The sequence below is a fragment of the Kribbella soli genome (genome assembly GCF_004331345.1).
In the GTDB taxonomy this organism is placed as follows: Bacteria; Actinomycetota; Actinomycetes; order Propionibacteriales; family Kribbellaceae; genus Kribbella; species Kribbella soli.
In genome coordinates, this window is the sequence record NZ_SJJZ01000002.1 from 57672 (window position 1) to 288357 (window position 230686).

Here is a 230686-nt window from a genome sequence, read left to right on the forward strand (position 1 = left end):
GCTACGCAGCCGCTCCGTCGCTCCGCTCCTCCCGCGCCCGCTACGCCCGCTCCCACCGACCCCCGGCTTAGCGCCTGAGCATCAACTTCCGGATAGCGCCGGGTGCTGCGGGCTGGCGCCCGCCCCGTGGTACCGCCCGACCGGGACGGGCAAGCGGACTCGCACTAGATCTGGCCACGCACCGGACTGTAGGGACGGCCAGACCACTCGTCGGCCGCGGCCGCTCAGTCGCGCGCGGACCTGGAACACCAGCGGGCCGGAAGGGCGCGCGATTGGCCAAGGTACCGCCCGACTGAACAATCCGGTGACGGCTACCCGAACATTCGGTGAGGACCTGCGGCCGAAGAAAGTTTCGTCGTTGCCGAACCGATCTCGCCGCAAGGCGCGACAGTGAGGGTATGGCTGACTGTGATTCCACAGACGCCGACCTCATCAACGCGATGTCCGAGCACGACGAGGCCGCGCTTCGGCTGCTGTACGGCCGCCACGCCGCCTGGGTCTCCGCGCGGCTGCGGCGACGGTGCGCTGACACCGACGTGGTCGCGGACGTCCTGCAAGACACCTTCGTCGCGGCTTGGAACGGCGCCGGCAAGTTCCGCGGCGATGGCGACGTCGCCGCCTGGTTGTGGGGGATAGCCATCCGTCGGCTGATCAGTCGCCTCCGGCAGGCCAGCGGCCGTGCCGCGAAGGCCCCGACCTGGAAGCTGTACGACGCTGTCGATGTCTCCGCGGAGGAAACTGCGCTGCTCACTGTCGAGTACTCCGATCTGGGCACCGCGCTGGCACGGTTGTCGCCTGAGCTACGCGTAGTACTGCAGGCGACGGTGTTGGACGGTCTGACCACCCGGGAGGCCGCGCGGGCGCTCAACATCCCGCAGGGAACCGTCAAGACGCGGCTGGTACGAGCACGCACGAGGCTGCGGGAGGAGCTCGCATGACCCAGCAACCAAGGACCTGGCACGCCAACGAGGCTGAACTGCGAGCACTGGCGGACGGTGTCGCCGGGCCGGCGCTCGGCGCATCCGTCGAGTCCCACCTGATGCGATGCGGAGCCTGCCGTGCGCGGATGAACGACCTCGTGGACGGCGTCCTCTTGGACTCGGTGTGGAGCGCAATCAGGGAGACTGTCGAAGCGCCCCGGCCGAGTGTGTTCGAGCGTCTCCTCCGAAAATTCGGCGTCTCGGCCGAGTCCGGTCGCTTACTGGTGGCGGTGCCAGCCATGCGGGGCGCATGGCTGATCGGCGCGACGGCGGCGCTGCTCTTCGCCGGCGGCGCCGCGCTGTTCGCCAGCGGTTTCGGGCTCGCCTTGTTCTTGCTGGTCGCACCGCTGGTGCCGGTGATGGGAGTGGCGGCCGCGTACGGCGGTGACGCGGACCCGTCCCACGAGCTGGTCGTGACGACGCCGTACTCGGCTGGTCGGCTGCTGTTGCTGCGGACCGCTGCAGTCCTGGCCACGTCACTCCCGGTCGCTGCGCTGGTCGGATTGGCATTGCCGGGTCCGGCCTGGTTGGCGGTCGCCTGGCTGATCCCTGGCCTTGCGTTCGTGTCGTTGTCGTTGGCGGCGGCACCGTTCGTCGGTGCGACGGTTTCCAGTGGGGCAGTCGCGGCCACCTGGTCCGCCATCGCGATCGCGGTATCGAAGATCGGCGATCCGATGGATCTCGCCGGCCCAGCAGTTCAGGTCGGTTCGCTGGTGCTCTGCGCCGCCGCCGTCACGACCATACTCACGCATTTTCGGCTCTTCGATCTGCCAAGGGGGCAGACATGAGTTCAGTCATTCTCACCGGACTTGGCAAACGGTACGGACGTGCTCCGGCGCTGACGGGTGTTGATCTCCGGCTGTCGTCGGGCGTGACCGGGCTGCTCGGACCGAACGGGGCAGGCAAGACCACGCTGCTGCGGATCCTCGCGACCGCGCTTGCCGCGGATGAGGGACAGGTTCGGGTGTTCGGCCAGAATCCGGCCGACACCGCCGGGCGTCTCGCGATCCGGCGGCGGCTCGGCTACCTGCCGCAGGAGTCGGGCTTCCCGCGTGGCTTCACCGCATTCGGATTCGTCGACTACATGGCCATTCTCAAGGAATGGAGCGACCGCGCAGCCCGGCATGCCGAGGTACGGCGGGTTGTCGGTCTCGCGGATCTCACTGCTGTCGCTACCAAACGGGTGCACGCACTGTCGGGTGGACAGCGCCGTCGCGTGCTGCTGGCCCAGGCGCTGATCGGACGGCCGGATCTGCTGGTGCTCGACGAGCCGACCACCGGACTCGATCCACAGCAGCGCGCCCGGTTGCGCGACATCCTGTCGACGGCGGGGGAGACCGCCACCCTGGTGATCTCGACCCATCAAACCGAGGACGTTGCGGCATTGTGCGAGCGGGTGATCGTGCTGGACCAGGGCCGTGTGCATTTCGACGGCTCCGTCGAGGGCCTGATCAGCTCGGCCGCCGGACGGGTGTGGCTGGCTACCGACAGGCATCCGGAGGCCCAGCACGCGTGGCGGATCGGGACCGGTCGGTGGCGCAACGTCGGTGATGCGCCGGCTGATGTCGAGGTGGTCGACCCGACGCTCGAGGATGCGTACCTGCTGCTGGTCGGCGACCGTGCGCGGGAGACGGAGAAGGAGGTAGTCGCATGAGTTCCACGATGGTTCCGCTGACCGCTGAGCCGGCCGCGCTGCCGAGGTCAACCCTGGCGGCCCTTGCGCGTGCCGACTCTCGTCGGTTTGCCCGGCACCCACTGTTTCTCTTCGGTGTCGCGGTGTGCCTTCTCCTACTGGCATCCGTCGCCATCGGTGGAGATCCGGCGCCGCTCGAGAGCACTGTCGCGCCGGCGTTCTTCCTTGGCGTGTTCGGGTTCGTCGTTGCCCATCGGCTGACGACTTCCCTGCGTCGTACCCCTGACCTCGCCGAGATCGCGCCGGTCGATCAGCGCCGACGCACTATCTCGCTCTGCTTGGCGTGCCTGGTGCCAACGGGTGTTGCAGTGGCGATGATGGCGGGGTCGCTCGTTGCCGCCGTCGTCTGGCCGCCGGTCGCGATCCCGGCAGGAGACCCGGTGTCATGGTTCGGACACGAGCCGGCTGTCGACATCCTGGCTGCACTTGTCGCGGGCGGGCCGGTGGCTGCGCTCGGCGGGTCCCTGCTCGGTGTGGCCGTCGCCCGGTGGGCGCCGTTCCGCGGTTCTGCGCTGCTCGCGCTTGTGGTGCTCGTGGTGGGTACCGCAGTGGCCGATGGGTGGAATTCCGGCTGGGCAGCCATCGCGCCGTACCAGGTCTTCAGTGACTCATTGGTCGTCGACGGACAACTGCGGTCTTCCTGGCTGGCGGAGTGGCTATCACCTCGCTGGCACCTGGCGTACGCCCTGTGCCTCTGCTGTCTCGCGGTCGTCGCGGCGCTGCTCCGGGACGGTACCGGTCGGCGGCAACTGTTTGCCGTCGCGGGCGTGCTCACAGTCGCAGCGGCCGGCGCGTTGTTGCTCGCTGTCCGATGACCAGCTTGGAACCACGCCACGCAACCAACCTGCCCCGCGTGCTGCTGCGGACGCCCTGGCCGATGGTTCTACTCGCCGCGATGTCGGCCGGATTGGTGGCCCTGCTGTCGGTGGTACGTCCGTCGAACGCCGTCCCGCTCTTCGTGGTCCATCTGGCGGCAGTGGCGCTCGCCTCGGGGACGGCGTACCTGCTAGATGACGCCGCGATCGCGGTCACGGCCACCACGCCCCAAGGGCTCTGGCGCCGGCGGGCGCCCACGCTGTTTGCCGGACTGGCAGTAGCCGCGGCGGCTTGGACGGCCGTCGTCGTATTGCTGAACCGGCGGTCTCCGACAGCGTCGACCTCGGCCCTCACAATCGAGGTCGTGGCCCTGGCGTCGGTGGCCTTGGCTGCGGCCGCCGTGGCTGCCCGCAGGGGTGAGCCGGAGCCGGGGAATCTGGTGGCGCCGACCATCGTGCTACTCGGAGTCGGCGCACTGATCGCTCAACCAGCGCTGAATATCACGCTGTTCACGGGTGGCCCGGGTGATCCCGACCGCTGGGTGTGGTGGGTCGGCATCGCGGTCGCCGCAACGATCGTGCTGCTCATCGCGTCGCGCGATCAGGCAACTCGGCCGATCCGGCGGCTGGCCCACTAGCGTGGACTGTCAACAGCCCTCCGTTTGCACCGGCGAGAGGACCATTCGGTTGCTTCGGAGCAACTCCTTCGCAAGCTCGCTCAAATCAAGGCCGGTCAGGTCTGGTCGTCTGTCCATCGCGGGTAGTCAGGCCGTCTTCCAGGTGGGTTCATACGCTGGCCGCTTCTGGCTTTCGGCCCCAGGCGGTGATCATCGGGGCGAGCATGAGGTCCAGATCGCCGCGGGCGAGATTTTCGAGGTGGGTGTCGAGCTCGTCCGGCGTCGCCAGTTCCGCGGCCAGCAACTGATCGCGGACGTGCCGCACTGTGGTTGCCTCCAAGGTCGAGCACGCGCGGGACGCGATGGGGAAGTAGGCCTCCGCGGTCACGTCCCTCAGATCTGACTCACGCAGCAGTCGCGGCAGCGTGCGGCCGTACGCCAGATCTGCGCCGCGCTCGGCCATCAGTGTGCGCATCTGAGTCCGCAGTCGGTTCGCCAGCTCCTCGGCGGCGCCGCGCTCGTCCGGGCAGGCCAGTGGCTGCAGCGCGGGGTCGGCGTCCTCCAGGACCAGCCATCCACCTGGACGCAGGGCATCGATCATGACCTGCAGCGCGGCTGCGCGGTCCTCGAGGTGGACCAGTACCAGCCGAGCGTGGACCAGGTCGAACGTCTCGGGCGGCGGTGGGTCGCGGATCAAATCATGCCGACGGACCTCGAGGACATCGTCTGCCGCGGGCTCGATCCACGACACGTCGATGTCGGTGGCAAGCACCCGCCCGCTCGTTCCGACGCGCTCTGCCAGGCCGCGCGGGACCGAGACGCCGCCTGCGCCAACCTCCCAGCAGCGCCACCCTTCGCCGAGTCCTAGGTCATCGAGGTGGCGGAACGTCCAAGGATCGAACAGCTCGGCGAGCGCCACGAACCGCTCGCCAGCCTCCGGTTTGCGGTTGTCGAGCAGATAGCGGTTCACGGCAACAGTATGGCCCGGTCAACCTCGTGCGGGCGGACCATCATCAGGGGAGTGGGCGGGTTCCTCGGCAAGTTGCCACTGCTGAGGCATGCGCATGAGCTGGGCATGCGCTCAGCCGTGACGACCAACGGGCTGCTGCTCACTGAGAGACGGCTCACCGAGCTCGTGGGCCTCGTCGACGTCCTGTGTGATCCGCACAGAAGTTGCTGGGGGCAAATAGCTGCTCATCTGCGGGATGTGGCAAACGCCGAGTCGGATCCGGCCGCGATGTAACCCGTTACTGGATTCGTCGATGGATCTGGGATGAACCTGCGTTCCTGCCTTGCTCGATTGATTTCACGCGGCTGCGCGCACGGGCTCTCTCTAGTGCCATGCGGCCGGCGAGGGCCTATCATCCGTCTAGGGGGAGTGATTGTGATGGAACAGTTAGTGCAACCTGGGGACGGTGCGAGTCAGCAATCCGGCCGTCCGTGGGAAACCCTTGGCGTAGCGCTTTCCGGCGGCGGCGTGCGAGCGGCATTCTACGCGCTCGGTGGTCTCATGTATCTCGTCCGGTCGGGGCTGAATCGCAAGGTGCGGCTGGTGAGTTCGGTCTCCGGCGGATCGATCGTGAACGTGGCTGTCGCGATGGCAGGTGACTTCTCGGAATCCGATCCTAAGGAGTTTGACCGTCTCGTTGGTATCGCCAGCCACCGCATGGCCAAGAGCGGTGTCTTCTTCTGGCCAGGACTAAAACAAGCCGCCCGCAGCATCATAATTTTCATGCTATGGGCGCCGGTGTTCATCGGCTTAATGAACGTTGTGGGTGTGATAGATGGCTGGCCCTGGGACATCTTCTGGTTCGGCGAGATTTGGTATACCGGGCTCATGACGGTCTTTCTGTTGGGCTATACGATCGTCGGCCGGCAACGGATCCAGCAGGAGGCGTACCACCAGTTCCTGGTGCACATGTCCACCGGCGAGAAGAAATCACACCGCCGACGCAGCCTGGCGGAGCTGCCCGCCTCGGCAGTGGCGCATGTCCTCTGTGCGACCGAGCTGACGTCCGGTCAGCCGATGTACATGAGCCGCGAGATGGCATTCTCACCCGTCTATGGCCGCGGCGGATCAGATCTCGCGCTTGCCAAGGCGATCTATGCCTCAGCCGCCTTCCCCATAGGCTTCCCGCCGCTACGCCTACGGTCGGCCAACCTCAACATGGCTGGTGGACGGGACGAGGAAGCGCCGAAGTGGCTGTTGCTCTCTGACGGTGGTGTCTTCAACAACCTTGGCACGGATGCCTTTGCTGCCAACGACTCAGCGGCCCAAATCTATCTTCCTGATCCGGCGCTGCCAATCATCCCGAACGTTGACCTACAGATGATCATCAATGCTTCGTCACCTTCGAAGAAGGCGAGTATCTCAAGCCTACTGGTCTGGCGGACGATCCCGTCCACGGTGCGCATCATGTCCGTGCTCTACGAAAACACGCTCCGGCCGCGTATGCAGCGATTGATGGAGGCGCAGTCCGCGCCAGGTGGGCCGATCGTCGTCGACATCTCCGAATCGCCGGTCGAACTCGTTGACCGCCTGGCGAAGGGACGCACTGACGCGGATCCGGTGCGGGTCCGAGCGCTGGAGATGCGAGCCATCCTCAACAAGGAACGGTCCGACTACGAATGGAAGACGTACGCCGATCGCGCGGCCCAGACCAAGACCGTGCTGAGCGCCGTCGGCAGTACGGCTGCCGTCAGGCTTCTTCGACTGGGCTATCTCGATACGGCGATCGCGTGCCACGCTCATCTCGGAACCCAGGGAATCGGCGCCGTTCCTATGGATAAATGGTTCAAAGACTTGGTCGACAACAAGCTGTCGGATGATCTCCCGGCCGTGGAGACCGCAGAGGATCGCGCGACCGTCTAACTTGTCGTGCTCGCCTGAGTACACGGCTCTGCTGTGCTCCGAATGTTGCTATCGGCAAGTTCTTGGTGGGGTCATTCGAGGGTGGGTTGGATTGGGATGGTTTGGGGGAGGGTCGTTAGGTCGAGGGCGGCGCGGAGGGGGGAGTTGGGTGGGACGACTATGCGGAGGGTTTGGCGGCGTTGGGTGAGGCGTTCGGCTAGGTGGAAGAGCATTGCTATGCCGGAGCTGTCCAGGTAGGCGGTTTCGGTCAGGTCTATGACGATGACGGCGGCGTCGGGGGAGGCGATGCGGCTGATGGCTTCTCTTACGTCGGTGGCGTTGGTTAGGTCGACCTCGCCGCAGAGTCGCACGGCGTGGACGCCGTTGGTTGTTCCGGCATCCGCTACCGCGTACTCGGTCACTGTTCGTTCCCTAGCACCACGTTGCGGCGCATGAGGATCGTCGTGCCTTCTGGGCCGGTGTCGACGTCCACCGAGTCGGTGAGGCCGCGGATCAGGGTCAGGCCTAAGCCGCCGCCGCGGCCCGTTGGACTCCGCCAGTGACCGTGGTCGCGCACGGTCAACTCGACTGTGCCGTCCACGAGTCGCGCCTCGAGCTGCATGTCGCCGGGCGAGGCGCCGTACGCGTGTCGTACGACGTTGCTGCAGGCCTCGCCGCAGGCGATCGCGAGTTCGCCGGCGTCCTGCCTGCGGACACCTGACTCGCGCAGCCAGCGACCTAACGCGTGCCGGACTTGAAAGAGCATGCGCGCATCGGCCGGTACGTCGAGCGACAGCGGCGCTCCGGCCAGCACCAAAGGCCGGAGCGCGACCAGTGCGATGTCGTCGGCAACCTCGCCGCTCTCTCGGAGGGTCGACAGGACCTGGTCGCAGAGAGCGTCGAGGTCCGCCTGCCCGACGCCAGACGCTTCGGCGAGCAGCCGATCGAGACCGTCCTGAATCGACAGCGTGCGCTCCTCGACCAGCCCGTCGGTGTAGAGGAGCAGGGTGGCTCCGGGCCGCAGCTGGTGTGTTGCCTCGGCATAGTCGTGTTGCACGAGTACGCCGAGCGGCGGGGCCAGTCCACCCTCCAGGTAGCGCGTGTGTTCGTCGTCGATCAGGAGGGCGGGCGGATGTCCGGCATTCGTGAACCGGATCGTGCCGGTGTCCGGGTCATACAGGACGTAGAGCAAGGTGACCATCTCGGCCATTGGCAGTTCGCGGACCAGCTCGTGCAGGCCGTTCATCACCGCGATCGGTGAAGGATCGCGTACGGCGTACGCCCGCACCGCCATCCTCAGCTGTGCCATGGCTGCCGCCGCCTGCAGACCGTGCCCGGCAACATCACCGATGACGAGACCGATCAGGCTGCCGCGCAGCTGGATCACGTCGTACCAGTCGCCGCCGACATGCAGGTCCGCGGTCGCTGGGACGTATCGGGCGGCGACGTCCACGCCAGGGATGTCCGGCATCCGGTCCGGGAGCAGGTTGCGTTGCAGTGTTTCCGCGATCTGGTGCTCGCGCCGGGTCCGTGCCTCCTCCAGGGTCAACTGCTGTTGGGTCTCGTGCCGCTGGTGGATCTCGCGGCGCAGGCGGTCGTTGGTTGCCGTGAGCTGCGCTGTGCGAGTGTTGACGCGCTCTTCGAGGTCGGTAGCTGCCGACATCAGCGCGCGGGCGAACCGCATACGCTCGGTTACGAGCGCGGCGAGGAAGAACGACGTGAGCGCGACGGTGGCGTTGAACGCCTGAAGGGTCAGCATCTGCTCCAGCAGCGACGTACCCGCGAACGGGCCGAGCTCGTGGGTTGCCGACCAGGTTGCGATCAGTGAGGCCATCAGCGCGGCAGGTGCAGCTCCGCGCAGCTGCAGACGCCATGAGGCCCAGCCCAGGCACGGCAGCACCAGGAACAACAGGGCCAGGCCGCTGGACGCAGTCCACAATGCAAGCACCGTGGTCAGCACGAGGATTACCCCAGCCTCGAGCCAGCGCGCAGCCGGCCACGGCTCGAGCTCCCAGAACAGAGGGATGCACAAGAGGAACGGCGCGATGGCGAGAACGCCCATCGCGTCGCCGGTCCACCAGACTGCCCACGCACCGGCCAGGTCATCGATGCCGATCGCTTTCGACCATACGAGTGTGGTGGCGCCGATGGTCGCGCTGATCGTCATGCTCGCGAGCGCACCCAGGAAGACGATCGCCAGCGCGTCACGCCGGCTGTCCAGCTGACGCCGGAAGCCGATGCGCTCAAGGACGATCGCCGCGACCAGTGGTGCGAGGGTGTTGCCCGCGGCGGTGACCAGCGCGGGCACCGGACCGGCGCTGATCGGCAGATTGACGGCCAGTGCTGCAAGCGCGACAGCCGGCCACATCGACCTTCCCAGAACCAGGAACGCCGCCAGCGCGATACCGCTGGGCGGCCACAGCGGCGTGACGTTTCGCTCGACCAGCGACAGGCTCAGGCCCAGACGCGCACCGAGATAGTAGGCCGCGCCGACCAGGACAATGGCCGCGGCAGTGCGGCCCAGATCCGCCGGCAGGCGCAGCCTGAGCGGCCTCGAGGTCCAAGAAGCTCGCGTGCGCCCACCCATGGCTCATGGGACGCTGGAAATCGGGCTACGTCAAGCCACTGTGCGGAGGGAGGCACTGGCAGTACCTGGAACGGCAGTGACTCCCTGGACGCGCCGTGCGGGCCTACGGTGGCGGGATGAGCGTTCCAACGATCAAGCTGAACAACGGGGTGGAGATGCCCGCCATCGGGTTCGGTGTGTTTCAAACGCCGCCCGACGAGACGATTGCTGCTGTCGGGACCGCGCTGGATGTTGGATACCGGCACGTGGACACGGCGGCGGCGTACGGGAACGAGCGTGAAGTGGGCGAGGCGATCCGGCGCTCCGGCAGGGACGACGTCTTCGTGGAGACGAAGATCTGGATCGTCGACTACGGGTACGACGAGACTCTGCACGCGTTCGACAAGAGCGCCGGGAAGCTCGGCGTCGAGCAGATCGACCTGCTGATCCTGCACCAGGCGGTTCCCAGCGAGTTCGAGCGCACCATCGGTGCCTACCAGGCGCTGGAGAAGTTGCTTGCCGACGGCAAGGTCCGGGCCATCGGAGTGTCGAACTTCATGCCGCCGCACCTGGACCGATTGCTGGCCGAGACCGGGGTCGTGCCGGCGGTCAACCAGCTCGAGATCCATCCGTACTTCCAGCAGTCCGATCTGCTTGCCTACGACAACGAGCGCGGCATCCTCAACCAGGCGTGGTCGCCGATCGGCGGGATCACCTTCTACCGGGGCGGCTCGAAGGGGTCGACGCTGGAGGATCCGACGATCCTGGAGATCGCCGCCGCGCACCGCCGTACGCCCGCGCAGGTGATGTTGCGCTGGCACCTGCAGGAGGGACGGCAGCCGATTCCGAAGTCGGTCACCCCGGCTCGGATCGCGGAGAACTTCGCCGTCTTCGACTTCGAACTCACCAGCGAGCAGCTCGCCGCGATCGACGCGCTCGACACCGGGATCCGCGGCGGCCCGGCACCGGAGACCATCACGCGAGGGTTCGGCGGCATCGAAATCCCCGAGGCCTGAGGAGGCATCATGCACACACGTACGCTCGGTCAAGGCCTGGAGGTCTCCGCGGTCGGTCTCGGCTGCATGGGGATGTCGCAGAGTTACGGACCGAACCCCGGTGACCGCGACGACATGATCGGTGTGATCCGGTACGCCGTGGAGTCCGCCGGCGTGACGTTCTTCGACACCGCCGAGGTGTACGGGCCGTACGTCAACGAGGAGCTGGTCGGCGAGGCGCTGGCGCCGCTGCGCGACCAGGTCGTGATCGCGACCAAGTTCGGGTGGAACATCCAGGACGGCAAGATGCTCGGGACGAACTCGCGTCCCGAGCAGATCCGGCGGGTCGCGGACGAGTCGTTGCAGCGGCTCGGGATCGACGTGATCGACCTGTTCTACCAGCACCGGGTGGACCCCGACGTACCGATCGAGGACGTCGCCGGGGCGGTGGCCGAACTCGTACAGGCCGGCAAGGTTCGGCATTTCGGGCTGTCCGAGGCTGGTGCGGACACGATCCGCCGGGCGCACGCCGTACATCCGGTCACGGCTGTGCAGAGCGAGTACTCGCTGTGGACGCGTGACCCGGAGCCGGAGGTGCTGCCGGCGTGCGCCGAGCTCGGGATCGGGTTCGTGCCGTTCAGCCCGCTGGGCAAGGGCTTCCTGACCGGCACCGTGAGTACGTCGACGGAGTTCACCGCCGGCGACATCCGCTCGCGGGTCCCGCGCTTCGAGGCCGGCAACCTCACCGCCAACGAGGCCCTGGTCGCCTACGTCCGCGCCCTCGCCGAGCCGAAGGGCTGCACTCCCGGCCAGATCGCTCTCGCGTGGCTGCTGGCCCAGCACCCGTGGATCGTCCCCATCCCGGGAACCCGCCGGCGCCCTCGGATCGACGAGAACACCGGCGCTACCCAGGTCGCGCTGTCCGCCGACGAGATCGCCGATCTCGACGCGCTCGCCGCTCGGATCGGTGTCCAGGGGGACCGTTACAACCCAGCCGGGATGGCGATGGTCGGCCTCTGATCGCGGAGTGAGTTCCGAGGAGCTCGTTTGGGGTACTAGCGGGTAGTACGAGTCCCCAGGCGAGGAGCGATACCCGTGACGGCTACGACGCGGCAAGTCGGCGAGCGTGAGGCCCGAGAGGTTGCCGAGGCGGCCCGGGAGACCGAGTGGACCCGGCCGAGCTTCGCGAAGAAGCTGTACCTCGGCGACTTCGACCTGTCCCTGATCCACCCGCAACCGCACGCCATCGCGGCCGACGACGCTGCCCGGGGCGAGGAGTTCATCGCCCGGCTGGCGGCGTACTGCGCGACCCTCGACGGCCTGCTGATCGAGCGGGAGGCAAAGATCCCGGACGAGTACGTGCGGGGCCTCGCGGAGCTGGGGGTCTTCGGGATCAAGATCCCTACCGAGTACGGCGGCCTGGGCCTGCCGATGTCGTACTACGGCAAGGCGCTGATGCTGGTCGCGTCGGTGCATCCGAGTGTGAGTGCGCTCGTCTCCGCCCATCAGTCGATCGGCGTGCCGGAGCCGGTGAAGATGTTCGGGACCGACGAGCAGAAACAGCGGTTCCTGCCTCGCTGCGCTGCCGGTGCGGTGACCGCGTTCCTGCTCACGGAGCCTGATGTGGGTTCGGATCCGGCCCGGCTCGCCTCGACCGCAACCCCGACCGACGACGGTACGGCGTACCTGCTCGACGGTGTGAAGCTCTGGACGACGAACGGCGTCATCGCTGAGCTGGTCGTGGTGATGGCACGGGTACCCGAGCACGACGGCCAGCGGGGTGGCATCAGCGCGTTCGTGGTCGAGGCTGACTCGCCGGGGATCACGGTGGAGAATCGCAATGCCTTCATGGGGTTGCGCGGGATCGAGAACGGTGTGACCCGTTTCCATCAGGTCCGGGTGCCGGTCGAGAACCGGCTGGGACGGGAGGGCGGCGGTCTGCGGATCGCGCTCACCACGCTGAACACGGGCCGGTTGTCCATCCCGGCGACCACCACTGCGGCGGCCAAATGGTGCCTGAAGATCGCGCGCGAGTGGTCCGCGGCGCGCGTCCAATGGGGTCGGCCGATCGGCGCCCACGCGGCCGTGGCCGAGAAGATCTCGTTCATGGCGGCCACCACGTTCGCGCTCGAGGCGGTGCTCGACCTGTCGGCGAACCTGGCCGACGCGGGCACCAAGGACATCCGGATCGAGGCGGCGCTGGCCAAGCTGTGGGCCAGCGAGATGGCCTGGCGGATCGCCGACGAACTGGTGCAGATCCGCGGTGGACGGGGGTACGAGACCGCCGACTCGCTGGCGGCCCGGGGCGAACGGGCGGTGCCGGCGGAGCAGATCCTGCGCGATCTGCGGATCAACCGCATCTTCGAGGGCTCGACCGAGATCATGCATCTGCTGATCGCCCGGGAGGCGGTCGACGCCCACCTGTCCGCGGCGGGCGACCTGGCCTCACCGGACGCCGATCTCCAGGCCAAGGCGAAGGCTGCGGTGAACGCGAGCGGGTTCTACGCCAAATGGCTGCCTCAGCTCGCCGTCGGCAAGGGATCTGATCCCAGGTCGTACCGCGAGTTCGGGCCGCTCGCGAAGCACCTGCGGTACGTCGAGCGGTCGTCGCGCAAGCTCGCGCGGCAGACGTTCTACGGCATGGGGCGGTGGCAGGCGAAGCTCGAGTACCGGCAGGGCTTCCTGGCCAGGATCGTGGACATCGGCGCCGAACTGTTCGCGATGGCCGCATCCTGTTCGCGGGCCGAAACGCTGCGCGCCAAGGACGCCGCTCAGGGCGAGTCGGCGTACGAGCTGGCGGCGGTGTTCTGCGAGCAGTCACGGCTGCGGGTCGACCACCTGTTCGAGCAGCTGTGGAGCAACACTGACGACGCCGATCGACGGCTGGCTCGGCAGGTGCTCGATGGGAAACACAGTTGGCTGGAGGACGGCATCGTGGATCCCTCCGAGGGAACCGGCCCGTGGATCGCCGAATGGCAGCCCGGCGAATCGAAGACGGAGAACAAATCACGCCGCTACCGCTAGCTGCTCAGCTGGCGTCGTCTGATCGGGCTCAGGGCAGGTGGTTGTCGGTTGCGAGGGCGGCGCCGACCTGGTCGGCCAGAGCTACGGCCACCTGGCGTTGGGCGGTTGAGGGGCGGGCGACCCGGGTGGACGCGACGAGGACGAAGCGGCCTCGGGTGATGCCGTCGTGCTGGGTGCGGAGTTCGATCTCGCAGTCGGTCGGGAGTCCGTGGCGTTCGACGTCGAGGTCGCGGCCCCGGCGTACGACGGTGCCGTCGCGGACGATCGCCGCAGGGGCACCATCGCGGGTGTCGGTGTCGAACTGGCAGTCGTCGATGCCGAGGATGTCGACGAGTTGGTCGGCGACGTGGGTGATCAGGGTCTCGATGCGCGAGCTGCCGGCGGCGACCCGGCCGGCTGTCTGGACGACGCCCTGCAGGTAGCCCGCCTGCTGACTGGCGCGGGCTTGTTGCCGGCGTCCCCAGAGTGCGACTTCGGTGACGGCGAGGCCGACCAGTGTGAGCAGTACGGCGGTCTCGATGTCGGCCTGCGATGTGATGGTGAACTGCTGAAATGGCCGGGTGAGGAAGAAGTCGAACCACAGGGTGCTGGAGAGTGCGGCGACGATCGCGGCCCAGCGTGGCCCGGTTGCGGCGGCAGCGACGACGAGCAGCACGAGCACCAGTGCGGCGTTGGTGTTCTCGATCCGGTCGCGCAGCGGAACGATCGCCGCGCACACCGCGCAGGGAACGATCGCGGCCGCGACTCCGATCGCCCGCTGCCGCATCCGCGGTGCCAGTTGGAACATCACAGTGCTCATCCTGCCGGTGGGCTACCACCCCAGGCGCTAAGAACGCGTCAAGATGCAGGTGCCGGGCGTCAAGACGGCGTCAAGACCGGGCGCCGACCTGATCGGGCGACGGTTGGCTGGTCGCGTGAAGGTCATGGAGCTGCCGAAGCGATTCCTGGTCGGGCGACCGCTGCGTAGTGAGCGGCTGGGCGACACGTTGCTGCCCAAGACGCTCGCACTGCCGGTGTTCTGCAGTGACCCGCTCTCCTCGAACGCCTACGCGACCGAGGAAATCCTGCTGATGCTCAGCCTCGGCGGATTGACGCTGCTGCACCTGACTCCGTGGATCGCCGCCGTAGTCGTGGCGTTGCTGATCGTGGTCGTCGCGTCGTACCGCCAGACCTGTTATGCCTACCCGAACGGCGGGGGCGCGTATGCGGTGAGCCGGGCGAATCTCGGGCGGAACGCGTCGCTGGTGGCCGCCAGTGCACTCCTGGTCGACTATGTGCTCACAGTCGCGGTTTCGGTGGCGGCGGGTGTTCAGAACATCGTGTCGGCGGTTCCGGTGCTCGGTCCGCATGCGGTGCTGGTGTCGATCGTGATGATCGCCCTGCTCGCGGTGGTGAACCTGCGTGGTGTGAAGGAATCGGGTACGGCGTTCGCGATCCCGACGTACGGCTTCATCGCGGTGGTGCTGACGATGATCGTTGTCGGGCTGGTGAAGATCCTCACCGGTGACGCGCCGCGCGCGGAGTCGGCGCCGTACGGGATCACCCAGGCGTCGCACGCGACCGGCCTGGTCGCGGTCCTGATCGGAATGCGTGCCTTCGCGTCCGGGTGTACGGCGCTGACGGGGGTCGAGGCCGTGAGCAACGGTGTCCCGAACTTCCGGCCGCCGAAGAGCAAGAACGCGGCCGGCACGCTGGCGATCATGGGGTCGATCACGGTCGCGATGTTCGCCGGTATCACCGCGCTGGCGATCGTCTCGCACGTCCATGTCGCCGATGATCCGGCCCGGCTCACCGGTACGCCGGAAGGGTACGAGCAGCGCACGGTGATCGCGCAGGTCGCGGGCTCGGTCTTCGGCGGGTACCACTCGATCGGGTTCTTCGCGGTGCAGGCGTTCACCGCGGCGATCCTCATCCTGGCCGCGAACACGGCGTTCAACGGCTTCCCGATCCTGGCGTCGCTGCTCGGGCACGACGGGTTCCTGCCGCGGCAGTTCTCCCGGCGTGGCGACCGGCTGGTCTTCAGCAACGGCATCGTCATCCTGTCTGCGCTCGCGGGTCTGCTGATCTGGGTGTTCGATGCGAGTACGACGAGGCTGATCCAGCTCTACATCATCGGGGTGTTCGTCTCGTTCACGCTCAGCCAGGCCGGCATGGTCGTGCACTGGACCCGCTTGCTGCACGGGGATGTGCTGTCGCCGGTCCGCGCGCACCTGTCGCGGTCGCGGGCGATCAACGCGCTCGGTGCCGTCTTCACCGCGGTGGTGCTGGTCGTCGTCCTGATCACGAAGTTCACGCACGGCGCCTGGATCGTCGTACTGGCGATGCCGGGCCTGTTCCTGTTGATGAAGGGGATCCGGCGGCATTACGACAAGGTGGAGGTCGAGCTCCGCCCGAGGCCTGGCGGTACCACGCTGCCACCGCGGGTGTTCGCGATCGTGCTGGTGTCGAAACTGCATACACCGACCCTGCGGGCGTTGGCCTACGCCCGGGCGACGCGCCCGACGACGCTGACGGCGGTGACAGTCAGTACCGACATCGACGCGTCTGATGCGTTGCTGCAGGAGTGGAGTGAGCGGGACATCCCGGTTCCGCTGAAGGTGCTGCATTCGCCGTACCGCGATGTGACCGGGCCGGTCCTGGACTATGTGAAAAATATTCGCCGGACGAGTCCTCGTGATCTGGTGGCGGTGTTCATTCCCGAGTACGTCGTGGGGCACTGGTGGGAGGCGCTGCTGCACAACCAGAGCGCGCTGCGGCTGAAGGCCAGGCTGCTGTTCCAGCCGGGGGTGATGGTCATCAACGTCCCGTGGCAACTGGGGTCGGCAGAGGTGCTCGAGTCGCGGCGCGTGGACACGGAGGCGGAGCACGCCCCGGCCGAGCGTGTCTGAGCCTGCGTCGTGCCCGTCCGGCGCTGTCTCGGGCCGTGCTGTGCCAGAGTTGAGCCGTGGTGGAGAAGGACGAGCCTGCACGGCGGGTGACGCGACCCTCGGGTCTCAAGAGACGCGTTTGGGCAGGACTCGGCCTGGTTGTGGCCGGCCTGCCGGCCCTGACGGTTGCGCTCGTCCCGATCCGCGACAGCCTTGCACTCGAGAGCGTCCTGCTGCTGTACCTGCTCGCTGTGGTGTTGATCGCGGTGACCGGCGGTCTCCTGCCAGGTGTGACCGCGGCGTTCGCGGCGGTGTTGCTGGCGAACTTCTTCTTCACCACGCCGTACCACACCTTGGTGGTAGACCAGCGCGACAGCATCATCGCATTGTTCGTGTTCGTATTGGTCGCGGTGACTGTGAGCGTGACGGTCGAGGTGGCCACGCGGTCCCGCATCGCGGCCGTGCGGAGCCGGAGCGAGGCGGAGGTGCTGTCCCGGTTGACGACCGAACCGGTGTCGGACGCTTCGCTGATGGCGGTGCTGGAGGAGGTGCGGGAATCGTTCGGGATGGAGTCCGTCGCGTTGATGGAGCGCCACGGCGACATCGATCGCGTGGCGGCGTACGCCGGGCGGCCCTTGCACGGCAACCCGGTCATCTCGGTCCCGGCCCGCGACGGCCTGCGCCTGGTTGCCGAAGGCCCTGAGTTGTTCGCGGAGGACCGGAAGCTGCTGACCCGGCTGGCCGCCGCGGCGGCACGGGCGTGGGAAGGCCAGCAGCTCGCCGGTGAAGCAGCCCAGGCGCGGCAGCTCGCCGAGATCGACCGGCTCCGCGCGGCACTGCTCGCCGCCGTCGGCCACGACCTGAGGACGCCGCTGGCCGGGATCAAAGCGGCTGTGTCCAGCCTGCGCCAGCAGGACGTGACCTGGAGCCCGGCTGAGCACGACGAGTTGCTGGAGACCATCGAGGAGTCCGCTGATCGTCTCGACGACCTGATCGCGAACCTGCTGGCCATGAGCCGGTTGCAGGCAGGGGCGCTGTCGGTCGACGTCCGGCCGGTCGTGCTGCAGGAGGTCGTGGCCAAGTCCTTGGTCGGTGTTCCGGTGGATGCCGTCGTTCTCGACGTACCGGACGATCTTCCGCTGGTCCTCGCCGATCCGGGGCTGCTGGAGCGCGTGATCGCCAATCTTGTCGACAATGCCCGCCGTTTCTCACCGAGCGGTGTGCCGGTTCGGGTCATGGCCTGGGCGGACGATTCCGCGCATCTCAGCGTGGCCGACTCCGGACCGGGGGTTCCGGCGGCGGACCGGGAGCGGATGTTCACGCCGTTCCAGCGACTCGGCGATCAGCGCTCCGACACCGGCGCCGGTCTCGGCCTGGCCATCGCCCGCGGCTTCAGCGAAGCGATCGGGGGCTCGCTCAACCCGTCGTCGACCCCTGGCGGAGGCCTCACAATGACCGTTCAGCTGCCGTTGATGCCATGAGCAAGGTTCTGATCGTCGACGACGACCGGCAGCTGCTGCGGGCACTGGCCATCAATCTGCGCGCTCGCCAGTACGAGGTCGAGACCGCGGCTGACGGCACCTCGGCGCTCGACGCCGCGAGCCGGCGGCCACCGGACCTCGTGATCCTCGACCTCGGCCTGCCCGACATGAACGGCGTCGAAGTCGTCTACGGACTCCGCGGCTGGTGCACGGCACCGATCATCATCTTGTCCGCCCGCGAAGGCCAGGCCGACAAGGTCGAGGCGCTCGACGCCGGGGCGGACGACTACGTCACGAAGCCGTTCGGCATGGACGAGTTCCTGGCCAGGGTCCGTGCCGCACTCCGCCGTACGACGCCCACGACCAGCGGGACCGCGACCGTTCAGACCGACGCCTTCACCATCGACCTCGCCGCGAAACAGGTCACCACCGCCGACGGACCGGTGCGACTGACACCCACCGAGTGGAACCTGCTGGAAGTCCTCGTCCGCAACACCGGCAAGTTGGTCAGCCAGAAGCAGTTGCTCCAGGAAGTCTGGGGACCGACGTACGAGGCCGAGACCAACTACCTCCGCGTCTACATGGCGCAACTTCGCCGCAAGCTCGAACCCGACCCCTCGCGCCCCAATCACCTCATCACCGAACCGGGCATCGGCTACCGCTTCCAGCCCTAGCGCGGCGGTTGCGCTGGCTAAGCTGGCTGTTGTGACTGGGGACTTCGAAGGCTGGCCGCGGGGTGCTTTCGATGTGTTGTTGCGGCTTGAGGGGGAGCCTTCGGCTGGAGTCAGGCGGGAGTGTAGGCGGGATCGGGAGGAGCTGGTTCGGCGGCCGATGATCGACCTGCTGAACGTGGCGGCGGATGCGGATTCGGCGTACGAGGACTTTTCGGTCTGGGGGTACGGCGATGTGTTGGTGAGGGCCTGGCAGCGGCAGAGTGCGATTGTGCGGCTGGCTCGGAACGTTGAGCTTGGGGTTCGGTTCGATCTGGATGGGTTAGAGGTCGGCTTGGCGTGGTGGTACGCGCCGTCCGCACAAATCGAGCGTTATCGCGCTGCGGTGGCGGATGCTGGGTCTGGGCCGCGGTTGGCCGCCATTCTGCGGAAGCTTGAGCGGGAGGGTTTCGAGATCTCGGGCGACCTGCTGAAGCGGCCGCTGCGGGGCTATCCCGTTGACCATCCGCGAGCGGAACTGTTGCGGCACAAGTCGGTGATCGCAACCCGGCCGCTCGGCTGTGAGGAATGGATTCACACCTCCGCCGCGGCGGACCAGGTGCTCGCCGCGTTCTACCAGTTACGTCCGCTGGCACGCTGGCTGGTCAAGAACGTGTCGCAGGCGAGGCCATGACGTCGCACAGGGTTGAGTTTCGGTTGTCGGAGAATCCGTGGGCGCCGACTGCGGTCATCGAGGAGGTGAACGCGCGCACGGGTAGCGGGCTGGTGCTGACCGGGCTGCCTGACCAGGTGGGCGGTTCGAGCAGCGCGGCGTTTCTCGAGTGGGCCGATGGGCGTGAGTCCGCGGGACCAACTGCAGGAGTGGTTGCCGAAGGCAAGCGCCCGCCGGATGACGGTCGGGGCGGCAGCGCCGCATGCATTAGGCTGCGACATCGAGCGCGCCCCGCGATCGCCGTGCTCAGTCGCAACCCGCCCACCGGAGGGACTCGAGGATCCCGCGGACCACGAGGAGGTCCATGACAACGAACGTGATCAATGAAAGCCCGTTCGCTGACGATGTGCGCGCCGTGGCTGCGCACTACGGTGTGACGGTGAAGGACGTGGTGCCGGCTCCCACTCAGGGCCAGGTGAACCTGACGGTCTTCCTCGGCAGTGAGCTGGTCCTGCGCATCCCTCGCACCACCAGAGCAGCGGAGTCGCTCTCGAAGGAGGCTGAGGTCATTCCGCTGGTCCAGGACGCGGGCGTGCCGACTCCTGAACTCGTCAGCTACGACTCGACCCTGCGGGTCGGGAGTGTGCCATACATGGTCCTGCAGCGAGTGCATGGCGCGACCCTGGCGGATCAGGCGCCCGATCCGAGCGGGCGACGGCGCGTGCTCGGATCCCTCGGCGAAATCCTGGTGACACTCCACCAGGTCCGGCTCAGCAGTGTCGGGCCCGTCAGTGCGATCCCGGCGCCCTTCACGTTCTCACCACCCGCGTTGCTCCGCCGGCTCACGGAGGCGGGCGAGATCGGCAGTGCCCAGCACGACTGGCTGCTCGAGCGATTCGCCCTCCTGCATCCCGAAGGTCCGTCGCAGGCGGATCCGGCGCTGCTCCACCGCGACGTGATCCCGTCCAACGTGATGGTCAACCGCGAAGGGCGGGTCACGGCGCTGCTGGACTGGGGCTGTGCCGAATGGGGTTCTCCGGCTCGTGATCTCGTCGGCCTGCCGATCCGGGCACTGCCCGACCTGCTGTCCGGGTACCGAACAGCGCTCGGGGTCGCTCCCTCGGGGGACGACCAAGACGGTGACCTGGCTCTCGAGCGCGACGCGCTTTGGTACCACCTCTACCTGGCGTTGGCACGACTCCTCAAGGAGCCGTCCACGTCGGAGGATCGAAACTGGGCGGCGCCGCGCAGTGCGACACTCCTCGACATCCTCGCGTTCACGTCCGGCGCGGCGACGGAACCCTGGCCCGTGCTCCTCCGTCGAATCTCGCCGAGCTCGGTATGACGTGACCACTTGAGGTACGGGCAGACCGCCCCGCGTCCTCCTGACCTCGCGCTGAGGCCAGCATCTTCCGAAGGGGTCAGTTTCGCCTGCCGTCGACTGGCGGCATGTCAAGATGAGAGAGGCCCTCCTTCAGGTCCCTCCGGACAGGAAGGGCGTGGAGATGTCGCACAGGGTTGAGTTTCGGTTTTCGGAGAATCCGTGGGCGCCGACTGCGGTCATCGAAGAGGTGAATGCGCGCACGGGCAGTGGGCTGGTGCTGACCGGGCTTGCCGATCAGGTGGGCGGTTCGAGCAGCGCGGCGTTCGTTGAGTGGGCCGATGGGCGTGAGTCCGCGATCACGCGCACTCGTACGCCGTTGGCGGTGATGCGGCAGACGGCGGGTGTGCTGAACGACCTTCGGCGGCAGGGACTGCCCGTTCCAGCGCATCAGCTCGTGCTGGAGCTTTCTGATGGGTACGTCGCTGTTGTGCAGGAGAGGTTGCCCGGCCGTCATGTGGACTCGCTCAACTCGACCACGGCGGCCGCGTTCGTCGCGATGAACGAGCGTTTCGCCGGGGTACTACGTGACCATCCACAGGTCCCGCGGCCGAGAGCCTTTCCCGACGTGACCTTGGGGTACGGCGCGTTCGAGCACACGGTCGGCCATCTTGGTGAGCGTGGTCGGCGGCTGCTGGGGCGACTGCTTGAAGTTGACGGTGGGCGTCCGTTTCGCATGCAGGGCGATGATCTCGTGCACACCGACTACACGCCGGGCAACGTGCTGTTCGATGACGCCGGCAATGTCAGCGGTGTCGTTGACTGGAATGCCGGCGCTGTCCGAGGCGATCGGCACTACGCGCTCCTCGGGCTGCACTGGGGCAGCATCGGCCGGAGGACAGTCGGAGCCGAGGAGGTGAAGCAGGTCGAGGAGAAGCTGGCCCAGCTCAGCCCGGCGACCAGACGCAGCTACGAGGCGCACTGGATGGTCGATCAGGTGCACGAGTCCATCCTGAAAGGCTTCCAGCCCGAACGCATCGAGGCCGACCTGGCACGCGCTGAGAAGACACTGGGTTGAGACTTGGGGCATCGTTCGGGTCACACGAGAGAGGTCTGTACCGCGCTGCAGTAGGACTTGATCAGGGATGGGGTGGCGGCGGCGTTGGAGGTGGCGGCGCTGTGGGCGGCGCGGGAGAGTTCGGCGATGGCCCAGTGGCCTCCTGGGTCGATGGCCATCGCTGTCAGCATCTCATCGAGATCTTCGTCGTCGGGGATCGCGAGGAGTTCGGTCAGGGCTTCCTGAAGTTTCTCGCGCGCCAGCAGGATCTGGCGGGCGTTGTAGCGACCGAAGTTGCGGTAAGCAACGAAGCTCGCAGTGTCGAAGAACTGGTTGAGGGTCGACTCCCGCGGGTACGTCGGGTACCGCTCGTGGAATGCGAGCAACGACGCGGGCATCTCCTTGGCCAGACCGGGCTTGGCGTACCAGAGGACGCCGACCGGGGTCTCTTCGGTGAAGGATCCCGCGCCCTTGGTGAAGAACCCGATGTTGACGGTCCGCGGCGAGTACGCCGGGACGCGCGAGCCGCTCGGCGCTGCCCGGAGGGGGTCGAGACTGATGTCGATCCGGATGTCGCACTCGCTGGGCGCGATCGCGATGGCCTTGCCGAGTGAGCTCGTCGCGTCACCCGGACCGGAGTCGGCGTCGACGCAGACGATCTCGGTGATTTCGGGGATGCGGAGCAGTTCGACGAGTCCGGTGTTCTCCCAGTGCCCGCCGTCGGTCAGGTAGAGGTAGGGGTCGTCGAGGTCGTGGATCCCGAAGAACTCCTTGAACAGGTAACCGAGCCCGGTGCGGGCGTACGGCAGGTCGGTGTCCACGCCGGTCTGCGTGTCCAGGCCGGCGGCCTCGAGCTGGGTGATGAAACGCGGGTTGGCGATCCACACGCCGAGCCGGATGTTGAAGAAGGCCAGCAGCATGCTGGTCGGGCCGATCTGGTACCGCCCCATCGCGGGGGAGACCGCGGCGCTGGAGATGGCGACTGCCATCATCGTCGTGATCCGTTTGTGCAAGCTCTTGCCGAGCCGGTCGAGCACGCGTGTGGACGCGGCGAACTGCAGGGTGTTGCCGCGCCCGTCCTGAGGCAGATGCAAGATCGTCCGCTCGGGGTCGAACGTCACGCTCAGCGCCGGGGTGCCGTAGCGGGAACGGACCGCACGCGAGGTCACGGTGCTGGTCGTGCACACCACCAGCGGCGTACGCGGCACCGTCTCGTCGTAGTTGAAGGCGGACAAGCCGGGTTCGCAGTTGGCCTCGTCTGCACCAGGGACGTCGTTCTCGTACGGGCGGACACTGAGTTCGTCCTGTGCGTTCTCGGTCCGGTACGTCGCGTAGGCCAGACGCAGCTTGCCTCGATAGAAGGGCGCCAGCGACCAGCTTTCCGAGCTGGGCCCCAGGATCACAACAGTCAGGATCGCCAGCGCGAGGATCCAGTTCCAGCCGGATTGCCAGCTGACCAGATCGTGCCTGGACCAGGTCACCTCGTGCTCGGCAGCGGTCCACGTCGCCAGCGCTGTCAGACCCAGCGCGCCCACGACGAAGGCAATGCCGCCGAGCATGGGCGCGAAGCGCGCTGCCGGCTTCCTGAGAATGCGGACGACCGAGCCGACGACACCGGCGCTCGCACCGGCTGCAGCGACCAGCGTGGGCAACGACAGATGGGCGACCGCGCCGACTAGCTCGACGAAGCCCCACAATGTCAGTGCGAGGAACGCCCCGAGGGCGAGCGCGCTGTATGACGCCCGCTTCAGCGTCTGCAGCGTGACGCGCGCCACCGGTTGGTTCTGGGCGTAACCGACGAGAAACTGACCGGCGAGGACCCAGAGCATCAGGACGACGAATCCGGCGGCGAGGAAAATGAGCCCGGGCAGCGCGAGCCAATGGTCCTTGACGAGCTCATGCATCGCGTCCTTCGGCAGGTCGCCGCCCTGGCCCGTGAGGCTGCGCAATGCCCAGCCCACAGGCTGTGTGATTGCCCAGAGCATGCTCAGCAGCACCAGCACATTGACTGCCAGCCCGGCGATGACCGTCGCGAACACAGCTGGCCGGTACGACGCCTTGGTGGAAGTCTGACTGCCCTCGGGCCCGGATTGCCTGGTCGCCTTCGCAGCGGCCGGATCCGTGTCGGATCCTCGAGGCTGGTTCGACCCGAGGTACCCGAGGTTGTCGACCAGATGGCGCTCCTCGGGGGTGAGCCATCCGTTGTCCTGCTGTTGCCACGGACTAGGTGCCAGCTGGCTGAGGCTCGCTCGTTCAAGGCTCTCGGCATCCGGCGTCGGGAGGCCGGATCGCGAGATGCTCCAGCCGGCCGCCATGTTCGATCCACCGGACACAGCGGTGACCGCGCGGGCCCCGGACCAGCCGAGGACACCATCGTCGAGTGCCTGGAGTGCGCCGAGGCTGATCGACGACGCCCGGATGCCGCCGCCGGAGAGGGCAATGCCATACCTCGCAGCGCCGGGCGGGGGCGCGGTGCGTTCCGTCTGGGTGCCCTCTGCGGATCGGTCGACCTCCTCCGAAGGCTTCGCCTTCATACCGGCCGCCTTCCGGGCGTACGTCGGCAGCGCCCAAGAGGCGAGCCTGACCCAGCGTGGCGTCGACCACCACGCGAAGGCGCCTGCCGCGGTGTAGACGATGACGACGAGGAGCAAGGTGAACTTGGCCCAGGCGCAGACCGAGGCTAACCGCCACGACCCGTTCGACGACCCCGCGGTGAGCATGAAGATGTTCTCGGCAACGTCGAAGACGCCCGCGACGACGACTGCGATGACCACGGTGGTACGCGCCCGCCGTAGTGCCGGCAGCCGGAAGTACTTGCCGGCCCACGACGCCAGGAACGCGAGCAGGACGACGTAGGAGACGATGAACCAGAAGTCCTGTTGGACTGCCTTCGTGAAAGCTTGGTCGCACGCGCAGGCCGTCCATGCCTCGTTGCTGCCGGCAAGCTCGATCTCGACGATCGACGTCGCCTGACCCTTGAGGCTTGCCGCATCACCGAAGTGTGCAGCGACAAGAAGGCCCAGGATCACTGCAAGCCAGCGCAGTCCGGCGCTCACGCGGGGCTCCATATCAGGGGCCGCGAACAGAACGACCACCAGCAGGATGACGATCGCGAGGAGCGTGACCCAGAGCGCCTGAGACCCGACGTCGTCCCCGGTACGGTCGCCGAGAAACACTGCGCCCAGCACGAGGACGGCGATGCCCGCAAGCAGCCAAATCACCCGCCGCCAGTAGTGAAAGGAGATATCCGTCTCCGGTTCGAGTCCACCAGTCGGCGGATCCTGAAGAATCGCCATTTCCCCTACCCCCGGTTCATCAGCACCAATGCGTGCGGACACTCGAGATGACTCCTCGCACCCATGAGAGGCCGCAGAACGGCGGCTGATACGGACGCCTGCACAATTCGTTGCTGAATGGTTACTGACGGGGGCCGCTACGACGAAGCACGCGCATTCACGCCCGACCGACCTGCGGCCGGATTTCGGTCTTGCCGGCTGGTTGAGGCGGGTGCCTACTGGTGTCGTGGGGTGGGTTGGTGGGGTCTTGGGTTTGGTTGCTGTGCTGGGACTCGGCTCGTGTTCGTCAGATCCAGGGTCAGCGGACATCGAGTGGGGGGACTGCTCGGCCGTTGCTGACGCGGGCGGGACGAATCTTCCTGCGGACCGGTTTGAGCTGCGGTGTGGTGTTGTGGAGGTCGACCTCGACCCTGCGCACAAAGCGGCTGGGACGGTCGGGGTGCAGGTCATTCGGGTTCATCGGTCGGGAGGGGCCGCTAGCAAGGATCCATTGCTGCTGATCGCCGGTGGGCCCGGGCAGTCCGGTGTCGATTACGCGGTTGTTGCGGCCGGTCTGCTGCCAGAGACCGTGCTAGACCGGTTCGACCTCGTCGGGTTCGATCCGCGCGGCGTCGGGCGCTCGCAGGCCATCCGGTGTGAGCACACCGATACCGGTACTCCGACGTTCGCAGACGTGCTGACCGACGTGGGGTATGCCCGTGCTGCCGGCGTGATGCGCGGGATCACTGACGAATGCGCTGCTGCGCTGGGCTCCAAGGCGGCCTTGTTCAGTACGACGGCGACCGCTGTGGACATCGACCGCATTCGTGCAGCTCTTGGCCAGTCGACGCTCACCTACCTGGGCTGGTCCTACGGCGCAAAGCTCGGAGCAGAGTACGCGCGGCTCTACCCGGACAAGGTGCGTGCCGCCGTACTCGACGCTCCGACCGACCCCGGCACGACCTGGATCGAGACCGTTGAACGCCAGCTCGCCGGCTTCGAGGGGGCGTTCGATCAGTTCACGGCCTGGTGCGCGACACAGGACAGTTGTGACCGGTTCGGCAATGTGCGCACGTTCGTCGGCGGGCTCGTCCGCAAGGCGCAGGAGTCGCCCATCCCGAGCCGTCGGCCGGCTGACGACGTACCGACGTACGGCGTCGATGTCATCGATGCTGTGGTTGCGTCCCTGTACGACGACGCGCGCTGGGCCGATCTTGCCGACGGACTGCGGGAGGCCGCTGACGGTGACTCGGGCACTCTGCGGGAGTTGGCCGACGCCGGCCGCGGGGACCAGGACGCCGACGACGCCCTGCTGGTCATCAACTGCAATGACAGCGCGCCGGGGCCGAGCGAGGGCGAGATCAGGGCGGCCGGCGTCCGGTTCGCCAAGCAGTTCCCGTTGTTCGGGGTCTGGGGATCGTGGCAGCTGTTCGGATGCGCGTTCTGGCAGTCGCCTCGGCACACCTTGCAACCGCCCGTCGCGGCCACGGAGCATCCGATCGTCGTCGTCGGGACCCGTCACGACCCCGCGACGCCGTACGGCGGGGCTGTCGCGATGGCCGCGAGCCTGGGCAACGCGGAGTTACTGACCTGGGAGGGTCAGGGACATACCGCAGTCGGCCGCAATGACTGCATCAATCGTTATGTCGCCGACTACCTTGCGTCGCTGACGGTGCCGCCTCACAACGCACGCTGCCCAGCCTGAGGCGGTGTCGGCCAACGCTCAGTAGCGGATGGCCGGCGCCGCGGCGGTCAGGCGTCTGCTTGGCCGAGGGAGTGGAGCTTGGCGAAGGGGGCGACGACTCGCAGGAGTCGTCCGCCTCCGAAGTCGATGATGACCGTGCCGTCGGCCTCGACTGAGTGGACCCGGCCGAGTCCCTCCCTGTCGTGAGACACCCGCTCACCGACTTCGTAACTCTTGAGCGAGTCGGAAACCCGGGCCTGGAAAGGACTGGTGGACAGGTGACGACGCGTCGTCGCGCGATAGGGCAGCATCAGACCTCCAGTATGCGCCGTTCCCGGCGACTGTGCGACACGGGAACCCCTCGGAGCCACCGGCCGCCGTGGTTTGATGAGGGTGCCCACCGCCCCGAGGGAGCCTCATCATGCGCAAATTACTGGTCCTGTTGCTGGGTCTGTCGATGGCCGGGTTGAGCGGGGCGAGCGCGCAGGCGGCGCCGACGGGGGAGCGGGACGTCATCGTCCAGCTGTTCGAGTGGAACTGGACGTCGGTCGGGCGGGAGTGCGGCCAGGTGCTCGGGCCGAAGGGGTACGGCGCGGTGCAGGTCTCACCTCCGCAGGAGCATGTCGTGCTGCCGGGGTCCGGGTATCCGTGGTGGCAGGACTACCAGCCGGTGAGCTACAAGCTGGACAGCACCCGCCGCGGCACGCGCAGCCAGTTCGTTGCCATGGTCAACAGTTGCCACGCGGCCGGTGTCAAGGTGTACGTCGATGCCGTGATCAACCACATGACCGGTGGCTCGTCGGGCGGCACCGGCAGCGCGGGGTCGTCGTACACGCACTACGACTACCCGGGGACGTACCAGACGCAGGACTTCCATCACTGCGGACGCAACGGGAACGACGACATCGTCAACTACGGCGACCGGTACGAGGTGCAGAACTGTGAGCTCGTCGACCTCGCCGATCTGGCGACCGGGACCGACTACGTGCGCGGCCGGATCGCGGCGTACCTGAACGATCTGCTGTCGATCGGCGTCGACGGGTTCCGGCTGGATGCCTCGAAGCACATGCCGGCCGAGGACATCGCCGCGATCAAATCCCGGCTGTCGGGTTCGGCGTACCTGTACCAGGAGGTCATCTATGGGGCCGGTGAGCCGATCACCCCGGACGAGTACGTCGGGAACGGCGACGTACTGGAGTTCCGGTACGGGAAGGACCTCGCCAAGATCTTCAACACCGAGCGGCTCGCCTATCTGAAGACGTTCGCGGAGCCGCTGGCGTCGGATCGTGCGGTGGTGTTCACCGACAACCACGACACCCAGCGTGGGAGCGGCGTACTGACGTTCCGCGACAACGGCCGCTACGCGATGGCGAACGCGTTCATGCTGGCCTGGACGTACGGGACGCCGAAGGTGATGTCGAGCTACGAGTACACGTCGAACGACGAGGGACCGCCGTCGACGAGTACCGGACAGACGGTCGACACGACCTGCTTCAGCAACCGCTGGCGGTGCGAGCACGAGTGGCGGGTGATCGCCAACATGGTCGGCTTCCACAACGCCGTACGAGGAACTGCCGTGACCGAGTGGTGGGACAACGGCAACGACGCGATCGCGTTCGGCCGCGGTGACAAGGGCTATCTCGTCCTCAACGACGAGAGTTCGGCGCTGACCGGCCGGAGCTTCCACACCCAGCTTCCGGCCGGCGTGTACTGCGACGTCTTCCACGGCGACTACTCGGCGGGCAGTTGCACCGGTCCGACGTACACCGTCGACTCGTCCGGCTGGTTCAGGGCTGACGTCGCCGCCTCGGACGGCCTGGCGCTGCACGCCGCCGCACGAGTTTCGTAGGGCCTCACTTCTCGTTGCAGTTGAACTTGAGGTCGTCCGGGTCGTACGTCTCGTACTTGCTCGTCTGCCACGTGATCGCTGCGGCGGCACGGATCTTGAAGAAGTGCTCCTCGCTCGAGCACCTGTCGCAGGCGCTGTCGGGTTGATCTCGGCTGCCGAGCGGCGCGAGATCGGGCGCTCCGACACTCCAGCCGCTCCGGATCTGATCGGCCGGAACACCTGACCCGTCAGAGTCGGTCCAGGGGCACGTGCTCGATGCGGGTCCAGCCCTTCCAGCCTCGTTCCTCCAGGAGCGCCAGGATTCGCTCGGCGCCGGGGGCGGCTTCGAGCATGGCCGAGTCCATCAGGCGCACCAGGTCGTCGTCGAGCCCGTAGCCGCCGGTGGCACCGGCGTGTACGGCGGCGACCATCAGGCTCTCCAGGAGGTCGACGATCTCGACGATCCGCGGGCTGTCCTCGGACCAGTCGAGCGCCTCGTTCACGATGCCGTAGAGCTTCACCATGTCGGGATGCTCCAGCGCTTGGTGCTTCTGGACGATGACGTCGTCGATCAGGTGCGGGACCTGGGCGGCGATCATGATCCAGGCGTCGCGTTCGAGTTCGATGTACTGCTCTCGCATTCCGATCTCGCGGAGCCGGTCGAGGTAGTCCACGACGCTCTGGGGGAGGGCCAGGTGTTCGCCGGCGGCGAGTCTGGCAAGGCGTTTGCGGGTGTCCTGCAGCCGCCGGATCTCGGTGCGCAGTTGCTTGTCGATCTCCTCGACGCCGTCCGTGAAGTCGTCCGGGGCGGCGTCGAGGAGCTCCTGCACCCGGGCGAGCGGTACGCCGGCGTCCGCCAGGGTATGGATCCGGATCAGCCGCACGACCGCGCCGGCGTCGTACGCCCGGTACCCGGAGTGGTCGCGCTCGGGCTCCGGCAGCAGGCCGATCTTGTGATAGTGCCGAACCGCTCGCACCGTCACCCCGGCGTGCGCCGCCAGCTGGCTGATCGTGAGCATAGGTCCCAGCCTGCCTCAGGCGATCTTCCGGCGGTAGGCAGCCACTGCGAAGGCATAGGCGACGACGAGGATGCCGACGCACCACGCCATCGCGGTCCAGATGTCGTTCCCGACCGGTTGCTGGGCGAACAGGTTGCGGATCGTGTCGACGATCGAGGTGACCGGCTGGTTCTCAGCGAACCAGCGCACCGGGCCGGGCATGGTCTCCGTGGGCACGAACGCCGAGCTGACGAACGGCAAGAAGATGAGCGGGTACGCAAAGGCGCCCGCCCCTTCGACCGTTGACGCGGAGAGCCCCGGGATCACGGCGATCCACGTCAGGGCCAGCGTGAACAGGAACAGGATGCCGGCGACAGCGAGCCAGTCCAGCACGCTCGCGCTCGAGCGGAACCCCATGAGCAGGGCGACACCCGAGACGATCACCAGCGAGATCAGGTTGGCGACCAGCGAGGTGACCACGTGCGCCCAGAGCACGCCCGACCTTGCGATCGGCATGGACTGGAACCGTTCGAAGATCCCGCTCTTCATGTCCATGAAGATCCGGAACGCGGTGTACGCGACGCCGGACGCGACCGTGATCAGCAGGATGCCGGGCAGCATGTAGTTCACGTACGCGTCCGTCCCGGTGTCGATCGCACCGCCGAAGACGTACACGAACATCACCATCATCGCGATCGGCGTGAGAACGGTCGTGATGATCGTGTCCACGCTGCGGGTGACGTGGCGCAGACTGCGTCCGGTGAGGGCGCCGGTGTCGCTGAAGAAGTGGGTGGTCATGCTCGTTCCTTGGTGATTGCGAGGAACACGTCCTCGAGGGTCGGCTGCTTCTCGACGTACTCGACCTTGGCGGGCGGGAGGAGCTGCTTGAGTTCGCTGAGGGTGCCGTTCACGATGATCCGGCCCTGGTGCAGGATCGCGATCCGGTCGGCCAGCTGCTCGGCCTCTTCCAGGTACTGCGTGGTGAGCAGCACCGTCGTACCGTGGCCGGCCAGCTCCTTGACCGTCTGCCACACCTCGATCCGCGCCTCGGGATCGAGCCCCGCGGTCGGCTCGTCCAGGAAGATCACCGGCGAGTTCCCGATCAGACTCATCGCGATGTCCAAGCGGCGGCGCATTCCGCCTGAGTACGTCGCTGTTCTCTGGCCGGCCGCCTCCGTCAGAGAGAACCGGTCGAGCAGGTCGTCGGCGATCGCACCGGGATCCTTGACGTGCCGGAGCTTGGCGACCAGCACGAGGTTCTCCCGGCCGGTGAGGATCTCGTCGACCGCGGCGAACTGCCCGGTCAGGCTGATGGATTCCCGGACGTCGGCCGGGTGCGTGGCGACGTCGAAACCGTTGACGGCGGCCGTCCCCGCATCCGCCTTGAGGAGGGTGGAAAGGATCCTGATCGTCGTGGTCTTGCCCGCCCCGTTGGAGCCGAGCAGGGCGAAGATGCTTCCCCGCGCGACGTCGAGGTCGACGCCGCGCAGGACCGCTTTCTTCCCGTACGCCTTCTCCAGACCCTGCACCCGAATCGCCGGGCCGGCGGTCGATTGAACTGTCATGCCCACCAGCCTGCAGGGTTGACCCAGCGTCAAGGTCAAGCTGCCCCGGGCGGTTATTTGGTTGACGGTGGCAGACGCGGGCTGGTCTGCTGTGGGGACGTGCGCCGGATCAGCCGGTGCGGACCGGGAGGAGGGAAGCGTATGTCTGCTCTGTCCTGCAGCTTTGCTCTGAAAGGTTCTTCGGTTTGGCATTCGCACGTTCGTTCAGCTGTGAACATTGCGGCGTAGAGGTCTCCCTCGACGCCCCCGGAACTACCCATCGCAATCATTGCCCGAGTTGCTTGTGGTCGCGTCACCTCGACCGCAACGTTCCGGGTGATCGCAAGGCCGACTGTGCCGGCGGCATGGAGCCGATCGCGGTCACGGTCCGCGGTGAGGGCCGCTGGGTCCTCATCCACCGGTGCACCAATTGCGGGCGTCTCCGCCTCAACAAGACCGCCGGTGACGACAACGTCCTGCTCCTGATGCGGCTGGCAGCTCTCCCGCTGACCATGCCGTTCATCCCGTTCGCGGCCGAACCCGAGCCCGCGAGCAACGGCAACGGCAACCACTCCAAACCCCGTAAGCCTAGGGCTCGCAAGAACGCGACCGGCGAGGCGAGACCGGCGTGAAGCGCGTAGGCAGGAAGTGGATGGCGGCAAGGGTGAGGCCTGCCAAGGTGCAGGCGGTGGCCGCGCTCAGGATGAGTGGGGTGTAGCCGATCGCGGTGACCAGGGCAGCCGCGCCCAGTGGGGCGACGGCGAAGGCGAGGGTGGTCGGCGTGCCGAGCAGGCCGGCGATCGTCGCGTAGCCCTGGTCGCCGTACCGGTCGAGAAGGATGGCCGGCTTGGCGATTGACGCGACCCCGAACCCGGGGCCGAACGCGATCAGGCAGCCGGCGGCGCCGGCCGTGCTGTGACCGGCGGCAGGCAGGATGGCCAGGGCGATGCCTTGGAGGGTGATGACGGCGGCGCTGATCGATGTCATCGGCAACCATCGGCGGAGGACGGAGACGGTGATCCGGCCGGTGACCGAGAGCAGGCCGAGCAGGCCGGCGAGGGTGGCGGCGGTGGTGGGAGAGTGTCCTAGCTTCGTGAGGTAGGTGACGAGGTGTACGCCGATGATCGCGAGGGCGACACTGTGGAGGACGAACACGACTGCGAGCAGCCAGAAGCCGGTGTCGCGAAGGACGCGGGCTGGTGAGGTGTGCGGTTCATGAGTTGCGCGGCGCGTGTTGTCTGGTCGAGTGCCACGCAGGGCGAGGAAATGCAGGGGGATGGTGGTGACGGCGAGTACGGCGGCCAGGACGAGGAGAGCGCGCCGCCAGCCGAGGGCATGGACGAGCTGGCCGGTCAGCGGAATGAAGATCGAGCTGGCGAATCCGGCCACGAGGGTGATGGCCAGGAGTGCGGCGGTACGGCGTCGTGGTTCGGTGACTGCGACGACGACGGCGAACGCGGGTGGGTAGAGCACCATCGCCGAGCCGATGCCGATGGCAACAAAGGCGGCGTACAGCTCGATCGTGTTCTCGGCCTGCGACCAGGCGAGGACGGCGACGCTGGCGATGACCGAGCCGAGGCTCATGACCCCGTGGCCGCCGCGGGCATCGAGCAGGCGGCCCACAGGCACGGCCAGGACGGCGCTGATGAGTGAGGCGAGGGTGAGGGCGCCGGTCGCGGCGGTGGGGGAGATGTGCAGGTCGTTGCGCATCGGTTCGAGCAGGGCGCTGAACGCGTAGTACAGGACGCCGTAGCTGGCCGTGGTGGTGATCGCGAGCGCTGCGATGACTTCGCGTCGCAAGCCACCACGACCCGACCCGGCAAGGCCGGTCGTGGTGGCGGGCGCAGACATCAGTTGCAGCAGCCGGATTGCTTGTCCTCGATCACGGTGAGCAGGCCGCCGCTGATACCGGTGGCCAGGCCGCGGCCGGTCGGTGCGGTGAGCTCGACGGCTTGCGGTGCGGGACCGCAGCAGCCGCCGGCTTCATCGGCGGATCCGCCGAACGCCAGGTTGGACGAGCAGACGCCGGTTTCGGGGAGGTCGAGCTGGACGTCGCGGGCGGCTTCCCAGTCGCCGGCGAGTGCGGCGACGACGGAGCGGGCCTGCTCGTATCCGGTGGCGAGCAGGAAGGTCGGTGCGCGGCCGTAGGACTTCGCGCCGATCGCGTAGTAGCCCGGCTCAGGGTGGGCCAGTTCGTCGACTCCGTGCGGCGGGACTGTGCCGCAGGAGTGCTGGTTCGGGTCGATCAGCGGCGCGAGGGCGCGGGTGGAGCCGAGGACCGGGTCGAGGTCGAGCCGCAGTTCCGCGACGACGTCGTGGTCCGGACGGAACCCGGTGGAGTTCACGACCGTGTCGGCGGTGACGGTCCGGTCGCCGGAGGTCAGTTCGATGCGTCCGTCCGACGTACCGACGGACTCGACACGGAACGAGCTGACCAGCTCGACCTGTCCGGACTGCACGAGCTTCTTCAGGCGCGATCCGAGCGCACCGCGGGCAGGCAGTTCGTCGGCGTCGCCACCGCCGTACGTGCGAGCCTGGTCGGTGCCGCGGACAACCCACACGATCTCGGTTCCGGGCACCTCCTCCGCGAGCCGACCGAGGTCCAGCAGGGTGGTCGCGGCGGAATGACCGGCGCCGACAACGGCGGTCCGGCGTCCGGCGTAGCGGTCGCGATGAGCGCCGAGTACGTCGGGCAGCGCGTGAGCGATGTGCTCCGCTGCGGAGGCCTCGCCGCGGGCCGGGATGCCGGAGCCGCCGAGGACGTTCGGCTTGCGCCAGGTGCCGGAGGCGTCGACCACCGACGACGCGAGCAGTTCGGTGCCGTCGGCGAGCCGGACGAGGAACGGTGCGTCCTCACGTCCGGCGGTGCGGATCCGGTCGAATCCGACGCGGGTGATCGCGACGACTTCAGCGTCGTACCGGATCTTGTCGTTGAGCTGCGGGAGCTTCGTGAGTGGTTCGAGGTAGGCGTCGATGAGGTCGCCGCCGGTCGGCAGCGTGCCGAGGTCCGGTGCGCTCCAGCCGTTGGCCTCGAGCAGCCGGCGTGCCGCGCTGTCGAGGTCGTAGCGCCATGGACTGAACAGCTTCACATGTCGCCATTCCCCGATCGCCGCCGCGACGCCCGGACCGGATTCCAGTACGACGAAGCCCAGTCCACGTTCGGCCAGATGCGCCGCCGCTGCCAGTCCGACCGGACCGGCCCCGATGACCACCACGGGCGCCGTTTGATGCTCGCTCACGATCCACTCCCTGTCTTGAAGATCATCTAATCAACGACACCCACCTTGCCTCCTGATTCGACAACAGTCAAGATAGAAGTATGTCGAAACAGGAGATCACTCTGACGCCGGTCTCCGGCGGTGCCTGCTGTACGCCGATCTCCGACGCGGCACTCGATCCGGCCGCCGCCGCCGAAGGGGCCGGGGTGTTCAAGGCGCTCGCCGACCCGATCCGGCTGCGCCTGTTGTCGATGATCACGTCGGCCGGCGGTGAGATCTGCGTGTGCGACCTGACGCCACAGTTCGCGGTCAGCGGTCCGACGATCTCGCACCACCTGAAGGTGCTCCGCGAGGCCGGACTGGTCGACTGCGAACGCCGCGGGACCTGGGTCTACTACTGGTCCGTGCCACAACGTCTGGAGTGGATCGCCACCCTCATCACGACGCCAGTGCCGGCGCCGCTGAGCTGATCGGCTTGACGCCCTGAATTAGCTCAGTGATCATTGAGTCAATGAACGCTGAGAGATCTACCCACGTGGAGCGGGCCCGGATTCATGCGGCGCTCGGTGATCCGGCGCGGCTCGCGATCGTGGACACCCTGGTGGCCGGTGACGCGGCGCCGGGTGAGCTCGGCGCGGCGCTGGAGTTGCCGACGAACCTGGTCGCCCACCACCTGAAGGTCCTGGAAGCGGCCGGTGTCGTCGCGCGCACGCGGTCCGAGGGCGACAGGCGCCGTACCTATGTGCGGCTCCGCCCTGAGGCGCTGGCGTCGATCACGACACCCGGGCTGACCGGCGCGGAGCGAGTGGTGTTCGTGTGCACGCAGAACTCGGCGCGTTCCCAGTTGGCCGCGGCGATCTGGTCGCGGCGCAGTCGGGTCCCGGCGTTGTCCGCGGGCACGCAGCCGGCGGAGCGTGTGCATCCGCGAGCCGTGAAGATCGCCCGGCGGCACGGCCTGGACCCGGCCGCGTGGCGCACAGCCCGGCTGCGAGACGTCGTACGGCGTGACGATCTGCTGATCGCGGTGTGCGACAACGCGTACGAACAGCTCGAGCACGAAACCCGGTTGCACTGGTCGATCCCCGACCCGGCCCCGGCCGACACCGACGCGTCCTTCGAAGCCGCCTATACCGAACTCACCGACCGGATCGACCGGCTGGTGGTTGCGGTGGGCAAGGGATGAGCCGGGTGTTGTGGCGGCGGGTTGTTGCGGAGGGGCTTGGGACCGGGTTGCTGGTGACGGTTGTCGTCGGTTCGGGGATCGCGGCCGCCAAGCTCTCACCCGGCGACACCGGGCTGCAGTTGCTGGAGAATTCGTTCGCGACCGCGCTCGGGCTGACTGTTCTGATCCTGATGTTCGGACCGGTGTCCGGTGCGCATTTCAACCCGGTCGTGTCGGTCGCCGATTGGTGGCTCGGCCGGCGAAACGGTGACGGCCTGAGTCTGCGGGATTTGTCTGCGTACGTCGCCGCGCAGGTCGTCGGCGCGGTCGCGGGCGCGGTGCTGGCCAACGTGATGTTCGGTCAGGCTGCGGTGTCGTGGTCGACGACGCACCGCTCCGCCGGGCACTTGTGGATCGGAGAGGCGGTCGCCACCGCAGGGCTGATCCTGCTGATCTTCTCGCTCGTCCGGTCCGGTCGCGCTGCTGTCGCACCTGCCGCTGTCGGTGCGTATATCGGCGCGGCCTACTGGTTCACCTCGTCGACGTCGTTCGCGAACCCAGCCGTGACCATCGGCCGCGCGTTCAGCGACACCTTCGCCGGGATCGCACCTGGTTCCGTTCCGGGTTTCGTGTTCTTCCAGGTGATCGGCGCGCTGGTCGGCGCCGGCCTGGTCGTCGTGCTCTACCCCGACCCAAGCGACTCCACGGAGGAGCTCGCCGTACCCCAAACCGACTCTGGAGTTGCGTCGTGAGCAAGCCTGTCGTCCTGTTCGTCTGCGTTCACAACGCGGGCCGCTCGCAAATGGCTGCCGGGTGGCTACGGCAGCTGGCCGGCGACAGCGTGGAGGTCCGCTCGGCCGGATCCGAACCGCGCGACCGGATCAACCCGACCGCGGTCGAGGCGATGCGCGAGGTCGGCATCGACATCACCGGGAACGTCCCTCAAGTGCTGCAGACCGAGGACGTCCGTGCCAGCGATGTGGTGATCACCATGGGTTGCGGCGACGCCTGCCCGATCTTCCCCGGTAAACGCTACGAGGACTGGGAACTCACCGACCCCGCCGGACAGCCGATCGAGATCGTCCGCGAGGTCCGCGACGAGATCCGCACCCGCATCGAGAAACTTGTCGCGGAACTCCAAGCCTGACGGCTCTCACCTGGGAGTGAGGAGGCAGAACTCGTTGTTCTCGGGGTCTGCCAGGACGGTCCAGGGGACGTCGCCTTGGCCGATGTCGAGGTCGGTGGCGCCGAGAGAACGCAGTCGGTCCGCCTCGGCCGCGTGGTCGTCGGTGGGGTACGGGCGGAGGTCGAGATGGATGCGGTCCAGCACGGTCTTCGGGTCGGAGGTGCGGATGAACTCGAGGTACGGCCCGACGCCCTTGGCGGAACGCAGTACGGCGGACTCATCGCCGACGTCGTGGAGGGTCCAGTCCATCGCCGACGACCAGAACCGCGCCATGGCTCGCGGGTCCGCGCAGTCCACGACGACTGCGGCGATCGGACCGGTGTCGCTGTAGATCGGCCGAGGCTCCAGCACGCAGAACTCGTTGCCCTCCGGGTCGGCGAGGACCGTCCACGGAACGTTGCCCTGGCCGATGTCGGCGGGCGTTGCGCCGAGGCTCTGGAGGCGCTCGATCAGCTCCGCCTGGTGCGCCGCGGAGGTGGTGGCGAGGTCGACGTGTACACGGTTCTTCACCGTCTTGGGCAACGGGATGGGAATGAGGTCGATGCAGACGGCGCTCGGGTCGGGATAGTTGAAGCCCTCGGGCTCGAGGTTCGTTTCCTCGGCGTTGTCGGCGGTCAGATCCCAGCCGAGCGCCTCCGCCCAGAACCTGCCGAGAGCGGAGCTGTCGTGAGCCTTCATCGAGATCTGTACCAACCGCGTCGCCATGCCGCCGATCCTAGGCCAGGCTGCCTCCCACACACCTCGGGAGGCAGCCTGGTCGATCAGGCGGTGAGGAGGTCGGCGAGGGTCGTCCGGGCTCGCGACACCCGGGAGCGGACGGTGCCGATCGGGCAGCCGAGCCGGGCGGCCGTCTGGGCGTAGGGCACGCCGGCGAGCTGGGTGAGGACGAAGACCTCGCGGCGATCGCCGGGGATCTTGTCGAGCAGGTCGGTCAGGGCGATGCCGTCCTCGAAGCCGGGGAGGTCCCGCGGCTGGCTCTGTTCGGCCGCGCGCTGCCAGTCGTGTTCGGAGATCCGCGGGCGTGCGGCCTTGCGGCGCAGGTCGTCGGCGACGGTACGCCGGGCGATGGACAGCAGCCACGTCCGCGCCGACGACCGTCCCTCGAACCGGTGCAGGCTTTGCAGCGCCCGCAGGAACGTTTCCTGGGTGAGGTCGTCGGCCGAGTGCGGATCGGCGCTCAGGTGTGCGACATAGCGCCGTACGTCGTGGTGCAGCGCGCGGACGAAGTTGTCGAGGGCAACGAGATCACCGTTGCGTGCGGCGATCGCCAACTGTGTCGATCGGTCGTCGATCAAGGCAGAAGCCATGGATTGAGTCCTTCTGAAGATCCGGCGGCGCGTGGGAACGCGACGCCGGTGAGCGGAGGCCTGCCGGATGGCATGGCGGATCCCCGGACGGCGAACGCCCGGGGCGGATCGTGCTGTCAGAAAGCAGCGATTCCGCTCGGTGGACCTCTGGAGGTGATGGCGTGAACAAGCAGCAGGTCGTCGTACGGCGTGGGGGAGTGAGCGGGCCGGAGGCGTGGCCGGTGCGCGGTGACCTGTGGACGCGCGAACGGCCGCAACGGCAGCAGGATCAGGCGGGCGACGGATCGCAGTACGGCGAACGCCGCCCGCTCCCCGTACGCGAGCCACAGACCGCACAGGAGCGCCGCAAGCAGGTGGGCGCCGAGCATGCCGAGTGACGACGTACCGGTCATGTGATGGCCCGCGCCGGTGTGCATCGCGTGCGGGATCGCCATCGACTGCGCGAGCGAGAACACCAGGTGCAGCGCGCCCTGCGCCACCAGCGTGCTCAGGACGACGAACGGTACGCCGCGCTCCCGGTCGGCGACGATCCACGCGGTGCCGCCGATCCAGCCGAAGCCCATCGGTATCGCCCACCACGGGAGAACCGCGCCGGACATCAGGACGTGCCCGAGGGCGGCGAGCAGCACGCAGGTGACCGCGAACATCGCGGCCCGCGTCCCTCGAAACCCCCAGGTCTGCTGCATGGCCGAACCATGGTCGCATCCCGCTCGGACAGGCCCTCCGGCCGCATCTGTGTCGCACGCCACATCGGACGGGTGGAACTGATCGCTCGGGCCAACCGACTCCTGTTGTGGACCGTGCGGAGAAGGAGTGGACGTGAGCGCAGTACTGGAGGCCCCTGCGAAGCCGGACAACGGTGCGCGGCCCGGCGGCACCGGGTTGTTCCGGGCGTTCTGGCGATGGCATTTCTACGCCAGCTTCCTGGTGATCCCGGTCCTGCTGATCCTCGCCGCGACGGGCCTGATCTACCTGTTCCGCTTCCAGATCGAACCGGTTCTGCACGCCGATGTGATGAAGGTCGACCAGCCGGCGGGCCTGGTCGCGCAGCCGTACGAGACCCAGCTCGACGAGGTACGCCAGGCGTTCCCCGATGCGACTGTGGTCTCGATGACCGAGCCGTCTGCGCCGGACCGCTCGACGGTGTTCTCCGTCGACACTGCGGCTGGGCCTCGGGACGTGTTCGTCGATCCGTACGAAGGCAAGGTGCTGGGTTCGCTCAACCCGGACACGACGCTGTCGGGCGCCGCGATCCTGCTGCACGGCGAATTGATGGCCGGCCGCTGGGGCGATTACGTCATCGAGATCGCTGCCTGCTGGGCGATCGTGATGGCGCTGACCGGCTACTACCTGTTCATCCGGGGACGGGTCGCGCGAGCGCGCCGACGGGCCGCTGGTGCGGCAGGCGCTGTACTGCGCTCACGGCACGGCCGTACCGGCGCGGTCCTCGGTCTCGGGCTGCTCTTCTTGATTGTGTCGGGTCTACCGTGGACCGGGGTCTGGGGTGCGAAGACCCAGGAGCTCGCGACCCATCAAGGTACGTCGTTCTGGGGCGAGGATCCCGGTGCGTTGTCGAACCCGACCTCGACCTTGGACGAGTCGCTCCCGCATAGCCACTCGGTGCCGTGGGGTCTGGGCAAGACCGAAGTACCACGGTCGAACCCGGCCGACGGGAAACGGTCGGTGGCCACCGTCGACACCGCGATCGAGGTCGGTCAGCGCAACGGGCTGCGCCGCCCGATGACGATCGCGTTGCCTGCGGACGACGAGGGCGTCTTCTCGGCGATCGGGTACGCGTTCAACGACCCCGGCAAGGAGCGCACGCTGCACGTCGACCGGTACGGCGGCCGCGTGGTGTCGACGTACGGCTACAGCGACTACCCGGCCCTGGCGAAGGTCGTTGCCCAGGGCATCGCGCTGCACGAGGGCAGGCGCCTGGGCACGCTCAACCTCTGGCTGACCACGATCTTCTGCCTCGGCGTGATCTTCATGTGCGTCACCGGACCGCTGATGTGGTGGCGCCGCCGCCCCAAGAACAAGTCCCTCGGCGCACCCCGCGGCCGACTCCCACTCCGCGCAACCCCCGCCCTGGCCGTCCTCGTCACCGCCCTCGCCATCGTCCTACCCCTGTTCGGCCTCACATTGGCCGCCGTACTCCTCCTCGACCAACTCCTGCTCCGCCGAGTCCCACGACTCAGGACCTGGTTCAACACCGCGAACTAGTCAGGTCCAGGGGTGGAGTTTGGTGGGGTTTCGGATGGCCCAGATTCGTTTGATCTGGGTGGGTGTGGTTTCGAAGGCGTAGACGGTGACGGTGGTGCCGTCTTGCTGGGCTACCAGGCCGGGCTGTCCGTTGACTGTGCGTTCCAGGAAGGCCAGCGCGGGCAGCTTGTCGGCGAAGGTCGTCAGGGCACGGACGATTTGTTCGGCGCCGGTGAGTGAGCGGAGGAACGCGGGGGCCTGGCCGCCGGTGTCCGCGGTCGCGGTGGCATCGGGGTCCAGGAGACCGATGAGAGTCTCGATGTCCCGGTTCTCCCAGGCCTGCTTGAAGTCCCGGACGATCTGCGACTGCACGGGCGCGGGCTCCTGCGCCGTCCGGATCCGGCGGCGGGCCGACGACGCCAGCTGACGGCAGGCGGCGGGAGTGCGGCCGACGATGTCGGCGACTTCGGCGAACGGATAACGGAAGACGTCGTGCAGGATGAACGCGACCCGCTCGGCCGGCGTCATCGCTTCCAGTACGACGAGGAACGCCATGCTGACCGATTCGTCGAGCGTGATGCGGTCGGCCGGGTCCGCGGTGGTCCACTCGGACGGTTCGGGTACCGGTTCGGGGATCCACTCCCCGACGTACGTCTCCCGCCGAACGCGCGCCGACGAGAGCACAGTCAGACAGATGCGGCTGGCAACCTTCGTCAGCCAGGCGCCGGGGGAGACGATCGCGTCGCGCTGCCGCGGGGACAGCGCGTACCACCGGGCGTAGGCCTCCTGCACGACGTCCTCGGCGTCGGCCAGGGAGCCCAGCAGCCGGTACGCGAGATTGAGCAGTTGCCGTCGTTCGTCCATGACTACCTGACTGAACAGCGTCGTGAAATGTGAGGTCGCCTGACGTTTCGCGACCCTACCTGGTCTTCCTTGGTGAGGCATCCACGAAGGAAGGAAGTTCGCAATGTCCGAGCACCACAAGGTCGTCGTCATCGGCGGCGGGTACGCCGGAACGCTCGCGGCCAACCGTTTGCGGCAGCGCGCCGACGTCGAGGTCACTCTCGTCAACCCGCGCCCGCAGTTCGTCGAACGCATTCGGCTGCATCAGTTCGTGGCTCGTACCGGCGACGCCACGCTCGACTACGACACCCTCCTCGGCGAGGGAATCTCGTTGGTCGTCGACAGCGTCACGCGGATCGACACTGGCGCGCGCAAGGTGCACCTGGAGTCGGGGCGGGCGCTGGAGTACGACTACGCCATCTATGCGGTAGGGAGCAAGGCGGCAGTTCCTGATGCGATTCCTGGTGCGGCGGAGTACGCCTTCGACATTGCCGAGTTCGAGGCGGCGCAGCGGTTGCGGTCAAGGTTGGACGACCTGCCGCGCGATGCGCCGATCACGGTGGTCGGCGGCGGGTTCACGGGCATCGAAACGGCGGCCGAACTGGCCGAGCAGGGGCGTTCTGTCACGCTGGTCTGTGGCGGTGCTTTAGCGTCCACTTTGAGCGCCAAGGGTCGCCGGTACGTCGCGAAGTGGCTCTCCCGCCACGATGTCGCCGTACTCGAGAACACGCCGGTGACGGCGGTTCGCGCGGACGGGGTTGTCCTCGCCGGTGGTGGCGTGCGGGGGAGTGCGTTGACTGTTTGGACGGCCGGGTTCGGGGTGCCGGAGCTGGCGGCGGCGAGTGGGCTGCGTACAGATGCTCTTGGGCGGTTGCTGACGGACGAGACGCTGACGAGTGTTGACGACTCGCGGATCGTGGCGGCAGGTGATGCGGTCGCTCCTTCGGGGCAGGCGTTGCGGATGAGTACGTACGCCGCTGGTCCGCTCGGCGCCCAGGCCGCCAACACTGTGCTCAGCCGGGTCGCCGGGGCCGAACCGGCTGCGCTCGATCTGGCGTTCACCGGGGCGTGCGTCAGCCTCGGCCGGCACGCGGGCATCCGGCAGCTCGCGCGCAAGGACGATTCCGCCGTGAACCTCTACATCGCCGGCCGCTTGGGCGCGCTGGTGAAGGAAACAGCGTGCAGATTCGTCATCGAGAAGCGAATCCGCCGCGAGGCCCGCGACCCAGGCTCCATGACCTGGCCCAAGGCCGGCCCACGCCCTTCTCGTGGTGGACCCGGATCGTCTTATGCCGCACGATCGGGGTATGACGAGCTTCGAGAACGATCGGGAAACCCTGAGAGCGCTCGCTGACGACGGCAACGAGCGAGCCCTGGACCGGCTCGCCGACCTGGCCGAGGCGCGCGGCGACGTACAGGAGTTGAGCGATCTGCTGGACGAGGGTTGCCTGCACGCGGGTGAGCTCCTGACGCGCAGGGCGGCGGCCGCGCGTGATCTCCTCGAGCTGCAACGCATCGCGGACGCCGGGTACGACGAGGCGAGCGACGTGCTCGACCGGCTGCTGACCGATGAGCCTGACTGATCCAAGTATCGTGGCGGTATGAGTGCGCAGCGGCGGCCGACGATGTACGACGTGGCTGCGCTGGCCGGGGTGTCGCATCAGACGGTGTCGCGGTATCTGCGGTCCGATCCGACCGTGGGGCCGGACACGTCGGTGCGGATCAAGGCCGCGGTCGACGAACTGGGGTACCGGCCGAATCTGATGGCGCGGGCGATGCGGACGCGCAGTACCGGGGCGGTCGCGATCATCCTGCCGGGGTGGACCGGACCGGAGCGGACCGTCGCCGCGGCGTGCGAGGAGGCGCAGCGGCTCGGGTACCAGGTGGAGATCGTGATCGGGGTCGACGAGGACCCGGCCGAGCTGAGCCGGCTGGCGGACGAGATCCTGGCGCGCGGTCAGGTCGACGGCGTGCTGTCGGTGACGCCGTTGACGGTCGACACGCACAGTGCGGGTGTCGTCGTACAGACCGCCGAGTTCGACCACCGGCTGCGCGCTGTCGAGGCGGTGGCGGCGGACGAGGCGACGATGGAAGAGATTCTGGAGAAGCTGGCGGAGCTCGGGCATCGCGACTTCTTCCATGCGGCGGGGCCGCAGGACTGGCGGTCGGCGCAGCTCCGTAAGTCCGGGTATCTGAAGGCGTGTGAGCGGCTGGGGCTGCGGTCGCACGGCGTGTACGACGGTCCTTGGCATCCCGATACGGGTGTTGAGGCAGTGCAGTCGCTGCCTGACGACACGCCTGTCACGGCGGTGGTTGCGGCGAGCGATCACATCGCGGTCGGGGTGATGCACGCGGCGTTCCGGCGGGGGTGGCGGGTGCCGGAGGATCTGAGCGTCACCGGATGGGACGACCTGACCCTCGTGCGCTACGGAACGCCGGCGTTGTCGACGGTCCGCGTGGACCGCGAGACCTCGGGCCGGCACGGGATGCGGCGCCTGATCGCAGCAATCCGCAACGAACCCGAACCAGACCCCCTCCCCGCAGCTCCCACCGAAATCATGTTCCGCGAAACCACAGTCCCACCCCGCCACCCACCGTCCGCCTGACCCGTCGGCTGGTGGCGGTGGGGTCAGGTGAGGACCAGGGCGCCCAGGTGCCAGAAGCGGTCGGGTTCACTGTCGAGGATCAGGTCTGCGGTGCGGCCGGTGGGGCCGCCGTCGAGGTCGGCGTGCAGCCACGTGAAGATGCCGCCGGGAAGATCGGTGGACGTGGCAAGGACTTTGTTGCCCTCGGCGATGATCGTCGGAGGGCAGTCCGGACCGCCGTCGCCGACGAGCGCCGATAGTCGGACCGGACCGGGTGGCAGCGTGATCCGCAGCGTACGCGCAGGATAGTCACCGCAGAAGTCCCGCCGAAGCGCATCCCACGTACTGCCGCGATCGCGACCCTGCGGCGCCGTACCGACCCAGCCGTAGCCCCGGGTCGTGTCCCAGGTAGTGCTGGGGGAGACCCGCGCATAGCCCGTCACCAGCGGACTGTCTGCGGTCCCAATGTCCAACGCGAGATGGCACTGCGCAGCGTCCGGCGTGACGACGAACGTCTGGTTCCGCGAACTCAACGCCATCTGCGCCGGAGCGATGTCGATCGCCAGCTCGAAATGATCGGCGATCAGCGGCGGAGTCACCGGCAGCGCGACAGTCGCCGCCGCCCCCGCCCCGACGGTCGCACTCGCCGCACCAACCTGCCAGCCCGAATCCACCGGATGCACAGCCGCGGTAATCGACCGCTCCGAGCTAGAAGCGTTGGTGACCTCGACAGCGAGACTGTTGGCACGTCCACCGAACAGAAGTTGCCCGCTCGGATACGCGAGCTGCAACCATCCCGTACCGGTCGGCACGATCCGCGAAAACCCATAGAAGTACGAGACAATCGTGTCACGCCAGCGCTCCGCCTCGATGACATGGGCGTCGAACGTTGCCGCGATATCGGCGTACCGCGCCTGATCCACCCGCCCCGCCAGCCGGCCCCACGCACGCCGGAACTCCACCACCCGCTCATATCCGTCGAAGTGGCTGTCGTAGATGTGCTGGATCATGGTCTTCCCCGAGCGCAGCCGATGCGTGTACGGCACCCAGTGCATGAACAGCAGCAGCTCATCCGGGCAGTTCGCCAGCGAACCGTAGATGTCCTGCCAATGCTCGGCGTACAGCCCGGTGAATCCGCTACCAGTCGCAGCGGTCCGGTCGAACCCCGTCCCCTCGGCGGTGGTGTGGTGCGACAGGTTCTGCGTGGTGGTCGGCGCCGGCGCGAAGTGCGAGCCGAGCGGGTACGTGAGGTAGCCCATGCCGAGCGGCGACGTGTAGCTCTCGTACGTCGACCACGACCGCAACATGATTGCCTTGAGCACCGACACGACCTGGCGATCGCCGCCGAACGTGAGCTCGATCCAATCCGTGACGATCTCGTCGGCGGACAGCTTCGGGTTCCACGCCAGCCGCGCGAATCCGTGGGTGTTGGCCGCGCCGAGCTGATAGCCGGTCCAGTCCCGGTCGTCACCGAGGTTGACCACACCGGCCATGCCGACGTTCTCCTGGTCGTACGCGAGTCCGGTGACGATGTCCGCGACGGTCGGACCGCTGCCGGTCCCGGTGTGGGTCTGGAAACCGAGGATCGACTTCCACTCCGGCACGAGGTAGCACAGGTGTGTCGAGTGCCCCGTGTACTCCTGCGTGACCTGCAGCTCGATCATCTGGTTGGTTCGCGGCAAGCCGCCGAACAGCGGGTTGACCGGCTCCCGGACCTGGAAGTCGATCGGCCCGTTCTTCGTCTGTACGACGGCGTTCGCGTGGAACTGCCCGTCGAGCGGATGGAACACCCGGTACTCGTACTCCGCCCAGTCGTCGAACCCCTCGTGCACGAAGGATCTCCAGACCAGCTTCCCGTCGTACGCCGCGAGCCGGTCGGCCAGCATGTTGGCGCCTTCGGCATGCGTACGCCCGTAGTCGAGCGGCCCGGGCTGTCCCTCGGAGTTCGCCTTCACCAGGAACCCGCCGAAGTCCGGGATGAGCCGGTAGATCTCGTCGATCTTGTCCTGCCACCACTGCTGGACCCGCGTGTCGAGCGGATCGGCGACGGTGATCGGCGACGGCTGATCCGCGGTGAGCGTGATCGGCGCGGCGTAGTTGGCCGACAACCACAGCCGCACACCCCACGACCGCAGTACGCCGGCTAGCGCTGCTAGACCCGGCAGTCGCTCCGAGCGGAGGAACTCGGCGCTGGCGTTGACGTTGTTGATGACGGTGTGGTTGATCCCGACCGAGGCGAGGAGCCGTGCGTAGTCGACGTACCGCTCGCGGAGTCCCGGGAGCTCGTCCCAGACGAAGATCGACTTGCCGGCGTAGCCGCGTTCGATGCTGCGGTTCAGGTTGTCCCAGTGATTGAGCATGCGCAGCGGTGACGCGGGGCGGTCGGTCAGGTCGAGCCGCTCGAGCGGACGCTGCCGCTGCAGTTGCTGCAGGAACCGGAACGCGCCGTAGAGCGCTCCCCGCTCTCCCGCCCCGGTGATCTCGACCCGATCCGTACGGCGCTTGATCGTGAATCCCTCCGGGCCGAGGGTGTTGTCGACCTTGGTACCGACGACCACGGCGCTCTTGCCGATCTGGTCGCGCACCGGTATCGAACGCCCGAGTAGCCCGGACAGCCCGCGGGCCAACTCGGCGCCCGCGGACCGCAGTACGACGTGGTTGCCCTGCACAACGATGTGCGTGAACGCGTCGCGGTAGCGCGACAGTAGGTTGCTGTCGGCCACGAGGTGGTAGCGCAGCCAGAGGTCGTAGCCGTCTTCATTGGGAGGTACGGCGAATGCACTGGATGCTGAACGGGGCAGCAAACCGGCGGCGAGCGCCCCGGCTGCGCCGCTGGCGAGCAGGGTCCGGCGAGTGATCGGGTGCTTCTGCGGCCCCGTCATGACTCGTACGTCCGCACGTAGTCGAACCGGGCCGTGCTGCCGGTGCCGCCCATGGAGATGAGGCCGAGCTTGAGCGGTCCGGCGTCGGCGGGCAGGTACCAGTAGCTGCCCCACTGCCAGTGCCGGCCGTCGAGGCTGGTGGCGGCCTGGAACAGATGCTCACCGGTGCCCGGCTGCGTGGTGTGGCGCAGCCGCAGCCACATCGTGTCGGCGCTCGGCCCGAGCTGAATCGCCTCTGGCCAAGGACTCGCGTCCGCTCCGGGCCACAGGAAGGCCTGCCGTACGGCGCCTGTGCGGGTCGGGGCGAGCTGCAGCGACTGTGTTCGCGATGCCCAAGCGATCAGTCCGGCGCGGGCGTTGCCGGTGCTGCCCTGGAACGGCAAGGACACGCGCGTCTCGACGGTGTAGTCGCCTTGCGGTGCATCACGCAGGAGGACGGTGGCGAGGTTGTCCTTCTTGCTCAGATCGGTGGCCTGGGTGTCCCAGACCAGCTGACCGTTCTCGAGGTGACCCTGGTTGGCGCCGGTCCACTGCCACTGGGAGTCTGCACCGTTGAACTCGTCGCTGAACGCAGAGAGCGCTCTACCGACGTGCGGATCCGGGACCTTCCGCGAGACCGGCTGATAGAGCTTGGTCATCCCAACGTTGTCGCCCTGCGCCGCCCCCGCCAGACCGACCTGCGCCGGCCCAGCCAACCCGTTGGCCAAGCGCACGTTGAGCTCACCCAACGGGTTGTCGCCGAGTGCCGGCGCGACCTGGATCGTGGCCCGGTCACCGCGTACCTCGACGCTCACGGAGTGCCAGGTGTCGTACCGGAAACCCTGGTAGAGAGCGCTCTCTGAGTTGCTGACGAGTCTCCCGCCGACGCGCTGCTCCACACGGAGCGAGCCGCGCTCCGGGTCGAGCCAGGCGACGGAGTAGTTCCGCGGCGAGTGATAGGCGAAGACCAGCCCCGCCTTGCCGGCCGACGTACGGAGGTCGGCTTCGACACGGTAGTCGGCTGGTCCGCTCGTACGGCTGACCAGCAACGACGAGGCGCCGGCGGATTCGGCGTACCCGCCGCTCGACGCGTCCTGCCCGACCGTCCATTCGCCCGCGAGCGCGCGCCAGTCCGACAAGTCGGTGGACTCGTTGAAGGAACTGGGGACCGTCGAGGTTGCCGCGGGTGCAGGCTGCGGCTGGTCGGAGGTCCATTCCCCGGCGCGCACCGTCGGCCAGCCGCCGATCCAGTCGAGGCGATCCATCGACTGCGGACGGCCGCCCCACGTGTGGTCGGCGCGGATGTCGGAGTTGACGAGGTTCCACTGCTGCCCGGAGCGGTCCACCGTGACGGCGTTGTGTCCAGTGGCAGAGAGCGAGTTCCCGTTGAAGGAGTTCACGATCGTTCCGCCTGGTTGCGCGGCGGTCAGTGACACGCCGTTCTCGTCGACGAACGGGCCAGTGGGGGAGGCGGAGCGCCCGACCAGCACCGGATACCCGCCGCCTCCGACGTCGCCCATGCAGCAGCCGTAGCCGGAGTAGAACAGGTAGTACCAAGGCCCGCGCTTCGTCACCCACGTGCCCTCGCCACGCTCTCCGGCGACGACCTGCTGCGACGCACCGACCGTAGTGCGGCCATCGGGCGACAGCCGTACGACGTGTAGCCCGCCGCGGCGGAACGAGCCGTAGTAGAGGTACTTCGTGCCGTCGTCGTCGATGAACATCATCGGGTCGATCTCCATCACCTCGCTGTCGGCGACGAAGTCCACGACCGGGTGACCGATGTCCTTCCACGGCCCGGCCGGCGACGACGAGATCGCGAGCCCGATCGCGGCGCCGAGCGGCGTGGAGCTCGGCGCGGAGTAGTACATGTAGTACTGGCCGTCGACGTACCGGACGTCCGGCGCCCAGTACCCCTTCTGCGGCCAGGGGGCCCACTCAGGATGGTTCTCGGCGCTGAACGCGTCGCCGAGGAACTCCCAGTGCACGAGATCGGTGGAGCGCACCATCGGGATCAGGTGCTGCGGGCCGCCGTTGTCCGCGTTCTCGCGGGTCAGGCTCGTGTTGGTGGCGTACGAGTACCAGGCGCCGTCCTTGGCGCGGATCAACCCGACGTCGGAGAACGCCTGGGCGATGTCGCTCATCAACGGATTGTTGTAGGTGGCAACGGGTTTCGCGGACGTGGCGCCGACCGGTGGCGACCCGGCGACGGTGATCAGCGCGAGGGTGATCAGCAACGCCACCAGGCCGGTGCGGATCGGGCGGAACGAGGGAGTTCGAGGCATGACGGCGGGTCCTCACTGGGCGGGGAGGTCACACGGCGATCAGTGCTGCCCCGCGACGGCGTCACGGAGCCGGGTTATCGATCACCCAGACAGTAAGTGATCGATAATTCGACCGCAAGACCTCGAGTTCGCGCGCTCTGTCTCGGTCGCGAATCGCTCGCCGCGCAGGCGGTCGTCGGAATCCGCGGCGCGGTGGGACACTGCGAAAAGAGGGGCGTCTGCGGCGGTCAGGTTCTAGTGGCGTCCGGGGAGCGGTGAAGCATGAGTCTTGCTTACGAAGCCGGTCTGGTTCCGCTGGTGGCCGAGGCGGACGTAAACGCGCCGTGGAACGGGCATGACACCCGGGTGCTGATCGTTGCGGTGTTGGGGATCGCGCTGATTGTGACGCTGATCGTGGCGTTCAAGGTGCATGCGTTCCTGTCGCTCACGATCGGGGCGCTGTTCGTCGGCGTCGCGTCCGGGATCGGCGCCGGAGCGGTCACGAAGTCGTACGAGATCGGCGTCGGCAGTGTCCTCGGGTACGTCGGCGTACTGATCGCTCTCGGCGCGATGGTGGGCAAGCTGCTCGCCGACTCGGGCGGCGCGGATCAGGTGGTCGACACGATCCTGCGCGGCAGAACCGGCGCGCTCCCGTGGAAGATGGCGCTGATCGCCTTCATCATCGGTATCCCGATGTTCTTCGAGATCGGCCTCGTACTGCTGATTCCCGTGGTGGTCCTGGCGGTACGGCGTACCGGCGCGCGAGCCATGCTGCTCGGGATCCCGGCGCTCGCGGGCCTGTCCGTCCTGCACGGTTTCGTACCGCCGCACCCGGGGCCGTTGGCCGCGATCGGCGTACTCGGGGGCAACGTGGGCATCACGTTGGCGCTGGGTCTGCTGGTGGCGATTCCGACGGTGATCGTCGCCGGGCCGCTGTTCGGGCGGCTCGCGGCGAAATGGGTCCCGATCGGGGCCGCGGGAGCGGCGCTCGAGGTCGCCGAAGGGCACCACGAGATCGAAGGCGAACACAGCACACCGCAGGACGCCCCGCCAGGTACGGTCCGGACCCGGACACCGAGCTTCACCGCGACGATCGTGACGGTCCTGCTCCCGGTGGCGCTGATGCTGCTCAAGGCTGCGTCCGACATCTGGATGAGCAAGGAGAACGCGCTCTATCCGGTTCTCCAGTTCATCGGCGACCCGGTCGTCGCGCTGTTGATCGCCGTACTGGTCGCGATGTTCACCTTCGGCACGGCGGTGGGCTTCGGCATCCCGGAGCTGAGCCGAAAGATCGGAGAGAGCCTTCTCCCGATTTCCGGCGTGATGCTGATCGTCGGCGCCGGCGGCGGTTTCAAGCAGGTCCTCGTCGACGGCGGGACCGGTACGGCGATCGCCAAGATCGCCATCGCGGCGAACGTGTCGGCGCTGCTGCTCGGTTGGATCGTCGCGGTCCTGATCCGGCTGGCGACCGGCTCAGCGACGGTCGCGACGGTGACCGCGGCCGGTATCGTCGCGCCGCTCGCGACCGGCGAGAGTACGACGTATCTCGCGCTGGTGGTGCTGGCGATCGGCGCCGGTTCGCTGTTCTTCTCGCACGTCAACGACGCCGGCTTCTGGCTGGTCAAGGAGTACTTCGGCATGACCGTTGGCGAGACCATCAAGACCTGGTCGGTGATGGAGACCCTGATCTCGGTGATGGGCCTGGCCATGACGTTGCTCCTGTCGACCTTCATCTAGCACGACGATCCGAGCGTCCGCCGACTCCGCAAGACGTTCGGCTGGGGCTCGCCGCGGGTGCCTGCCACGAGCTCCGCAGCTCGACCGATCCACGCTATCCCTGGGACTTCGTGGTCATGCGCCTGAAGGTCTCAGGCTGACGGTGCCGGCTGATCCGGACCACGATCAGCCCGGCGAGCAACGCGGCCACGATCACGAGGGCCAGCAGAAGCGGGCCGCCGACCGGCACGGCCCCCGCGCTGAGAGCCGTCGGAGCGAGAGCGAACAAGAGCAGCCAGGGCGCCGAGTTCACCGCGAGTGCGGCTCCCCAGACCCGGTGACCCGCGATCAGCAGGACGGTGGCGAGCACGATCAGGCCGGTGCCCAGCAGGATTCCGAGGCCGATCCGCAGCGCGACCTGGTCAGGCAGGCGGTAGTAGAACCATGGCTCGGGTCCGAGTGACGGTGCGAGTATCAGCATCGCGGCGATGGTCGGACCCGCCGCCAGCAGCGTGAACAGGCCGCGGGATCTGCTGCGGGGTGGCAGCGGTTCACCGGCCGCGGCGAGGGCGCCGACCATGGTGACGAAGGCGAGGATGCCGCCTGGCGGCCGGGTGAAGCCGTAGCCGTGCGCGAACTGCGCGATCGGCGGCGCCATGATCGCGAACGCGCTCAGCGCACTGAAGGCCGCGAGCCATCGTGCCGAAGCCGCCCGACCGAGGACCATCGCGATCGCGGCGAGCAGCCCGGCGAGGAAGCAGATCGATCCGGTGGTCACGTTGCCGATCGGCGAGCCCTCCATACTCGTCCGCGGATCCCACGGCGCCCACTCGCCGAAGACCAGGAAGGTGCTGCTGATCGCGGCCAGCAGGGTCACCGCGATCACCGACACACGGCTGCGGATCCCCTGGACCAGGGTGGGCGGACCTGCCTGGGTCAGGCGGAGCCGAGCGGCGTGGGCGGCCAGATTGAGCAGATCCCTGAAGTCGGCGCGGCCGCGGGCCTCGGCGGAGTCAAGCAAGAGGCCGAGAGCCTCTTCCCCGTGCTGGTCGCGCCACCAGCGCGGGTAGCACTTCAGTACTGCGCGATACAGGGCGCTCACGCGACACCACCTCCGGCCGCGGGACCCAGCCGGAGTCGGAGCCTGCGGAGAGCCTGGTCGGCGTTGGACTGAAGGCGAGCTGCCTCGGTGGCCAGCGCCTCGGCGCCGGCGTCGGTGAGTTCGTAGTACCGGCGGAGGCGGCCGTCGACGATCTCCTCGCCGGCTGGGCGGACCAGCCCTTCGTCGCGGAGGCGGTCGAGGGCGGCGTACAGGGTGCCCGGGCGGAGGGTGACGCGGCCGCTGGACAGGCCTGCCACTTCGCTGATCACCGCGTAGCCGTGTTTGCGACCGTCGGCGAGGGCGGCCAGGACGAGGAACGTCGGCTCGCGCATCTCGGATGAGGACATGACCGCGACCATAGTCTGCTCATCGGTATATATCAACCAGTGAGTCATTGCATCGAAGGATTCCCCTGATTCGGGGCGTGACTGCTTCCGCGTCAGGGAAGTGCTGGGCAGTATTCGGGACAACCGGCCGCCCGCCCAGCGGCCCGACCCGGAGGAGCGCAGTCATGCGATCTCTCATTCCAAGTTCCCGTGCTACTCGTTTCCGTGCCGTGGCGGTCCTGGTTGCCGGCTCGGCCCTGCTCCTGACCCCGCTCAGCGGTCAAGCCACCGCGCGAACACCGGTCGGCGAGGCGCCGGACTGCTTCGTGCCGCCGACGGCCGGCGCGTCCGCGAAGGGCGGACACGGTGCCGACACCCGGGACATCTCGGCCGCCGAGCAGAAGGCGATCGAGGCCCAGACGGCGCGGTTGCTGAAGGCAAAGACAGCCCGCAATGTCGCGGCGTCGGTGAATGTGCCGGTCTACGTTCACGTGATGCGGGACGCCAGCGGCGGCGGTGACGTCACCGACACCCAGATCTCGCAGCAGATCGACGTACTGAACAAGACGTACGGCGGTCAGGAGTCGTCGCAGGCGGCGAACACCGGTTTCACGTTCACGCTGGCCGGCGTCAACAAGTACGACAACAGCCAGTGGCACAAGGACAAGCAGAGCAGCACCTACCGCAAGAAGACCCGTCAGGGCGGCAAGAACGCGCTGAATATCTGGCTGGTCGACTTCGCGTACCTCGGGATCGCGACGTTCCCGTGGGACTACGCGCGGCAGCCCGGCATCGACGGGATCCGGGTGAACTACACGTCACTGCCCGGTGGGTCGGCGACGAACTACGACCTCGGTGAGACCGCGACGCACGAGGCCGGCCACTGGCTCGGGCTGTACCACACGTTCCAGGGCGGGTGTACGGCGACGAACGACGAGGTCGCCGACACGCCCGCGCAGAGCAGCCCGAGCAGCGGCTGCCCGACCGGACGGGACTCGTGCTCGCTGCCGGGCCTGGACCCGATCCACAACTACATGGACTACTCGTACGACTCTTGCTACAACCAGTTCACCCCGAACCAGAGCACCCGGATGAGCAACATGTGGAGCGCTTACCGGGCGTAGCTCGCGGAGGCTGGGCGGTTCAGGGTGCTCTGATGCTGTTCGTGGACCAGTCGGCGAGCGATCGAGCCCGGGCCCTCGAGCTGCAGAGTTTGCGGGTCGTCGGGTAGCCGGAAGCCGAGTGTGGTCACGGTGTCGAGGCAACGGTTCGTACCCAGGACTGCCCAGCCGGTGCGAGTTTCGGGGGAGAGGTCGAGATCCTCGGCGAGGAGCAGGTCCTCGCCGAGCCAGGCGCGGGTCGCGGTGCGCAGGATGCCGCCGGTTTCGCCGTGGCGGCCCAGGACGAGTGACTCGCGAAGGTGCGCGGTGCAGCCGGTCGCGAGACGTGCGGTCGTCGTACGGGTGACGTCGGCGTCGGCGGAGACAACGAACGGTTCGGCGTACCACTGGAGGCTCGCGCCGTCCGTCAGCCGGATGTCGATGTCCCAGCGGGCGGACCCGCCACGCATGCCGTAGGCAACGGTTCCGGCGGTCTCCACGATCTCCAGACGTACGGAGCCGGAGACCGCGATCTCGATGCGTACATCGTCGCCGGCGAGCAGCAGTGCGCCCGCGGCGACGATGGCCACGCGTACCACGCCGTCGGCACCGGGCAGTTGCCGCGGTGACAGGTGGTCGGTCGTCAGCAGACAGCGGTCGCGGACCGGGTCGGCGACGACCTCAATGCGTGTGGGCATGGGTGTGCGTGATCAGTTCGCCGTCCTCGCCGACATGCGAGTGCGGGGCCATCGGTCCGGGATCGACGGGCGTGTGGTCGCCCGCGCGTACGGCGTGCGCCATCGATCGCACCCATTCGGTCAGGAGCGCGACCGAGGCGGGATCCGTGCGGGAGAGCGCGATCACAGGTTTCCCGTCGCGGGCGTGCTCGGCGTCCTTGACCATCTGCTCGACGTCGACTCCGACGTACGGCGCGAGGTCGGTCTTGTTCACGATGAGGAGGTCGGCGCGGGCGATGCCGGGGCCGCCCTTGCGGGCGACGTCGCCGCCGCCGGCGACGTCGAGGACGAAGATCTGCGCGTCGACGAGTGCGGGGGAGAACGTCGCGGTCAGGTTGTCGCCGCCGGACTCGACCAGGACGACGTCCAGCGGCGCGAAGTCGCGTTCGAGGTCCTCGACCGCGATCAGGTTCGGCGTGACGTCGTCGCGGATCGCGGTGTGCGGGCAGGCGCCGGTCTCGACGGCGCGGATGCGTTCCGGGTCGAGTACGCCGGCCGAGCGCAGCAGCCGCGCGTCCTCGTCGGTGTAGATGTCGTTGGTGATGACCCCGAGGCGGAGTTCGCCGGCGAGTTCGCGGCAGACGGTCGCGATCAGCGAGCTCTTGCCGGTGCCGACCGGTCCGGCGACACCGAGACGGAAGGAGCGGGTCTCAGGCATGGAACAACCTCATTCTCTCGATGGCATGGTTGTGCGCGAACACGTCGATCAGCGGCGCACCGTCGGCCGGGATCTCGTCGATTCGGGTCAGGGGCGCGACGTCCTTGACGAGCCACTCGATGTCGTCGTGCAGGCCGGCCAGCCAGGTCGCTGCGTCGGCCGGGTCCACGGGCAGCAACTTCAGGGACGCGGAGATGACGGTCTGCGCGTCGTCGTACGCGATGGTGCGCGCCACCTGCTCCGCCGACAGCCCGGTCACCGCACCGACAACCCCGAGCACCACGGGTCTCGCGATCTCGCCGTCGTTCGGCAGGTACGCCGACACGTCGGGCCAGACGCGGCGCGCCAGCCGCAACAACAGACGCCCCTGTCGTCGCGAGACGCCCCGCACGACATGACTGGGCGTCCGAGCCGCCCAAGCCGCCTCAACCGGCCCCAGCGTCGCCGCTCGCTCGCTGAGTCGTGGCCCGTTCTTCGGAACATTTTCGTCACCTGGTGACAGTTTTGTTCCGGAAAGGTGCGATGAGGTGGCGATGTGGCGCGTGAGCACGGCGACGGCGGCTTCGACGCGGGTCGTCGTACGGAGGCGGTCCCGGGCGTAGGCGGCGACGTCGGCGAGTTGCTTGCCGTCGGCACCTAGGCCCGCGCGTACGGCGGGCTCCAGTCCACCGGACTGGGTGTGCCCGCCGGTCGGCAGCCGGCCGTCGGCGAGCATCATCGCGACCAGCTCCGCGTTGCCCATCAGAACATCGCGTAGAGCTGAGCGAGTGGGAGGACCGACGCCGGCGCCGGCTCGACCAGCTCACCGTCGACCTTGATCGCGAACGTCTCCGGGTCGATGTCGATCGCCGGCAGCGCATCGTTGTTCTTCAGATCGGCCTTGGTGAGCTCCCGCGTCGGCCGTACGCCGAGCAGCCCCCGGCGCAGACCGAGCCGCTCGGCCAGCCCGTCCTCGAGCGCGGCCGGGGACACGAACGTGTACGAGAGATCCGCCCCGATCGCATCGCCGAACGTGGGCCGCATCAGCACCGGCTGCGGCGTCGGGATCGACGCGTTCGGATCGCCGAGGGCCGCCCAGGCGATCGCGCCGCCCTTGATCACCAGGCTCGGACGGACCCCGAAGTACCGCGGGTCCCAGAGCGCGAGGTCCGCGAGTTTGCCCGGTTCGACCGAGCCGACGACGTGATCGATGCCGTGGGCAATGGCCGGGTTGATCGTGTACTTCGCGACGTACCGGCGTACCCGCTCGTTGTCGGCGACCTCGCCGAGCGGTCCGCGGCGGTGTTTCATCACGTGGGCGACCTGCCAGGTGCGGGTGATGACCTCGCCGATCCGGCCCATCGCCTGCGCGTCGGACGACGTCACCGAGAGCGCGCCGAGGTCGTGCAGGATGTCCTCGGCCGCGATCGTGGTGGCGCGGATCCGGGACTCGGCGAACGCGAGATCCTCGGGTACGTCGGGGCTCAGGTGGTGGCAGACCATCAGCATGTCGAGGTGCTCGGCGACCGTGTTGACGGTGTGCGGCAACGTGGGGTTCGTGGAGCCCGGGATGACGTGCGGGTACGACGCGATCGTGAGGATGTCCGGCGCGTGACCACCGCCCGCGCCCTCGACGTGGAACGCGTGGATGCCCCTGCCCGCGATCGCGCCGAGCGTCGACTCGACGTACCCGGCTTCGTTCAGGCTGTCGGCGTGCAGCGCGACCTGGAGACCCCACTCGTCCGCGGCACGCAGCGACGCATCGATCGCGGCCGGGGTCGAACCCCAGTCCTCGTGCACCTTGAACCCGGCGGCGCCGGCGAGCGCCTGTTCGGCGAGGGCCTCCGCGCTGACGGTGTTCCCCTTGCCGAGCAGGAGGATGTTGAGCGGTACGGCGTCGAGCGCGCGATGCATCTGCTCGAGGTGCCACGCGCCGGGGGTGACCGTGGTCGCCTTCGAACCCTCGCTCGGGCCGGTGCCGCCGCCGACGACCGTGGTGATCCCGGTCGCGAGCGCCTCGTGAAGCTGCGACGGCGACAGCAGGTGAACGTGCGAATCGATCGCGCCGGCGGTGAGGATGCGACCCTCGCCCGCGATCACGTCCGTGGACGGCCCGATCTGGAGGTCGGGGTGTACGCCGTCGGCGATGTCCGGGTTGCCCGCGCGGCCGAGGGCGACGATCCGTCCGTCGCGAATGCCCACGTCGGCGCGGACGATGCCCCACCAGTCCACGACGAGCACGTTGGTGATGATGGTGTCGGGCGCACCGTCCGCGCGGGTCGTCGTACCTTGCGCCATCGACTCGCGGATGGACTTGCCGCCGCCGAAGACGACCTCCTCGCCGCCGACGGTGAAGTCCTGCTCGACCTCGACCCAGAGATCGGTGTCGCCAAGGCGGACCTGGTCGCCGACGGTCGGCCCGTACAGGGCGGCGTACGCAGCCCGCGAGATCTCAACCACGATCCACCTCGCCGGATTCGGCCGGCGGTGCCGGCTTCAGCTGGATCCCAGGCACCCGCCGCCGACCGCGGAGCGCGACCAACGCCACCTCACGCGAGGCGCCGGGCTCGAACCGCTGCGACGTACCCGACGGGATGTCCAGCCGGAACCCCTGTGCAGCCTCGCGGTCGAACGTGAGGGCGGTGTTCGCGTCCGGCAGGTGCAGGTGCGAGCCGATCTGGATCGGCCGGTCGCCGGCGTTCACGACCACCAGCCGCAAACGTTCGTCGTCGGTGCGGTCGGCGTTCAGGGTGATGGTTCCGGACCGCACCCGGACTGCTCCAGGCGCCTCCGTGGTGAGCGATGCCGGTGCAGTCGAACTGGGTGTCGCGGGTGCGGTCGCGCTGAGCGATACCGGTGCGGTCGTGCTGGGTGTTGCGGTCGTGCTGGGTGTTGCGGTCGTGCTCGGTGTTGTTGGGGCGGTGGGGGAGGCTGGGTTGTCCGCGCCCTGTCTTTCCTTGCTAAGTCTATCGTCGTCGGCCATGGATTCTGCCTTCAAATGATCGGGCTGTGGATAGTGACGAGTTTGCGGCCGTCGGGGAAGGTGGCTTCGACCTGGACGTCGTGCAGGAGTTCGGCGACACCGGGCATGACCTGGTCGCGGGTGAGGACGGTGCGGCCGGACTCCATCAGGTCGGCGACGCGGGCGCCTTCGCGGGCGCGTTCGATCACCCAGGTGCTGAGGAGGGCGACGGCTTCGGGGTGGTTGAGAAGCACTCCCCGGGCCAGCCGGTCGCGGGCGACCATGCCGGCCACGGAGAGCAGCAGCTTCTCGACGTCAGCGGGAGTGAAGTTCATGGTGTGTTGTTGCGGGGCCGCATCGACGCGGGAAGCAACCGCCGCTGACTCCCTTCACAGGTCGGGGGCTGCAGAGACAGCAGCCTGGATGGAGCCGAGTTCCCGCTCCACACGCCGGGTTGGGGAGGATTTTCTACCCGATATGGGAAGTAATCCTCCCCAAGTTGCATCATGGCAGCCGGCACGAGGTGAGGCAGCGGTTTGGATCGGCGACGTAGGAGGTTTCTCCGCGGAACCCTGGAGGATTTTCCGCGTATGGAGCGAGAAACCCTCCAGGTATTCGGCGCACAGGGGGCGACGGGGCAGGAGACCGCGACGGGGCGGGTGGTCGCGATGTTCCGTGGTGAGGCGGCCTCCCACGCGGAAGTCATGCTTGCGACGGTAGGACGTGGTCGGCGACCTTGTCTGTGCTGAGGCAGAGCGAGCAGACGGCGGCGGAGTGCGTCTCGCAGGCGGTCATGTCCGGGCGCTCGTACTGTTGCCGGCATACGTGGCACGTCAGTACCTCGCCGGATGGGTTTCCGTGCTCGTCGTACATCGGCAGGTCCAGCCCGTCGTCGACGCGGCGCAGGTAGTACTTGCCGCGCGTGATCACGGCGAGCACCGGCGGCAGGACGAGGGCCAGTCCGATCGCGACGAGCGGTGAGTACGGCTTGATCCCCGAGCCGAGTCCACCGAAGAACACGACGATCGACACGCCCGCGGCCGCCGCCATCGATCCGAAGCCGACCGGATTGACGGCGTACAGCATGCCGCGCCGGAACTCAGGAGCCTTGGGGGACAACCCGAGCAGGTACTTGTTGAACACGATGTCCGAGGCAACGACCACGATCCACGCCATCCCGCAGTTCGCGTAGAACCCGAGGATGGTGTTGAGGAAGTCGAACATGTTCGCCTCCATCAGCACCAGCGCGATCACCAGGTTGAACCCGAGGAACACCAGCCGTCCCGGGTAGTGCCGGGTCAGCCGCGTGTACGAGTTCGTCCAGGCCAGCGAACCGGAGTACGCGTTCGTCACGTTGATCTTCACCTGGCTGATGACGACCAGTACGACGGCCAGCGTCATCGCCAGCCACCCGGGCAGGAACCCGCGGTAGATCTCCAGGAACTGGTGCACCGGCTGGTTCGCGATCGACGACGAGTCGGCGACGTTCGCGATCAGGTAGACGGCCAGGAACAGACCGATCACCTGCTTCAGGGCACCGAAGATCACCCAGCCCGGCCCGGCCAGCAGCATGGCGGTCCACCACCGGCGCGAGTTCTCCGGGGTCTTCGGCGGCATGAACCGCAGGTAGTCGATCTGCTCGGCGATCTGCGCGATCAGCGACAGGCACACCCCGGCTGCCAGCAGCATCGAACCGAAGTCGGCGTCCGGACCGTAGTCGAAGAACGTCGACACCGACGACGGGTGCGACACGAGCAGGTAGCAGAACGGCAGCACCATCAGGATCAGCCACAGCGGCGTCGTCCACACCTGGAGCGTGGACAGCACCTTCATCCCGTAGATCACCAGCGGGAAGATCACCAGCGTCGAGACGGCGTACCCGAGCCAGAGCGGCACATGAAGCCCCAACTGCAGGCCCTGCGCCATGATCGAGCCTTCGAGCGCGAAGAAGATGAACGTGAACGACGCGAAGATCACGTTGGTGACGACCGAGCCGTAGTACCCGAAGCCGCTGCCGCGGGTGATCAGGTCGAGGTCGATGTTGTAGCGCGCGGCGTAGTACGCGAGCGGCAGGCCGGTCGCGAAGATCACCACGGCGAAGATCGCGATACCCCACAGCGCGTTCGTGGTCCCGTACGAGATCCCGATGTTCGCGCCGATCGCGAAGTCGGCGAGGTAGGCGATCCCGCCGAGAGCCGAGACGGCGACGACGCCGGTCGACCATTTCCGGTAGCTGCGCGGCGCGAACCGGAGGGTGTAGTCCTCCAGCGTCTCGCGGGTCGCGGTGGTCGGTGCGGGGGCTTCAGCGGTGGTGCGGTGGTCGAGCGAGGGTTCCACAGACATGGGCGAACTCCTGGCGGCACCTTCGGGCGAGCGGTGCTCCGGCGGGCCGGCGACGCTGCCGGCGGTGGATGCACCCGAATGGAAGGAACCTAGGAACGCTGTGTTACCGGTGTGTTGCCGAGCTGCTACGTTCGTGTATTTCCATCTGGAAGTACTTCGCCAGGTCCGCCTCGAGCTCCCGCTGGACGGTCCCGAGGCGATCGGCGACCGTGCCGCCGACGGGGGAGAGCGCCGTGACGATCCGGCGCTTGTCGTCGGGGTGGATGCGCCGCAGCACCAGCCCGCGCTCGACCAGCTTGTCGACGTGCCGGGTCAGGCTCGCGGCCGGCAGTACGGCGGACTCCGCGAGCACCGACATCGGCTGCCCGGGCTCCTCGTGGAGCGCGGCCATGACCCGCCACTGCTCGATCGTCAGGCCGAACTCGTCGAGCAACGGCTGCAGACCCAGCTCGAGTTGCCGCTCGATCCGCTTCAGCAAGAGGAGCACGCAGGACCCCCTCCTCGGTTCAGGTGGTGGGAAATATAGCCGTTCGGTCGATGTTCCGCCTCCGGTTCGTCCACACTTGAGCGAATGTACGGCGGGAGAACACTGGACCGGATGTACGGCGGGAGGAGGTGACGGTGCGGCACTCCGACGTACTGCCGATCGCCTTCGTCGTGCCGCTGCAGGGCCCGACCGGGATCTACGGACCCTCCTGTCTGTCCTGCGGCCAGCTCGCGGTCGAGCAGCTGAACGCACGGAACGGGATCGCCGGCCGTCAGGTCGAGCTCGTCCAGGTGGACGCCGGCCGCCCGCCGGAGGTCGTCGCCGAGGAGGTGGGCCGGCTCGTCGACATAGGTCGCGTCGAGGCGGTGGCCGGCTGGCACATCTCCGCGGTCCGGGTCGCGTTGACCCGACGCATCGGCGGACGGGTCGTGTACGCGTTCGCCGCCATGCACGAGGGCGGCGACGACACGCCTGGTGTGTTCATGCTCGGCGAGCGCCCGGTCAACCAGCTGCTGCCGGCGGCGCACTGGTTGCGCGAGCACCTCGGCGCCCGGCGTTGGGTTGTCGTCGGCAACGACTACGTCTATCCGCGGGTGACCGGCTCGGTGGCGCAGGAAGCCTTGCAGGGAACGGGATCCGAGATCGTGCACTCGGCGTACGTCCCACTCGGTACGGCGGACTTCCGGGACGTGATCGACGGGCTCCGGGCGACCGATGCCGACGGGGTGATCATGCTCCTGATGGGCCAGGACGCGGTGCATTTCAACCGGCAGTTCGCGGCCGGCGGACTGAGCGAGAGGCTTCTGCGTCTCAGCCCGGCGATCGAGGAGAACACGCTGCTCGGCGCCGGATCGGGCGCGAACCACGGTGTCTACGCGGCCGCGGCGTACTTCGACAAGCTCACGACCGTCGAGAGCAGCGAGTTCGCCCAGCAGTACTACGCCCGCTTCGGGGCCTTCGCACCCGCGCTCAACGCGGTCGGTGAATCCTGCTACGAGGCGATCCGCTTCCTCGCCCGCCTCGGTGAGATCAGCGGCTCGATCGCGATGTCGGCCGCCCTCCCGAGCGGCCACTTCTACGACAGCCCCCGCGGACTGCTGCGGCTCGACGGCAATCTCGTCGACCAGGACGTCTACCTGGCGGTCGCCGACGGCCTCGAATTCAGGATCCAGGAGCAGATCGCTCACACCGCCTAACCATCATGAGGGGACGGAGTTGCGCAAGTGGCTGTATTTCTGACCGTAGGTCCACCCTCTTTTCACAGGTGACGAGATCTGCGGTGGTGGTCGGTGGCGGGATCGTGGGGCTGGCTGTGGCGCGAAGCCTGCAGCGGCTCGATCCCGGTACGCCGGTCGTCGTACTGGAGAAGGAGCCGGCCGTCGGCGCACACCAGACCGGGCACAACTCGGGCGTGGTGCACTCGGGCCTGTACTACCGCCCGGGCTCGCTGAAGGCGCGGTTCGCGGTGGCGGGCGGTACGGCGCTGCGCGAGTACTGCGAGGAGAAGGGGATCCCGCTCGACGTACCGGGCAAGCTGGTCGTCGCGACGACCGAGGCCGAACTTCCACAGCTCGATCGCCTGTTCGGGATCGGTCGCGAGAACGGCGTCCCGGTACGTCGGCTCACCCTGGAAGAGGTCGCGGAGCGGGAACCGCACCTGCGGGTGAAGGGTGCGCTCGCCGTCGACTCGACCGGACGCGTCGACTTCAAACTGGTGGCCGCTGCGCTCGCCGACGACGTTCGGGCGGCAGGCGGCGAGATCAGGACCGGTGTGTCCGTGACGGCGGTCGAGAACGCGGGCTCCCTCGTGCGCGTGCGGACAACCGACGACGTGATCGAGGCAGACCGGGTGGCCGTGTGCGCGGGCCTGCACAGCGACCGGCTCGCGCGGGCGTCCGGTCTCGAGCCCGGTGTCCGCATCCTCCCGTTCCGCGGCGAGTTCAGCGAGCTCGTCCCCGAGCGGGAGTACCTGGTGAAAGGGCTCGTGTATCCGGTGCCCGACCCCGACCTGCCGTTCCTCGGTGTCCACCTGACCCGCGGCATCGACGGCAGCGTCCATCTCGGCCCGAACGCCGTCCCCGCGCTGGCCCGCGAAGGGTACCGGTGGTCCCAGATCGTCGTACGGGACGTATGGGAGTCGGCGACGTACCGCGGCACTTGGAAGCTCGCCCGCCGGTACGCCCGCACCGGCGCGAAGGAGATCGCCCGCTCACTCACCGGCCGTGCGCTGGTCCGTGAGGCCCGGCGGATGCTGCCGGAGCTGCAGGTTTCCGACGTACGACGCTCCGGCGCCGGCGTCCGCGCCCAGGCGGTGACCCGCGACGGCAAGCTGGTCGACGACTTCCTGTTCCTCCGCGACGGCCGCGCCCTGCACGTACTGAACGCGCCGTCACCCGCCGCCACCGCCTGCCTCGTCATCGGCAACCGCATCGCCGAGGAACTCTCCGCCGACCGAGCCTGAGCACGCCTATCTTGGTCGGCATGACAACGTTCGGGGTGCCAGGAGTCCGGGTGGGGCATTGGAGTGACTTCGAGGGGCGGACCGGCTGCACGCTCGTGGATCTGCCGGCCGGCACCGTCGCGTCGTACGAAGCACGTGGCGGTGCGCCCGCCTCCCGGGAGCTGGAGCTGCTGGAGCCGGGGAAGGCCGTGAACGCGATCGACGGCGTCGTACTGACCGGGGGATCGGCCTTCGGCCTCGCGGCGGCCGATGGCGTCATGCGGTTCTACCGTGAGCAGGGGCGCGGCGTGCAGACCCCCGCGGGTGCGGTGCCGATCGTGCCGACGCTGGCGCTCTTCGACCTCACCGCGGGCGATCCCGCCGCGGCACCCGACTCCGCCGCCGGGTACGCGGCAGCGCAGGCGTGCACAGCGGAACAGGTTCTGCACGGCCAGGTGGGAGCAGGGACCGGGGCGTACGTCGCTCATTGGCGCGGGCCGGACGGTCGACGGCCCGGCGGGCTCGGGTACGCCGAACATCGGCTCGGCGAGCTCGTGGTTGCCTGCCTTGCCGTGGTGAATGCCTTCGGCGACATCGACGACGGCAGCGCGGACGTGTCGTTCGACGCGGTCCGGATCCTCGCGGAGCCGTTCGCGTTCGGCGAGGGACGCGCGCACACGACGATCGGCGTCGTCGTCACGAACGCCCGCCTCGACAAGGTCGGCTGCCGGATCGTTGCCCAGGGCGCCCATGACGGCCTCGCCCGGTCCATCACGCCGCCGCACACCCAGTTCGACGGGGACGGGTTCGTCGCCGCGGCGACCGGTCAGGTCGACATGCACGTCGACATCGTCAGGCTGCTCGCCCTCGCCTGCGTCACCGACGCCGTGCGGAGCGTTGCGCAGGCCTGATCGGACCCTCGCGAACTTCACACCGGCGCAACAGGTGGGCAATCTGCGCCGGGGACGCTGTGACGTATGGACTCGTTGCGTACGACGCTCACGGGTGGGACCGCCTGCGACGTGTGCGGACGTTTGCCGCACCCGCGGCGACTCCGGCTGACGCTGGCGAAGCTGGTGGCGATCGCTCCGGTGGAGCTGGCCTTGCACGCGGTGGTGCTCGCCGCGCATCCGCCGTACCTGGTCTCGGTCGGCGTTCTGGCGAGCGTGACGACGGCACTCGTCATCTGGGTGGTCGAGCCGTCGACGATGCGGCTGCTGCGGTCCTGGCTGCATGCTCCGACGACTCGGCCGCGGCACGGGATCGGCACGCTGTGGCGGATTCGCGTGACGCTCGACGATCGGGCGGGAACGCTGGAGAGCGTTGCCCGGCAGCTCTCCGTCCTGGACGCGAACATCCTGGGGCTGCACGTTCATCCGGTCGACGACGGAGTGCGGGACGAACTGGTGGTCTCGACGCCGGATGACGTCACGGCCGCTGACCTGGAGCTTGCGATCGAGTCGGGCGGCGGGCGGGAGACGCACGTGTGGCCGACGACCGCGTTGGCGTTGGTGGACGGCCAGACGAAGGCGTTGAGTCTGTCGGCCCGCGTGGTGGCGGATCCGGGCGAGCTGCCGCACGCGGTCGCCGAGCTGCTCGGTGCCCAGCTGGTCACGAATCGGGCGACGCTGGCGGGTCAGCTTCCCGACGACGGGACCGTACTGAAGGTGCCGTCGCCGTGGACCGGCCTGTTCGCGTTCAGCCGTCCGGGAGAACCGTTCACCCCGGCCGAGTCCGCCCGTGCCCATCGACTCGCCGAACTGGCGGAAGCCGCCCAAACCATCAACCGCTGAGCCCGCCTCAGTTGCGGTGTGGTGAGGCGGTGGGGAAGAGGATCGGCTGAACGATCTCGATGCGGGTTCCGACGCGGTAGCAGGTGGGGAGGTCGTGGTAGATCTCCCAGCTGTCCCCGGTCGCGACCGCTTCCTCGGTCTCCAGCCAGTCCTGGACGGCGTGGTAGCTGAGCGGGAGTTTCTCGTCCGGGTCGGTGTGCCAGACGGCGAGCACCGGTCCGGCAGGCAGGGAGGAAGCTTCGATCTCCCCGGTGTTGGCGATCGGCGCGCGGACCGGGAAGCCGGCCTCGGCCTCGATCACGCCGCCGGGCAGCGGGTGCCAGCGGGCGAACGGATAGCCGGTCGGAGCGATGCCGTGGTGCCGCAGATGCTCGGCCACGACCGCACACGCCGACGGAACCCAGTCCTCCAACTGTTCAGGGACAAGGTGACCCCGCCGGACGGCGGTCAGTTCGTCGCTGTGAAATCTCACCTGGGGCATCGGTGCATCACCATCACTCAATGTACGTCGGCAGCCGACACTTGGATACCGAGGGCGACCCGGCCGAGAGCGCGCAGGGCGGCCACCGTCTCCGCGATCCGCTGATGCGACGCGCTGGAGTGGACGGTCCGGAACAGCTCGTCGCGGTCGTCCTCGAGGCCGTCGAGCAGGTGTTCGATCTCGGTCACCACGGCGTCGTACGGCGGCTGAGCGGTCAGCAGCGGCAGGATGTGGCCGCGGAAGGCGACGAGGGTGTGCTGGGCCTCGGCCAGCCGGCGCTCTTCGAGGAACCAGCTGTCGGACGCGCTGGTCGCGGCGAGGTTGCCGAGGTCGGCCTCCCAGCGGTCGATCTCCTGGCGCATCGTGGTCATGACTGCTCCTTCAGGAAGTCGGCGAGCGGCCGGCGCGCTGTCGCGGAGCCTGGTCGATGGTGGCCGAAGCGGATGATCATGTGGGCGTGGCCGGGCCGTCCCGTGAGGCGCTGGACCTTGGCGCGCAGGTCGTCGAACTCGAGCGGCTGGTTGAGGAACGAGGCGCTGACACCTGCCCGGGTCGCGGTGAGCAGCACGCGTTGGAGCGCTGCGCCTGCCGCTACCTGGTCGGAGGGCTCGTCGAAGTCGGTCGAGAGTACGGCGAGGTCCGGGTGCTGTTCGAACGACTGCTCTGCCCGTACGCGGTCGGTCGGCCGGGTCGCCATGTCGCGGACAGCCGCCGGATAGGTGGCGGAGCGCGGGCCGAGCGCCGAGCTGGGAATGCCGTCGTCGGTTCGTTCGCCGCCGACCCAGTGCGCGCGTTCGGCGCGGCGGTGCCAGTCGCCGATCTCGCGCAGGTCGGTGTCGAGCACCAGATCGAGGACCGTCCGGACATCGTCGTCGGCGAGCCAGGTCAGCTGCGCGCCCTCGGGATACGCGGCCTGCATCAGCGAGACGCGCGTGCCCTCGGCTACCGCGGTGGCATCCGACGGGTTCCGGTCGGTGTGGCGATAGGGGATCTGAGCGGCGAGATCGCACAGCTCGTCGTTCCGGGCGGCGGTCGGCTCGATCACGATGCGGGCGAGCAGATCGGGTTCTTCACTCGGGTACGGCGCCAGCCCGAACCAGGTGCCGTACCCGAGCGTCTCGGCCGCGCAGCGGAGGTTGAAGGTGGCGGCACCGGCGGCGATCCGCATCGCGCGGCCGGTCGGGTCCTCGGCGGGAAGCGTGCGGGATCCGTCCAGGTAGACGTCGATCACGTGCCCGTCGATCTCGAACCGCCACGGCTGGGTGTTGTGCATGCTCGGCGCGGCCACGGCGGCCGCGAGCAGTACGTCGATGTGCTCTTTCGGCAGCTGATCGGTCATGAGGTCCACCTCCAGCTTCAGCTTCGCCGGAGAAGCGTGGGTGGCGCAGCGGGCAAGAGTCCCGACCTGGTGGGCCGTTCGGCCGTCATCCGCCCACGGCACGAGCCGTGGTGAGCTACCGGAAGCGCGGACGCCGGCCCCACGGGACCAGGCGGCGGCCATGGAGGGACTCGATGCCGAGCCGGACGAGCTGCGGCTCCTCCATCGGCATCCAGGAATGCAGGGCCAACGTACGGCGCAACGCGGCGGCCTCGTCGTCCGTGACCACGGACAGGTGCCCGATCGCCGTCACCGTCCACCCGATGTGCCGCTCCCCATCGACCTCGTCGGCCTCGAACGCGACCACATCACCCCGCTCGGCGGCCCGGAACTTGTCGCCCTGGCCGGTGCTGAACACGATCGTGTCCTCGTCGACGACGAAGTTGACCAGGCGGACCGCCGGCAATCCGGCATCCGTGTAGACCAGCCTGCCGAGCGGAACCGACGCGAGCAGCCGCAGACAGTCCGCCGGCCCGATGATCTCCAGGCGGGATCTGTCGAACTGATGCACTGTCCCGAATGTGTCCACGGATCAACAGTCCGGCGACTTCGAGCGTGGAAGTAGGGCCGAAAGTCCCGAGGAGGAAGGACACTGTTTGCCGAGAGGGGGTGGAGTTTGACGATTCCCGGAGTCGAGACGCTGCGGCAGTATCAGCGGGGCTGGTTGCGGGCCGACGTACTCGCTGGGCTCACTGTCGCGGCGTACTTCGTGCCGCAGGTGATGGCGTATGCGCAGCTCGCCGGCCTGCCGGCGGTGACCGGGTTGTGGGTCGCGCTCGGTCCGTTGGTGCTCTACTTCTTCCTTGGGTCGTCACGGCTGCTGTCGCTCGGCCCGGAGTCGACGACGGCGCTGCTCACGGCCACCGCGATCGGACCGCTCGCGGCTGGTGATCCGGTGCGGTACGCCGGGTTGGCCGCCGTGCTAGCACTGCTAGTGGGAGCGATCTGTCTGGTCGGGTGGGCGGCGCGGCTCGGGTTCTTGGCGGATCTGCTGTCCAGACCGGTCCTGATCGGCTACCTGACCGGTATCGCGGTGATCATGATGACCGGCCAGCTGGGCCGGCTCACTGGTGCTCCCGTCAAAGGTGACTCGCCCCCGGCGGAGGTGGTGTCCGCGGTCCGGCTGATCGGTGACTGGAAGCTCGCTCCGGTGCTGTTGTCGGTGGCGGCTCTGGCGTTGCTGCTCGCCTTGGCTCGCTGGACGCCGCGCATACCTGGCCCGCTCGTCGTGGTGGCGCTAGCAGCGCTAGTGACTTGGGCGGCTGATTTGGGTGACAAGGGAGTGGCACTGGTCGGTTCGATTCCGAGCGGTCTGCCCGTGCCGCACCTACCCGAGCTGTCCGTGCATGACCTTGGCCTGCTCGTGCTACCCGCGGTGGGCGTCGCTCTGGTCGGCTACACCGACGTGGTGCTCACCGCCCGCGCGTTCGCGAGTCGCGGTTCAGGCGAGCGCATCGACCCAGGCCGCGAGCTGCTCGTACTCGGGCTGGCCAACGTCTCTGCCGGCCTCGTACGCGGCTTCCCGATCAGCAGCAGCGGCAGCCGTACTGCCCTCGCGGACGCCTCCAACGCGAAGAGCCAGGTCTACTCGCTGGTGGCCGCGCTGGCGATCGTAGCGACGCTGCTCTTCGCCGGCCCGCTGCTCGAGACGTTCCCGATCCCCGCGCTCGGCGCCTTGGTCGTGTACGCCGCGCTGCGCCTGATCGAACTGGGGGAGTTCCGTCGCATCGCGACGTTCCGTCGCAGTGAGTTCCTGCTGGCGGTGGCAACGACCGTCGGCGTGGTCGCGCTCGACGTCCTGTACGGCGTACTGGTCGCGGTTGCGCTGTCCGTCCTCGACGTACTGCGGCGCGTCGCCCGGCCGCACGACGGGATCCTGGGCTACGTGCCCGGGATCGCGGGGATGCACGACGTCGACGACTACCCGGATGCACGGCCCGTGCCGGGTCTGGTCGTGTACCGGTACGACTCGCCGTTGTTCTTCGCGAACGCCGAGGACTTCCACCGCCGCGCGCTGGCGGCGGCCGACGAGGCGACGACCCCGGTGCGCTGGTTCCTGCTGAACACCGAGGCGAACGTGGAGATCGACATCACCGCGCTCGACGCCCTCGACGCACTGCGCGAGGACCTGAAGTCCCGCGGCATCGTCCTGGCTCTCGCCCGAGTCAAACAAGACCTCCGCGACGACCTGGACAACGCCGGCTTCCTCGACCGCCTTGGCCCCGACCGCGTCTTCTACACCCTCCCCACCGCGGTCGAAGCCTTCCGCAACCAGCCACCGGACAGCTAGGAGGGTTCGTGTATCACAGGCCGCGGGCGGTGCTCCATACCTGCAGAGGACCAGACTGCACCTGGAGGTTCCGATGGCCCTGATCGAACTCACCGCAGCTGAACTGTGCGCGGCGCAGAGCTTCCCCTTCCCTTGTGAAGAAGGAAGCATCATCGACCCGATCGGCGTCGCCCACCAGCTGGGCTTCGTCGAGACCGGCGCTGCTGTCTTCGAGGACGCCGGCAACGGATTTGTCCCCAAGGGCGGGCGGAAGGTCGACGAGCGTCTTGCCCTGTTGTCCTTGGCGTGCTCGATGGAGGCAAGTCAGGCCGTCACCCGGGGGAGGTCCGCGAGCCCGGACGCCGCAGAGGGCGAACCCGAACGCGCACACATCAAGGACGCACTCGACGCCTTCACGAACGGTGTGATCGCGAGCCCGCCGGAGCTGACCACCGTGTTCCCGCCCTCTGGCACTGTCATCGTGGTCGGCACGATCATCATCAAGATCCCGACCCCGCCGCCGCCTCCGCCGCGCTGGGAACTGGGCGAGCAGCTCGCCCGTACCGACCTGCTGGCGTTGGCGGTCCGCTTCCAGTCGGCCTCGGAGATGGCTGATATCGGCGCGACCGCGGACGACCTCGCCTGGGCGGCCAACCGTCTCATCGACGCTGCGATGGCGCGCTAACGGCGTACGACGTCCAAAGCTTGCCGGGCGATCTCCCATTCCTCGTTGGTGGGGATGACGAGAACGGCCACGGCGCTGTCCTCGGTGGAGGCGATCTGGTCGGTCGGGTCGGCGTTCCGCACCGGGTCGAGATGGATGCCCAGTGACTCCAGGTCGCTGAGGGCAGCGGCGCGGACCTCGGCGGAGTGCTGGCCGACGCCGGCGGTGAAGACGATCGCGTCGACCCTTCCCAGTACGGCGTAGTACGCGCCGATGTACTTCCGCAAGCGGTAGCAGTAGATGTCGAACCCGAGCTGTGCCCGCTCGTCCCCGGCCGCCCGGCGGCGCGACACCTCGCGGAAGTCGTTCGCGCCGGTGAGCCCCTTGAGCCCGGACTCCGAGTTCAGCGCCCGGTCAGTCTCCTCGGCCGACCGCCCCGCGACGCGCGCGAGGTGCCCGTGGATCGCCGGATCGAGATCGCCCGACCGGGTCCCCATCACGAGACCCTCCAACGGCGTCAGCCCCATCGACGTGTCCACCGACTTGCCACCCCGTACGGCGGTGGCGGAGCAACCGTTGCCGAGGTGCAGCACGATCAGGTTCAGGTCCTCGAGCTTGCGCCCGAGCAACCCCGCGGCCTGTCCGGACACGAACGAGTGCGACGTGCCATGGAACCCGTACCGCCGGATCCCGTACTCGTCCTGCCAGGAGCTCGGCACCGCGTACGTGTAGGCGTACGGCGGCAGCGTCTGATGGAACGCGGTGTCGAACACCGCCACGTGCGGCAGGTCCGGTAACAGCCGCCGCGCGACCTCGATGCCCTCCAGGTTCGCGGGATTGTGCAACGGGGCCAGCGGAACCAGGTCGGTCACCGCCGCGATCAACTCGTCATCGACCAGCGCCGGCGCCGCGAACCGGTCGCCGCCGTGGACGACCCGATGCCCGACAGCCACGATGTCCACGTCAGCGAGTGCGGGACCATGCGTCTCGAACGCCCGTACGGCGGCCTCCAGTGCGGCCTCGTGATCGGCCACCGCCTGGTCGTCGTCGAAGTCGCCCGTAGGCCCGTGGTGCACGTGATGGCTCTGCTCCTCGCCGATCCGCTCGACCAGGCCCGTCGCCGCGGCCTCACCGGTCTTGGCGTCGACCAGGCTGTACTTGAGCGATGACGATCCGGCGTTGATCACCAGCACGTGTCCACTCATCGCGCGCCGCCCTGCTGTGCCTGGATCGCGGTGATCGCGACCGTGTTGATGATGTCCCGGACGGTCGCTCCTCGCGACAGGTCGTTGACCGGTTTGCGCAGACCCTGCAGCACCGGGCCGACCGCGACGGCGTTCGCCGAGCGCTGCACTGCCTTGTACGTGTTGTTGCCGGTGTTCAGGTCCGGGAACACGAACACCGTGGCCCGTCCGGCGACGGGGGAGTCCGGCAGCTTCGTGCGCGCCACGGCGGCGTCGATCGCGGCGTCGTACTGGATCGGTCCCTCGACCGGCAGCTGCGGTGCGCGTTCGCGGACGATGTTCGTTGCCTTGGACACCTTTTCGACGTCGGTGCCGGCGCCGGACGTGCCGGTCGAGTACGACAGCATCGCGACCCGCGGCTCGACCCCGAACGAGACGGCGGTCGCGGCGGACGAGATCGCGATGTCGGCGAGCTGCTCGGCCGTCGGGTCCGGGTTCACCGCGCAGTCGCCGTACACCAGGACCTGGTTCTGCAGGCACATGAAGAACACCGACGAGACGACCGAGACGTCCGGGACGGTCTTCACCACCTCGAGGGCCGGCCGGATGGTGTGCGCGGTGGTGTGGACGGCGCCCGACACCATCCCGTCGGCGAGTCCGAGCTGGACCATCATCGTGCCGAAGTACGACACGTCCCGGACCAGTTCGCGGGCCCGGTCGAGGTCGACCCCGCGATGCTGCCGCAGCCGGTGGTATTCGGCCGCGAACTGCTCGGCCAGCTCGCTGTTCTCCGGATGTACGACGCGCGCCGCGGTCATGTCCACGCCGAGTGCCGCGGCCTTCGCGCTGATCGTGGTCGGGTCGCCGAGCAGGGTGAGGTCGGCGACGCCCCGCCGCAGCAGTACGTCGGCCGCGCGCAGGATCCGCTCCTCCTCGCCCTCCGGCAGCACGATGTGCCTGCGGTCGGAGACGGCCCGGTCGACCAGCTGATGCTCGAACATGAGCGGCGTCACCGCGCTGCTGCGGGCGAGCGCGAGCTGGTCGAGCAGCGCCGTACCGTCGACGTGCTGGTCGAAGAGCGCCAGCGCCGTGTCGATCTTGCGCGGCGCGTCCTTCGTGAGTCGGCCGCGAACGGCGGTGAGCTTCGCGGAGGTGGCCTGCGTACCGAGATCGGTCTCGATGATCGGCAACGTGACACCGAGGCCCTCGATCAGCCTCTGCACCTGGGCCGGGAGTTCGAAGCCGCCGTTGAGCACGATGGCGGCGATCTGCGGGAAGGTCCGGGACGCGTGTGCCATCAGGACGCCCAGCACGACCTCGGGGCGGTCGCCGGCGGTGACGACCGCGGCTCCGTCGAACAGTCGGTCCAGTACGTTCGGCATCGTCATCCCGGCGATCATCAGCCCGGTGACCTCGCGGGTCAGCAGCTGCGGGTCACCGCTCAGGAGCCGGCCGTCGATCGGCGCCATCAGGTCGGCGACGAGCGGCTGGTTCAGCACCGGCTCCTCGGGGATCGCGAACGCCGGCGCGCCGATGCCGTCGAGCGCCGCGACGAGGAGCTTGCCTGCGCCGTCGTCCACGCGGTTCGCGATCACCGCGAACAACGAGCCGTGATTCGCGGCGAGCTCGGCCGCGGCCATGTCGGCGATCGCCCGTACGTCGTGCGGCGTACGGCCGAAACCGTTCAGCACGAGCAGCACCGGCGCGCCGAGGTTCGCCGCGATCTTGGCGTTGAACGAGAACTCGGTCGGCGTGCCGACATCGGTGTAGTCGCTGCCGACGATCAACACCGCATCAGCCTGCTCGGCGACCGCGTGGTACCGCTGGACGATCGTGTCGAGCGCCGCGTCGGGATCCTCGTGCACCTCGTCGTACGTGACCCCGACGCCGTCGTCGTACGACTGCTTGACCGCGTCCTGCGAGATCAGCAGCTCGAGAACGTAGTCCCGTCCGCCGTGCGTCGCGGTGTCCGCGCGGACGATCGGCCGGAACACCGCCACCCGCCCGACTCGTCGGGACATCTGGTGGAGCACCCCGAGAGCTACCGTCGACTTCCCGGTCGTGCCCTCCACCGAAGCTACGTAGACACTGCTACCCATACCGCGAACCCTACGGAACCGTGGGGCTAGCCCGCTGACTGGCCGGGGAGGTTCTGGCGGGCGAAGGTGACGGCTTCGGTGAGGAGCGACTGCCAGAGGGCGCGGTCCGGGATGGGGATCGTGACCCACTCGCGCATCGGGTTGCCGGTCGGGGCGAACGGGGTTCCGGTGCCCGCGCTGATGAGCGCGGTCACTCGGTCGGCGGGGAGTTTGAGGATCAGGGCCGTGCCGTTCCGTTCGAGGCAGGCGACGAACTGGCCGGCGAGACGGATGCACGGATGTCCCATGATCGTGCCGTGGCCGATGGCAGGGTCGTAGAGCAGGTCGTCGGTGAGCTCGTCGTACAGCTCCCGCGCGGCGTCCCCGCCGGCGTCGGCCGGCGGGGACGTGCGGTGCGTGGGTCGGGTCATGCGGCGGGCGGGGTGAAGACCCCGAACTGGTTGCCGGCCGGGTCCCGCAGATAGGCGAAGGCCGGGGTGGCGTCGAGGCGCTTGTTGATCACGGTGCCGCCGAGCTGTTCGGCGTCGGCGCAGGTGGCCTCGATGTCGGCGACCAGGATGTAGAACACCGCGTGGTTCGGCAGTTGTCCGTTGGTGCCGAAGATGCCGCCCATCGGCCGGTCGGCGCCGGAGGCCTTGATGTTGCGGTACTCGAGGCCGGTGGCGGCGAGGGCACCGTCGGACTCGAAGGTCCAGTCGAACAGGCTGCCGTAGAACTTCTGGGTGGTCTCGGGGTCGTCGGTCGCGACCTCGAACCAGGCCAGCGTGCCAGGGGCCGGAGTACTCATCGATCTCTCTCTTTCATCCGAGGACATCAGGTGGACTGTGCAACGAGACCCACGGTGTCAGCGGTTCGCGACAGCCCTATGTCGGAGTTGGGAAAAGATCTTCGGGACGCAGCGCGGCATCCGGCAGTTTGGTTTCGTAGCCGTCGACCTTCAGGTCGCCGGTCGCGAGCGGTCGGGAGGGTGGTGTCGCGGTGCGCTCGGCGCAGGTGATCCGATCCATCCGGAACACCCGGTCCTCCTGGCGCAGGTGGCACCAGGCGGTCAGGTAGGAGCCGTTCGGACCGACGACGACGTGTTGCGGCTCGACCTCCCGCTCGGTCCCGACACCGCCGACGTCGGTGTACTCGATCCGCAGGACCTGGTTGTCGCGCACCGCACGCCAGATCTGCTCGGCGATCTCACCGTCCGGGTCCGGCACCGGCTGCACCAGGAGCCGCACCTTCGCCGCCGCCGTCCGCGCCTCGTCGAGGTCCCGCTCCGGCATCGCGGCCACGATCTTCTGCAGCGCGGTCCGCGAGTCGCGTGAGAACAGCACGTGATCGCTGCGGCTCAACGCCACCGCGACCGCCATCGCCTCCCGCGCGGTGAAGTTCAGCGGCGGGAGGCTCATCGACCGATCCACGGAGTACCCGCCGGTGCGTCCTTGTTTCGTCGCCAGCGGTACGCCGGCCTGCCCGAGCGCACTGAGATCACGCTCGATGGTCCGCACGCTCACCTCGAAACGTGCCGCCAGCTGCCGCGCCGTACGCCCCCGAGGCCCCGCCGCGCGTAGCTCCTCGGCGAGCGCATACAGCCGATCGATCCGGTTCATGCTCGGCACGCTAGCCGTGCCCATGGACAATTCAGTTACTGAGGGAGTTCGGCGCCGGTGCGCTCGGCGAGCATGTAGCTGGCGTACCAGGTCGGCCAGTTCTCGTCGGCCTGGCCGGTGCGGGCCTCGTGCTCGCCGTGGGCGGCAGCGGCGCGCCGAAGGGCCGCTTCGAGGTCGTCGACGGAGGCATACGTCGCATCGTCCACGCGGCCCGGCAGCCGCTTGGTGACCTCCTGCAGCAACCAGGTGTTGCCGTCGGGGTCACTGAACGTCGCGAACGACCCGTAGCTCGACCGCTCGTCAGCCGGCCCGGTCACTCGACCGCTGGTGTCGCCGGCCTCGAACTGCGCGCCGGGAACCGCCGGGTGGAAGACCTCGCTGACCTTGGCCCCGTGCGCCAGCAGCTCGGACCGCGCCGCCTCAACGTCCGTGACGACCAGGTAGAGCCCCTGCGCGGTGCCCGGCTTGGCGGAGGTGATGTGGGTGCCGAACTGGACCGAGGCGGGGGAGCCCGGCGGGGTGAACTGGACCACCCGGAACCCATTGTCGAACGCGAAATCCGCGTCCAGCCGCCACCCGAGGCCGCTGTAGAACTCCTTCGACCGGTCGGCATCCGCGACCGGGATGACGACGGCTTCCAGCTTCAGATCGGTGCTCATGACTTCCTCCAGGGGATTCGACTCGTTCACTGACCTCCACTGTGCGTCTTCGGCGCCCTCGTGACACCAGTGAGAATCCCTGGTCATTACCCGGGCGCACCGGCCACCGGCCCTAGAGTGCTGTCACGTGGACCATCAGATCGTTCTGATTGCCGGAGCCGGGCTCGCGATCATGATCGCGGCCTCGGTGTTCGCGCGCCGGACCGGCGTCGCCGCGCCGCTGCTGCTCGTTGCCCTGGGCATCGGAGCGAGTTACCTGCCGAGTACGCCGGCCATCCACATCGAGCCCGAGATCATCCTCGCGGGCATCCTGCCGCCGCTGCTCTACGCGTCGGCGGTCCAGCTCCCGGTGCTCGACGTACGGCGGAACTTCGGGCTGATCTCGTGGTTGTCGATCGTGATGGTGATCGTGTCCGCGCTGGTGATCGGGGCACTCGTCCACGCGCTGTTCCCGAGCATCTCGTTCGCGCTCGCCACCGCACTCGGCGCGGTCGTGAGCCCGACCGACGCGGTCGCGGCGACCGCGATCGGGCACCGGGTTGGGCTCCCGCCCCGACTCATGACCGTGCTCGAAGGCGAGAGCCTCGTGAACGACGCGTCGGCGCTCGTGGTCCTGCGTACGGCGGTCGCCGCGCTCGCCGTCACCACCCACTTCAGCCTCGGCCACACGGCTCTCGACTTCGCTTGGGCAGTTGTGGGCGCGATCCTGATCGGGGTAGCCGTCGGCCTGCTGACCGTCGCACTGCGGAAGCGCCTCGACGACCCGGTGCTCAACACGACGATCTCGTTCGCCGTACCGTTCCTCGCCTACTTCCCGGCCGAGGAGGTGCACGCGTCCGGCGTACTCGCCGTGGTGCTCGCCGGCCTGCTGACCGGAGCGCTCGGCAGCCGGAAGTTCAGTGCCCGCGACCGGCAGACGCAGGCGACCACCTGGACGACGATCAGCTTCATCCTGGAGAGCGGCGTCTTCCTCGCGATGGGGTACCAGCTGCCGGAGCTCGTCGACGACGCCCGCGCGGAGACGACGATCGGCGAGATCACGGGCCTCGTCCTGCTGGTGGTCGGCCTGCTGGTCGTCCTGCGTTTCCTCGGGCTGGCCGGGCCCTGGCTGCAGAGCCGGTTCGGCCGGAAGGACCGCCATGAGCAGGTCCAGGCCCAGCTGGACCAGTTCGAGGAGCACCTCGACACGATGGAGCCGTCCGATCGGCGCGAGGAGAACCGCGTTGCCTGGGCGCGCAAACGCCTCGCGCGCGGCCGGGCGGACGCGGACTTCGAGAAGCGGGAACCGATCACCGGCCGCGGGATGCTGGTGCTCGCCTGGGCCGGGATGCGCGGCGTCGTGACAGTCGCGGCCGCGCAGACGATCCCGGCCGGCACGCCGCACCGCGACACGGTCGTGCTCGCGGCGTTCATCGTCGCGCTGATCACGCTGGTGCTGTTCGGGATCTCGCTGCCCGCGGTGATCGCGAAGATGCGGTTCCGTCCGGAGAGCAGCGAGGACAAGCGCGACTCGGTGCAGGCGCTGATGCGGCAGATCGGCGAGGCCGCGATCGACGCGGTCGGCCCGCTCGAGGAGCAGACCGTCGACGGCGAGCCCCTCGATCCGGTCGTGGTCAGCACGCTGAAGGACCGCATCGTGCCGCGCCTGGTCTCCGGGAGCCAGCAGCTCCGGGAGACCAAGGCGGACACGCGCGAACAGATGGAGATCCTGCAGCGCCGCTACCTCGACGCGATGCGGGAAGCCCTCGGGACCGAACGCAGCATCGGCGTGTACAGCTCCGAGACGTACCGCCAGGTCGAAGGCTTCCTCGACACCGTCGAGCAGCGCTTCACCACCTCCTAGCGCAGGTGGCGGTTGAAGAACCGCACCATGCTCTCCACCTCGAAACGCGGGACCTCCTTGTGTGCGCCCGCGTTCGCGTGCAGGGACTTCTCCGTCGACGCGAACGCATCGAACAACGCCAGCCCGGAGTCGCGTGGGATGTGCTGATCGTCCCACTGCAGCAGGAACTCGACCGGCACCTTGATCCGGCGGGCGTGCTCGGCGAGCGTCCCGTCGTACCAGAAGATGCCGAACACCGCGGCCGCGATCCGGGGATCGCCGGCGGTCAGCGGTACGCCGACCGCGGTGCCCATGTTGAGCCCGAAGTACCCGAAGGGGCCGTCGATCTCGGGCAGCCGCTCGAGCGCGTCGAGAGTTGCCTGCCACTCGGGTACGGCGCGTTCCGCCAGATGCAGGTTGTACGGGACGACGATCGGGCCGACCGGTACGCCGGTGCTCATCGCCTCCTGCATCGCGGCGATCTGCTCGTCGTCGAGCGCCGTACGCGGCCGCTCGCCGTGACCGGGCGCGTCGATCGCGACGGCGTGGAAGCCTTCCGCGACGAGACGCTGGGCGCGGCCGACCATCGGGAGCGCCTTGGCGTCGCGTCCGCCGCCGTGCCCAAGAAGCACGAGCGGGCCGGTCTGGGCGGGCGGTGACCAGAGCATGCCGTGGATGTCATCGCCGAGGGTGAACTCGCGTTCCAGGACGCCGTTCGTGGTGGTGGTGCTGAGGAAATGCAGATCAGTCATGGTGGTGCCCTTTCAGGAGTGCCTGATTGCGGCGCTCCTGGCGACACCTAGTCCGATCGCCCTGCCGTGACGGAGAGAGGGAGCACCCGTCGAGATACAGCGTTCATGGGTCCCACCTCCTCGCGTGAAGTCACGTCCGCCGGTACGGTACTCGCCCGCTCGGCGGACCCGCCAACGAATTTCTCACCAGTCCGCGACGCGTTCCTGGCTGCGGTCCTCGGTGGCGACCAGGACGTCGAGGAGGAACTCCTGGAGCTCGGTGCGGATGTCTCGGTGCAGCGGGTCGTCCCAGAGGTTCTGCAACTCGTCCGGATCGGCCGTGAGGTCGTACAGCTCACCGGTCCTGGCGGTCGCGGGAGAGGCGTGCTGGACGATGAGTTTCCAGTGGTCGCGCCGGAGCATCGTGAGGTGGACCGGGGTCGGGTACGGATGGCCGCTGTTGCGGTACTCGCTCAGCGCCCACCCGCGGCCCGCTGCGCGATTGGTGGCCAACGGCAACAGATCCTGCCCTTCGCCGCGCGGCTGCAGCCCGGCGGCGGTGAGGATCGTGGCGCCGAGGTCGATCCACTGGACCAGCTCGGTGGTGCGAGTGCCGGCCGGGATCGTCGAGGGCCAGCGCAGGATGAGCGGGACGCGGACGGCCTGGTCGTACATCATCGGGCCTTTGAGCATCAGCGCATGGTCGCCGAGCATCTCGCCGTGGTCGCTGGTGAAGATGACGAGCGTGTCGTCGCTGAGCCCTTCGGCGTCGAGCGCGTCCAGGATCCGGCCGACCTCGTCGTCGACGAGCGTCACCATCGCGTAGTACGCCGCCTTCACCTCCTGCAGCTCTCCCGGGCTGTACGACGTGAAGCCGCGCGCGTGGCCGGCGTACGACTCGTGGGACGCCTCGGTCTGGATCGCTGGCTTCCCGGCCAGGTCGTCGGGGAGTGGGCGGGTCAGTGCCTTGTCCCGGTAGCGGCGTACGTAGTCCTCCGGGGCGCCGAAGCCGTGATGCGGGTCGAAGAAGTTGGCGACGAACAGGAACGGCTTGTCGCGGTCGCGGGACTGTGTAAGGAAGTCGATCGTCTGCTCGCCGATCCAGTGGCTGTAGTGGATCTCGGCGGGGAGCGTGTCGTAGTCGACTTCCGCCCCGGCCAGGTCGGGACGAAGGGTGTGGAGCCAGCGGTGGTACTCGTTCTCCGACGAGCCCGGGTACGGGTCGTGGGCCCAGCGAAACACGCGGAAACCGTCGTCGTGCCGCTTCTCGGAACGGCCGCCGAAGCAGGCGTTGAGGTGGAACTTGCCGACCAGGCCGCAGTCGTACCCGGCCTCGGCGAGGTCCTTGCTGAACAAGCGCTCGTGCTCCGGCAGGCCGACACCGTTCGCCCACAGGCCGTGCTGGTGCACGTATCGGCCGGTCATCAGGCTGGCGCGGGACGGGCCGCAGACCGGGTTCTGCACGTAGCAGTTCTCGAACAGCACGCCCTGGGAGGCCAGCCGGTCGAGGTTCGGGGTCTCGATCTCGTCGTTGCCGGAGGCACCGAGCGCGGAGAACCGCTGCTGGTCGGTGCAGAGGAGCAGAACGTTCGGCCGCATGCGGATCAGTGTATTAAATCCAGGGTGTTGACAAAAAGACGGTCCGGCGGTCAGAGTCGGATCCCGTGGGTAGGGAATCGTCCGGGCCGCTGCGGTTGCTCCGGGAAACACACGAGGAACGGGTGCTGTCCGTGCTGCGCACCCGGGGTCCGCTGACCCGCGCGCAGCTCGCCGAGCACACGAACCTCTCCCGCGCGACGCTCTCCTCGATCGTCCAAACCCTCCTGAGCAACCAGACCCTGACCGAGCGACGCGGCGAAGAAACCGGTTCGGCGGTCCGGGGGCGTGGGCGGCCGGTTTCGGTGGTGACGTTGAATCCGGCCGGTGGGCTTGCGCTCGGGATGGATCTCGGGCAGCGCCGGATCCAGGTGACGATTGCGAACGTCGCGCACGAGTTCGTCGCCTCGGGCGCGGTCGCCTGCGCGGAACGTACGCCGTGGGCGCGCCGCCTGCAGCTCGCACTCGACCTGGTCGACGACCTGACCACCCGCCACGACATGTCCCTGAACTCACTCGCCGGCATCGGCGTCGGAGTAGTCGGCCCCGTACCAGCAGACGCAGACCCGTCGGGGCTCGTCCGCTCGTCCGACCGGGTCGCGTTGGTGCGGGACACGTTGCGCGAGCGGTTCGGCGTACCTGTGTTTGTGGACAACAACACGCGGCTAGCAGCGCTGGCGGAGGCAGTGTGGGGCGCAGGCTCGGGAGTAGACAGCGCGCTGTATTTGCGGCTCTCGTACGGCGTCGGTGGCGGGCTCGTGCTCGGTGGTCGGCTGTTCGCGGGGGCCGGCGGCGCGGCGGGGGAGCTCGGGCACATCAGCGTGGACCACGACGGTCCGCCCTGTTCCTGCGGCGGCCGCGGCTGCCTCGAGCGGTACGTATCGCTGACAACCCTGCAAGCGCAATGCGACAACATCCTCGACGCCCGCGACCAGAAGGCACGCGACCTGCTGGCGGACGCCGGTGCACGCATCGGCGAGGTCCTGGCCGCAGCCTGCAACACCGTCAACCCGGAAGTCGTCGTGATCGGCGGCGAACTGGCCGAGACCGGCGACCACCTGTTCAAGCCGCTGGGTGCCGCGTTCCGGCGATTCACCCACAGCCAGGTCCACCGCACGGTACGAGTCACCCGCGCAGTGCTCGGCCCCGACGCCGCTGCCCGCGGCGGCATCGCCCTCGTACTCACGGCAACACCAGCGGAGCCCGAGTGGCGGAGAACATCCTGCTCCTGAACCTCGACGCCTACGACACCGCTCTCAGCGCTCTCGACCAGGAGGCCTCCCGCCCGTGACTGACGCTGTGACTCCCGCTGGTACTGCCGCTGTGACTCCGGCCGCGACGATCGACATCCGCCGGGACCGGCGACACCCCATCGACCCGATGATCTACGGGCACTTCCTGGAGTCTGCGTTCTTCGGCAACATCGAGGGCGGCGTCTTCGACGAAGGCTCACCGCTCGCGTACGGCGGCGACGGTGCACATGACGGTGCGCGGGACGGTGCGCGGAACGGTTTGCGGTCCGACGTGATCGAGCTCTGCCGGGATCTCGGTCTCCCCGTGGTCCGCTGGCCAGGCGGCAACTTCACGTCGGCGTACCACTGGGAAGACGGCGTCGGACCGCGCGACGCTCGGCCGCGGCGGCTGGAGCTGGCCTGGGGCTCGGAAGAGAGCAACCGCTTCGGCACCGACGAGTTCCTCGCCTGGTGCGCCGAGGTCGGGACCGAGCCGTACCTGGCGCACAGCTGCCGCGACGTCGACGAAGCGGTCCGCTGGGTCGAGTACACCAACCACGGCGGCGACACCGAGTACACCCGGCGGCGGGCGCGCAACGGCCATCCGGCGCCGTACGGCGTGAAGTACTGGGGACTCGGCAACGAGGTGTACGGCGACTGGCAGATGGGCCACCGCAGCGCCGCCGCGTACGCCGCCGACGCGGCCGAGCACGCCCGGTTCATGCGGGCTGTCGACCCATCGCTGAAGTTCATCGCGGTCGGCAAGACCGATGACCGCGACGGCTGGACCGAGACCCTACTAGGTGCCGTCGGCAACCAGATCGACTACCTGTCGTTCCACTTGTACGGCGCGACGACGCAGCTGATCGACGGCGCGGGGGAGTACGACGCGATCGTTGCCCAGTCGCTCTACTTCGAGCAGCAGATCGTCGAGTACTCGGACCTGGTCGGTGGGATCGCGGCGAGAAACGCCGGAGAGCGCTCTCTGGCACTCTCTCTCGACGAGTGGAACATCCGGCACGTCGAGCCCGCGACCTGGCCGGAGCCGCAGCCGTCGGACGACGGCGGGACGGTCGCCCGTGAGGTCGACGGCTTACCGACGCATCCCGCCCATCGGGTGAACCGGTGGAGTCCGAGAACGCTCGCCGACGCGCTCTTCTACGCCGGTGTCTTCCACGCCCTGCACCGCGCCGGCGGCCGCGAGGTCCCGGTCGCGATGGCGAACACGGTCAACCTGCTGAACGCGAACGGCGTGATCGTCGCCCGTCCCGACGGCGCCGTGCGCGCGGCGACGTACCACGTCTGGGATCTGTACCAGAACCACCTCGGCCCGATCGCGCTCGCCGCCGACGTACGGTCGCCCAGCAAACTGACCGCCGTACGGCAGGGCGACGAGCGCGACCACCACGGCGAGTTCCGCACCTACCCGGCGACCGTCCCGGATCTGGACGTCTCCGCGACCCAGACCGCCGACGGCAGCTCGATCCGCATCGCCGTCATCAACCGCCACCGCGACACAGCGATCCGCGCCGGCCTGACCCTGGACACGAGCCAAGACGCCCTGCCGGCACGGGCTGCGGTGAAGCAACTAACCGCGGACGACGTACTCGCGTCCAACAGCCTGACCGCGCCGGACGCCGTGAGCCTGCGCGACCTAGGCACCGTCGAACTGACCGACGCGAGCTACGACTTCCCACCCCACAGCATCACCCTGCTGTCCTTCGACCTCAGCTAGCCGACGACATCGGAGCAGCCACCCCAGGCGACCGCGTAGGTCGTCCCGTTGTCGGTGATCTCGCCGATCGCATCCGGCCCGGTGCCGACCGGGTCGGTGCGGCGATCCATGAGCGTACGGATGGTCGTCGACCGCGGGAACGTCCAGCGGACCGTGCCCGTCGCGGTGACGACCTGGTGAGCGCCGTCGGCGTTCGTCACCGCCGCGTCGCCGGTGCTGTTGATCGAGTGCGGCTCGGTCGGGAGCGGGTACCGCGCGCCGGTCGAGTCGTTCCAGAGCAGGCCGATGAAGGTGTTGAGCGGCTTGTCGTAGATCTCGTCGCCGCCGGTCCAGTGCCCGCGGATCTCCTTCAAATACGAGCGGTTGCCGTTGCGGCTGTACACATAGGCGCCGGGCTCGTCCCAGGACTCCCACCGGATCCCGAGCTCGCGGCCTTCGTCGTTGTGCGTCGCGCCGACCACGACGCCGGCGTCGTTGATGTCGTTCGCCGAGACGCCGTCGGTCCACGTCGGGACCTGCAGCATCGTGTACGTGCCGTTCGAGTACACCCACGGCAGCCACGTCGTACCTTCCTTGTCGAGGCTGGCTCCTAGCACGGTCCCGCTGCTGTTCACGTCGAGCACGTCGGACACCTCGCCTGGCGCGTCGAGCAGTTGCGGCACGCCGTTCGCCCACAGCACGGGGCGGAAGTCGAAGTTCCCCACGTCGACCTGACCGACGACGTACTTGCCGGTGTCGTCCACCTTCGCGACCCGCGTCCCGGCTCCGGCCGGTGCACCCGCGGGCGCCGCCAGGAGTGACGCCGTACAGGACGCGGTTGGGGCCGCGTACGACGTGCCTGCCGGCAGTGCGGGTAGTGCCAGCGCGCCCGCTGCTCCGAGCACGAGCTGAACATCTTTTCGACCAGGGCCGTAACGATCTGCCGAGTAGTAGTGTCGCGCGCATGGACGTCAACGCACGCGTGCTCGTGATCGGACTCGACCCGTACCGCGTCCCCGGGCCGTGGGATCCGGAGCCTGTCGCGACCGGGATCCAGATCGGGATGGCGGACTTCGCGTCGCACGGCGTCGGCGCACAGACCTGCCTGGTCGGACTGGACGGCAGCGACGACATCGAGGCGGTGGTGAGCGCGGCGTTGGCGGCGCAGCCGTGGGAATGCGTCGTGATCGGTGGCGGGATCCGGAAGAACGAGGATCAGCTCGAGCTGTTCGAACGGATCGTCAACCTCACGCGGCAGCACGCTCCGGACGCGGCCATCGCCTTCAACAGCAGGCCGGACGACACGTACCACGCGGCCGCGCGCTGGCTCAGTGGAGATCGAGACGCATGAGGATGCGGGGATGCCCGGCGAGTGTCGACGTGGTGTCGGCGGCCTTGGTGAACCCGGCGTGCTCGAAGTTCTTGCGGATCCCCGCGTACGCCATCGTGAGATCGACCTTGCTGTCGCCGTTGTCGAGAGGATAGGCCTCGACGACCGGTGCCCCGTTCTCGCGCGCGAACTCGACGGCGCCGGCAATCAGCGCATACGAGATCCCTTGGCCGCGGTGCCCCGGGCGGACCCGGATGCACCACAACGACCACACCGGCAGATCGTCCACCTGCGGGATCTTCCGGTTCCGCGCGAACGTTGTCGCCGCACGCGGTGCGATCGCGGCCCAGCCGACCGGCGTGTCACCGTCGTACGCGAGCACGCCGGGAGCGGGCGTCGCCTGGCAGAGCTCCTCGACGTACGCCCCACGCGCCGGCCCGCGAAGCGAGTTGTTGAGCTTGGACGGAATCCGATAGCTCAAGCAGAAGCACACGTTGGACGTCGGCGACTTCGGCCCAAGCACCGCCCGCACGTCGTCGAACACACTGGCGGGCCGTACGTCGATACTCACGGATCTACCTCGGCCTCGCTGCTGGACACATGGTCAAGGAAACCTCGTCCGGACCACGCTGCTGAACTTCGAGCAGCTTGTGCTCCTCGGCGTACCGGAGAGTGTTGCGTACGTCGTCCTCCGAGGCCAAGGTGCGCTCGGCGAGGGATGCGATCGTCTGCTCGGTGCCGCCCCAGAACACGACCGACACCAGGTCCGCGGCGTACGCGGTGTACTGATTCACTGCCTGGGATAGTTCGAGCCACGCGCTCACGGGATCCGGCAGTTGCAGCACGTCCTGCGCCAAGGGCTTGTCCTCGACAGCGGCGTACCGGGTGCCGTCGAACGTGACCATCTGGAGCCCGACGTACAGCGGGAGCAGGTCGCGCCGGATCCTCGGCTCCGGGACGCGGACCTGCCGGGCGATCTCGGCGAGTGTCGGCCAACCGTCGCGAGGCTGGTTGACTCGCAAAGGCTGATCGAGCCAGTTCGGTCCGCGGTGGTGATCGGCGCCCCAGGTGTCGATGTCGTCGAGAGTCATGCCGCCGGTGCCGTCGATCCCGCCGGTCCGCCCGGCCCACTCAACGACGTTGGCTACCTCGATGTCCTGGAACCCGAGCACCGACGTCCACCCCGGATCGGCCTTGCGCACCGGCGGCCGGTCGCGGCGGAACCAACGCGGTGGCTCCGCGGGCTCCTTGTCCGGCCAGAAGTCCAGCTGCCAGAGGTCGGTCGGCTTGAGGTCGTCCTCGTCCTGGGGAGGTTCGGGCGCAGGCGGCAGCGGGCGGTGCGCCGCGCGGAGGCGGTACATCCCGGGCTCACCAAGCCGAAGGTGCTCGTCACCGGGGCCGGTCGTGAGCCCTGTCAGGCTGACGGTTCCGCTCGGACTCAGGTACGGAACCTCGACGACATCGCTCCATTGGTCATCGTCGGCCGGGCGGTCGTCGCGGAGTTGCAGGCGGACGACGCACGGCCCGTCGCCGCCCGCTGCGTACAACCACCCGCGTCCCGACCGCCCGAGCGTGCCGACCGGATGCGCATCGGTCGCGGTGAGGTCCTCGTACCAAGATCCCGCGCGCACATCCTGCACCACGAGGATCCCGTCCTCGGGCAAGTAGTCCTCGTCCTCGTGCCTCCCCAGTACACCCATGCGCGAACCGTAGTACAGCGATCCGACAAAGCTGGTTGGGCTCAGTGTTGGACGGCGTACACAAGCTTCTGGATGCCGTTGCCGTACGACTCGCTCGAGGTCAGGTTGAGGTTGAGCTTGTCGCGGTCGGCATCGCTGAACAGCCGCTTGCCGGCGCCGAGAAGGACGGGGAAGACGAGCAGGTTGTACTGGTCGATCAGGCCCGCGTCGGACAGGTTGCAGTTGAGGGTCGCGCTGCCGTTGATGATGATCGGGCCGCCCTCGGTCTCCTTCAGCGCCGCGACGTCGTCGAGGGAACGGAGGATGGTGGTCTCGCCCCAGTTCGACACCAGGTCGCTGTCCTTGAGCGTGGTCGAGACGACGTACTTCGGCATCGCGTTGTAGCCGGCGAAGTCCTCGGTCATCCCCGGCCAGACCGGCGAGAACGCCTCGTAGCTGACCCGGCCGAGCAGCAGCGCGGTGGCGGCGTCCTGCTCCTCGCCCTTCAGCGCGTACGCCGCCTCCTCGAACGCGATGTCCTTGAAGGTCCAGCCCGAGTTGCGGTAACCCGCCTCGCCGCCGGGCGAGTCCACGACGCCGTCGAGAGAGATGAACGCGGTGGTGATGAGGGAACGCATCTGGTGCTCCTTGATGAGTGGTGGGTGGTGCTTGTGCCTGTGCGTCGTGCGGTCGCCGGCGGATAAGACATTCGTGGAATGTGACGCCGGTCACTCCGTCTTCAGTCCGTGATCAGCTGGCGGTGACGATCCAGGCAGCGGAGTCGAAGAGAACACCGTCACCGCTGTCGTGCGCCGCGAGCATCGCACGCAAGTCGGCTCTCGCACGGTCGGCGTCGGCCGGAGTCAATTCCGCTAGCAGTGCTAGCGGTTCGCGGAGCTGGAGCACGTTCTCGTACGCCGTCTCGACATCGGGCCCGTAGTACAACCGCTCGCGGACCTCGGCAAACGTCACCTCGCCAAAGCCCGCAGACATGAGGATGCCCCGCGTCACCTCCGGATCCCCAAACACAAACGGCGACTCATCCCGAAACACCCCGTCCGCGCGGTCGGACTCCGTGGTGCGGGCGATTGTCGCCGGGATCACCTGGGCCCATTCGTTCTCCGCCCGCGGCTGCCACACCATCGCGACGAGCCGGCCGCGCGGCCGCAACGCCCGCCGCAAATTGCCGAACGCACCCACCGGATCGGCGAAGAACATCACCCCGAACCGGCTGATGCACACATCGAACGCCGCCTCCCCGAAGTCGTACGTCGCCGCGTCCGCGAGCAGATAGCTGATGTGTTCCTCCGCCGTACGCCGACGCGCGTGCTCAAGCATCTGCTCGGAAACATCCACCCCGACCACACGCCCCCGCCCAGCATCCGCGGCCGCCTCACGCGTCGTCTGCCCGCCCCCACACCCGACATCAAGCACCCGATCCCCGGCCCGCACCCCACAAGCAGCCCGAAATCGCCCCTGCAAGAACCGCATCTCACCGTCATAGTCGAACACGCCCCCAGGCTAGAGCTCCGCCAACAAACACCACCTCCACGACGTGCCCGCGCGACGGATCCGCCTGGCGTCGCATCTGCTGCCCACGAGTGGTGGCTGGACCCGCGCGCCGGTGCCTGGAGACAGGAAATACCGTGTCCCGCCCCTCCATTACCCGTCCCCAGTCTCCGGATAGGCCGACTGTCTGAGTGCTGGGGGTCTGCTGGTTGGTTCAGGTGGGGTTGCACTCCCCAGTTCCAGTGGGTGCCGGCGGTGGTGGCTGGACCCGCGTGCCGGGGGCTGGAGACAGGTAATACCGTGTCCCGCCCCTCCATTACCTGTCTCCAGGTCTCCGGATGGGGTGACTGTCTGAGTGCTGGGGGTTTGCTGGTTGGTTCAGGTGGGTTGTACTCCCCAGTGGGTGCCGGCGGTGGTGGCTGGACCCGCGCGCCGGGGGCTGGAGACAGGTAATACCGTGTCTCGCCCCTCCATTACCTGTCCGACGCCTCCCGGGCGGGAGGTGTGCCCGGGGCGGGCGGCGCGGGGAGGGGCGGGTTAGGCGGGGAGGGCGGGCGTCCGGGTAGGCGGGAGGCGCGCGGTTTGGCGGGGGAGGTGCGGCCGGTTACGTGGGGAGGAAGGTTATGGGGGTGCCGTCGGGGTCCTGGGTGTCGGCGGTGGGGGACTGGGTGGTGAAGGTTAGGTGGGCGATGGCGGGGGCTGGTGGGGGTGTGAGTTTGAGGGTGTCGGGGCCTAGGCGGAAGGTGTCGTCGGTGATGCGTTCCATGCCGAGGTGGGTGCCGTAGAATTCGGCCGCCGCCTCGGGGTCGGGTGCCGCTACCGCGACGTGCGTGAAGGCGAGCACCGGGCCCGTCGTGATGGGTGGGACGCGGAACTCTTCCGAGCGCTGCAGCAGTTCGACGCGGACGCCGTTCGGGTCGGACAGGAAGGCGAGCCGGCCCTGCCCGCTCCCGGCCACGCGGGGCGACGAGAGTTCGGTGTACCCGAGGTCCATCAGCCGCGCGTAGTCGCCGTCGAGGTCGTCGGTCATGAAGCCGATGTGGTTCAGCCCGTACGTCGCCTGCGCGTCGGGCTGCTCGTGGTGGAGCAGCTCGACCAGGCCGGTCGCGAGCTGGATGTGTACCCGGTTGACGCGCGGACCGGGCATGAACAACCGGTCGACCACCTCCGCCCCGAGCCCGCCGTAGAACGACAAGCTCGCCTCGAGATCCTGTACCCGACCACCGACATGGTTCAGCTCGTAGATCACCACACCACCGTAGCAAGCGCTTTCCGGAAGTGTCGCGGGACGGCGCGTTGCCCGGACTGACTACGGTGGTGGCGTGGCGAAACGCTGGTCGTGGGTGGCGGTCGGAGTACTGCTCGTAGGCGTCTGGGCGGCCTGTTCCGACAAGGACACCACCGCCAAAACAGACCCCACCACCAAAACAGACCCCACCGCGAAGCCGACCACCACAAAACCGGCAACGACCACCAAACCAACCGAGTCCAGCGCGAAGCCGTGGTACGACGACTACGATCCGGCGCACTTCGCGCCTGACGTACGGCGGTACGCCAAGCAGGCCGGGATCAACCCGCAGTTGCTGATGGCAATCTTGTACAACGAGTCGTACAAACCGCACGACCCGAAGTTCGAGCGGCAGTGGGCGGAAGTCGATTCCGATCCGGCGTTCGGGATCGCGAACATGCACAAGCCCGCGTTCGACGAGACCAAACGCGGTCGCGATTTCGCGAAGCGGAAGTGGGAGGAGCTCCCGGACAACCCCGCGCTGGCGATCCAGGCCGCGGCCTGGCACCTGCACGACCTGGCGAAACGGCTGCCGAGCAAACGCGCCGATCTCTACACCAAGGACGAGTTGCTTGCCCTCGGCTACAACGCGGGCGGCGGCAACATGCGGATCTTCGCCCGCGGCCGCAAGGCCGGTTCGCAGGCCCAGTCGTACGTCGACCGCCTGCACGACAACTGGGCGAAATCCGCCGAAGCGCTCAAGAGCTGACAGGAGACACCGTGAACCTAGGGAACTTCGGGGCACCCGCGCTGGCCGTCGCCGACTGGCGCCGACAGGTCTTCGCGCTCTACCGAGACGTCCGCGCCGAGAACGATCCCGCCGCCGCCCACGCCCGATGGCAGGCCGCCCGCAACGAGCTGCTGACGAACCACCCCGCCTCACCGGTCCCGCCGGAAAAGCGCGCGACGTACGCCGGTGCGCCCGTCGCGCCGTACCGTCCGGAGTTCCGGTTCGAGGCGACCATCGAGACCGACGTGAAGCCGTTCAGCTGGGAGTTCCAGTCCGCGACCGACGGGGTGATCCCCTTCTCGCGCGTCGGCGTGCTCCAGTTGCCGGTGGGGGACCTGGACGTGTGGTGGCTGGAGTCGTACGGCGGCGGCCTGTTCGTCCCGGTGAAGGACGCGCTGGCGGGCAAGTCGACGTACGGCGGCGGCCGCTACCTGATCGACACGGTGAAGGGCGCGGACCTGGGCGGCGACCTTCACGAGTTCGTCGTCGACCTGAACTTCGCGTACAACCCGTCCTGCGCCTACAGCCCGGAGTGGACCTGCCCGCTGGCACCGGCAGCCAACACCGTGGGTGTCGAGCTGCCGGTGGGCGAGCTATCAGGCTGAGGCTTCCAGCGCCCGGGTGAGGAGGGCGGCCAGCGCTTCCAGCTGGAAGTCCGCCGAGGAGGCGACCTCTTCGTCGGAGCCGTCGAGGGCCTTGGCAGCCAGACCGGCCTTGGCGTCGATCAGGTCCGCCACCCGGGTGTCGATGGTCTGCGCGGCGATGATCCGCCACGCGGTGACCGGCTCGTCCTGGCCGATCCGGTGCACCCGGTCGATGGCCTGGGTCTGCTCGGCGTTCGTCCAGGACAGCTCGGCGAGCACGACGTTCGAGGAGACCTGCAGGTTGATGCCGACGCCGGCGGTCAGCAGCGAGCAGACCGCGATCGACACCTCGGGATCGTTGACGAAGGCATCGATGTTCTTCTGCCGGGTCCGTGCGGTCTGGTCGCCGCGGATCGAGGAGTACCGGATGCCGCGCTCGGCGAACAGCTCCTCGGCGGTGTCCATCACCTCGATGTGGCGGGCGAAGAACACGACCTTGCCGACGTTCTGCGCGAGTTGCGCCGCGTAGTCGGCCGCCAGGCCCGCCTTGGCCTGACCGATCCGGCGGAACAGGCTGAACACGTTGTCGCCGGTCTTCTTGGCCGCCATCTCGGTCCGCTCCCAGCCGGCGACCTGGCGGACCAGGTCGTGGTCGATGCCGTCCACGACGACACCCGAACGGCGGGTCTCCAGCGCGGTCCGGTACCGCGCGACGAGACGGTCCGCGAGCTCCCGCTCGGCGGCCCGGATCGAGCGGCCGACGGCACCGTCGAGCTCGACCGGGAGGTCGGCGATCCGGCGGGCCGGGATGTCCGCGGCAACGTCGACCTTGCGGCGTCGGACGATGCCCATGTCGATGACGCTGGCCCGCGCAGCCGCGTTGAACCCGGGGTCGGCCGGGGTCAGGTCGGTCGCGTCGAGCTTCTCCATCAGCTCGGCCCGCGGCGCCTTCTCGTCGATCCAGCCGAGGAACTCCCAGATCGCGGTGAAGTCCTCGATCGAGTTGATCAGCGGTGTACCGGTGAGAGCCATCAGCAGCGGCCGGGCGGTCCGGCTGCGGATCCGGTTGGCCAGGTCGAGCACGTTCCGGGACCGCTGCGACTTCTTGTTCTTGATGAAGTGCGCCTCGTCGACGACCATGCCGCGGAACCCGAGGTCGCCGAGCCAGCCGACGTGCCGGTCGAGGATCTCGTAGTTCACCACCACGATGTCCGCGAAACCGTCGATCGTGTCACCGTCGCCGTGGATCACGGTCGGCGTACGGCGGGGTGTCCAGAGGCCGGCCTCGCGGGCCCAGTTCGTCTTCACGACGTTCGGCACGACGGCCAGCAGGGGGTAGGCGTCGGCTGCCTGCGCGGCGAGCAGCGCCTGGGCGGTCTTGCCCAGACCGGGCTCGTCGGCGAGCAGGAACGTCCGGTGGCCCTCCGCCGCGGCTTCGATCAGCCCGGCCTGGTGCGGCATCAGCTCGAGCCCGCGGAGACGAAGCGCGTCGATGCCACCGGCGAGCTGCAGCGGCGTCGGGTCGGGCAGGTGCATGGTGGCCGAGGCTGCGGCGTGCTCGAACGAGCGCAGGAGCGGTCCGATCAGCTCCCAGCCGCCGAGCCGGCTCGGCTTGGCGGCCCGGGCCGGGGCGTTCGAGAAGTCCGGGGGGAGGAACGGGTTCGCGAGCTGCCGGGACACGACGGCCTGCGGGACCACCCGACGGGTCTGCGTCTCCGGGGGAGCGGCCGGTTGCTCCGGCTGCGGCTCCTCGGGCGCCTCCATCCCGGCGTCCTCCAGCATCTGCCGCTTGAGCGCGGCCGCCGCCTCGGAGATCACCGCGTCCTCGGCCAGCAGGCCGAGCAGCGAGGGCTCGAGCGCGGCGGTCTTCGCCAGGATCGTCGCGATCCCGTCGAGCCGCCGGAGCTGCTCGGTGCGGTACGCCTCGGTGGCGGATTCGGCGCCGTTCACCCGGGACCGCTCCTCGCGGACCAGCAGGGCGACGATCTGGAACTTCGTCCGGGTCGACGGCTTGATCGCGCCGCGGGTGACCGCGGCCTCGACCTCGCGCACAGCCTGTGCGAGGACCTGGATCAGACCGTCGGACTCGCCGTCACGGACGCGACGCCGGCGACGGGGAGCGGAACGGGTAGCGCCGGGCTGGCGCTGACCTCGTCGGGCCAACATTTCCTCCTGTGTCGTGCCACGGCGGAGCCGTGACGGAATACCGGACCACGCGGGGACCGACCCGCCGACGAGGCGCGACCCCGTGACGTACCCAATGACGTGCAGAGGGCCGTCCAGAGGGTCCCCCAGGAACACGGCTCAGAATGCACCGCTCCTGTGTGCGCGATCGAGATCCCATGCTACCCGCACTCGCCAGAATGTTGCAGACCGGCACCACGAACCAGTCATTATCCGGAGCAAATCGACTGCGACATCGACCGCGACATCGACGCGGCCGACCTCTAAAGTGGCATCGAGTCCTAGCTTTGGAGGCCGGATGGCAGAGGATTCGCATGTGCTGGAGGCCGGGCAGGCTCCGACGCCGTTCACCGCCGCCGAGATCCGGATGGCGACGAGGGTGGGGAAGTCCATCACGCGCCGCGTCGAATCGGCCGGAGCGGATCCGTTCCTGCTGATCAGCACGTACGTCGAGTGCGACGAGGCCGGCGCCACACTGGAGCGTTCGCGGCTGTCGCTCGACGGCTCTCCGCTCGGCGAGCCGGAGGTGATGAAGGCGACCTGGCTCGACCTGCAGCGGCACGCCTCGTTCACGGCCGACGACACGACGATCGAGCCGGACCGGATCGAGACCGGGATCGGCGCGCTGGACTGCCTGCGCTACACCGTGCGGCACGGCGGGACCGACGAGATCTTCTGGTTCGCGACCAGCCTGCCGGGCATGCCGATCCAGCAGATGACCCGGACCGACGGGCAGATCGTGGAGTCCGTCTCGGTGGTCGACTACACGATCGCCTGATCGAGTAGCTCGACCGCGACGCGGAGGTCGTCGACGAAGCGTCCGAAGTCCCGGCGGAACTCCTCGGAGCGGACGACAGCCGACGGATGCACGGTCGCCACGGCCGGCAGGCCACCCGGTAGCTCCACCCGCTTGCCGCGCTCTTGTGTGACCCGGAACGAGGAGCCCAGGAGAGCCTTGGCGGCGACCGCGCCCATCACGACGACCAGCGACGGCTTCACGATCTCGAGCTCCCGCACCAGCCACGGATGACAGGCCGTGATCTGACTCGCCGTCGGCGTCTTGTGGATCCGCCGCTTTCCCTGCAGCTCGAAGCGGAAATGCTTCACGGCATTGGTGAGATACACGTCCGACCGCTCGATCCCGGCCTCGACCAGCGCCTTGTCGAGCAGATGCCCGGCCGGACCGACGAAGACGTGCCCTTCCTTGTCCTCGTGATCGCCGGGCGTCTCGCCGACGAACATCATCCGCGCCCGGACCGGCCCTTCGCCCGCCACGGCCCGCTCGGCGTCTTTCCACAGGTCGCAACCACGGCACTTGTCGAGCTCCGCGCGTACCTTCCGTATGCCGCCCTTGTGCGGCACCCACTTCTCGGCTCCGGGATGTTTGCTCATCAGCTGCCCGTTTCGGAGTGTGGCGCGTGCACCGGCTTGGACTGCGCCGAGCGCCGCTGCCGGAGGTAGATCGATCCGCCGATGATCGCCGCGACGGCCAGGAACTCGCTCTGCCAGTTCTGCAGCGACTCATACCAGAACTGCGAGGTCCCGAGATACTGCCAGGTCGTCACCGCCGCGCCACCGTGCAGCGCCTCGTCCTCGCTGTACGTCGCCGCGCCGGTTGCCGCGTGCAACCAGAGCGACAGCAGGAACACCAGCCCGAACGCGATCGCCAGCGAGTTCTCGTACAGCTTGAGAATCAGCGCGGAACCGTGCCGCACCGGCCAAGGCGCGTTCCGGTCGGTGCGGTGGTCGCGGGGATCCTCGTCCTGCGGTGCCGGCTCGTCGACGGGCCGGGACTCGGCCGAGCCCTTCTGCACCAGGTACGCCGTGAGCAGGACGTACATGAACATCTGCAGGAACTCGGACTCCCAGTTCTCGAACACCGCCTCGCCGAACGACGACGAGCCGACGTACTGCCCGAAGGTCTGCGGCGCCTGGCCGTGATCGGCGAGTTCGGAGTTCTCGTGGGCGTGGCCGACGAACGCCAGGCCGACCAGGAAGCTGAAGAACAGCACCAGGTTGGCCAGCAGCAGCCCACGGAGTCGCAGCCATCGCATGTGGCCCCGGTACCCGCTGTCACGCTATTTCATGACGCGGGCGGAACCAGGGCCAGGCGGATGATCACCAGGGCGAACAGGACCAGCGTGAGTGCGTGGACGACCGTGCACCACAGGCAGATGGCATTGATCTGGAACAGTTCGGCCCAGATCAGGTAGCAGACGAACACGACTCCGGTCAGTACGCCGACCACACGCAAGCGGCCCGGCCACGGGGACGACGTACGCCACATCGGCGGGACCGACAGCGCGGTCATACCGACGAAGAACGCGAGGCCGAGCAGCGCGACCGGGATCCCGAGGACCTTCGAGTACTGGCTGCTTGTCACCTTGGCGCAGTTGACCACCCCGGTGTCCGGGCAGGCGAGCGTGGTGCCGGCGGTGAAGTGCTCATAGGTGAGGTACGCCGCCACCGCGAGACCGGCGACTGACACCACCAACGTGGCCCAGGGGATCCAGCCCAACGAGATCCGGGACGGGCGCTGTGCGGTTTCGGTCACGCTCAGCCCTTCGCCGCGCCGAGCTTGGCCGCCGCCGCGGTCACGGCGTCGGTCGAGCAGACCTTGGCCGGCTGGTTGTTCGTCAGCTTGCAGATCGCTGCGGTGTAGACGTTGGCCGAGCCGTCGACGGCCTTCGCGATCGGGCTCGACGGGTCCTTGAGCGCGTCGGCGATCTCGGTCTGCGTCTTACCGGCCAGCAGGTCCGGGCTGTACGTCGCCCCGGACCCGACGTACTTGCCGCCGAGATCGATGAACGGGATCGAGCCGTCGCTGTCGACGTACGGCGGCTTGTTGTACGTGTCGAACGTCTTCTGGTCCTCGGCCGTCGGGGTGTCGAGCGGCTTGTACCCGTTGCCGACCATCTCGTTCGTGGTCGTCTCGACGCCCGTGAACGCGAGGTACTGGCTGGTGTACGTCGCTCCGTGGAACGACAGCGTCGGCGTGTTCGGGAACACGTCCTCGGAAGCGGAATGCGTCGTACCGAGGTTGCTGAACGTCCCGAACCGGGACAGCGCGACCGTCACCGGCCAGCGCTCCGCGGCGCAGTACGGGCAGAACTCGGCGCCGATGTAGAGCACCTTCGGCTTGCCGCCCGCGGTCAGCGCCGGCGCGGTGATCGCCGACGGGGCAGCCTTGACCTCGCTGGTGCCGACCGCGGCGAACGTCGAGTCCGGGATCGAGGAGAGCGCGGTGACGAGACCCGAGTCGGCCGCGCCGCTCGGACCGGTCGCGGTCTTCTTGCCGCCGCCGACCAGCCGGATCGTCACCAGGCCGCCGACGATCACCACGACCAGGACGACCGCGCCGACCGCGAGCAACAGGCGCCGCCGTCGCTCCGCCTGCTGCTGAGCGGCCAGCTGCGCCGCGATCCGCTCGCGGGCCGCAGCCTTCTGTTCGACACGCCGTGCCATGACTCTCCTCTGATCGCGCGCAGGCTCCTGAAGAACAACTATCCATCGGCCCCGGAAGTTCCTGCCTGTCCGTCACCGTGAGGTTACAGATTGCGTCTGTCAGGGCAGGAACGTGGTCAGGTTGGCGGGCGTGAGGCCACTGTCGGAGCGCGCAGCGACGTGCTGGTCGGGCCGGACCAGCAGTGCGCCGTCCGCGGCCAGGCCGGTTCGCTCGGTCCAATCGCCGTCCACATCGGTGCCTTTGCCAATAGTGTGCAACCGGGACCGCGTCGCCGAAGTCCGGCGCATCCGGCCCGGCCAGGATCACGAACCCTGGACCGCAGAGGTCGAGCGTGGACTGCCCGGTGGACAGCTCCACGTGCGGCAGCCGCGTGCCCACCTGACCGCTCAGTACGTCGACGTACCCGTCGTCGGTGTAGTTGTAGCGCGTCATGATCGCGCCGATATCGATCTGCTCGGCCACCTCGGCGGCGTTGGTATCCGTCTCGATGCCGTAGCGGGCGAAGAAGTCGGTGCGCAGCCGTGCTTGCTTCGCGGCGAGTACTGCGCGCGGCCGCCGCTCAGGCTCGTAGGTGTCCAGCAGTTCCGGCGCGGCACGCCCGTTCAGCACCATGGCGAGTTTCCAGGCCAGATTGTGTACGTCGGCGATGCCGGTGTTGGCGCCGTACCCGCCCCACGGCGCGTGCTGATGCGCTGCGTCGCCGGCGAGGAAGACCCGGCCGCGGCGGTACTCGTCGGCGACGTGGACGCGCGTGTCCCAGGTGCTCGACGCCAGTACGTCGACCGCGATGTCGTCGCGGCCGATCGCCGCGTGGATCTGCTCGAGCGGCTTGTCCGGGGGAGTGCCGTCGTACTCGAGGTGGAAGGACCACTCGTCAGTGTTGTTCTTCGCGAGGATGATCCCGCGGACCGTGTCGTTGGCGACATCGCACTGGCTGAACGTGCGGCCTTCGACGACGGCGGTCAGGTCGGCGTGCACGAAGACGTTCAGGTACCGATGGGTCGGCGGCAGCGTCCAGCCGCCGATGCCGAGCTCGGTCCGCACCGGGCTGCCCGCGCCGTCGGCGGCGATCAAGTAGTCCGCCTCGATCTGCTCGTCGCCGATCGTCGCGGTCACGGTGTCGGCGCCGGCGCTGAACGCCGTCAGTTCGGTGCCGAAGCGCAGGTCGCCGCCGGCGAGGTCGGCGAGCACCGGTTCGAGCAGTACCTGTGGGCAGAAGCAGAACGTGGACGGGCTCGGGTCGCCGCCGATCCCCTTCTGGTGCAGGGCGCTCAGGTCCAGGCCCTCGGCCTCGATCAGGTTCCGGCCATGGCGAGCACCGCCGAACGCGCCGGCCTTCAGGGCGGTGGCAGCCGCCTCCTGGACGCGATCCTCGATGCCGATCTGCCGGTACAGCTCGACGGTTCGCGTGTGCACGCCGCGCGACCGCGGCAGCACGGAGGCACCGGTACGGCGTTCCACGAGCACGAAGTCCACGCCGTGGTACTGCAGAAACAGCGCCGCCGACAGGCCGACCAGCCCGCCTCCCACGATCAGCACCGACGTCCGGGTCATGATGTTCTCCTACAGTCCGAGCGATATTTACAGTTCTCTATAAACATATAGCTCGATGTAAGCTGGCGTTCAAGGAGGTGGAGAGATGGCTGAACCAGGCCTGCGGGAGCGGAAGAAACGCGAGACCCGGACGCGGATCGCGGACGCGGCGCTGCGGTTGTTCGCCGACCGCGGCTTCGATCGGACGACGGTCGCCGAGGTCGCGGCCGCGGCGGACGTGTCGGTGAAGACCGTCTTCAACTACTTCCCGGCCAAGGAGGATCTGTTCTTCGACCGGTCGGAGGAGATCGAGCAGAGCTGGCTGCAGGCTGTGGCCGACCGGCAGCCGGGGGAGGGTCCGCTCGCCGGGCTGCGCCGGCGGTCGCTGGGCCGGTTCGAGGATCATCCGGGCGGTCCGACGGCGCACTTCCGCCGCGTGCTGGCCGGGAGCGCGTTGCTGCAGGCGCGTGGTCAGCAGATGTGGGCGGTGCATGAGGACGCGGTCGCTGCCGCCCTGGCATCCGAGCTGGGTGAGCTGACCGGTCAGGTGCTGGCGCATCAGGTGTTCAGTGTCCATCCACTCGTGCTCCGGAAGGTCGAGCAGTGGACGCAGGACGGCGTCGGGGACGACGAGGTGCGGGATCGCGCCTTGGCGCTGGTCAATCAGGCTTTCGATCTGATGGACCGCAGCATCTCTAATGTCTCCTGACATGGACTGGCAGGCATGGCACACGAAGTACGACGATCCAGAATCCGGGCTGTCGCGGCGGTTGGAGGCGGTGCAGGCGCAGGTACGCGCGGCGCTCGATCAGGCCCCGGCCGGCCCGGTGCCGGTGGTCAGCCTCTGCGCGGGGCAGGGCCGGGATGTCATCGACGTACTGGCGGATCACCCGCGGCGCGCCGACGTCCATGCGCGCCTGGTCGAGCTCGACCCTGAGCTGTCGGCGTTCGCGCGGGAGCGGGCGAGCGGTCTCGATCAGGTCGAGGTCGTCACGGGCGACGCGTCATTGACCGATCAGTACGTCGGTATGGTGCCGGCCGAGTTGGTGCTGCTGTGCGGGATCTTCGGCAACATCACGTCCGCGGACATCGAGCGGACGATCGCGGCGAGCCCGCAGCTCTGCCGTACCGGCGCGACGGTGATCTGGACGCGCCATCGCGACGAGCCCGACCTGGTGCCGACGATCTGCGACTGGTTCGAGGCGCGCGGCTTCGAGCGGGTGTGGGTATCCGATCCGGACGCCGATTTCGGCGTCGGCGCGCACCGCTTCACCGGCGTGCCGGAGCCGTTGGTGACGGGGCAGAGCCTGTTCAGTTTCGTGCCGGGCGGAGCATGAGCAAGAGCCGCACGGCGATCGTGAGGTAGTCGAGCGAGGCTCGACAGGCGGTAGGACATCGGTTATGTTACATAGACGATGTCATATCGCCTCGGAGGTGTGCGCGATGGACGAGACCGCTGAGCGGTTGCTCGGGTCGGCGAGCCGGTTGTCCCGGGACCCGGAGACCGAGATCGACTGGGACGCGCCGGTCGGCGACGGGTACGGGATGTCGCCGGAGTGGAGCACGCTCTACGGGACGCCGTACTGGGACGAGCTGACCGAGGCGCAGCAGCGCGAGCTGACCCGGCACGAGTCCGCGTCGGTAGCGTCGACCGGGATCTGGTTCGAGCTGATCCTGCAGCAGATGATCCTGCGGGACGTCTACGACAAGCCGCCGCGGAGCGCCGAGTTCCAGTGGGCGCTGACCGAGATCGCCGACGAGTGCCGGCACTCGATCATGTTCGCGAAGGCGTCCGGCCGCCTGGTCGAGCCGGCGTACCGCCCGCGGCTGCTCGCGCGCGAGCTCGGCCGGATGTTCAAGACGGTCGCGACCGGTGAGACGGCGTATGCCGCGATTCTGGTGGCCGAAGAGGTCCTGGATGTCATGCAGCGCGACTGGATGCGGGACCGCCGGGTCGAGCCGCTGGTGCGGACCGTGAATCACATCCACGTGGTGGAGGAGTCGCGGCACATGGTGTTCGCGCGTGAGGAGACCCGTGAACGGCTGGCCGGTGCGGGGCGCGGGCGGCGATGGGTGAGCGCGTTGGTGATCGCGATCGCCGCCGACATGATCGTGTCGAGCATGGTGAGCCGCGAGGTCTACGCGAACGTCGGGCTGGATGCCGAGCGCGCCGTACGCGAGGCGCAGCGCAACGAGCACCACCGGTCGTTGCTGCGGACAAGTTGCGCGAACCTGATGGACTTCCTCGGGTCGGTGGGGCTGCTGACGCCCGCGGCCGCCCGGGTGTATCGGCGGACCGGTCTGCTGTGACTTACGCGATCTCGGGGGAGTGCTGCTCGGACGCGAGCTGCGTCGCGGTCTGCCCGATGAACAGCATCCACCCGTCGCCCGGCGAGCCCGGGTTCGGTGCCGGCGTGAGTCTGTTCATCGATCCGCGGACCTGCATCGACTGCGGGGCGTGCGCCGACATCTGTCCGGTCGACGCGGCGCAACCGGCCGATCAGGCGGCGCCTGAGGATGTCGAGCGGAACGCAGCGTACTTCGCGGAGCAGGAGCCGCTCGAGGCGACGGACCTGGACAGCTGGGAGCCGCCGTCGTACCAGGTCTGGGGCGACGGTCCGCGACGGGTGCTGGTCGTCGGCGCTGGGCCGGCCGGGATGTACGCGACGCGCGAGTTGTTGCTGCGGACAACGGCTGAGGTGACGCTGGTGGACCGGAGCGACCGGATCGGCGGCCTGGTGCGGTTCGGCGTCGCACCGGATCACCCGCGGACCAAGCAGATCATCGACACGTTCGAGCGGATCATCGGGCACTCCCGGGTGCGCTGGCTGCCGGGCACCGACGCTGCCGCGATGAGCAGCGGGTACGACGCGGTGATCCACGCGGTCGGGGCGCGCCGCAGCCGACGACTCGGGATCACCGGCGAGGAGGCGGCCTGCACCGCGGAAGACTTCGTTGCCTGGTGCAACGGGCGGCCCGGTGCGTCGCTGCCGGTCGAGTTGACCGGACCGCGGGCCGCCGTGATCGGGAACGGGAACGTCGCGATCGACCTCGCACGGCTCCTGCTGAGCGACGAGGAACGACTGCGGTCGATGGACGTGTCCCCGGAGGTACGTCGTACGCTCGCGGCCAGCGGGATCAAGGAAGTCGTGCTGCTGGGCAGGCGCGGACCCGAAACGGCGGCGTACACGGAAACGGCGTTGCAGGAGTTGCTCGCCGCGGCCGGCGACCGGGTCGAGCTCCGGTACCATGCCCGCCCGACGAGCTGGACGTCCGACGGGCTGACGCTCGGCACCGGCGAGACGATTGCGGCAGGCAACCTGTTCACCGCGATCGGGTTCGAGGGGCAGGCCATCGACGGCCTGCCGTTCGACGCGGACCGCGGGATCGTCCCGAACGTCCGCGGCGCCGTCGTCGGCCGGCCGGGTCACTACGTGGCGGGCTGGATCAAACGCGGCGCTCGCGGCGGGATCGGAGTGAACAAGGCCTGCGCCCAGGAGACCGTGACGACGCTGGTCAGCTCTTCCAGGGCTGCAGCTTCTCCGGGTTCCTGATCGCCCAGATGTTCGTGATGCGATCGCCGTCCACGTCGAACGCGATGACAGTCTCGACGTCACCTTCGAACTCGATCACGAGCCCGGGCTGCCCGTTGACCATGCGCTCGATGAGGGTACGGCCGAGGTTGAACACCGGGAGATCGGCGAAGTACTGCGCGACGTCGGTGCCGCCGTGCACCGGCGCGAGCGAGGCCCGCACGATGCCGCCACCGTCGGCGACCGCGGTGACCTCGGGATCGAGCAGGTTGACGAGAGCAGCGATGTCGGTCGCCTCCCAGGCGGCCTTGAACTCGCGGACCAGCTCCGCCCGTCGTGCCGACGGCGCCGCCGGATGCTCGGCGTCCCGGATCCGGCGCCGGGCCGACGAGGCCAGTTGACGGCATGCCGCCGGCGTCCGGCCGACGATCTCGGCGACCTCCGGGAACGGGTACCGGAACACGTCGTGCAGGATGAACGCCACCCGCTCGGCCGGCGTCATCGCGTCGAGTACGACGAGGAACGCCATGTTCACCGACTCGTCCAGCGTCACCCGGTCGGCCGGATCGTCCGGGTCGGTGGATCCGGCGTGCCACTCGGTGGTTTCCGGCAACGGTTCGGGGATCCACTCACCGACGTACCGTTCCCGGCGGGCGCGGGCGGACCGCAGCAGGTCGAGGCAGATCCGGCTCGCGACCTTGGTCAGCCACGCGGCCGGGTTGTCGATCGCCTGCTGCTCGTCCGGCGTCATCGCGTACCAGCGCGCGTACGTCTCCTGGACCACGTCCTCGGCGTCGGCCAGCGACCCCAGCAGCCGGTACGCGAGGTTGATCAGCTGCCGCCGCTCGCTCATGATCGCGCTCAGGCCCGGGTCGCTCATATCGGTCCTCTCCTCGTTCATACCTGGTACGACGGAACAGCCCGCTCAACTGTGAGGTCTGACAGTTCGTGCCGGTGTCTCGTCGTACCGATCATGACCACACAGAACGCTGTATCCGAAGTCGACATCCGGGAACGTATCGAAGTCCTGCTCGACGCTATCCGGACGGGCGACCGGGCCGCCGTCAGGACGATCTTCGCCCCGAACATCGTCTCGTTCGACATCCAGCCGCCGCTGCGGCATCTCGGCGCCGAGACGAAATGGGAGAACTGGGAGCTCGTTTTCGAGGCTTTCGAGCTGCCGCTGGAGTACGAGGTCCGCGACCTGACCGTCCTCGTCGACGGCGATCTCGCGGTCGTGTACTCGCTGAACCACATGAACGCCGTGATGAAGCTTGGCGGCAAGATCGACTACTGGCTGCGCTGGACCTCCGCCTGGCAGAAGATCGACGGGCAGTGGCTGATCGTGCACGACCAGGTCTCCGTCCCGACGAACTTCCAGAACGGCACCGCGGCCATGGACCTCATGCCCTGAGCCGGGCGCGGCCGAGGATGTGCGGGCTGGCCGGGGTCTTGTGATCGGGCGGGAACTCGAACTGGTCGAGTTCCTCGATGTCGAAGCCCGCTGCGGTGATGGCGGCGGCGGTGTCGCGGTGGGTGTGGCAACCGCCGGCGAACAGCGGCCACAGGGTCGCGTCGGAGATGCGTTGGACGGTTGCGAGGGTGCGGTCGGGGGCGGCTGCGACGTGCTCGTAGAACCTGAGTTCGCCGCCGGGTCGCAGTACCCGTCGCACCTCGGCAAGGGCTTTTGCCTGGTCGGGGACCGAGCAGAGGACGAGTGAGACCACGACGGCATCGGCTGACGCATCAGGTGCCGGCAGGTGGTCCGCCGTACCTTCGACGACCTCGACGGGGACGGGGGCAGCGGCGGCCTGGCGCTGGGCCTGGGCGCGGAGGTAGGGCTCGGGCTCGACGGCGAGAACGCTGACGACGTCGGTGGGGTAGTGGGCGAAGTTGCCGCCGTCGCCCGCTCCGACCTCCACCACCCGGCCCTGCGTCCCGGCGAGCAGCCGACGCCGATGCTCGGCTGCTCCCTGCTCGTCCATGGCGGGCCGCACCCGCGTGTACAGCCGGGCGAACAACGGACGTCTCATGAACCCACCCTCGCAGACTGTCGGATCGTGGCCCGGGTCGATCGTCTCCTGAGCGAGACTGTCATCAAGGAGGTATGCGGGTGAAGTACGTGCTGATGTTCATCGAGACCGAGGAATTCGCGACGGAGTTCGCGGCGCTGTCGCCGGCCGAGAAGGAGGAGGCGTACCGGCGGGTGTACCAGTGGTTCGACGACCACGCGGACAAGATCACCAACCGGGGGAGCAAGCTGCAGGGCCGGGAGACCGCGACGACGGTCCGGCTGGACAGCGGGCAACTGACCACCGACGGGCCGTTCATCGAGGGCAAGGAGGTCGTGTCCGGGTTCACCGAGATCGACGTCGAGGACCTCGACGAGGCGCTGCGGATGGTGAAGACCTGGCCGGCCTGCCCGGTGATCGAGATCCGGCCGGTCGCCGAGATGTGAGTACCGAGGACGAATTGGCCCGCGTGGTGCGCGACCACGCGGGGCGGTTGGCAGGGGCGCTGGTGTCGCTGCTCGGTGACTTCTCCGCGGCCGAGGACCTGGTCCAGGACGCGGTCGAGATCGCGCTGAAACGCTGGCCGGTCGAAGGTATTCCGGAGCGGCCCGACGCGTGGCTGTTCACAGTCGCGAAGCGCCGCGGTCTCGACGTACTGCGTCGGCAGCAGAACTATCGCTTGAAGCTCGCGCTCCTGCCTCCGCCGGAGCAGTCGCCGCCGGACGATCGGCTGAGGTTGATCTTCACCTGCTGCCACCCGGCGTTGGCGCGTGAGGCCCAGGTGGCGCTGACGCTCCGGGTGGTGTGCGGTCTGACGACTGCCCAGATCGCGGCCGCGTTCCTGGCATCCGAGTCCGCCGTCGCGCAGCGGATCACGCGGGCGAAGCGCAAGATCACCGATGCCGGCATCCCGTACCGGATCCCGCGCGACGACGAGCTCCCCGAGCGCCTGAACGAAGTACTGACGGTCATCTACCTGCTGTTCAACGAGGGCTACCTGTCGAGTACGGCGGAACGCGCGCACTCGCGCGATCTCGTCGACGACGCCGAATGGCTGACTGCACTGCTCCACGGACTCCTGCCCAACGAACCCGAGGTAGCCGGCCTACTCGCCCTGATCAGACTGCATCGAGCCCGTACGGCGGCCCGCTTCACGCCAGCCGGGGACCTGATCCTGCTCGAGGACCAGGACCGTACGGCGTGGGACCACGCAGCGATCGCCGACGCAACCGCTCTCCTCACCCGCACCGCCCGGCGGTACCACGCACCCGGCCCGTACCAACTGCAGGCCGCCATCGCCGCCTGCCACAGCGAGGCGCCCACCTGGCCCGAGACGGACTGGCCGCAGATCCTCGTCCTGTACGACATGCTCCTCACGCTGCAGCCGACATCCGTCGCCGGCCTGCACCGATCCATCGCGCTGTCCTACGTACGCGGACCTGCGGCCGCCCTCGCGGAGCTCGACGAGATGGCCGCCGGCCTCCAGCAGTACTCGTTGTTCCACGCGACCCGCGCCCAGCTTCTTCGCGACCTCGACCGCCTTGCCGAGGCCCATGACGCCGACGAGCGGGCCGCCGAGCTGACCGCCAATCCGGCACAGCTCGGACTGCTCAACGAGCGCCTGGCCCGCTGAGCCACCATCCTTGCTCCATGGGTGTGGAGGGGCGGGGCGAACGGCTGTGGTTTCTGGACTGGTTGCGTGTGATCGCGGTGTTCGGGGTGTTCGTGTTCCACACCCTGCGGCCGTTCGACGACGGCGACTGGCATGTGAAGAACGCGCAGACGAGTGAGGGGATCTCGGTCGCGATCGCGTTCCTGGGGTTGTGGGGGCTGGCGTTCTTCTTCATGATCTCGGGTTCCGCCGCGTGGCTGGCGCTGCGGTGGCGGAGCGCGCTCGAGTTCCTCAGAGAGCGCTCTTTGAGGTTGCTCGTTCCGTTCTTCGTCGCGTACGTGTTGCTCTCACCGCTGCAGTACTTCATCGAGGAGCACCACAAGGGCCGGTCGACGGCCTCGTTCTTCGGTGATGTGCGGACGTTCTTCAGCGATCTCGCCGGCGATGCGCCGCTGTGGTTGCGCGACACGTACCACCTGTGGTTTCTCGTCTATCTGATCCAGTTCGCCGTACTCGGTCTGCCGGTGTTTCTGTTGCTGCGCGGTAGAACTGACTGGATCGCGCGACGGTGTCAGCGGCGCGGGTCGATCCTGCTCCTCGCCGTACCGCTCGTGCCGATTCACCTGTTGCTGCTCGCCGCGCCCGGTCCGGAGCACGGGTGGGGCGAGTTCGTGTTCTTCTTCGACTTCTTCGTCGTCGGGTACCTGGTGATGTCGGACGCCCGACTCCTGGCAGCGGTACGACGGGACGCCGTACCAGGACTGATTCTCGGCGTCGGCGCATTCGTGCTCGGTGTGGTGACCGGCATCATCGACTTCCTCGACGGCTGGTGGCCGAACCCGGGCTATTCCTGGCCGTACGTCTGGTACTCGCCGCTCATCACCCTCGCCGTCTGGGGCTGGCTGGTCGCCGTCCTAGGCTTCGGCCTCCGCGCACCGGCCCTCCAACGCCCGCTACCCCCGCGCCTGGCCCGAGCCGCGATGCCGTACTTCATCATCCACCAGCCGGTAATCCTCGCGCTCGCCTACTTCATCGTCACCTGGCACACCAACCTCTGGCTCAAGTACGCCGCACTCCTACCCACCGCCTTCGCCATCTCGGCGCTCCTAGCCTGGTTCCTCTCATCCACCCCGGTGGTCAGCCAACTCTTCGGCGTCAAACGCCCGACCCCAACCGGCTGAAGCCCGCCGACACCGGCACGGATATCCGGCTCTCGTGCTGTCGTGCCGGGGAGAGAAATCGTCGCCATATGCAACTTTGTCTCCCCGCTCTTCGGGTTTGGCCCGGACCGCCCCGTCAGGCGGCCACACATCGGACAGGAGCGCGGGATAACCCCGCAGGTGTGGCTGGTCTGTGCGCGACGGGATCAGACGCTGCGGAGGACTGAGACGACTACGCCGAGGATTGTTGCGTGGTCGCCGTCGATGACCTCGTAGTCGGGGTTGCGGGGTTCTAGGTAGACGTGGTTGTTGCGGCGGCGGTAGACCTTGACCGTTGCTTCGTCGTCGAGCATCGCGGCGACGATCTGGCCGGAGTGGGCCTCGGACTGCTGGCGGACCACGACGATGTCGCCGTCGCAGATCGCGGCGTCGATCATCGACTCGCCGCGGACGCGCAGGCCGAACACTGTGCCGCGACCGGTCAGTCCGCGGGGGAGTTGGAGTACGTCGTCCACGTGCTCGACCGCGGAGATCGGCGTACCGGCCGCGATGTCGCCGACCACCGGAACCGGAACGTTGTCGTCACTCGTCGTCGCGGCAGCCGAATCCTGGAGGAACATCCGGACGTCGATCGGCCGGGAGACCGACGGGCTCCGACGGAGGAACCCTTTCTCCTCCAGGCTGGCCAGGTGCTTGGACACCGACGACGAGGAGCGCAGCCCGACCGCGTCGCCGATCTGCCGGCTGCTCGGCGCGTACCCGTGGCGCGTCACCCAGTCCCGGATCACCACCAGAATGCGTTGCTGCCGCTCCGGAAGCGCCCCGGTGTCGAGGTCGCCGAACAGGTCGAGATCAGTCACCGCGAAATCCTAGAGCGCCCCCGGCCGGCAACCGCGCTTCGACACCCGCAGCTGAGTTGAAGGAAGGAAAGAAAGAAGAGTTGGTGGGGGTGTGGTTAGCTGCGGAGTCGTCGGGGCAGCCACAGTTCGCTGGTGCCGGCGGGCTGTGGCTGTCGTCGTACGTGCTCGATCAGCTTCGTGAGATCTGGGTGCTTGTTCGAGCTGAGCCAGATCAGTGACCACGGATAGACCGGCGTCGGGTCCACGACCTGAAGACGCCGCAGGCCGCGCGGCCACGGCCCGGCTTCCCGCGTCCGTTCACCCCAGAACGTGATCAGCGACCTCGACTCGGCGATCGTCCCGACCAGATCCTCGAACCCGAAGTTCGGACCGGTCGAGTCGATCGTGAGTCCGAAATCAGCCGTCAGCTCCTGGTAGAACGCGCCCCACTCGCTGCCCTCGATGATCCCCGGAATCCAGAACGTGTACCGGCGTAGCTCGTCCACGGGCACCGACGTCCGATTCGCGAGTGGGTGCCCCGCGCCGACGATGATCTCGTGCGGCTCCAGGTACGCAACCATGCTCTCGAGCCCAGCCGGCAGCGGCTCGGGGTGATAGGCGAAGGTCGCGTCGATCTCGCCGGCAAGAAGAGCTGGAAGCGCCGCTCCCAGCCCGCGCAGCACGAGCGTCTTGAGCGGGGTCTCCGGGTGCGCCTGGTGGAAGTCCAGCGTGAGTACGGCGGGCAGCAGCCGGCTCCCGAGGATGTCGACGCGCAGCGGCCGCACCTCGTTCTGCACCGATTCGACAGCATGCCGCGCAGCGATCAGTACGGCGTGCGCGTGCGGCAGGAACGTCCGCCCGGCCGCGGTCAGCGTCGCACCGGTTGGAACCCGATCGAAGAGCGTCGCGCCGAGCGAGGACTCCAGCGCCGCGATCCGCTTCGACACTGCCTGCTGACTGAGTCGGAGGCGGTCGGCGGCGTACCGGAACTGGCCTTCCTCGGCGACGGCGACGAACGCGCGCAGGCTGTCGAGATTCACGCGACCAGACAGTACAACCGCACGTTGTCCGCGACGGTGACAGGGTTGTTTGATCCACGCGCACAGCGATCCTTGGATGAGGGCTCCAGACAACTGACAGTTGTGGAGCTCGGGTGCCTTCGTTCACACATCTGCACGTTCACACGCAGTACTCGCTGCTCGACGGCGCCGCGCGGCTGAAGGACCTGTTCGCGGCCTGCGCCGAGCACGGCATGACCCATCTCGCGATCTCGGACCACGGGAACCTGCACGGCGCGTACGACTTCTTCCATCAGGCGCAGAAGGCCGGCATCACGCCGATCATCGGCATCGAGGCATACGTCGCCCCCGCGTCCCGCCGTACCAAGGAGCGCGTCTTCTGGGGCCAGCCGCACCAGAAACGCGACGACGTCTCCGGATCCGGTGGCTACACGCACAAGACGATCTGGGCGCGGGACGCGACCGGTCTGCACAACCTGTTCCGGCTGTCCTCCGACGCGTACCAGGAGGGCTGGCTGCAGAAGTGGCCGCGGATGGACAAGGAGAGCCTCGCCCAGTGGTCCGGCGGACTGATCGCGTCGACCGGTTGCCCATCCGGTGAGGTGCAGACGCGGCTGCGACTCGGCCAGTACGACGCAGCGGTCGAGGCGGCCGCGCAGTACCAGGACATCTTCGGCAAGGAGAACTACTTCCTCGAACTGATGGACCACGGCATCGAGATCGAGCGCCGGGTCCGCGACGGCCTGCTCGACGTCGGGCGCACGCTCGGCATCCCACCGCTGGTCACGAACGACTCGCACTACACGCACTCGGCTGAGGCCAAGGCGCACGACGCCCTCCTGTGTATCCAGACCGGCAAGTCCCTGGCCGACCCGGACCGCTTCCGCTTCGACGGGTCCGGCTACTACCTCAAGTCGGCCGCGGAGATGTACGCCGTCGACACCTCGGACGCCTGGCAGGACGGCTGCCGGAACACCCTGATGGTTGCCGAGCGCATCGACACCACCGGCATGTTCACGAAGCGCGACCTGATGCCGCGGTTCGCCGTACCCGAGGGGTTCACGGAGGTGACGTGGTTCCGCGACGAGGTGCTGCGGGGGATGCGCCGGCGGTACCCGGACGGGTGGGACGAGCGCTACCAGAAGCTGGCCGAGTACGAGATGGACGTCATCATCCAGATGGGGTTCCCAGGCTACTTCCTGGTGGTCGCGGACTTCATCATGTGGGCCAAGGGCAACGACATCGCGGTCGGCCCGGGCCGCGGCTCGGCGGCCGGCTCGCTGGTGTCGTACGCGCTCGGCATCACCGACCTGGACCCGATCGAGCACGGGCTGATCTTCGAGCGGTTCCTGAACCCGGAGCGGGTCTCGATGCCGGACGTCGACATCGACTTCGACGAACGCCGCCGGGTCGAGGTGATCCGCTACGTCACCGAGAAGTACGGCGCCGACAAGGTCGCGATGATCGGCACGTACGGCACGATCAAGGCGAAGAACGCGATCAAGGACTCGGCCCGCGTGCTCGGCCTCCCGTACGCGACCGGCGACCGGATCACCAAGGCGATGCCCGCGGACGTCGGCGGGTCGGGTATCGATCTGACCGGGATCACCGACCCGAAGCATCCGCGGTACGACGAGGCCGCCGAGGTCCGGTCGATGTACGAGAACGATCCCGACGTCCGCACCGTGATCGACACCGCGAAGGGCGTCGAGGGCCTCGTCCGGCAGATGGGCGTACACGCGGCCGGCGTGATCATGTCGAGCGAGTCGATCGTCGACCACGTCCCGGTCTGGGTCCGGCGCTCCGACGGCGTCACGATCACGCAGTGGGACTACCCGAGCTGCGAGTCCCTCGGGCTGCTGAAGATGGACTTCCTCGGTCTGCGCAACCTGACCGTCATCGACGACGCGGTGAAGATGGTGCGGGCGACCAAGGGCCTCGAGATCGAGCTGCTGCGGTTGACGCTCGACGACGCCCGGACGTTCCAGCTGCTGGGCCGCGGTGACACGCTCGGCGTCTTCCAGTTCGACGGTACGGCGATGCGCGCGCTGCTGCGGCTGATGCGGCCGGACCAGTTCGAGGACATCACGGCCGTGACCGCGCTGTATCGGCCGGGTCCGATGGCGATGAACTCGCACACGAACTATGCGCTCCGGAAGAACGGGCAGCAGGAGATCACGCCGATTCACCCCGAGCTGGAGGAGCCGCTGCGGGAGGTGCTCGGGATCACCTATGGGTTGGTGGTCTACCAGGAGCAGGTGCAGAAGGCGGCGCAGATCCTGGCCGGGTACAGCCTGGGTCAGGCGGACCTGTTGCGGCGTGCGATGGGCAAGAAGAAGAAGGAGGTGCTCGACCAGGAGTTCGTCCCGTTCCGGGATGGTTGCCGGCAGCACGGATTCTCGGACGCGGCGACGCAGGCCGTATGGGACGTCCTGGTGCCGTTCGCCGGGTACGCGTACAACAAGGCACATGCCGCGGCGTACGCGCTGGTGTCGTACTGGACGGCGTACCTGAAGGCGAACCATCCGGCCGAGTACATGGCGGCGTTGCTGACGTCTGTGAAGGACGACAAGGACAAGTCCGCGGTGTACCTGAACGAATGCCGGCGGATGGGGATCAAGGTGCTGCCGCCCGACATCAACGAGTCGCTGGCGAACTTCGCCGCTCAGGGGGAGGACGTGGTGCTCTTCGGGCTGTCCGCCGTACGGAACGTCGGGTCCGCGGTCGTCGACGGGATCATCCGCAGCCGCGAGGGCGGGCGGTACGCATCGTTCCCGGACTTCCTCGCGAAGGTGGAGTCCGTTGCCTGCAGCAAGCGTGCGATCGAGTCGCTGATCCAGGCCGGCGCCTTCGACACGGTCGGACACACGCGCAAGGGATTGCTCGCGAGGCACGAGGAGCTGGTCGAGAACGCCGTCGCGGTGAAGCGGAAGGAGGCCGAGGGACAGTTCGACCTGTTCGGTACGTCGGAATCGCCGGTGTTCACGCTCGACGTGAGCTTCGCGGCGGACGAGTGGGACAAGGCGGCGCTGCTGGCGCGCGAGCGGGAGATGCTGGGGCTGTACGTCTCGGACCATCCGCTCTTCGGTCTGGAGGGTGTGCTCACCGAGCGCGCGGACGTCGGGATCGCCCAGCTGGGGGACCAGTCCGACGGAGCTGTGGTGACGATCGGCGGGATCATCTCCGGGTTGCAGCGGCGGGTGACGAAGAAGGGCGATCCGTGGGCCACGGCAACGATCGAGGATCTTGCCGGGTCGGTCGAGTGCCTGTTCTTCCCGGCGACGTACCAGCTGGTGTCCGGGTGCCTGCAGCAGGACGCGGTGGTGTTCGTGAAGGGGCGGTTGGACAAGCGGGACGACGTACCTCGGCTGATCGGTTCCGAGGTCACGGTTCCTGATCTGGCCACGGTCGGGGTCGTCGAGTTGGAGATGGCGCAGAGCAACGTCGTACCGCGGACGGTGAACCAGTTGCGGGACCTGCTGGCGGCGCATCCCGGACGGTCGGAGGTGCATCTGCGGGTGCGGGGCTCGGCGACCACGACGGTGTACCGGCTGGGGTTCCGGATCGCTGCCGGGCCCGAGTTCTGGGCGGATCTGAAAGCCGAGGTGGCATCGGTCCGTGGTCGCCCTCGATGAGAGGGTGCAGGCATGCATGGTCCGTCAAACGAGGTGCTGGATGCGTTCGGGATGGCTGAGCCTGCGGTTCGGTTGGCGGGCGGACAAGGGGAGACCTGGCGCTCCGGAGCGGTCGTACTCAAGCGCGCCGACGCGGAGTCCGCATGGCGCGCCGAGGTACTGAGTGCGCTGCCCGAGTCCGGGGACTTCCGGGTGCCGCGGCCGGTGCGGTCCCAGGACGGTGCGTGGGTCGCGTTCGGGTGGGAGGCCAGTGAGTTGCTGGTTGGTGCGACGGACGTTCGGCGGCAGGACGAGGTCCTCACTGCTGCGGCCGCGTTCCATGAGGCCGTTGCGGGGCTGCCGCGGCCGGAGTTCATCGACACCCGTCACGATCCGTGGGCGGACGGCGACCGGGTCGCCTGGCGAGAACAGTCGGTCGACGGAAGTCCGGCGTACGTCGAACTCGTCGGGCCGCTCGTCGCCGCGTGGCGGCCGGTGGACCTGGTGGCGCAGGTGGTGCAGGGTGATCTGCCGGGGAACGTGATGTTCGCCGACGGTCTCCCGCCGGCGATCATCGACTGGCCGGTCTACTGGCGACCGCCGTCCTGGGCGGCGGCTGTCGCGGTCGCCGATGCACTGTGCTGGTACGGCGCTGAACCGGAGCTCGCGGCGCGCTGGGCGCAGTTGCCCGAGTGGGGCCAGATGCTCGTGCGCGCGCTGATCTACCGCATGACGACCGACGACCTCGCCGCGGGCGCCGCGACCTGGACGGACGCCCGTCGCGCGGCCTACGCGCCCGTCATCGAGCTCGCGCTCTCGTACGTCGGCTGAGTAGCGCGACCTGCGGCCCGGACGGCCAGTGGAATGGTGCCGAAGGCAAGCACTCCGAGGGCGGCGCCGATCCAGCCGACCGCGGAATAGCCCGCGCCCGCATCGAGCGCCAGGCCGCCGAGCCAGGGGCCGACCGTGATGCCGACGTTGAAGGCCGAGATGTTGAAGGCGGCGGCGAGCGTCGGCGCGGACCCGGCGACACTGAACACCCGCGAGTTCACCGCCGGATTGGTGGCGAAGCCGAACGTCCCGACGCCGATGATCGCTGGAATGGCGAGCCATGGTGTGCCGGTCGCGAGGGCGAGCACGATCGCCGCTGCGATCACTCCGGTCAGGCTGATCACGAGCGTGCTGAACGGTCGCTGATCCGCGGTGCGTCCGCTGATCGTGATCCCGGCCAGCGCGCCGACGCCGTACAGCGCCAGGATCACCGGCACCCAGGCCGCGGACAGACCGGTGGTCTCGGTGAGCAGGGGAGCGAGGTAGCTGAAGATCACCAGGATCGCGCCGGTCGACAGCGCCGTCGTCGCGTACGCGAGCCAGAGCTGCGGATTCGCCATGCTGCGGAGTTCGAGACGCAGCCGGGGAGCGCTCTCTGCGCGTCCCCGCGGGATCGTCGCGACCACGCCGCCGATCGCGAGGACCGACAGGACGGCGACCGCCCAGAACGCTGACCGCCAACCGAGGTGCTGGCCGAGCAACGTACCGGCAGGCAGCCCGACGATCGTGGCCACGGTGAGACCGCTCGCCAGGACGCTCATCGCCTTGGCGCGCGCTTCCGGTCCGGCCAGCTCGATCGCGGTCACCGAGGCGACCGCCCAGAACCCGGCGTACACGAAGGCGCCCGCGACGCGGGTCGCGACCAGCACGCCGTACGACGAGGTGAGTGCGCCGGCCACGTGGGTGAGCGCGAAGATCGCGAGGAAGGCGAGCATCGCGGCGTGCCGGGACCAGCGCAGCGTGGTGACGGCCAGGATCGGTGCGCCGACGAGCATGCCGATGGCGAACGCGGAGATCAGCAGGCCGGCCGCGGGGATCGACACGTTCAGATCGGTCGCGATCTCGGGGAGCAGACCGGCGAGCATCAGCTCGGACGTGCCCTGGGCGAAGATCGCCAGGCCGAGCAGATAGACAGCGCGGGGCATGAGGGCCTCTCAGTATTAGATCGATCGGTTCAAAACGTCGGCGTGCTGAACCGAGGAGTGGTGGGATTCAGAAACTGCGCAGGGTTGCCTCGACGACGACCCGCTGACTCTCGGGGGTCGCACCACGGCGGGCGGCCACGCGCAGGCCGCCGAGAACGGTGAAGACGTACGTCGCGAGCCCGGCCGCATCCTGCTCCGGGTCGATCTCACCGGCCGCCTGCGCCGCCTGGATGGCAGTCGTCAGGGCGGCCAGCTTGACCTCGTGATCGCGATCGAGGCGACCGACGACCTCGGCGTCCTTCGGGCCGAGCTCCACGATCGTGTTGATCACGAAGCATCCGGCCGGCTCACCGGGATCGGGCTCCACCGCGGTCCACAGGATGCGCCGGACCCGCTCGCGGACCGGCAGCGTCTCGTCCTGGATGACCTCGAGCTGGGCGGTGGTGAAGCGGTCGACGTACCGCTGCAGTGCGCGGTCGAACAGATCGCGCTTGCTGGTGAAGGTGTTGTAGATGCTGCTCCGGCCGAGTCCGGTCGCCGCGCAGAGGTCCTGTGTCGAGGTCGCCTCGTAGCCCGAGGTCCAGAACACCCGCATCGCGGCATCCAGGGCACGGTCCTCGTCGAACGTCCTCGGTCTCGGCATGTCGGCGAGCATAGCACGTTATGGACTGATCGATCCAAAACATGCCGCCCGGCGGCTGAACTTCCTGCGCCGATAGCATCTGGCCATCGAGGCGAGTGCCGGAAGCTCTTCGACAGGAGCGCAGGCGCTCGCCTTCACTTGGGGGCACCGTCCAACGATGAACTGGGGAGCAATGTGAGGTTGTTCAGACCTGGGGGGCTCGCTCTTGCCCTTGGCCTGGTCGCCGGAGTCGCTTTAAGCGGACCGGCCACTGCTGAAGAGACCAAGACCGTTTCGTACCGCGGTTACCAAGTGAAAGTCCCGGCCAGCTGGCCGGTGGTCGACCTGGCCGCGAACCCGACCGCCTGTGTGCGGCTCGATCAGCCGGCCGTGTACCTGGGCCGCAGCACGGCGCAGGCCAACTGCCCGGCGCACCTCGTCGGCCGGAGTTCCGGCCTGATCCTGGAGCCGCTGACGACGGCGCAGCCGTCCCGCGACGGACTCCTCCGTCGCGAGATCGCGGACGCGGGCGTGCTGGCGACGGCGTACTACGCACCGGGCGACGAGACCACGGCGAACGACGTACTCGCGACCGGCCGCGTGGTGACGAAGACGCCGTCGGCGCGCGTCGCGCAGCAGGCTGCGGTCACGCCGTCGATCGTTGCGACAGGCAACTTCGCCGGCCAGGGGTTCGACGCGTGCGATGCGCCGCCGCAGTCCACGATGGACGCGTGGCGCCCCGCGTACCAGGGCATCGGCATCTACATCAGTGGCGGTGTGCGTACGTGTGCCACCCAGCCGAACCTGACCGCTGACTGGGTGTCGACGAATGCCGCGAAGGGGTGGCAGTTCCTGCTCCTGGACGTCGGCCTGCAGGCACCGTGTACGACGAGGTTCCCGGTCGCGAGCCGGATTTCGTCCGTCCCGTCGACGGCGGTCACGCAGGGCCGGAACGCCGCGATCAACGCGGTCGCCGCTGCACAGGCGCTCGGGTTCGCGCAGCGGAGCGCGATCTACAGCGACATCGAGGGCTATCCGTCGACTGCCGCGTGCAAAGCGTCCGTCCTTTCGTACTTGAGTGGCTGGACCCAGGAACTGAACTCGCGTGGGTACCTCGGCGGCGCGTACGTCAGCGCCTCCTCGGGCGGCGTCGATCTGGCCAGCGCGTACACCAGCACGGCGTACACGCGACCGGACAACATCTGGTTCGCGCACTGGGGCTATACGCCCGTCGGGTCGACTCGTTACATCCCGGATACCTACTGGAACAACCACCAGCGGGTGCACCAGTACGCCAACCTGACTGAGACCAACGGTGGCGTGACGCTGAACATCGACAAGAATTACCTGAACCTGACCGCCCCGCCGCCACCGGTGAGCAGCTTCACCGTGTCGGGTGGGGTCGCGGCCGCCACGCTGCGTTGGACCAAGCCCGCCAACACGACGCTCGGGCAGATCATGGTCCGCGCCGCGTCCGGTTCGACACCGCCGCCGCTGCCGACGTCCGGTACGCCGATCTACAACGGCACGGCGAGCCTGTTCACTCACACCGGGCTGGCGAACTCGGCCAGCTACGCGTACCGCGTGTGGGTGAAGGACAGCAAGGGCAAGATCGGACCGGGCGTCGACGTACGTCTGGTCGGTTCCAAGGCGACGATCGGGGCGAGTGCGGCGTCGATCATGTACACCACTGCGGTGACGCTTTCGACGGCCGTGACCCGGCTCGACGGCGCCAAGCTGGCCGGCGTACCGGTGGTGCTGTACTCGAAGGCGAAGAACGGCAGCAAGTGGGCGACGGTCGGCACGTTCACCTCCGACGCGAATGGTGTGGCGAAGGCGTCGCAGAAGCCGGCGGTGTCGACGTACTACATGTGGGGCTACAACGGTGCCACCGGTGTGCTCGGGACGCGGAGCGCAGCGCCACTGATTCAGGTCCATCCGGCGATGTCGGCGTACCTGACTCCGGCGGCGATCGCGCTCGGCGGATCGACTCTGCTGTACGGCTACCTGAACCCGGCCCACGCCGGTACGACGGCGTACCTGCAGCGTCGCTCCGGTACGTCGTGGGTAGCCGTGACGACCGGGAAGCTGACGACGAACGGCAAGTACGCGTTCAGCATCAAGCCGACCGCGCGCGGCACGTACACGTACCGCGTGGTGTGGCTTGCGGACGCCGACCACCAGGGCACGCAGACTGCGTCGAAGGTCCTGACGGTTAGCTAAATCAGGGTGGCCGCCGCACTTCGCGCGAGCTCGATCGCGTGCGCCGCAAGCGGTGAGTGCGTGCGGCCGGCCTGCCACAGCAAGAAGATCTCCCGCGGCGGGAGTTCTGGCGCGAGCTGATGCAGCGCCAGACTCTCGTCGTCCCGGAGTACGGCGAGACGCGGCATCAGTGCTGCGCCGAGGCCGGCGCGAACCATCGCGAGCAGGGCCTCGTTGCCCTCGGTGCGGAACACGACCTGTGGACTGATGCCGCGGGCGTTCAGGAAGTCTTCGACGACTGCCTGGTGGCAGATCGCCGGATGCGCGACCAGCGACAGTCCGTCGAGCGTCTCGAGCGGGACCTGCCCGGCGGGGAAATCGCCGGGCCGCGCGACGAGAAAGTACGGGTCGTCCAGCAGTTTGAGGTCCTCGATGCCGTCACTGCCGCGGCCGTCGAAGAACATCAGGTCGAGCCCGGTGAGGTCGGGATCGTCGGTCTCCTCCTCGAACAGCCGGATGTCGCAGCCCGGATGCGCGTCGCGGAGTCCGCCAATCACCTGCGGCAGCAGTGTGTTCGACACCGTCTGGAACGTGCCGATGTCGATCCGGCTGTCGCCTGCCCGGAACCGCTCGATGCCGTCGCGCATCTCGTCGGCGCGACGCAGCAGGTCGCGTCCGTGCTGCAGGACGACGGTGCCCAGCGGGGTGATCCGGACAGGCTTGGGCCCACCCGGCCGGTCGAACAGCGGACCGCCGGCCGCCTTCTCCAGAATCGCGATCTGCTGGCTGACGCTCGATTGGGTGTACCGGAGCCTGCTCGCGGCGCGGCCGAACGACCCCTCGTCGGCGACAGCGGCCAGCGTCGCCAGATGCCGTAACTCATACATGCCAGCACTCTATCGCCGATGGCGATCGCTTTGATCAGAATCAATCGCTTTTCACGATGATCGCCGGGCTTCTACGGTCGAAGCATGACAACTTACCCAGTCAACAACGTCGAAATCTGCGCAGAGACATACGGCGACCCCGCCGAGCCCGCGGTCCTGCTGATCCACGGCGGGGGCGCGTCCATGCTCTGGTGGGACGCCCGGCTGTGCACCGAGCTGGCCGCGCGCGGCCGCTTCGTGATCCGGTACGACCAGCGCGACACCGGCCGCTCGACGTCGTTCCCGACCGGTGCACCGGGCTATGCGATGAGCGACCTGGCGCTGGACGCCGTCGGTCTGCTCGATGCACTCGGCGTCGATCGGGCGCACGTGGTGGCGCAGTCGATGTCCGGCGGTACGGCGTTGATACTTGGTGTCGACCACCCGTCGCGAGTCGCTTCGCTGACGTTCGTGTCGACGAGCACCGGCGACGAGGGCCTGCCGCCGCCATCGGCTGACATGCCACGGCTGGGTACGCCGGACTTCGCCGACGCCGCTGCGGTCGAGGAGTACGTCGTACGGTCGATCGAAGCCGAAGCGGCGGGCAACTTCGACGAGACCGAGGCGCGGGCGCTGGTACGGGCGGACATGGCGCGGGCGAGGAACTACGAGGGCGCGCTGACGAACCACTTCGCGATGACGTTCGACGGACCGCGGAACGGTGGATTCGGCGACCTGACGATGCCGGTTCTCGTGCTGCACGGCGACGCGGATCCGTTGCTTCCGTTGCCGCACGGTGAATCAATCCGCGACGCGGTGCCGGGCGCTCGGCTAGCAGTGCTAGCGGGCATGGGGCACGGGCTGTCGGCGCCGTACTGGAAGACCTTTGTCGACGAGCTCATCGAGCACACGGCGCACGCTGGGGAGCAATCATGAAGTACGCCGTCTGGCTGCCGCTGTTCGACAAGTTGTCCGATCCGGTCGAGGTCACGCGGCTCGCGGCTGCGTCCGAGGAGGCCGGGTGGGACGGGTTCTTCCTCTGGGACCAGCTGTGGTGGCGCGAACCGATCCGCGAGGTGTCAGACCCGTGGATCACGATGAGCGCGATGGCGACGGCCACCGAACGGCTGCGGATCGGCCCGATGGTTTCGCCGATCGCGCGCCGGCGGCCGACGAAGCTGTTGCGTGAGACAACGACCCTGGACCGGCTCTCGGGCGGCCGGCTGATCCTCGGGGTCGGGCTGGGCAGCGACCGGTTCGCGCAGGAGTACTCCAAGACCGGCGAGGAGGTCAACGACCGGGCGCGCGCCGAGCGGATGGACGAGACGCTCGACATCCTCACTGCCGGGTGGACGGGGGAGCCGGTGAACCACCACGGCAAGCACTACCTCGTCGACGACGTCCAGTTCCTGCCACGACCGGTGGCCGGCCGAGTGCCCGTGTGGCTCGCCGGGTTCCCGGGCAACGCGAAGCCGGTCCGGCGGGCGGCGCGGTACGACGGCTTCTTCCCGGTCAACCTCACGTCACCGGACCAGGTGGCCGAGCCTGCCGCCGTACTGCGGGAACTGCGCGGCAATCTGGACGACTACGACATCGCGGTAGCCCTGGAGCCGTCGGTCGATCCACGCCCGTACGCCGAGGCCGGGGCGACGTGGTGCCTGATGGACGTCGACCCCGCGACGCTGCGACTGGCCGACGTACGCGCCATGATCGCGGCCGGTCCTCAGAACTAGCTGATGACGATCCATAGGTGTCTAATCGAAGGGATGCGGTAATACGGAGGAGCGCATGGCCAGTGTCAGTGGGCATGCCGGCGTCACCGAGCGCACCTCGACCGCTGCCGAAGTGGGGCGGCGGCCGCTGGGGCAGGTGATCGGCCGGCTGTTGTCGACGACCGACCACAAGGTGATCGGCCAGTTGTACCTCGTCACGTCGTTCGCGTTCTTCCTGATCGCCGGCGTGATGGCGCTGCTGATCCGCGCCGAGCTGGCCGAGCCGGGCCTGCAGATCGTGAACGAAGAGGTGTACAACCAGCTCTTCACGATGCACGGCACGATCATGCTGCTGCTCTTCGCGACCCCGCTGTTCGTCGGGTTCGCCAACGTCATCATGCCGGTGCAGATCGGGTCGCCGGACGTGGCGTTCCCTCGACTGAACATGTTCAGCTACTGGCTGTTCCTGTTCGGCGGGTTGATGACGCTCAGCGCGTTCCTGACCCCGGGCGGGGCGGCGGACTTCGGCTGGACGGCGTACGCGCCGTTGTCGGGCGGGATGCGATCGCCGGGGATCGGGGGAGACCTGTGGATCATGGGTCTGTGGATGGCCGGCCTCGGCACCATCCTCGGCGGCGTCAACTTCATCACCACGATCATCACGATGCGCGCGCCGGGTATGACGATGTTCCGGATGCCGATCTTCTGCTGGAACGTCCTGGTCACGTCGATCCTGGTGCTGATCGCCTTCCCGATCCTGGCGGCGGCGCTGCTGGTGCTGGAGGCGGACCGCACGTTGGGCGCGCACGTGTTCGACGCGGCGAACGGGGGCGCGCTGCTCTGGCAGCACCTGTTCTGGTTCTTCGGGCATCCCGAGGTGTACATCATTGCGCTGCCGTTCTTCGGCATCATCACCGAGATCCTGCCCGTGTTCAGCCGCAAACCGATCTTCGGGTACTACGGTCTGGTCGCGGCGACCCTCGCGATCGGGGCGTTGTCGATCGCGGTCTGGGCGCACCACATGTTCGTGACGGGCGGGGTGAATCTGCCGTTCTTCTCGTTCATGACCTTCCTGATCGCCGTGCCGACGGGGGTGAAGTTCTTCAACTGGATCGGCACGATCTGGGGCGGGTCGGTCTCGATGGACACGCCGATGCTCTGGTCGGTCGGGTTCCTCGTGACCTTCCTGTTCGGCGGTCTGACCGGGATCATCCTCGCGTCGCCGGCACTGGACTACCAGTTGAACGACTCGTACTTCGTAGTGGCGCACTTCCACTACGTCGTCTTCGGCACCGTGGTGTTCGCGATGTTCGCCGGGTTCTACTTCTGGTGGCCCAAGCTCACCGGGCGGATGCTCGACGAGAAGCTGGGCAAGCTGCACTTCTGGTTGCTGTTCATCGGCTTCCACACCACGTTCCTGGTGCAGCACTGGCTCGGCGTCGAGGGGATGCCGCGCCGGTACGCCGACTATCGGGGGAACGAGGGCTTCACAGTGCTGCACCAGGTGTCGACGGTCGGCGCGTTCGTCCTCGGGATCTCGACGCTGCCGTTCCTCTACAACATCTACAAGTCGCGGCGCACCCCACGGGTAGAGGTTGACGACCCATGGGGCTGGGGCCGCTCGCTCGAGTGGGCGACCAGCTGCCCACCACCCCGCCACAACTTCGAGAAGCTGCCCCGAATCCGCTCGGAGTCCCCAGCCTTCGACCTCCACCACCCAGACCTCGCCATCACCGACCACCGAGAAGAGCTCGAGGTCTGACCCGTCAACATCCCGTCGGAGCCAAGCCATTCGGTTCCGCGCAGATGGCGGGTTGTTTCACCGCTGCCGTCCTACAACCCGCCACCGGTCGCACAATCCGCCGGCCGGCAGCCTCAGGTGCACGGTGCGGCGCCTTCCTGAGGTGGCGACGACACCCCAGGGGATATCCCTCGCAGTTGTGGGTTCTCCCCTCGTATACCAACGGAGAAGGCACAACTGCGAGGGATATCCCCTGGTGTTGGCGGGGGAGGGGGACCGCCTGAGTGGCGTTGGGTGCACGGGTGCACGGGTGCTCGGTGCTCGGTGCTCGGTGCTGGAGGGCTGGGGGCTCGGGGGCTGGGGGGGGGGCGTCTCTAGGGCAGGCGCGCCAGTAGGCGGGTGAGTTCTTGCTCGGTTTGTTGGGGGGACGGGCTGGTGGAGGCCAGTAGGTCCAGTGCCTGGGTGTAGGCCTCGACGTCGTCGCGTTTGTCCAGGTAGAGCGCGCTGGTCAGATGTTCCAGATAGACGATGTCGGGCAGGTCGCGCTGCGGGAACCGGAGGAGGCTGAAGGCGCCCCCGGTCGCGGCATGGCCGGAGCTTTCGAGGGGGATGATCTGCACGGTCACGTTCGGGCGGGTGACCGCTTCGCGGAGCGCGCCGAGCTGGCTGCGCAGTACGTCGGTGCCGCCGATCGGCCGGTGCAGCACGGCCTCCTCGATGACTGCCCAAAGTTTGAGCGGCGGCTCGCGGTCCAGCACCCGTTGCCGTCGGGTGCGCAGTGCGACGACTCGCTCGATCTCGCTGTCGGTCCGGGCTCCGCCGGGCGTGAGTTGCGCGACGGCGCGCGCGTAGTCCGCGGTCTGCAGGAGGCCGGGCACGAACTGGATCTCGTACGTCCGGATCAGTTCGGCGGTCGCTTCGAGCCCGAGATACGAGTCGAACCACTCGGGCGTGACGTCGCCGTACCGATGCCACCAGCCCGGGTCGTTGGCCTCGCGGGCGAGCTGCAGCAGCCGATCGCGCTCGCGGGCGTCCTGCACGCCGTACAACGTCAGCAGGTCGGACACGTCGCGCTCCTTGAACCCGACCCGGCCGAGCTCGAGACGGCTGATCTTCGACTCCGAGGAGCGGATCGCCCAGCCGGCATCGGTGCGAGTGACGCCGGCGCGCTCACGCAGCTCCCGCAGATGACTCCCGAGCATCATCCGCAACGCCGTCGGCCCCACCACACCTCGCCCCGCCATAAAGCGAGTCTACATCATTATCGAACAGATGTTCCCATGCAATCTCAGCTCACTCTGGTGCCCACGAGCAGTGAGTTCTGGAGGTCCGGCAGGACCACTTCGGCCGCTACCAGCCTCGGATCGCCGAAGAAGAACTGCCGCTTCGGATCGTGTTCCCGGTACGGCGAATCGGCCGGCAGCGCGTCCACTGGCGTCACGTCGTCGTTCACCAGCCGGCCGCCGATCCGCAGCAGGTCGACGATCCCGGCGGGCTGATTGCCGCCGTCCGCGAAGAGCAGATCGAACGGCGCCCGCCGCGCCAACTCGTGGAACGAGTCCCCGTGCACGACCTCGACTCGCGGCTCGTCCGCGAAAACGCCCCGAGCCGCAACGACCCGCTTGTCGTCCAGCTCGACCGTCACCAAACGGCGGTCGACCGGCATCGCCGACGCCATCCACGCCGCTCCGTAGCCGACGCCAGTTCCCGCCTCGCCGATCAGTCCGCCGCTGCACCCAGCCGCCAGCACGGCCAGAAATCGGCCGACGGCAGGCAGGCAACAGGACGGTCCGGTTCCTTCCCGCCGTAGCGGCATCCGCACAGCAATGGCCGCGTCCTGGGCTCGCTGTACGAGCGAGGGCAGGTCGGCCATGAGCTCTCAGTCGCGCAGGTACTCGGCCCGCCACCGGAGGACGTTTGCGTCAGCCGGGCTGGGGGACTGGCTGAGTTCGATGAGCCGGAGATCCGCGGTGGCGAACGACTTGACGGTCGCGCGGGTGAGCGGCCAGGGCGGACCCTGGATGTCCTCGTCGGGCTGGTCGTCCGGCCGGGCGGCGGCGATGACCAGCAGGGTGCCGCCGGGGGCCACGAACTCCGCGACGTGCTTGACAGCCTCGGGCTGTAGCGCGATCGGGAGCGCCTGCACGGTGTAGATCTCCACCACGAGATCGAACGCGTGGTGCCAGTCGGGCGGCGGCGCGAGCAGATCGGCGACGCGATAGTGCGCCTTCGAGTCCGGGTGATTGCGGTGCGCGGTCTCGATCGCGCTGGGGGAGATGTCGAACGCGGTTGTGTCGTACCCGCGGTCGGCGATCAGCTCGGCGTCCCACCCGGTGCCTGCGCCGACGATCAGCGCCGTCTTGTCCGCACCGTCAGGCACGGACTCCTGGACCCACTCGGCCAGCAACTGGTGCGCCGTACCGCGGTCCCACGGGACGACCGCGGATCCCTCGGCAGCTGCGGCGTACAGGTTCTCGAACCAGCCGGTCGGGTCGTCCCGTTCGAGTGACTCGCTCGCGATCCGCCGCGACACGACATCCGGGTCTTCACTCATCGCCCACACTCTCTTCTGCAGTACCGGGTCCGAGGTGAATCTCGCGCACCGTCTGCACGGTATCAACGTCGGCAGGCCGCTTGTCCTCGCGATACCGGATCACCCGGGCGAACCGCAGCGCCATCCCGGCCGGATACCGCGGCGAGGTCTGTACGCCGTCGAACGCGATCTCCACCACCACCTCCGGCCGGAGATAGACGGCCCAGTCGTCCCGTCGTACGGCGAGCTCCTGGAACCGCTCCGTCTGCCACCGCAGCAGCTCGTCCGTCAGGCCCTTGAACGTCTTCCCGAGCATCACGAACTCGCCGGTCTCCTCGTCCCGCGCGCCCAGATGCAGGTTCGACAACCAGCCCGTCCGTCGCCCGTGACCCCACTCCGCTGCCAGCACGAGCAAGTCGAGCGTGTGCGTCTGCTTGACCTTGACCCATCCCGAACCGCGGCGGCCGGCCTCGTACGGCACGGTCAGCGACTTCACCACCACACCCTCGTGCCCGCGGCGCACCGCCTCCGCGAAGAACGCCTGACCGGCGTCCGCGTCATCGGTGACGAGCCGCGGCACCCGCCGCTCCTCAGGCACCAGCTTCGCCAGCCACTCCTGTCGCGTGGCCCCGTCGAGCCCGAGCAGATCCTCGCCGTCCTGATGCAGGATGTCGAAGAAGTACGGCGTCAGCGGCACCGACTCCGGCCCTGTCGCAGCCCGGGTCGCGGTGCGTGACCCGGTCACCTGGAACGGCTCGGGTCGCCCGTCGGCCCGCAACGCGATGAGCTCGCCGTCGAGTACGACCTGAGGTGCATCGAGCGCGAGTACGGCGGTCACCACCTCAGGAACCCGCGTGGTGATGTCGTCCAGCGTCCGCGTGTAGACGACGACCTTGTCGCCGTCGCGGTGTGCCTGGATCCGGATGCCGTCGAGCTTCCACTCAAGCGCGGCCGGCGTACCGGTCTTCTCCAACGCCTCCGCGACACTGGTCGCCGACTGCGCGAGCATCGGCTGCACTCCGCGGCCGACCTCGAGCCCGAACTGCGCGAGCCCCGCCTCGCCCTCGGTCAGTACGGCGACTGCGACCGGAGCAGCCGCCCCGCGCAACATCGCCGCCGCACGGATCTTGTCCAGCGGAATGCCCGTCGCCCGCGCGACCGCATCCGCCATCACACCGTCGAGCGCACCCTGGCGCAGCTCTCCACCGACGAGCAGCCGCAGGAACTGCTGCTCGTCCGCTGTCGCCCGCCCGAACAGCCCGTCCACGGTCGCCCGTCGGCGAGCCTGCACGCCGGTTCCAGACATCTCCGCCAGCTCCGCGAACGTGGCGTCGACCTCCTCGACCGTCACCGTCGGCTCGGCGGCCGGATCCGGCGCGTCCATCAGAGTCCGCCAGCCCACCCCGGTGCGGCGCTGCCGCAGCTCGCCCGACAGGTACGTCACGACGATCTCGATCTCGGCCGGCTCGGTGGCCTTCGACAGCAAGCCGGCGATGAACTCGGCCTTCTTCAGCCGCGACCGGGTCCCGGCCAGCGCGGCCGACGTCTCGACCACCTCGGTGAGCAACATGCTCCAAGTGTCACTCAACCCACCGACAGTCCCGGTGAAGCCGCTGCGGACCCGGACCTGGCGTCAGGGCGCCGGCGGCAGGTCGTCCAGGAAGTCTGCGGGCGGTGTGAAGAACAGGCAGCCGGTGACCGCGGTGGAGAAGTCGAGCAGCCGGTCGTGGTTGCCCTCGGGCACCCCGATGAACATCCGCCGCAGCATCAGCTCGGTCACCGCCGGCGTCTTGGCATACCCGATGAAGTAGGTGCCGAACTCCTGCGTGCCGATGGTGCCGAACGGCATGTTGTCGCGCAGGATCTGCAGCTCGTTGCCGTCCTCGTCCTCGATCACATTGAGCACGATGTGCGCGTTGCCGGGCTTCTTGGCGTCGTCGAGCTCGATGTCGTCGAGCTTGGTCCGGCCGACGGCGAGCTCCTGCTGCTCGACGGTCAGCGCGTTCCAGGCCTTCAGGTCGTGCAGGTACTTCTGCACGATCACGTAGCTGCCGCCGCGGAAGTCCGGGTCCTCGTCGCCGATCAGTACGGCGGCGTGCGCCTCGCTGCCGGTCGGGTTCTCGGTGCCGTCGACGAAGCCGAGCAGGTCGCGCATCTCGAAGTACTTGAAGCCGTGCACCTCGTCGACGACCGTCGCGGCGCCGTCGAGCACGTTCATGATCTGACCGGCCAGCTCGAAGCACTGGTCCTGGTGCGCGGCCCGGATGTGGAAGAGCAGATCGCCCGCGGTCGACGGCGCGTGGTGTGTTGCGCCCTTGAGTTCGACGAACGGGTGCAGCTCGGCGGGGCGCGGACCGCTGAACAGGCGGTCCCAGACGTCCGAGCCGATGCTGGTGACGCAGGAGAGGTTGCCGTCCGGCACGCGGAACCCGACCGAACGCACCAGACCGCTCAGCCGCTCCAGCAGATCCCGGGTCCGGTCCTCGCCGCCCGGTTCTACCTGGACGACCAGGAAGATGGCGGAACCGCTCAACGGCATCAGCACGGACTGCGGCAAGGCGTCCGTCTGCCGGTCGGCCGCCGGCGTCGATTCAGTAACCATCGCGTTCTCCCTCCGTCCAGTTGGCCCGACCTTCTAGAGTCCAGTCATGGACCCGCAGCAGCCCGGGCCGTCTCCGCAACCGGGCCCATACTCCCAGCCGGGGCAGCCACCGCCACCGCCGCCCCACCCCGGCCCATACCCACCGCAATACCCACCGCCGTATCAACAGCCGTACGGCGCCTACGGGTCGCCGCCCGTGTCTCGCGAGCCGCGGACAGTCGCCGCACCTGCAGGTACGCCGTACCACCGGCTCGCCCGTACGTCGAAGCACGCCTGGTGGCGGCCCTTCGTCGGAACCCTCCTGCTCGGCCTCTTCGCGTTCGTCCTGACCTCGCTGCTCGTCGTGATCTGGGTGATCGCGCACCGGATCCTGGCCGGACCGTTCCCGACGCCGAGCGGCACGGACATCTTCCCGAGCGACACCGAGAACCTCGCCGTGACGCTGGTGATGCTCGGCGTGCTGACGCCGGTCGTAGGCCTCGTCGCGTGGCTGGTCCAACGGCGGCCGTTCTGGAGCGTCGCCTCCGTGCTGAACCGGATCCGCTGGCGCTGGCTGCTGTGGTGCTGCCTGCCCGCGTTCGGCTACGTCGCTCTCTCGTTCGCGATGGGCGTGCTGGTCGACGCGGTGTTTCCGGCCGACGACTCGATCGGGACGGTCGGCGGCGACTGGATCGGCTTCGGCGCGTTCGTCGTACCGGCGCTGGTGATCCTGCTCCTGGTGCCGTTCCAGTCGGCGGCCGAGGAGTTCGTGTTCCGCGGCTGGCTGATCCAGGCGGTCGGCGCCTACGGACCGGACGACCCGAACGGGCGGGCGCGCTGGTTGCGGACGCTGTTCCGTTCGCCGTGGCCGGGGATCGTCGTCGGCGGCGTCGCCTTCGCGTCGGCCCACGGGTACAGCAGTTGGGCGATGGTGGACATCTTCGTGTTCGCGGTGGTGGTCGGCTGGCTGACCGTCCGGACCGGAGGGCTGGAGGCCGCCATCGCGCTGCACGTGCTGAACAACCTCATCGCCTTCCTGTTGCCGGCGGCAACAGGACAAGGCGATCAGTGGGACGTGCAAGGAAGCGCCCCGTGGACCCTGTTCGTCGCGGACATCCCGTGCCTGGCGTTCTACGCGATCGCCGTCACCTGGCTGGCACGCCGGCAGGAGATCCGCCGGCTGAGCTGAAAAGCAGCTGAGAACTGTCGGTCCGCTCTGGCAGGCTTTGCCGGGTGATGAACGCGAAGATCGAGGCCGTCCTGTTCGACTGGGGCGGCACGCTGGCAACCTGGCACGACATTTCTCTGCACGAGACATGGCGGGCCGTGTCCGTGCTGCTCGACCACGACAACGCCGATGAGTTGGCGGCCCGGCTGGTCGCGGCCGAGGGCTCCGTCTGGCGGCGCTCGCGCGACGAGCACCGCAGCAGCACCTTGGAGGAGGTGTGCGCGCTGGCTGAGGTCGTGATGACGCCCGCGGCGCTGGCGGAGTACGAGCGGCAGTGGGAACCGCACACCGAGTTGGAGCCGGACGCGGTCGACACGCTGCAGGCACTCCGGGACCGCGGTCTGAAGGTCGGCGTCCTGTCGAACACGATCTGGCCGCGTCGGCGGCACGAGGAGGTCTTCGCGCGCGACGGCGTACTCGACCTGCTCGACGGAGCCGTCTACACCAGCGAGATCGAGCACACCAAGCCGCACCCGGAGGCGTTCCTGGCCGCGATGCAGGCGGTCGGGGTGTCCGAGCCGTCCCGGTGCCTGTTCGTCGGCGACCGGCTGTTCGACGACGTCTGGGGCGCGCAGAATGTCGGGATGCGCGCGGCGCACCTGCCGCACAGCGCGATCCCGATGGAGCAGATCGGGCACACGGAAGGTACGCCGGACGCAACCGTCCAGCGCCTGTCCGAGCTGCCCCCACTGATCGACTCCTGGAACGAAGCAGCGGCCTAACCGGTCCCGCGGGGACCTCTAACGTCACGTCCGCGACGCGCTACGGCTAGCGACCGGACACCCGACCTGGTTAACGTCCAACCTCCTTGCAAACCGCCCTTGGAGGTTTTTGACATGCTCACCACGCGCCGTCGGCTCGCCGCGCTTGTCGCGGCGGCCGTCGCCGGCCTGACGCTCACCAGCGGTGTGTCGCAGGCCGCCCCGTCCTCGGACGAGGCCACCACCGCCCCCACGAGCACCGCGACCGCAGGCCCGCTGCACGTGATGTCGTACAACCTGCGGTACGCCAGCAACACCCCGCCGAACACCTGGGCGGACCGGCGACCGGTGATGCGGGAGCAGTTGCGGCAGGCCCGCCCGCAGCTCATCGGCACGCAGGAAGGCCTGTACTCCCAGCTCCAGGACATCTCCTCCGACCTCGGCCCGGCGTACGACTCGATCGGGCTGGGGCGGGAGGGCGGCAGCAAGGGGGAGTTCATGATGATCTTCTTCGACCAGCGCCGCCTGCAGCCGCTCGAGTACGACCACTTCTGGCTGTCGGACACCCCGGACGTGATCGGGTCCCAGACCTGGGGCGGCTGCTGCCCGCGGATGGTGACGTGGGTCCGCTTCAAGGACAAGGCGACGTCGAAGGAGTTCTACGCGGTCAACACGCACCTCGAGGCGTACGACGCGACGGCGCGCTCCAAGTCCGCGGACCTGATCCTGCAGCGGATCGCCGGCTTCGACCCCGCACTGCCGGTGATCCTCACGGCGGACTACAACGAGGCCGCCAAGCCGGGGCTGACGGTGTACGACAAGCTCGTGACCAGCGGGAAGTTCGCCGACAGCTGGGTGACGGCCGAGCGCCGCAGCGCGCTGTACGCGACGTTCCACGGGTACAAGCCGCTGACGCCGAACGGGGACCGGATCGACTGGATCCTCACCACCCCGGGGTTGCGCGTCTCGAAGGCGAACATCAACACGTTCAGCAAGGACGGTCAGTTCCCCAGTGACCACCTTCCGGTGGAGTCCTGGATCCACCTGGGCTGACCTCCGGCCGGCAACCGAAGGACCCCCCGAGCCAGATCGTGGCTCGGGGGGTCCTGAGGGGTTTCGGGGTGGGTGTTACGCGGCCAGCGTCGGGTCTGCCATCAGGCGGAGGCGGCCCAGTGCCTCGCGCTCGATCTGGCGGACCCGCTCGGCCGAGATGCCGTGCACCGCGCCGATGTCGGCCAGCTTGGCCTGGCGGCCGTCGTGCAGACCGTAGCGGCGCCGGATCACGTCCGCGGACCGCGGGTCGAGCTGGTCGACCAGACTGAACAGTCCCGAGCGGTCCGACGCGTCGGCGACCAGCTGGTCCGGACCCGGCGCGGTCTCGGCCGCGATCAGGTCGCCCAGCGAGGTCTCACCCTCGTCGTCGACCGGGCTGTTCAGGCTGATGTGGTCCCGGCCGATGCGGATCAGTTCCGTGACCCGCTCCGGATCCAGGTTCAGCTCGGCTGCGATCTCGTCGATCTCCGGCTCCCGCCCGAGCTTGCGCTCCAGCGTGCGCCGTGCCGACCCGATCTGGTTCAGCTGCTCCACCACGTGCACCGGCAGCCGGACCACCCGGGCCTGCTGCGCGATACCGCGGGTGATGGCCTGCCGCACCCACCAGGTCGCGTACGTCGAGAACTTGAAACCCTTCCGGTAGTCGAACTTCTCCACCGCCCGGATCAGTCCCGTGTTGCCTTCCTGGACCAGGTCCAGCAAGGGCATCTGGGAACGCCCGTAGCGGCGAGCGATCGACACCACGAGCCGGAGGTTCGCGGTCACGAACCGCTGCTGCGCGCGCTGGCCCTCTTCGGCCAGCCACTCCAGCTCCTCCTCCGTGGCATATTTGGGCGCTCCGCCCTTCTTACGTCCAACCCGCCCCTCGGCCAGCAGTTGCTCCGCAAGGAGTCCTGCTTCGACCGTCTCAGCGAGCTCGACCTCTTCCTCAGCCGTCAGCAAAGGCGTCCGCGCGATCTCTTCGAGGTAGAGACCTACGCTGTCCTTGCCGTCGATACCGTCGTCCGTGCTGCGGACACGAGCCATGCGAGCCACCGAAACTCCCTTCGTCGTTACATGGAGAGCAACGCTCGAGTAGGGTTCAAGATTCCAGGACGAGTGTGTAAACACCCTGAACGTTCCCTGAGAGTTCCTGGCAGCGAAATCGCGCTGGAAACCGGTGTCCCTCAGGCTGACGGGACAATTCGGCACAACACGCGCTGCGGAAGCTGAGAATTCGTCCAGAATCATCGTGTTCCGGTGCCCCCGGATGTGTTGCACAACACACGTCCGGGGGCAGGTATTCCCGCTGTGCCGGCTCAGCGTCAGCTCAGCCCGAGCGTGTCCAGCTCCCACGACAGCGAAAAGGCGACCTCGCGCCAGGCGTCGTACCGCCCGCTGCGGCCGCCGTGCCCGGCGTCCATCTCGGTCTTGAGCAGTACGTCGGAGTCGCTGGTCGCGGTCGCCCGGAGTTTCGCGACCCACTTCGCCGGCTCGACGAAGAACACCCGGGTGTCGTTCAGGCTGGTGATCGCCAGGATGCGCGGATAGTGCTGCGCGGTGACGTTTTCGTACGGCGAGTAGGACTTCATGTACTCGTAGACCGCGGGGTCTTCGAGCGGATTGCCCCATTCCTCCCACTCGATCACGGTGAGCGGCAGCGACGGGTCCAGAATCGTCGTCAACGCGTCGACGAACGGGACTTCCGCGACGATTCCGCCGAATGCCTGCGGGGCCAGGTTCGCGACCGCGCCCATCAGCAGTCCGCCGGCGCTGCCGCCCTGGGCGACGATCCGTTCCGGCCTGGTCCAGCCGGCCTGCACGAGGTGTTCGGCGGCCGCCACGAAGTCGGTGAACGTGTTCCGCTTGGTGAGCATCTTGCCGTCGTCGTACCAGTGCCGGCCGAGCTCGCCGCCGCCGCGGATGTGCGCGATCGCGAACACGACGCCGCGGTCGAGCAGCGACAGCCGCGGGATCGAGAACCACGGGTCGACCGAGGTCTCGTACGAGCCGTACCCGTAGAGCACGACCGGAGCGTTCCCGTCCTTCGCGACGTCCTTGCGCGCGACCATCGAGATCGGCACCTTCGTGCCGTCCGGCGCGGTCGCCCATTCGCGGTACTGCGTGTAATCGCTCGTGTCGACGCCGCCGAGCACGGGCTGCTGCTTGAGCAGTCGCCGCTCACCGGTCGCGACATCCACGTCGTACGTCGAACCCGGGGTGACGAGGGAGGTGTAGCCGAAGCGGTAGCGGGTGTCGTGCCACTCGTCGTTGCGGCCGGGGGACACGGTGTAGATCGGCTCGTCGAACTCCAGCACCTCGGGATCGCCGAAACCGTCTTGGCTACGCCGCATGATCGCGAGCTCGGTGAGCGCGTTGCGGCGCCGGTACAGGATGACGTGGTCGGCGAACGCGTCCGCGCCGAGCAGGCGGCTGGTCTCGTCGCCCGCGATCAGCGTCGTCCAGTCGCCGGGGGCGTCGAGCGGCGCGGAGGTCAGCGAGAAGTTGGCCGCGTCGGCGTTGTGCGTGATCAGCAGTTGATCGCCGGCGTGCTCGACGTCGTACTCCACGCCTTCGCGGCGGGCCGCGACCACGACCGGGTCACCCGTCGGGTTCTGGGCGTCGAGGAGCCAGACCTCGCTGGTGAGCTTGCTGCCGAGGGCGATCATGATCGCCTGCTCGTTGCGGGTCAGGTCGACGCCGATCCAGAACCGCTCGTCCGACTCCTCCATCACGAGCACGTCGCCAGAGTCAGTTGCCGTGGCGCCGAGCGTGTGCCGCCAGACCTGGTACGGGCGCCAGGCGTCGTCGACCTTGGTGTAGAAGATCGTCGAGCCGTCGGCGGACCAGGCGGAGCCGTAGTGCACCTCTGGCAGCTCGTCCGGCAGCAGTTCACCGGTGTCGAGGTCCTTGATCCGCAGCGTGAACCGCTCGTCGCCCTTGAGGTCGACCGAGTACGCCAGCAGGCGGCCGTCGGGGGAGACATCGACGGTGCCGAGCGAGAAGAACTCGGAGTCGCCGGCCACCTCGTTGCCGTCCAGCATGACCTCTTCGCCCGCGATCTCGCCGTCGGTGGCCGGCGGCTGATCGCCGTCCACCTTGACCCGGCAGTGCAGTGAATACTGCTGGCCCTCGATCGTGCGCGAGTAGTACCAGTAGCCGCCGCGACGGGCCGGCACGCTCAGGTCGGTCTGCAGCGTCCGGTCCGAGATCTCCTTGAAGATTGCCTCACGCAACGATTCCAGGTGCTCCGTGCGCGCCTCGGTGTACGCGTTCTCGGCCCGCAGGTACCCCAGCACCTCGTCGTCGCTCTTGTCCCGCAACCACTCGTACTCGTCGACGAACACGTCACCGTGATGCACCCGCTCAACCGGCTTCCGCGCAGCAACCGGCGGCGTCACAGAAGAAGAAATCTCAGACATGCCGCGAGACTACCTGCGCCCCCGGACAAGGGCTAAGCGCGCACGCGTTCCGTCACCGCGGACACCGCGGCTGCCACCGCCTGGCGCGACTCTTCGGTGTGGTCGAGTACGTCGAACCCGTGCCGGCCATCCGGTACTTCGATCAGCTCGAGGTCGACGCCAGCCACCCGGGCAGCGTCGATGAACGGCGGCTGCGTGAGCGCCACGTCGGGCAGCTCACGACCGACCACGGTCATCACGAGCGGCAGCCCCCGCGCACCCCTGACGGCGTCCACCGGATGCACGCCGCGGATCGTGACGAGTTCGGAGTCGCCGACGACCGGGTAGGTCAGCGCGACGCATTTGAGCCAGTCCGGGGGACTCTGCAGGAAGCCGACGGACAGCGGCGCGCCACCGGAGAAGAACCACAATGCGACCCGGCTACCGTCAACACGCGGGTGCGCCCGGACGGCCGCGATCGCCTTCGACAGCGCGGTCATGGAGCGATCCTCGTCGGGAAGCCCGTCGGGACTGTGGTCGACGACCGCTGCCACGGAGCCGTGCGCGGCGAGTTGAGCGGCGTACCCCTGATAGATGTGCCACGCACTCGGCAACGGCCTGCCCTCGGCGCGGTAGGGCACGCCGTGGATCAACAGAACGGCCGGCGCGGGTTCCGAGGTATCCGGGAGGTTGAGTTGCAGTCCCTCGTGCGTCGTCCGGGCGACGTCGGGCGTCGGCAGGACGAAGGCAGGATCATCAGGCATGGCCCAACCGTAGGTCAGGGCTAGATCTTGTACGTCGCGACGACTGGGGCGTGGTCGCTCCAGCGTTCGGCGTACGTCGGCGCTCGGTGGATGACGCAATCGGTGGCGGCGGCTGCAAGCTCGGGGGAGGCGATCTGGTAGTCGATGCGCCAGCCGGCGTCGTTGTCGAAGGCCTTGCCGCGCCAGGACCACCACGAGTACGGGCCGGGGCCGTCGCCGCCGAACCGGCGGCCCAGGTCTACCCAGCCGGCCTCGAACAGGCGGTCCAGCCAGGCGCGTTCCTCGGGCAGGAAGCCGCTCTTCTTGCGGTTCGCCTTCCAGGCCTTCAGGTCTTCCTCGCGGTGCGCGATGTTGAGGTCGCCGCACATCAGCACGTGCCGCCCGTCGGCCCGCAGCTCGGCCAGCCGCGCGGTGATCGCGTCGAGGAACGCGTACTTCTCCTCCTGCCGCGGCGGGGTCTCGAACTCGCCCGTGAACACGTACGTGCTGACCGCGGTCAACGTCGTACCGTCGTCCAGCACCACGTCCGCCTCGACCCAGCGCCCGGTCCCGGCGAACCGCTCGGGACCGATCTCGCCGCGCTCGTCCTTGATCGGCCGCCGGCTCGCGACCGCGACGCCCGCGCGTCCCTTGTGCCCGTCGATCGCGGGCTCGGCGTGCGCGATGTTCCAGTCGCCGCCGAGGAGTTCCCGCAGTACGTCGTCGGACGCGCGGACCTCCTGCATCAGCAACAGGTCCGGGTCCGTGCTCTCCAGCCACGGCGTCATCCCGCGCCGGAAGGCGGCCCTGATCCCGTTCACATTCACCGTGGCAACCGTCAGCACGGCGGAAACCCTACCCCTTGGTGTGCCCCGGCTTGACCACCATCAGCACCAGGACGACCACCCAGAGCAGACTGAAGATCCCGCTCGTCATCGACAACAGTTTCGCCTTCGAAAGCACCCCGCTCCGCGCCTCGGCCGACTGGTCGGCGACCGCGAGTACGGCGGACTGTGCCGGCACGACCAGGAACGCGAGCACGAGTGCGGCGGCCAGCGTCAGGACGATCGAGGTGATCAGCCAGGCCTCGTCCATCACCTGCATGCCACCCGCGACCGCGAACCCGAAGACCGGTACGGCGAGGCCTGCCCACGCGTACACCCGGGTGATCCGGTGCAGCACCTGGAGACCGCCCGCGTCCGGAGTTTCGGCGCCGAGCACGCGCCGCGCGATCGGCGGGAACATGCTGGCCGCGACGGTGACCGGACCGACGCAGAGGATCGCGGCAAGAACATGAACCGTCAGGAAGAACTTGTTCATTCACACTCACTCGGAGGTCGTCGTGAGGCTGGTTGTCGACAGGATGGCGTCCAGGGACTGCTCGCACAGATGCTCGAGGGCTTCCGGCGAGACGGTCGGGTTGTCGATCCACAGCAGCAGGGTCTGTTCGACGTAACCCTGCCAGCCGTGACAGGCGAGCTCGACAACGGGGGTGATCTCGATGCCACGCTCGGCGACCGCCCTGATCACCCACTCGCTGAAGACGCGCCGCAGATCGGAGTGCAGTGCTCTGACATCGGGGTCTCCGGCGGCCGACATCAGCAGGGTCGCCCGGTAGAGCTGGGGAGCCTCGAGTACGGCGCGGACGAACGCGCGAATGCCGGCACGCAGTTGTTCGTCGGGAGGCAGCGACGGGTCCGGGGCGGTGCGCAGCATGACCTCGGCGGCGGCTTCCTCGATGACGGCGTACTGGAACTTCTTCTTCGAGCCGAAGTAGTGGAACAGCAGAGCGGGGGAGACGCCGGCTTCGGCCGCGACGAGTTCGACCGTGAGCTCGCGGTGCGGGTCCGCGAGCAGCACCCGGCGCGCGGCCGCGAGGATCTGCGCGCGTCGCTGGTCGGGCCGCAACCTGGCGCCGGAAGAGGTCTGACTCATCCAGGCAGTCTATTGAGTATTCGGTCAACAAGCACTTACTGTTGAGTATCCACTCAACAAGCTGGAGGTCCCAGATGCGTCCGTTGCCCGGTCAAGTCGTGCTCATCACCGGCGCCTCCCGGGGGATCGGCGCCGCGGTCGCCCGGAAGCTGGCGCAGGACGGCGCGAAGCTCGCGCTGGTCGGCCTGGAGCCTGACGAGCTGAAGAAGGTCGCAGAGGACTGCGGCCCGGATTCCAGCTGGTGGGAGGCCGACGTCACCGACACCGACTCGCTCCGGACCGCGGTCGAGGCGATCGCCGAGCGCTACGGCCGGATCGATGTCGTGATGGCGAACGCCGGGATCGCCGCGCCGGGCTTCAGCCGGAGCATGGACCCGAAGGTCTGGGAGCGCGTTCTGGACGTCGACCTGGTCGGTGTCTGGCGCACTGTGCACCTCACACTGCCGTACTTGCTGGAGAGCAAGGGCTACCTGCTGCTCGTCTCGTCCCTCGCCGCGATCGTGCACATCCCGGGCCTCGCGTCGTACAACGTGTCCAAGGCCGGAGTCGAGGCGATGGGGGACACGCTGCGGCCGGAGCTGAAGCACCTCGGTGTCCGGGTCGGTGTCGCGCACATGACGTTCGTCGACACCGACATGGTGCGCGGGGTCGACGCGCACCCTGTGTTCGGCAAGGTCCGGACCGGGATCCCGGGAGTGGGCAAGACGTACTCGCTGGAGTTCGCGGTGGACAAGTTCGTCGAGGGCATCAGAAAGCGCTCACGCACCGTTCACGTGCCTGGTTGGATCGGGGCGCTGAAGGTGTTCCGCTGGGTGATCCCGCATGTCATCGAGGCCGGTTCTCGGTTCAGTGTGCCGAAGGCCGACGCGGCAGCGCTGGCCGACGTCCAAGCGCGGGGCGCCGAGGCATCCTCGCGACCGAGCGGTGCCGGTGGGCTCGCGGACGCCGAGGCTGCCCAGAAATGAGTGCAGACGTGAACCGGGAGTACGACGTCGTCCTGCTGGGTGCGAGCGGGTTCACGGGAGCGCTCACCGCGGAGTACCTGGAGAAGAACGCGCCGGACGGGCTGCGCTGGGCCGTTGCCGGACGCAACAAACAGAAGCTCGAGCGGTTCGGCCGGGACATCCTGGTCGCGGACGTCACCGACCCGGGCTCGCTGCGCGAACTCGCCGAATCCACCAAGGTCGTCGCCACCACGGTCGGTCCGTACGTCGAGTACGGCGAGCCGCTCGTCGCCGCGTGTGCCGAGGCCGGGACCGGGTACCTCGATATCACCGGTGAGCAGGAGTTCATGGACCGGATGTTCGTGCGCTACCACGAGCGCGCGACGCAGACCGGTGCCCGGATCATCCACGCGTGCGGCTTCGACTCGATCCCGTACGACCTGGGTGTGCAGTACACGGTCGAGCAGCTGCCACAGAGCGTGCCCATCCAGGTGGACGGATTGCTCCGCGCCGGTGGCCGCCCGTCCGGCGGCACGTTCCACACCGCGATCACCGCGTTCTCACGGCCGAAGCAGCACCTGGACGCGCACCGCGCCCGGCGCGAGTCCGAGACCCGGCCGGCGGACCGGAGGGCGCGAGCCGTTGCTGGGAGGATCCACCGCCAGCAAGGGTTCTGGGCGGTTCCGTTGCCGACGATCGATCCCCAGATCGTCGGGTACTCGGGCCGGCTGCTCGATCGCTACGGGCCGGACTTCCGCTACTCGCACTACGCCGCGGTGAAGCATCTCCCGACTGTTGCCGCAGGCATCGGTGGGGTCAGCCTGCTGATCGCCGGCGCGCAGGTTCCGCCGGTCCGGAACGCGCTGCTGAAGCGGCTCCAGCCCGGTGACGGACCGAGCGCGGAGCGCCGGGCGCAGTCGTGGTTCAACGTCCGGTTCGTCGGTCGCGGCGGCGGCAAGCAGGTGATCACCGAGGTCGCGGGCCGGGACCCGGGGTACGACGAGACCGCCAAGATGCTCGGGGAGAGCGCTCTCTGTCTGGCGCTCGACGATCTGCCGGAGACCGCCGGCCAGACCACGACGGCCGCGGCCATGGGACCCGCTCTGCGCGAGCGGCTGGTGAAAGCGGGGATGACCTTTGCCACCCTCGAAGTCGACAGCTACTAGCCGAGACGGCACCACCCTCGCCGTCTACACCTACAACAACGCCGCTGCCCCGGTGCTGGTCTGTGTGCATGGGTATCCGGACAATGCGTCGCTCTGGGAGCCGGTGGCCGAGTTGCTTGCCGACGACTTCCAGGTGGTCACGTACGACGTCCGAGGCGCCGGCGACTCCGACCACCCGACCAGCACCGCGGCGTACGCCCTGGACCGCCTGCAGGAGGACTTCCGGGCGGTCATCGACCAGGTGTCACCCGACCGGCCTGTGCACGTGCTGGCTCACGACTGGGGCTCCATCCAAGCCTGGCACTTCGTCACCGCCCCGGACCTGCAACCCCGCATCGCCTCCTTCACCTCCATCTCCGGCCCGTCACTCGATCACGCCGGGTACTTCCTCAGAAAGCGCTCTCTCGCGGCGCTCTGGCAGTTGCTCCACTCCTGGTACATCTTCTACTTCCACCTCCCATGGCTCCCGGAGCTCGGCTGGCGCAAAGGCTGGGCGCACCGCGCGTTCAACCGCCTCGAGAAGCAGCAGCCCGACGACAACCGCTCTCTCGGCGACTACGTGAACGGCATCAAGCTGTACCGCGCGAACGTCATCCCACGACTCCTCCGGCCGGCCCAACGGCGTACCGACGTACCCGTGCTCGCGGTGTCACCGGATGCCGACCCGTTCGTCACCACCCCGCTGCAGACCGACATCGCACGCTGGGCCCCGAACCTCACGGTCAAGGTGATCAGGGGTGGCCACTGGATGCCCCGGAACGATCCCGGACTTGTCGCCCAGTTGGTCCTGCAACACACCCGCCAGGTGGCACGCTGGGGTACATGAAGACGCTCCTCAACCTGATCTGGCTGGTCCTCGCCGGGTTCTGGCTCGCGGTCGGGTACGCGGTCGCCGGGATCATCTGTTGCGTGCTGATCGTCACGATCCCGTTCGGGATCGCGTCGTTCCGGATCGCGGCGTACACCCTGTGGCCGTTCGGGCGGACCATCGTGGACAAGCGCAGCGCCGGGGCGGGTGCGCTGATCGGCAACCTGATCTGGATCGTCGTCGCGGGCTGGTGGCTGGCGCTCGGCCATCTGACCACCGGCATCGCGCTGTGCCTGACAGTGATCGGCATCCCGCTCGGTGTCGCGAACTTCAAGCTGATCCCGGTCTCGCTGGTGCCGCTCGGCAAGGACATCGTGCCGTCGAATCAACCGTTCGCGTGAGGTCCCTGACCGTCCTGGGTTCCTGCGGCGCCTGGCCGGAGGCCGGTCGCGCCTGCGCGGGCTTCCTACTGGAGTACGACGGATTCCGGGTCGTCCTCGATCTCGGGTACGCCGCCCTGCCGCGACTGCTCGAACATTGTCCGAAGGGGGCGGTCGATGCGGTCGTCGTGACCCACCAACACCCGGACCACTGCGTCGACGTGAGCGGCCTCGCCCGGGTGCGGTACTACGAGGCGCCGGACGCACCGCCGATCCCGCTGCACTGTGCACCCGGTGTCCTCGACGTACTGCGAGCACTCGAGCCACACCCGGATCCGGCAGACGTCTTCGCCGTCCATGACTTGGCGTCGACAAAACGGATCGGGCCGTTCGACGTCCTGACGGTAGAACTCCCGCATTACAAGACGAATCTCGGCGTACGGCTGAGTGCTCCCGGAGTTTCGGTCGCGTACACGGGGGACAGCGGCCCATCGCCCGACCTCGCGAGATTGGCTGCCGGAACTGATCTCTTCGTCTCAGATGCCACGCTTCAAGGCCCGGTACCGCAGACCCAGCCCCGCTACGTGATGACTGCCACGGAAGCAGCCGAGGGTGCGCGGGGAGCGTCGCGGTTGCTGCTCACGCACTTCTGGCCGGGGTCCGATCGATCCGTTTCCGTGGCAGAGGCCAAGCGGGCCTTCGCGGGAGAAGTGATCGCGGCCGAAGAGGGCCTCACCCTCCAGCTCTGATCCAGCTCTGATCTAGCTCGGACGGTTGGCGGCGTACTCGGTGAACCGGCCGAGCGCGTACGGCCAGACCTGCTCGAAGTTCCCCCGGTACTCGGCGCCGGCCTCGCCGTGCCGCTCCCAGCCGCGATGAGCGACGGTCACCGTCGACCCTTCGAAGGTGACCTCCACCTCGGTCGCGTCCTCGGCACGGGGGACCGGCACCCTGTCCGGACCGATCTGCCAGCTGAACACGAGCCGGCGACCCGGCTCCCACCTCAGCACCCGACCCCAGTCCCATTGCATGCCGTGCGGCCCGAGCTCGTACAAGACGCCGTCGAGGAGGCCCATGTCGGTCAGCAGTTCGGCTCCCGACCACGAGAACTCCGGCGGCCACCACCGACCGAACTCGTCGGTGAAGATCTCGAAGGCCACAGCAGGTGGGACCGGCAGGTCGGCCACGGCGGTGAGTTCGCGCACGGACGCAGCCTAGTTCTGCTGTTCGGCCGCCACGACCTTCCGGACGTTCGCGAGGTCGCCGCAGCCGGACTCGATCAGCCGGGCGCGCTCCTCGGCGAACACGTCACCGAGCCTCCGGCGGACGTCCTCGGCGACGTCCGTCCGTGCCGGGTTCAGGACGTCTCGCTCCTCCTCATCGAGGTGGTGCGTGAGTGCCTCGGACAGTTCGTGCAGCTTCTCGCTGAACTCCTCGCTGCCGGTGTCGTCGACCTCCATCAGCGCGAGCAGCGCGTCGTTGCCCTCGGCGTGCTCGTGTTCGGAGTGTTCGACCTCCTCGGCGTCGATCGCGTCCTTGTTCCGCAGCGCCGGGTAGACCTTCGACTCCTCCGCTTCGGCGTGCGCGATCAGGACGGTGGCGAGGTCGGCGAGCACCGCAGAACGGTCGCTGCGCACATCACGCAGCTCGCGCAATGCCTCCTCGAACCACCTGTGGTCGGCAAGGATGATCTCGACCACGTCACCACCTGCTGCCGGAAGGATCTTCGGCATCCGTTGTCTCCTTTCTCGGATGCCTGCCGGTACCCGGATACTCTGCGTCCATGCCGCCAACCATGCCGACAGCGCTGATCCGCCGCCCGAGTTCGCGCCTTGCCGAAGGTCTGGTCACGCACATCGAGCGCCGGCCGGTGGACCTCGGCCTGGCGTTCGAACAATGGCAGCGGTACGTCGACGCGCTGCACGACACCGGCTGGCGCACAGTCGAAGTACCGGCGATCGACGAGTGCCCGGACAGCGTGTTTATCGAGGACACGATGGTCGTGTACGGCGACCTCGCGATGATCGCCCGGGCCGGCGCGGATGAGCGACGCGCGGAGGCGGAGGCGGCCGAGGCGACCGTCCTGGAGCAGGGGTACCGGATCGCACGGATCAACGAGCCCGGGACGCTGGACGGCGGCGACGTACTGAAGATCGGCTCGACGATCTACGTCGGGCAGGGCGGCCGGACGAACGCGGCCGGGATTCAGCAACTGCGCGACGCGTTCGCACCGCTCGGTGCTGAGGTGCGCGCGGTCCCGGTGCAGAAGGTGCTGCATCTGAAGTCGGCCGTGACCGCGCTGCCCGACGGGACGGTCGTCGGGTACGAGCCGCTCGTCGACGACCCGGCCGCCTTTGACGCGTTCCGTGCGGTCCCCGAGGAAGCGGGCGCGCACGTCGTACTGCTGGATGACGACCGGCTACTGATGGCGGCGTCGGCGCCGAAGTCGGCGCAGCTGTTCGAGGGCCTGGGCTATCGGCCGGTCGTGGTCGACATCAGCGAGTTCGAGAAGCTCGAGGGCTGTGTCACGTGCTTGTCGGTGCGTCTGCGCCGCTGAGCAACCGCCGCGCGGCTCCGGCGAGCTGCACGTCGCGCCTCTTCCCGCGCGCCTCGGCGACCCCGCACGCCTCCACCAGTGCCGTGCGGTAGATCGCCGTATCCGGATGACCGGGCGCGGCGTCCCGGACGACCTGGATCAGCGCCTCGACCGCCTCCGCGATGTCGCCGCACGCGAGCAGCGCCTTCCCGAGTGCGGCCCGATCACGCAACAACTGCGCGTCGTCGTCCACTTGACCGTCGGCCGCGACGATGTCCGCGAGCAACTGCGCCTCCGACCGCGGACCACCGACCATCAACCGCGCACCGGTGATCGCCTCGGTCGCCGCCCGGGTCAGCTCGTGATGCGGCCCGAACACCTCGATCAATTGCGGCGTCACCAGCTCGAACCAGGCGATCGCGCGCCCGTAGTTCGCGGTCGCCAACAAGCCCTGAGCCACTCGCAACCGGACCCGCAACGTCGCCGGGTCGTCGGCCGCCAGCACCATCTCCCGCTCGGCCAGCGCCGATTGGTAGAACGGCAACGCCTGCCCGGGCTCGCTCTCGTCCCAGTACGCCTCGGCCTGCTTGTACGCCGGGGCGCCCTCGAGCTCCGGGTGGTTCACGATCGCCGACACCGGTTCCCGCCGTACGACGGCCGGCGCCAGGACGTCGACCACCTTGCGGCTGACGTACGTGCGCCCGCCGGTCGGGATGATCCGGAACCGTCCGACCTTCGACACCGGGACCCACAGCACGGTGTTGTAGAGCGTCCGCACCGACGACCCGCAGTTCTCGCACACGTCGCGGTGCCCGTAGAACCGGCCACCCACCGGCCCCGCTGCCTCGGCCGCGCGCCACGCCTCTGACGTCGCCGTGCACGGCGCGCAGAACGGGTACACCCCCCGCCGTTCCTCATTCATTCGAGACATTGTGGTCAGTTTCGGGTTCTTCGTCTGCATCCGCACCGGTGTGCTGCACTTTTGTCAGTGCCGGATCGTCGACGGAGAACGTCCGGACCGGGCCTGGCGGGGTGTCCGCGGTCTCGAAGCGGACCGTGACGCGGCCACGTCCCGAGCCCCAGACCCAGCCGCGGCCATAGTCCGGGTGCGCGACGTCCTGACCGGGATGGAATCCGATCTGGTCGCGCGGCCTCGCCGGCAGCTCGACCACCTCGACCGGGTTCTCGGCGTGCTCGCCTTCGGTGAACAGGTCGTCCTGGATCCAGTCGGCGAGTGACGAGACACCTACACCGAGCAACCGGATGCCGCCGCCGATGTCGCTCTCCTCGAGCAGCCGGCGCGCGACCCGCGCGATCACCCGTGCGTCGTCGGTGGGTCCGGCCAGTGTCGACGAGCGGGTGTGCGTGGTGAAGTCGTGCATCCGCGTCTTGACCGTCACGGTCCGGCCGGACAGCTGCGCCTTCTGCAGGCGCTCGGCGACGCGGTGCGCCATCCGGTCGCTGATCGCGGTCAGCAGCGCGCGGTCGATGATGTCGGTCTCGAAGGTGTCCTCGACGCTGACCGACTTGGTCTCCCGGTCGCTCACGACGGGCCGGTCGTCGGCCGCCACCGCGAGCCGGTGCAGGCTGCTGCCGTGCGCGGACCCGACCTGGCGGATCAACTCGTCCTCGTCCAGTTGCTGCAGGTCCGCGACGGTGCGGACGCCGGCCATGCTCAGCCGCTGCGCGGTCGCCGGACCGACTCCCGGGATCACCGTGACCTGCATCGGCGCAAGGAACTCGGCCTCGGTCCCGGCCGGTACGACGACCACGCCGTTCGGCTTGTCGAGGTCGCTGGCGATCTTCGCGATCAACTTCGACGTACCCGCACCAACCGACGCGGTCAGTCCGCCGGACACCTTGTGGATCGCCGCCTTCAGGTCGTCGGCGATCGCCTGCACGTCCTCGACCGTCAGCCCGGTCAGCCCACTCGCCGCCAGATCGATGAACGCCTCGTCCAGCGACAGCGGCTCGACCAGCGGCGACAGCGCCCGCATCTCCGCCATCACGGCCCGGCTGCTCTGCCGGTAGACCTCGAAGCGCGGACCCAGGTACGCCGCGTGCGGGCAACGGGATCGCGCCTCGGCCGTGGACATCGCCGAGCGCACGCCGTACTTGCGCGCCTCGTACGACGCGGTGGACACGACTCCGCGCACGCCGATGCCGCCGACGACCACGGGCTTGCCCCGCAGTGACGGCTTGTCCCGCTGCTCGACCGCCGCGAAGAACGCGTCCAGATCGACATGCAGCACCGACGGATCCCCTCGCACCACCCCAGTCTCCCTGCCATCACCGACAATTTCGGCATGACCTTCCCGGACCACTGGGACGACGGCACCGACCCGTCCACTCCCGACCATCAGATCCATTGGTACGACGAGCGCACGGCGATCATCCGCCAATCGCTCCGAACCAACTTCGAGGGCCCGTTCCTGTACCTGCTGCTCGGTGACGAACGCGCCCTCCTGCTCGACACCGGCACCGGGCATGTGCCGCTCCGCCCGCTGATCGAGGAGCTGGCGGGGGAGCGGGAGCTGGTCGTCGCCCACACCCACGGCCACGGCGACCACGTCGGCGGCGACGGCGAGTTCGACCAGCCCGTCGGCAGGTCCGCCGAGGAGGTCGCGGCGTACTTCGGGCTCGCCGACTGGCCGAACGGTGTAGTGCAGTTCGACCTCGGCGGACGGCTGCTCGACGTCGTGCCGATCCCGGGACACCACGTGTCGCACATCGCGGCGTACGACCGGAGCACCCGGATCCTGTTCAGCGGCGACTCGCTCTATCCAGGGCGGCTGTACGTCTTCGACTGGCCCGCGTTCCGCGCGAGTGTGGCGCGGCTGGCCGCGTTTGTTGCTGACGGCAATCCGGTGGAGTGGGTCCTGGGCGCGCACATCGAGCTGACGAGTCAGCCAGGGCAGGACTACGAGATGGGAGCCGACAAGCACCCCGGCGAGCACGTGCTCCAGCTGCGTCCCGACGTACTGTCCGAGCTCGCCGACGTACTGGCCGGGGCGGGGGAGGAGCCGGTGCGGATCGAGCGGGACCACTTCATCGTCTACCCGGTGTGAGTCCACCACGCGATTGAACCGCCCATCAACGGGCACCTTCGTGCACACTGAGCGGAGGAGCCACCAGGGGAGGCGCTGATGGGTGAGGAAGTCGACCGGGTCGAGTTCACCCGAGCGGACCGGACCGCGTTCCGCGAACAGGTGCACCGCAATCTGGACGCCTTCGCGCGGATGCTGCGCGAGAACCGGTTCGCGCCCGAACGGCCGATGACCGGGATCGAGATCGAGCTGAACCTGGTCGACGAGAAGTGCGACCCGGCGATGAAGAACGCCGAGGTGCTGAGCGCGATCGAGGACGACGCGTTCCAGACCGAGCTCGGGCAGTTCAACATCGAGATCAACGTGCCGCCCGGCCAGATCGACGGACTCGGTCTGGACAACATGGAGTCGAGCATCCGGGAGAGCCTGAACGCCGCCGAGGACAAGGCCGCCCGGACCGGCTCGTCGATGGTGGTGATCGGCATCTTGCCGACGCTCCTCACCGAGCACATCCGCCGCGACGCGCTCAGCACCAACCCGCGGTACGCACTGCTCAACGACCAGATCTTCGCCGCCCGCGGCGAGGACGTGCAGATCTCCATCGACGGCGTCGAACGGCTGCAGGTCACCGCGGACAGCATCGTCCCCGAGGCCGCCTGTACGTCGACGCAGTTCCATCTCCAGGTGACACCGGAGGCGTTCCCGCGGTACTGGAACGCCGCGCAGGCGATCTCCGGCGTGCAACTCGCGGTCGGGGCCAACTCGCCGTTCCTGTTCGGCAAGGAGCTGCTCCGCGAGACGCGCATCGCGTTGTTCGAACAAGCCGCCGACACGCGCACCCACGAGCTGAAGACGCAGGGCGTCCGGCCGCGGGTTTGGTTCGGTGAACGATGGATCACCTCGATCTTCGACCTCTTCGAGGAGAACTCGCGGTACTACCCGGCGCTGCTGCCGGTCACCTCGGACGAGGATCCGATCGCCGTCCTGGACCGCGGTGACACGCCGGCCCTTTCGGAGTTGCGGCTGCACAACGGGACGATCTATCGCTGGAACCGGCCGGTGTACGACGTTGTCCGGGAGAAGCCGCATCTGCGCGTGGAGAATCGTGTCCTGCCGGCCGGCCCGACCGTCGTCGACACGATTGCCAACGGCGCCTTCTACTTCGGTCTGGTGCGTGCGCTGGCCGACGACGAACGGCCGATCTGGTCGCAGATGTCGTTCAGCGCCGCCGAGGAGAACTTCCACGCCGCGGCCCGCAACGGCATCGATGCGGAGGTGTTCTGGCCCGGCGTCGGTACGGCGCGCGCGACCGAGCTGGTGCTCAGACGCCTTCTGCCGTTGGCGGTTCGCGGCCTCGACGCCTGGGGGGCGGACGTCGCCGTACGGGACCGGTTGCTCGGGATCATCGAGCAGCGCTGCCTGACCGGCCGCAACGGCGCGTCGTGGCAGGCCGACGAGTTCCACCGCCTGTATACAAAGGGATCGCACGGCCGCAAGGACGCGTTGCGCGGGATGCTCCGCCGGTACCGCGACCACATGCACGACAACACGCCGGTGCACGAATGGCCGGTGGACTGAACCGGTTCGTACGCCGGCTGTACGTAGGACAACGTAGGACAGCGGTCGCGGAACCCCGGTCCTTCTGGCGGAACCCGTTCGATCTTGCCCAAGGCAACGGGATCGACGGTTTCCGGGCGAGTTCGATAACGACCCGGACTACAGGGGTGGCGCATTTGGTGACAGCCCTGCAAAGGTGTGGCCACCGGAAGGTTAGGCGGGCCCGCCGCGGGTAGGACCCGGGCACCGGCAGCCCTCCGTCACCGGTGCGACACAACAGGTGCAAATGCAGCGGATGCCGACTGCGGTCGGGAGCAGTATCGTTCGAGACGGGTCGACACACACCCGGAGGTGAGGCAGGGCGATGACGACCATCGTCGTGGGTTATGTGCCGAAGGCGGAAGGCCGTGCGGCCCTTCGGCGCGCAGCGGAGGAGGCAACGCTGCGGGACGCCAAGCTGGTGGTGGTGAACTCGCACCGAGGTGGGCGCAGCTTCGACAGCGACGAGGCTGCGGCGAGTGACGCCGCGTTGACGGAAGTACGGGAGCAGCTCGACTCGACCGGTGTGCCGTACGAGGTACGGCAGCTGGTGCGTGGCCTGGACCCGGCGGAGGACCTGGTGGCCGTCGCCGAGCAGGTGCATGCGGAGTTCATCGTGATCGGCCTGCGGCGCCGTTCCCCGGTCGGCAAGCTCATCCTCGGCAGCAACGCGCAGCGGGTGCTGCTCGATGCTCCGTGTCCGGTGCTGGCCGTGAAGGCCGAGGAAGGGGAGGACTGAGGTGACTTCGACACGCAGCAGGAAGCTGTGCCTGGCGCAGCAGCCCGACGCCGACGAGATGCTGAGCAGAGATCCGTTCGCCTTGCTGGTCGGCATGCTGCTCGACCAGCAGATTCCGATGGAGCGGGCGTTCGCCGGCCCGGTCGCGATCTCGAAGCGGATGATCGGTCCCTTCGACCCGGCCACGGTCGCGCACTACGACCCGGACGCGTTCGTCGAGGTGGTGGCCGGTCCGCCGGCCGTGCACCGGTTCCCGACCGCGATGGCGGCCCGGATCCAGACACTGGCCAAGCACCTGGACGACCAGTACGCAGGGAACGCGTCGGGCCTGTGGTCCGACGTGAAGTCGGGGGACGACCTGCTGGCCAGGCTGTCGGCACTGCCGGGGTTCGGTGCGCAGAAGGCGAAGATCTTCGTCGCGCTGCTCGGCAAGCAGCTGAAGGTCCGGCCGCGCGGCTGGCGCGAGGCCTCCGAGCCGTACGGCGAGGACGGCGCGTTCAAGTCGGTCGCGGACGTGATCGACGTGGCGTCGCTGGTCAAGGTGCGGCAGTTCAAGCAGGAGCAGCAGGTGGTTCGGCAGCGGGTGGTGGCGCGTCCACTGCGGCAGACCCGCAACGGGTGAGACGATCGACGGCGGCGGCCCCCTGAAATGACGTCCTCGGGGGGTCGCGCGACGCCTGGGCTTGGTTCGCGGATTACAATGGACTGTTGCCGCCGCCTGACCAGCGAGCAGCCGCGAACCGCAGTACCCCAAGACTCAGCAACACAACGTCGTACCGTCGTACAAACCCTGCGTCAGACGAGAGGTAATTCGTGTCGTCCAGCTCGTCCGAGAATCTTCCCGCCGAGCCGGCCCGCGCCGTGGCCGCCACGGCCCGGAGCACGGCTCCGAGGACCAGCGCCCGAGTGACCGATCCCGCTGCCAAGAAGGCGGCCGCGAAGAAGGCGGCGGTGAAGCCCGCCGGCACCAAGGAGGACGGTATCCCCGCGAAGAAGGCCGCTGCCAAGAAGGCTACGGCGAAGAAGGCAGTGTCCGAGGCGGGTCTGTCGATCGACCCGAAGACCGGGAAGCCGCGCGCGCTCGACGAGGTGGACGAGTCCGACTTCAGCCCGGAAGCAGTGAAGCCGCTGGAGAAGGAGCTCACCGAGGACCAGGGCTTCATCGTCTCCGAGGCCGACGAGACCGACGAGCCCGAGCAGCAGGTCATGGTCGCCGGCGCCACGGCGGACCCGGTCAAGGACTACCTGAAGCAGATCGGCAAGGTCCCGCTGCTGAACGCCGAGCAGGAGGTCGAGCTCGCCAAGCGGATCGAGGCCGGCCTGTTCGCGGAGGAGCAGATCGCCGACGAGGCCGCCAAGCTCAAGGAGAAGGTCCGCGACGAGTACGAGTGGATCTCCGAGGACGGCCGGCGCGCCAAGAACCACCTGCTCGAGGCCAACCTGCGCCTGGTGGTGTCGTTGGCCAAGCGCTACACCGGTCGCGGCATGCTGTTCCTGGACCTGATCCAGGAGGGCAACCTCGGTCTGATCCGCGCGGTGGAGAAGTTCGACTACACCAAGGGCTACAAGTTCTCGACGTACGCGACCTGGTGGATCCGGCAGGCGATCACCCGTGCGATGGCCGACCAGGCCCGCACGATCCGCATCCCGGTGCACATGGTCGAGGTCATCAACAAGCTGGCCCGTGTGCAGCGGCAGATGCTGCAGGACCTCGGTCGCGAACCCACTCCGGAAGAGCTCGCCAAGGAGCTCGACATGACCCCGGAGAAGGTCATCGAGGTGCAGAAGTACGGCCGCGAGCCGATCTCGCTGCACACGCCGCTCGGTGAGGACGGCGACTCCGAGTTCGGTGACCTGATCGAGGACTCCGAGGCGATCGTGCCGGCCGAGGCGGTCTCGTTCACGCTGCTCCAGGAGCAGCTGCACGCGGTCCTCGACACGCTGTCCGAGCGTGAGGCCGGCGTGGTCTCGATGCGGTTCGGTCTGACCGACGGCCAGCCGAAGACGCTCGACGAGATCGGCAAGGTGTACGGCGTGACCCGCGAGCGGATCCGCCAGATCGAGTCCAAGACCATGTCGAAGCTGCGCCACCCGTCGCGCTCGCAGGTCCTCCGGGATTACCTGGACTGATGTCATGACGCAGTGGATCGCCGGCGTGGTCGCGTCGGTGATCCCTGTGTTCGACACGGCTTCACTGGCCGCCGCCGTGCTCACGGCGGCGGCCTTGCTGTTGGCGCTGGTCGTGGTCGCGCGGACGTCCGCACGCTGGTCCGTGCACACCGCCGCGCCGCTGCTCGCCCGGGCCACCTCGGTCCGGGATCGCGCCGAGCAGACTGTTTTCCTCCGGCTGCGCGATCCCGACGCGGCCGGTCGGCCACGCCCACGAGCACCGGGACAGTAGCGCTCCACCTCGCTACCTGTTCCTACACACTCGTGGAGTTTTGCTGTGCCTTCCTTTCTGGAGGCACCGGTCGCCGGTGCCTATCATTTGCTCACGTCCCTCGTCGCCACTCTCGAACCGTTCGCCGGTGCGTACGCCGCGGTCATCGCGATCGTGTTGTGCACCCTCGCCGTACGGCTGTCCCTGGTCCCGCTGAGCGTGCGCGCGCATCGCGGGTTGAAGGCCCGCGCGGAGTTGATGCCGCGGCTGAAGCAGTTGACCGAGCGGCATCGCGACAACCCGGAGCGCCTGCAGCGTGAGGTGGCGAAGCTGCAGACGGAGTCCGGTACGTCGTTGTTCGCCGGCTTCCTGCCGACGCTCGCGCAGCTGCCGTTCTTCTGGCTGATGTACACGCTGTTCTCCCGGACCATGGTGGCGGGGGAGTCGAACCAGCTCATCAGCGGCAACCTGCTCGGCGCCCCGCTCGGCGTGCACTGGCCGATCCTCACCGGCACCCCGGCGTACGTCGTGATCGCGGTGCTACTCGCTGTGGTCGCCTGGTTCTCGGCACGACTCCAGCTAAGGCAGCTGGACTCATCGGCGACCACGTTGTCACGACGGGTCGCCCAACTGTTGCCGTTCGGAACGCTGCTGACAGCCGCCTTCGTACCGCTGGCGGCCGGGCTCTATCTCCTGACCACCACCACCTGGACAGTCGCCGAACGCACGATCCTGCAGCGCTAGGCGACCGCCAGGCCATCACAGTCCCGGGCCGGCGGCGCTCGTCGCGCTGGGACCCCTCGCGCTGCGGCAATTGTGATGGGCTGGCGGTTGGTTCCGGAGGTTCGTTGCTCTGCGGTCGTGCGTTCTGCTACCGTCTTTATTAAAGCCGGTTCCATAATGGGTTGGGGTCGATGGACACTGCACGCGGCGCCGCCCAGGCGGAGCGATCTGCGAACCAGGTCGCGTGCCTGCGTTTCCTCGCCGACGCCGACGAGGCGCGCACGGTCGGGGCGATCAGCGAGGGCACCGGCCTGTCGCGACCGACTGTGCACGCCGTCCTGGACGACCTTCTCGAGATCGGGCTGGTCGAGGCGGCCAGCCCGGCGACGGTCGGCCCGGGCAGGCCTGCCCGGGCCTTCCGGTTCGCCCGCGAGACCGGACTGGTCGCCGGCGTCGACCTCGGTCCCCGTGGAGCACGCGCGATCATCTGCGACCTGTCCGGTCGCCGGATGGGGTACGCCGAACTGGAGCCCGAGCGGAAGGCGGATCTCTCGCTGATCCCACGCGCACTCGAGGCCGCAGCCGACGCGGGCCGGTCGATCGATCTGGGACGTCTCCGTGCGGTCGGTGTGGGCCTGCCCGGCGTGGTCGAGGCCGACGGTCGCCTGCGCGCCAGCCTTGCGATGCCGGACCTGGTCGGCCTGCCCGTCGCGGAGTTGCTGGCGAAGGATCTCGGACAGTCGATCGTCGTGGACAACGACATCAAGCTAGCGGCGCTGGCGGAGCAACGCGGCGGCGCCGGCCGTGGGTACTCCGATGTCGTCTATCTCCAGATCGGTCATCGGCTGTCCGTGTCGATCGTCCTGAACGGAGTCATTCGGCAAGGCCGCCACCGGCTCGCGGGCGAGCTCGGCGCGCAACGCGGCATGCGCTGGACGCGCAATGCGCAGCGGGGCCAGCTGGTGTGGTCCGTGCGGCCGACCAGTGCGGAGGTGCTGAGCGCGGCCGCCGCCGGCGACGTCGATGCGCAGGCGGAGGTCGAGGACTTCTGCGCGCAGATCGCCGGGCGGATCGCGACCGTGCTGCTGGTCGTCGATCCCGAGGTCGTGGTCGTGCGGGGCGGGGCCTTGCAGGACAGCGGCGCTCTGCTTCGTCCGCTCGCGGCAGCGGTCGAGCAGGAATTGGTCTTCCCCGAGCGCCCACCCTTCGTCGCCTCGGCGCTGGGGCGCGAGGCAGTGGTGCTCGGGGCGGTCGGCAATGCGTTCGACCGGTGCAGCTCAGGTATCTACGGTGTCCACGACTACCCCAGTCCGTGGGCAGACATCACTCACGAACTCGAGAGGACCACGCAGTGAAGCTAGGAGTCAGCTCGTATTGCTTCCGCCAGCTCATGACGAGCGGCGAGATGGACCTGATCGCGGTCCTGGACTGGGTCGCGGCCTCTTCGGCCGGGCACATCGAGGTCGCCGCGATGGACGGCGAGTACTACCTGGAGAACGAGAACGTCGTCCGCGACACGGCGAAGCACGCCGAGGAGATCGGCGTACCGATCGTGAACTACCTGGTCAGCGGCGATCTGCGGACCGCCGACGGCGCGGAGATCGACCGCCTGCGCCGGCAGCTCGACGTCGCGCACCGGTTCGGTGCCCGGATCTTCCGGCACGACGTCGCGCCGTGGGCGTGGCGTGAGCAGGACCCGGGCGAGTTCGAGTCGACGTTCGAGAAGGTCGTCGAGGGCTGCCGTGCGGTCGCCGACCACGCCGCGGACCTGGGCATCGTGTCGACGATCGAGAACCACGGCTTCTTCATGAACGGCAGCGACCGGTTGGCCCGGCTCGTGTACGCCGTGGACCGCCCGAACTTCCGGGTCACGCTCGACCTCGGCAACGGCCTGTGCGTCGGCGAGGTGCCCGGCAAGACCGCCGCCGGACTGATCGACGTCGCGGCGTCGATCGGCGTGAAGGACTTCCACATCCGCCGTTCGGCGGGAGACGGCTGGCTGAAGACGCTGGCCGGCGACTACCTGCTCGGCACGGTGTCGGGGCACGGCGACGTGGACCTCCCGGGCCTGCTCGCACTGGCCGCCACCAAGCCCGACGTACCGGTGAGCCTGGAGTTCGAGGGCATGGAGGCACCGCTGCCGGCCATCGAGCGCTCGCTCGCGAACATCATCCGACTGACCGAAAGCGTGGCGTGACATGACGACGCGGATTGCAGTGATCGGGCTCGGCTCGATCGCTGTCGAGCATCTGAAGGCGTACCAGCAGAACCCCCAGGCCGAACTCGTCGCCGTGTGCGACGTCGACCTCGAGCGGGCGAAGGCCCGTGCTGAGCAGTTCGGCGTGGAGCGGGTGACCGGCGACGCCGCAGAGATCTTCTCGGACCCGGGCATCGACGCGGTGAGCGTGTGTGTACCGAACACGCTGCACGCCCCGATCGCCGAGGCGGCACTGCGGGCCGGCAAGGACGTTCTGGTCGAGAAGCCGATGACCGTCACGGTGCCCGAGGCCGAGTCGCTGGTGAAGGCGGTCGAGGAGACCGGGAAGGCGCTGCAGATCGGGTACGTACGGCGGTATGCGCCGAACGCGCTGGTGACCAAGCGGTTCCTGGACGCGGGCGAGTTCGGTGACATCTACGCGGCCCGGGCCACGCTGCTGCGGACGGCCGGCAACCCCGGCGGCTGGTTCGGTGACGTGGAGCTGTCCGGCGGCGGTCCGCTGATCGACCTCGGCGTCCACATCATCGACCTGTGCTGGTATCTGATGGGGATGCCGAAGGCGGTGTCCGCGTCCGGTGCGACGTTCACGCTGCTGGGTGCCCGCGACAACATCCAGAACCTGACCCGCTACAAGGCTGCGTCGGCGGCGCGGCCGAACACGGTCGAGGACTTCGCGACCGCGCAGATCCGGTTCGAGGGCGGGGCGGTCCTCGACGTGGCAACGTCGTACTCGCTGCACGCGCGCAACGAGATCAGCGTCCGGATCCACGGTGACAAGGGCGGCGCGGAGATCGAGCCGGAGCTGCTGATGATCACCGAGCGGCACGACACCCTGCTGCACGTCCAGCCGCAGATCGACTCGCTCGGGTTCGACTTCCGGGTCGGGTTCGCGAACCAGATCGACCACTTCCTGCAGATCTGCCGCGGGGAGATCCCGGCCGACGCGACCGCGGAGCAGGGCCTGGAGATGGCCCGCATGCTGTCGGCGATCTACGAGTCGGCGAAGAGCGGCGCCGAGGTGAAGATCACCCGCTGACCTGGTCGGTTGCCCGGGGTGGTGATGACCCCGGGCAACCCGCCCGCGTCACAGGCGAGCTTCGAGGCCGTCCAGGATCCTGGCGAGGCCGTAGCTGAAGTTGTCCTCGCCGCCTGCTTCGAGGTCGGTGTTGCTGTTGGCGGCGTACAGCGCCCGCATGTGCGGGTACGGCTCGGCGGCCTTGACCGCGGCGGGCCAGACCTCGGCCTGCCACGCGGCCATGTCCTTGCCGGTGCGCTTGAGCTTGCTGACGGTCGCGGCCTCGACGGACGCGACGCCGATCACGTAGCCGAGCACGGTGTTGGCGGCCTGGTCCGCCTCGATCAGCTCGAAGCCGGCGGCCAGGTAGGTGCCGAGCAGGTCGTCGGAGATCCGCATCAGGTTCGGCCCGAGGTAGTTCATGCCCACGTCGGCGAGCGTGGGCGCCACCCACGGGTGCCGAACGATCATCGCGCGCACACTGCGCGCCGCGGCTTCTGCCGCCGGTCGCCACGCCGACGGATCGGCCACTGTCGGCACCTCGACCTCGCCGTACACCTCGTCGACGACGAGCTCGAGCAGCTCGTCCTTGTTCGCGACGTGCCAGTAGACCGCGGTCGCCACCGCGCCGAGCGCCGCGCCGAGCTTGCGCATCGTGAGCGCCTCCAGCCCGTCGGCGTCCAGCAGCTTGATCGCCTCCGCGACGATCTGCTGCTGGGTCAGCGCGGGCTGTTCACGGCGCCGGCCACGCTTCGGCCGGGTCCAGACCGACGTGTACTCCTCGCTCGCCATCGTCGTACCTCCTCGTCGGCAACCACCCTAGCCGATCACTGAACACTGTGCAGGACTTGACCAGCGTTCAATTCTAATTGCACACTGTTCAGGCAAACTGAACACTGTTCAAGTAACGACCCGAGGAGGTGCGCGATGACCGCTCGGCATCCGCGCAGATGGCTGATTCTGATCGTGCTCTGCCTGAGCACGATGGTCCTGGTGCTGGACAACGGCGTCCTGAACGTCGCGATCCCGGTGCTGACCGAGGACCTCGGTGCGAGCGCGCAGGAGATCCAGTGGATCGTCGCGAGCTACATCCTGGTGTTCGCCGGCCTGCTGCTGACGGCCGGCAGTCTGTCCGACCGGTACGGGCGTAAGAAGGTGATGATCGCCGGCCTGGCGATCTTCGGCGCCGCGTCCCTGCTGGCGACGTACGCCGGGACTCCGGAGATGCTGATCGCAGGACGGGTGCTGATGGGCGTCGGCGGGGCGGTCGTGATGCCCAGCACGCTGTCGGTGCTGATCACGGTCTTCGACGACGACGAACGCCGGAAGGCGATGTCGATCTGGAGTTCGGTGCTGATGGTCGGGCTGATCGGCGGGCCGGTGCTCGGCGGTGCGTTGATCGCGAAGTTCTGGTGGGGATCGGTGTTCCTGATCAACGTGCCGGTGGCGGTGCTGGCGATTGCGGCGGCAGTGATCCTGATGCCGGAGTCGAAGGGGCCGTGGCGCAAGCCGGACCCGATCGGCGCGCTGTTGTCGATGGTCGGACTGGTGGCGCTGGTGTGGGTGATCATCGACCTGCCGGAGCACGGTCTGTCCTGGCCGATGCTGGCGGTCGCCGTTGCTGGGCTGACGTTGTTCGTGGTGTGGGAGCTGCGGACGCCGGTACCGATGGTGCCGTTGGCGCTCTTCCGCGACCGGAACTTCAGCGGTGGCAGCCTGTCGCTGGTGCTGCTGCAGATCGCCAACGGCGGGTTGATTCTGGCGCTGACGCAGTACCTGCAGTTCGTGCTCGGGTTCTCGCCGACGAAGGCCGGTCTGGCGATGGCGCCGATGGCGGTGGCGGTCATCCTGGTGAACGGTGTCGGGGCGACGCTCGGTCAGAAGATCGGGAACCGGCCGATGACTGTTGCCGGGTTGGTCGTGCTGGCAGGCGGCTTCTGGGTGATGTCGACGCTGTCTGCGGATGACGGGTTCGGGATGGTCGCTCTGGCGCTCGGTGTGTTCGGCGTGGGCGCCGGACTGGCTCAGCCGGCGGCGACAGCGGCGCTGATGGGTGCGGTGCCGCACGAGTATGCCGGTGTCGGGTCGGCGTTGAACGACACCGTCCAGCAGGCCGGCGCGGCGTTGGGGATCGCGATCCTGGGGTCGACGCTGGCGAACAACTTCACCGCCAAGATGCCGGACTCGGTCCCCGCCGCGGCGCGGCGGTCGATCGGTGAGGCGCTCGCTGTAGGTGATGCGGGGTTGGCTGACATCGCCCGGAAGGCCTTTGCGGAGGCGATGTCAGGCACCTTCGTGGTGAGCGCGGTGGCAGTCCTCGGGTCGGCGGTGCTGGCGCTCGTCCTCATGCGGGACCGGAAGACGTCGGTTCCGGAACAGGTCAAGGACGAGGTTGCCGTCAGCTGACTAGTGCGGTGGTGAGGGAGTCGGAGTTCTCCTCGAGCCAGGTCTGCCGTGCGCGGATCTTGTCGCCGACTCCCTCGCTCCACATCCGTTGCCAGCCGCCGCCCAGGGTGTCGGCGCGGTACTTCATCGTGTGCCAGGCGCGCTCGTTCAAACCGATCGTGAGCTCCAGTGCGCGGGCGCGGTCGGCGGGGGAGAGGCCGTAGGCGTCGGCGAGGAGCCGGCAGCGGCGGGGACGGTCGAGGCCGCGGAACTCGGGGTCGAGATCGGCCTCGGCACCGAGCGGGGCCCACCACAGCATCAGGTTCACGAACTCACGGGCCCGGCTCACCGGGCGGGCGAGATCGAAGTCGATCAGGGCGTACGCGCGGCCCTCGCGGAAGACCACGTTCTCCGGCGTGACGTCCTGATGGCCGACCAGCTCCGGCGGATCGTTCAGGTCCGGCAGACCGGGCGGCTCGATCGGCGCGGGCAGGTTCTCCGGGATGCCGAATCCCTCGACCGCGTCGTCGTACGCACGCAGCAGCCGCGCGACCGAGACCATCCGCTCCTCGTCCGCGATCCACGGCGGCCGCGGGCGGCCCGCGACCTCGCCCTCGACGTACGTGAGCGCCTGGCGGCCGGCCGAGTCGATGCCGAGGAAACGCGGTGCGCCGTCGAACCCGACCTTCTCCAGGTGCAGCAGGACGTCCTGAACGAGTTCGGCGCGTTCGCCGGGCGGGCGCCGTACCGTGTCGCCGACGCGCACCAGGCCCTCGGTCACGTCGCCGCCGAGCAGCGGAATCTCTTCGCCGTCCTCGATCACTGAAGCCTCATTCCGCTGGATGAAACGTTTGTCTGCACAAAGAAGACGCGCACGGTAGCGTGCCACGATCCGCACCCGATCGGAGGCACACAGTGACCGTCACCTCTGTGAAAGCTCCACCAGGAGCCAGCCGTACGAGGTACCTGATCCTAGGGCTCGCGTTCGTCGGGCTCTCACTGAATTACCTGGATCGCGCGAACCTCAGCGTCGCGCTGCCGTTCATCGAGGACGATCTGCACCTCGACCTGAGCAACGCCGAGAAGGGCTTGATCCTCGGTGCGTTCTTCTGGGCGTACGACGGGGCGATGCTCGCGGCGGGCTGGTTCGCCGACAAGGTGGGCTCGCGGAAGGCGTTCACGTTCGCCGCGCTGTGGTGGAGCGTCGTCACCGCGCTGACGCCGCTGGCGCGTGGGTTCTGGTCGTTGTTCGCGTTCCGGTTCGCGCTCGGCGCGGGGGAGGCGCCGGCCTACCCGAGTGCGACCAAGGCCGCGTCGCGGTGGTTCCCGGCGCACGAGCGGGCGTTCGCGAGCGCGGTGATCGACTCGGGTTCGCGGGTCGGGACGGTGCTGTCGCTGCCGGTCGTGACCGGGCTGATCGCGTTGGTCAGCTGGCACTTCTCGTTCGTCGTCCTCGGCGTGCTCGGGATCATGCTCGCGGCGGTCTGGTACTGGTACTACCGCGATCCGATGGAGCACAAGCACGCGAACGCCGAGGAGCGCGAGTACATCGCTTCGAACGGCGCGCGGCTCGACGAGAACGACTCCGAGGCCGCGGCGCAGGTGCGCTGGCGGGACCTGTTCCGCTACCGGACGATCCGCGGGATGATGCTCGGCTTCTTCTGCCTGAACTTCGTCATCTACTTCTTCCTCACCTGGTTCCCGTCGTACCTGAAGGACGCCCGCGGGCTCAACCTGGCCGAGCTCGGGACGCTCGGCACACTGCCCGGTATCACCGCGATCGCCGGCGGATGGATCGCCGGCATCGTCGCCGACCGGCGGATCCGGGCCGGCACGGACGTGACGCGGGTACGGAAGACCGTGATGGTCGGCGGGCTGCTCGGCGGTGCGGCGATCGTGTTCGCGGCGCCGGCGAAGTCGGTGTACGTCGCGTTGCTGTTCCTGGCGATCTCGTACGCGAGCCTGGCGATCGCGGCGACGGGAATCTGGTCGTTGCCGGGTGACGTGGCGCCGTCGTCGCGGCATGTGGCGTCGATCGGGGGCATCCAGAACTTCGCGTCGAACATCGCGGGGATCATCAGCCCGTACGTCTTCGGCCTGCTGCTCGACATCTACCACGGGTCGTACCTGCCGTCGTTCGCGCTCGCGGGAGTGGTGGCGGTGATCGGCGCGCTGACCTACGCGTTCGTGGTCGGGAAGGCCGAACCGCTGCCGGTCCGCGACAGCTAGGGTTTGCCAACCCGGCAACATTGTTTGCCGCATCGTGCCGGGTTCGCGCACCATCGGTTCATGACCACCGAACAGCTCCCTGACGAGCACTGGAACGCGTTCTACACCGAGCACGAGCAGATCTGGAGCGGCAAGCCGAACGCCGCCTTCGTCGACGAGGTGTCCGGCCTGACGCCGGGCCGGGCGCTCGATCTCGGCTGCGGCGAAGGGGCCGACGCGATCTGGCTCGCGCGGAAGGGCTGGACGGTCACTGCGGTCGATATCTCGACGGTCGCGCTGGGTCGCGCAGTCGAGCATGCGAAAGCGGCCGGAGTCGGCGATCGGATCGATTGGCAGCAGCACGAGCTGGGGAAGTCGTTCCCGGACGGAGAGTTCGACCTGGTGTCCGCGCAGTTCCTGCACTCCAAGACCGAACTGCCGCGCGACGGGATCCTGCGTAGTGCAGCGGCGGCTGTCGCGCCAGGCGGCGTACTGCTGATCGAGGGCCACCTGGGCTTTCCGCCCGGCGAGCACAATCCGCATCCCGACATCCACTTCCCGGAGCCTGACGAGGTGATCGAGAGCCTGGGGTTGGCTGACGGTGAGTGGGAGACGCTGGTCAGCCGCGTGCACGACCGGGCGCAGGTGCTGCGCGACGGCGTACCGATCAACCGCCGCGACTGCACGGTCAAGCTGCGACGTCACTGAGCCTTGTTCACCTGGACGTCATCCTCGGGGTCGAGCCTGTGCATATGAACACGCCTGATCTGGTGCAAGAGCTCGGTTTCCGGGTGCTGGACGAGGAGGACGACGACCCGGTGCTGCTGCGGGCCGACGGTACGCCGGTGGATACCTGGCGCGAGGGCTATCCGTACGGCGAACGGCTCGCGCGGGAGATCTACGACCGGGACAAGCGCCTGTTGCAGATCGAGCTGCTGAAACTGCAGTACTGGGTGAAGCGGTCGAAGCAGCGGCTGGTGATCGTGTTCGAGGGTCGTGACGCCGCCGGCAAGGGCGGGACGATCAAGCGGTTCATGGAGCATCTCAACCCGCGCGGGGCGCGCATCGTCGCGCTCGAGAAGCCGACGGACCGCGAGCAGACCCAGTGGTACTTCCAGCGGTACGTCGCGCATCTGCCGGCGGCTGGTGAGATGGCGTTGTTCGACCGCTCCTGGTACAACCGCGCGTGCGTCGAGCACGTGATGGGGTACTGCGACCAGGAGCAGTATGAGGAGTTCATGCGGCAGGCGCCGGAGTTCGAGCGGATGCTGGTGCGGTCCGGGATCCTGCTGGTGAAGCTGTGGTTCTCGGTGTCGCAGGCTGAACAGCAGACGCGGTTCACGATCCGGCAGATCGACCCGGTGCGGCAGTGGAAACTCTCACCGACCGACCTCGCGTCGCTCGACAAGTGGCAGGCGTACACCGAGGCCAAGGAGGCGATGTTCCACTACACGGACACACCCCACGCCCCCTGGACCGTTGTCAAAAGCAACGACAAGAAACGCGCCCGCCTGGAAGCCATGCGCCACGTGCTCTCCCTCTACAACTACACCGACAAGGACGAGGATCTGGTAGGCCACCCAGATCCCAAGATCCTCGGCCCCGCGGCCCTTGTCCTGGAACACGGCGAGTCCGCTACTCGGACCTTTCCGGTTTTGTGAACCTCCACGCAGGCAGAACCCAGGATCTAGCCGGTTAGACCGCCTCCCGGAGCGACTTCTGCCTGCCTGGACGTCCAGCTATCCGCTCAGCGGGAGGTGGACGGTGAAGGTGGCGCCGTGGGGGTGGGTGTCCGTGGTGGTTACGTGGCCGTGGTGGGCGGCTACGAGGGCGGCGACTATGGAGAGGCCTAGGCCGGAGCCGCCGGTGGAGCGGGTTCGGGCGGTGTCCACTCGGTAGAAGCGTTCGAAGATGCGGGCCTTCTGTTCGTCGGTGAGGCCGGGGCCGGTGTCGCTGACTTCGAGGATGGCTTCGGAGCCGCGGGTGCCGACCGAAACGGTGACGGGCGCGTCGACGGGGGTGTAGTGGAGGGCGTTGCTGACCAGGTTCCCGAGTACCTGCCGCAGACGTGCCTCGTCACCCGAGACGACTGGCGCCTCCGAATCGGGCAGGATCGTCAGCGAGATATGGCGGTCGGGCTGCACGGCTTGCGCGTTGTGCAGTGCGTCGGCCGCGATCGGGAGCAGGTCGACGGACTCCGAGCGCAACGGACGCTGCTGGTCCAGTCGCGCGAGCAGCAACAGGTCGTCGACGAGCAGCCCCATCCGCTTGGCCTCGTCCTCGATCCGCCGCATCGTGTCGGCGTCGGTCACGTCACCCCGGTGCCGGGCCAGCTCCGCGAACCCCCGGATCGACGTCAACGGCGTACGCAGCTCGTGCGACGCGTCCGCCACGAAGCGCCGCATCCGGTCCTCGGACTGCCGAGCAGCCTCCTCCGACTGCTTCGCCGCATCCTCACTCCGCCGTGCCGCGAACTCCGACGCGGTGCGCTGCGCGAACGCGGTCTCGATCTGCCCGAGCATCTGGTTCAGCGCCAGCGACAACCGCCCGACCTCGGTCCGCGGGTCCCGCTGCGGTACCCGTCGACTCAGATCCCCACCGGCGATCGCGACCGCGGTGTGCTCGACATCCTCGAGCCCGCGCAGACTCCGCCGTACGACATAAGTCCCGAGGCCTGCCAGCAGCACCAGCAGGATCACCCCGGCCGCGGCCTGGATCCCGACGAGCCGCTGGATCGTGTGGTCCATGTCCTTGAGACTCTGCGCCACCATGACCGATCCGTCACCGTTGGCGTTCTCGACCGCAAGCACCCGCCACCGAGCACCACCGGAGACTGCATCCACCACGAACGGCCGCCCGTCGCGCGCACGGACCTGGTTGAGGTTCAGAACGGGCAGCTTCGGCAGCGGATCGGGATCGGCCAGCCGCGCACCGTACGCACCGTCGGCGCTACTCCCGTCCGCCTCGTTGAACTGCACGACGAAAGCACTCGGTAGCGGTCGGCGGTCCCCGAAGCCTCCCGGAGGCGGCGGACGCCGGTCCTTCCCGACGTGGGCGAGTTGCGAGGCCGTCTGCTGCAGCTGGTCGTCGACGCGGTCGATGAGGTAGCCGCGCATAATCGTGGTCGCCAGCACACCGGACGCGGCCAGCGCGAGCGCGACCAGCGCCAGCAGGACCACGACGATGGTGACGCGCAGCGGGTACCGATCGGCGAACCGCCGGTGGTTCAGTTGCATCAGTTGGGGCCTCGCGGAGTACGCAGGACGTAGCCGACCCCGCGGACGGTGTGGAGCAGCTTCTGGTCGCCGGTGTCGACCTTACGGCGCAGGTAGGACATGTACGACTCGACCACGCCGGCGTCTCCGGCGAAGTCGTAGTTCCAGACCGCCGACAGGATCTGGCCCTTCGACATCACCCGCTCTGCGTTCTCCAGCAGGCACCGCAGCAGCTTGAATTCGGTCAGCGACAGCTGCACCGCCTGACCGGACTTGAAGACCTCGTAGCTGTCCTCGTTGAGTTCCAGGTCCGCATAGCGCAGTACGGCGGCCTCGGTCGTGGTCTGTTCGCGGTGACCGGAGCGGCGCAGCAGCGCGCGGACGCGGGCGACCAGCTCGTCGAGGCTGAACGGCTTGGTGACGTAGTCGTCGCCGCCGGTCTGCAGGCCGAGCACCTTGTCCTCGACCGCGTCCCGGGCGGTGAGGAACAGCACCGGCACGTGCCGGTCCTCACCGCGCAACCGGCGTACGACCTCGAAACCGTCCAGTCCGGGCATCATCACGTCGAGCACGACCAGGTCCGGCTCCACGTCCCGCGCCTTGCGCAGCGCCTCGGCGCCGTGGGTCGCCGTGGTCACGTCGTACCCGGCGAAACGCAGACTCGCGGACAGGAGCTCGACGATGTTCGGCTCGTCGTCGACAACCAGCAGATGCGGACTCATGGTCTCAGTGTGCAGGTGATTCCCATGTGAACCCTGGAAGGTTCCTGGCAATCGCCTGTGAGTCGTCCGCGATCCCGAGCAGGCTCAGCGTGGACCGTGCTTGAACCCCCACTTCTGGCCGGCCGCGTCGCGGACGGTTCCGTCGTTCACCGAGCTGGCGGTCGCCTTGCCGTCGGTGACCACGGCCGTCACGGTCACGGTGTTCCCGGTTTTCACGTCGTCGATGCCGTCGCGGGCCGCGTTCACCAACGTGTCCTCGGTCAGCGTGTAGGTCCGGCTGTATCCGTCCGCGCTCTTCACGGTGATCGATTCCTTGCTGACCGCGGTGACCTCGCCGCGCTGGGTCGCGACGGTCTGGTACCCGCCGCCGTCCTTCGGTACGACGAATTCGCCGTGCAGCGCCCCGCCGAGCCCGAACTCGCCCCGCGGCCCGAATCCGCCCTTGCCCGGTCCACCAGGTTCCCCCGGCTTCTGCTGGCCCGGCGTCGACGGGCTCGAGGGGGAGGCCGACGGCGACGGCGTCGGGTCCGCGTTGCTCGTCGCCCAGGCGACCCCGCCGGCCGTGGTCGTCACGGCCACGGCGGCCACAGTGCCGAGCAGCCGCCATCGCTTCTGTGAGAGCTTCATCCTGCTGTGCCTTCCGTACTGCGTGCCGGGACGTCACCCGGCACTGTTCCCTCTCACGGTGGCGTGCAGAGCTTGGACGAACCTCCGCTGCGGATAAGAACAGCCCGGCAATCACCTGAGAAACGGTGGCGGGCGACGATCCGTCCCGCCGCCTGACCTCTGAGGGGTCAACCCCCTACTCTCCGGGGTCGACCCCTCAGAAGTTGCCGTCGACTACTTCGTCGGCGTGGTGCTCGGCTGCTGGCCGTTGGGCTTCTGATGCAACGCCATACTGCAGTGCCTTCCGTTGCGTGCCGGGAGATGCCCGGCACTGGTCATTCCACCGTTCGTGGCAGACCTTGGACGGCCCTCCGCCGGGACTGGAAAGTCCCTGGCAATTCAGACAGCTTCAGACAGCTCAGACGATGAACAGCACTGCAGAGAGCCAGACGGCGGCGGCGAGCGAGGTGCCGACGAGCTCGATCAGGATGGAGACGCCGGTCTGGCGCAGCGCGTGCTTGGTCGAGGTCCACGCCGCGGCGTGGTCGCGCTGGCGCTGCAACTCGGACAGGTAGACGCCGATCGGGAAACCGACGAACATCCCGACCACCGGGATGACGAAGAACCCGACGATGCCGAGCAGGACCCCGACGATCATCGACCGCCGCGGTACGCCGGCCTCACGGAGCCGCCGCTCCGGTACGACGTACTTCACCACCTGACTCGCACCGATCAGGACCACCGCGATCGCGAACACCACCCACCCGATCGCGCTGCGCTCGACGATCGCCCAGACCAGGATCGCGGCCAGACTGAGGATCGCCCCGGGCAGGATCGGTACGACGATGCCCACGATCCCGACGAAGATCGCGATCCCGACCAGTACGGTCACCCCTGTCTCCATACCCACACTCTCTCGCACCGACCGACCTTTTAGGGTGGAGACATGTCCCCTTTGCACGAACTCGTCACCGCCCTTGCCGCTCCCTGGGTGGTCCTGTCGCCTCGGTCCGGTCAGCTGACCGGTTCCGGCGCCGAGGGCGTGTACGCCCGGGACCGCCGGATCCTGTCCCGGCTGAGCGTGACGGTCGACGGACGCGAACCGTTCCCGGTGCATGTCGACGAGCCGGACGCGGCCACCCATCAGTACGTCGCGATGGTCGAGGGACTCGGCGACACCCGGCACGACCCCACCGTCATGCTGTACCGGACCCGGACCGTCGACTCCGAAGGCCTCACCGAGCGGATCACCCTCGTGAACCGTTCCCGGTCGGCAATCGAATGCCGGCTGGATGTTGCCCTCGGCACCGACCTCGCCGGCACGGCCGCGGTCCGCAGTGGCGCCGCCGCCAGTCTGCCGGAGCTCGCGCCGCTGCCGGACGGTCCCGGTCGCACACGCTGGGAGAGGGACGACACCCGCGTCGTCGTCACCGCCGACCCCGGCGTCTCGGCCACGCCGCGTGTCGAGCCGGGGGAGGAGTTCACCGTCACCGTGCGGGTGACGGCTGAGTTCCCGAAGTCGAACACCGGCTTCTCGATCGAGCCGCCGGCCGAGCGCACGCCGTACGACGTCACTGTTCGCTGTGACGACAAACGCGTCGAACGCTGGCTGAACCGTTCGCTCGAGGACGTCCGCGCGCTCCAGCTCGCCGCGGACGACGACCGCTATCTCGGCGCCGGTCCGCCGTGGTACCTCACGCTCTTCGGCCGCGACTCGCTGATCTCGTCGGGCATGCTGATCCCCGTCGACCCCACGCTCGCCGCCGGCACGCTGCGGGCGCTGGCCGCCCGGCAGGGCACGAAGGTCGACGCCGGGTCGGCCGAACAGCCGGGCAAGATCCCGCACGAGCTACGCGCCGAGGTCGCCGATCACGGCGGCGGCCTGGTCCTCCCGGCCGTGTACTACGGCACCCACGACGCGACCCAGCTGTGGATCGTCACGCTGCACAAGGCGTGGCGCTGGGGCATGCCGGCCGACGAGGTCCGCGACCTGCTTCCGAACCTGAAGCGCGCCCTCACCTGGATGAAGGAGTACGCCGACCCGGACGGCGACGGCTTCCTCGAGTACGTCGACGAGTCGGGCCACGGACTGGCGAACCAGGGCTGGAAGGACTCCAACGACGCGGTGCAGTGGCCGGACGGGACGCTGGCGACGGCGCCGATCGCGCTGTGCGAGGTGCAGGGATACGCGTACGCCGCTGCCGTGAAGGGCGCCGAACTGCTCGAGGCGTACGGCGAGTCCGGCGACGAGTGGCGTGCCTGGGCGGCCGCGCTGCAGGAACGCTTCCGCGCCGCGTTCTGGGTCGACGGCTACCCGGCGATCGCGCTCGACGGCGCGAAGAACCCGGTCGCCGGCCGTGCCTCGAACATGGGCCATCTGCTCGGCACGGGGCTGCTCGACGCGGACGAGGAGCAGACGGTCGCCGACGTGCTCGCCGGCGAGGACCTGAACAGTGGCTTCGGGCTGCGAACGATGTCCACCGCGATGACCCGCTTCAACCCCCTCGGTTACCACACCGGCAGCGTCTGGCCGCACGACACCGCGATGACGGTCCAAGGCCTGTTCGCGAGCGGTCAGTCCGACGTCGCGTCGTCGTACGTCGAGGGCCTGGTCCGCGCGGCGGAGGCCTTCGACTACCGCCTGCCGGAGTTGTACGGCGGCCGCGGGACGAGCGCGGAGAGTACGCCGACGCCGTACCCGCTCTCGTGCCGCCCGCAGGCGTGGGCAGCGGCCTCGGCGGTCGCCGTTCTGGTCGCCGCGTTCGGCATCGAGCCCGACGTACCCGGCGGCACGCTGACGATCCATCCCGCTGACTCGGTGCCCTGGCAGGTGCTCGAACTCGACGGGGTGCGGGTCGGCGGCGAGACGTTGTCGCTGCGGTTCGAGAACGGCTCAGTAGTGATCGTGGAAGCCCCTCAAAGTGCTGTGATCAGCGCGAACGCGGACAGTCCGAGGTAGATCGCCGCGACGATCAGGTTGCGCCGCCGGCTCGTCGTACGGACCGAGCGGAAGCGGCGGCCGACGGCGTCCGCGCCGACCGCGTAGCAGAGGTCGAAGGTGAGGCCGATCAGCAAGGCACCGACGCCGAGCAGCAGGAGTTCGGTGCGGAGCTGAGCGGGATCCGCGCCGCGGGTCGCGAACTGCGGCAGGAACGCGAGGAAGAACAGCGCGGCCTTCGGGTTGAGCAGGTTCACCACGACGCCGTCGCGGAACACGCGGCCGAGCGGGGCGGCCTGGACATCGGCAGGGTGGTCGGTCGCTGGGGCCTTGAGCAGCTTGAGACCGAGGTACGCGAGGTAGAGCGCCCCCGCGACGGTGATCGCGGTGAAGAGCGTGGGCGACGCCTGCACGAGGGTGGCGAGTCCGAGCGCGGTCACGACGATGTAGACGAGCGTCCCGGTCTCGATGGCCAGCGCCGAGACGACGCCCGCGCGGCGGCCCTGGGTGAGGCTGCGGAGCGAGATGTACAGGTTGTTCGGCCCCGGCATCCCGACCAGCACCACCGTCGCGCCGGTGAACCCCAGCAGCTGACCGATCATCATGTCTTCTCACTCCTGCTCTCGAACTGGACTGCTTGCTGGTACTAGCCTGGCGGCGCGAGAAGCAGTCCACCCGAGCCAATATGAGGAGAAGTGGACCGTTCTGGAGACCCGTCGGCGCTGGCCGACCTGATCGGGCACCGGCTGAGCACCCGCAGCGGCGGCTTGTACCGGCGGCTGGCCGACGAGATCGCCGCCCTGATCGGCTCCGCCGAGCTCCCGGTCGGCTCCCGCCTCCCGGCCGAACGACGGCTGGCCGACTCGTTGGCGATCAGTCGCTCGACGGTCGTCGCGGCGTACGACGAACTCCGCGCCCGCGGCCTGGTCGAGAGCAGACGCGGCAGCGGTACGACGGTCGCGCGCGCCGCCGGACGTGGTCGTTCACGATCGGACAAGCAGATGCCGGCCGGGTACGGCGAGTCGCTGTTCCACCGGATCACCGTCGGACCAGGCGAGGTCATCTCGCTCACGTACGCCGTGGATCCCGGGCTGCCCGAACTGTCGTCGGAGCTGATCGAGCTGGCCTCCGACGAGCTGCCCGCACTGCTCGGCGACGTCGGGTATCACCCGCGCGGTCTGCCGGTGCTGCGCGAGCGGATCGCGGAACACTTCACCGAGGCCGGGCTGCCGACGTCGCCCGACGAGATCGTGGTGACGACCGGCGCGCACCAGGCGATCGCGCTGGCGACGCAGATGTACCTGCGCAACGGTGCCGCGGTCGCCATCGAGCAGCCGAGCTGGCCGGGGTGCTTCGACCTGTTCGGCGCGGCCGGCGGGCGAGTGGTCGGTGTACCGCTGGACGACGCCGGGATCCGCCCCGACCTGCTCGAGGCCGCGTTCGCGGAGCATCAGCCGGCGATGCTGTTCGTGATGCCGACGTTCCACAACCCGACCGGCCGGCTGATGTCGGCGAACCGCCGCCGGCAGGTCGCGGAGCTGGCAGCGCGGCACCGGGTCGTCGTAGTCGAGGACAACGCGTACTCGGCGTGGGATCCGGCCGGTCCGGAGATCCCGCCGCCACTGGCGGCGTACGCGCCGGACGATGCCGAAGTGCTGACGATCGGGTCGGTGTCGAAGGCCGTGTGGGGTGGACTGCGGATCGGATGGATCCGGACGTCGCGGCCGCTCGCCGAGCGGCTGGCGCGGCACAAGGCGCTGGCCGACCTCGGGAGTCCGCTCATCGACCAGGCACTGACTGCTCGGCTGCTGCCGCGGCTCACCGAGCTGACGTCGGCGCGGGCGCGACTGGCGACCGTACGGAAGAAGCTGATGGGGGAGTTGCTGACCGAACGACTACCGGACTGGGAATGGTCGCCGCCGACCGGCGGGTCTGCCTTGTGGGTCCGGTTGCCGGACACCGACGCGCGGGTGTTCGCCCAGGTGGCGTTGCGGCACGGCGTCGAGGTGGTGGCCGGCCAGGCGATGGACCCATCGGGTGCGCACAACGACTACCTGCGGGTGCCGTTCGCCTACTCCGAGCAAGTGCTTGATGATGCGGTCACGCGGCTGTCGCGGGCCTGGCAGGAACTGCGGCGGCACGGGCCCGGTCCCGGCGTACCTGTCGTGTGACCTGGCGTGTGAACCTGCCGCGTCAACTTGCCGGGTAAACAGAGGGATGGCGGTTCACCGTCTCGGGTGAACCGCCATCGAAGCCTGTGATGACTTTGGCGCCGACGCTGGCGCGTTTAGAACAGCGTGTGGGTCACCGCTCGTCGTCTACGGCGACCGTGGAGGGGGTGGCTTCGAGCCGACCGGTCTCGTCGTGGATGGTGATCGCGATGTCGCGCAGCTTCTCCGAGTGCTCGCGGCCGTGGTGGGCGCAGAAAAGTAGCTCCCCACCGCTGGTCAGAGTGACTCGGACGTAGGCCTGCGCACCGCAGCGGTCACAACGATCCGCGGCCGACAGGGCCGAACTCGGGGCGAGTGCTGTAGTCATTGAGGCCTCATCTCATCTAGTTCCGTACTCACCAGATTGCAACATCCTGACATGCGGATCGCTTCCCGGTGGGGAGAACGTGTCCGTATGTGAGACGAACCACCTGTCTTCGTATGACGCTTGCTGACGCGGAATCGTTTCGTCGGCGGGCGATTTTCTGGTGAGCCACGGAGGCGGGTCCTACTTCTCTCACTGTGAGCCATGAAGCCGTTACCGTCTGCTCGGGATCGGAGTGTCGTACGCCACTCTTAATCGAGTCCGGATCGATACCTGTCGCGACACGTATCTCCCATACCCAGCCGCAGGCCTCCGCAGGCCCCGCCTGCCGCGTTTTGGGGGTGCGGCCGCATAAGCTGCGGTGTGTAAGTGTGGCAAACCAGTGAAGGAGCCCTGTGGCCGCCCCGACGCCTCGCAGTACCGAGATCGACCCGGCGTACAACGCCCGCCATCTGCTCGTCCTCGAAGGACTCGAGGCGGTCCGGAAGCGGCCCGGGATGTACATCGGGTCCACCGACAGCCGCGGCCTGATGCACTGCCTGTGGGAGATCATCGACAACGCCGTCGACGAGGCCCTGGCCGGCCACGGCGAGCGGATCGACGTCGTGCTCTACAAGGACGGCTCGGTCGAGGTGGTCGACCGTGCGCGCGGGATCCCGGTCGACATCGAGCCGAAGACCAAGCTCAGCGGTGTCGAGGTCGTGTTCACCAAGCTGCACGCCGGCGGCAAGTTCGGCGGCGGGTCGTACAACGCGTCCGGTGGTCTGCACGGTGTCGGCGCGTCGGTGGTGAACGCGCTGTCCGCGCGGCTGGACGTCGAGGTCGACCGTGGCGGCGTGATCTGGACGACGTCGTTCCGGCGCGGTGTGGCCGGTGAGTTCGACGGCGAGGGCGCCAACGCGAGCTTCAGCCCGGCGAAGGGGCTGCGCAAGGCCGGCCGGGCGAAGAAGGGTGTCACCGGCACCCGGATTCGGTACTGGGCGGACCGGCAGATCTTCACCAAGGACGCGGCCTTCAACTACGACGAGCTGGTCACCCGGGCGCGGCAGACGTCGTTCCTGGTGCCGGGGCTCGAGCTGGTGATCCGCGACGAGCGCGGCGACGAGATCACCGAGGAGACCTTCAAGCACGACGGCGGGATCAGCGAGTTCTGCGAGTTCCTGGCGACGGACCAGAAGGTGACCGAGGTCGTCCGGCTGGCCGGGACCGGTCACTTCACCGAGACCGTGCCGATGCTCGATGACGCCGGCCACATGACGCCGACCGACGTCGAGCGGGACCTGGAAGTCGACATCGCGGTCCGCTGGGGCGACGGGTACGAGACCGAGCTGCGCTCGTTCGTGAACATCGTCGCGACGCCGAAGGGCGGCACTCACGTCGCCGGGTTCGAGCGGGCACTGTCGAAGAGTTTCACGAACGCGCTTGACGGCACCCGGCTGCTGAAGAGCGGCGAGGAGATCATCAAGGACGACGTACTCGAGGGTCTGACCGCGGTCGTGACGGTGCGGCTGGCCGAGCCGCAATTCGACGGGCAGACGAAGGAAGTGCTGGGTACACCGGCGGCGTCGCGGATCGTCGCGAAGGTCGTGCAGTCCGAGCTCGAGTCGTTCCTGACGTCGACGAAACGTGAGTTCAAGGCGCAGGCACGCGCCGTACTGGAGAAGATCGTCGCGGCGTCCCGGACCCGCGTTGCCGCGCGTCAGCACCGGGAGCTGCAGCGGCGGAAGACCGCGCTGGAGTCGTCGGCGCTGCCGGCGAAGCTCGCGGACTGCCGGAGCAACGACGTCGACCGGTCCGAGCTGTTCATCGTCGAGGGTGATTCGGCGCTCGGTACGGCGAAGCTCGCGCGGAGCTCGGAGTTCCAGGCGCTGCTGCCGATCCGCGGCAAGATCCTGAACGTGCAGAAGGCGTCCGTCAGCGACGTCCTGAAGAACGTCGAGTGCGCGTCGATCATCCAGGTGGTCGGAGCCGGCTCGGGCCGCACGTTCGACCTCGAGCAGGCGCGCTACGGCAAGATCATCTTCATGGCGGACGCCGACTCCGACGGCGCCCACATCCGGACGCTGCTCGCGACGCTCTTCTTCCGGTACATGCGGCCGCTGGTGGAGGCGGGGCGGGTCTACACCGCCGTACCGCCGCTGCACAGGTTCGAGCTGACGAACCCGAAGAAGGGGCAGGACAAGTACCTGTACACGTACAGCGACTCGGAGTACCAGCGGAAGACGGCCGAACTGATGAAGAAGGGCGTCCGCTGGAAGGAGCCACCGCAGCGCTACAAGGGTCTCGGTGAAATGGACGCCGACCAGCTGGCCGAAACCACCATGGACCCTCGGCACCGCACCCTCCGCCGCATCACGGTGGACGACGCCGAGGCTGCCGCCCAGGTCTTCGACCTCCTGATGGGCAACGACGTAGCCCCCCGCAAGGAGTTCCTCGTCCAAGGCGCGTACGAACTAGACGAAAACCGCATCGACGTCTGAGTTGGTGCGGAGTACTGCGCAGGAGCTGAAAGGACACCGCTTCGCGGCGCCGCGACTGTGGTGATGGGTAGGACTAGCGCACGCACAACGAACGTCCAGCCCATCACAATTGCCAACAGCTCGGGGCGCGCACGCCTGTGCGCGCCGACTGCGGTCGATTGTGATGGCCTGGACGTCCGCTCGCTCTGCGGCGGGAACGGTTGTCGGCTACCGCATGATGTTCCACAGCACGATGTTGTGCGCGTGGGCGGCCTTCTCGTCCCCACGGAACTGGACCTCGTACGTCGTGCCGCTCACGTGCACCGCGATTGTGCTCGTGGACGCGAACTTCCCGAACATGGACTTGTCCGATACGTAGGACACCGACTGGATCTTGCTGTACGGAATGCTCGTCAATGCGGTCTTCTTGCCGACGAACGAGTTGTCCTGCACGATCACCCGGAGGTTGGTGAGACCGATGAACCCGGTGCCGACACCGAGTCCGTCGTACACGGCGACGATGCTCTCGCCGGTGAGCAAGCCGGCAGCGATCTTGTCGAACTGCTCCTGCTTGTCGAACACAGGCTGATTCATGGAGGCCTCTCTTGGAAGATGCGCACCCCTACGCAACGTGACGAGGGTAGTTGATGGCGGAGCGGGTGGCGTGTGTGAGGGTGGGGGCGTGGAGCGGAGACCTCGGCTGGCTTGTTTTGATCTGGATAACACGCTGATCGATCGGGACGGGGCGTTTCTGAAGTGGGGTCGGTGGTGGGCGGACTCGAATGGGCTGGGGGAGTCCGCGGTCGAGTGGTTGGTTGCTCATGACAACGGTGGGTTCAGGCCGCGGGCGGAGCTGTTCGAGCTGGCCCGGGCGCGGTTCGGGCTCGCTGCTTCGGTGGATGAGCTGGTGGCGTCGTACGACGAGGAGCATCCGTTGTTCGCCTGGGTCGAGCAGCCTGTGCTCGACGGACTGGTCGACCTGCGCGCGGCCGGCTGGCGCATCGCGGTGGTGACGAACGGCCGCACCGTCCAGCAGAACCTGAAACTCGAGTACACCCAGATCGCCGACGCCATCGACTACGCCTGTGTCTCCGAGACAGTCGGCGTCCGCAAACCCGACCGACGAATCTTCGAACTAGCCGCATCCCAAACCGGCACAACCCTCGACGACGGCTGGATGGTGGGCGATCACCCCTCCCACGACATCGCCGGCGGCATCGCAGCAGGCCTCCACACGATCCAGATCGGAAGCCGCCACGTGCCCGACGCCCCAGTCGCGGACCATCAGTTCGACTCGGTAGTGAAGGCGTTCCCGGTCATCTTGGCGGGATGACCTGGCCCGGTGCGACCTCGCGGCCGTCGACGGTGATCGTCGTACGACGGGACTCGATGGCCACCTCGATCGCGTGGCCGCGGTAGCTGAGGTTGCTGAGCCTGACGTTGCCTGGGGCAACTGGGCTTGGGGTGATAGTCAGGGAGCCGTCGGGGTGGGGATGGATGCCGAGGAGGCCGGTGAGGAGAGATTCTGCTCCCGTTAGACCGGCGATGATGTTGATGCGGCGGCCGGTGGCGGGTGCGCCGGGTTTGTCGGAGTAGTGGTCCTGAGGGAAGTACGGGTAGTGCTCGCCCATCCAGAGCAGGCGGCGTAGTACGTCCCAGGCGCGGTCGGGCTCGCCTTGTTCCCAGAGGGTGAGTGCGAGTTGCGGTGCCTCGCCGGTGTAGGCGCCGGCCCCGGACCAGTCGATGTCAGCCGTCTCGTAGTGCAGTGGATCCTCGGCGCTGACACTGCTGACGCCGTACTCGCCGAGGAACGCGCCCGGACGCAGGTGGCTGATCAGTGCTGCGGCGACGTCGAGTGGGCAGGCGCCGGCGCGAAGTACGTCGTACGCCTGGATCGAGTACGCGAGCTCCGTGTGGCCGTCCGGGTAGCGGCTGCGGAACCAACCAGCGTCGGCGTCCCACAGTTGCCGGATGACCTCGGTGCGGATCTGTTGTGCGGAATCCCGGAGCTCGGTGGTCGGCAGTGCGGCGCCGGAGAGGTCGGACAGGTCGGCGAGGGTGTCGAGGGCCCAGGCACGTTCGGCGTTGGGGCTCGCGACCACGTGCTCCCATCCGGTACTTCGCATCTCGAGCAGATTGCTCTGATCGCCATAGTCCCGCAGTACGCCGGTCTGGTCGTCCGGCTGGAATCGCTTGTCGAGCGCGATCACTACGTCGTACAGCCGTGACACCAGCGTGGGATCGAGTGGACGTTCCGCGGCGGCGGCGCGGGCGAGGGAAACGAGAGACCAGCCGCTGTACGCGTAGGCGACGCCGAGGCCGGTGCCGTCTGGCGCGATCGCGTAGCGGTCGGTGAGGTCGGCGTCGAGGAACGACTCGATGGTGTCGACCAAGCTGTCGCCGAGCATCAGGCTGAGGAGGTTGGGTGCGTAGCCGCCGGTGTCCCACGCGTACGCGCAGAGCGCGCCACCGTCGAGGCCGGAGGTCGCGATGAACGGTTGGGTGACGAAGTCCGGGTGATCCCAGAAGCAGACCAGACCGCTGGCCAGCGAACGCCGGTAGTACTGCTCGAGGCCTGGGATGTCAGAGGTGAGCACCGGGAGCCGCCCGAGCACATCGGCCAAGGGGCCTGTCTGGGTGTCGGGTGGTGGCGTTTGTCCGCTGGGGCCTACTGTCAGGGTGAAGGTGATCTTGCCGTGGGGTGGGAGGGTGGCGGTCAGATCGCTGTGGTGGAAGGGGATTTCGTCGTCCGTGCCGGGGCCGGGTGGGACCCAGCCCCATTCGGAGAGCGGTACCCGGTGGGTCTTGGTGGGGGCGAGGTCGGGCTGGATCGACACCTCGTGCGTGTTGTTGGAGCGATTGGTCAGTGTCAGCGTGAGCTCGTAGCCGGCCGCGCCCGGAACGACCGTGGACTCGACGGCGAGCGACGTCAGCCGACCGTCGGCGTACTGGTGGTACGTGCCGTGGCGGACCAGGCGGTCCGGCCGCCACGTGCCGCAGGCCGGAAGCAGTCCGCGATCCCCGGCACCGGGTCGCGCTGCGTCGACGACCCGGCGGCCGTCGACCTCGAACGAGATCGTCAGCCGGCTGTCGGGCGCGGCCAGTGGGGGAGCGAACCAGGCGCCCACGCCGCACACGGTGTTCGCGAGCTGCGTGACGGTTCCGGTCGCGCTGCGCACCCAGAGCTCGGCGGGCGGCGCCGCGCGGCGGAGGTCGAAGGAGAAGTCGTCGAGCGAGTACGGCGGCATGGGCGGCCTTCCTGATCTGCCGACAGCACGAGCCGCCCGCAGCCGAGTGCGCCGGGGCGGGCGTGGTGGACCGGTCCGGGCAGGTGATCCCGGCCTGCGTAGGACCGGTCCAACACGGTGAGGCGATCGTGGCACGAGGACGTCGTACGGCGCAATCCCCTGGCGGGAAACCGTTTTCGGGCGAGGTGTTGACGGGGTTGCGGGCCGCTGTTACGTTCCGGTGCACAAGCTCGTTGGACCAGTCCAACGGATCCTCAGGGAGGTGGCCGGATGGCGAAGCTGACGATTCGTGACATCGCCGCGCTGTCCGGTGTCTCGAAGTCGACGGTCTCCTTGGTGCTGAACAACAGCCCGAAGGTGGACCCGGCGACGCGGCGGCACGTGCTCGCGGTGATGCGCCGGAACCGGTACGTCCCGAGCTTCGCGGCGACCGCTCTGGCCAAGGGCAGCACGCGGCTGATCGGGATGGTCGTGCCGGGCCTGTCCTGGCACATGGTTGCCTCGATCAACATCGGCGTGGCCGCGGTGACCGAGCGCAGCGGGTTCGACATCATCCTGTACACCGCGACCAACGACCGGGACTACGGTTCACTGATCGACCGCATCCTCACGTCGAGCATGGTGTCCGGCCTACTCGTGGTCAGCCACGAGCAGCCGCTGGAACCGCTCGTCCAGCTGCACTCCGACGGCCTGCCGGTCGTTCTCGTGAACACCATCGACGCCGATGTCGCGCTGCCGTCGGTCACCGCCGACAACTACGACGGCGCGCTGACGGCCATGGACCACCTGCTCCAGCTGGGACACGAGCGCATCGCCTGTGTCCAGGGACGGATGGTCTACCGGTGCTGCCAGGACCGCTACCGCGGTTACCTGGACGCGCTCCGGTCGGCCGGCATCCAGCCCGATCCCGAGCTCACCAAACCCGGTGACTTCCTGCCCGAGCAGATCCGCGCCCGTTCGCGGGAGCTGTTCGCGCTGCCCCCGGACCAGCGGCCGACCGCCGTGTTCGCGCACTCGGACGTGACGGCGTACGCCGTGATGACCGCCGCGGCCGAGGCCGGACTGCGGGTCCCGGAGGACGTCTCGGTGATCGGTTTCGACGACATCGAGTCGGCGGCCCAGATCCGGCCGCCGCTGACCACCATCCAGCAGCCGTTCGTCGACATGGGCAAGCGCGCCGCCGAGATGCTGCTCGAGGCGATCGGCCCTGCAGACGACGTACCCGAAGAAGAGCCGGCAGACGAGCGGCCACGGCTCGTGATGCCGACCAGCTTGATCGTCCGGGCGAGTTGCGGGCCGGTGCCCGTGACCCGATCCCCGCGCGGACGTTCGCAGACGACCTCCAAGGCCTGATCCGTACCGGATCGAGGTCCCGCCCGACCGCCCGATCGCAGCAGTCCCCGTTCAGGACCCCGGCGTACCGCCGGTGGGTCCGCGCTGCTGTGCGCCCTCTGGAAGGAACGTCCAGTGATCAGAAAACTGGCCACCGGGGTGACCGTCGCTCTGGTCGCGGCCGTCGCAGTGGTCGCGGTCCAGCCCGCTGCGCGCGCCGACGCCGCCCCCGTCGAAGTCCTCCCGACCGATGCCGTCGCCAACTTCACCGAGTTCAAGAGCCTCCCGGCCGACGCGACCCAGCAGGTCCCGATCACCGGCAACCCCAACTTCACCAAGGCCCTCCAGATCGCCGTTCCGAACGGGCCGCAGAGTCCCGGTCTCGACGGCGAGTACGAGATCACGCTCGGCGTACCGGCCGCAGCGACCGTGACCGAAGGCGATGCGCTCGTCGCCACGCTCTGGGCACGGTCGATCTCGCCGTCGGCCGGCAACGCCCACGTGGTGTTCGAGACCGACGGGTCGCCGTACAAGAAGTCGCTCAACGCCGCGCTGCGGTACGGCACCGAATGGCAGAAGTTCCAGTTCCCGTTCCGCGCCACCACGACGTACACGGCCGGGACCACGACCGCGGCGCATCTGAACCTCTGGCTCGGGTACGGCGCGCAGACGTTCCAGATCGCCGGCGTCTCCGTGCAGAACTGGGGCCCCGGTACGCCGGCCGGCTACCCGCAGGTGACGTACGACGGCCGGGACGCGAACGCGGCCTGGCGTACGGCGGCCAACGCGCGGATCGACCAGTACCGGAAGGGGAATCTCGCGGTCTCGGTCGTCGACCCGGCCGGCAACCCGGTCAGCGGGGCGACTGTTTCCGCCGTGCAGCAGACCAGCGCTTTCAAGTTCGGCGCTGCGTCGGACGGGTCGCGGCTGATCGGTGATCCGTCCAGCGGGATCAGTGCGGCAGACCTCGCGCAGTACCAGAGCAAGGCCTCGACGATCTTCAATCAAGGGGCCCTGGGCAACAACCTGAAGTGGAACCACTGGGAGAACCCGACCGAACGCGACACGATCACGCTCCCCGCGATGCAGTGGATGCGCGAACGCGGGCTCCGGATCCGCGGTCACAACCTGGTGTGGCCGTCGTGGGGATACCTGCCACCCGACCTGAGTACGCTGCAGAACGACCCGGCCGCGTTGCGGACCCGTGTCAACAACCACGTCCTGGACGAGGCCGGCGCGCTGGCCGGGATCGTCGACGAGTGGGACGTGGTGAACGAGCCGTACTCGGAGCACAGCCTGCAGGACATCCTCGGGCCGAACGAGATCGCGTCCTGGTTCCAGCTCGCGCACCAGGCGGACCCGAACGCGAAGCTCGCCCTCAACGACTACGGCCTGGTCGAGAACAACGGCTGGGAGACACGTCACCGCGACCACGTGTACGGCATCGTGCAGTCGCTCAAGGCCGCCGGCGCACCGATCGACCTCGTCGGCTTCGAGAGCCACTTCAACGGGGTGCAGCTGACATCACCCGACGACCTGCTGTCGATCGTGGACCAGTTCGCCGGGCTCGGTGTGAAGGTCGCGATCACGGAGTTCGACGTGGACACCGACGACCTGCAGCTGCAGGCGGACTACACCCGCGACTTCATGACCGCGATGTTCTCGAACCCGAACGTGAACCAGATCAGCAACTTCGGCCTCTGGACGAAGAACATCTACAACCCCCGGGTCGCGCTCTACAACGACGATTGGTCGCCCAAGCCGAACGCACTCGTGTGGGAGGACCTGATCACTCGCCAGTGGCACACGAGCGCGAGCGGTCAGACGAGCGCGGCCGGAACGTACGGAACGCGCGGTTTCCTCGGTGACTACCTGGTGACAGTCACCGTGAACGGCGTGTCCAAACAGGTCAAGGTCGCGATGCCGACCACGGCCGGAGCGTCGGTCAAGGTGACCGCCGACGGCATCGCCACCACCGTGCGCACGGATCAGCCGAACCCGATCGGCGACGGCGACTTCGAGAGTGGCACCCGCGGCTGGACGCCACTCGGCACCGGCCCTGCGACCGCGACGAACGCACACAGCGGTCACACCGCCTTGTCGCTGAGCCCGGGCTCCGGCGTCACACAGAACCTGACTGGCATCACCCCGGGCACGAGCTACCTGCTGTCGGGCTGGGGGAGGCTGAACGGCGGCGGCACCCAGTGCTACGTCGGCGTGCGTGGGGGTGCGACCGCAGGTACGCCGACCTTCCAATACGTCCTGTCGTATGCCGACGAGCGCGCCTACACACAGAAGCTGGCCGCCTTCACGCCACCGACAGGGACGAAGTGGGTCCAGGCGTTCGCCTGGTCGAACCCCGGTACGACCTCGACCGAGTGCACCCTCGACGACCTCGCCATCACACCCACGGACGGCACGCCACCTCCGGCCCAGGGTCCGCCGACGACAGCGCCTTACCTGCCGACGCCTTCGGTGCTCGCCAACGGGTCGTTGGAGAACCAGTCGAACACCACGGGCTGGTACTGCCTGGGGACGTGCACGTTGAAGAACGCGTCGACGACTCCACAGGCCGGCAGTGGTGATCTCTCGGTGACTGCCAGGGCGGCCGCGTGGGCCGGTCCGGCGCAGGGTGTGTCGGTGGTGAACGGCGGTCTGTACGACTCGTCGGCATGGGTGCGCCTGGCCAGTGGTTCGGACACCGCGATGGTGAGTCTGAAGCTCACTACCTCGACCGGGTCGACCACGGTCCGCCTCGGCACGGCTCCAGTCACAAGCACCGGGTGGACCCAACTGTCGGCCGCCAACGCCCAGGTGAGCTGGACCGGCACGCTGACCAAGGCCGAGTGGTGGGTCAGTACGACGACCGGTGCCGGCGACCTGCTCGTGGACGATGCGTCCTTCGCTCCGATGGCGAAGACCGTCACCGATCCGGGCACCGGCCCTGCGGAGACCACGTTCAACCCGGTGCAGCCGACCGCGGCCTGCATCGTCCACAACACCGGCGGCAACACGTATACGGCGTACTTCGGGTACTCCAACGCGAACAACTACTACATCCCGGTCCCCGTCGGCGCGGACAACGCGTTCAGCCCCGGACCGTCCGATCGCGGCCAGACGGTCTCGTTTCTGCCCTTTCAGCGACCGCGGCGCGTGGCGGTCACCTGGGACGGCAGCCCACTCACCTGGCGGCTCGGCGCACTGACCCAGACCGCGTCGTCGACCACGCCGGTCTGCAGCTAAGTCACTGGAGGAACACTCATGTCATCACGCATCTCACGACGGACACTGCTCCGCGGGGCGGCCGGCCTGGCCGGCGCCGGGGCACTGGCCGGCTGCTCGTCGGACGGCGACGCCAAGGGATCGAAGGCTGCGACGACCATCACGTACTGGGACTGGTACGCCAGCCAGGCCGGCTGGGTCGACAAGGAGATCAAGCTGTTCCAGGAGGCCAATCCCGGGATCGCGGTCAAGAAGACCACACAGGTCAGCGACAAGTACGCCGACCTGGTGTCGCTGGCGTACCGGAGCAGCAACGCGCCGGACATCCTGATGGTGCCGAAGAGCCCGCAGCTCAGCCAGCAGATCTCGCAGAGCTGGCTCATGCCGCTCGACAAGTGGGCGACCGACTCCTGGCAGGGACGGTTCCCGGAGAACAGTTTCGTCGAGGGCGTGGATGTCTTCAGCGGGAAGGTCTACACGGCGCCGTTCGCCGCGCCGGCTCCGTCGCTGCAGCTGTACGTCCACCACGGTGTGTTCAAGGACGCGGGGCTGACGAACGCCGACGGCAGCGTGAAGCTCCCGAAGACCTGGGACGACGTCACCAGCGCTGCGGAGGCGATCGCGTCGAAGAGCGGCGGCAAGGTTGCGCCGTTCGGATTCGGCAACTCGACGAACACGACCCTGGCCTGGTGGCTGGATCTGTTCGTCCGCGGCGCCGGTACCCCGGGTGGCGCGGCGGTCGGCGGGATCGACGGGATGGACTACCGGGTCGGCAAGTGGACGTTCGGCACGGACCGGAACTACCTGGACGTCATCAACCTGCTGCTCGAGTGGAAGAACAAGAACTGGTTCTACCCGAACTCGATGAGCATCTCCGACGAGCAGGCACGCGCCTTCTTCGAACGCGGCCGGTTCGGGATGACCGTCGGCGGTGTCTGGAACCAGCCGGAGTGGACCAAGCACAAGTTCACCGACTACAGCCTGGTCACGCTGCCGACGCCGTCGGCCGGTGATCCGAAGGCGCTGTTCTACGGCCCGCCCGGCGGGAAGTTCGTCGCGGTCAACGCGAAGACGCCGCATGCCGACGAGGCATGGGCGTGGTTCGACTGGCTGTACAGCCCCGACGCGGGGAGGCGGTGGGTCGAGCAGGGGCAGGGGCTTTCGGTGTACGCGAAGAACAACGATCCGAAGAGCGTGACCTTCGCGCCGTTCGCGCAGTACGTCGCGATGTCCGGCGCGGCCGTCGTCGGGCCGCAGCCGACGATCCGGAACCCGAAGGTGTCGGCCGTTCAGCTGCCCGGGGTGAAGCCGGACATCAACGACGTACTCGCCGGCGTCTACACCGGCCAGCTGAAGGATCCGCAGGCCGCGCTGAACGAGCTGACGGACAAGATGAACCAGGCGCTCGGCGACGCGATCACGAAGGCGCCCGGAGTCAGCGCGAAGGACTTCACGTTCGCCGACTGGGACCTGACCAAGCCCTACACCACCAAGCCGGGCGCCTGATGGTGATGACCGCCACGGTCCGCGAGGACGTCGCCCGCTCCGAGCCACCGCGCTCGGCCGGGCGGCGTCGCGCGCGCCGCCGGACCTACCTGTGGTCGTACGTGTACCTGGCACCGATGATGGTGCTCTTGCTGGTGTTCGTGGTGTACCCGATCATCGCCTCGCTCGGGTACACCTTCTACAAGTGGGACGGCATCGGCGATCCGTCCGACTTCGTGGGGCTGGACAACTTCCGCCAGATCGTCCACGACAGCATCTTCTGGCGGTCGCTCGGACACACCTTCGTGTACGCCGCGTTCGTCGTACCGATCCAGCTGGTACTGGCGTTGGCGCTGGCGCTCGTGCTGAACAACAAGAAGTTGCGGTTCGCGTCGTTCTACCGCACGTTGTTCTTCCTGCCGGTCGTCACGTCCGCCGCGGTGATCGGTGTCGTGATCCAGCTGCTCGTGTCGAACTTCGGTGACTCGATCAACTCGGTTCTGCTGAAGTTGCACATCATCCACCAGCACGTCGACTGGCTGGGGGATCCGCACTTCGCGCTCGGGATCATCATCCTGGTCGGGATCTGGCACACGTTCGGCTACAACCTCGTGTACTTCCTCGCGGGCCTGCAGACCATCCCGGAGGAGCTGTACGAAGCCGCCCGGTTGGACGGTGCGGGGCGGTTCGCGACGTTCCGGTACATCACGATCCCGATGCTGCGCGCGGTTGGCGTGGTGATCGTGATCCTCGCGGTGATCGGGACGTTTCAGATCTTCGACCTCGTCCAGGTGCTGACCAGCGGCGGGCCGTTCTTCGCCACCGAGGTCGTGAACACGTACATCTACCACCTGGCGTTCGGCGGGAGTAACGCGAACGCAGTACAACCGGACATCGGCCTCGCCTCGGCGGCGTCCTTCGTGTACGGCGTACTGCTCATCGCGTTCTCGGTCGTGCAGGTCGTCGTACTGCGCTCGCTCGCAAAGCGCCGCGGGACCGGAGGTCTGGCATGACGCGCCGCCGGGCGGTGACCGCGATGACGCATGTCGCGCTGCTGGTCAGTGGGCTCGCGTGGCTGTATCCGTTGTTCTGGGCGCTCGGGAGCTCGCTGAAGAGCGACGACGACTTCTTCACCGACGGGCTGAATCCGATGCCGTCGCACTTCCTCTGGGCGAACTACCTGAACGCCTGGCGGGAGGCCTCGTTCGGCCGGTACTTCATGAACACAATTCTGATCACCTTAGGCACGGTAGTGATCACGTTAGTAGTCACTTCCTGCGCGGGATACGTACTTGCCCGCACCCGGTTCCCGGGGCGTGGGTTCTGTCTGGGGCTGGTGTCCGCGACGCTGTTCCTGCCGCACGGGTACACGATCATCCCGGTGTTCGACCTGATGCAACGGCTGCATCTGCTGAACAGCCTGTGGTCGGTGATCATCGTCCAGGCGTCCGGGGGAGTGGTCTTCGGAACGTTCCTGTTCATGGGGTACTTCATGGCCGTCGACCGCGAGCTCGAGGACGCCGCCCAGGTCGACGGCGCAAACTTCCACCAGACGTTCGCGCGGATCATGCTGCCGCTGTCCGGCCCGATGCTGGCCACGGTCGGGCTGTTCACCGCGATCACCGCGTGGAACAGCTTCTTCATCCCGCTGGTGTTCACGCTCGGCCGGCCCGAGCTGCGCACGCTGGCGATCGGTATGTACGCGTTCATCGGCGAGAACTCGACCGAGTGGACGCTGCTCTGCGCGGGGACCGTCATCACGCTCGCGCCGATCATCCTGCTCTTCGTTCTCCTGCAGCGCTTCTTCGTCAACGGCCTGGCCGGCGCGGTCAAGCAATAGGGGGTTCACATGCCACAAGCAGTGCGAACTGCGATCGTCGGCACCGGTCACCGGGCGCAGCTCTTCACCGAGGGCCTGGCCAAGCGGGACGGGTACGACGTGGTCGCGTTGTGCGACCCGAACTCGGTGCGGATGGCGTTCCACAACCGCATGCTGCTCGCGGCAGGCCGCCGTACGGCTCACCTGTGGCCGCCGGCGCGGTACGACGAGATGTTGCGGGTGGAGCGGGTCGAGCTCGTGGTGGTGACGAGCGTCGACGCGACCCACGACCGGTACATCGAGGCCGCGCTGCGGGCTGGTGTGCGGGTGATCTGCGAGAAGCCGATCACGACCGACGCGGTGAAGGCGCAGAGCATCCTGGACACGGTCCGCGAGACGGGCGGCTCGTTGTCGGTCGCGTACAACTACCGGTTCAACCCGGTGCATCGGCGGGTGCGTCAACTGCTGGCCGACGGCGCGATCGGCACGGTGCATTCGGTGCATTTCGAGTGGATGCTCGATGTCTCGCACGGCGCGGACTACTTCCGGCGCTGGCATCGCGACAAGTCGAACTCGGGCGGTCTGATGGTGCACAAGGCCAGTCACCACTTCGATCTCGTGAACTGGTGGCTCGGTGCCGAACCGCACACGGTCTACGCGCGCGGACAGTTGGCGTTCTACGGGCCCGGCCCCGAGCACGGGTACGCGCGGGACTACGTACGAGCACACGGATCCAGCGCCGCGGACGACGATCCGTTCGCCCTGCAACTGGCCGACAACGCGACGATGCGCGACCTCTACCTGGATGCCGAGGGGGAGGACGGCTACTACCGGGACCGGAACGTGTTCGCCCCCGGGGTGTCGATCGAGGACGACATGGCGGTGCTGGTCTCGTACGACACGGGCGCCACGATGACCTACCACCTGACGGCGTACTCACCGGCCGAGGGCTACCGGGTGATGTTCAACGGATCGGGCGGACGACTCGAACTCAATGTCGAAGAGTCGACATTTACCAGCATTACCCTGCGGCCTTTGTGGTCGGAGCCGGTCGACCACACCGTCGACCATGAGCACGAGGGACACGGCGGTGCGGATCCACGGGTGCTGGCCGCCTTGCTGGACGGCGAACAGACCGAGGGTGCTGAGGTTGCCGATGCGCGGCAGGCGGCGCTCGCCTTGGTGACCGGGCTGGCCGCGAACCGTTCCTTCGAGACCGGGCTGCCGGTCCGGACGGCCGACATCCTCAAGCTGTGATCAGAATAGTGATCACATGGCCACTATTCTGATCACGAGAGGGCCGACCGCAGGATCGCATGCGCGCCGGTGACGATTGCGTCTCGGTTGGCCTCGTAGGTCGGGTCGGTGATCGCGGTCTTGTTCGCAAGGTCGAACGACAGCACCGGGACGTGCAGGTGGCCGGCCGGCATCGACGGGTCGAGCAGGTCGCGCTGCAGAGTGTTGCGGTAGGCAACTTCATTGGAGAGGTAGCCGCCCCCGGTGCCTTCGGAGGCGATCGAGCCGGCTGTAGGTCCGTCTGGCCGGCGGACCGGTGTGGTCTCGCCGGCGGGGATCTCCAGCACAGACGTGTTGACGCGGGTCCGGAACGGCGGGACCTCGGTCTGCGCCATCCGTGCGAGCGGCAGACTCGAGGTCAGCCACTCCGGGCCCGCAGGCATGCTGGGGGAGACGACCGGGGCGCTGATCGTGCCGCCGCCCCAGAGGTTGTTGTTGTCGCCGATCGAACTGACCGAACGCCGACGCCCGTTGAAGACCTCGAGATCGAAGATGCCTACGCGGCCCTGGCTCGCGGTCATCACCAGGTCCGCGTGCTGCGGCCCTGGGCGGTAGTGCGGTGCGAGAGCGTTCTCGACCATGCTCTCGTCGAAGTCGGTGTACCGGACCGGGAACATCACCGTCTGGATCTCGTACGTCGTACCGTTCACCCGCCAGCGCTGACCGTCGAGCGTCAGCGCGTTGGCGCCGGACGGGTTGCCGATCCGGATGTCCGCGTCGAGCGTGAACGGGTCGAAGCCGGTGACGAGGATCTTGCGGACGCCCGGGGTGAAGCGGGTGCTGGTGATGCCGCGGGAGGCGTACTCGAAGGCGCGGATCAGGTTGGCGCGTTCCGTCGTACCGAGGCCGAAGGCTGGTTGCCATTGGCGCAGGGCGAGGGCCATCGAGATGCGCGCCCAGTACAGGCCGCGGTCGTCTGTTGCGGGCAGGGCGTCGGTGCCGTGCGGCGCACGTTGAGCGCGTTGGGTCGCCGTACGCCAGAGGGCCTCGCCTTGTGTGCGTACGAGGGTTGCTGCGGCCTGACGGCTGGGAACCCGGCACAGGAGCTGCGTGAACAGGTCGACCTGGCGGTCGAAGCCTGAGCGGCGCAGGATCTCCGCGGGCACCGACGGGCCGCCGTTGACGCCCCGGCTGAGCCGCTGCTCCTCGACTGTGCCGACGATCGACTGGTCCAGGCAGCCGGTGACCGGTCCACCGCGGAAGGCGGGCGCGGTGGCAGGGATAGCCTGAGCGATCGGTGCGCCGGAGAGCACGGCGGTCAGCGCCAGGGCGCCGGCGACCAGGGAGCGGTGGAATGAGCTGGGGCGGAGTCTCATAAGGGGTGTCTATCAGATTTCGGGGCGGGATCCGAGAGATGCTCAGTGTTCGTGGGTACTGCAGACTGTATGCAATCTGCTACGGTCGATGAGACGGCACCGCCCCGCCGTCCGTGCGTGAGGAGACCCGCCGATGAACACCCCGTCCCGTCGTAGCATCCTCACCGCCACTCTGGCAGCAGGACTGGTCGGATGTGGGAGTCAACGGTCTGAGGAGCCGGTGGTGGGAACAGTCCCGCCGACCGGAGGTTCGGTTGCTGATGGCAAGCAGGCGCTCGAGCGGCTGCTGGCGGGTAACGCGCGGTTCGTCGTCGCGCAGGAGCAGGATCTCGACGAGGGCATCGCCCGGCGGATCGCGGTGAGCAAGGGACAGCACCCGTTCGCGACGATTCTCGGCTGCGTCGACTCCCGCGTACCGATCGAGCTCGTCTTCGACCAGGGCCTCGGCGACCTGGTCGTCGTACGCAGCGCCGGCGGAGCGCTCGACCAGTCGGTGATCGGCAGCCTGGAGTTCGGAGTCGCCGAACTCCACACCCCACTCCTGCTCGTCCTGGGCCACCAACGCTGCGGCGCCCTGGACGCCACCCTCAAGGCCCTGGACAAGCCCACCGACCACCCCGGAAAGCTCGGCTACCTCGTGGACACTCTCGCTCCAGCAGTCCGCCAGATCGCTGGCAAATCCGGCGACCGCCTGACCAACGCCGTGCACGCGAACGTCACCCACGTCCTCGCCGAACTCCGCCGGTCACCCGTCATCGCCCCACTGGAGAAGTCCGGAAACCTCCAACTCGCCGGCGCCTACTACGAACTCGACACCGGCAAGGTGACCGTCACCTGACGATAGGTTCTGGAGCTGCCTGTTCTCCCGCTCCGAAAGGCTTGTTCGTGGCCGACCTCTACCAACATCACCGGATGGTCCTGCGTGACACCGACACCGGGCCGGTGACCATCGGCGGCATGATCCACCGCGAGCCGACGGACGGCACGCTGCGCGGACGCGCCGAGCTGATCGCGACCGCCGGGCACTGGCCGCTGGTGGAGAGCAACGCCGGCGAAGCGGACGAGAGCTATCGCTGCTATCTCCTGTGGGGCGTCACGCCAGCGCTCTGGATGATGTATCTGGAGGACCGCACCACTCAGACAGCCGCCATCGAGTTCTTCGGCACCGACGGGTCGGAGGTCGCGGAGATCGTCCGGCGGGTGACCCTGATGTTCGAGCTCCGTCCGTACCAGCGGCACGAGCTGCTGGCCGATGCCGCCGGGCTCAGCGGACGCGAGAAGGGCCGGGCGGTCCTCCGCGTCGCGTTGGCGATGGGTTCCGACGACGACCCGGAGTACTTCGGCGCCATCCAGCGCGCCTCCCACGACCCCGATCCCGACATCCGGAACGCCGCTGCCTGGTCCACGCTCTACCTGTCGAACGCGGAGTCACTCGCGATGCTGGCCCGGATGGCCGCGGAGGATCCGGACCCGAACGTGCGCAAGGCAAGCGCGGAACTGCTGTCCGAGATCGGCTGACGCACGGGTCAGCCGATCTGGATCAGTCGGTGTGGGCCAGGCGAGGTGGGTCAGTCGACCTGGGTGAGGCGGCCGTTGTCCACGTCGTACATGAAGCCGCCGACGAGGATGTCGTCGCCGATCAGCGGGTGTTCGCGGACGGCGGCGACGTCGCGGCGGAGGGCTTCGAGCTGGTCGGGAATGACCGAGATCGGCAGGTAACCGGCCGGTTTCCCGGCGGCCAGTTCAACCTTCTGGCGGAGGTCGTCCTCGGACATCGCGGCCATCGCGCAGCGGGTGTGCGGGATGATCATGATCCGCCGGACGCCGAGCAGCTGGACGCCGAGGACGAGGCCGGTGAGTGTGATCTCGGTGACCCGTCCACCGGCGGAACGCAGGACCTTCGCGTCGCCGGGCTTGAGACCGAGCATCTCCAGCGGCGGGATCCGCGAGTCCATGCAGGTGACCACGCCGATCCCGGCATGGGCGATCCCGTCGAACCCGCCGTAGTGGAAGTCGGCGGCGTAGTCAGCGTTGGCGGCCAGCAGGTCGTCGAACCCGCCGCTCATCGCACTGGACCTGACACTGGGGTACCGGCTTGCAGAATCGACATGGCGAACGGTTCCTTTCCGCAGGAGTCCGGACGGGGTGGATCGGCTGGTGCGCTGGTCACCGGCACGATCCAGGACCGCCCGTCGACATGCTGGACAGTGACAGTGTCAGCGCCTTCGCTGACGACCAGCAACGAATCCAGTGACAGATCTCCGATCAATGAGCGTACGGCGACCTCGGCGGCCTGACCGCGCTTGGTCCAGGTGGAACGGCCGCGCAGCCCGGTCAGTACTGTTTCGCCCCGGTCGGCCGCGGCGAGTACGTCGACAGCGGTGTCGACCGTGAGATGCCCGTGCATGGTGCCGGCCGGCAGGTACGTCGCGGTCGGGGCGAACCGGTGTCCGCCGAGGTGATTGGCCTCCCACACCCGACCCGGGACCCGCTCTGCGAGCCCGGACACCAGCGGCCGTCCGAGTACGGCGCAGCACTCGTCGCGCTTCCCGTTGGTACAGACCAGCACGATCGGCTCGTCGAGAGGCGTCAACGCTGGCAGCGACGTAATGGCAGCCGCGCGGTCGCCGCGGGCCACAGCGCCGAGATCGAGAGTGTTCAGCTCGGAAGGATCCACGACCCGGCCGCCGAGCAGCCACGAATTGCCCGGCCGCGTCGAGGCCACGAAAACCTGATGCGACCGCTCGACCGTGTCCGCGTGCCGTCCGGGGGAGCGGATCAGGCCGAACCGTACGTCGACCTTCTTGCACTCGTCGTCGAAAAACCCACCGAATCCGGGGTCGAGATGACTCTGTGTCGGTGCCTTGGCACCCCACGGACCGGGCTGCTCGACCACGACCCATCCGGTCGCAACCACCGCCGTACCGGGCAACGGCTCCTGCAGCACCCGACAGAACGTCGAGCACAGGCCGGCGGCAGGAGCAGGGGTCCCAGGTGTCACAGCATCACGGTACGCGACCTGAGACGGCTGTCCCTCATGATGATCATCATGTGTGCGGTGCGCCACGCCGGCCGAGCAGCAGGACGCCCAGGACCGCGGCCAGGAACGCGCACACCGCGGCCCCGGCGAAGATTGCGTGAACTTGTGAAACGGCCGCGTCGCGGAGCGCGTCCACGAACGGGCGGCAGTTGCCGGGGGAGGTCGGGCAGAGCTCGTTGGGCGATTTGATGCCGTCGGCAATCGCGTAGTACCGGCGGAGGCCGATCGCGGTCAGTGCCGAGACGCCGACGAGCATGCCGACCATCCGCGCGACCACGACGAGCGCGCTCACCAGGCCGTGGCTGTCGGCGGGTGTCGCGCCGAGCATCGCGGTGTTCAACGGCGCCAGCGCCAGTCCGAATCCGAAGCCGCAGACGAGCAGTACGACGGTCGCCGGCCAGTGGTCCAGCGCCGTACGGCTCCAGAACGCCATCACCACGAACATCGCTCCGGACAACCCGAGCCCGGCGCCGGTGATCAACCCGAGCCCGTGCCGCCGCGTCAGCCATCCGCCGACGACCGCACCGACCGGCAGAGCGATCAGGAACCGCAGCAGCACCAACGCTGCTGCTAGCTGCCCACCGCCCTGCGTCGTGCGAGCAAACACCGGTACGTCGACCAGGGCTGCGATCAGCGCGCATCCGATCAGAAAACTGACCACCAACGAACCCCACGCCGGGCGACCACCCAACAGACCACGAGGCACGATCGCGGCCGCCGTACGACGCTGCCACAGCGCGAATGCGACGGCGAAGACAGCGGCCGCGACGAGCAGCCACGGCCCGGCCGGCGACATCAGTTCGCGCTCGGGATCTGCCGTCGCGAAAGCGAGCACGACGCCAGCCAGTGCGAGCGCGAGCAGCAGCGCGCCGACGAGGTCTACTCGTGAGAGCACCGCCGCCAGGTGGCCGCGAGTCTGCCGGAGCACGAGGCCGAGCCACGCAAGCGCCAGTACGAGCGTGACGAGCCCGATCGGCGTGAGCAGCCGGGACGTTCCGGTGATGGGCACGAAGGGCAGTCCGAGTGTCACCCCGGACGCGAGTCGATCCGGTGCTGTCAGCGTCAGGCCTAGAGCGATGCAGGCGAGCAGTCCGACGGCGTCCGAGATCCGTGGCCGCCGGCGACCGCGGAGCAGCAGCGCGAGGACGACGGCGACGACCAGGTTGAGCCAGAAGATGTACCGCCAGTCAGCCACCGCGAGTACGGCGGCACCCAGCAGCGGACCCAGTACGGAGCCCAGTTCCTGCACCGCCCCGACCACACCCAACGGCAACCCACGCCGCTCCGACGGCCACAGGTCCGCGACCAACGCCAGGGTCGCGGGCACCAGCCCACCGCCGCCAACCCCTTGAAGAAACCGACCGGTTACCACCAGCGGCAGGTCGTAGGCGCCGGCCGTGATCAGCGACCCGACCGCGAACAGCAACAGCGCCCCGACAAGTACCGGCGTACGCCCGACAACATCCGCGATCCGCCCGATCAACGGCAGTACGGCGATGTATCCGAGCAGGAACCCGGAGATGATCGGCGCCGCCCGCTGCAGCTCGTCCGCAGACAGCCCGACCCCGGCCATCATGTCCGGCAACGCCAGCACCACGACGTACGTATCCGCCGCCGCAAACGCAACAGCGATCGAGGCCAGCGTCAGCTGGGTCCTCGGGTTGTTCACCGAGCTCACGGCTTCGTGATTTCGATCTTCTCGCCGTATTTGTCCAGGGTGACGTCGTAGCTGCTGGTGGCGCCGGCGTAGAACGGGCCGGTGATGGTCGCCGAGATCAGCTGTTTGCTGCTCTTGTCGATCTTGAAGGTGCTCGGGAAGTCCTGGTCGGCCGGGGCCTTCGGGAAGATGCCCTGGAGCGTCTTGCCCTCGACGGAGCCGGTGACCTCGGTGAGGACCTTGGCGCCCTCGCGGGTCTCGCCCTTCACCTTGGCGTCCTTGAGCGTCGGCAGGACGGCGGTCAGGCCCTTCGCCGGATCGAGCAGGATCGCCGGGTCGGGGGCGCCGAGCCCGGCCAGTTGCGTTGGCGTGAGCTCGATGTAGCTGGGGGAGAACGACACCTTGGCGTAGACCTTGCTCCCGACCGCCACCACGTCGGCGTCGATCGGCGAACCGGACGACCGCACGGTCAGCTTGCCCTTGAACGCGGGCGCGTGTGTCGCGACGCCGTCACCGCTGGCGAGCGTCTGCGCGTTGTCCGGCAGGTCACGCCCGGTCAGCACGATGTGCACGCTGGCGGCCTCGTCGATGGTCTTCTTGACGTCGGTCAGCAGCGCGACCGCGTCGCCACCGGACTGACCTCCGCCGCCGGACTCCTTCTTGTCGCTGCAGCCCGCCACCGCAAATACCACGACCGCGCACAGCGCGAGCACTCTCTTCACAGAGGTCAGCCTGCCAGATCGGGAGCGCATGCAGCGATGGGCTGAGCAACCGGTACGCCGGAGCCGTCGCGCCGCACGTCGACAGGCGGAAGCTCGACCGGTGCGCCGCTGTTCGCGCTGGCCTTCACCGGCGCCGTGCCGATGTACCCGAGCAGCAGGCCGTCCTCGCCCTTCAGCAGCCGCTGGCAACGCACACCGCCGGTCCCGCGGCCCTTGCCCGGGTACTCGCTGAACGGCGTCACCTTCACCGCACCGACCTCGGTCCCCGGCAGCGCGGACGACGAGCCCGCGATGGTCACGACCTGCGACTCGCGTCCGGTGTCCACGGCGCCGAAGAAGACCGCCTTGGCCTTCGCAGCGAGCCGTACGCCGGCCATACCGCCCGCGGTCCGCCCCTGCGGCCGCACGGCCGACGCGGGGAAGTGCAGCAGTTGCGCGTCGGACGTGATGAAGCACAACTCCTCGTCACCCGTGGTCAGCTCGACCGCGCCGATGACCTCGTCGCCCTCCTTCAGGCCGATGATCTCCCACGAGTCCCGGTTGCTGAGGTGATCCGGTACGACGCGCTTCACGACGCCACCCGTCGTACCGAGGGCGACACCGACCGAGTCCGGATCCATCGTGGTCAGCGCAAGCGCCTTCTCACCCGAGTCCAGCGACACGAACTCCGCGATCGGCGCGCCACCCTGCAGGTTCGGCGCGCTCGCGGTGGTCGGTACGGCGGGAAGGTCGAGCGACTCGAGCCGGATCAACCGGCCCGCGCTGGTGATCAGGCCGTACTGCCCGCGGGCGGTGCTCTTCACCGCGGACACGATCGCGTCGTGCTTCGCGCGCGAGTCGCTGGGACCGAACGGCTCCACACCGTTCGTCCGCGCGAGCAGCCCCGTCGAGCTCATCAGGATCCAGCACGGGTCGTCGCTGACCTCGAGCGGCACGGCGGCCGTCTTGGTCGCGCCGGACGACTCCAGCAGCACGGTCCGCCGCGGCGTCCCGTACGTCTTCGCGACCTCGGCGAGCTCGTCGGACACCGTCTTGCGGAGCAGTGCGGTGTCCTCGATGATCGCGGTCAGCGCCTCGATCTCGCGCTCCAGCTCGCCCTTCTCGGTCTCCAGCTCGAGCTTCGAGTACTTCGTCAGCCGGCGCAGCGGCATGTCCAGGATGTAGTTCGCCTGGATCTCGGACAGGTCGTAGATCTCGATCAGCCGGCCCCGCGCCTCGGCCGAGTCGTCGCTGCTCCGGATCACCTGGATGACCTCGTCGATGTCCAGGATCGCGATCAGCAGGCCGTCGACGATGTGCAGCCGGTCCTGGGCCTTCTTCCGGCGGAACTCGCTGCGCCGGCGCGTCACGTCGTACCGGTGGGCGAGGTAGACCTCGAGCAGTTCCTTCAGGCCGAGGGTGCGCGGCTGTCCCTCGACCAGGCAGACGTTGTTGACGTGGAACGCGTCCTCGAGCGGGGTCATCTTGTAGAGCTGCTCGAGCAGCGCCTCGGGGACGAAGCCGTTCTTGACCTCGATGACCAGCTGCGTGCCGTGGGCGCGGTCGGTGAGGTCCTTGACGTCCGCGATGCCCTGGAGCTTCTTGCTCTGCACCAGGGTCTTGATCTTCTCGATCACCTTCTCCGGGCCGACGGAGTACGGCAGTTCGGTGACCACGATGCCCTTGCGGCGCGGGGTGACGTTCTCGACGCGGGCGGTGGCGCGCATCTTGAAGCTGCCGCGGCCGGTCGCGTACGCGTCCTTGATGCCTTCCAGGCCGACGATCTTGCCACCGGTCGGCAGGTCCGGTCCGGGGATGAACCGCATCAGGTCGTCGAGGTCCGCGCCCGGCGTCTTGATCAGGTGCCGGAGCGCCTGGATCACCTCGACCAGGTTGTGCGGGGCCATGTTGGTGGCCATGCCGACCGCGATGCCGGCGGCGCCGTTGACCAGCAGGTTCGGGAAGGCGGCCGGCAGGACGTACGGCTCGGTCTCCCGGCCGTCGTAGTTCGGCTTGAAGTCGACGACGTTCTCGTCCAGGCCGGTCGTCATCGCCATCGACGGCGGCGCCATCCGGCACTCGGTGTAGCGCATGGCCGCCGGACCATCGTCCAGAGATCCGAAGTTTCCGTGGCCGTCGATCAGCGGCACCCGCATCGACCACGGCTGCGCGGTCCGGACCAGGGCGTCGTAGATCGCGCCGTCGCCGTGCGGGTGGTACTTACCCATGACCTCACCGACGACGCGGGCCGACTTCACATGGCCGCGGTCGGGGCGGATGTTGTTCTCCGCCATCGAGAACAGGATCCGCCGCTGGACCGGTTTCAGCCCGTCCCGGGCGTCGGGCAGCGCCCGGGCGTAGATCACCGAGTAGGCGTACTCCAGGTAGCTGGTACGCATCTCGTCGGAGACGTCGACGTCGAGGATGCGCTCCTCGAAGTCCTCGGGTTCGGCGGTGCTGGTACGGCGTGCCATGCGGGTCTACGAACTCCTCGATCAAGCGGTACGCGCGCCGCGACGGTCCGGCGCCGCACCCATTGTCCCTGGTGAACGGCGATTCTCCCGGCCGCGACCCACCCTGTCGCCGATCTCCTCCCCAGTTGCGGACTAGTCCACCGCTGCGGAGGGCTGCGACCGGCGCAGGAGGTACGTCGTCGGGGCCAGAGCGGACCCTACCGCCAGGATCAGACACAGCGCGCCGATGCCCAGCAGGATGCCCCACGGCACGGTCATCGGTACGTCGGCAACACCCGAGGTCATCGCGTGCCGGATCAGCACCCCGACCGTCACCGTGATGACGGTCCCGAGACTGAGCGCGATCGTTCCGACCAGCGACGACTCCCAGAGGACCATGCGTCGCAGCTGCGCCGGCGTCGCACCGAGCAACCGCGACGTGACGAACTCGTGGCGGCGCTGCAGGCTGCCCATCAGGAGCGTGTTGGCGATCGCGATGGCGCTGTACAGCGCGGCCGGTCCGAGCAGCATGACCAGCCCGAGCCGGTTTCCCTTCCGCACGCCGTCCGCCTGGTCGGCCTCCCAGTCGGTGGCCAGTTGCGCACCGGGAACCTGCTTCACGAGGTCGGCCGGAGCAACCCCGTCGGCGGGCAGCACGAAGCTCCGCTCGGTCTGGGCCTCCGGTGCATGCTTGCGCGCCAGGTCGAGCGGGATCAGGAACGACGGGTTCACGCCGAACGCGTCCTTCACGATCGCGACCACCCGCAGCTTCACCGGTGTCCGGTCGGGGAACACCACCGGGATCTCGTCGCCGACGTGATAGCTCTCGAACCCCGCCATTTCCTTGCTGACAGCAACCGTATTGCCGGTCAGCCCGGCGAGAGATCCGGACCGCACGGTCAGATCCCGGGTCTGCGCCGCGATGGCCGGATCGATCCCCTCGGCGTCCTCCAGTTCGGCGTAGTCGGCCGCGACCCGCACCACTCGAAGCGGCAGTCCCGCATCAACCGCCTTTACCTGAGCGCTGTCAACCGGCGCGGCTCCGGTGACGACGATCGGTGCCCGAACCGCGTCGCGGATGGTCGCCGCCGCACTGTCCGCGGCGAAGCTGAGGCTCAGCACCATGGACCCCGCGATGGCGGAGATGGCGAGGATCGGCGCCGCGAGGGACGCACTGCGCCGCGGCGCGGCGAGCACGTTGCTCCGGGCCAGCCGCCCCGACACCTGCGTCCACGCGACCAGCGGAACCGCCCACAGCCGTCCGACCAGCGGTACGACGAGGGGCGCGAGCAAGGTCAGCGCGATCACCATCACCATCGGCGTGAACATCGCGAGCGGTACGGCGCCCTCGCCGCTGGACGGCCGGATCAGCGTCAGCATCACGATCGCGCCGGCCAGGAACAGCAGCCCGAACACGACCCGCACCGGCCCGATCCGTGGCGGCTCCAGAGCGGCCTCCCGCAACGCGTCGATGGCCCCGACCCGGCCCGCCCGCCGCGCCGCCGAACGGGCACCGAGCATCGCGACCAGCAACCCGGCCGCGACCGCGATCGCGAGCGGAACCCACGGCGACGCCGGCTCCAGCTTGACCGGCGCCAACTCGGTGTACGACGCCCTGCGCAGCAACAGCGGTGTCGCGAGCTGAGCCGCGAGCGCCCCGGTCAGCGATGCGGCGAGCGCGACAGCGAGCGCCTCGCCGAGCACCATCCGGCGGATCTGCCGCGGCGTCGCGCCGATCAGCCGCAGCAGCCCGAACTCCCGGCGCCGCGACGCGACGGCGAACGCGAACGTGCTGGCGATCACGAAGATCGTGATGAACCCGCTGATCGTCCCGACCAAGCTGAGCACGGTCTGCAGACCCGACACGTCGGCGTCCGACAACGGCACCTTCACGTTCTGAGGCGCCGTACCGTCGCCGCCGAGGGTGGTGACGCTGATGCTCGCGGAGGTCGGTCCGTGGTAGGCGATCGTGGCGGCTGTCGCGGTCGCGGCCAGCCCGAGCAGGAACACCCCTACCGCGAGCGCCACGAACGAACCGGCGTACAGCGAGCGGTGCCGGCCGACCGTTTGCCGGCTGAGGAAGAACATCACCCCTCCAGGTCGCTCATCGCCGCCGCGATCTGCGCGGGCGTGGCGCGATCGAGGTGGCCGGCGAGCAGCCCGTCGGACAGGAACAGCACGCGCTCGGCGTACGCGGCCGCCACCGGGTCGTGCGTCACCATCACGACGGTCTGCCCGGCACGGTCGGTTGCCTCGCGCAACAGTCCGAGGATCTGCCGGCTGGTGCCGCTGTCCAGCGCGCCGGTCGGCTCGTCGGCGAAGAACACCGACGGCCGGGTGATCAGCGCCCGCGCGATCGCGACCCGCTGCTGCTGACCGCCGGACAACTCGGCAGGCCGCCGCTTCGCCTTTCCCTCCAGACCGACCTGTTCCAGCACTCGCTGTACGTCGTTCCGTGCCGGGCGGCGACCGGTGAGACGCAGCGGCAGCGCCACGTTGTCGTACACGGTCAGCGACGGCAGCAGGTTGTACGCCTGGAACACGAAACCCATCTCGGCCCGGCGCAGTTTCGTGAGCTCTACCTCGTTCAGTCCGAGGAGAGTGACTCCGTTGAGTACCACGGTCCCGGTCGTCGGATGGTCCAGCCCGGCAGCACACTGCAGCAGCGTCGACTTACCGGAGCCGGACGGGCCCATCACGGCGGTGAACGAGCCGCGCGCGAAGTGGTACGTCACCCCGCGCAGCGCGTCGACCGCCCCGGCCTTGGAACGGTACGTCTTGGTGATGCTGTCCAGCAGCAGCGCAGGCGGCCCGGCCGGTGCGGTGGACGGATAGGTTGGCGCGGTAGCGGTCATGGTTCCAGCAAACCGTCGTACGGCGATCTGGACCCTGGTCCACGGGGGAGACCTGCAGTAGCGCGCACGCTACCGCCCAGAGACCAGAGCCCCGCCTAGGGTTGGGCCATGACCGTGTGGGCTGCGTTGGCGTCGCCGCGCTACGTGATCTCGTCGTGGCCGTGGCGGAGCTATGCGTACCTCTTCACGTCCGTGCCGATGGGTGCGGTGTCGATCGTGGTGCTCGTCGGGTCGGCCGCACTGAGCGCGGTGCTGAGCCCGATCCTGATCGGGATCCTGATGCTGACGGCGTTCCCGCTGATCGGCGCGGCGATCGGATGGGTCGAGCGGCGGCGGGCCGGGCTGATGCTGGTCGACGGCATCAAAAGCCCGCACGCGAAGCTGCCGGCCGGGCTCACGCGGCGGGCGAAGCTGACGTTCCGGCGCCGCGAGCAGGCGTCGATGCGGGCGCTCGGATACGGCTTCGTGCTCGGCGTGTTCGTGTGGCCGTTGAGTGCCTTGTTCGCGGGGATCAGCGCGACCGTCCTGCTCACGACCATCGCGGCGCCGGTGATCGCGGACGGCGACCAGATGGGCATGGGGCCGTGGACGATGGACACGGCGGGGGAAGGGCTGGTGTTCCTGGTCCTGTTCGGCCCGGTGTTCTACGTGGTCAGCTCGTACCTGCTCGGGGTGATCGCCGGCGCGGAGGCGTCGCTCGCGAAGGCGATGCTCGGACCACGGCAGGAGGAGCTGCAGCGGAATCTCGCCGAGCTGCGTCGTTCCCGCCTGGACCTGGTCGACGCGTTCGAGACCGAGCGGGTGCGGATCGAGCGCCACCTGCACGACGGCGTACAGCAGCGGCTGGTCGGGCTCACCATGACGCTCGGTCTGGCCGAGCTGGACCTGCCGGAGGGCGAGGGGAAGCGGTTGGTCGTCAAGGCGCATGGTGAGGCCGAGGCAGCGCTGGCGGATCTGCGGGCCGCCGTACGAGGCATTCATCCGCGGGTCCTGGTGGATCACGGGCTGGAGGCCGCCGTCCGGGAAGTCGCGGATCGGATGCCGCTGCCGGTGACGTTGCAGTTGTCGATCCCGACCCGGTTGCCGGGGCCGATCGAGGCTGCGGCGTACTTCGTCGTCAGTGAGGCGCTCGCGAACGTCGCCAAGCACGCGCAGGCGTCGACGTGCGAGGTGACCGGCTGGGTGGATCGCGACCGGCTCGTCATCACGGTGCAGGACGACGGCGTGGGTGGCGCGCAGCTCGGTGCCGGGACGGGTCTCACCGGGCTGGTGACGCGGTTGGACGCTCTGGGCGGCACACTCGACGTCGACAGCCCACCCGGTGGGCCGACACGACTGAGGATGGAGTGCCCGTGCCGACTCGGCGATTGAGCATCGTGCTGGCGGAAGACTCACTGCTGTTGCGGGAGGGCTTGGCCAGCATCCTGGATCGCGCCGGGCACGAGGTACGGGACGCTGTCGGAGACGGCGACGCGTTGCTGGCCGTTGTGCGGAAGGACCCGCCGGACATGGTGATCACCGACGTACGGATGCCGCCCGGTCACAGCGACGAGGGTCTGCGGGCCGCGGCGGAGATCCGGGCCGAGCTGCCCGCGATCGGGATCCTGGTGCTGTCGCAGTACGTCGCGGACGCCTACCTCTCGTCGTTGCTGGAGACAACGACCGGCGGGATCGGGTACCTGCTGAAGGACCGGGTCGGGCATGTGACCGAGTTCCTCGAGTCGCTGGACCGGGTCGCGGACGGCGGGACCGTTGTCGACCCCGAGGTGGTGCGGCAGTTGCTGGCGCGGCGACGGAACGACGGTCCGCTGTCGGCGCTGACACCCCGCGAGCTGGAGGTGCTCGCGCTGATGGCGGAGGGCCGGGTCAACGGGTCGATCGCGGAGCAGCTGGTCGTGAGTGAGGCCGCCGTCCGCAAGCACGTCGGGAATATCTTCGCCAAGCTGCGGTTGGACGAAGGGTTGGACCGGCGCGTTTCCGCAGTGCTGACGTATTTGAGGGGCTAGTCATGGACGAGGCGATTCGGAAGATCCTGGCCGAGTGCGACACCTGGGCTGTGGTGGGGTTGTCGAACAACACCGGCCGGGCGGCGTACGGCGTGGCGCGGTTCCTGCAGAGTCACGGGAAGCGGATCGTGCCGGTGCATCCGGCGGCGGAGACGGTGCACGGCGAGCAGGGGTACGCGACGCTCGCGGACATCCCGTTCCCGGTGGACTGCGTGGACGTGTTCGTGCGGTCCGAGCTGGCCGGCGACATCGCGGACCAGGCGGTGGGAATCAACGCGAAGGCGGTGTGGTTCCAGCTGGATGTAGTGGATCAGGACGCCTACGCACGGACGACGGACGCGGGTCTCACGATGGTGATGGACCACTGCCCGGCGATCGAGTGGGGACGTCTCGGACCGATCTCTTCCGAAGGGCTCTGATGTTCACGATCGACACGTCCACCGGCTTCGGCAAGCGGATCGCACGGCAGCTCGACGACGAACGCGTGGTCTGGCTGACCACCGTCGCCCCGTCGGGCACACCGGCGCCGACCCCGGTGTGGTTCCTCTGGCACGACGACGAGATCCTGATCAGCAGCGAGCCGGACAAGGCCAAGCTGCGCAACATCGCCGGCCACCCGCAGGTCACGGTCAACTTCAACGCCACCCACACCGGGGGAGACGTCGGCGTCATCTCCGGTACGGCGGTGATCGACGCGGACCCGATCAGCGGCGACGCGCTGGCGGCGTACAACGCGAAATACGCCGATGACATCGCCGGGCTCGGGATGACTCCGGACCAGTTCCACACGTCCTACTCGGTCCTGATCCGGATCACCCCCGAGAAACTGCGCGGTTTCTAGTTCAGGTAGCCCTCGACCGTGTCGCTGGAGCGGGCGGCGGCGTCGTCGGGGTTCTCGCCGAACTCGCGCTTGGCGCGGCGCTGGCGGAGCAGGTCCCAGCACTGGTCCAGCTCGACCTCGAGCGCCCGGAGCCGGGTCTGCTCGTCTGCGTCGTCCACCTGTCCCGCCGCGTGCTTGGTCCGCAGCTCGTGCTCCTCGGCCACCAGTTCGTCGATCCGGCTGAAGATGCTCTTGTCGTCGCTCATGCTGAAACGGTACGCCCGTCCGGAAGCGATGAGCGTGAGAGGAGCTCCGTCACCACCAGGATTGCGATCGCCTCGGCCGCGATCAGCCCGATCAGTACGACGAGTTGGAGGGCGGCTGCCTGTGTCGGTGACGCCCCGCCGAGGACCATGCCGACGAACGCGCCGGGGAGCGTGACGAGGCCGACGGTGCGGGTTTGATCCAGGGCCGGCAGCAGGGCATCGCCCGCGACCGGGCCGACGACGAGTTTGAACGCGTCCGGTTGCAACAGCCCGATCGACAGTCCGGCCTCGAACTCGCCGTACCGGGTGCCGTACTCGCTCAGCACGCGCCGTCCGGCGAGTGTGGTCGCGGTCATCGCGCCGCCGACGATGATGCCGCCCATCGGCAGGATGCTCGCCGGATTGCGCGGTACGACGCCCGGCAGGATCAGCAGCAGCAGTACGGCGAACGCGCCGCTCCCGATCGCGGCCGCGCAGTACAGCCACTGCCGCGGGACGACCACGGTGTGCTGAAGCCGTCGCGTGCTCGTGACCGTCGCGACCACGAACATCAGCAGCACGAACGCGATCGCGCCGAGCGTGTGCTGCAGCGCAATCCCGACCACGGCCCCGACCGCGGCGAGCTGCACGACCGCACGCAACGCCGCCGTGACGATGCCCTTGTCGTGCCGGAGCCCGGCGTACCGCGAGGCTCCGACCCCGATGGCGATCAGCAACGGCAGGACGACGACGGCTGCCCAGCCGAGTCCGGTGTGGAACGACATTGCGCTTACTTGAAGTCCGCCTCGTCGTACGTCTGCCCGCCGGTGCCGCTCTCGACCTTGGCTGCCTCGTCCGCGCGGAGTTCGACCCGCCGGATCTTCCCGGAGATCGTCTTCGGCAGCTCGGCGAACTCGATCCGCCGAATCCGCTTGTACGGCGCCAGGTGCTCACGGCAGAACGCCAGGATCTCCCCGGCGAGCTCACGTGACGGTTCGTGCCCGGCAGCGAGAACGACGTACGCCTTCGGTACGGCGAGCCGCACCGGATCCGGCGACGGTACGACGGCGGCCTCGGCGACGGCCGGGTGCTCGATCAGCACCGACTCCAGCTCGAACGGGGAGATGCGGTAGTCGCTGGCCTTGAACACGTCGTCCGAGCGCCCGACGTACGTGATGTAGCCGTCCTCGTCGCGGCTCGCGACGTCGCCGGTGTGGTAGTGCCCGTTCCGCATCACCTCTGCGGTGAGCTCCTGCGCGTCCCGGTACCCGCGCATCAGCGGAACCGGCGCGGGCGCCAGCTCGATGCAGATCTCGCCGTCGTCGCCGATCTCGTCGGTGGACGGGTCGATCAGCGCAATGCTGTACCCGGGCAGCGGGCGGCCCATCGAGCCGAGCTTCACCGGCTGGCCGGGCGGGTTCCCGATCTGCGCGGTCGTCTCGGTCTGGCCGTACCCGTCCCGGATCGTGATGCCCCACGCGTTACGGACCTGCTCGATCACCTCGGGGTTCAACGGCTCACCGGCCGAGATGCACTCACGGATCCTGACCTCGACCGCGGACAGGTCCGCCTGGATCAGCATCCGCCACACCGTCGGCGGGGCGCAGAACGTGGTCACGCCGTACTCCTGCAGCACCTGCAGCATCTTCTCCGCGTCGAACCGCGTGTAGTTGTAGAGGAAGACGGTCGCACCGGCGTTCCAGGGCGCGAACACGTTGCTCCACGAGTGCTTCGCCCAGCCGGGGGAGGAGACGTTGAGGTGTACGTCGCCGGGCTGCAGGCCGATCCAGTACATCGTCGAGAGGTGGCCGATCGGGTAGCTCACCTGCGTGTGCTCGACCAGCTTCGGCTGGCTCGTCGTACCGGAGGTGAAGTAGAGCAGCAGCGAGTCGTCGGCCGCGGTGTCGACCTCAGGCACCGGACCGTCGTACGTCGTCGAGTCGTCGAAGTTGAGCCAGCCCTCGGCCGTTGAGCCGACGGCGACGCGGATGCAGTTGTCGGCGATCCCGGCGTACCGGCCGGCGTCGGCGCCGCTGGTGACGACGGCGCGGACGTTGCCCCGGGTGATCCGGTCCGCGAGGTCGGCGTCGGTGAGCAGGGTGGTGGCGGGGATCATCACCGCACCGGCGCGGATGCAGCCGAGCATCGTCTCCCACAGCTCGACCTGGTTGCCGAGGACGATCAGCACGCGGTCGCCCGGCTTCAGCCCGGCCGCGGTGAGCCAGCCAGCCACCTGTCGGGACCGCTCGCCCATCTCGGCGTACGTCCGCGAATTGACCTCGCCGTCCTCCTCGACGATCGTCAGCGCGGCCACCTCGGCCTGCTCGACTGAGAGCGCGTCGAACCAGTCACGCGCCCAGTTGAACCGCTCGAACGCCGGCCAGCTGAAGTCCCGGTACGCCGTCTCGTAGTCGTCCCGATGCGCCACCAAGAAGTCGCGCGCGTCCCGGAACTCCCGGGTGACCTCCGAAGTGCTCTGCTCCGTCGCCATGCTCCGCACACTACCTATTCAGGGCGAGTACGGCTCCGGTCACCACGAGTGGCGTGAGAATCAGTCCGCGCCACAGGAACGACCACCAGGAGATGTCCACGCGGGCGGCGTCACAGCGCGCTCTCCACAGCAGTGTGGCGAGCGAGCCCCACAGGGTGAGCAGGCAGCCGCAGTTGACGCCGATGAGCAGTGCGAGCATGCGGTGCGGGCTGTCCGCGGCGACCGGTTCCATGGCGAGGTACGCCGGGAGGTTGTCGAACAGGTTCGCACCGAGAGCAGCGGTCGCGCTCAGTCGCAGCTCGGAGGTGGTGCCGGCGACCCGCCGCAGCAGGTCCTCGAGACCGTGGGAGCTCAGGAACCCCACGACGGTGAACAGCACCACGACGGTTCCGACCAGCTTGAACGGGATCAGCGACCACCTGAGGACGCTGCGCCGCCGTACTGCGAACAGGACGACCAGCACGAGCGCACCGATACTCGCGGGCCACGCCACCTCGATGCCTGAGACGAACGCCGGGCCGAGCAGCAGGCAGACAGCCGCGCAGCCCCAGAACAGGACCTTGTCCTCGACCGCAGGTGTCGGCGGGACGACGTACCGACGGGGCAGGTCGCGGTGGAAGAGTGCGGCGAGCACCACGACGGTGATGAGGATCGCGGCGATCGCAGGCCGCCAGCTGACGGACAGGTAGTTGACGTCCAGCTGGCGGAACGGGTGCAGGGCGAGCAGGTTCGTGAGATTGGACACCGGCAGCAGGAGGGACGCCGTACCGGCCAGCCAGACGGTGGTGAACGCGAACAGCTTGGGCGGGATGTCCAGCTGGCGGGCCATGGACAGCACCACAGGTGTCAGCAGCACCGCGCAGGTGTCCAGAGACAGCACGATCGTGAGGCCGGTTGCCAGTGCGACGACCAGCAGCCAGAGCCGCCAGACCCGGCCGCGGGCGAGGTGCGCGGCCTCCCGCGCCGCGACGTCGAACACCTTGGCCTGGTCGGCCAGCTCGGCGATGACGGTCACAGCGATCAGGAACACCAGCACCGGCGCGATCCGCTCGACCAAATTCGGGTCCTCTCCAGTGGCTGTTTGAGTACGCTGTCAACGTGACTCTCTCGATGCCACGACTCCGTCGCGGCGGGTCATGGGGCTGTTGCTCCCGGTCTTCCCTCGTCGCTCCGGTCGCTGCGCTCCCTGCGCTCCTCAGTCCAGACCGGGAGGCCCCATGACCAAGGGCCAGTATGACCACGAGCCTCCGGACGGCTATCCGGCGGAGTACGAGGCCGATGTCGTCCTGCGGGACGGCGCGACCGCTCACCTGCGGCCGATCACGCCGGACGATGCCGCGCTGCTGGTGGCGTTCTACGCGCGGGTGTCCGAACAGTCGAAGTATTACCGCTTCTTCGCCCCGTACCCGGAACTGTCCGACCGAGACGTGGCGAGGTTCACGCAGGTCGACTACCACCAGCGGCTGGCGCTGATCGTCACGGTCGGTGACGAGATGATCGGCGTCGGACGCTACGAGGGCACCGGCCGGCACACGGCGGAAGTCGCGTTCCTGATCGAGGACGCGCACCAGGGCCGCGGACTCGGGCAGCTCCTGCTCGAGCACCTGGCGCAGGCGGCCCGGGAGAACGGCATCCACCGGTTCGTCGCCGAGGTGCTGCCGGACAACCGGAAGATGATCACGGTCTTCACCGAGGCCGGGTACAAGGTCGCCCGGGAGTTCGAGGACGGCGTGATCATGGTCGAGTTCGACATCGCGCCGACCGACACGTCGTTCGGGGTGATGCAGGCCCGCGAGCAGCGCTCCGAGGCGCTGTCGATCGCGCGGTTGCTGACCCCGTCGTCGGTCGCCGTGATCGGCGCGAGCCGCCGCGAGGGCACGATCGGCAACGCGCTGCTGCGCAACCTCCGCGACGGCGGTTTCCCCGGGCGGCTGTACGCCGTGAACACCGACACGAAAGCGCCCGAGATCGAGGGCGTCCCGGCGTACCCGACGATCCGGGAGGTCGAGGACACCGTCGACCTCGCGGTGGTCGCGGTCAAGGCGGACATGGTCGCCGACGTCGTGCTGGACTGCGCGGCGAAGGGTGTGCGCGGGCTGGTCGTGGTGTCGAGCGGGTTCGCGGAGATCGGTGACGAGGGGCGCAAGCGGCAGCGGTACCTGGTGGGTCTCGCGCGGTCCTACGGCATGCGGGTGATCGGGCCGAACGCGCTCGGTCTGATCAACACCGCGAGCGGCGTCTCGCTGAACGCGACGCTGTCACCGCTGATGCCGAGCAAGGGCCGGGTCGCGTTCTTCTGCCAGTCGGGTGCGCTCGGCGTACCGATCCTCGCCGACATGGTCGGGCGTGGTCTCGGGCTGTCGAGCTTCGTGTCGGCCGGCAACCGGGCGGATGTCTCGGGCAACGACTTGATGCAGTACTGGTACTCCGACGAGGCGACCGAGGTCGTCCTGCTGTACCTGGAGTCGCTCGGCAATCCGCGCAAGTTCAGCCGGGTGGCGCGACGGCTCGCCGGGCGGAAGCCGGTGATCGCGCTGAAGTCCGGGCGCGCCACCCAGGGCGTGCCGGTCGGACAGCTCGTCCGGCGCAGCCATTTGCCGCCGGAGAGCATCGAGTCGATGTTCCGGCAGAGCGGCCTGATCCGCGTGGACACCACCGGCGAGCTGTTCGATGTCGCCCAGCTGCTCGCCCACCAGCCGTTGCCGAAGGGCCGCCGGGTCGCGATCGTCTCGAACTCGGACGCGCTGACGTTGCTCGCCCTCGACACCATGGCCGGCTGCGGCCTCGACGTCGCGGGGGACCCGCGGAACCTGAGCGCCGACGCGACTCCGTCCGACTTCGGTCTCGCGCTGTCCGAGGTGTTCGCCGACGACAAGGTGCACTCGGTCGTCGTGATCTACACACCGCCGGTCCAGTCGAACGGCGGCGAGGTTGCGCAGGTGCTCGCCGCGGCCGCCGCGGGCTCGGACAAGCCGGTGGTGTCGACGTTCCTCGCGTCCCGGAGCGTGCCCGCCGAGTTGCAGGTCCCGGACGAAGACGGCGGCGCTGCGCGTGGCTCGATCCCGTCGTTCCTCAACCCGCAGTACGCCGTCGGCGCGCTGGCGAAGGCGACGCAGTACGCCGAGTGGCGGCGCCGGTCGGACAGCCGGATCCCGGACCTGCCGGACATCGACACCGCCGGGGGAGAAGACTTCGTCGCGGAGTTCCTGCAGCGGCACCCATCAGGCGCGGACCTCGACGAGGCCGACCGGCAGCGGCTGCTGACCTTCTACGGGATCTCGGTGCTGCCGGCGTTCCCGGTGCTGTCCGCGGACGAGGCCGTCGACCGGGCCGCGGACCTCGGGTTCGAGGTGATCCTGAAGGCGACCGCAGAGCAGTGGCGGATGCGGCCGGACCTCGCCGACATCTGGCGGCACATCCACGACGAGGAAGACATGCGCGCGGCCTGGGCGGAGATGACGCACACGTTCGGGGTCGCGTCGGACCCGGGGCGGGCGCAGTTCGTCGTACAGAAGATGGCGCCGCCGGGCGTACCGGTGGTGATCTCGACGATCGAGGACGTGTCGTTCGGGCCGGTGGTGACGTTCGGGCTGTCCGGCGTCGCGACGGATCTGCTCGGCGACCGCTCGTACCGGATGCCGCCGCTCACCACCCGCGACGCGGCCGAGATGGTGCGCGAGGTGAAGGCCGCGCCGCTGCTGTACGGCTACCGCGGCTCGGACCCCGTGGACATCCCGGCGATCGAGGACCTCCTGCACCGGGTGTCCCGCCTGACGCTCGACCTCGAGGAGGTCGTCCGCCTGGACCTCCGCTCGGTCCTGGTCGCCGCCCAGGGTGCGACCGTCCTCGACACCAGGATCCGCATCGCCCCGAACGAGAAGCCCCGCCAGGACACCCCGGCCCGCCGACTCACCTGACCCCGTCGTCAGGACCCACCACGACCCACTGTTCGTCGGTCCCAGGCGCGGCGGCCTGGCTCGCTTTGGCGGAGGGTTTCCAGCAAATCAGTGGAGGGTTTCTGGCGCTATCGCAGGAAAAACCCTCCTACCAACCACCATCAACGTCAGGTCGCAGCCCATCAGAACTTCGCTCACCGCCCGCACTCACCTGTAGGTGCAGTCCGTCAACAGCTGCAGGTCGACAGTACGTATATGTCTACTACCCGTCACCGCGCACCGGGTCGCAGACCGAATCGCCCGACAGTGGACGTATACGTACTGTCGCCCTGCAAAACCTAGGCTCAGCCGAGGAGAGCGACCCGCTTATCGCGTGCGTGTGTAGATGCTGTTTTCGCGGTTGAGAAGCTTGGCGTCGACGAGGCCTCGGCGGAGGGCGGCGTGGTCGGGGTGCCAGCGGTTGAGGAGCTCGTTGACCTCGGCTTCGGGGTACGGGCGACCTACCTCGAAGCTCTGCACGATGTACTCGAGGACGATCTGGTACTTGTCCGGGAACGTCGGGAAGTGGGTCAGCCGTCCGTCGCGGACGAACGACTTCAGCACGTTGTCGCGCGCCGGATCGGCATCCAGCGGAACCCGCTCCGGCCGGCTCTCCCGTACGGCGTCCTTGAACGCGCCCTCGTCAGCCGTGAACCCGTCCCGGTCCGCCGTGATCAGCCCGCCCTTGGTCAGCCGCTGCAGCGCCTTCACCACGACCGGCTCGGGGAGTCCGGTGCTCCCGGCAACCTGCCCGGGAGTGGAGGCGCCGAGGACGATGGCGGAGTACGTCCGCAACCTCGACGGTTCGGCCAGCAGACCACAGAGCTGATCGGTGTTCATGTCTTTCACGCTAACGCTCACCGCAACCCGATATCGGCATGAAAAGATCGGGCGCATGCAGCCCGGACCGCAGAACGCGATCACCGATGTCCCTGGAGTCCTGGTCGGTCAGGTCGAACGCGTCGACCCGCCGTACCTGACCGGCACGACGGTGGTGCACGTGCCGGGAACGGCCGTCGCCGGGGTCGATGTCCGCGGTGGCGCACCCGGCACCCGCGAGACCGACCTGCTCGCACCGGTGAACTCGAACGGCGGCGTGAACGCGATCGTCCTGACCGGCGGCAGCGCGTTCGGGCTCGACACGGCCGGCAGTGTGATGCGCTGGCTGGAGGAGCGCGGCGAGGGCGTCCGCGTCGGCCAGGGCGAGTACGACGTGGTGCCGATCGTCCCGGCCGCGGTGATCTTCGACCTCGCCCGCGGCGGCGACTTCAAGGCCCGGCCCGAGCCGTCCTGGGGAGCGGACGCGATCGCCGCCGCCACCGACGGTCCGGTTGCCCTGGGCAACCATGGCGCCGGGACCGGCGCCCGGGCCCGTTCGCTGAAGGGCGGCGTCGGCTCGGCGAGCGTCCGGCTCGACGACGGTACGACGGTCGGCGCACTGGTGATCGTGAACGCGGCCGGCTCCACGGTCGATGCCGACGGCAACCTGTACGGCGCCCGTCTCGGACTCGGCGACGAGTTCGCGCACCTGCGGACCCCGGTCGAGCCGCCGCCTCCCGCCGCGCCGGGACGCAACCTCATCCCGGGCCCGTCGATGAACACGGTCATCGCGATCGTGGCCACCGACGTACCGCTGGACAAGGCCGCGACCCACCGGATGGCGATGATCGCGCACGACGGGCTGGCGCGGGCGATCGACCCGATCCACACCCTCGTCGACGGCGACAGCATCTTCGCGCTCTCGACCCAGACGTCGGACGAGCCGCGGCTGAGCGTGACCGACCCGACCGCGCTCGGCCAGCTGGAGACCGTGTACGCCGCCGGCGCGCGGACGCTGTCGCGGGCGATCGTGCACGCGATGCTGAACGCCGAGTCGGTGCAGACCCCGGCCGGGACGATCCCCAGCTACCGCGACGCCTATCCGTCGGCGTTTCCTACTGATTGACGTACGACTTGGGTCGTACGCCGTACTGTCGAAAGGCACCGGAATGCGACCGCAAGACCCGTCTGCGGGCCGACGATCGCGGGCGGGGATCGCGACAGGCTCTGGGCATGAACTTTCAGAGTCCCCAGTCGCAGGTTGTGTTGAGCGGGCACGGCCTGGTCAAGCACTACGGCAGCGTGGTCGGCTTGGCCGGAGTGGACGTCGCCGTCCGGTCCGGCGAAGCGCTCGCGGTCATGGGCCCGAGTGGCAACGGCAAGACCACCCTGCTGCACGTGCTCGCCGGCATCCTCACGCCGGACCAGGGCGAGGTGTGGCTGGGCAGTGAACGTGTCGACCAGCTGAACGACGCCGCCCGGACGGTGCTGCGCCGTCGCCGTCTCGGCTTCGTGTTCCAGGACAACCAGCTGCTCGCCGAACTGCCCGCGGACGAGAACGTCGCCCTGCCGCTGATGGTGGACGGTCTGAGCCGGCGCGAGGCGATCGGACGGGCGCGGGCGACGCTCGCCCAGGTCGGGCTGGCCGCTGAGGTCGGTCGTCGACCGGGTGAGTTGTCCGGCGGTCAGGCGCAGCGGGTGGCCATCGCGCGCGCACTGGTCGGCGAGCCGCAGGTGGTGTTCGCCGACGAACCAACCGGTGCATTGGACGCCGCCACCGGCTCACAGGTCATCGACCTGCTCGTAGGCGCCGCGACCTACCGCGGCGCCGCAGTAGTCGTCGTCACCCACGACAACGCCGTAGCGGCCCGTTGCCACCGAGCCCTCCACATCGTCGACGGACGAGTCAGCGATGCCATGGGAGCCGTGCGATGAATCCGATGACTGAGCTCGGCCTGCGGTTTGTACGACGGCCAGGGCCGGGCGGGCGTGCTGCGAACCTGGCGGCGTTCGGCGCGACTGCGGTGGTCGCGCTCTTGGTCACGTTTCTCATTGCCGGCTCGCTCGGCTTGTCGCAACGATCCGAACGGATCGGGTGGCGGAGTGCGGACAAGGCTGACCCGGCGACCGCGATCGGCTCGCTGAACCTGGACGACGACCAGCGCGTCGACGGCCACCGCCTCAGCGTTCTCGACCTCGCGGTCCTCCGCCCCAACGAGGTCGCGCCACCGCCCGGCTTCGACCACACACCCAAGCCCGGCGAGGTCTTCGTCTCGCCTGAGGTCGCCAAACGCTGGTCCAGCCTCAGCAAGCAGTACGGCCATGACGGTATGGACAAGCCGACCGGTGTGATCAGTGACAAGGGCCTCTCGTCGCCAGAAGAGTTCATCATCATCCGCGGCGTCCAGACGATCACTGCCGACCAGCACCCGCAGTACGTCAGCAGCTGGAACGAGAACGTCTGGGACAGCCGCATGCTCGGTCTGCTGATCGCGGTGGCGTTCGGCATCATCCTGGTGTTGTTCCCGATCCTGAGTCTCGTCGGACAGGCCGCTGGTGTCGCAGCCAAGCGTCGCGAGCACCGACTGGCCGCACTGCGTCTCGCCGGCGCCACCCGGACCCAGGTGCTCTGGTTGAGCGCAGTAGAACAAGCCGTGCTCGCTGCGGCAGGTGCAGTCGTCGGTCTGGTCGGCTACACCGTTCTGAGTCCCCTGATTGCGCAGATCCCACTCGGTGGCGGACGCTGGTACGTCGGTGACATCACAGTGCAGTGGTGGACAGTCCTCGTCGTGCTGGTCGCCGTACCCGTTCTGTCCGTCATCAGTGCGCTCATCGGCCTCGGACGCGTCAGCATCACCCCGCTGGGCGTCGTACGCGGCCAAACGCGCAAGGGCCTCAGCGTGCTGCGCATCGGGTTGCTGGTCATCGGTCCGGTCATGCTGGCGTACTACGGGATGCGGGGAGCCGTGCTGCCGTTGCTGATCGCGGTCGGCTTCGCGGCACTCGCCGTACGCGTGGTCGGACCGTGGGCGGTGCAGTTGGTGGGTAAGGCGATGGCGAAGGCAGCAAACGGACCTGTGACGTTGCTGGCCGGTCGACGCCTGGTAGACGACCCAAAGGCTGCGTTCCGACCCGTGGCCGCTCTAGTGCTGTCTGGCTTCGTCACTGGCTTCATCTCGGTGTTCATGCCCTCTGGCGAAGACGACCCGACCTTCAACGACATGCGGATCGGTGTCGCATTGCTGCTCTCGTTGGTCTTCCTGACCGTGGCTGCCTCAACCGCAGCGGGAGCAGTGGGTACGGCGCTGGACCAGGCAGCTCCTGCACGGGCGCTACGGCGGTCCGGAGTACCGCTGTCGGTGATCGAGCGAGCGGCTCGAGTCGCCGCCGTCGTACCGGTCGTCGCTGTCGGCCTGCCCGTCGTGGGGTTCGGCGCGCTGTGCGGGCTGGCGTTGAGCGGCGGCAAGATCGCTACTGAGGGCAGCTCCGGCGTACTGCTGCTGCTCGGGCAGGTCGTCGCGGGGCTCGCCCTGGTCACCGTCGCAGGCGCTGCCGGTGCACCGGTCCTGCGGAAGGCAAGTGCGAACTGATCGCGGTTGTCCACAAGGGTGAAACGCTCCGGGGCGCGATCGTGCGAGGATGAGGGCATGCGTGACCTGAATACTCCGGAGCTCGCGGACACGTCGGCGGACCTGCGCGACGCGATCGATCGGTGCGGCTATTACCCCGACGTGGTGACCGACTCGCTCGAGGTGGCGGTCGCCGGCGAACCGATCCGGGCCTATGTGCTGCAGCACGAGCCGACGTTCGACCGCGACGAGGTCCGGCGGCACATCACGATCCTGGCGCTCACCCCGACCCGGCTGATCGTCGGCCACACCGACGAGCACGCTGCCGACGAACTGATCCGCGCGCCGTACGCGTCCACCTCGACCGAGGCGATCCCGCTGCAGCGGGTGAACGCCGTCGTCGTGAACCGCGTCGTACCGAACCCGGCGGGCTATGCCACCGGCAAGGCCGACCCGGCGGTGGCGGGCAGCGGTGAGGTGGTGCTGACCATCGGCTGGGGCATGGTGAACCGGATCGATCTCGAGCCGGCCGTGTGCGCGGACCCGAACTGCGAGGCCGACCACGGCTACACCGGCTCGGTCGCGGCCGACGACATCTCGCTGCGGATCAGCGCCGCGGCCGACGGTCCGGCCGGGATCCAGCAGGTGCTCGAGTTCGCGAAGGCACTCTCGTTCGCGACCACCAGCAGGTAGCGCCGTGATCCAGCCGGTTTCGCCGCAGTACGGCGGCGGCGCGCTCGCGGACGTGCTGCCGTCGGTGGCCGGCGCGCTGTCGGTGCCGGGGGAGACCAACCTCCTCGGCCTGCCACCCGCCTCCCGGTATGCCGTCCTCCTGCTGGACGGACTCGGCTGGAGGCTCCTGCAGCGGTACGGCGACGCCGCGCCGTACATGTCGTCGCTGATTCCGAAGAGCCGCAGCCTGACCGCAGGAGTGCCGTCGACGACTGCTGTCAGCCTCACGAGCCTCGGCACGGGTCTGCCGCCGGGTGCGCACGGCATCGTCGGCTACACGTCGATCGTCCCGGAAACCGGCGCCCTGCTGAACGCGCTGTCCTGGGACGCGCCGGTCGACCCGCGACGCTGGCAGCCGCACGGGACCGTTTTCGATCGGGTAGCGGCGGCCGGCGTTGCCACGCGCAACGTGAGCAAGGCGCGGTTCGACACGTCAGGGCTGACAGCGGCCGCGTTCCGGGGGAGCGCACACCGCGGTGCCGACACTGTCGAAGACCGTCTGGACGCGACCCGTTTCGCGAGTCGGGAAGGGCAGTCGTCGCTGGTCTACGTGTACGACTCGCAGCTCGACTACATCGGCCACCAGCAGGGCTGCGACTCGTGGCAGTGGCAGAAGGAACTGGGTGCAGCCGACACGTTCGCCCAACAGGTCCGGTCGGCGCTGCCGCGTGACGCCGTACTGCTCGTTGTCGCCGACCACGGCATGATCGACGTCGCCCCCGAGCACCGCGTGGACCTGGACGCCGAGCCCGCGCTGACCGAGGGCCTGACCCTCATCGGTGGGGAGTCGCGTTTCCGTCACCTGTACTGCGTTCCCGGCGCGGAGGCCGACGTACTCGCCGTCTACAAGGAACGGCTGGGCGAGAAAGCCCTGGTCCTGTCACGCTCCGAGGCGATCGGGCGCGGCTGGTTCGGTTCGGTTGTCGAGGACCGAGTGGCACCGCGACTCGGGGACGTCATCGTTGCGGCGCTCGGCCCGGTCGCGCTGGTCGCCAGCCGCCGCCACGCACAGGAGGCGGACCTGATCGGCCTGCACGGCTCGTTGACTCCGGACGAGATGGAGATCCCGCTGCTCGTCGACGCGGGGTACTAGAAGCTCCAGACGTCCCAGAAGAAGCTGGTGGTGGCGGTCTTCGCTTCGCCGTCGCGGGCGGTGACAGTCACCTTGTACCGCCCGGCGCCGGGTGTCAGCACGCCGGTGATCCAGCCGCGCTCGGCGTCGATGGTGAGACCGGGCGGCAGACCGCTCGCCGAGTAGCTGATGTCACCGGTGCCGCCGGTGCCCTTCAGCAGCAGCGGGACCGCCGGGATGCCGCCGACGCCGAGCTGCTCGGACGGCTGGGTGACCGAGATCGCGCCCTGCGGCTGCGCGGCCGCGGCGCCGACCGCCTCGGCCGCGTCGACGAGACCTTCGCCGTAGTACGAGTTGTTCCCCGCGGACCCGGAACATTCACCGGAGGCCACGGGCGGGCACGCGAGGTCGTTGGCCTGCTGGGCGAGCCGGGCGCGGACCTGGGCCGGGTTGAGCCTCGGATCGACGCTCCGGAGCAGGGCTGCGACGCCGGCGACGTGCGGCGACGCCATCGACGTACCGTCGAGGAGCTTGTAGCCACCGCCCGGCACCGTCGAGTACACGGCCTGGCCCGGGGCGGCGAGGCTGATCTTGCCCTCACCGAAGTTCGAGAACGGCGACTTCGCGCCGGTCGGGCCCACCGACGCGACCACGACGACGTTCGGCAGCTCGGTCGGCAGGCTGATGCAGTCGTTCGTGACGGTCCGGTCGGCCGGGGTCGAGTCGTCCGGGCTGGAGGGGTCGTCGGTCTTGTTGGCCAGGTCGTCGTCCTCGTTGCCGGCCGCGGCGATGTTCACCACACCCTTGCTGTCCGAGTACGCGACGGACCGGCGGACCGCTTCGGCGATCGCGTCCTGGTCCTTGTCGGTCGGGCAGTTGTACAGCCAAGGGTCGGTGTAGTAGCTGTTGTTCGTCACCGACACGCCCTTGTCGGCGGCGAACATGAACGCGCAGACCGTGTTCTCCGGGAAGAACAGCGAGGTGCCGGCCTCGGCCACGCGGATCGACGACACCTTCACGCCGGGTGCGACACCGACCATCCCGAGGCCGTTCTTCGCGCCGGCGATCGTCCCGGCCACGTGCGTGCCGTGCTCCTCGACCGGCCGCCACGCGCCCGGCCGGGTGTCGGCCTTGCCGTACGCGCAGGACGCCGACTTCGACGCGTCGAAGTTCGCCTTCAGGTCCGGGTGCTGATCGTCCACTCCGGTGTCGAGCACGCCGACGGTGATGCTCTTCGAGCCCGGGTTCTTCGCCCAGGCGCGATCCGCACCGATCTGGCTCATGTCGGCGCGGTCGGTCTCCGGCTGGGCCGTCGTGACTTCGGGCACCGCCGGCGGGATCGCCGGGTTCGCGACGGCCGCAGGCAGGTCCGTCGTCCGGGTCGCACCGGCCTTCTGCACGCCCTGGACGCCGCGCAGCTTGTCCGCAAAGTCGGTCGCCGTCGAGTGCGCCACGATCACCCCGATCGCGTCGTACGTCGCGTAGACCGTGCCGCCGTTCTGCGTGATCGCGCCGGTCACCTTGCCGGTCTGGTTCGGCGCGGTGATCACGAAGTAGGCCCGGAGTCCCGCCTCGGAACGGACCGGCGCCGCACCGGCCGGAAGGGTGGCGGCGGCGACGGCCAGGAAGGCCGCGAGGACGAGGAACAGGGCTTTGCGCACAATCCATTCAAGCTGAACGGAGGCTCAGAACCCAACCCACCGCTCCGACACACTCCGGAGTGCACCCCGGAGTGCGCAGGGGACCTTTGACTTGGCAGGATGTTCGCCCGTGGCGGAGCTCCTCTATTTCACCGGGACCATGGACTGCGGCAAGTCGACGCTGGCGCTGCAGATGGATCACAACCACAAGGCACGCGGGAGGGTCGGGAGGATCTTCACCAGTCATGACCGGGCAGGGGAGTCGGTGCTCTCGTCGCGGCTCGGGCTGTCCGCGGACGCGGTCGAGGTACGCACGGAGTTCGACTTCTGGGACTACGTCGTGAACGAGCTGACGCGCGGCGGCCGGATCGACTACGTGGTGTGCGACGAGGCGCAGTTCTACAGCCCGCTGCAGATCGAGCAGCTCGCGCGGCTGGTCGACGAATTGCAGATCGACGTGTTCTGCTTCGGCATCCTGACCGACTTCCGGGCCACGCTGTTCCCGGGGTCGGCGCGGCTGGTGGAGCTCGCCGACCGGATGGAACTGCTCCAGGTCGAGGCGTTGTGCTGGTGCGGTGAACGGGCCACGCACAACGCCCGTACGATCGGTGGGGAGATGGTGACCGAGGGCGAGCAACTGGTGGTGGGCGACATCGTGTCGCTGGACCACGAGGTCGCGTACGAGGTGCTCTGCCGCCGGCATCACCGCCGCCGCCTCACCCAGGCCCGCGCCCGCGCCACCCTGTCACCCGAAGTCCTGCCGTTCGGAGGAGCTGCGTCATGAGCCCGTTGATCACCGTTGACGACCTGCGGGCGCTCGGCTCCGCTCCGGTGCTGGTCGACGTCACCTGGAACCTGGCCGGCCCGCCCGGCCAGGAGGCGTACGACGCCGGCCACCTGCCCGGAGCGTACTTCGTGGACCTCGACACCGAGCTCGCCGCCGCCCCCGGCCCCGGCCGGCACCCGTTGCCCTCCGCAACGACCGTGACGGAGACGTTCCGCCGTCTCGGCATCAGCTCCGCCGACACCCCGGTCGTGGTGTACGACGCCGCCAACTCGATGTCCGCCGCCCGCGCCTGGTGGGTGTTCCGGTACTTCGGGCTGACCGACGTACGCGTCCTCGACGGCGGACTGGCCGCGTGGAAGGCCGCCGGGGGAGAGGCCACCGTAGAAGCACCGGCTGGTGGTGCCGGTACGTTCACAGCGACCCCCGGCCACCTGCCGGTGCTCGACGCCGACGGTGCTGCCGCGGTGGCCGCGAAGGGCGTCCTGCTGGACGCACGGGCGCCCGAGCGGTTCGCGGGTGAGGTCGAGCCGATGGATCCGGTGGCCGGCCACATCCCCGGAGCTGTCAACGCCCCGACGACCGCGAACGTCGACGAGACCGGGCGCTTCCTCCCGCCCGCCGACCTCCAGGCGCGCTTCACCGCACTCGGCGTCAGTCCCTCCACCGAAACCGCGGTCTACTGCGGCTCCGGCGTCACCGCCGCCCACGAAGCCCTCGCCCTGGAATCCGCCGGCCTCCCGGCCACCGTCTACATCGGCAGCTGGTCCGAATGGATCACCGACCCCACCCGCCCGGTCGCCACAGGCAAGGACTGATCGCTCACCAGCCCAGGGGACCGAGGCGGTCTTCGAAGGTACCGGTGGGGCCGTCCGGGCCGAGCGTGGCCATGCGGATGATCACGTCGGTGCCTTCGGTGACGGTCAGCTGACCCTTGTGGTTGTTCATGTCGGTGGCGGCGAACGTGTGCTTCGCGGTCTCACCCGGCGTGATGGCGTTGAACTTGATGGTCGGCAGCGCCTGCGCGTACCTGACCGTGAGCATGTTCAGCGCCGCCTTGGACGAGCTGTACGCGAGTTCGTGCATCTTGGTCACCGGCTGCTCCGGGTCCAGCATCACGCTGAACGCCCCGCCGCCGCTGGAGACCATCACCACCCGCGGGTTGCTCGCCGCTTGCAGCAGCGGCAGGAACGCATGCGTGACCCGCACCGGTCCGTACACGTTGGCGTCGTACACGGCGTGCAGCTCGTCGGCTGTCGCCTCGCCCGGGTGGACGGCATGCCCTGACGCGCCCGCGTTGTTGATCAGGACATCGAGCCGTGCGGTGTGCCCGGACACGATCTGCAGGGCGCCGGCCACGGACTCGTCGGAGGTGACGTCCAACGGGACCAGCACCGCGTCCACGCCGTCAGCCGCCAACTTCTCGACGGCCACCCGCCCGCGCTCCTCGTCACGCGAACCGAGGAAAACCTTCCAGCCCATCTCTCCGAGCCGACGGGCCGTTTCGTAGCCGAGGCCCTTGTTCGCCCCGGTGATCAGTACGGTGGTCCGCTCCGCGTTCGTCATCATGCTCCTTCTGTGGAAACGACTGTTCGATCACGAGATGCCGCTGCGGTCTCGTCCGTGACAGCCGATCGAAGTGAGCTGAGTCACCCGCTCAAGGAACCAACACCACTCACGTACTACTGCCCGAAGATAGTTTGTCTCACGTACTAGGTCAACTAGACTTCGACGCATGAACACCGTGGACGCCGTCGTACAGCTGTCCTTCCGGGTGCAGCGGATCCTCGCCGCGGTCGGCGCCGAGCACGACCTGTCGATCATCCAGATCCGGCTGCTCGGCATCCTGCGGGACCGGCAGCCGGGGATGCTCGAGCTGGGCAACCATCTCGGCCTCGACAAGTCCTCGATGACCGGGCTCGTGTCGCGGGCGGAGAAGCGCGGTCTGGTCGAGCGGATGCCGTCGCCGCACGACGGTCGCGGCGTCCTGGTCGCGCTGACGCCCGCCGGTCGCCGGCTCGCGGAGGTGGGGGAGGCGCAGATCGCCCGACGGGTCACGGAGCTGCTGAACGAGCTGAACGCGACGCAGCGCAAGCAGTTCACCCAGCTCGCCAGCGTGCTCGTGCACGGGTAACGAAAGGGTTGACTTCGCCGGAGCGGCGCGGGATGGTGGCCGAGCAATCGATTTCCCACTATCCACCGCCCCCTGGGAGTCAGTCGATGATGAAGCGATCCACGTTCTTGCGCGCGGCCGTCGGCGCCGGCGTACTGGCCGCCGTACCGGGCCGAGCCTTCGGGAGCAGCCAGGCTGTGCTGACCAACAAAGTCGCCGATCTGACCGGGCCCGGATTGACCGACCGGTTCCGGATGGCCGCGACCGACCTCGGGATTCCGGCGCGGACGCCGGACGGGCGGCTGCTGTTCATGTTCGGCGACACCTTCGAGGAGGCACACGTCGGCGGCGGCTGGTGGCGGTCACCGGTCGCGCTGTGGTCGACGACCACGGACCTGAACGGCGGCGTGCAGTGGTCCGGCGCGGTCGGGGGAGACGCGGCGCAGCAGTTGTGGGACTACCCGCACGACAATCCGACGTTCTCGACCGTGCTGCCGTCGGACGTGATCACGATCGGCGGGTCGATGTACCTGCACGCGATGGTGAACAACGGCCTCGGAAACGTCGTGTGGACAGAGATCTGGCGCTCCGACAACTCGGGCGCGAGCTGGTACCACACCGGCGCGAAGTTCGACCCGAACATCGACGGCGGGATGTTCCAGCTGCTGACCTGGGGGCTGGGGAACGACGGGTACGTGTACGTCTACTCGACCGGGTTCCAGCGCAACAAGCCGATCATCCTCAAGCGCGTGCGCCAGGAGCAGATCGCGAACCCGGCGGCCTACGAACCGTGGGGGTACCGCGACGGCGTCTGGGCGTGGGGCAATCCCGCGACACCGATCCTGACCGGGAGCTTCGGCGAGATGAGCCTGCGTCCGCTCGGCGGCAAGTGGGTGCTGACGTGGTTCAACGCCGGCGACTACCGGATCGACGGCATCATCATGGACACGCCGACGTCCAACCTCTACACGGCGTACCGGCAGACACTGATCTACGGCGGCGCGTGGGGGTCGGAGGACGACAACCATGTCGCCCAGCTGTACGGCGGGTACGTCATCCCGGGGTCGACGCTCTCGGACATGCATCTGTCGGTCAGTCAGTGGAACACCGACAACGGCTGGCCGTACCGCGTCATGCAGTTCCGCGTCCGGGGCTTCGGTTAAAGCTCGAGCACCATCGTGTCGGAGGTGCCGACGACGCCGACCTTCCGGAACCCCAGCGATTCGTAGAGGTTCCGGGCCGGGTTGTCCGGGTCCACGCTGAGCGAGAGCTGCCCGTACGACGCTGCGCGCGCCTGTGCGATCAGTTCGGTCAGCACGCCCCGGGCGACCCCGCGCCGCCGGAAGCCGGCCGCCACACCCAGGGTCAGTTCGGGTACGTCGTCCGCGATGTACCCGTACCCTGGCCGGTCCGCGGTGAGCAACCGCGCCCACGCGGCACCCGCGGGGGAGCCGTCGACCTCCGCGACCACCCCGAAGTCATTCGCGTGCGGCCACGCGTCGAGGTACCTCCACGCGTGATCGTCGCCCCGCGCCTTCGCCTCGTCGTACCAAGGAGTCCCGTCCCAGTTGCACGCCTCGAGCAACATCTCGAGAAGGAACGGAAGATCAGCGGCGGTCGCCGGTCGCAGATGCATGCGCCTATCCTCGCCTCCGCCGACCACCACCACTACCGGTTTACTCCCGGGAACGTCGGAGTCGGTGCGGTTCGTTCGACGGTCATGGATGTCGATGCACGGGGTGTGCGGACGTATTACGACGAGCTCGGCACGGGCGAGCCGGTTGTGCTGTTGCACGGTGGGGGAGTGACGGCGGACAGCTGGCAGGCGCAGGCGCCGGAGTTGGCTGCGCAGTACCGGGTCTTGATCCCGGAGCGCCGAGGGCACGGGCGGACCCCGGACGTTGACGGGCCGGTGTCGATGGAGATCTTCGCCGCGGACACGGCCGCGTTCATCCAGGCACTCGAGCTCGGGCCGGTGCACGTGGTCGGGTGGAGTGACGGCGGCAAGGTCGGGATGAGTCTCGCGCTGTCCCGGCCGGACCTCGTCCGCAAGCTCGTCCTGATCGGCACCGAACTGACCCACGCCGGCGGCACAGCTGCCAACCAGGCACTCCTCGAGCCCGCGGGCCTGGAGTTCCTCGCCACGGCCTTTCGCCCGCAGTACGAGCCGCTCTCACCTGATGGCCCTGAGCACTTCGACGTCGTCTTCGCCAAGTGGACTCAGATGTGGACGACCCTCCCGGATGTCGAGCTTGCCGCTCTCGAGACCCTGCCGATGCCGGTACTGCTCATGCAGGGCGACGACGACTGTGTGCGGATCGAGCACACGGCAGAGGTCGCTCGTGCGATCCCGGACGCCCAGGTGGCCGTCGTACCTGGTTCGTCGCACGGGCTGCCGTTGGAGAAGCCTGGGTTGGTGAATCGGATCCTGCTGGACTTCCTGGCCGATCCGCAGGTGCCCAAGTTCATGCCGCTTGGTGATCTGAACTCCTGAGCGAAACCGTTTCCGCACGGATGGCGATCAAGGTCTTGAGTTAGTAACACGCTTGGTTTAACTTACTCGGGACCTGGCCGGTGTGTGGCTCAGAGCACATCGGCGGCATCCGGAAACCTGAGGAGTTCCGATGACGAGAGTGAGCAGGTGGGGCAGGTGCGGGACTGCCCTGGGGGTTGCCGGGCTGGTGCTCGCGGCCGCGGGCTGCGCGAAGGACGCGACGCCCGTCGCGTCCGGCGGCGCGGGCGGCGGCATCGACGAGAAGGCGCCGGTCACCATCACGATCGGGGACCGCCCGACCCCTGACAAGCCGAACGACATCAAGGCGTTCGACCAGAAGGTCAAGGACTTCACGGCGAAGTACCCGAACATCACGGTGAAGTCGACCGAGACGAAGTGGGAGGCGCAGACCTTCCAGGCCCAGGTGGCCGGCGGCACGCTGCCGACGGTGATGAACATCAGCTTCACCGAGCCGGCCAACATGATCCCGAACAAGCAGCTCCCGGACATCACCGACGAGCTGAAGCTGGTCGACCTGACCAAGGACCTGAACCCGAACGTCCTGAAGATCGTCCAGGACGCGAACGGCCGGATCTACGGCGTACCCATCGATGTCTTCTCGGTCGGCATCGCCTACAACCGCGCCCTGTTCACGCAGGCCGGCCTGGACCCGGACAAGCCGCCGACGTCGTGGGACGAGGTCCGCCAGTACGCCAAGCAGATCGCTGACAAGACCGGCAAGGCCGGGTACGCGCAGCTGACCACGAACAACACCGGTGGCTGGATGCTGACCACGATGACGTACAGCATGGGCGGCACGGTCGAGAGCCAGGACGGCAAGAAGAGCACTTTCAACGACGCGCCGACCAAGAAGGCGCTGCAGCTGCTGAAGGACATGCGCTGGACCGACAACTCGATGGGCAGCAGGTTCCTCTACAACCAGGAGGAGGTCCGGCAGGACTTCGCGGCCGGGAAGATCGGCATGGTCCTGCAGGCGCCGGACGCCTACGACATGAGCGTGAAGAACTTCGGCATGAAGCCCGCCGACTTCGGTGAGGGCGCGCTGCCGCAGGACGGCGGTCCACACGGGACGCTGACCGGTGGCTCGCTGAAGATGATCAGCCCGAAGGCGACCAAGAACGAGGTCGTCGCGGCGCTGAAGTGGATCAAGTTCGACCAGTTCGACAAGTACACGACCGAGTCGGTCGCGGTGCAGGACGCCAAGACCACGATCGCCGACAAGGGGTTCGTCGGCCGGCCGGGGATCACGCCGCTGAGTCAGGAGACGTACGACCAGTTCAACAAGTGGCGTGAGCCGTACGTGAACGTCCCGGTGAAGCAGTTCCAGGGGTACATCGACTCGACGAAGACGCTGAAGCTGCTGCCCGAGCCGTCGAACAAGGGCCAGGAGGTCTACTCGCTGCTCGACCCGGTGGTCCAGCAGGTGCTCACGAAGAAGGACGCGGACATCGACAAGTTACTGAGCGACACGGCCTCGAAGATCGACGCGCGTCTGGCCCGGTAGCCCATGTTCCAGCAACGAACGCAGAAGTCCGGCCGGAGTGTTGCCACCTGGTACCGCTCCGGCGGGCTGAGCGCTGTCTTCTTCGCCCTGCCCCTGGTGCTGATCTTCCTGTACTTCTCCTGGGGCCCGATCGTGCGCGGCCTGGTGCTCAGCTTCCAGAAGAACAACCTGGTCGCCCCGCCCGAGTGGGTCGGGATGTCGAACTTCAGCTACGTGCTGACCGATCCGCAGCTCCCACAGGCAGCGCTCAACACGCTGTACTTCTGCCTGCTGGCTCTGATCTTCGGCTTCCCGGTGCCGTTGTTCCTGGCCGTGTTCATCAGCGAGCTGCGCAAGACCGGCTGGCTCTACAACGTGCTCTCCTACCTGCCGGCCGTCGTACCACCGGTGGCCGCGATCCTGTTGTGGACGTTCTTCTACGACCCGAGCGGGGCCGGCGTGTTCAACTCGATCCTCGGCTGGTTCGGGCTCGGGCCGTTCGCCTGGCTGAACTCGCAGACCCTGGCGATGCCGGCGATCGTGCTCGAGGCGACCTGGGCCGGCGCCGGTGCCACGTCGATCATCTACCTGGCCGCGCTGACCGGCGTACGGACGGAGTTGTACGAGGCAGCCGAGCTGGACGGGGCGGGGATCTGGAGGCGGGTCTGGCACGTCACGCTGCCGCAGATCCGCGGAATCATCCTGATCATGATGCTGCTGCAGCTGATCGGGACGTTCCAGGTGTTCACCGAGCCGTTCCTGTTCACCGGCGGCGGCCCGAACAACGCCACCACGACGATCCTGCTGCTGATCTACCGGTACGCCTTCATCAACGGCGACTTCGGCGCCGCCACCGCCCTCAGCGTCCTGCTCGCCGGGGTGCTGTGCGTGCTGTCGGTCGTCTACCACTTCCTGACGCGGCGCTGGAGCATCTCATGAGCGACGAACGAGGCATCATCTCCGTCTCCGACCGGAAAGTTTCGGTTGTCCGCTACGGGTTGCCGGCCATCCAGGTGCTGCTGTTCATTGGCCTGGTGATCGCTGGTGTCGGGCCGCTGCTGTGGCTGCTCAAGTCCGGTGTCTCGACGAGTCAGGACATCCTGCGCGGCCCGATGCAGCTGTGGCCGTCGGGTATCCAGCTGAAGAACATCCCCGACGCCTGGAACCGCGTGCAGATCGGCGCGTACCTGGGCAACACCGCGATCATCGCGATCGGTTCGATGATCTCGACCCTGTTCGTGTGTACGACGGGAGCCTTCGTACTGAGCGTCCTGCGGCCGAAGTGGGGCCTGATCATCACCGGCGCCGTACTCGCGACGCTGTTCCTGCCCGGTGTCATCTCGCTCGTCCCGCTGTACATGACGGTGCTGAAGATGCCGGTGCTCGGGATCAGTCTGCAGAACACCTTCTGGGCAGTCTGGCTGCCGCAAGCGGCCGGCGCGTTCAACATCCTGGTGATGAAGCGGTACTTCGACTCGATCCCACGCGAACTGATCGAGGCCGCCCGCATCGACGGCGCCGGCAACCTGAGGCTGTTCACCGCACTGATCCTGCCGCTGTCGAAACCGATCGTCGGAGTCGTCGCGCTCCTGACCGTCATCGGCTCCTGGAAGGACTACCTCTGGCCGCTGCTCGTACTGCCGGATCCACGGCTGCAGCCGATCTCGGTCGCCCTGCCGCGGGTGGCCAAGACCACAGAGATCTCCCTGCAGATGAGCGCGCTGTTCCTCGCGGTTCTGATACCTGTCGTGCTGTTCTTGGTGTTCCAGAAACAATTCCTGCGCGGCGTGGGAATGGCGGGAGGAGTTAAGGAGTGAACGAACTGAACGGTCGGCGGGTGTTGGTGACGGGGGCCGCCGGCCGGATCGGGCTGGTCACGGTCGAGCACCTGAACGAGCTGGGTGCGAAGGTGACCACCCTGTCGAACGTCGAGCACCCGGACCTGAAGGCGGACCGGGTGCTGATCGGCGACACCCGGTCCGAGACGGACGTGGCGCATGCGCTGGAGGATGCGGAGTACGTCGTGCACCTGGCAGCGCTCCCGCACCCCTCGGCCGGTACGCCGTACGAGGTGTACTCGATCAACGTGGTGTCGACGTTCAACGTGCTCGCCCAGGCCGGTGCGCTCGGCATCGACCGGGCCGTGATCGCGAGCAGCATCAACGCGACCGGCGTACCGTTCAACCCGCACGAGATCCGGCCGCCGTACTTCCCCTGGGACGAGCAGGCGGCGAGCGATGTCGGCGACGCGTACTCGCTGTCGAAGCAGAACGACGAGAACACCGCGCGGATGGCGTGGCGGCGCTGGGGGATCGACGTGGTCGCGTTCCGGTTCCCGCACGTCAACTCGGCGGAGGTGCTGCAGCAGATGTCCGACCACGTCCGGGAGCATCCGGGCAGCGGACTGCGGGAGGCCTGGAGCTACCTGGACACCCGCGACGCGGCGTACGCCGTCGAGCTCGGACTGACCGCGCCGTTGTCGGGCGCCCACACCTTCTTCGTGACCGCGAGCACCACCAACGCGCCGTACCCGACCGAGGACCTGCTCGACGCGTACGCGCCGGACGTGCCACGGTCGCGACGGTTCGCCGGACGCGAGGTGCCGATCGACCTGACCGCCGTACGGACCGTGCTCGGCTTCGAGGCCCGGCACGAACTCGACCTCCCCACCCTCTCCCTGGAGCTTTGAATGCCCTCGAACTTCGACCAGCCGTGGCCCGCGCGGGACGACATCCGGATCCGCGAGGTGAAGGCGATCGTCACAGCACCGCAAGGCATCCCGCTGGTGGTCGTGAAGATCGACACCACCGAACCGGGCCTCTACGGGCTCGGGTGTGCCACGTTCACGCAGCGCTGGAAGGCCGTCCAGACGTTCGTCGACGAGCACCTGTCCCGGCTCCTCGTCGGGCGCTACCCGGGTGACATCGGCGACCTCACCCGGCTGGCGTCGTACTCCGGGTACTGGCGTGGCGGTCCGGTCACGAACAACGCGATCTCCGGCATCGACCAGGCGCTGTGGGACATCGCCGGCAAGCGCGCCGGCATGCCCGTGTATGAGCTGCTCGGCGGCAAGGTCCGCGCGGCCGCGGACACCTACATCCACGCGAGCGGGCGAACGATCGAGGACACGATCGACCACGCGCAGAAACTGATCACGCAGGGCTGGCGGCACATCCGGCTGCAGGTCTCCACGCCGGGCGGCGGCGGGTACGGCGCTCCGCAGGTGCCGACGCTCTACCCGGACTCGCCGTACCACAACGGCTGGTCCGTGCGGGACTACCTGCGGACCACGCCGGAGCTGTTCGCGGAGGCGCGGCACGCGCTGCCCGACAACATCGAACTGCTCCACGACGTGCACTCGCGGCTGACGCCGAAGGAGGCGGTGCTGCTGGCTCGTTCGCTCGAGCCGCACCGGTTGTTCTTCCTCGAGGATGTGCTCGCGCCGGAGCTGTGGGACCGGCTGCCCGAGGTCCGGGCCGCCTCCCCGGTGCCGCTGGCCGTCGGCGAGCTCACGACGTCGTTCGGTGACGCGGTCCGGCTGATCCGGGACGGCGGTGTCGATTTCATCCGATCGCATGTTTCGGACATCGGCGGTCTCACCCCGGCCCGCAAGCTGGCCGATCTCGCCGAGATCTCCGGCGTACGGACGGCCTGGCACGGTCCGGGCGACACCTCGCCGATCGGCGCCGCGGCGAACGTCGCGCTGGACGTGACGTCCGTTGCCTTCGGCATCCAAGAGGGGCACATCTACAACGAGGCGACGTACGAGGTGTTCCCCGGGACGCTGCGGATCGAGGACGGTTGGCTGCGCCCGAACGAGGCGCCGGGCTGGGGGATCGACGTCGATCTGGAGGCAGCGGCTCGTTATCCGGCGGAACTGTCCGGTCACGACGAGTGGGCGGCCGGGGTACGGCGCATCGACGGAGCGCTCGAAGCTCCGTGACATCGGGCGTTGGGCAGTACGATCACGGCCAGTAGGGACGAGACGGGGAGGCGGAGATGAGCGATTCGGTCGAGGGACTCGCCGAGCTGCGGCGCGCGGGCGCGAACCAGTACGACCTGGGCTCGTTCAACGAGGCCGTGATCATCGAGACGATCCGGCTGGCCGGCATCATCAGCCGAACCGAGATCTCCCGCCGTACCGGCCTGACCCAGCAGTCGGTGTCGCGGATCTTGCGCCTCCTTCTCCAGCAGGGGCTGCTGGTCGAGGAGGCGCAGGAGCGCGCGGAGCGGCTCGGCAAGCCGCGGACGCCGGTGCGATTGCGGTCGAAAGCGGCGCACGCGGTCGGCATCCACATCGATCCCGAACTGCTCACCGTTGCCGTGGTGGACCTGGACGGCACGATCGTGCGGCGCGAAACGGTCGACCTCGCCGACGACCTCGCGGCGGACAAGCTGATCGACCTGACCGCGGCCACGGTGAACGCGGCGCTCAGCATCAGCCAGATCGACCTCGCCTCGATGCTCGGTGTGGGCGTCGCCGTACCAGGCCCGATCGATGCGGACGGGACGCTGCTCGCGCTGCCGTTGCAGCCGGCCTGGCGCGGGTTGAAGATCCGTCAGCTGCTACAGCAGAAGCTGAACCATCCGGTGCTGGTGGAGAAGGACGGTACGGCGGCCGCGATCGGCGAGCGGTGGATCGGGCGGTCGGCGCGGGCGCGGGACTTCGCGTACCTCTATCTCGGCACCGGCGTCGGCAGTGGCCTGATCCTGAACGGCTCGATCTACCGCGGCGGCACGGCCAACGCCGGTGAGTTCGGGCAGATCGCGGCGCTGCGGATGGGGGAGTGGGACCCTGCCGACGGACCCCGCATGATCCCCGAGTGCAACCCGACGGCGTCGCTGCCGGTGATCGCGGGCGAGTTCGGGTACGTCGAGACCGATCCGGCCGCGACCGACGAGGCCAAGCGGTACCGCGCCGTGTGCAAGGCGGCGGCCGACGGGGACGTCGCGGCGGTGAAAGCGGTCACGCAGGTCGCCCGCGTCATCGGTCAGGGTGCGGTCGGTCTGGTGGATCTGCTCGATATCGATCTCGTGGTCCTCGGCGGGCCGGCGTACGGCAAGGAGATCTCGGAGATCCTGCTGACCGAGATCGGGCGCGCGGTGAACGCGCATCCGGTGGCACGGGAGACCCGGCCGGTCGCGGTCGAGGAGTCGATGCTGCAGACCGACGCGGCCGCGGTCGGGGCGGCGTCGACGATCTTCCACGACGCGTTCACCCCTCGGGTCTCGGGATCGAGTCAGGCACGTAGGCTGCCGAAGTGATCGAACCCCGCCCGCTGACGCCGGAGATCGAGCTCCGGATCGCGACCCTCGACGACGCCCCTGCTCTCGCCGACGCACAGACCCGGAGCCGCGACCATCTCCGGCCCTGGGAGCCGGTCCGGGACGAGAAGTGGTTCACCACCGTCGGACAGGCCGAGCGGATGACGTACCAGCTCGAGCGCTACAAGAACGGCCAGGTTGTGCCGTGGGTGCTGGCCGAAGGCGATCGCATCGTCGGCCAGATCACGTTGAGCGACCTGGTCCCCGGCCCGTTCCGTAGCGCGGCGCTCGGATACTGGCTGGCCGCCGACGTGCTGGGCCGCGGCCTTGCCACCCGCGCCGTCGACGCCGTCGCCGAGATCGCCGACGCCGAGCTGAAGCTGCACCGCATCGAGGCGAGCACTCTCACCGGCAACGTCGCCTCGCAGCGAGTCCTGCAACGCACCGGATTCGCCCAGATCGGCATGGCCCCGACCTACCTCCACATCGACGGCCACTGGCAGGACTGCAACCTCTACCAACGCATCCTGAACTCCCGCGACCCCGGCGCGTAGGTGATCCCCAGGCCATCACAATCGCCGTCGGCGAGCGTGGACACGCTGGGCCGAGTTCTGCTCGGCGCATTGTGATGGCCTGGAGATCGAGTCAGCCAGGCGGGAGACCGACGCCGCGGGAGACGTCTACGTCGTCGTAGCGGCCCTCGAGGACGTCGACGAACTTGACCGGGCGTTGGAGGGTGGAGGCGATGTAGACGGCTCGTACTGTGGCGAGCGCGTCGATGGCGTCCTGGACGGTGATGGCCGGCGGGGTGCCGTCGGCGATCGCCTTGAGGATGTCGTCGTACTGCGCTTTGTGGCCGCCGGGGCCGCCGACGTCGACGGGCTGGTCGTCGGTGGAGCCGTCCACGTTCAGCCGGCGGAGGCGGTCGTCCTCGACCTCTGCGCCGCCTTCGGTGCCGTGGACGGAGACCCGAGTACGACCGCCGGGGAACGCCGCGGTGGTGGCGTGCAGCGTGCCGACGGCGCCGTTCTCGAAGGTGATCGTGGCGACGACCGTGTCCTCGACCTCGATCGCGTGGTGCGCAGCCCGCAGCGCCTGGGCCTGGATGCTCACCGGACGGCCCATGAACCACAGCATCAGGTCGACGGTGTGGACGCCCTGGTTCATGAGCGCGCCACCGCCGTCCTGCGTCCACGTCCCGCGCCAGCCCGCCGACGCGTAGTACTCGTCGCTGCGCCACCAGGCCACCGACGCGACGGACGACGTCAACTGCCCGAATCGGCCGGCGTCGATCGCCTGCTTGACCACGGCGCTGCCGGCGTCGAAGCGGTGCTGGCTGATCACCGACGACTGCACGCCATGGCTCCCGGCCCGGGTGGCCGCCGCGCCGAGGCGGCGGGCCCGGACCAGGTCGACGTCGAGGGGCTTCTCGATCACGACGTGCTTCTTCTCGTTCAGCGCCTGCTCGGCCAGCGCGGCGTGCGTGCCACTCGGGGTGCAGATCGCGACGAGGGACACGTCCGACCCACCCAGCGCCGCGGTCAGGTCGTCGTACACCTTCGGCTCCGGCTGGCCGAGCTCGACCAGCTGCGCCTGGAGTGCCTCCCGGGCCGCGGCGTCACCGTCCACCAGGGCGGTGACGATCGCGTCCGGCCGTTCCGCGATGGTCTTGGCGTGGGTGCGGCCGATGATGCCGCACCCGACGATCGCGACCTGCTGTTGTGTGTCAGCCATCTCGCTCCTACATCGGTGTGAAGTTGGCTATCAGTTTCTGGTCCGCCGAGACGGTGAAGGTGTACGACGGCGCTGTCGACACCACGGTCCCGTCCACGGTCCAATCCCGGAAAACGCTATCCGATCCTGGCGCTGCCGTCACGGTGACCTGCGCGCCGACCTCGTAGGTTCCCGGCTCGGACTCGTTCCCCGCGATGCTCACGGTGCCGTTCCCGTTCGCCTGGACCGCGATGCTGCGCTGGACGACGTTGATCACCATCACGTTGTGCAACGTCGCCGGACCGCTCAGCGTCGCGCCGTTGTAGCGGGCGAGGTTCGTCGCCTCGACCTCGCCGCTCACGACCCGCACGGTGTGCCCGTCGCCGCCGAGGTTGTCGGTACCCAGGTTGAACGCGTCCACCTGACCGGAGTTCACCACGAGGCCGTCGTGGAACCCGTACGCGAACACGTTCAGCAGGGTCAGTCCGCGCGCCCCGTCGACGGTGACGATCTTCGCGGTCTTCCGCATGTACTTGTCGATGACGAGCTCGAAGATGCGACCCTCGTTCATCCAGTACGGCTGCTGGTACCCGACCCGGGTGACCGCGTTCCCGTTCGACAGCACACCCTCGACGCGGCCGTCGCGCCCCGGGCCGATCGCGATCGCGTGGTCGAAGAACGCGCCCGCGACCTTGCGGACCACGACGCCGTCGCCGCTGAGGTCGATGCCGTTCCAGGCGTTCGGGAACCCGGCGTTGATGACGTAGTTCGCGCCGGCGTGCCCGCGGACCGCGTACGGGTACGGCACCACGCCCTCGGCGTTGCCCGGGTTGTTCTCCGGGTAGAAGACCCGCAGCCCGCGGACGCCGGCGCCCTTCCCGGAGAGCGTCAAGAGAGCGGTTGCGGACTCTCCCGCGCCGCGTCCCTCGAACGCCTGCAAGACTGTCCCGCCGCTCGCCCCGCCCTGGTCCCGGTTCGGTACGGCGGACGCACCGCGCAACTCGACCTTCGCCGGAACGCTCAGATGCGTACTGATCCGGTACCAGCCGGCGGGCAGGTAGACGATCCCGCCACCTTCACGCCCGGCGCGATCGAGCACCTTCTGCACCTCGCGCGTCGCGTCGGCGGCCGGCAGGTACCCGACCCCGTACGGCGCATCCACGACGTACAGCTTCTGCACCGGTCGGGGGAGCGCTCTCTGGGTGTAGCTCGGTGCGGCGCCCGACATGCGGTGGATGATGCCCGAGAGAACGCCAGAGAGCGCTGTCCCGGTGATCTTCACGTAGCCACGCGAGTTGTTGGTGATGCCGCCCTCAACGTGACCGCCGGCGAGCGTCATGCCCCACCGGTCGTCCATCACGTCGACGAGCAGCCCGGTCCCGACCCGGCGTACGTCGGGTTCGAGGAAGCTGCCGGTGAACTGGGCCCGCTGGCCCGCGACGACGTGGATGCCGACGGCATAGTCGGAGAGCGCGATCCGGTAGAACTGGTCCCACTCGAGGTCGCCGAGCACCAGGCCGGTGCCGTGTGCCCGGGTCCAGGCGTCGAGAGTGGCCCGAGCCGGCGGGTGGTAGGCGGCCGGCGCGGACGACCAGTACGAGTTGCTGAAGGCAACGTTCTCCCAGGTGCCGACGTCGGCGCCGTTGTAGGCGCGGGCGCCCTCGAACAGCGCCGTACCGCGGACGTTGCGGATCGTCGTCGACTCGTGCACCTGCCCCGAGCTCGGGGCGTTGCCGTGGTCGTTCGGCATCGTGCTGACGCCGATACCGCGGTACGAGTTCAGCATGGTGACGTCGGAGACCGTCGCCATCATGTAGTTCTCGTTGCCGATCCACGCCCCGCCGGGGATCTCGAACGTGTAGTTGTACGGAACCGGAGTGCTCGCGTTCTGGTGCGGGTAGTACGTCGTCACGCCGAGAACGCCCGCGCTGCCGCCGATCCGGAACAGACTCGGCCCGTCGTCACCCGATGGCAGGTCGGCGACGATCACCGTGCCCGTACCGAGCTTCTGACCGTGGTCGCCGCGGAGACTGCAGAACGCGTGTACCTCGATCGTGTCGGTCACCTTGTACTGCCCGGCCGGCAGCCACACCGTGCCACCGCCCGCGTCCTGGCAGGCGTAGATCGCCTGCTGGATCGCCTTCGTGGAGTCTCGCCGGCCGCTGCGGTCGGCGCCGAACTGCGTCGCGTCGAAGTCCGCGACCACACCGTCCTCGGTCGGGTTGCTCGTCGCAACGAGCCGCGGCGTCGGCTTCACGACCGGCGCCAGCCGCAGCTGCAACTCCTTGACGGCAAAGGAATCGGCCCCGGTCATCGCAACCCGGACGTACCGTGCGCTGACCGTCGCGAACCGCGTCCGGCCGAACTGGTTACCGCCAGGCGATCCGGTCCGGCCGACGCTGACGAACTTCTGCCCGTCGTTCGAGACCTGAACGGTGTAGTCAGGGGAGGACGCCTCGGCCCATTCGACCCGCACATCGTTCACGGGCCGCGGCGCACCGAGATCGATCTGCAGCCACGAGTCCGCACCACCGGTCCAGACCGTCTGGTGGTCGTTGTCGTTGACCTGAGCAGCGCCGGTCCCACCGCTCGCGGTCGCCGTACCGTCGTCCGCGAAGTTGGTGTCCACGACCGACGCGATGAACGCGTCCAGCTTGGCCTGCAACGTCGTGAGCGCGGCCTTGACCTGTACGTCGGTGACGCCCGGAGTGGACGCGATCGCCTGAGCGTTGTCGATCGCGTCCTGCAGCGTGGCGCGGCTGCCGACCGGGTACTGCCCGTCGCGCGTCCCTTCGCGGGCGGCCTTCTCGGTACGAGTCGCCTGACCGATGAGGTCGACGAGACCCTCGGTGACGTCGAGGGTGGTCGCGACCTTGGCGACCCGGACCGCGGCGACCTTGAGGTCGACCGCGCCGTCGCCGTTGTGGATCCGGAGGTCGCCGCCGTTCGAGCGGTTCGTCATGACCGCATCCGGCAGCGCGAACGTGTAGGTCTTCCACGTCTTGGTGTCGCCGTACCGAACGACCTCGGAGTTCTTGAACTTGTCCGGGATCGTCTCGCCGGGGGAGTCGTAGTGCAGACCGAACTGGCCGCTGCCCTCGTCGAAGTAGTCGATGCTGACCAGCACGAGAGCGCGGTTGTCGTACAGGTAGGTGTCGGCGACGTTCAGGTAGAAGAAGTTCGTCCCCGGCGCCGGTGCGGTGTGATCGGTCTGCCAGTACGGGCGACCGTCCTGGACGCCGGTCACCAGGTGCGACGCGTCGTCGCCGGCCCGCGGGCTGATCCCGTTCTGCACGGGCGTCGCGCCGAGCTGCACCGACGCTCCCGCCGTACTGATCCGCAGGCCGGCGATCGTGATGTCAGCGCTGCCGAAGACGCGGACATCGGCGTCGCCGAGGCGGTTGGTGAACGCGATGCCGGTCAACGAGAAGACGCCGGTCTTCCACTGCCCGGTGTTCGTGAGTTGGACGTCGGTGGTGTCCTGCTGCGGGTCGGCCTTGGCGTCGTACTGGAGTTCGAGAGTGCCTGAGCCGCTGTCGAGATAGGTCACCGTCACCAGGACGTCGTCGGTGCCGATCTCGTCGACGTAGTCACTGTCGACGTCGAACTCCAGGTAGCCGGTGCCGGCCGCCTGGTTGGTCTGCCAGTACGTGCGGCCTTGCTCGGTGCCGGTCCGGAGTCCGGCCGGGTCGTCGCCGGCGGCGGGCTGCACGCCGAGCGTGGTCGGAGTGGGGCCGAGATCGGCACCGACCCCACTGGGATACATGGTGGCAGCGCGCGCCGTCGGTACGGCGAGAACGCTGATGAGGAGCACGGCGGGAAGGACACGCGCGAGCAAGCGACTGGACATGCTGAAACCTCCAGGTGGCGGACCGGAAGATCAACTGCGCGGATAAGTTAAACCAAGCGTGTTACTTATTCAAGAGCCCGGCGTCGGGGCAGGAAGAACGCTGGTACGGCGGCCAGCACGGTGAACCCGATCGCCCACCCGAAGCTGTGCGCGTAGGCCGTCGACGCGTGGTGTCCGGTGAGCTGGCTCTGCAGTACGACGGCGAGCGTCGCGGCACCGAAGGCGCCGCCCAGCTGCTGCATGATCCGCGTGGTGCTGCTGGCGTGCGGGATCTGCGCCGGCTCGAGGTCGCGGAAGGCGCCGACCATCACCGCGAGATTGACCGCGCTCAACCCGGCGCCGCGAAGCACGAGCGCGGTCCCGAGTAGCCAGTACGACGCCTCCGCGATCGCGAACGGGATGGTTCCGAGTGCAGTCAGAACGATGCCGGCAAGGACGACCGGGCGCGGGCCGAGGCGATCCGTGAGACCCCCGGCGGTCCGCGCGAGCAGGCTGCCGATTCCTTGCGGTACAAGGAGGAGGCCGGCGGCAGTCACCGTCTCGCCGCGGGCCTGCTGATAGAAGAGCGGGAGGAGCAGCATCGCGCCGTACAGACCGAAGCCGGTGAGGAACATGAGCGCGGTCGACGCGGCGAACGATCTCGTGCGGAAGAGTGCCAGGTCGATGAGTGGCTCGGCGGCGCGACGCAGTACGAACGCTGTCAGCAGCAGCACGCCAGCGGCGAGCGGAAGGAGTACGGCGGAGTGGCCGAAGCCGTGGTCGCCGACCTGGCTGAGACCGTAGATGATCGCGGCGAGCGCGGGGGAGACCAGGAGCAGTCCGAGTACGTCGAGCCGTGCCGCGATCGCCGGAGGGTCGGGCTTGAGTACACCTACGGCGAGGGCGATCGCGGCGATGCAGATCGGCACGTTCACGTAGAAGATCCAGCGCCAATTCAGGTGACCGACCAGGACGCCGCCGATCACCGGGCCGAGAATCGGTCCGACCATCGCGGGCAGCGTGACGACCGCCATCAGCCGGCCGATCCGTTCGCGGCCGGCGGCGCGCAGCAGCAACGTCTGCAGGATCGGCAGCATCAGGCCGCCGCCCACGCCCTGGACGACGCGGAACGCGATCAGCGAGCCGACGGTCCACGCCGCACCGCACAGCATCGATCCCGCGAGGAACAGTCCGAGCGCGACGATCCACATCCGTTTGGCGCCGAAACGGTTCGCCGACCAGCCGGTGATCGGGACCGCCATCGCCAGCGCCAGCAGGTACGCCGTACTGACCCATTGGAGCGTGGCGACCGAGGCGCGCAGGTCGGCACCCAGGGTATGGATCGCGACCGTGACGATCGTGCTGTCGAGCAGCGGGGCGAGCGCGCCGAGCACGAGGACGGCGGCGAGTTTCAGGACCGACCGGTCGAGGCGGTCCGTCTGAGTGCTCATCCGAGAGTCTCCTTAGAGACGTGGCGTCTCTTACGCGTTTCAGGGTAGGCTCGGATCATTAAGAGACGCAAGGTCTCTTCTGGAGGTTTCATGGAACGCCGCCGCGGTGCCGAACTCGAGGCCGTCCTGCTGGACGCCGCCTGGGCCGAGTTGATGGAGTCCGGCTACGCGCAGCTGACGATGGAGGCGGTCGCGGCGCGGGCGCAGACCGGCAAGCAGGTGCTGTACCGGCGCTGGCGGAACCGGGCCGAGCTGGTGATCGCGTCGATGCGGCACCACGCCGGCTCGATCGTCGAGAACGTACCGGACACCGGGTCGCTGCGCGGCGACGTACTCGGAGTGCTGCAGCAGATGGCCGACCGGTTCACCCAGCTCGGACCGGACACCATCCACGGGCTGATGGCCGAGGCGCCGGACCTCGATCCGGAGGTGTACAGCCGGATGACCGGCGTAATGGCGGCGATCGTGAAGCGGGCCGCGGAGCGCGGTGAGATCGCGACGGCCGACGTACCCGTCGTAGTCCTGACCGCACCCACGAATCTGATGAGGCACGAGATCTTCTTCAGCCACTCGCCAGTGCCGTCGTCGACCATCACAGCACTGGTCGACGACGTGTTCCTGCCACTCGTCGGGTTCAGCCGGGGGACTTGAGGTGCCGGGGGACGGCGGTCATGATCCGGCCGAGGTCGTCGGTGAGCGCGGCGACCCGTTCGGCGCGGCCGTCGTCGTCGATGTAGATCATGACGGTGCGGACGTCCGCGTGCCCGGACAGTTCCTGGAGGTCCTCGGCGCTGTGACCGCGCCGCTTCTGGTCGGTGATAGCGGTGGCACGCAGGGAGTGCGGGCCGATGGTTTCCGGGCGGGGGATACCGGCCGCTCTGGCCAGGCGGCGAAGTAGCCGGGTGACGTCGTGCCGGTCGAGCCGATCGCCGTCGGCATCGGCGATGAGCGGAGCCGGTCCCGTCCCGGTCCAGGCCGGACGGCTCGCACGGTACAGGTCGAGAAGCTCGGCCACAGTGGTCTCGAGTGGTATGCGGATCGACTTCCCGCCCTTGCGGGTCACGACGAGCCACGTTCGCCGGCCCTCGTCCTGACGGTCGGTGTCGTTCGCACCGCAGAGCTCGGAGACTCGCAGAGCGCCGGTATAGAGGAGACCGACGGCCAGGGCGTCGCGGACGTCACTTGCCGCCGCGAGCAACGCGGCGACCTGATCAGCGTCCAGGACACGCGCTGACGTGGCGCGCCGTCCGCGGTGGAACTTCGGCCGGTGGTCGTCGTCGGAGATGGGGGACACCACGGGTAGGCCCCAGCCGGCGGCGTACCGGTACAGGCTGGACAGCGTCGACAGGCGGCGCGAGACCGAGGACGCGGCCGCCCCCGCGTCCTGCTGACAGGTCAGCCACATCGTCACCTCCCCGCGGTGCAGGTCCAGGCCGAACCGCTCCCGGCCGAGCTCACGGCGGGCCCAGTCGGCCCACAGCAGCAGGTCGTCGGCATACCCGATCCGCGTGTCACGACTTGCCCGTCTGGTGCCGCCGAGCCACAGCACGACCAGTGCGGTCAGCTCCGGGGTCAGGGCTTCGGCGAGGAGGTCGAGCCGGTCGACGGGAGCCGTTTCCCGATCGTGGAGGGGCCGTCGGCGGCCGAGGACGCGGCGCACGGCAGCTTCCGTGGCCGCATCGGGCCTCGGGAGCTCGACGGCAGTCTCCATCTGGTGAAACACGAGCGGCGCCGGCAGATCGTCCACAGAAGAGAAACTAGCGCATAACGGGGATTATGCGCTAGTTCAGTTCAGTTTCGTTCAGTCAAAATTGGCGGACAATAACCATACTCAAACCGGAACTTTATCGACGCAATCCATTAGAGTGGCGTCATGACGACGACAGAGGCGGAGCCCCTCGCGCGGACCCGGCCGGGACTGTGCGAATTCCCTGGAGTGACTTGCGAGAACCCGAAGCAGGTTGATCCCGGTACGCCGGGGCGGCCGCCGAAGTACTGCGGCCGCGAAGGCGCAGGCGTCGACGGCAAGCCGGTCGTTCACAACAAAGCGAACGCTTGGGCCGCGAAGAATCGCCTGGCCAGGCAACCGGTGCGCCGTGATGCCGCCGCTGCCGGCTCCGAACCGGTGCCGGGCCGGGTGACGGCGGCCCGGATGACCCTCGAGCAGTTGATGAAGAG

Annotated in this window: 216 protein-coding genes and 2 pseudogenes (1 of these 218 running past the window's edge); 115 read left to right on the forward strand and 103 right to left on the reverse strand. The window is 68.4% G+C overall.

Translation table 11 applies throughout. The features are described 5' to 3' along the window. The first annotated feature begins 398 nt into the window (after positions 1-398). From E0H45_RS14425 to E0H45_RS14445, 5 genes are read left to right on the forward strand one after another with little or no spacing between them, the layout of a single operon-like run. Positions 399-938 (forward strand): RNA polymerase sigma factor, encoded by a 540-nt coding sequence (locus tag E0H45_RS14425; RefSeq protein WP_131337853.1) that lies wholly within the window; start codon positions 399-401, stop codon positions 936-938. After that, complete coding sequence (locus E0H45_RS14430; RefSeq protein ID WP_131337854.1) at positions 935-1768, forward strand: zf-HC2 domain-containing protein; 834 nt, start codon at positions 935-937, stop codon at positions 1766-1768. Before E0H45_RS14425 ends, E0H45_RS14430 begins: the two co-directional genes overlap by 4 nt. Then, a complete protein-coding gene (locus E0H45_RS14435) occupies positions 1765-2634 on the forward strand; it encodes an ATP-binding cassette domain-containing protein (protein WP_131337855.1) in 870 nt (289 codons plus the stop codon). Before E0H45_RS14430 ends, E0H45_RS14435 begins: the two co-directional genes overlap by 4 nt. Next, the gene (locus E0H45_RS14440; protein ID WP_131337856.1) at positions 2631-3488 is read left to right on the forward strand and encodes a hypothetical protein; all 858 of its coding nucleotides are present in this window, start codon (positions 2631-2633) and stop codon (positions 3486-3488) included. The genes E0H45_RS14435 and E0H45_RS14440 overlap by 4 nt, the downstream gene beginning before the upstream one ends. Positions 3489-3526: 38 nt before the next feature. Next, positions 3527-4126 carry a hypothetical protein gene (locus E0H45_RS14445; RefSeq protein WP_131337857.1) on the forward strand — a complete coding sequence of 200 codons (600 nt, stop codon included), beginning with the start codon at positions 3527-3529 and terminating at the stop codon, positions 4124-4126. 148 nt (positions 4127-4274) lie between these two features. Here E0H45_RS14445 and E0H45_RS14450 read toward each other — a convergent pair whose 3' ends face one another. Continuing rightward, the gene (locus E0H45_RS14450) at positions 4275-5075 is read right to left on the reverse strand and encodes a methyltransferase domain-containing protein (RefSeq protein WP_202872340.1); all 801 of its coding nucleotides are present in this window, start codon (positions 5073-5075) and stop codon (positions 4275-4277) included. 417 nt (positions 5076-5492) lie between these two features. On the opposite strand from E0H45_RS14450, the gene E0H45_RS14455 reads away from it, so the two are divergent. Continuing rightward, positions 5493-6977, forward strand: coding sequence for a patatin-like phospholipase family protein (locus E0H45_RS14455; RefSeq protein WP_165546468.1), 1485 nt, complete (start codon positions 5493-5495; stop codon positions 6975-6977). A gap of 71 nt (positions 6978-7048) precedes the next feature. Here the strand turns inward: E0H45_RS14455 and E0H45_RS14460 are convergent, their stop codons facing one another. Both E0H45_RS14460 and E0H45_RS14465 read right to left on the reverse strand, forming a co-directional pair. Next, on the reverse strand, positions 7049-7378 hold the full coding sequence (locus E0H45_RS14460) for an STAS domain-containing protein (protein ID WP_131337859.1): 330 nt from the start codon (positions 7376-7378) through the stop codon (positions 7049-7051). Beyond that, positions 7375-9543, reverse strand: a complete 2169-nt coding sequence (locus tag E0H45_RS14465; RefSeq protein WP_131337860.1) for an ATP-binding SpoIIE family protein phosphatase — start codon at positions 9541-9543, stop codon at positions 7375-7377. The genes E0H45_RS14460 and E0H45_RS14465 overlap by 4 nt, the downstream gene beginning before the upstream one ends. A gap of 116 nt (positions 9544-9659) precedes the next feature. Between E0H45_RS14465 and E0H45_RS14470 the strand changes: the two genes are divergently transcribed. The 3 genes from E0H45_RS14470 to E0H45_RS14480 all read left to right on the forward strand — a co-directional run bounded on the left by E0H45_RS14470 (position 9660) and on the right by E0H45_RS14480 (position 13541). Further along, a complete protein-coding gene (locus E0H45_RS14470; protein WP_131337861.1) occupies positions 9660-10538 on the forward strand; it encodes an aldo/keto reductase in 879 nt (292 codons plus the stop codon). Between the two features lie 9 nt (positions 10539-10547). Then, positions 10548-11537: an aldo/keto reductase gene (locus E0H45_RS14475; RefSeq protein ID WP_131337862.1), complete on the forward strand. Its 990-nt coding sequence runs from the start codon at positions 10548-10550 to the stop codon at positions 11535-11537. Between the two features lie 75 nt (positions 11538-11612). Continuing rightward, positions 11613-13541, forward strand: a complete 1929-nt coding sequence (locus E0H45_RS14480; protein ID WP_131337863.1) for an acyl-CoA dehydrogenase family protein — start codon at positions 11613-11615, stop codon at positions 13539-13541. Between the two features lie 28 nt (positions 13542-13569). Here the strand turns inward: E0H45_RS14480 and E0H45_RS14485 are convergent, their stop codons facing one another. Beyond that, positions 13570-14328 (reverse strand): DUF4118 domain-containing protein, encoded by a 759-nt coding sequence (locus E0H45_RS14485; protein ID WP_238155002.1) that lies wholly within the window; start codon positions 14326-14328, stop codon positions 13570-13572. A 55-nt stretch (positions 14329-14383) separates the two neighbouring features. Here E0H45_RS14485 and E0H45_RS14490 point away from each other — a divergent pair, with 55 nt between their 5' ends. The 6 genes from E0H45_RS14490 to E0H45_RS14515 all read left to right on the forward strand — a co-directional run bounded on the left by E0H45_RS14490 (position 14384) and on the right by E0H45_RS14515 (position 21611). Next, a complete protein-coding gene (locus E0H45_RS14490) occupies positions 14384-16429 on the forward strand; it encodes an APC family permease (RefSeq protein ID WP_202872341.1) in 2046 nt (681 codons plus the stop codon). 56 nt (positions 16430-16485) lie between these two features. Next, positions 16486-17889 carry a sensor histidine kinase gene (locus E0H45_RS14495; protein WP_131337864.1) on the forward strand — a complete coding sequence of 468 codons (1404 nt, stop codon included), beginning with the start codon at positions 16486-16488 and terminating at the stop codon, positions 17887-17889. Then, positions 17886-18563, forward strand: a complete 678-nt coding sequence (locus E0H45_RS14500) for a response regulator (RefSeq protein WP_131337865.1) — start codon at positions 17886-17888, stop codon at positions 18561-18563. The genes E0H45_RS14495 and E0H45_RS14500 overlap by 4 nt, the downstream gene beginning before the upstream one ends. Positions 18564-18720: 157 nt before the next feature. Then, positions 18721-19233, forward strand: coding sequence for a DUF2461 family protein (locus E0H45_RS14505; RefSeq protein ID WP_202872342.1), 513 nt, complete (start codon positions 18721-18723; stop codon positions 19231-19233). A gap of 343 nt (positions 19234-19576) precedes the next feature. Then, positions 19577-20557: a phosphotransferase family protein gene (locus E0H45_RS14510; RefSeq protein WP_131337867.1), complete on the forward strand. Its 981-nt coding sequence runs from the start codon at positions 19577-19579 to the stop codon at positions 20555-20557. A 160-nt stretch (positions 20558-20717) separates the two neighbouring features. Next, on the forward strand, positions 20718-21611 hold the full coding sequence (locus tag E0H45_RS14515; protein WP_238155164.1) for an aminoglycoside phosphotransferase family protein: 894 nt from the start codon (positions 20718-20720) through the stop codon (positions 21609-21611). Between the two features lie 20 nt (positions 21612-21631). On the opposite strand, the gene E0H45_RS14520 is transcribed toward E0H45_RS14515, so the two are convergent. Next, positions 21632-24886 carry an NACHT domain-containing protein gene (locus E0H45_RS14520; protein ID WP_131337869.1) on the reverse strand — a complete coding sequence of 1085 codons (3255 nt, stop codon included), beginning with the start codon at positions 24884-24886 and terminating at the stop codon, positions 21632-21634. A 490-nt stretch (positions 24887-25376) separates the two neighbouring features. Here E0H45_RS14520 and E0H45_RS14525 point away from each other — a divergent pair, with 490 nt between their 5' ends. Further along, positions 25377-26570: an alpha/beta hydrolase gene (locus E0H45_RS14525; RefSeq protein ID WP_165546470.1), complete on the forward strand. Its 1194-nt coding sequence runs from the start codon at positions 25377-25379 to the stop codon at positions 26568-26570. A 400-nt stretch (positions 26571-26970) separates the two neighbouring features. After that, positions 26971-28398, forward strand: a complete 1428-nt coding sequence (locus E0H45_RS14535) for an alpha-amylase (protein WP_131337872.1) — start codon at positions 26971-26973, stop codon at positions 28396-28398. Between the two features lie 227 nt (positions 28399-28625). On the opposite strand, the gene E0H45_RS14540 is transcribed toward E0H45_RS14535, so the two are convergent. The 3 genes from E0H45_RS14540 to E0H45_RS14550 are packed head-to-tail and all read right to left on the reverse strand — an operon-like array spanning position 28626 to position 30940. Next, a complete protein-coding gene (locus E0H45_RS14540; RefSeq protein ID WP_131337873.1) occupies positions 28626-29396 on the reverse strand; it encodes a MerR family transcriptional regulator in 771 nt (256 codons plus the stop codon). 15 nt (positions 29397-29411) lie between these two features. Then, the gene (locus E0H45_RS14545; protein WP_131337874.1) at positions 29412-30173 is read right to left on the reverse strand and encodes an ABC transporter permease; all 762 of its coding nucleotides are present in this window, start codon (positions 30171-30173) and stop codon (positions 29412-29414) included. Next, a complete protein-coding gene (locus tag E0H45_RS14550) occupies positions 30170-30940 on the reverse strand; it encodes an ABC transporter ATP-binding protein (RefSeq protein WP_131337875.1) in 771 nt (256 codons plus the stop codon). The genes E0H45_RS14545 and E0H45_RS14550 overlap by 4 nt, the downstream gene beginning before the upstream one ends. A gap of 116 nt (positions 30941-31056) precedes the next feature. On the opposite strand from E0H45_RS14550, the gene E0H45_RS14555 reads away from it, so the two are divergent. Beyond that, entirely contained in the window at positions 31057-31551 is a 495-nt protein-coding gene (locus tag E0H45_RS14555) for an RNHCP domain-containing protein (RefSeq protein ID WP_238155003.1), read from the forward strand. Here the strand turns inward: E0H45_RS14555 and E0H45_RS14560 are convergent. Further along, positions 31508-32719, reverse strand: a complete 1212-nt coding sequence (locus E0H45_RS14560; RefSeq protein WP_238155004.1) for an MFS transporter — start codon at positions 32717-32719, stop codon at positions 31508-31510. The genes E0H45_RS14555 and E0H45_RS14560 overlap by 44 nt on opposite strands. 50 nt (positions 32720-32769) lie before the next feature. Then, positions 32770-34158 (reverse strand): FAD-dependent oxidoreductase, encoded by a 1389-nt coding sequence (locus tag E0H45_RS14565; RefSeq protein ID WP_131337878.1) that lies wholly within the window; start codon positions 34156-34158, stop codon positions 32770-32772. Between the two features lie 80 nt (positions 34159-34238). Between E0H45_RS14565 and E0H45_RS14570 the strand changes: the two genes are divergently transcribed. Genes E0H45_RS14570 through E0H45_RS14585 form a run of 4 tightly spaced genes read left to right on the forward strand, consistent with a single transcriptional unit; the run spans position 34239 to position 36446 of the window. Continuing rightward, a complete protein-coding gene (locus E0H45_RS14570; protein WP_131337879.1) occupies positions 34239-34607 on the forward strand; it encodes an ArsR/SmtB family transcription factor in 369 nt (122 codons plus the stop codon). A 41-nt stretch (positions 34608-34648) separates the two neighbouring features. Continuing rightward, a complete protein-coding gene (locus E0H45_RS14575) occupies positions 34649-35320 on the forward strand; it encodes an arsenate reductase/protein-tyrosine-phosphatase family protein (RefSeq protein ID WP_131337880.1) in 672 nt (223 codons plus the stop codon). Then, on the forward strand, positions 35317-36051 hold the full coding sequence (locus E0H45_RS14580; RefSeq protein ID WP_131337881.1) for an aquaporin: 735 nt from the start codon (positions 35317-35319) through the stop codon (positions 36049-36051). Before E0H45_RS14575 ends, E0H45_RS14580 begins: the two co-directional genes overlap by 4 nt. Continuing rightward, positions 36048-36446: an arsenate reductase ArsC gene (locus E0H45_RS14585; protein WP_202872343.1), complete on the forward strand. Its 399-nt coding sequence runs from the start codon at positions 36048-36050 to the stop codon at positions 36444-36446. Before E0H45_RS14580 ends, E0H45_RS14585 begins: the two co-directional genes overlap by 4 nt. A 6-nt stretch (positions 36447-36452) precedes the next feature. Here E0H45_RS14585 and E0H45_RS43235 read toward each other — a convergent pair whose 3' ends face one another. From E0H45_RS43235 to E0H45_RS14600, 3 genes are all read right to left on the reverse strand, one after another. Further along, complete coding sequence (locus tag E0H45_RS43235; protein WP_131337882.1) at positions 36453-37190, reverse strand: VOC family protein; 738 nt, start codon at positions 37188-37190, stop codon at positions 36453-36455. Between the two features lie 56 nt (positions 37191-37246). After that, complete coding sequence (locus tag E0H45_RS14595) at positions 37247-37792, reverse strand: sigma-70 family RNA polymerase sigma factor (protein ID WP_131337883.1); 546 nt, start codon at positions 37790-37792, stop codon at positions 37247-37249. Positions 37793-37908: 116 nt separating this feature from the next. Continuing rightward, positions 37909-38478, reverse strand: a complete 570-nt coding sequence (locus E0H45_RS14600) for a hypothetical protein (RefSeq protein WP_202872344.1) — start codon at positions 38476-38478, stop codon at positions 37909-37911. Positions 38479-38611: 133 nt separating this feature from the next. On the opposite strand from E0H45_RS14600, the gene E0H45_RS14605 reads away from it, so the two are divergent. Beyond that, a complete protein-coding gene (locus tag E0H45_RS14605) occupies positions 38612-40015 on the forward strand; it encodes a PepSY-associated TM helix domain-containing protein (RefSeq protein ID WP_238155005.1) in 1404 nt (467 codons plus the stop codon). Here E0H45_RS14605 and sigJ (E0H45_RS14610) read toward each other — a convergent pair whose 3' ends face one another. Continuing rightward, positions 40016-40876: an RNA polymerase sigma factor SigJ gene (gene sigJ / locus E0H45_RS14610; protein ID WP_272948999.1), complete on the reverse strand. Its 861-nt coding sequence runs from the start codon at positions 40874-40876 to the stop codon at positions 40016-40018. 85 nt (positions 40877-40961) lie between these two features. Here sigJ (E0H45_RS14610) and E0H45_RS14615 point away from each other — a divergent pair, with 85 nt between their 5' ends. Genes E0H45_RS14615 through E0H45_RS14625 form a run of 3 tightly spaced genes read left to right on the forward strand, consistent with a single transcriptional unit; the run spans position 40962 to position 43443 of the window. After that, complete coding sequence (locus E0H45_RS14615; RefSeq protein WP_131337886.1) at positions 40962-42191, forward strand: NAD(P)/FAD-dependent oxidoreductase; 1230 nt, start codon at positions 40962-40964, stop codon at positions 42189-42191. Next, positions 42145-42420 (forward strand): hypothetical protein, encoded by a 276-nt coding sequence (locus tag E0H45_RS14620; protein WP_131337887.1) that lies wholly within the window; start codon positions 42145-42147, stop codon positions 42418-42420. Before E0H45_RS14615 ends, E0H45_RS14620 begins: the two co-directional genes overlap by 47 nt. Before the next feature lie 18 nt (positions 42421-42438). Continuing rightward, positions 42439-43443, forward strand: a complete 1005-nt coding sequence (locus E0H45_RS14625; protein WP_131337888.1) for a LacI family DNA-binding transcriptional regulator — start codon at positions 42439-42441, stop codon at positions 43441-43443. Between the two features lie 23 nt (positions 43444-43466). On the opposite strand, the gene E0H45_RS14630 is transcribed toward E0H45_RS14625, so the two are convergent. Both E0H45_RS14630 and E0H45_RS14635 read right to left on the reverse strand, forming a co-directional pair. Then, on the reverse strand, positions 43467-46304 hold the full coding sequence (locus E0H45_RS14630; protein ID WP_131337889.1) for an alpha-glucuronidase family glycosyl hydrolase: 2838 nt from the start codon (positions 46302-46304) through the stop codon (positions 43467-43469). Next, positions 46301-48568 (reverse strand): family 43 glycosylhydrolase, encoded by a 2268-nt coding sequence (locus tag E0H45_RS14635; RefSeq protein ID WP_131337890.1) that lies wholly within the window; start codon positions 48566-48568, stop codon positions 46301-46303. The genes E0H45_RS14630 and E0H45_RS14635 overlap by 4 nt, the downstream gene beginning before the upstream one ends. 261 nt (positions 48569-48829) lie before the next feature. Between E0H45_RS14635 and E0H45_RS14640 the strand changes: the two genes are divergently transcribed. Continuing rightward, positions 48830-50284 (forward strand): GntT/GntP/DsdX family permease, encoded by a 1455-nt coding sequence (locus tag E0H45_RS14640; RefSeq protein WP_131337891.1) that lies wholly within the window; start codon positions 48830-48832, stop codon positions 50282-50284. A 94-nt stretch (positions 50285-50378) separates the two neighbouring features. Here E0H45_RS14640 and E0H45_RS14645 read toward each other — a convergent pair whose 3' ends face one another. Both E0H45_RS14645 and E0H45_RS14650 read right to left on the reverse strand, forming a co-directional pair. Beyond that, entirely contained in the window at positions 50379-51365 is a 987-nt protein-coding gene (locus tag E0H45_RS14645; protein ID WP_131337892.1) for a hypothetical protein, read from the reverse strand. Next, complete coding sequence (locus tag E0H45_RS14650; RefSeq protein ID WP_131337893.1) at positions 51362-51712, reverse strand: PadR family transcriptional regulator; 351 nt, start codon at positions 51710-51712, stop codon at positions 51362-51364. Before E0H45_RS14650 ends, E0H45_RS14645 begins: the two co-directional genes overlap by 4 nt. Positions 51713-51921: 209 nt before the next feature. On the opposite strand from E0H45_RS14650, the gene E0H45_RS14655 reads away from it, so the two are divergent. Then, the gene (locus E0H45_RS14655; RefSeq protein WP_238155007.1) at positions 51922-52815 is read left to right on the forward strand and encodes a zinc metalloprotease; all 894 of its coding nucleotides are present in this window, start codon (positions 51922-51924) and stop codon (positions 52813-52815) included. Here the strand turns inward: E0H45_RS14655 and E0H45_RS14660 are convergent. From E0H45_RS14660 to ureB, 5 genes and pseudogenes are all read right to left on the reverse strand, one after another. Further along, positions 52803-53489 carry an urease accessory protein UreD gene (locus E0H45_RS14660; protein ID WP_131337895.1) on the reverse strand — a complete coding sequence of 229 codons (687 nt, stop codon included), beginning with the start codon at positions 53487-53489 and terminating at the stop codon, positions 52803-52805. The genes E0H45_RS14655 and E0H45_RS14660 overlap by 13 nt on opposite strands. Then, the gene (gene ureG / locus E0H45_RS14665; protein WP_131337896.1) at positions 53473-54186 is read right to left on the reverse strand and encodes an urease accessory protein UreG; all 714 of its coding nucleotides are present in this window, start codon (positions 54184-54186) and stop codon (positions 53473-53475) included. Before ureG ends, E0H45_RS14660 begins: the two co-directional genes overlap by 17 nt. After that, on the reverse strand, positions 54179-54928 hold the full coding sequence (locus tag E0H45_RS14670) for an urease accessory protein UreF (RefSeq protein WP_131337897.1): 750 nt from the start codon (positions 54926-54928) through the stop codon (positions 54179-54181). The genes ureG and E0H45_RS14670 overlap by 8 nt, the downstream gene beginning before the upstream one ends. Continuing rightward, on the reverse strand, positions 54928-56625 hold the full coding sequence (locus E0H45_RS14675) for an urease subunit alpha (protein ID WP_131337898.1): 1698 nt from the start codon (positions 56623-56625) through the stop codon (positions 54928-54930). The genes E0H45_RS14670 and E0H45_RS14675 overlap by 1 nt, the downstream gene beginning before the upstream one ends. Next, a pseudogene (gene ureB / locus E0H45_RS14680) lies at positions 56618-56938 on the reverse strand (urease subunit beta); the annotation flags it as partial. The gene E0H45_RS14675 and the pseudogene ureB, both read right to left, overlap by 8 nt. A gap of 19 nt (positions 56939-56957) precedes the next feature. On the opposite strand from ureB, the gene E0H45_RS14685 reads away from it, so the two are divergent. Then, positions 56958-57167 (forward strand): hypothetical protein, encoded by a 210-nt coding sequence (locus E0H45_RS14685; protein ID WP_131337900.1) that lies wholly within the window; start codon positions 56958-56960, stop codon positions 57165-57167. Here the strand turns inward: E0H45_RS14685 and E0H45_RS14690 are convergent. The 3 genes from E0H45_RS14690 to E0H45_RS14700 all read right to left on the reverse strand — a co-directional run bounded on the left by E0H45_RS14690 (position 57160) and on the right by E0H45_RS14700 (position 59957). Beyond that, positions 57160-57462 (reverse strand): urease subunit gamma, encoded by a 303-nt coding sequence (locus E0H45_RS14690; RefSeq protein WP_131337901.1) that lies wholly within the window; start codon positions 57460-57462, stop codon positions 57160-57162. The two genes, E0H45_RS14685 and E0H45_RS14690, sit on opposite strands and share 8 nt — an antisense overlap. A 367-nt stretch (positions 57463-57829) precedes the next feature. After that, the gene (locus E0H45_RS14695; protein ID WP_131337902.1) at positions 57830-59470 is read right to left on the reverse strand and encodes a purine-cytosine permease family protein; all 1641 of its coding nucleotides are present in this window, start codon (positions 59468-59470) and stop codon (positions 57830-57832) included. Positions 59471-59573: 103 nt separating this feature from the next. After that, the gene (locus tag E0H45_RS14700) at positions 59574-59957 is read right to left on the reverse strand and encodes a MarR family winged helix-turn-helix transcriptional regulator (RefSeq protein ID WP_131337903.1); all 384 of its coding nucleotides are present in this window, start codon (positions 59955-59957) and stop codon (positions 59574-59576) included. A 134-nt stretch (positions 59958-60091) separates the two neighbouring features. Between E0H45_RS14700 and E0H45_RS14705 the strand changes: the two genes are divergently transcribed. From E0H45_RS14705 to E0H45_RS14720, 4 genes are all read left to right on the forward strand, one after another. Further along, on the forward strand, positions 60092-61153 hold the full coding sequence (locus E0H45_RS14705) for a substrate-binding domain-containing protein (protein ID WP_131337904.1): 1062 nt from the start codon (positions 60092-60094) through the stop codon (positions 61151-61153). 68 nt (positions 61154-61221) lie between these two features. Then, positions 61222-62418 (forward strand): L-2-hydroxyglutarate oxidase, encoded by a 1197-nt coding sequence (gene lhgO / locus E0H45_RS14710; RefSeq protein ID WP_238155008.1) that lies wholly within the window; start codon positions 61222-61224, stop codon positions 62416-62418. Positions 62419-62438: 20 nt separating this feature from the next. Beyond that, complete coding sequence (locus E0H45_RS14715) at positions 62439-63308, forward strand: P1 family peptidase (RefSeq protein ID WP_131337906.1); 870 nt, start codon at positions 62439-62441, stop codon at positions 63306-63308. Between the two features lie 66 nt (positions 63309-63374). Next, positions 63375-64190, forward strand: coding sequence for an ACT domain-containing protein (locus E0H45_RS14720; RefSeq protein ID WP_165546472.1), 816 nt, complete (start codon positions 63375-63377; stop codon positions 64188-64190). Between the two features lie 7 nt (positions 64191-64197). Here E0H45_RS14720 and E0H45_RS14725 read toward each other — a convergent pair whose 3' ends face one another. The 4 genes from E0H45_RS14725 to E0H45_RS14740 all read right to left on the reverse strand — a co-directional run bounded on the left by E0H45_RS14725 (position 64198) and on the right by E0H45_RS14740 (position 66560). Continuing rightward, positions 64198-64662, reverse strand: coding sequence for a GyrI-like domain-containing protein (locus E0H45_RS14725; protein ID WP_165546473.1), 465 nt, complete (start codon positions 64660-64662; stop codon positions 64198-64200). A gap of 26 nt (positions 64663-64688) precedes the next feature. Continuing rightward, a complete protein-coding gene (locus E0H45_RS14730; RefSeq protein ID WP_131337908.1) occupies positions 64689-65042 on the reverse strand; it encodes a hypothetical protein in 354 nt (117 codons plus the stop codon). Then, positions 65039-66010 carry an Acg family FMN-binding oxidoreductase gene (locus E0H45_RS14735; protein ID WP_165546474.1) on the reverse strand — a complete coding sequence of 324 codons (972 nt, stop codon included), beginning with the start codon at positions 66008-66010 and terminating at the stop codon, positions 65039-65041. The genes E0H45_RS14730 and E0H45_RS14735 overlap by 4 nt, the downstream gene beginning before the upstream one ends. Positions 66011-66125: 115 nt before the next feature. Continuing rightward, positions 66126-66560 carry a pyridoxamine 5'-phosphate oxidase family protein gene (locus E0H45_RS14740; protein WP_165546475.1) on the reverse strand — a complete coding sequence of 145 codons (435 nt, stop codon included), beginning with the start codon at positions 66558-66560 and terminating at the stop codon, positions 66126-66128. A gap of 105 nt (positions 66561-66665) precedes the next feature. Between E0H45_RS14740 and E0H45_RS14745 the strand changes: the two genes are divergently transcribed. Together E0H45_RS14745 and E0H45_RS14750 are read left to right on the forward strand one after the other, a co-directional pair. Further along, positions 66666-68339, forward strand: coding sequence for a SulP family inorganic anion transporter (locus E0H45_RS14745; protein WP_202872345.1), 1674 nt, complete (start codon positions 66666-66668; stop codon positions 68337-68339). A 73-nt stretch (positions 68340-68412) separates the two neighbouring features. Further along, a complete protein-coding gene (locus E0H45_RS14750) occupies positions 68413-69003 on the forward strand; it encodes a hypothetical protein (protein WP_131337912.1) in 591 nt (196 codons plus the stop codon). On the opposite strand, the gene E0H45_RS14755 is transcribed toward E0H45_RS14750, so the two are convergent. The 6 genes from E0H45_RS14755 to E0H45_RS14780 form a co-directional block, all read right to left on the reverse strand. After that, positions 69000-70187, reverse strand: a complete 1188-nt coding sequence (locus E0H45_RS14755; RefSeq protein WP_131337913.1) for an acetate/propionate family kinase — start codon at positions 70185-70187, stop codon at positions 69000-69002. The genes E0H45_RS14750 and E0H45_RS14755 overlap by 4 nt on opposite strands. Beyond that, positions 70184-72265 (reverse strand): phosphate acetyltransferase, encoded by a 2082-nt coding sequence (gene pta, locus E0H45_RS14760; RefSeq protein WP_131337914.1) that lies wholly within the window; start codon positions 72263-72265, stop codon positions 70184-70186. Before pta ends, E0H45_RS14755 begins: the two co-directional genes overlap by 4 nt. Before the next feature lie 26 nt (positions 72266-72291). Beyond that, positions 72292-72675, reverse strand: a complete 384-nt coding sequence (locus tag E0H45_RS14765; protein WP_131337915.1) for a hypothetical protein — start codon at positions 72673-72675, stop codon at positions 72292-72294. Then, complete coding sequence (locus E0H45_RS14770) at positions 72672-73052, reverse strand: VOC family protein (protein WP_131337916.1); 381 nt, start codon at positions 73050-73052, stop codon at positions 72672-72674. The genes E0H45_RS14765 and E0H45_RS14770 overlap by 4 nt, the downstream gene beginning before the upstream one ends. A gap of 76 nt (positions 73053-73128) precedes the next feature. Continuing rightward, positions 73129-73863, reverse strand: coding sequence for a helix-turn-helix transcriptional regulator (locus E0H45_RS14775; protein WP_165546476.1), 735 nt, complete (start codon positions 73861-73863; stop codon positions 73129-73131). A 35-nt stretch (positions 73864-73898) separates the two neighbouring features. Beyond that, positions 73899-74522 carry a VOC family protein gene (locus E0H45_RS14780; RefSeq protein WP_131337918.1) on the reverse strand — a complete coding sequence of 208 codons (624 nt, stop codon included), beginning with the start codon at positions 74520-74522 and terminating at the stop codon, positions 73899-73901. A gap of 127 nt (positions 74523-74649) precedes the next feature. On the opposite strand from E0H45_RS14780, the gene E0H45_RS14785 reads away from it, so the two are divergent. Further along, entirely contained in the window at positions 74650-76365 is a 1716-nt protein-coding gene (locus tag E0H45_RS14785; protein WP_131337919.1) for a cation:proton antiporter, read from the forward strand. On the opposite strand, the gene E0H45_RS14790 is transcribed toward E0H45_RS14785, so the two are convergent. Then, a complete protein-coding gene (locus E0H45_RS14790; protein WP_131337920.1) occupies positions 76362-77096 on the reverse strand; it encodes a dienelactone hydrolase family protein in 735 nt (244 codons plus the stop codon). The genes E0H45_RS14785 and E0H45_RS14790 overlap by 4 nt on opposite strands. Positions 77097-77279: 183 nt before the next feature. Beyond that, entirely contained in the window at positions 77280-78674 is a 1395-nt protein-coding gene (locus E0H45_RS14795; protein WP_131337921.1) for a sulfatase family protein, read from the reverse strand. Between the two features lie 65 nt (positions 78675-78739). Here E0H45_RS14795 and E0H45_RS14800 point away from each other — a divergent pair, with 65 nt between their 5' ends. Together E0H45_RS14800 and E0H45_RS14805 are read left to right on the forward strand one after the other, a co-directional pair. After that, positions 78740-79903: an ROK family protein gene (locus E0H45_RS14800; protein WP_131337922.1), complete on the forward strand. Its 1164-nt coding sequence runs from the start codon at positions 78740-78742 to the stop codon at positions 79901-79903. A gap of 55 nt (positions 79904-79958) precedes the next feature. After that, a complete protein-coding gene (locus tag E0H45_RS14805) occupies positions 79959-81638 on the forward strand; it encodes an alpha-L-arabinofuranosidase C-terminal domain-containing protein (RefSeq protein WP_238155009.1) in 1680 nt (559 codons plus the stop codon). Here E0H45_RS14805 and E0H45_RS14810 read toward each other — a convergent pair. Further along, positions 81635-82522: a hypothetical protein gene (locus tag E0H45_RS14810; protein WP_131337923.1), complete on the reverse strand. Its 888-nt coding sequence runs from the start codon at positions 82520-82522 to the stop codon at positions 81635-81637. The two genes, E0H45_RS14805 and E0H45_RS14810, sit on opposite strands and share 4 nt — an antisense overlap. 59 nt (positions 82523-82581) lie before the next feature. On the opposite strand from E0H45_RS14810, the gene E0H45_RS14815 reads away from it, so the two are divergent. Next, complete coding sequence (locus E0H45_RS14815) at positions 82582-82968, forward strand: hypothetical protein (protein ID WP_131337924.1); 387 nt, start codon at positions 82582-82584, stop codon at positions 82966-82968. Here the strand turns inward: E0H45_RS14815 and E0H45_RS14820 are convergent. From E0H45_RS14820 to E0H45_RS14840, 5 genes are all read right to left on the reverse strand, one after another. Further along, entirely contained in the window at positions 82946-83518 is a 573-nt protein-coding gene (locus E0H45_RS14820) for a GNAT family N-acetyltransferase (RefSeq protein WP_131337925.1), read from the reverse strand. The two genes, E0H45_RS14815 and E0H45_RS14820, sit on opposite strands and share 23 nt — an antisense overlap. A 4-nt stretch (positions 83519-83522) precedes the next feature. Further along, positions 83523-84647: a hypothetical protein gene (locus tag E0H45_RS14825; protein ID WP_131337926.1), complete on the reverse strand. Its 1125-nt coding sequence runs from the start codon at positions 84645-84647 to the stop codon at positions 83523-83525. 41 nt (positions 84648-84688) lie between these two features. Beyond that, on the reverse strand, positions 84689-85264 hold the full coding sequence (locus E0H45_RS14830; RefSeq protein WP_131337927.1) for a dihydrofolate reductase family protein: 576 nt from the start codon (positions 85262-85264) through the stop codon (positions 84689-84691). A 112-nt stretch (positions 85265-85376) separates the two neighbouring features. Next, a complete protein-coding gene (locus tag E0H45_RS14835) occupies positions 85377-86138 on the reverse strand; it encodes a class I SAM-dependent methyltransferase (RefSeq protein WP_238155010.1) in 762 nt (253 codons plus the stop codon). A 601-nt stretch (positions 86139-86739) separates the two neighbouring features. Continuing rightward, positions 86740-87384, reverse strand: a complete 645-nt coding sequence (locus tag E0H45_RS14840) for a VOC family protein (RefSeq protein WP_165546477.1) — start codon at positions 87382-87384, stop codon at positions 86740-86742. Positions 87385-87457: 73 nt separating this feature from the next. Here E0H45_RS14840 and E0H45_RS14845 point away from each other — a divergent pair, with 73 nt between their 5' ends. After that, positions 87458-88132 carry a transglycosylase SLT domain-containing protein gene (locus tag E0H45_RS14845; RefSeq protein WP_131337929.1) on the forward strand — a complete coding sequence of 225 codons (675 nt, stop codon included), beginning with the start codon at positions 87458-87460 and terminating at the stop codon, positions 88130-88132. Between the two features lie 11 nt (positions 88133-88143). Beyond that, the gene (locus E0H45_RS14850; RefSeq protein WP_202872346.1) at positions 88144-88758 is read left to right on the forward strand and encodes a DUF1684 domain-containing protein; all 615 of its coding nucleotides are present in this window, start codon (positions 88144-88146) and stop codon (positions 88756-88758) included. Here the strand turns inward: E0H45_RS14850 and E0H45_RS14855 are convergent. After that, positions 88750-90903, reverse strand: coding sequence for a DEAD/DEAH box helicase (locus E0H45_RS14855; RefSeq protein ID WP_238155011.1), 2154 nt, complete (start codon positions 90901-90903; stop codon positions 88750-88752). The two genes, E0H45_RS14850 and E0H45_RS14855, sit on opposite strands and share 9 nt — an antisense overlap. Positions 90904-91219: 316 nt before the next feature. Between E0H45_RS14855 and E0H45_RS14865 the strand changes: the two genes are divergently transcribed. Continuing rightward, complete coding sequence (locus E0H45_RS14865; protein ID WP_131337930.1) at positions 91220-91699, forward strand: hypothetical protein; 480 nt, start codon at positions 91220-91222, stop codon at positions 91697-91699. On the opposite strand, the gene E0H45_RS14870 is transcribed toward E0H45_RS14865, so the two are convergent. From E0H45_RS14870 to E0H45_RS43855, 6 genes and pseudogenes are all read right to left on the reverse strand, one after another. Further along, positions 91684-92313, reverse strand: a complete 630-nt coding sequence (locus tag E0H45_RS14870) for a UdgX family uracil-DNA binding protein (RefSeq protein ID WP_131337931.1) — start codon at positions 92311-92313, stop codon at positions 91684-91686. The genes E0H45_RS14865 and E0H45_RS14870 overlap by 16 nt on opposite strands. Then, positions 92313-92975, reverse strand: a complete 663-nt coding sequence (locus E0H45_RS14875; RefSeq protein ID WP_131337932.1) for a DUF6766 family protein — start codon at positions 92973-92975, stop codon at positions 92313-92315. Before E0H45_RS14875 ends, E0H45_RS14870 begins: the two co-directional genes overlap by 1 nt. Positions 92976-93004: 29 nt before the next feature. Next, positions 93005-93475 carry a vitamin K epoxide reductase family protein gene (locus E0H45_RS14880; protein WP_238155012.1) on the reverse strand — a complete coding sequence of 157 codons (471 nt, stop codon included), beginning with the start codon at positions 93473-93475 and terminating at the stop codon, positions 93005-93007. Positions 93476-93477: 2 nt separating this feature from the next. Beyond that, positions 93478-94386, reverse strand: coding sequence for a DUF929 family protein (locus E0H45_RS14885; protein WP_131337933.1), 909 nt, complete (start codon positions 94384-94386; stop codon positions 93478-93480). A 99-nt stretch (positions 94387-94485) separates the two neighbouring features. Beyond that, on the reverse strand, positions 94486-94674 hold the full coding sequence (locus tag E0H45_RS43640; RefSeq protein ID WP_337590412.1) for an aromatic-ring hydroxylase C-terminal domain-containing protein: 189 nt from the start codon (positions 94672-94674) through the stop codon (positions 94486-94488). 307 nt (positions 94675-94981) lie between these two features. Next, positions 94982-95941 (reverse strand): annotated as a pseudogene (locus tag E0H45_RS43855) (FAD-dependent monooxygenase); the annotation flags it as partial. Positions 95942-96026: 85 nt separating this feature from the next. Here E0H45_RS43855 and E0H45_RS14895 point away from each other — a divergent pair. From E0H45_RS14895 to E0H45_RS14910, 4 genes are all read left to right on the forward strand, one after another. Further along, positions 96027-96629: a TetR family transcriptional regulator gene (locus E0H45_RS14895; RefSeq protein ID WP_131337934.1), complete on the forward strand. Its 603-nt coding sequence runs from the start codon at positions 96027-96029 to the stop codon at positions 96627-96629. A 1-nt stretch (position 96630) separates the two neighbouring features. After that, entirely contained in the window at positions 96631-97257 is a 627-nt protein-coding gene (locus tag E0H45_RS14900; protein WP_131337935.1) for a class I SAM-dependent methyltransferase, read from the forward strand. Positions 97258-97363: 106 nt separating this feature from the next. After that, positions 97364-98230, forward strand: a complete 867-nt coding sequence (locus tag E0H45_RS14905; RefSeq protein WP_238155014.1) for an AurF N-oxygenase family protein — start codon at positions 97364-97366, stop codon at positions 98228-98230. A gap of 65 nt (positions 98231-98295) precedes the next feature. Then, positions 98296-99474, forward strand: coding sequence for an FAD-dependent oxidoreductase (locus E0H45_RS14910; RefSeq protein ID WP_238155167.1), 1179 nt, complete (start codon positions 98296-98298; stop codon positions 99472-99474). On the opposite strand, the gene sigJ (E0H45_RS14915) is transcribed toward E0H45_RS14910, so the two are convergent. Beyond that, complete coding sequence (sigJ, locus tag E0H45_RS14915; protein WP_131337938.1) at positions 99437-100333, reverse strand: RNA polymerase sigma factor SigJ; 897 nt, start codon at positions 100331-100333, stop codon at positions 99437-99439. The genes E0H45_RS14910 and sigJ (E0H45_RS14915) overlap by 38 nt on opposite strands. A 93-nt stretch (positions 100334-100426) precedes the next feature. Here sigJ (E0H45_RS14915) and E0H45_RS14920 point away from each other — a divergent pair, with 93 nt between their 5' ends. Further along, entirely contained in the window at positions 100427-100867 is a 441-nt protein-coding gene (locus E0H45_RS14920) for a YybH family protein (RefSeq protein ID WP_131337939.1), read from the forward strand. On the opposite strand, the gene E0H45_RS14925 is transcribed toward E0H45_RS14920, so the two are convergent. Beyond that, positions 100857-101486 (reverse strand): class I SAM-dependent methyltransferase, encoded by a 630-nt coding sequence (locus E0H45_RS14925; RefSeq protein ID WP_131337940.1) that lies wholly within the window; start codon positions 101484-101486, stop codon positions 100857-100859. The genes E0H45_RS14920 and E0H45_RS14925 overlap by 11 nt on opposite strands. Positions 101487-101566: 80 nt before the next feature. Here E0H45_RS14925 and E0H45_RS14930 point away from each other — a divergent pair, with 80 nt between their 5' ends. Genes E0H45_RS14930 through E0H45_RS14940 form a run of 3 tightly spaced genes read left to right on the forward strand, consistent with a single transcriptional unit; the run spans position 101567 to position 104258 of the window. After that, a complete protein-coding gene (locus E0H45_RS14930; RefSeq protein WP_131337941.1) occupies positions 101567-101911 on the forward strand; it encodes a YciI family protein in 345 nt (114 codons plus the stop codon). Beyond that, on the forward strand, positions 101908-103098 hold the full coding sequence (locus E0H45_RS14935) for an RNA polymerase sigma factor (protein WP_131337942.1): 1191 nt from the start codon (positions 101908-101910) through the stop codon (positions 103096-103098). Before E0H45_RS14930 ends, E0H45_RS14935 begins: the two co-directional genes overlap by 4 nt. Positions 103099-103115: 17 nt before the next feature. Next, complete coding sequence (locus tag E0H45_RS14940; protein ID WP_131337943.1) at positions 103116-104258, forward strand: acyltransferase family protein; 1143 nt, start codon at positions 103116-103118, stop codon at positions 104256-104258. 185 nt (positions 104259-104443) lie between these two features. Here the strand turns inward: E0H45_RS14940 and lexA are convergent, their stop codons facing one another. Beyond that, positions 104444-105097 (reverse strand): transcriptional repressor LexA, encoded by a 654-nt coding sequence (lexA, locus tag E0H45_RS14945; RefSeq protein ID WP_131337944.1) that lies wholly within the window; start codon positions 105095-105097, stop codon positions 104444-104446. Positions 105098-105192: 95 nt separating this feature from the next. Next, positions 105193-106116, reverse strand: a complete 924-nt coding sequence (locus tag E0H45_RS14950; protein WP_165546478.1) for a LysR family transcriptional regulator — start codon at positions 106114-106116, stop codon at positions 105193-105195. Positions 106117-106229: 113 nt separating this feature from the next. Between E0H45_RS14950 and dnaE the strand changes: the two genes are divergently transcribed. Together dnaE and E0H45_RS14960 are read left to right on the forward strand one after the other, a co-directional pair. Next, positions 106230-109730 (forward strand): DNA polymerase III subunit alpha, encoded by a 3501-nt coding sequence (gene dnaE, locus E0H45_RS14955; RefSeq protein ID WP_131337946.1) that lies wholly within the window; start codon positions 106230-106232, stop codon positions 109728-109730. Positions 109731-109742: 12 nt separating this feature from the next. Further along, positions 109743-110540: a TIGR02569 family protein gene (locus E0H45_RS14960; protein ID WP_238155015.1), complete on the forward strand. Its 798-nt coding sequence runs from the start codon at positions 109743-109745 to the stop codon at positions 110538-110540. Here E0H45_RS14960 and E0H45_RS14965 read toward each other — a convergent pair. Together E0H45_RS14965 and E0H45_RS14970 are read right to left on the reverse strand one after the other, a co-directional pair. Next, on the reverse strand, positions 110498-111685 hold the full coding sequence (locus E0H45_RS14965) for a Cmx/CmrA family chloramphenicol efflux MFS transporter (protein WP_131337947.1): 1188 nt from the start codon (positions 111683-111685) through the stop codon (positions 110498-110500). The genes E0H45_RS14960 and E0H45_RS14965 overlap by 43 nt on opposite strands. A gap of 67 nt (positions 111686-111752) precedes the next feature. After that, a complete protein-coding gene (locus E0H45_RS14970) occupies positions 111753-112328 on the reverse strand; it encodes a TetR/AcrR family transcriptional regulator (protein ID WP_131337948.1) in 576 nt (191 codons plus the stop codon). A 291-nt stretch (positions 112329-112619) separates the two neighbouring features. On the opposite strand from E0H45_RS14970, the gene E0H45_RS14975 reads away from it, so the two are divergent. Continuing rightward, a complete protein-coding gene (locus tag E0H45_RS14975; RefSeq protein ID WP_131337949.1) occupies positions 112620-114530 on the forward strand; it encodes a DUF1906 domain-containing protein in 1911 nt (636 codons plus the stop codon). Here E0H45_RS14975 and E0H45_RS14980 read toward each other — a convergent pair. After that, positions 114527-115396: a LysR family transcriptional regulator gene (locus tag E0H45_RS14980; protein WP_131337950.1), complete on the reverse strand. Its 870-nt coding sequence runs from the start codon at positions 115394-115396 to the stop codon at positions 114527-114529. The two genes, E0H45_RS14975 and E0H45_RS14980, sit on opposite strands and share 4 nt — an antisense overlap. Positions 115397-115480: 84 nt before the next feature. Here E0H45_RS14980 and E0H45_RS14985 point away from each other — a divergent pair, with 84 nt between their 5' ends. From E0H45_RS14985 to ctaD, 3 genes are read left to right on the forward strand one after another with little or no spacing between them, the layout of a single operon-like run. After that, positions 115481-116311 carry an alpha/beta fold hydrolase gene (locus E0H45_RS14985; RefSeq protein WP_131337951.1) on the forward strand — a complete coding sequence of 277 codons (831 nt, stop codon included), beginning with the start codon at positions 115481-115483 and terminating at the stop codon, positions 116309-116311. Next, positions 116308-117108, forward strand: coding sequence for an LLM class flavin-dependent oxidoreductase (locus tag E0H45_RS14990; protein ID WP_131337952.1), 801 nt, complete (start codon positions 116308-116310; stop codon positions 117106-117108). The genes E0H45_RS14985 and E0H45_RS14990 overlap by 4 nt, the downstream gene beginning before the upstream one ends. Before the next feature lie 55 nt (positions 117109-117163). Next, positions 117164-118849, forward strand: a complete 1686-nt coding sequence (ctaD, locus tag E0H45_RS14995) for an aa3-type cytochrome oxidase subunit I (RefSeq protein WP_131337953.1) — start codon at positions 117164-117166, stop codon at positions 118847-118849. Between the two features lie 353 nt (positions 118850-119202). On the opposite strand, the gene E0H45_RS15000 is transcribed toward ctaD, so the two are convergent. The 5 genes from E0H45_RS15000 to E0H45_RS15020 all read right to left on the reverse strand — a co-directional run bounded on the left by E0H45_RS15000 (position 119203) and on the right by E0H45_RS15020 (position 123963). Then, a complete protein-coding gene (locus E0H45_RS15000; protein ID WP_238155016.1) occupies positions 119203-120072 on the reverse strand; it encodes a helix-turn-helix domain-containing protein in 870 nt (289 codons plus the stop codon). Between the two features lie 44 nt (positions 120073-120116). Then, entirely contained in the window at positions 120117-120701 is a 585-nt protein-coding gene (locus tag E0H45_RS15005) for an O-methyltransferase (protein ID WP_131337954.1), read from the reverse strand. Positions 120702-120707: 6 nt separating this feature from the next. Further along, positions 120708-121382 carry a class I SAM-dependent methyltransferase gene (locus E0H45_RS15010; RefSeq protein ID WP_131337955.1) on the reverse strand — a complete coding sequence of 225 codons (675 nt, stop codon included), beginning with the start codon at positions 121380-121382 and terminating at the stop codon, positions 120708-120710. Continuing rightward, positions 121375-122931, reverse strand: a complete 1557-nt coding sequence (locus tag E0H45_RS15015) for an ATP-dependent DNA ligase (RefSeq protein WP_131337956.1) — start codon at positions 122929-122931, stop codon at positions 121375-121377. Before E0H45_RS15015 ends, E0H45_RS15010 begins: the two co-directional genes overlap by 8 nt. 63 nt (positions 122932-122994) lie before the next feature. Next, positions 122995-123963 (reverse strand): Dyp-type peroxidase, encoded by a 969-nt coding sequence (locus E0H45_RS15020; protein WP_131337957.1) that lies wholly within the window; start codon positions 123961-123963, stop codon positions 122995-122997. 196 nt (positions 123964-124159) lie between these two features. On the opposite strand from E0H45_RS15020, the gene E0H45_RS15025 reads away from it, so the two are divergent. The 3 genes from E0H45_RS15025 (at position 124160) to E0H45_RS15035 (ending at position 126924) form a co-directional block, all read left to right on the forward strand. Beyond that, entirely contained in the window at positions 124160-125131 is a 972-nt protein-coding gene (locus E0H45_RS15025) for a CPBP family intramembrane glutamic endopeptidase (RefSeq protein WP_131337958.1), read from the forward strand. A 47-nt stretch (positions 125132-125178) separates the two neighbouring features. After that, the gene (locus E0H45_RS15030) at positions 125179-125892 is read left to right on the forward strand and encodes an HAD family hydrolase (protein ID WP_131340427.1); all 714 of its coding nucleotides are present in this window, start codon (positions 125179-125181) and stop codon (positions 125890-125892) included. A gap of 114 nt (positions 125893-126006) precedes the next feature. After that, positions 126007-126924 (forward strand): endonuclease/exonuclease/phosphatase family protein, encoded by a 918-nt coding sequence (locus tag E0H45_RS15035; protein WP_131337959.1) that lies wholly within the window; start codon positions 126007-126009, stop codon positions 126922-126924. Between the two features lie 75 nt (positions 126925-126999). Here the strand turns inward: E0H45_RS15035 and E0H45_RS15040 are convergent, their stop codons facing one another. From E0H45_RS15040 to E0H45_RS15065, 6 genes are all read right to left on the reverse strand, one after another. Further along, complete coding sequence (locus E0H45_RS15040) at positions 127000-127959, reverse strand: sigma-70 family RNA polymerase sigma factor (protein WP_130385833.1); 960 nt, start codon at positions 127957-127959, stop codon at positions 127000-127002. Positions 127960-128228: 269 nt separating this feature from the next. Next, complete coding sequence (locus E0H45_RS15045; protein ID WP_131337960.1) at positions 128229-130325, reverse strand: S9 family peptidase; 2097 nt, start codon at positions 130323-130325, stop codon at positions 128229-128231. Between the two features lie 32 nt (positions 130326-130357). Further along, a complete protein-coding gene (locus E0H45_RS15050) occupies positions 130358-131068 on the reverse strand; it encodes an alpha/beta hydrolase family protein (RefSeq protein ID WP_131337961.1) in 711 nt (236 codons plus the stop codon). Between the two features lie 20 nt (positions 131069-131088). Beyond that, positions 131089-131892 (reverse strand): exodeoxyribonuclease III, encoded by an 804-nt coding sequence (locus E0H45_RS15055; RefSeq protein WP_131337962.1) that lies wholly within the window; start codon positions 131890-131892, stop codon positions 131089-131091. Between the two features lie 10 nt (positions 131893-131902). Next, positions 131903-132367: a hypothetical protein gene (locus E0H45_RS15060; protein WP_131337963.1), complete on the reverse strand. Its 465-nt coding sequence runs from the start codon at positions 132365-132367 to the stop codon at positions 131903-131905. Between the two features lie 6 nt (positions 132368-132373). After that, positions 132374-132982 carry a TetR/AcrR family transcriptional regulator gene (locus E0H45_RS15065; RefSeq protein ID WP_131337964.1) on the reverse strand — a complete coding sequence of 203 codons (609 nt, stop codon included), beginning with the start codon at positions 132980-132982 and terminating at the stop codon, positions 132374-132376. 74 nt (positions 132983-133056) lie between these two features. On the opposite strand from E0H45_RS15065, the gene E0H45_RS15070 reads away from it, so the two are divergent. From E0H45_RS15070 to E0H45_RS15090, 5 genes are read left to right on the forward strand one after another with little or no spacing between them, the layout of a single operon-like run. After that, positions 133057-133947 carry an SDR family oxidoreductase gene (locus E0H45_RS15070; protein ID WP_131337965.1) on the forward strand — a complete coding sequence of 297 codons (891 nt, stop codon included), beginning with the start codon at positions 133057-133059 and terminating at the stop codon, positions 133945-133947. Then, positions 133944-135092: a saccharopine dehydrogenase family protein gene (locus E0H45_RS15075; RefSeq protein WP_131337966.1), complete on the forward strand. Its 1149-nt coding sequence runs from the start codon at positions 133944-133946 to the stop codon at positions 135090-135092. Before E0H45_RS15070 ends, E0H45_RS15075 begins: the two co-directional genes overlap by 4 nt. Next, on the forward strand, positions 135064-135918 hold the full coding sequence (locus E0H45_RS15080; protein ID WP_131337967.1) for an alpha/beta fold hydrolase: 855 nt from the start codon (positions 135064-135066) through the stop codon (positions 135916-135918). Before E0H45_RS15075 ends, E0H45_RS15080 begins: the two co-directional genes overlap by 29 nt. Then, positions 135915-136301: a YccF domain-containing protein gene (locus E0H45_RS15085; RefSeq protein WP_131337968.1), complete on the forward strand. Its 387-nt coding sequence runs from the start codon at positions 135915-135917 to the stop codon at positions 136299-136301. The genes E0H45_RS15080 and E0H45_RS15085 overlap by 4 nt, the downstream gene beginning before the upstream one ends. Further along, positions 136298-137029: an MBL fold metallo-hydrolase gene (locus E0H45_RS15090; RefSeq protein WP_131337969.1), complete on the forward strand. Its 732-nt coding sequence runs from the start codon at positions 136298-136300 to the stop codon at positions 137027-137029. Before E0H45_RS15085 ends, E0H45_RS15090 begins: the two co-directional genes overlap by 4 nt. Before the next feature lie 12 nt (positions 137030-137041). Here E0H45_RS15090 and E0H45_RS15095 read toward each other — a convergent pair whose 3' ends face one another. Further along, entirely contained in the window at positions 137042-137485 is a 444-nt protein-coding gene (locus E0H45_RS15095) for an SRPBCC domain-containing protein (protein ID WP_131337970.1), read from the reverse strand. A gap of 9 nt (positions 137486-137494) precedes the next feature. Then, a complete protein-coding gene (locus E0H45_RS15100; RefSeq protein WP_131337971.1) occupies positions 137495-138013 on the reverse strand; it encodes a hemerythrin domain-containing protein in 519 nt (172 codons plus the stop codon). A gap of 50 nt (positions 138014-138063) precedes the next feature. On the opposite strand from E0H45_RS15100, the gene ddaH reads away from it, so the two are divergent. After that, positions 138064-138837, forward strand: a complete 774-nt coding sequence (ddaH, locus tag E0H45_RS15105) for a dimethylargininase (protein WP_272948977.1) — start codon at positions 138064-138066, stop codon at positions 138835-138837. On the opposite strand, the gene E0H45_RS15110 is transcribed toward ddaH, so the two are convergent. Continuing rightward, positions 138806-139738, reverse strand: a complete 933-nt coding sequence (locus tag E0H45_RS15110) for a tetratricopeptide repeat protein (protein ID WP_131337972.1) — start codon at positions 139736-139738, stop codon at positions 138806-138808. The two genes, ddaH and E0H45_RS15110, sit on opposite strands and share 32 nt — an antisense overlap. Next, complete coding sequence (locus E0H45_RS15115) at positions 139731-141086, reverse strand: DNA polymerase IV (protein ID WP_131340431.1); 1356 nt, start codon at positions 141084-141086, stop codon at positions 139731-139733. Before E0H45_RS15115 ends, E0H45_RS15110 begins: the two co-directional genes overlap by 8 nt. A 36-nt stretch (positions 141087-141122) precedes the next feature. Between E0H45_RS15115 and E0H45_RS15120 the strand changes: the two genes are divergently transcribed. The 10 genes from E0H45_RS15120 to E0H45_RS15165 all read left to right on the forward strand — a co-directional run bounded on the left by E0H45_RS15120 (position 141123) and on the right by E0H45_RS15165 (position 150555). Then, positions 141123-141884: an MBL fold metallo-hydrolase gene (locus E0H45_RS15120; RefSeq protein ID WP_165546480.1), complete on the forward strand. Its 762-nt coding sequence runs from the start codon at positions 141123-141125 to the stop codon at positions 141882-141884. Between the two features lie 78 nt (positions 141885-141962). Beyond that, entirely contained in the window at positions 141963-143441 is a 1479-nt protein-coding gene (locus E0H45_RS15125; RefSeq protein WP_131337974.1) for a glutamate-cysteine ligase family protein, read from the forward strand. 343 nt (positions 143442-143784) lie between these two features. After that, positions 143785-144198, forward strand: coding sequence for a universal stress protein (locus E0H45_RS15130; RefSeq protein ID WP_131337975.1), 414 nt, complete (start codon positions 143785-143787; stop codon positions 144196-144198). 1 nt (position 144199) lies between these two features. Further along, positions 144200-144820 carry an HhH-GPD-type base excision DNA repair protein gene (locus E0H45_RS15135; RefSeq protein WP_131337976.1) on the forward strand — a complete coding sequence of 207 codons (621 nt, stop codon included), beginning with the start codon at positions 144200-144202 and terminating at the stop codon, positions 144818-144820. Positions 144821-145011: 191 nt separating this feature from the next. Then, positions 145012-146328 (forward strand): RNA polymerase sigma factor, encoded by a 1317-nt coding sequence (locus E0H45_RS15140; RefSeq protein ID WP_131337977.1) that lies wholly within the window; start codon positions 145012-145014, stop codon positions 146326-146328. A gap of 4 nt (positions 146329-146332) precedes the next feature. After that, positions 146333-146599: a DUF6412 domain-containing protein gene (locus E0H45_RS15145; RefSeq protein ID WP_131337978.1), complete on the forward strand. Its 267-nt coding sequence runs from the start codon at positions 146333-146335 to the stop codon at positions 146597-146599. A gap of 45 nt (positions 146600-146644) precedes the next feature. Further along, on the forward strand, positions 146645-147322 hold the full coding sequence (locus tag E0H45_RS15150) for a YidC/Oxa1 family membrane protein insertase (protein WP_131337979.1): 678 nt from the start codon (positions 146645-146647) through the stop codon (positions 147320-147322). A gap of 170 nt (positions 147323-147492) precedes the next feature. Beyond that, positions 147493-148656 carry an ROK family transcriptional regulator gene (locus E0H45_RS15155; RefSeq protein ID WP_131337980.1) on the forward strand — a complete coding sequence of 388 codons (1164 nt, stop codon included), beginning with the start codon at positions 147493-147495 and terminating at the stop codon, positions 148654-148656. 35 nt (positions 148657-148691) lie between these two features. Next, positions 148692-149498 carry a sugar phosphate isomerase/epimerase family protein gene (locus E0H45_RS15160; protein ID WP_131337981.1) on the forward strand — a complete coding sequence of 269 codons (807 nt, stop codon included), beginning with the start codon at positions 148692-148694 and terminating at the stop codon, positions 149496-149498. A gap of 1 nt (position 149499) precedes the next feature. After that, on the forward strand, positions 149500-150555 hold the full coding sequence (locus E0H45_RS15165; protein WP_131337982.1) for a Gfo/Idh/MocA family protein: 1056 nt from the start codon (positions 149500-149502) through the stop codon (positions 150553-150555). Positions 150556-150603: 48 nt separating this feature from the next. Here E0H45_RS15165 and E0H45_RS15170 read toward each other — a convergent pair whose 3' ends face one another. Next, the gene (locus E0H45_RS15170) at positions 150604-151326 is read right to left on the reverse strand and encodes a TetR/AcrR family transcriptional regulator (RefSeq protein WP_131337983.1); all 723 of its coding nucleotides are present in this window, start codon (positions 151324-151326) and stop codon (positions 150604-150606) included. A gap of 135 nt (positions 151327-151461) precedes the next feature. On the opposite strand from E0H45_RS15170, the gene E0H45_RS15175 reads away from it, so the two are divergent. Next, on the forward strand, positions 151462-152940 hold the full coding sequence (locus E0H45_RS15175; protein ID WP_131337984.1) for an MFS transporter: 1479 nt from the start codon (positions 151462-151464) through the stop codon (positions 152938-152940). Here E0H45_RS15175 and E0H45_RS15180 read toward each other — a convergent pair. Then, positions 152933-153742, reverse strand: a complete 810-nt coding sequence (locus tag E0H45_RS15180) for a phosphotransferase (protein WP_131337985.1) — start codon at positions 153740-153742, stop codon at positions 152933-152935. The two genes, E0H45_RS15175 and E0H45_RS15180, sit on opposite strands and share 8 nt — an antisense overlap. Positions 153743-153834: 92 nt before the next feature. Between E0H45_RS15180 and E0H45_RS15185 the strand changes: the two genes are divergently transcribed. From E0H45_RS15185 to ppk2, 3 genes are read left to right on the forward strand one after another with little or no spacing between them, the layout of a single operon-like run. Further along, positions 153835-155148: an MFS transporter gene (locus tag E0H45_RS15185; RefSeq protein ID WP_202872347.1), complete on the forward strand. Its 1314-nt coding sequence runs from the start codon at positions 153835-153837 to the stop codon at positions 155146-155148. Positions 155149-155208: 60 nt separating this feature from the next. Further along, positions 155209-155835: an SAM-dependent methyltransferase gene (locus E0H45_RS15190; RefSeq protein WP_131337987.1), complete on the forward strand. Its 627-nt coding sequence runs from the start codon at positions 155209-155211 to the stop codon at positions 155833-155835. 44 nt (positions 155836-155879) lie between these two features. Then, entirely contained in the window at positions 155880-156788 is a 909-nt protein-coding gene (gene ppk2, locus E0H45_RS15195) for a polyphosphate kinase 2 (RefSeq protein WP_131337988.1), read from the forward strand. 78 nt (positions 156789-156866) lie between these two features. Here the strand turns inward: ppk2 and E0H45_RS15200 are convergent, their stop codons facing one another. From E0H45_RS15200 to E0H45_RS15215, 4 genes are all read right to left on the reverse strand, one after another. After that, entirely contained in the window at positions 156867-158363 is a 1497-nt protein-coding gene (locus tag E0H45_RS15200) for a sensor histidine kinase (protein WP_131337989.1), read from the reverse strand. Continuing rightward, positions 158363-159064, reverse strand: coding sequence for a response regulator transcription factor (locus E0H45_RS15205; RefSeq protein WP_130385800.1), 702 nt, complete (start codon positions 159062-159064; stop codon positions 158363-158365). The genes E0H45_RS15200 and E0H45_RS15205 overlap by 1 nt, the downstream gene beginning before the upstream one ends. A gap of 84 nt (positions 159065-159148) precedes the next feature. Then, a complete protein-coding gene (locus tag E0H45_RS15210; protein WP_131337990.1) occupies positions 159149-159691 on the reverse strand; it encodes a hypothetical protein in 543 nt (180 codons plus the stop codon). A gap of 397 nt (positions 159692-160088) precedes the next feature. After that, on the reverse strand, positions 160089-160574 hold the full coding sequence (locus E0H45_RS15215; protein WP_131337991.1) for a DUF456 domain-containing protein: 486 nt from the start codon (positions 160572-160574) through the stop codon (positions 160089-160091). A gap of 42 nt (positions 160575-160616) precedes the next feature. Between E0H45_RS15215 and E0H45_RS15220 the strand changes: the two genes are divergently transcribed. After that, positions 160617-162629 (forward strand): amylo-alpha-1,6-glucosidase, encoded by a 2013-nt coding sequence (locus E0H45_RS15220; RefSeq protein ID WP_131337992.1) that lies wholly within the window; start codon positions 160617-160619, stop codon positions 162627-162629. On the opposite strand, the gene E0H45_RS15225 is transcribed toward E0H45_RS15220, so the two are convergent. After that, positions 162587-163213, reverse strand: a complete 627-nt coding sequence (locus E0H45_RS15225) for a LysE family translocator (protein WP_131337993.1) — start codon at positions 163211-163213, stop codon at positions 162587-162589. The genes E0H45_RS15220 and E0H45_RS15225 overlap by 43 nt on opposite strands. A 90-nt stretch (positions 163214-163303) precedes the next feature. Here E0H45_RS15225 and E0H45_RS15230 point away from each other — a divergent pair, with 90 nt between their 5' ends. Further along, positions 163304-164779 carry an aminotransferase-like domain-containing protein gene (locus E0H45_RS15230; RefSeq protein WP_131337994.1) on the forward strand — a complete coding sequence of 492 codons (1476 nt, stop codon included), beginning with the start codon at positions 163304-163306 and terminating at the stop codon, positions 164777-164779. A 133-nt stretch (positions 164780-164912) separates the two neighbouring features. Here the strand turns inward: E0H45_RS15230 and E0H45_RS15235 are convergent, their stop codons facing one another. After that, positions 164913-165146 (reverse strand): DUF7455 domain-containing protein, encoded by a 234-nt coding sequence (locus E0H45_RS15235; protein WP_131337995.1) that lies wholly within the window; start codon positions 165144-165146, stop codon positions 164913-164915. 392 nt (positions 165147-165538) lie between these two features. Here E0H45_RS15235 and E0H45_RS15240 point away from each other — a divergent pair, with 392 nt between their 5' ends. Continuing rightward, positions 165539-167623 (forward strand): DNA gyrase/topoisomerase IV subunit B, encoded by a 2085-nt coding sequence (locus tag E0H45_RS15240; protein WP_131337996.1) that lies wholly within the window; start codon positions 165539-165541, stop codon positions 167621-167623. A 207-nt stretch (positions 167624-167830) separates the two neighbouring features. On the opposite strand, the gene E0H45_RS15245 is transcribed toward E0H45_RS15240, so the two are convergent. Beyond that, the gene (locus E0H45_RS15245) at positions 167831-168196 is read right to left on the reverse strand and encodes a PH domain-containing protein (protein WP_131337997.1); all 366 of its coding nucleotides are present in this window, start codon (positions 168194-168196) and stop codon (positions 167831-167833) included. Between the two features lie 88 nt (positions 168197-168284). Here E0H45_RS15245 and E0H45_RS15250 point away from each other — a divergent pair, with 88 nt between their 5' ends. Continuing rightward, positions 168285-168935, forward strand: a complete 651-nt coding sequence (locus tag E0H45_RS15250) for an HAD family hydrolase (RefSeq protein ID WP_238155017.1) — start codon at positions 168285-168287, stop codon at positions 168933-168935. On the opposite strand, the gene E0H45_RS15255 is transcribed toward E0H45_RS15250, so the two are convergent. Further along, a complete protein-coding gene (locus E0H45_RS15255) occupies positions 168919-170850 on the reverse strand; it encodes an MGH1-like glycoside hydrolase domain-containing protein (RefSeq protein WP_131337999.1) in 1932 nt (643 codons plus the stop codon). The two genes, E0H45_RS15250 and E0H45_RS15255, sit on opposite strands and share 17 nt — an antisense overlap. Positions 170851-171120: 270 nt before the next feature. Between E0H45_RS15255 and E0H45_RS15260 the strand changes: the two genes are divergently transcribed. From E0H45_RS15260 to E0H45_RS15285, 6 genes are all read left to right on the forward strand, one after another. Further along, a complete protein-coding gene (locus E0H45_RS15260) occupies positions 171121-172203 on the forward strand; it encodes a LacI family DNA-binding transcriptional regulator (RefSeq protein WP_131338000.1) in 1083 nt (360 codons plus the stop codon). Positions 172204-172317: 114 nt separating this feature from the next. Continuing rightward, the gene (locus E0H45_RS15265) at positions 172318-175425 is read left to right on the forward strand and encodes an endo-1,4-beta-xylanase (RefSeq protein WP_238155018.1); all 3108 of its coding nucleotides are present in this window, start codon (positions 172318-172320) and stop codon (positions 175423-175425) included. A gap of 18 nt (positions 175426-175443) precedes the next feature. Then, a complete protein-coding gene (locus E0H45_RS15270) occupies positions 175444-176910 on the forward strand; it encodes an extracellular solute-binding protein (protein WP_165546481.1) in 1467 nt (488 codons plus the stop codon). A gap of 5 nt (positions 176911-176915) precedes the next feature. Then, positions 176916-177902 carry a carbohydrate ABC transporter permease gene (locus tag E0H45_RS15275; RefSeq protein WP_238155019.1) on the forward strand — a complete coding sequence of 329 codons (987 nt, stop codon included), beginning with the start codon at positions 176916-176918 and terminating at the stop codon, positions 177900-177902. Further along, on the forward strand, positions 177899-178729 hold the full coding sequence (locus E0H45_RS15280) for a carbohydrate ABC transporter permease (RefSeq protein ID WP_131338002.1): 831 nt from the start codon (positions 177899-177901) through the stop codon (positions 178727-178729). The genes E0H45_RS15275 and E0H45_RS15280 overlap by 4 nt, the downstream gene beginning before the upstream one ends. Positions 178730-178738: 9 nt before the next feature. Continuing rightward, entirely contained in the window at positions 178739-179965 is a 1227-nt protein-coding gene (locus E0H45_RS15285; RefSeq protein WP_131338003.1) for a Gfo/Idh/MocA family protein, read from the forward strand. Positions 179966-179997: 32 nt separating this feature from the next. On the opposite strand, the gene E0H45_RS15290 is transcribed toward E0H45_RS15285, so the two are convergent. Next, positions 179998-181320, reverse strand: coding sequence for a C15 family peptidase (locus E0H45_RS15290; RefSeq protein ID WP_131338004.1), 1323 nt, complete (start codon positions 181318-181320; stop codon positions 179998-180000). 223 nt (positions 181321-181543) lie between these two features. Here E0H45_RS15290 and E0H45_RS15295 point away from each other — a divergent pair, with 223 nt between their 5' ends. Beyond that, positions 181544-182158, forward strand: a complete 615-nt coding sequence (locus tag E0H45_RS15295) for a carbonic anhydrase (protein ID WP_238155020.1) — start codon at positions 181544-181546, stop codon at positions 182156-182158. 74 nt (positions 182159-182232) lie between these two features. Then, entirely contained in the window at positions 182233-182838 is a 606-nt protein-coding gene (locus tag E0H45_RS15300; protein ID WP_131338006.1) for a HEAT repeat domain-containing protein, read from the forward strand. A gap of 50 nt (positions 182839-182888) precedes the next feature. Here the strand turns inward: E0H45_RS15300 and E0H45_RS15305 are convergent, their stop codons facing one another. The 7 genes from E0H45_RS15305 to E0H45_RS15335 form a co-directional block, all read right to left on the reverse strand. Beyond that, positions 182889-183386, reverse strand: coding sequence for a beta-class carbonic anhydrase (locus tag E0H45_RS15305; protein WP_131338007.1), 498 nt, complete (start codon positions 183384-183386; stop codon positions 182889-182891). Further along, positions 183383-184321 (reverse strand): sucrase ferredoxin, encoded by a 939-nt coding sequence (locus E0H45_RS15310; protein ID WP_131338008.1) that lies wholly within the window; start codon positions 184319-184321, stop codon positions 183383-183385. The genes E0H45_RS15305 and E0H45_RS15310 overlap by 4 nt, the downstream gene beginning before the upstream one ends. 46 nt (positions 184322-184367) lie before the next feature. Continuing rightward, positions 184368-186029, reverse strand: a complete 1662-nt coding sequence (locus E0H45_RS15315; RefSeq protein WP_238155021.1) for an MFS transporter — start codon at positions 186027-186029, stop codon at positions 184368-184370. Between the two features lie 5 nt (positions 186030-186034). Next, complete coding sequence (locus E0H45_RS15320) at positions 186035-186739, reverse strand: LppX_LprAFG lipoprotein (protein ID WP_131338010.1); 705 nt, start codon at positions 186737-186739, stop codon at positions 186035-186037. A gap of 5 nt (positions 186740-186744) precedes the next feature. Continuing rightward, positions 186745-189192: a DNA gyrase/topoisomerase IV subunit A gene (locus E0H45_RS15325; RefSeq protein WP_131338011.1), complete on the reverse strand. Its 2448-nt coding sequence runs from the start codon at positions 189190-189192 to the stop codon at positions 186745-186747. A 132-nt stretch (positions 189193-189324) separates the two neighbouring features. Continuing rightward, positions 189325-191259: an FtsX-like permease family protein gene (locus E0H45_RS15330; protein ID WP_131338012.1), complete on the reverse strand. Its 1935-nt coding sequence runs from the start codon at positions 191257-191259 to the stop codon at positions 189325-189327. Then, positions 191259-192026, reverse strand: a complete 768-nt coding sequence (locus E0H45_RS15335; protein ID WP_131338013.1) for an ABC transporter ATP-binding protein — start codon at positions 192024-192026, stop codon at positions 191259-191261. Before E0H45_RS15335 ends, E0H45_RS15330 begins: the two co-directional genes overlap by 1 nt. A 108-nt stretch (positions 192027-192134) precedes the next feature. On the opposite strand from E0H45_RS15335, the gene E0H45_RS15340 reads away from it, so the two are divergent. From E0H45_RS15340 to E0H45_RS15355, 4 genes are read left to right on the forward strand one after another with little or no spacing between them, the layout of a single operon-like run. After that, positions 192135-193397, forward strand: coding sequence for a sensor histidine kinase (locus E0H45_RS15340; RefSeq protein WP_131338014.1), 1263 nt, complete (start codon positions 192135-192137; stop codon positions 193395-193397). Beyond that, positions 193379-194032 carry a response regulator transcription factor gene (locus E0H45_RS15345; RefSeq protein WP_131338015.1) on the forward strand — a complete coding sequence of 218 codons (654 nt, stop codon included), beginning with the start codon at positions 193379-193381 and terminating at the stop codon, positions 194030-194032. The genes E0H45_RS15340 and E0H45_RS15345 overlap by 19 nt, the downstream gene beginning before the upstream one ends. Positions 194033-194034: 2 nt before the next feature. Next, positions 194035-194451 carry a CoA-binding protein gene (locus E0H45_RS15350; protein WP_131338016.1) on the forward strand — a complete coding sequence of 139 codons (417 nt, stop codon included), beginning with the start codon at positions 194035-194037 and terminating at the stop codon, positions 194449-194451. Beyond that, positions 194451-194873 carry a TIGR03667 family PPOX class F420-dependent oxidoreductase gene (locus E0H45_RS15355; RefSeq protein WP_131338017.1) on the forward strand — a complete coding sequence of 141 codons (423 nt, stop codon included), beginning with the start codon at positions 194451-194453 and terminating at the stop codon, positions 194871-194873. Before E0H45_RS15350 ends, E0H45_RS15355 begins: the two co-directional genes overlap by 1 nt. On the opposite strand, the gene E0H45_RS15360 is transcribed toward E0H45_RS15355, so the two are convergent. From E0H45_RS15360 to E0H45_RS15375, 4 genes are read right to left on the reverse strand one after another with little or no spacing between them, the layout of a single operon-like run. Further along, positions 194870-195118, reverse strand: a complete 249-nt coding sequence (locus E0H45_RS15360; protein WP_131338018.1) for a DUF2630 family protein — start codon at positions 195116-195118, stop codon at positions 194870-194872. The two genes, E0H45_RS15355 and E0H45_RS15360, sit on opposite strands and share 4 nt — an antisense overlap. Further along, entirely contained in the window at positions 195115-195882 is a 768-nt protein-coding gene (locus tag E0H45_RS15365; protein ID WP_131338019.1) for an ABC transporter permease, read from the reverse strand. The genes E0H45_RS15360 and E0H45_RS15365 overlap by 4 nt, the downstream gene beginning before the upstream one ends. A gap of 5 nt (positions 195883-195887) precedes the next feature. Continuing rightward, positions 195888-197588, reverse strand: coding sequence for an AMP-binding protein (locus tag E0H45_RS15370; RefSeq protein WP_131338020.1), 1701 nt, complete (start codon positions 197586-197588; stop codon positions 195888-195890). A 10-nt stretch (positions 197589-197598) separates the two neighbouring features. Next, positions 197599-198645: an ArsB/NhaD family transporter gene (locus tag E0H45_RS15375; RefSeq protein WP_131338021.1), complete on the reverse strand. Its 1047-nt coding sequence runs from the start codon at positions 198643-198645 to the stop codon at positions 197599-197601. A gap of 160 nt (positions 198646-198805) precedes the next feature. Between E0H45_RS15375 and E0H45_RS15380 the strand changes: the two genes are divergently transcribed. Beyond that, positions 198806-201505, forward strand: coding sequence for a bifunctional acetate--CoA ligase family protein/GNAT family N-acetyltransferase (locus E0H45_RS15380; protein WP_131338022.1), 2700 nt, complete (start codon positions 198806-198808; stop codon positions 201503-201505). A gap of 345 nt (positions 201506-201850) precedes the next feature. On the opposite strand, the gene E0H45_RS15385 is transcribed toward E0H45_RS15380, so the two are convergent. Continuing rightward, entirely contained in the window at positions 201851-202363 is a 513-nt protein-coding gene (locus E0H45_RS15385; protein ID WP_131338023.1) for a DUF2087 domain-containing protein, read from the reverse strand. Positions 202364-202418: 55 nt separating this feature from the next. Here E0H45_RS15385 and E0H45_RS15390 point away from each other — a divergent pair, with 55 nt between their 5' ends. The 5 genes from E0H45_RS15390 to E0H45_RS15410 all read left to right on the forward strand — a co-directional run bounded on the left by E0H45_RS15390 (position 202419) and on the right by E0H45_RS15410 (position 207736). Beyond that, complete coding sequence (locus E0H45_RS15390; protein WP_131338024.1) at positions 202419-203468, forward strand: P1 family peptidase; 1050 nt, start codon at positions 202419-202421, stop codon at positions 203466-203468. A 107-nt stretch (positions 203469-203575) separates the two neighbouring features. Further along, positions 203576-204277, forward strand: coding sequence for an ABC transporter ATP-binding protein (locus tag E0H45_RS15395; RefSeq protein WP_202872348.1), 702 nt, complete (start codon positions 203576-203578; stop codon positions 204275-204277). Next, entirely contained in the window at positions 204274-205932 is a 1659-nt protein-coding gene (locus E0H45_RS15400) for an FtsX-like permease family protein (protein ID WP_131338025.1), read from the forward strand. The genes E0H45_RS15395 and E0H45_RS15400 overlap by 4 nt, the downstream gene beginning before the upstream one ends. A 57-nt stretch (positions 205933-205989) precedes the next feature. Further along, positions 205990-206604, forward strand: a complete 615-nt coding sequence (locus E0H45_RS15405; protein ID WP_131338026.1) for a DUF5998 family protein — start codon at positions 205990-205992, stop codon at positions 206602-206604. 4 nt (positions 206605-206608) lie between these two features. Then, positions 206609-207736 carry an alkaline phosphatase family protein gene (locus tag E0H45_RS15410; RefSeq protein ID WP_131338027.1) on the forward strand — a complete coding sequence of 376 codons (1128 nt, stop codon included), beginning with the start codon at positions 206609-206611 and terminating at the stop codon, positions 207734-207736. On the opposite strand, the gene E0H45_RS15415 is transcribed toward E0H45_RS15410, so the two are convergent. Beyond that, a complete protein-coding gene (locus tag E0H45_RS15415) occupies positions 207733-209376 on the reverse strand; it encodes a S8 family peptidase (protein ID WP_238155022.1) in 1644 nt (547 codons plus the stop codon). The genes E0H45_RS15410 and E0H45_RS15415 overlap by 4 nt on opposite strands. Positions 209377-209485: 109 nt before the next feature. Between E0H45_RS15415 and E0H45_RS15420 the strand changes: the two genes are divergently transcribed. Beyond that, positions 209486-210139 (forward strand): thymidine kinase, encoded by a 654-nt coding sequence (locus E0H45_RS15420; RefSeq protein ID WP_131338029.1) that lies wholly within the window; start codon positions 209486-209488, stop codon positions 210137-210139. Beyond that, entirely contained in the window at positions 210136-210957 is an 822-nt protein-coding gene (locus tag E0H45_RS15425; RefSeq protein ID WP_131338030.1) for a sulfurtransferase, read from the forward strand. Before E0H45_RS15420 ends, E0H45_RS15425 begins: the two co-directional genes overlap by 4 nt. Positions 210958-210961: 4 nt before the next feature. On the opposite strand, the gene E0H45_RS15430 is transcribed toward E0H45_RS15425, so the two are convergent. Next, positions 210962-211708, reverse strand: a complete 747-nt coding sequence (locus E0H45_RS15430; protein ID WP_238155023.1) for an SDR family NAD(P)-dependent oxidoreductase — start codon at positions 211706-211708, stop codon at positions 210962-210964. Positions 211709-211874: 166 nt separating this feature from the next. On the opposite strand from E0H45_RS15430, the gene E0H45_RS15435 reads away from it, so the two are divergent. Both E0H45_RS15435 and E0H45_RS15440 read left to right on the forward strand, forming a co-directional pair. Next, complete coding sequence (locus E0H45_RS15435) at positions 211875-212273, forward strand: MarR family winged helix-turn-helix transcriptional regulator (protein ID WP_131338031.1); 399 nt, start codon at positions 211875-211877, stop codon at positions 212271-212273. Positions 212274-212359: 86 nt separating this feature from the next. Beyond that, positions 212360-213415, forward strand: a complete 1056-nt coding sequence (locus E0H45_RS15440) for a DUF4185 domain-containing protein (RefSeq protein ID WP_202872349.1) — start codon at positions 212360-212362, stop codon at positions 213413-213415. Here E0H45_RS15440 and E0H45_RS15445 read toward each other — a convergent pair. Beyond that, the gene (locus E0H45_RS15445) at positions 213412-213888 is read right to left on the reverse strand and encodes a GNAT family N-acetyltransferase (protein ID WP_131338032.1); all 477 of its coding nucleotides are present in this window, start codon (positions 213886-213888) and stop codon (positions 213412-213414) included. The genes E0H45_RS15440 and E0H45_RS15445 overlap by 4 nt on opposite strands. Positions 213889-213972: 84 nt before the next feature. On the opposite strand from E0H45_RS15445, the gene E0H45_RS15450 reads away from it, so the two are divergent. The 8 genes from E0H45_RS15450 to E0H45_RS15485 all read left to right on the forward strand — a co-directional run bounded on the left by E0H45_RS15450 (position 213973) and on the right by E0H45_RS15485 (position 222069). Further along, positions 213973-214746: an alpha/beta fold hydrolase gene (locus tag E0H45_RS15450; protein WP_131338033.1), complete on the forward strand. Its 774-nt coding sequence runs from the start codon at positions 213973-213975 to the stop codon at positions 214744-214746. Positions 214747-214876: 130 nt separating this feature from the next. Then, complete coding sequence (locus E0H45_RS15455) at positions 214877-216271, forward strand: ABC transporter substrate-binding protein (RefSeq protein ID WP_131338034.1); 1395 nt, start codon at positions 214877-214879, stop codon at positions 216269-216271. 3 nt (positions 216272-216274) lie between these two features. Then, positions 216275-217189, forward strand: coding sequence for a carbohydrate ABC transporter permease (locus E0H45_RS15460; protein WP_131338035.1), 915 nt, complete (start codon positions 216275-216277; stop codon positions 217187-217189). After that, positions 217186-218067, forward strand: coding sequence for a carbohydrate ABC transporter permease (locus E0H45_RS15465; protein ID WP_131338036.1), 882 nt, complete (start codon positions 217186-217188; stop codon positions 218065-218067). The genes E0H45_RS15460 and E0H45_RS15465 overlap by 4 nt, the downstream gene beginning before the upstream one ends. Continuing rightward, entirely contained in the window at positions 218064-218939 is an 876-nt protein-coding gene (locus E0H45_RS15470) for an NAD-dependent epimerase/dehydratase family protein (RefSeq protein WP_238155024.1), read from the forward strand. Before E0H45_RS15465 ends, E0H45_RS15470 begins: the two co-directional genes overlap by 4 nt. Continuing rightward, a complete protein-coding gene (locus tag E0H45_RS15475) occupies positions 218940-220193 on the forward strand; it encodes an enolase C-terminal domain-like protein (RefSeq protein ID WP_131338037.1) in 1254 nt (417 codons plus the stop codon). Between the two features lie 56 nt (positions 220194-220249). Then, positions 220250-221515, forward strand: a complete 1266-nt coding sequence (locus E0H45_RS15480) for an ROK family protein (RefSeq protein WP_131338038.1) — start codon at positions 220250-220252, stop codon at positions 221513-221515. After that, positions 221512-222069 (forward strand): GNAT family N-acetyltransferase, encoded by a 558-nt coding sequence (locus E0H45_RS15485; protein ID WP_131338039.1) that lies wholly within the window; start codon positions 221512-221514, stop codon positions 222067-222069. The genes E0H45_RS15480 and E0H45_RS15485 overlap by 4 nt, the downstream gene beginning before the upstream one ends. 91 nt (positions 222070-222160) lie before the next feature. Here the strand turns inward: E0H45_RS15485 and E0H45_RS15490 are convergent, their stop codons facing one another. The 3 genes from E0H45_RS15490 to E0H45_RS15500 form a co-directional block, all read right to left on the reverse strand. Further along, positions 222161-223249, reverse strand: coding sequence for a Gfo/Idh/MocA family protein (locus E0H45_RS15490; protein WP_131338040.1), 1089 nt, complete (start codon positions 223247-223249; stop codon positions 222161-222163). Between the two features lie 7 nt (positions 223250-223256). Beyond that, positions 223257-227078: a glycosyl hydrolase family 28-related protein gene (locus E0H45_RS15495; protein WP_131338041.1), complete on the reverse strand. Its 3822-nt coding sequence runs from the start codon at positions 227076-227078 to the stop codon at positions 223257-223259. A gap of 65 nt (positions 227079-227143) precedes the next feature. Continuing rightward, the gene (locus tag E0H45_RS15500; protein WP_131338042.1) at positions 227144-228508 is read right to left on the reverse strand and encodes an MDR family MFS transporter; all 1365 of its coding nucleotides are present in this window, start codon (positions 228506-228508) and stop codon (positions 227144-227146) included. Between the two features lie 90 nt (positions 228509-228598). On the opposite strand from E0H45_RS15500, the gene E0H45_RS15505 reads away from it, so the two are divergent. After that, positions 228599-229159, forward strand: coding sequence for a TetR/AcrR family transcriptional regulator (locus tag E0H45_RS15505; RefSeq protein WP_131338043.1), 561 nt, complete (start codon positions 228599-228601; stop codon positions 229157-229159). Here the strand turns inward: E0H45_RS15505 and E0H45_RS15510 are convergent. Continuing rightward, positions 229143-230255, reverse strand: a complete 1113-nt coding sequence (locus E0H45_RS15510) for a tyrosine-type recombinase/integrase (RefSeq protein WP_131338044.1) — start codon at positions 230253-230255, stop codon at positions 229143-229145. The two genes, E0H45_RS15505 and E0H45_RS15510, sit on opposite strands and share 17 nt — an antisense overlap. A gap of 126 nt (positions 230256-230381) precedes the next feature. Between E0H45_RS15510 and E0H45_RS15515 the strand changes: the two genes are divergently transcribed. Further along, positions 230382-230686 carry the start of a coiled-coil domain-containing protein gene (locus E0H45_RS15515; protein WP_131338045.1) on the forward strand. The gene runs 889 nt beyond the window's last position, so only the first 305 of its 1194 coding nucleotides appear in the window; it begins with the start codon at positions 230382-230384; its stop codon lies beyond the right edge, outside the window.

Coding starts and splice junctions, on each gene's coding strand:
- E0H45_RS14535 (WP_131337872.1), top strand. CDS start 26,971: ATGCGCAAATTACTGGTCCTGTTGCTGGGTCTGTCGATGGCCGGGTTG.
- E0H45_RS14965 (WP_131337947.1), bottom strand. CDS start 111,685: ATGCCCCGCGCTGTCTATCTGCTCGGCCTGGCGATCTTCGCCCAGGGC.
- E0H45_RS14940 (WP_131337943.1), top strand. CDS start 103,116: ATGGGTGTGGAGGGGCGGGGCGAACGGCTGTGGTTTCTGGACTGGTTG.
- E0H45_RS14490 (WP_202872341.1), top strand. CDS start 14,384: ATGCAGGTGCCGGGCGTCAAGACGGCGTCAAGACCGGGCGCCGACCTG.
- E0H45_RS15325 (WP_131338011.1), bottom strand. CDS start 189,192: ATGGCACGCCGTACCAGCACCGCCGAACCCGAGGACTTCGAGGAGCGC.
- E0H45_RS15435 (WP_131338031.1), top strand. CDS start 211,875: ATGAACACCGTGGACGCCGTCGTACAGCTGTCCTTCCGGGTGCAGCGG.
- E0H45_RS15010 (WP_131337955.1), bottom strand. CDS start 121,382: ATGAGTGAAGACCCGGATGTCGTGTCGCGGCGGATCGCGAGCGAGTCA.
- E0H45_RS15220 (WP_131337992.1), top strand. CDS start 160,617: ATGTCCCCTTTGCACGAACTCGTCACCGCCCTTGCCGCTCCCTGGGTG.
- E0H45_RS14545 (WP_131337874.1), bottom strand. CDS start 30,173: ATGACCACCCACTTCTTCAGCGACACCGGCGCCCTCACCGGACGCAGT.
- E0H45_RS14750 (WP_131337912.1), top strand. CDS start 68,413: ATGGCCCTGATCGAACTCACCGCAGCTGAACTGTGCGCGGCGCAGAGC.
- E0H45_RS14695 (WP_131337902.1), bottom strand. CDS start 59,470: ATGTCTGTGGAACCCTCGCTCGACCACCGCACCACCGCTGAAGCCCCC.
- E0H45_RS15495 (WP_131338041.1), bottom strand. CDS start 227,078: ATGTCCAGTCGCTTGCTCGCGCGTGTCCTTCCCGCCGTGCTCCTCATC.
- E0H45_RS15505 (WP_131338043.1), top strand. CDS start 228,599: ATGGAACGCCGCCGCGGTGCCGAACTCGAGGCCGTCCTGCTGGACGCC.
- E0H45_RS14770 (WP_131337916.1), bottom strand. CDS start 73,052: ATGAGTACTCCGGCCCCTGGCACGCTGGCCTGGTTCGAGGTCGCGACC.
- E0H45_RS15490 (WP_131338040.1), bottom strand. CDS start 223,249: ATGGCTGACACACAACAGCAGGTCGCGATCGTCGGGTGCGGCATCATC.
- E0H45_RS14960 (WP_238155015.1), top strand. CDS start 109,743: ATGCATGGTCCGTCAAACGAGGTGCTGGATGCGTTCGGGATGGCTGAG.
- E0H45_RS14905 (WP_238155014.1), top strand. CDS start 97,364: ATGGACGAGACCGCTGAGCGGTTGCTCGGGTCGGCGAGCCGGTTGTCC.
- E0H45_RS15455 (WP_131338034.1), top strand. CDS start 214,877: ATGACGAGAGTGAGCAGGTGGGGCAGGTGCGGGACTGCCCTGGGGGTT.
- E0H45_RS14980 (WP_131337950.1), bottom strand. CDS start 115,396: ATGTATGAGTTACGGCATCTGGCGACGCTGGCCGCTGTCGCCGACGAG.
- E0H45_RS15385 (WP_131338023.1), bottom strand. CDS start 202,363: ATGAACACCGATCAGCTCTGTGGTCTGCTGGCCGAACCGTCGAGGTTG.
- E0H45_RS15035 (WP_131337959.1), top strand. CDS start 126,007: ATGCTCACCACGCGCCGTCGGCTCGCCGCGCTTGTCGCGGCGGCCGTC.
- E0H45_RS15405 (WP_131338026.1), top strand. CDS start 205,990: ATGCGTGACCTGAATACTCCGGAGCTCGCGGACACGTCGGCGGACCTG.
- E0H45_RS14510 (WP_131337867.1), top strand. CDS start 19,577: ATGACAACGAACGTGATCAATGAAAGCCCGTTCGCTGACGATGTGCGC.
- E0H45_RS14635 (WP_131337890.1), bottom strand. CDS start 48,568: ATGCCTCGAACTCCCTCGTTCCGCCCGATCCGCACCGGCCTGGTGGCG.
- E0H45_RS15235 (WP_131337995.1), bottom strand. CDS start 165,146: ATGACTACAGCACTCGCCCCGAGTTCGGCCCTGTCGGCCGCGGATCGT.
- E0H45_RS14885 (WP_131337933.1), bottom strand. CDS start 94,386: ATGGCACGGCGTGTCGAACAGAAGGCTGCGGCCCGCGAGCGGATCGCG.
- E0H45_RS15340 (WP_131338014.1), top strand. CDS start 192,135: ATGACCGTGTGGGCTGCGTTGGCGTCGCCGCGCTACGTGATCTCGTCG.
- E0H45_RS15030 (WP_131340427.1), top strand. CDS start 125,179: ATGAACGCGAAGATCGAGGCCGTCCTGTTCGACTGGGGCGGCACGCTG.
- pta (WP_131337914.1), bottom strand. CDS start 72,265: ATGGGTAGCAGTGTCTACGTAGCTTCGGTGGAGGGCACGACCGGGAAG.
- ddaH (WP_272948977.1), top strand. CDS start 138,064: ATGCCGCCAACCATGCCGACAGCGCTGATCCGCCGCCCGAGTTCGCGC.
- E0H45_RS14735 (WP_165546474.1), bottom strand. CDS start 66,010: ATGACCGATCAGCTGCCGAAAGAGCACATCGACGTACTGCTCGCGGCC.
- E0H45_RS15015 (WP_131337956.1), bottom strand. CDS start 122,931: ATGTTGCTCACCGAGGTGGTCGAGACGTCGGCCGCGCTGGCCGGGACC.
- E0H45_RS14520 (WP_131337869.1), bottom strand. CDS start 24,886: ATGGCGATTCTTCAGGATCCGCCGACTGGTGGACTCGAACCGGAGACG.
- E0H45_RS15330 (WP_131338012.1), bottom strand. CDS start 191,259: ATGTTCTTCCTCAGCCGGCAAACGGTCGGCCGGCACCGCTCGCTGTAC.
- E0H45_RS14895 (WP_131337934.1), top strand. CDS start 96,027: ATGGCTGAACCAGGCCTGCGGGAGCGGAAGAAACGCGAGACCCGGACG.
- E0H45_RS15305 (WP_131338007.1), bottom strand. CDS start 183,386: ATGAGCGGCGGGTTCGACGACCTGCTGGCCGCCAACGCTGACTACGCC.
- E0H45_RS15365 (WP_131338019.1), bottom strand. CDS start 195,882: ATGTCGTTCCACACCGGACTCGGCTGGGCAGCCGTCGTCGTCCTGCCG.
- E0H45_RS14435 (WP_131337855.1), top strand. CDS start 1,765: ATGAGTTCAGTCATTCTCACCGGACTTGGCAAACGGTACGGACGTGCT.
- E0H45_RS14730 (WP_131337908.1), bottom strand. CDS start 65,042: ATGACCACGATGCGCCAGGAGATCGACCGCTGGGAGGCCGACCTCGGC.
- E0H45_RS14900 (WP_131337935.1), top strand. CDS start 96,631: ATGGACTGGCAGGCATGGCACACGAAGTACGACGATCCAGAATCCGGG.
- E0H45_RS15130 (WP_131337975.1), top strand. CDS start 143,785: ATGACGACCATCGTCGTGGGTTATGTGCCGAAGGCGGAAGGCCGTGCG.
- E0H45_RS14855 (WP_238155011.1), bottom strand. CDS start 90,903: ATGTTGGCCCGACGAGGTCAGCGCCAGCCCGGCGCTACCCGTTCCGCT.
- E0H45_RS14440 (WP_131337856.1), top strand. CDS start 2,631: ATGAGTTCCACGATGGTTCCGCTGACCGCTGAGCCGGCCGCGCTGCCG.
- E0H45_RS14985 (WP_131337951.1), top strand. CDS start 115,481: ATGACAACTTACCCAGTCAACAACGTCGAAATCTGCGCAGAGACATAC.
- ctaD (WP_131337953.1), top strand. CDS start 117,164: ATGGCCAGTGTCAGTGGGCATGCCGGCGTCACCGAGCGCACCTCGACC.
- E0H45_RS15000 (WP_238155016.1), bottom strand. CDS start 120,072: ATGGCGGGGCGAGGTGTGGTGGGGCCGACGGCGTTGCGGATGATGCTC.
- E0H45_RS15390 (WP_131338024.1), top strand. CDS start 202,419: ATGCAGCCCGGACCGCAGAACGCGATCACCGATGTCCCTGGAGTCCTG.
- E0H45_RS15395 (WP_202872348.1), top strand. CDS start 203,576: ATGAACTTTCAGAGTCCCCAGTCGCAGGTTGTGTTGAGCGGGCACGGC.
- E0H45_RS14465 (WP_131337860.1), bottom strand. CDS start 9,543: ATGGGTGGGCGCACGCGAGCTTCTTGGACCTCGAGGCCGCTCAGGCTG.
- E0H45_RS43640 (WP_337590412.1), bottom strand. CDS start 94,674: ATGCGCCGGACTTCGGCGACGCGGTCCCGGTTGCACACTATTGGCAAA.
- E0H45_RS15175 (WP_131337984.1), top strand. CDS start 151,462: ATGACCGCTCGGCATCCGCGCAGATGGCTGATTCTGATCGTGCTCTGC.
- E0H45_RS14550 (WP_131337875.1), bottom strand. CDS start 30,940: ATGACAGTTCAATCGACCGCCGGCCCGGCGATTCGGGTGCAGGGTCTG.
- E0H45_RS14715 (WP_131337906.1), top strand. CDS start 62,439: ATGACAACGTTCGGGGTGCCAGGAGTCCGGGTGGGGCATTGGAGTGAC.
- E0H45_RS14425 (WP_131337853.1), top strand. CDS start 399: ATGGCTGACTGTGATTCCACAGACGCCGACCTCATCAACGCGATGTCC.
- E0H45_RS15165 (WP_131337982.1), top strand. CDS start 149,500: ATGACGACGCGGATTGCAGTGATCGGGCTCGGCTCGATCGCTGTCGAG.
- E0H45_RS14475 (WP_131337862.1), top strand. CDS start 10,548: ATGCACACACGTACGCTCGGTCAAGGCCTGGAGGTCTCCGCGGTCGGT.
- E0H45_RS14570 (WP_131337879.1), top strand. CDS start 34,239: ATGTCGAAACAGGAGATCACTCTGACGCCGGTCTCCGGCGGTGCCTGC.
- E0H45_RS15200 (WP_131337989.1), bottom strand. CDS start 158,363: ATGCAACTGAACCACCGGCGGTTCGCCGATCGGTACCCGCTGCGCGTC.
- E0H45_RS15285 (WP_131338003.1), top strand. CDS start 178,739: ATGCCACAAGCAGTGCGAACTGCGATCGTCGGCACCGGTCACCGGGCG.
- E0H45_RS14690 (WP_131337901.1), bottom strand. CDS start 57,462: ATGAACTTCACTCCCGCTGACGTCGAGAAGCTGCTGCTCTCCGTGGCC.
- E0H45_RS14825 (WP_131337926.1), bottom strand. CDS start 84,647: ATGGGTGTACTGGGGAGGCACGAGGACGAGGACTACTTGCCCGAGGAC.
- E0H45_RS14430 (WP_131337854.1), top strand. CDS start 935: ATGACCCAGCAACCAAGGACCTGGCACGCCAACGAGGCTGAACTGCGA.
- E0H45_RS15355 (WP_131338017.1), top strand. CDS start 194,451: ATGTTCACGATCGACACGTCCACCGGCTTCGGCAAGCGGATCGCACGG.
- E0H45_RS15100 (WP_131337971.1), bottom strand. CDS start 138,013: ATGCCGAAGATCCTTCCGGCAGCAGGTGGTGACGTGGTCGAGATCATC.
- E0H45_RS15350 (WP_131338016.1), top strand. CDS start 194,035: ATGGACGAGGCGATTCGGAAGATCCTGGCCGAGTGCGACACCTGGGCT.
- E0H45_RS15145 (WP_131337978.1), top strand. CDS start 146,333: ATGACGCAGTGGATCGCCGGCGTGGTCGCGTCGGTGATCCCTGTGTTC.
- E0H45_RS14990 (WP_131337952.1), top strand. CDS start 116,308: ATGAAGTACGCCGTCTGGCTGCCGCTGTTCGACAAGTTGTCCGATCCG.
- E0H45_RS15335 (WP_131338013.1), bottom strand. CDS start 192,026: ATGACCGCTACCGCGCCAACCTATCCGTCCACCGCACCGGCCGGGCCG.
- E0H45_RS14660 (WP_131337895.1), bottom strand. CDS start 53,489: ATGCCCACACGCATTGAGGTCGTCGCCGACCCGGTCCGCGACCGCTGT.
- E0H45_RS14870 (WP_131337931.1), bottom strand. CDS start 92,313: ATGAGCAAACATCCCGGAGCCGAGAAGTGGGTGCCGCACAAGGGCGGC.
- E0H45_RS15255 (WP_131337999.1), bottom strand. CDS start 170,850: ATGCCGCCGTACTCGCTCGACGACTTCTCCTTCGACCTCCGCCGCGCG.
- E0H45_RS14650 (WP_131337893.1), bottom strand. CDS start 51,712: ATGTCCTCATCCGAGATGCGCGAGCCGACGTTCCTCGTCCTGGCCGCC.
- E0H45_RS15045 (WP_131337960.1), bottom strand. CDS start 130,325: ATGTCTGAGATTTCTTCTTCTGTGACGCCGCCGGTTGCTGCGCGGAAG.
- E0H45_RS15440 (WP_202872349.1), top strand. CDS start 212,360: ATGATGAAGCGATCCACGTTCTTGCGCGCGGCCGTCGGCGCCGGCGTA.
- E0H45_RS14865 (WP_131337930.1), top strand. CDS start 91,220: ATGGCAGAGGATTCGCATGTGCTGGAGGCCGGGCAGGCTCCGACGCCG.
- E0H45_RS15060 (WP_131337963.1), bottom strand. CDS start 132,367: ATGAACAAGTTCTTCCTGACGGTTCATGTTCTTGCCGCGATCCTCTGC.
- E0H45_RS15110 (WP_131337972.1), bottom strand. CDS start 139,738: ATGAATGAGGAACGGCGGGGGGTGTACCCGTTCTGCGCGCCGTGCACG.
- E0H45_RS14455 (WP_165546468.1), top strand. CDS start 5,493: ATGGAACAGTTAGTGCAACCTGGGGACGGTGCGAGTCAGCAATCCGGC.
- E0H45_RS15210 (WP_131337990.1), bottom strand. CDS start 159,691: ATGAAGCTCTCACAGAAGCGATGGCGGCTGCTCGGCACTGTGGCCGCC.
- E0H45_RS15430 (WP_238155023.1), bottom strand. CDS start 211,708: ATGATGACGAACGCGGAGCGGACCACCGTACTGATCACCGGGGCGAAC.
- ppk2 (WP_131337988.1), top strand. CDS start 155,880: ATGAACACGCCTGATCTGGTGCAAGAGCTCGGTTTCCGGGTGCTGGAC.
- E0H45_RS14970 (WP_131337948.1), bottom strand. CDS start 112,328: ATGCCGAGACCGAGGACGTTCGACGAGGACCGTGCCCTGGATGCCGCG.
- E0H45_RS14720 (WP_165546472.1), top strand. CDS start 63,375: ATGGACTCGTTGCGTACGACGCTCACGGGTGGGACCGCCTGCGACGTG.
- E0H45_RS14790 (WP_131337920.1), bottom strand. CDS start 77,096: ATGACTGATCTGCATTTCCTCAGCACCACCACCACGAACGGCGTCCTG.
- E0H45_RS14505 (WP_202872342.1), top strand. CDS start 18,721: ATGATCGACCTGCTGAACGTGGCGGCGGATGCGGATTCGGCGTACGAG.
- E0H45_RS15280 (WP_131338002.1), top strand. CDS start 177,899: ATGACGCGCCGCCGGGCGGTGACCGCGATGACGCATGTCGCGCTGCTG.
- E0H45_RS15120 (WP_165546480.1), top strand. CDS start 141,123: ATGACCTTCCCGGACCACTGGGACGACGGCACCGACCCGTCCACTCCC.
- E0H45_RS15170 (WP_131337983.1), bottom strand. CDS start 151,326: ATGGCGAGCGAGGAGTACACGTCGGTCTGGACCCGGCCGAAGCGTGGC.
- E0H45_RS15400 (WP_131338025.1), top strand. CDS start 204,274: ATGAATCCGATGACTGAGCTCGGCCTGCGGTTTGTACGACGGCCAGGG.
- E0H45_RS14780 (WP_131337918.1), bottom strand. CDS start 74,522: ATGAGCACCGATCTGAAGCTGGAAGCCGTCGTCATCCCGGTCGCGGAT.
- E0H45_RS14615 (WP_131337886.1), top strand. CDS start 40,962: ATGTCCGAGCACCACAAGGTCGTCGTCATCGGCGGCGGGTACGCCGGA.
- E0H45_RS15425 (WP_131338030.1), top strand. CDS start 210,136: ATGAGCCCGTTGATCACCGTTGACGACCTGCGGGCGCTCGGCTCCGCT.
- E0H45_RS14775 (WP_165546476.1), bottom strand. CDS start 73,863: ATGAACCGGATCGATCGGCTGTATGCGCTCGCCGAGGAGCTACGCGCG.
- E0H45_RS15445 (WP_131338032.1), bottom strand. CDS start 213,888: ATGCATCTGCGACCGGCGACCGCCGCTGATCTTCCGTTCCTTCTCGAG.
- E0H45_RS15475 (WP_131338037.1), top strand. CDS start 218,940: ATGCCCTCGAACTTCGACCAGCCGTGGCCCGCGCGGGACGACATCCGG.
- E0H45_RS15270 (WP_165546481.1), top strand. CDS start 175,444: ATGTCATCACGCATCTCACGACGGACACTGCTCCGCGGGGCGGCCGGC.
- E0H45_RS15075 (WP_131337966.1), top strand. CDS start 133,944: ATGAGTGCAGACGTGAACCGGGAGTACGACGTCGTCCTGCTGGGTGCG.
- E0H45_RS14625 (WP_131337888.1), top strand. CDS start 42,439: ATGAGTGCGCAGCGGCGGCCGACGATGTACGACGTGGCTGCGCTGGCC.
- E0H45_RS15225 (WP_131337993.1), bottom strand. CDS start 163,213: ATGATGATCGGTCAGCTGCTGGGGTTCACCGGCGCGACGGTGGTGCTG.
- E0H45_RS14920 (WP_131337939.1), top strand. CDS start 100,427: ATGACCACACAGAACGCTGTATCCGAAGTCGACATCCGGGAACGTATC.
- E0H45_RS14500 (WP_131337865.1), top strand. CDS start 17,886: ATGAGCAAGGTTCTGATCGTCGACGACGACCGGCAGCTGCTGCGGGCA.
- E0H45_RS15360 (WP_131338018.1), bottom strand. CDS start 195,118: ATGAGCGACGACAAGAGCATCTTCAGCCGGATCGACGAACTGGTGGCC.
- E0H45_RS14485 (WP_238155002.1), bottom strand. CDS start 14,328: ATGTTCCAACTGGCACCGCGGATGCGGCAGCGGGCGATCGGAGTCGCG.
- E0H45_RS14815 (WP_131337924.1), top strand. CDS start 82,582: ATGGACGTCAACGCACGCGTGCTCGTGATCGGACTCGACCCGTACCGC.
- E0H45_RS14875 (WP_131337932.1), bottom strand. CDS start 92,975: ATGCGATGGCTGCGACTCCGTGGGCTGCTGCTGGCCAACCTGGTGCTG.
- E0H45_RS15065 (WP_131337964.1), bottom strand. CDS start 132,982: ATGAGTCAGACCTCTTCCGGCGCCAGGTTGCGGCCCGACCAGCGACGC.
- E0H45_RS43235 (WP_131337882.1), bottom strand. CDS start 37,190: ATGGCGACGCGGTTGGTACAGATCTCGATGAAGGCTCACGACAGCTCC.
- E0H45_RS14515 (WP_238155164.1), top strand. CDS start 20,718: ATGTCGCACAGGGTTGAGTTTCGGTTTTCGGAGAATCCGTGGGCGCCG.
- E0H45_RS15070 (WP_131337965.1), top strand. CDS start 133,057: ATGCGTCCGTTGCCCGGTCAAGTCGTGCTCATCACCGGCGCCTCCCGG.
- E0H45_RS14470 (WP_131337861.1), top strand. CDS start 9,660: ATGAGCGTTCCAACGATCAAGCTGAACAACGGGGTGGAGATGCCCGCC.
- E0H45_RS14630 (WP_131337889.1), bottom strand. CDS start 46,304: ATGACGGGGCCGCAGAAGCACCCGATCACTCGCCGGACCCTGCTCGCC.
- E0H45_RS14670 (WP_131337897.1), bottom strand. CDS start 54,928: ATGGGCAACGCGGAGCTGGTCGCGATGATGCTCGCCGACGGCCGGCTG.
- E0H45_RS15370 (WP_131338020.1), bottom strand. CDS start 197,588: ATGGCGACGGAGCAGAGCACTTCGGAGGTCACCCGGGAGTTCCGGGAC.
- E0H45_RS14640 (WP_131337891.1), top strand. CDS start 48,830: ATGAGTCTTGCTTACGAAGCCGGTCTGGTTCCGCTGGTGGCCGAGGCG.
- E0H45_RS15380 (WP_131338022.1), top strand. CDS start 198,806: ATGACCAAGGGCCAGTATGACCACGAGCCTCCGGACGGCTATCCGGCG.
- E0H45_RS15460 (WP_131338035.1), top strand. CDS start 216,275: ATGTTCCAGCAACGAACGCAGAAGTCCGGCCGGAGTGTTGCCACCTGG.
- E0H45_RS14620 (WP_131337887.1), top strand. CDS start 42,145: ATGACGAGCTTCGAGAACGATCGGGAAACCCTGAGAGCGCTCGCTGAC.
- E0H45_RS15450 (WP_131338033.1), top strand. CDS start 213,973: ATGGATGTCGATGCACGGGGTGTGCGGACGTATTACGACGAGCTCGGC.
- E0H45_RS14600 (WP_202872344.1), bottom strand. CDS start 38,478: ATGCAGCAGACCTGGGGGTTTCGAGGGACGCGGGCCGCGATGTTCGCG.
- E0H45_RS14755 (WP_131337913.1), bottom strand. CDS start 70,187: ATGAGTGGACACGTGCTGGTGATCAACGCCGGATCGTCATCGCTCAAG.
- E0H45_RS14540 (WP_131337873.1), bottom strand. CDS start 29,396: ATGCTCACGATCAGCCAGCTGGCGGCGCACGCCGGGGTGACGGTGCGA.
- E0H45_RS15215 (WP_131337991.1), bottom strand. CDS start 160,574: ATGGAGACAGGGGTGACCGTACTGGTCGGGATCGCGATCTTCGTCGGG.
- E0H45_RS14595 (WP_131337883.1), bottom strand. CDS start 37,792: ATGGCTTCTGCCTTGATCGACGACCGATCGACACAGTTGGCGATCGCC.
- E0H45_RS15245 (WP_131337997.1), bottom strand. CDS start 168,196: ATGAATCAGCCTGTGTTCGACAAGCAGGAGCAGTTCGACAAGATCGCT.
- E0H45_RS14580 (WP_131337881.1), top strand. CDS start 35,317: ATGAGCCGGGTGTTGTGGCGGCGGGTTGTTGCGGAGGGGCTTGGGACC.
- E0H45_RS14925 (WP_131337940.1), bottom strand. CDS start 101,486: ATGAGACGTCCGTTGTTCGCCCGGCTGTACACGCGGGTGCGGCCCGCC.
- E0H45_RS15020 (WP_131337957.1), bottom strand. CDS start 123,963: ATGGTTACTGAATCGACGCCGGCGGCCGACCGGCAGACGGACGCCTTG.
- E0H45_RS14575 (WP_131337880.1), top strand. CDS start 34,649: ATGAACGCTGAGAGATCTACCCACGTGGAGCGGGCCCGGATTCATGCG.
- E0H45_RS15050 (WP_131337961.1), bottom strand. CDS start 131,068: ATGCCTGATGATCCTGCCTTCGTCCTGCCGACGCCCGACGTCGCCCGG.
- E0H45_RS15300 (WP_131338006.1), top strand. CDS start 182,233: ATGGTCCTGCGTGACACCGACACCGGGCCGGTGACCATCGGCGGCATG.
- E0H45_RS15125 (WP_131337974.1), top strand. CDS start 141,963: ATGGGTGAGGAAGTCGACCGGGTCGAGTTCACCCGAGCGGACCGGACC.
- E0H45_RS15480 (WP_131338038.1), top strand. CDS start 220,250: ATGAGCGATTCGGTCGAGGGACTCGCCGAGCTGCGGCGCGCGGGCGCG.
- E0H45_RS15465 (WP_131338036.1), top strand. CDS start 217,186: ATGAGCGACGAACGAGGCATCATCTCCGTCTCCGACCGGAAAGTTTCG.
- E0H45_RS15205 (WP_130385800.1), bottom strand. CDS start 159,064: ATGAGTCCGCATCTGCTGGTTGTCGACGACGAGCCGAACATCGTCGAG.
- E0H45_RS15500 (WP_131338042.1), bottom strand. CDS start 228,508: ATGAGCACTCAGACGGACCGCCTCGACCGGTCGGTCCTGAAACTCGCC.
- E0H45_RS15005 (WP_131337954.1), bottom strand. CDS start 120,701: ATGGCCGACCTGCCCTCGCTCGTACAGCGAGCCCAGGACGCGGCCATT.
- E0H45_RS15290 (WP_131338004.1), bottom strand. CDS start 181,320: ATGAGACTCCGCCCCAGCTCATTCCACCGCTCCCTGGTCGCCGGCGCC.
- ureG (WP_131337896.1), bottom strand. CDS start 54,186: ATGCCTGAGACCCGCTCCTTCCGTCTCGGTGTCGCCGGACCGGTCGGC.
- E0H45_RS15275 (WP_238155019.1), top strand. CDS start 176,916: ATGACCGCCACGGTCCGCGAGGACGTCGCCCGCTCCGAGCCACCGCGC.
- E0H45_RS15085 (WP_131337968.1), top strand. CDS start 135,915: ATGAAGACGCTCCTCAACCTGATCTGGCTGGTCCTCGCCGGGTTCTGG.
- sigJ (WP_131337938.1), bottom strand. CDS start 100,333: ATGAGCGACCCGGGCCTGAGCGCGATCATGAGCGAGCGGCGGCAGCTG.
- E0H45_RS14795 (WP_131337921.1), bottom strand. CDS start 78,674: ATGCGGCCGAACGTTCTGCTCCTCTGCACCGACCAGCAGCGGTTCTCC.
- E0H45_RS15260 (WP_131338000.1), top strand. CDS start 171,121: ATGGCGAAGCTGACGATTCGTGACATCGCCGCGCTGTCCGGTGTCTCG.
- E0H45_RS14765 (WP_131337915.1), bottom strand. CDS start 72,675: ATGACCCGACCCACGCACCGCACGTCCCCGCCGGCCGACGCCGGCGGG.
- E0H45_RS15190 (WP_131337987.1), top strand. CDS start 155,209: ATGACCACCGAACAGCTCCCTGACGAGCACTGGAACGCGTTCTACACC.
- E0H45_RS15155 (WP_131337980.1), top strand. CDS start 147,493: ATGGACACTGCACGCGGCGCCGCCCAGGCGGAGCGATCTGCGAACCAG.
- E0H45_RS14830 (WP_131337927.1), bottom strand. CDS start 85,264: ATGCGTTCCCTCATCACCACCGCGTTCATCTCTCTCGACGGCGTCGTG.
- E0H45_RS15160 (WP_131337981.1), top strand. CDS start 148,692: ATGACGAGCGGCGAGATGGACCTGATCGCGGTCCTGGACTGGGTCGCG.